Origin of the sequence: Bradyrhizobium sp. HKCCYLRH3099, assembly GCF_051167855.1 — a bacterium.
GTDB lineage: Bacteria > Pseudomonadota > Alphaproteobacteria > Rhizobiales > Xanthobacteraceae > Bradyrhizobium.
The window spans coordinates 168,987-386,203 of sequence record NZ_JBNPTW010000004.1; the positions used below are offsets into that span (position 1 = coordinate 168,987).

Annotated in this window: 246 protein-coding genes and 3 tRNA genes (2 of these 249 cut by a window edge); 151 read left to right on the forward strand and 98 right to left on the reverse strand. The window is 64.7% G+C overall.

Translation table 11 applies throughout. From position 1 onward, the window contains the following. On the forward strand, positions 1-1,117 hold the 3' portion of the coding sequence (locus tag ACQR1Y_RS11465; RefSeq protein WP_434877468.1) for a glycoside hydrolase family 3 N-terminal domain-containing protein. The gene continues 248 nt to the left of window position 1, outside the view; 1,117 of the gene's 1,365 nt are visible here — the last part of the coding sequence; its start codon lies off the left edge, out of view; its stop codon occupies positions 1,115-1,117. Between the two features lie 19 nt (positions 1,118-1,136). Here ACQR1Y_RS11465 and ACQR1Y_RS11470 read toward each other — a convergent pair whose 3' ends face one another. Next, a complete protein-coding gene (locus tag ACQR1Y_RS11470; RefSeq protein WP_434877269.1) occupies positions 1,137-1,424 on the reverse strand; it encodes a hypothetical protein in 288 nt (95 codons plus the stop codon). 551 nt (positions 1,425-1,975) lie between these two features. Between ACQR1Y_RS11470 and ACQR1Y_RS11475 the strand changes: the two genes are divergently transcribed. After that, on the forward strand, positions 1,976-3,205 hold the full coding sequence (locus tag ACQR1Y_RS11475; RefSeq protein WP_434877270.1) for a hypothetical protein: 1,230 nt from the start codon (positions 1,976-1,978) through the stop codon (positions 3,203-3,205). A 6-nt stretch (positions 3,206-3,211) separates the two neighbouring features. Beyond that, entirely contained in the window at positions 3,212-4,435 is a 1,224-nt protein-coding gene (locus tag ACQR1Y_RS11480) for an acyltransferase family protein (RefSeq protein ID WP_434877271.1), read from the forward strand. 157 nt (positions 4,436-4,592) lie between these two features. Here ACQR1Y_RS11480 and ACQR1Y_RS11485 read toward each other — a convergent pair whose 3' ends face one another. After that, positions 4,593-4,982: a hypothetical protein gene (locus ACQR1Y_RS11485; RefSeq protein ID WP_434877272.1), complete on the reverse strand. Its 390-nt coding sequence runs from the start codon at positions 4,980-4,982 to the stop codon at positions 4,593-4,595. Positions 4,983-5,111: 129 nt separating this feature from the next. Between ACQR1Y_RS11485 and ACQR1Y_RS11490 the strand changes: the two genes are divergently transcribed. Further along, entirely contained in the window at positions 5,112-5,672 is a 561-nt protein-coding gene (locus ACQR1Y_RS11490; RefSeq protein WP_434858960.1) for a type 1 glutamine amidotransferase domain-containing protein, read from the forward strand. A 294-nt stretch (positions 5,673-5,966) separates the two neighbouring features. Next, the gene (locus tag ACQR1Y_RS11495) at positions 5,967-8,252 is read left to right on the forward strand and encodes an FdhF/YdeP family oxidoreductase (protein ID WP_434877273.1); all 2,286 of its coding nucleotides are present in this window, start codon (positions 5,967-5,969) and stop codon (positions 8,250-8,252) included. A gap of 15 nt (positions 8,253-8,267) precedes the next feature. Here ACQR1Y_RS11495 and ACQR1Y_RS11500 read toward each other — a convergent pair whose 3' ends face one another. Continuing rightward, positions 8,268-9,761, reverse strand: a complete 1,494-nt coding sequence (locus tag ACQR1Y_RS11500; RefSeq protein ID WP_434877274.1) for an HWE histidine kinase domain-containing protein — start codon at positions 9,759-9,761, stop codon at positions 8,268-8,270. 14 nt (positions 9,762-9,775) lie between these two features. Then, positions 9,776-16,036 (reverse strand): HAMP domain-containing protein, encoded by a 6,261-nt coding sequence (locus ACQR1Y_RS11505; RefSeq protein ID WP_434877275.1) that lies wholly within the window; start codon positions 16,034-16,036, stop codon positions 9,776-9,778. A gap of 104 nt (positions 16,037-16,140) precedes the next feature. On the opposite strand from ACQR1Y_RS11505, the gene ACQR1Y_RS11510 reads away from it, so the two are divergent. Both ACQR1Y_RS11510 and ACQR1Y_RS11515 read left to right on the forward strand, forming a co-directional pair. Next, the gene (locus tag ACQR1Y_RS11510) at positions 16,141-16,596 is read left to right on the forward strand and encodes a hypothetical protein (RefSeq protein WP_434877276.1); all 456 of its coding nucleotides are present in this window, start codon (positions 16,141-16,143) and stop codon (positions 16,594-16,596) included. Positions 16,597-16,640: 44 nt separating this feature from the next. Then, positions 16,641-16,772: a hypothetical protein gene (locus tag ACQR1Y_RS11515; RefSeq protein ID WP_277996588.1), complete on the forward strand. Its 132-nt coding sequence runs from the start codon at positions 16,641-16,643 to the stop codon at positions 16,770-16,772. A gap of 8 nt (positions 16,773-16,780) precedes the next feature. Here the strand turns inward: ACQR1Y_RS11515 and ACQR1Y_RS11520 are convergent, their stop codons facing one another. Beyond that, positions 16,781-17,794, reverse strand: coding sequence for an SDR family oxidoreductase (locus tag ACQR1Y_RS11520; protein ID WP_434877277.1), 1,014 nt, complete (start codon positions 17,792-17,794; stop codon positions 16,781-16,783). Positions 17,795-17,952: 158 nt separating this feature from the next. Between ACQR1Y_RS11520 and ACQR1Y_RS11525 the strand changes: the two genes are divergently transcribed. Together ACQR1Y_RS11525 and ACQR1Y_RS11530 are read left to right on the forward strand one after the other, a co-directional pair. Further along, positions 17,953-18,129, forward strand: a complete 177-nt coding sequence (locus tag ACQR1Y_RS11525; protein WP_434858955.1) for a hypothetical protein — start codon at positions 17,953-17,955, stop codon at positions 18,127-18,129. A gap of 38 nt (positions 18,130-18,167) precedes the next feature. Beyond that, positions 18,168-18,536: a PRC-barrel domain-containing protein gene (locus tag ACQR1Y_RS11530; RefSeq protein WP_434877278.1), complete on the forward strand. Its 369-nt coding sequence runs from the start codon at positions 18,168-18,170 to the stop codon at positions 18,534-18,536. Positions 18,537-18,582: 46 nt separating this feature from the next. Here ACQR1Y_RS11530 and ACQR1Y_RS11535 read toward each other — a convergent pair whose 3' ends face one another. Together ACQR1Y_RS11535 and ACQR1Y_RS11540 are read right to left on the reverse strand one after the other, a co-directional pair. Continuing rightward, complete coding sequence (locus ACQR1Y_RS11535; RefSeq protein WP_434877279.1) at positions 18,583-18,858, reverse strand: hypothetical protein; 276 nt, start codon at positions 18,856-18,858, stop codon at positions 18,583-18,585. Between the two features lie 268 nt (positions 18,859-19,126). Continuing rightward, on the reverse strand, positions 19,127-19,282 hold the full coding sequence (locus tag ACQR1Y_RS11540; RefSeq protein WP_434858952.1) for a hypothetical protein: 156 nt from the start codon (positions 19,280-19,282) through the stop codon (positions 19,127-19,129). A gap of 1,071 nt (positions 19,283-20,353) precedes the next feature. Here ACQR1Y_RS11540 and ACQR1Y_RS11545 point away from each other — a divergent pair. From ACQR1Y_RS11545 to ACQR1Y_RS11555, 3 genes are all read left to right on the forward strand, one after another. Next, positions 20,354-20,668 (forward strand): hypothetical protein, encoded by a 315-nt coding sequence (locus tag ACQR1Y_RS11545; protein WP_434877280.1) that lies wholly within the window; start codon positions 20,354-20,356, stop codon positions 20,666-20,668. Positions 20,669-20,703: 35 nt separating this feature from the next. After that, positions 20,704-21,177 carry a hypothetical protein gene (locus tag ACQR1Y_RS11550; RefSeq protein ID WP_434877281.1) on the forward strand — a complete coding sequence of 158 codons (474 nt, stop codon included), beginning with the start codon at positions 20,704-20,706 and terminating at the stop codon, positions 21,175-21,177. Positions 21,178-21,625: 448 nt separating this feature from the next. Further along, the gene (locus ACQR1Y_RS11555; protein ID WP_434858950.1) at positions 21,626-21,838 is read left to right on the forward strand and encodes a hypothetical protein; all 213 of its coding nucleotides are present in this window, start codon (positions 21,626-21,628) and stop codon (positions 21,836-21,838) included. A 303-nt stretch (positions 21,839-22,141) separates the two neighbouring features. Here ACQR1Y_RS11555 and ACQR1Y_RS11560 read toward each other — a convergent pair whose 3' ends face one another. The 7 genes from ACQR1Y_RS11560 to ACQR1Y_RS11590 all read right to left on the reverse strand — a co-directional run bounded on the left by ACQR1Y_RS11560 (position 22,142) and on the right by ACQR1Y_RS11590 (position 27,977). Continuing rightward, entirely contained in the window at positions 22,142-22,303 is a 162-nt protein-coding gene (locus ACQR1Y_RS11560; RefSeq protein WP_434877282.1) for a hypothetical protein, read from the reverse strand. Between the two features lie 1,052 nt (positions 22,304-23,355). Continuing rightward, complete coding sequence (locus tag ACQR1Y_RS11565) at positions 23,356-24,093, reverse strand: FkbM family methyltransferase (protein ID WP_434877283.1); 738 nt, start codon at positions 24,091-24,093, stop codon at positions 23,356-23,358. Positions 24,094-24,499: 406 nt separating this feature from the next. Then, complete coding sequence (locus tag ACQR1Y_RS11570) at positions 24,500-25,279, reverse strand: hypothetical protein (protein ID WP_434877284.1); 780 nt, start codon at positions 25,277-25,279, stop codon at positions 24,500-24,502. 198 nt (positions 25,280-25,477) lie between these two features. Beyond that, positions 25,478-26,083: a hypothetical protein gene (locus ACQR1Y_RS11575; RefSeq protein ID WP_434877285.1), complete on the reverse strand. Its 606-nt coding sequence runs from the start codon at positions 26,081-26,083 to the stop codon at positions 25,478-25,480. Between the two features lie 338 nt (positions 26,084-26,421). Then, complete coding sequence (locus ACQR1Y_RS11580; protein ID WP_434877286.1) at positions 26,422-26,685, reverse strand: hypothetical protein; 264 nt, start codon at positions 26,683-26,685, stop codon at positions 26,422-26,424. Positions 26,686-26,926: 241 nt separating this feature from the next. Next, positions 26,927-27,280, reverse strand: coding sequence for a hypothetical protein (locus ACQR1Y_RS11585; protein ID WP_434877287.1), 354 nt, complete (start codon positions 27,278-27,280; stop codon positions 26,927-26,929). Between the two features lie 277 nt (positions 27,281-27,557). After that, positions 27,558-27,977: a hypothetical protein gene (locus tag ACQR1Y_RS11590; RefSeq protein ID WP_434877288.1), complete on the reverse strand. Its 420-nt coding sequence runs from the start codon at positions 27,975-27,977 to the stop codon at positions 27,558-27,560. 437 nt (positions 27,978-28,414) lie between these two features. On the opposite strand from ACQR1Y_RS11590, the gene ACQR1Y_RS11595 reads away from it, so the two are divergent. The 6 genes from ACQR1Y_RS11595 (at position 28,415) to ACQR1Y_RS11620 (ending at position 30,928) form a co-directional block, all read left to right on the forward strand. After that, positions 28,415-28,663 carry a helix-turn-helix transcriptional regulator gene (locus ACQR1Y_RS11595; RefSeq protein WP_434877289.1) on the forward strand — a complete coding sequence of 83 codons (249 nt, stop codon included), beginning with the start codon at positions 28,415-28,417 and terminating at the stop codon, positions 28,661-28,663. After that, a complete protein-coding gene (locus ACQR1Y_RS11600) occupies positions 28,663-28,911 on the forward strand; it encodes a hypothetical protein (RefSeq protein ID WP_434877290.1) in 249 nt (82 codons plus the stop codon). The genes ACQR1Y_RS11595 and ACQR1Y_RS11600 overlap by 1 nt, the downstream gene beginning before the upstream one ends. Next, on the forward strand, positions 28,908-29,114 hold the full coding sequence (locus ACQR1Y_RS11605; protein ID WP_434877291.1) for a hypothetical protein: 207 nt from the start codon (positions 28,908-28,910) through the stop codon (positions 29,112-29,114). The genes ACQR1Y_RS11600 and ACQR1Y_RS11605 overlap by 4 nt, the downstream gene beginning before the upstream one ends. Further along, positions 29,111-29,356: a hypothetical protein gene (locus tag ACQR1Y_RS11610; RefSeq protein ID WP_434877292.1), complete on the forward strand. Its 246-nt coding sequence runs from the start codon at positions 29,111-29,113 to the stop codon at positions 29,354-29,356. The genes ACQR1Y_RS11605 and ACQR1Y_RS11610 overlap by 4 nt, the downstream gene beginning before the upstream one ends. 178 nt (positions 29,357-29,534) lie before the next feature. Continuing rightward, positions 29,535-30,458 carry a hypothetical protein gene (locus tag ACQR1Y_RS11615; RefSeq protein WP_434877293.1) on the forward strand — a complete coding sequence of 308 codons (924 nt, stop codon included), beginning with the start codon at positions 29,535-29,537 and terminating at the stop codon, positions 30,456-30,458. A gap of 2 nt (positions 30,459-30,460) precedes the next feature. Continuing rightward, positions 30,461-30,928 (forward strand): hypothetical protein, encoded by a 468-nt coding sequence (locus tag ACQR1Y_RS11620; RefSeq protein ID WP_434877294.1) that lies wholly within the window; start codon positions 30,461-30,463, stop codon positions 30,926-30,928. Between the two features lie 503 nt (positions 30,929-31,431). On the opposite strand, the gene ACQR1Y_RS11625 is transcribed toward ACQR1Y_RS11620, so the two are convergent. Further along, positions 31,432-31,803, reverse strand: coding sequence for a hypothetical protein (locus tag ACQR1Y_RS11625; RefSeq protein ID WP_434877295.1), 372 nt, complete (start codon positions 31,801-31,803; stop codon positions 31,432-31,434). Positions 31,804-31,976: 173 nt separating this feature from the next. On the opposite strand from ACQR1Y_RS11625, the gene ACQR1Y_RS11630 reads away from it, so the two are divergent. From ACQR1Y_RS11630 to ACQR1Y_RS11650, 5 genes are all read left to right on the forward strand, one after another. Next, positions 31,977-32,249: a hypothetical protein gene (locus ACQR1Y_RS11630; RefSeq protein ID WP_434894302.1), complete on the forward strand. Its 273-nt coding sequence runs from the start codon at positions 31,977-31,979 to the stop codon at positions 32,247-32,249. Beyond that, positions 32,239-32,736, forward strand: a complete 498-nt coding sequence (locus ACQR1Y_RS11635; protein ID WP_434877297.1) for a hypothetical protein — start codon at positions 32,239-32,241, stop codon at positions 32,734-32,736. Before ACQR1Y_RS11630 ends, ACQR1Y_RS11635 begins: the two co-directional genes overlap by 11 nt. A 230-nt stretch (positions 32,737-32,966) precedes the next feature. Beyond that, positions 32,967-33,290 (forward strand): hypothetical protein, encoded by a 324-nt coding sequence (locus ACQR1Y_RS11640; RefSeq protein WP_434877298.1) that lies wholly within the window; start codon positions 32,967-32,969, stop codon positions 33,288-33,290. A 54-nt stretch (positions 33,291-33,344) separates the two neighbouring features. Continuing rightward, positions 33,345-33,977, forward strand: a complete 633-nt coding sequence (locus tag ACQR1Y_RS11645; RefSeq protein ID WP_434877299.1) for a hypothetical protein — start codon at positions 33,345-33,347, stop codon at positions 33,975-33,977. A gap of 30 nt (positions 33,978-34,007) precedes the next feature. Next, entirely contained in the window at positions 34,008-34,451 is a 444-nt protein-coding gene (locus ACQR1Y_RS11650) for a hypothetical protein (protein ID WP_434877300.1), read from the forward strand. A 336-nt stretch (positions 34,452-34,787) separates the two neighbouring features. Here the strand turns inward: ACQR1Y_RS11650 and ACQR1Y_RS11655 are convergent, their stop codons facing one another. Continuing rightward, entirely contained in the window at positions 34,788-35,423 is a 636-nt protein-coding gene (locus tag ACQR1Y_RS11655) for a hypothetical protein (RefSeq protein ID WP_434877301.1), read from the reverse strand. A gap of 708 nt (positions 35,424-36,131) precedes the next feature. Here ACQR1Y_RS11655 and ACQR1Y_RS11660 point away from each other — a divergent pair. After that, the gene (locus ACQR1Y_RS11660; RefSeq protein WP_434877302.1) at positions 36,132-36,887 is read left to right on the forward strand and encodes a hypothetical protein; all 756 of its coding nucleotides are present in this window, start codon (positions 36,132-36,134) and stop codon (positions 36,885-36,887) included. A gap of 35 nt (positions 36,888-36,922) precedes the next feature. On the opposite strand, the gene ACQR1Y_RS11665 is transcribed toward ACQR1Y_RS11660, so the two are convergent. The 4 genes from ACQR1Y_RS11665 to ACQR1Y_RS11680 form a co-directional block, all read right to left on the reverse strand. Further along, positions 36,923-37,198, reverse strand: coding sequence for a hypothetical protein (locus tag ACQR1Y_RS11665; RefSeq protein ID WP_434877303.1), 276 nt, complete (start codon positions 37,196-37,198; stop codon positions 36,923-36,925). A gap of 62 nt (positions 37,199-37,260) precedes the next feature. Continuing rightward, entirely contained in the window at positions 37,261-37,431 is a 171-nt protein-coding gene (locus tag ACQR1Y_RS11670) for a hypothetical protein (protein WP_434877304.1), read from the reverse strand. Between the two features lie 15 nt (positions 37,432-37,446). Beyond that, positions 37,447-37,743 (reverse strand): hypothetical protein, encoded by a 297-nt coding sequence (locus tag ACQR1Y_RS11675; RefSeq protein ID WP_434877305.1) that lies wholly within the window; start codon positions 37,741-37,743, stop codon positions 37,447-37,449. Between the two features lie 243 nt (positions 37,744-37,986). After that, complete coding sequence (locus tag ACQR1Y_RS11680) at positions 37,987-38,280, reverse strand: hypothetical protein (protein ID WP_434877306.1); 294 nt, start codon at positions 38,278-38,280, stop codon at positions 37,987-37,989. Between the two features lie 184 nt (positions 38,281-38,464). On the opposite strand from ACQR1Y_RS11680, the gene ACQR1Y_RS11685 reads away from it, so the two are divergent. Together ACQR1Y_RS11685 and ACQR1Y_RS11690 are read left to right on the forward strand one after the other, a co-directional pair. Then, the gene (locus tag ACQR1Y_RS11685; RefSeq protein ID WP_434877307.1) at positions 38,465-39,139 is read left to right on the forward strand and encodes a hypothetical protein; all 675 of its coding nucleotides are present in this window, start codon (positions 38,465-38,467) and stop codon (positions 39,137-39,139) included. Between the two features lie 390 nt (positions 39,140-39,529). Continuing rightward, positions 39,530-40,135 carry a hypothetical protein gene (locus tag ACQR1Y_RS11690; protein WP_434877308.1) on the forward strand — a complete coding sequence of 202 codons (606 nt, stop codon included), beginning with the start codon at positions 39,530-39,532 and terminating at the stop codon, positions 40,133-40,135. 92 nt (positions 40,136-40,227) lie between these two features. Here ACQR1Y_RS11690 and ACQR1Y_RS11695 read toward each other — a convergent pair whose 3' ends face one another. The 8 genes from ACQR1Y_RS11695 to ACQR1Y_RS11730 form a co-directional block, all read right to left on the reverse strand. Beyond that, positions 40,228-40,614 (reverse strand): hypothetical protein, encoded by a 387-nt coding sequence (locus ACQR1Y_RS11695; protein ID WP_434877309.1) that lies wholly within the window; start codon positions 40,612-40,614, stop codon positions 40,228-40,230. A gap of 151 nt (positions 40,615-40,765) precedes the next feature. Beyond that, positions 40,766-40,894, reverse strand: a complete 129-nt coding sequence (locus ACQR1Y_RS11700) for a hypothetical protein (RefSeq protein ID WP_434877310.1) — start codon at positions 40,892-40,894, stop codon at positions 40,766-40,768. Between the two features lie 838 nt (positions 40,895-41,732). Then, complete coding sequence (locus tag ACQR1Y_RS11705; protein WP_434877311.1) at positions 41,733-43,343, reverse strand: RNA-directed DNA polymerase; 1,611 nt, start codon at positions 43,341-43,343, stop codon at positions 41,733-41,735. A gap of 104 nt (positions 43,344-43,447) precedes the next feature. Beyond that, entirely contained in the window at positions 43,448-44,116 is a 669-nt protein-coding gene (locus ACQR1Y_RS11710) for an SOS response-associated peptidase (RefSeq protein WP_434877312.1), read from the reverse strand. Positions 44,117-44,133: 17 nt separating this feature from the next. Continuing rightward, the gene (locus tag ACQR1Y_RS11715; RefSeq protein WP_434877313.1) at positions 44,134-44,433 is read right to left on the reverse strand and encodes a hypothetical protein; all 300 of its coding nucleotides are present in this window, start codon (positions 44,431-44,433) and stop codon (positions 44,134-44,136) included. A gap of 32 nt (positions 44,434-44,465) precedes the next feature. Beyond that, entirely contained in the window at positions 44,466-44,861 is a 396-nt protein-coding gene (locus tag ACQR1Y_RS11720; protein ID WP_434877314.1) for a hypothetical protein, read from the reverse strand. Between the two features lie 167 nt (positions 44,862-45,028). Continuing rightward, the gene (locus tag ACQR1Y_RS11725) at positions 45,029-45,487 is read right to left on the reverse strand and encodes a hypothetical protein (RefSeq protein ID WP_434877315.1); all 459 of its coding nucleotides are present in this window, start codon (positions 45,485-45,487) and stop codon (positions 45,029-45,031) included. 28 nt (positions 45,488-45,515) lie between these two features. Beyond that, entirely contained in the window at positions 45,516-45,929 is a 414-nt protein-coding gene (locus tag ACQR1Y_RS11730) for a hypothetical protein (protein ID WP_434877316.1), read from the reverse strand. Between the two features lie 137 nt (positions 45,930-46,066). Here ACQR1Y_RS11730 and ACQR1Y_RS11735 point away from each other — a divergent pair, with 137 nt between their 5' ends. After that, positions 46,067-46,372, forward strand: coding sequence for a hypothetical protein (locus ACQR1Y_RS11735; RefSeq protein WP_434877317.1), 306 nt, complete (start codon positions 46,067-46,069; stop codon positions 46,370-46,372). 722 nt (positions 46,373-47,094) lie between these two features. On the opposite strand, the gene ACQR1Y_RS11740 is transcribed toward ACQR1Y_RS11735, so the two are convergent. After that, positions 47,095-47,667 carry a hypothetical protein gene (locus ACQR1Y_RS11740; RefSeq protein WP_434877318.1) on the reverse strand — a complete coding sequence of 191 codons (573 nt, stop codon included), beginning with the start codon at positions 47,665-47,667 and terminating at the stop codon, positions 47,095-47,097. Positions 47,668-47,703: 36 nt separating this feature from the next. Next, on the reverse strand, positions 47,704-47,955 hold the full coding sequence (locus ACQR1Y_RS11745; RefSeq protein ID WP_434877473.1) for a hypothetical protein: 252 nt from the start codon (positions 47,953-47,955) through the stop codon (positions 47,704-47,706). Between ACQR1Y_RS11745 and ACQR1Y_RS11750 the strand changes: the two genes are divergently transcribed. After that, positions 47,854-48,069 (forward strand): DNA -binding domain-containing protein, encoded by a 216-nt coding sequence (locus ACQR1Y_RS11750; RefSeq protein WP_434877469.1) that lies wholly within the window; start codon positions 47,854-47,856, stop codon positions 48,067-48,069. The genes ACQR1Y_RS11745 and ACQR1Y_RS11750 overlap by 102 nt on opposite strands. Here the strand turns inward: ACQR1Y_RS11750 and ACQR1Y_RS11755 are convergent. From ACQR1Y_RS11755 to ACQR1Y_RS11770, 4 genes are all read right to left on the reverse strand, one after another. Beyond that, positions 48,039-48,644 carry a thermonuclease family protein gene (locus ACQR1Y_RS11755; protein WP_434877319.1) on the reverse strand — a complete coding sequence of 202 codons (606 nt, stop codon included), beginning with the start codon at positions 48,642-48,644 and terminating at the stop codon, positions 48,039-48,041. The two genes, ACQR1Y_RS11750 and ACQR1Y_RS11755, sit on opposite strands and share 31 nt — an antisense overlap. Positions 48,645-48,889: 245 nt before the next feature. Continuing rightward, positions 48,890-49,723, reverse strand: coding sequence for a hypothetical protein (locus ACQR1Y_RS11760; protein ID WP_434877320.1), 834 nt, complete (start codon positions 49,721-49,723; stop codon positions 48,890-48,892). Between the two features lie 59 nt (positions 49,724-49,782). Beyond that, positions 49,783-51,045 (reverse strand): tyrosine-type recombinase/integrase, encoded by a 1,263-nt coding sequence (locus ACQR1Y_RS11765; protein WP_434877321.1) that lies wholly within the window; start codon positions 51,043-51,045, stop codon positions 49,783-49,785. A 249-nt stretch (positions 51,046-51,294) separates the two neighbouring features. After that, positions 51,295-51,371 (reverse strand) — tRNA-Arg (locus ACQR1Y_RS11770). 461 nt (positions 51,372-51,832) lie between these two features. Between ACQR1Y_RS11770 and ACQR1Y_RS11775 the strand changes: the two genes are divergently transcribed. The 6 genes from ACQR1Y_RS11775 to ACQR1Y_RS11800 all read left to right on the forward strand — a co-directional run bounded on the left by ACQR1Y_RS11775 (position 51,833) and on the right by ACQR1Y_RS11800 (position 63,057). Beyond that, entirely contained in the window at positions 51,833-57,070 is a 5,238-nt protein-coding gene (locus tag ACQR1Y_RS11775; RefSeq protein WP_434877322.1) for an alpha-2-macroglobulin family protein, read from the forward strand. Further along, positions 57,067-59,301 (forward strand): penicillin-binding protein 1C, encoded by a 2,235-nt coding sequence (gene pbpC, locus ACQR1Y_RS11780; protein ID WP_434877323.1) that lies wholly within the window; start codon positions 57,067-57,069, stop codon positions 59,299-59,301. The genes ACQR1Y_RS11775 and pbpC overlap by 4 nt, the downstream gene beginning before the upstream one ends. A 51-nt stretch (positions 59,302-59,352) precedes the next feature. Next, the gene (locus ACQR1Y_RS11785; protein WP_434858889.1) at positions 59,353-61,095 is read left to right on the forward strand and encodes an ArnT family glycosyltransferase; all 1,743 of its coding nucleotides are present in this window, start codon (positions 59,353-59,355) and stop codon (positions 61,093-61,095) included. Beyond that, positions 61,096-61,887: a phosphatase PAP2 family protein gene (locus tag ACQR1Y_RS11790; protein WP_434877324.1), complete on the forward strand. Its 792-nt coding sequence runs from the start codon at positions 61,096-61,098 to the stop codon at positions 61,885-61,887. Positions 61,888-61,981: 94 nt separating this feature from the next. Continuing rightward, complete coding sequence (locus tag ACQR1Y_RS11795; RefSeq protein WP_434858887.1) at positions 61,982-62,719, forward strand: glycosyltransferase family 2 protein; 738 nt, start codon at positions 61,982-61,984, stop codon at positions 62,717-62,719. Continuing rightward, positions 62,719-63,057 carry a lipid-A-disaccharide synthase N-terminal domain-containing protein gene (locus ACQR1Y_RS11800; RefSeq protein WP_035645206.1) on the forward strand — a complete coding sequence of 113 codons (339 nt, stop codon included), beginning with the start codon at positions 62,719-62,721 and terminating at the stop codon, positions 63,055-63,057. Before ACQR1Y_RS11795 ends, ACQR1Y_RS11800 begins: the two co-directional genes overlap by 1 nt. Positions 63,058-63,326: 269 nt before the next feature. Here the strand turns inward: ACQR1Y_RS11800 and ACQR1Y_RS11805 are convergent, their stop codons facing one another. Together ACQR1Y_RS11805 and metC are read right to left on the reverse strand one after the other, a co-directional pair. Further along, positions 63,327-65,024 carry a Na/Pi cotransporter family protein gene (locus ACQR1Y_RS11805; RefSeq protein WP_434877325.1) on the reverse strand — a complete coding sequence of 566 codons (1,698 nt, stop codon included), beginning with the start codon at positions 65,022-65,024 and terminating at the stop codon, positions 63,327-63,329. 123 nt (positions 65,025-65,147) lie between these two features. Beyond that, the gene (gene metC, locus ACQR1Y_RS11810; RefSeq protein ID WP_434877326.1) at positions 65,148-66,341 is read right to left on the reverse strand and encodes a cystathionine beta-lyase; all 1,194 of its coding nucleotides are present in this window, start codon (positions 66,339-66,341) and stop codon (positions 65,148-65,150) included. A gap of 315 nt (positions 66,342-66,656) precedes the next feature. Between metC and ACQR1Y_RS11815 the strand changes: the two genes are divergently transcribed. From ACQR1Y_RS11815 to ACQR1Y_RS11830, 4 genes are read left to right on the forward strand one after another with little or no spacing between them, the layout of a single operon-like run. Next, a complete protein-coding gene (locus tag ACQR1Y_RS11815; protein ID WP_434858884.1) occupies positions 66,657-67,673 on the forward strand; it encodes an amino acid ABC transporter substrate-binding protein in 1,017 nt (338 codons plus the stop codon). A 36-nt stretch (positions 67,674-67,709) separates the two neighbouring features. Then, entirely contained in the window at positions 67,710-68,915 is a 1,206-nt protein-coding gene (locus ACQR1Y_RS11820; protein ID WP_434858883.1) for an amino acid ABC transporter permease, read from the forward strand. 49 nt (positions 68,916-68,964) lie between these two features. Next, positions 68,965-70,485, forward strand: a complete 1,521-nt coding sequence (locus tag ACQR1Y_RS11825) for an amino acid ABC transporter permease (RefSeq protein WP_434877327.1) — start codon at positions 68,965-68,967, stop codon at positions 70,483-70,485. A 25-nt stretch (positions 70,486-70,510) separates the two neighbouring features. Then, on the forward strand, positions 70,511-71,254 hold the full coding sequence (locus ACQR1Y_RS11830) for an amino acid ABC transporter ATP-binding protein (RefSeq protein ID WP_434858881.1): 744 nt from the start codon (positions 70,511-70,513) through the stop codon (positions 71,252-71,254). A gap of 72 nt (positions 71,255-71,326) precedes the next feature. Here the strand turns inward: ACQR1Y_RS11830 and ACQR1Y_RS11835 are convergent, their stop codons facing one another. The 4 genes from ACQR1Y_RS11835 to ACQR1Y_RS11850 form a co-directional block, all read right to left on the reverse strand. Then, on the reverse strand, positions 71,327-72,361 hold the full coding sequence (locus ACQR1Y_RS11835; protein WP_434877328.1) for a cysteine synthase A: 1,035 nt from the start codon (positions 72,359-72,361) through the stop codon (positions 71,327-71,329). A 95-nt stretch (positions 72,362-72,456) separates the two neighbouring features. After that, a complete protein-coding gene (locus ACQR1Y_RS11840) occupies positions 72,457-73,686 on the reverse strand; it encodes a class I SAM-dependent methyltransferase (protein ID WP_434858879.1) in 1,230 nt (409 codons plus the stop codon). 104 nt (positions 73,687-73,790) lie between these two features. After that, positions 73,791-74,636: a DUF1365 domain-containing protein gene (locus ACQR1Y_RS11845; RefSeq protein ID WP_434877329.1), complete on the reverse strand. Its 846-nt coding sequence runs from the start codon at positions 74,634-74,636 to the stop codon at positions 73,791-73,793. Between the two features lie 7 nt (positions 74,637-74,643). Continuing rightward, entirely contained in the window at positions 74,644-75,957 is a 1,314-nt protein-coding gene (locus ACQR1Y_RS11850; RefSeq protein ID WP_434877330.1) for an NAD(P)/FAD-dependent oxidoreductase, read from the reverse strand. Positions 75,958-76,258: 301 nt separating this feature from the next. On the opposite strand from ACQR1Y_RS11850, the gene ACQR1Y_RS11855 reads away from it, so the two are divergent. The 6 genes from ACQR1Y_RS11855 to ACQR1Y_RS11880 are packed head-to-tail and all read left to right on the forward strand — an operon-like array spanning position 76,259 to position 86,444. After that, a complete protein-coding gene (locus ACQR1Y_RS11855) occupies positions 76,259-77,782 on the forward strand; it encodes an efflux transporter outer membrane subunit (protein ID WP_434877331.1) in 1,524 nt (507 codons plus the stop codon). Further along, complete coding sequence (locus ACQR1Y_RS11860) at positions 77,772-79,175, forward strand: efflux RND transporter periplasmic adaptor subunit (RefSeq protein ID WP_434877332.1); 1,404 nt, start codon at positions 77,772-77,774, stop codon at positions 79,173-79,175. The genes ACQR1Y_RS11855 and ACQR1Y_RS11860 overlap by 11 nt, the downstream gene beginning before the upstream one ends. Positions 79,176-79,205: 30 nt before the next feature. Beyond that, on the forward strand, positions 79,206-82,334 hold the full coding sequence (locus ACQR1Y_RS11865) for an efflux RND transporter permease subunit (RefSeq protein ID WP_434877333.1): 3,129 nt from the start codon (positions 79,206-79,208) through the stop codon (positions 82,332-82,334). After that, positions 82,334-85,438 (forward strand): efflux RND transporter permease subunit, encoded by a 3,105-nt coding sequence (locus ACQR1Y_RS11870; RefSeq protein ID WP_434877334.1) that lies wholly within the window; start codon positions 82,334-82,336, stop codon positions 85,436-85,438. The genes ACQR1Y_RS11865 and ACQR1Y_RS11870 overlap by 1 nt, the downstream gene beginning before the upstream one ends. Positions 85,439-85,477: 39 nt before the next feature. Then, positions 85,478-86,221 carry a tRNA-uridine aminocarboxypropyltransferase gene (locus tag ACQR1Y_RS11875; RefSeq protein ID WP_434877335.1) on the forward strand — a complete coding sequence of 248 codons (744 nt, stop codon included), beginning with the start codon at positions 85,478-85,480 and terminating at the stop codon, positions 86,219-86,221. 49 nt (positions 86,222-86,270) lie between these two features. Next, positions 86,271-86,444, forward strand: coding sequence for a hypothetical protein (locus tag ACQR1Y_RS11880; RefSeq protein ID WP_434877336.1), 174 nt, complete (start codon positions 86,271-86,273; stop codon positions 86,442-86,444). Positions 86,445-86,493: 49 nt separating this feature from the next. On the opposite strand, the gene ACQR1Y_RS11885 is transcribed toward ACQR1Y_RS11880, so the two are convergent. From ACQR1Y_RS11885 to ACQR1Y_RS11980, 20 genes are all read right to left on the reverse strand, one after another. Then, positions 86,494-86,567, reverse strand: a tRNA-Cys gene (locus tag ACQR1Y_RS11885). A gap of 123 nt (positions 86,568-86,690) precedes the next feature. Next, positions 86,691-86,879 (reverse strand): hypothetical protein, encoded by a 189-nt coding sequence (locus ACQR1Y_RS11890; protein WP_434877337.1) that lies wholly within the window; start codon positions 86,877-86,879, stop codon positions 86,691-86,693. 4 nt (positions 86,880-86,883) lie between these two features. Continuing rightward, complete coding sequence (locus ACQR1Y_RS11895) at positions 86,884-87,033, reverse strand: hypothetical protein (RefSeq protein ID WP_434877338.1); 150 nt, start codon at positions 87,031-87,033, stop codon at positions 86,884-86,886. A 36-nt stretch (positions 87,034-87,069) separates the two neighbouring features. Then, entirely contained in the window at positions 87,070-88,290 is a 1,221-nt protein-coding gene (locus ACQR1Y_RS11900) for a hypothetical protein (protein WP_434877339.1), read from the reverse strand. Positions 88,291-88,292: 2 nt separating this feature from the next. Further along, positions 88,293-88,535: a hypothetical protein gene (locus tag ACQR1Y_RS11905; RefSeq protein ID WP_434877340.1), complete on the reverse strand. Its 243-nt coding sequence runs from the start codon at positions 88,533-88,535 to the stop codon at positions 88,293-88,295. A 12-nt stretch (positions 88,536-88,547) separates the two neighbouring features. After that, entirely contained in the window at positions 88,548-88,754 is a 207-nt protein-coding gene (locus tag ACQR1Y_RS11910) for a hypothetical protein (RefSeq protein WP_434877341.1), read from the reverse strand. 259 nt (positions 88,755-89,013) lie between these two features. Then, complete coding sequence (locus ACQR1Y_RS11915; RefSeq protein WP_434877342.1) at positions 89,014-89,226, reverse strand: hypothetical protein; 213 nt, start codon at positions 89,224-89,226, stop codon at positions 89,014-89,016. Continuing rightward, on the reverse strand, positions 89,223-90,251 hold the full coding sequence (locus ACQR1Y_RS11920) for a hypothetical protein (RefSeq protein ID WP_434877343.1): 1,029 nt from the start codon (positions 90,249-90,251) through the stop codon (positions 89,223-89,225). The genes ACQR1Y_RS11915 and ACQR1Y_RS11920 overlap by 4 nt, the downstream gene beginning before the upstream one ends. A 15-nt stretch (positions 90,252-90,266) precedes the next feature. Further along, complete coding sequence (locus ACQR1Y_RS11925; RefSeq protein ID WP_434877344.1) at positions 90,267-90,416, reverse strand: hypothetical protein; 150 nt, start codon at positions 90,414-90,416, stop codon at positions 90,267-90,269. Further along, complete coding sequence (locus ACQR1Y_RS11930) at positions 90,413-90,574, reverse strand: hypothetical protein (protein WP_434877345.1); 162 nt, start codon at positions 90,572-90,574, stop codon at positions 90,413-90,415. Before ACQR1Y_RS11930 ends, ACQR1Y_RS11925 begins: the two co-directional genes overlap by 4 nt. Continuing rightward, entirely contained in the window at positions 90,571-90,924 is a 354-nt protein-coding gene (locus ACQR1Y_RS11935; protein ID WP_434877346.1) for a hypothetical protein, read from the reverse strand. Before ACQR1Y_RS11935 ends, ACQR1Y_RS11930 begins: the two co-directional genes overlap by 4 nt. After that, positions 90,914-91,777, reverse strand: a complete 864-nt coding sequence (locus ACQR1Y_RS11940) for a hypothetical protein (RefSeq protein WP_434877347.1) — start codon at positions 91,775-91,777, stop codon at positions 90,914-90,916. Before ACQR1Y_RS11940 ends, ACQR1Y_RS11935 begins: the two co-directional genes overlap by 11 nt. Positions 91,778-92,120: 343 nt before the next feature. Further along, positions 92,121-92,330: a hypothetical protein gene (locus tag ACQR1Y_RS11945; protein WP_434877348.1), complete on the reverse strand. Its 210-nt coding sequence runs from the start codon at positions 92,328-92,330 to the stop codon at positions 92,121-92,123. After that, complete coding sequence (locus ACQR1Y_RS11950; RefSeq protein WP_434877349.1) at positions 92,330-92,533, reverse strand: hypothetical protein; 204 nt, start codon at positions 92,531-92,533, stop codon at positions 92,330-92,332. Before ACQR1Y_RS11950 ends, ACQR1Y_RS11945 begins: the two co-directional genes overlap by 1 nt. A 15-nt stretch (positions 92,534-92,548) precedes the next feature. Continuing rightward, positions 92,549-92,701, reverse strand: a complete 153-nt coding sequence (locus ACQR1Y_RS11955; protein WP_434877350.1) for a hypothetical protein — start codon at positions 92,699-92,701, stop codon at positions 92,549-92,551. Then, positions 92,698-92,844 (reverse strand): hypothetical protein, encoded by a 147-nt coding sequence (locus tag ACQR1Y_RS11960; protein ID WP_434877351.1) that lies wholly within the window; start codon positions 92,842-92,844, stop codon positions 92,698-92,700. Before ACQR1Y_RS11960 ends, ACQR1Y_RS11955 begins: the two co-directional genes overlap by 4 nt. Then, positions 92,841-93,545 carry a hypothetical protein gene (locus ACQR1Y_RS11965; RefSeq protein WP_434877352.1) on the reverse strand — a complete coding sequence of 235 codons (705 nt, stop codon included), beginning with the start codon at positions 93,543-93,545 and terminating at the stop codon, positions 92,841-92,843. The genes ACQR1Y_RS11960 and ACQR1Y_RS11965 overlap by 4 nt, the downstream gene beginning before the upstream one ends. Positions 93,546-93,631: 86 nt before the next feature. Further along, positions 93,632-93,922, reverse strand: coding sequence for a hypothetical protein (locus ACQR1Y_RS11970; RefSeq protein ID WP_434877353.1), 291 nt, complete (start codon positions 93,920-93,922; stop codon positions 93,632-93,634). Positions 93,923-94,009: 87 nt separating this feature from the next. After that, positions 94,010-94,375 carry a hypothetical protein gene (locus tag ACQR1Y_RS11975; protein WP_434877354.1) on the reverse strand — a complete coding sequence of 122 codons (366 nt, stop codon included), beginning with the start codon at positions 94,373-94,375 and terminating at the stop codon, positions 94,010-94,012. A 110-nt stretch (positions 94,376-94,485) separates the two neighbouring features. Further along, positions 94,486-95,100 carry an XRE family transcriptional regulator gene (locus tag ACQR1Y_RS11980; protein WP_434877355.1) on the reverse strand — a complete coding sequence of 205 codons (615 nt, stop codon included), beginning with the start codon at positions 95,098-95,100 and terminating at the stop codon, positions 94,486-94,488. Between the two features lie 70 nt (positions 95,101-95,170). Between ACQR1Y_RS11980 and ACQR1Y_RS11985 the strand changes: the two genes are divergently transcribed. The 41 genes from ACQR1Y_RS11985 (at position 95,171) to ACQR1Y_RS12185 (ending at position 129,118) form a co-directional block, all read left to right on the forward strand. Further along, entirely contained in the window at positions 95,171-95,383 is a 213-nt protein-coding gene (locus ACQR1Y_RS11985) for a helix-turn-helix domain-containing protein (protein WP_434877356.1), read from the forward strand. 190 nt (positions 95,384-95,573) lie between these two features. Continuing rightward, the gene (locus ACQR1Y_RS11990; RefSeq protein ID WP_434877357.1) at positions 95,574-95,777 is read left to right on the forward strand and encodes a hypothetical protein; all 204 of its coding nucleotides are present in this window, start codon (positions 95,574-95,576) and stop codon (positions 95,775-95,777) included. A 17-nt stretch (positions 95,778-95,794) separates the two neighbouring features. Further along, positions 95,795-96,010, forward strand: a complete 216-nt coding sequence (locus ACQR1Y_RS11995) for a hypothetical protein (RefSeq protein WP_434877358.1) — start codon at positions 95,795-95,797, stop codon at positions 96,008-96,010. 22 nt (positions 96,011-96,032) lie between these two features. Further along, positions 96,033-96,527 (forward strand): HNH endonuclease, encoded by a 495-nt coding sequence (locus tag ACQR1Y_RS12000; protein WP_434877359.1) that lies wholly within the window; start codon positions 96,033-96,035, stop codon positions 96,525-96,527. An 89-nt stretch (positions 96,528-96,616) separates the two neighbouring features. Beyond that, positions 96,617-97,576, forward strand: coding sequence for a hypothetical protein (locus ACQR1Y_RS12005; protein WP_434877360.1), 960 nt, complete (start codon positions 96,617-96,619; stop codon positions 97,574-97,576). After that, a complete protein-coding gene (locus tag ACQR1Y_RS12010; protein WP_434877361.1) occupies positions 97,576-98,973 on the forward strand; it encodes an MT-A70 family methyltransferase in 1,398 nt (465 codons plus the stop codon). The genes ACQR1Y_RS12005 and ACQR1Y_RS12010 overlap by 1 nt, the downstream gene beginning before the upstream one ends. Continuing rightward, positions 98,970-99,125, forward strand: a complete 156-nt coding sequence (locus ACQR1Y_RS12015; protein ID WP_434877362.1) for a hypothetical protein — start codon at positions 98,970-98,972, stop codon at positions 99,123-99,125. The genes ACQR1Y_RS12010 and ACQR1Y_RS12015 overlap by 4 nt, the downstream gene beginning before the upstream one ends. After that, entirely contained in the window at positions 99,122-99,322 is a 201-nt protein-coding gene (locus ACQR1Y_RS12020) for a hypothetical protein (RefSeq protein WP_434877363.1), read from the forward strand. Before ACQR1Y_RS12015 ends, ACQR1Y_RS12020 begins: the two co-directional genes overlap by 4 nt. Then, positions 99,319-99,846, forward strand: coding sequence for a hypothetical protein (locus ACQR1Y_RS12025; protein ID WP_434877364.1), 528 nt, complete (start codon positions 99,319-99,321; stop codon positions 99,844-99,846). The genes ACQR1Y_RS12020 and ACQR1Y_RS12025 overlap by 4 nt, the downstream gene beginning before the upstream one ends. Continuing rightward, positions 99,843-100,355 carry a DUF7220 family protein gene (locus ACQR1Y_RS12030; protein ID WP_434877365.1) on the forward strand — a complete coding sequence of 171 codons (513 nt, stop codon included), beginning with the start codon at positions 99,843-99,845 and terminating at the stop codon, positions 100,353-100,355. Before ACQR1Y_RS12025 ends, ACQR1Y_RS12030 begins: the two co-directional genes overlap by 4 nt. Further along, positions 100,352-100,741, forward strand: coding sequence for a hypothetical protein (locus ACQR1Y_RS12035; RefSeq protein ID WP_434877366.1), 390 nt, complete (start codon positions 100,352-100,354; stop codon positions 100,739-100,741). The genes ACQR1Y_RS12030 and ACQR1Y_RS12035 overlap by 4 nt, the downstream gene beginning before the upstream one ends. Then, positions 100,738-101,583: a hypothetical protein gene (locus ACQR1Y_RS12040; protein WP_434877367.1), complete on the forward strand. Its 846-nt coding sequence runs from the start codon at positions 100,738-100,740 to the stop codon at positions 101,581-101,583. The genes ACQR1Y_RS12035 and ACQR1Y_RS12040 overlap by 4 nt, the downstream gene beginning before the upstream one ends. Next, positions 101,580-103,301 carry a DNA cytosine methyltransferase gene (locus ACQR1Y_RS12045; protein WP_434877368.1) on the forward strand — a complete coding sequence of 574 codons (1,722 nt, stop codon included), beginning with the start codon at positions 101,580-101,582 and terminating at the stop codon, positions 103,299-103,301. The genes ACQR1Y_RS12040 and ACQR1Y_RS12045 overlap by 4 nt, the downstream gene beginning before the upstream one ends. Then, positions 103,298-107,407, forward strand: coding sequence for a hypothetical protein (locus ACQR1Y_RS12050; protein WP_434877369.1), 4,110 nt, complete (start codon positions 103,298-103,300; stop codon positions 107,405-107,407). The genes ACQR1Y_RS12045 and ACQR1Y_RS12050 overlap by 4 nt, the downstream gene beginning before the upstream one ends. Then, positions 107,404-107,748, forward strand: coding sequence for a hypothetical protein (locus ACQR1Y_RS12055; RefSeq protein WP_434877370.1), 345 nt, complete (start codon positions 107,404-107,406; stop codon positions 107,746-107,748). Before ACQR1Y_RS12050 ends, ACQR1Y_RS12055 begins: the two co-directional genes overlap by 4 nt. Next, a complete protein-coding gene (locus tag ACQR1Y_RS12060; protein ID WP_434877371.1) occupies positions 107,745-107,978 on the forward strand; it encodes a hypothetical protein in 234 nt (77 codons plus the stop codon). Before ACQR1Y_RS12055 ends, ACQR1Y_RS12060 begins: the two co-directional genes overlap by 4 nt. 263 nt (positions 107,979-108,241) lie before the next feature. Further along, positions 108,242-108,529 carry a GapR family DNA-binding domain-containing protein gene (locus ACQR1Y_RS12065; protein ID WP_434877470.1) on the forward strand — a complete coding sequence of 96 codons (288 nt, stop codon included), beginning with the start codon at positions 108,242-108,244 and terminating at the stop codon, positions 108,527-108,529. After that, a complete protein-coding gene (locus ACQR1Y_RS12070) occupies positions 108,529-108,912 on the forward strand; it encodes a hypothetical protein (RefSeq protein ID WP_434877372.1) in 384 nt (127 codons plus the stop codon). The genes ACQR1Y_RS12065 and ACQR1Y_RS12070 overlap by 1 nt, the downstream gene beginning before the upstream one ends. Positions 108,913-109,047: 135 nt before the next feature. Then, a complete protein-coding gene (locus ACQR1Y_RS12075; protein ID WP_434877373.1) occupies positions 109,048-110,787 on the forward strand; it encodes an SNF2-related protein in 1,740 nt (579 codons plus the stop codon). Then, the gene (locus ACQR1Y_RS12080; protein ID WP_434877374.1) at positions 110,784-111,146 is read left to right on the forward strand and encodes a hypothetical protein; all 363 of its coding nucleotides are present in this window, start codon (positions 110,784-110,786) and stop codon (positions 111,144-111,146) included. The genes ACQR1Y_RS12075 and ACQR1Y_RS12080 overlap by 4 nt, the downstream gene beginning before the upstream one ends. Continuing rightward, positions 111,136-111,366, forward strand: a complete 231-nt coding sequence (locus tag ACQR1Y_RS12085) for a helix-turn-helix domain-containing protein (RefSeq protein ID WP_434877375.1) — start codon at positions 111,136-111,138, stop codon at positions 111,364-111,366. The genes ACQR1Y_RS12080 and ACQR1Y_RS12085 overlap by 11 nt, the downstream gene beginning before the upstream one ends. 69 nt (positions 111,367-111,435) lie before the next feature. Then, complete coding sequence (locus ACQR1Y_RS12090; protein WP_434877376.1) at positions 111,436-112,572, forward strand: helix-turn-helix domain-containing protein; 1,137 nt, start codon at positions 111,436-111,438, stop codon at positions 112,570-112,572. Between the two features lie 16 nt (positions 112,573-112,588). Then, entirely contained in the window at positions 112,589-113,272 is a 684-nt protein-coding gene (gene nusG, locus ACQR1Y_RS12095; protein WP_434877377.1) for a transcription termination/antitermination protein NusG, read from the forward strand. Between the two features lie 79 nt (positions 113,273-113,351). Continuing rightward, entirely contained in the window at positions 113,352-113,681 is a 330-nt protein-coding gene (locus tag ACQR1Y_RS12100) for an HNH endonuclease (RefSeq protein WP_434877378.1), read from the forward strand. Between the two features lie 76 nt (positions 113,682-113,757). Next, complete coding sequence (locus ACQR1Y_RS12105) at positions 113,758-114,252, forward strand: hypothetical protein (protein WP_434877379.1); 495 nt, start codon at positions 113,758-113,760, stop codon at positions 114,250-114,252. Further along, positions 114,252-115,979: a terminase large subunit gene (locus ACQR1Y_RS12110; protein ID WP_434877380.1), complete on the forward strand. Its 1,728-nt coding sequence runs from the start codon at positions 114,252-114,254 to the stop codon at positions 115,977-115,979. The genes ACQR1Y_RS12105 and ACQR1Y_RS12110 overlap by 1 nt, the downstream gene beginning before the upstream one ends. 7 nt (positions 115,980-115,986) lie before the next feature. Continuing rightward, positions 115,987-117,399 (forward strand): phage portal protein, encoded by a 1,413-nt coding sequence (locus ACQR1Y_RS12115; protein ID WP_434877381.1) that lies wholly within the window; start codon positions 115,987-115,989, stop codon positions 117,397-117,399. 13 nt (positions 117,400-117,412) lie between these two features. Then, complete coding sequence (locus ACQR1Y_RS12120) at positions 117,413-117,871, forward strand: Dps family protein (protein WP_434877382.1); 459 nt, start codon at positions 117,413-117,415, stop codon at positions 117,869-117,871. Beyond that, the gene (locus ACQR1Y_RS12125) at positions 117,868-119,229 is read left to right on the forward strand and encodes an HK97 family phage prohead protease (RefSeq protein WP_434877383.1); all 1,362 of its coding nucleotides are present in this window, start codon (positions 117,868-117,870) and stop codon (positions 119,227-119,229) included. Before ACQR1Y_RS12120 ends, ACQR1Y_RS12125 begins: the two co-directional genes overlap by 4 nt. A 159-nt stretch (positions 119,230-119,388) precedes the next feature. Then, positions 119,389-120,795 carry a phage major capsid protein gene (locus ACQR1Y_RS12130; protein ID WP_434877384.1) on the forward strand — a complete coding sequence of 469 codons (1,407 nt, stop codon included), beginning with the start codon at positions 119,389-119,391 and terminating at the stop codon, positions 120,793-120,795. Between the two features lie 64 nt (positions 120,796-120,859). Further along, positions 120,860-121,156, forward strand: a complete 297-nt coding sequence (locus tag ACQR1Y_RS12135) for a hypothetical protein (protein ID WP_434877385.1) — start codon at positions 120,860-120,862, stop codon at positions 121,154-121,156. Positions 121,157-121,249: 93 nt separating this feature from the next. Then, positions 121,250-121,729: a hypothetical protein gene (locus ACQR1Y_RS12140; RefSeq protein WP_434877386.1), complete on the forward strand. Its 480-nt coding sequence runs from the start codon at positions 121,250-121,252 to the stop codon at positions 121,727-121,729. Positions 121,730-121,817: 88 nt separating this feature from the next. After that, complete coding sequence (locus ACQR1Y_RS12145; protein ID WP_434877387.1) at positions 121,818-122,579, forward strand: hypothetical protein; 762 nt, start codon at positions 121,818-121,820, stop codon at positions 122,577-122,579. Positions 122,580-122,684: 105 nt separating this feature from the next. Next, entirely contained in the window at positions 122,685-122,924 is a 240-nt protein-coding gene (locus tag ACQR1Y_RS12150; protein ID WP_434877388.1) for a hypothetical protein, read from the forward strand. A 9-nt stretch (positions 122,925-122,933) separates the two neighbouring features. Then, entirely contained in the window at positions 122,934-123,284 is a 351-nt protein-coding gene (locus tag ACQR1Y_RS12155) for a hypothetical protein (RefSeq protein ID WP_434877389.1), read from the forward strand. A 4-nt stretch (positions 123,285-123,288) separates the two neighbouring features. Further along, positions 123,289-123,681 (forward strand): hypothetical protein, encoded by a 393-nt coding sequence (locus ACQR1Y_RS12160; RefSeq protein WP_434877390.1) that lies wholly within the window; start codon positions 123,289-123,291, stop codon positions 123,679-123,681. Further along, positions 123,681-123,896 (forward strand): hypothetical protein, encoded by a 216-nt coding sequence (locus tag ACQR1Y_RS12165; RefSeq protein WP_434877391.1) that lies wholly within the window; start codon positions 123,681-123,683, stop codon positions 123,894-123,896. The genes ACQR1Y_RS12160 and ACQR1Y_RS12165 overlap by 1 nt, the downstream gene beginning before the upstream one ends. A gap of 12 nt (positions 123,897-123,908) precedes the next feature. Continuing rightward, positions 123,909-124,781, forward strand: coding sequence for a hypothetical protein (locus ACQR1Y_RS12170; protein ID WP_434877392.1), 873 nt, complete (start codon positions 123,909-123,911; stop codon positions 124,779-124,781). An 11-nt stretch (positions 124,782-124,792) separates the two neighbouring features. Further along, positions 124,793-125,938: a hypothetical protein gene (locus ACQR1Y_RS12175; protein ID WP_434877393.1), complete on the forward strand. Its 1,146-nt coding sequence runs from the start codon at positions 124,793-124,795 to the stop codon at positions 125,936-125,938. Between the two features lie 159 nt (positions 125,939-126,097). Further along, positions 126,098-127,987, forward strand: a complete 1,890-nt coding sequence (locus ACQR1Y_RS12180; protein ID WP_434877394.1) for a sialate O-acetylesterase — start codon at positions 126,098-126,100, stop codon at positions 127,985-127,987. Between the two features lie 3 nt (positions 127,988-127,990). After that, positions 127,991-129,118 carry a hypothetical protein gene (locus ACQR1Y_RS12185; protein WP_434877395.1) on the forward strand — a complete coding sequence of 376 codons (1,128 nt, stop codon included), beginning with the start codon at positions 127,991-127,993 and terminating at the stop codon, positions 129,116-129,118. Between the two features lie 18 nt (positions 129,119-129,136). Here the strand turns inward: ACQR1Y_RS12185 and ACQR1Y_RS12190 are convergent, their stop codons facing one another. Further along, on the reverse strand, positions 129,137-130,048 hold the full coding sequence (locus tag ACQR1Y_RS12190; protein ID WP_434877396.1) for an ATP-grasp fold amidoligase family protein: 912 nt from the start codon (positions 130,046-130,048) through the stop codon (positions 129,137-129,139). Between the two features lie 92 nt (positions 130,049-130,140). Here ACQR1Y_RS12190 and ACQR1Y_RS12195 point away from each other — a divergent pair, with 92 nt between their 5' ends. From ACQR1Y_RS12195 to ACQR1Y_RS12235, 9 genes are all read left to right on the forward strand, one after another. Next, positions 130,141-130,785, forward strand: a complete 645-nt coding sequence (locus ACQR1Y_RS12195) for a head-tail connector protein (protein WP_434877397.1) — start codon at positions 130,141-130,143, stop codon at positions 130,783-130,785. 10 nt (positions 130,786-130,795) lie between these two features. Then, complete coding sequence (locus tag ACQR1Y_RS12200) at positions 130,796-131,197, forward strand: hypothetical protein (protein WP_434877398.1); 402 nt, start codon at positions 130,796-130,798, stop codon at positions 131,195-131,197. A gap of 157 nt (positions 131,198-131,354) precedes the next feature. Continuing rightward, positions 131,355-131,765 (forward strand): hypothetical protein, encoded by a 411-nt coding sequence (locus tag ACQR1Y_RS12205; RefSeq protein ID WP_434877399.1) that lies wholly within the window; start codon positions 131,355-131,357, stop codon positions 131,763-131,765. Positions 131,766-131,769: 4 nt separating this feature from the next. Continuing rightward, a complete protein-coding gene (locus ACQR1Y_RS12210; RefSeq protein WP_434877400.1) occupies positions 131,770-132,162 on the forward strand; it encodes a hypothetical protein in 393 nt (130 codons plus the stop codon). Between the two features lie 34 nt (positions 132,163-132,196). Continuing rightward, positions 132,197-132,607, forward strand: coding sequence for a DUF3168 domain-containing protein (locus ACQR1Y_RS12215; protein ID WP_434877401.1), 411 nt, complete (start codon positions 132,197-132,199; stop codon positions 132,605-132,607). Between the two features lie 30 nt (positions 132,608-132,637). Further along, positions 132,638-133,141: a hypothetical protein gene (locus ACQR1Y_RS12220; RefSeq protein ID WP_434877402.1), complete on the forward strand. Its 504-nt coding sequence runs from the start codon at positions 132,638-132,640 to the stop codon at positions 133,139-133,141. 51 nt (positions 133,142-133,192) lie between these two features. Continuing rightward, positions 133,193-133,621: a phage tail tube protein gene (locus ACQR1Y_RS12225; RefSeq protein WP_434877403.1), complete on the forward strand. Its 429-nt coding sequence runs from the start codon at positions 133,193-133,195 to the stop codon at positions 133,619-133,621. 104 nt (positions 133,622-133,725) lie between these two features. Then, on the forward strand, positions 133,726-134,259 hold the full coding sequence (locus ACQR1Y_RS12230; protein WP_434877404.1) for an HK97-gp10 family putative phage morphogenesis protein: 534 nt from the start codon (positions 133,726-133,728) through the stop codon (positions 134,257-134,259). Beyond that, a complete protein-coding gene (locus tag ACQR1Y_RS12235; protein WP_434877405.1) occupies positions 134,256-134,705 on the forward strand; it encodes a gene transfer agent family protein in 450 nt (149 codons plus the stop codon). Before ACQR1Y_RS12230 ends, ACQR1Y_RS12235 begins: the two co-directional genes overlap by 4 nt. Here ACQR1Y_RS12235 and ACQR1Y_RS12240 read toward each other — a convergent pair. Beyond that, positions 134,702-134,959 carry a hypothetical protein gene (locus ACQR1Y_RS12240; protein WP_434877406.1) on the reverse strand — a complete coding sequence of 86 codons (258 nt, stop codon included), beginning with the start codon at positions 134,957-134,959 and terminating at the stop codon, positions 134,702-134,704. The two genes, ACQR1Y_RS12235 and ACQR1Y_RS12240, sit on opposite strands and share 4 nt — an antisense overlap. Here ACQR1Y_RS12240 and ACQR1Y_RS12245 point away from each other — a divergent pair. The 9 genes from ACQR1Y_RS12245 to ACQR1Y_RS12285 all read left to right on the forward strand — a co-directional run bounded on the left by ACQR1Y_RS12245 (position 134,958) and on the right by ACQR1Y_RS12285 (position 144,117). Beyond that, positions 134,958-136,865, forward strand: coding sequence for a hypothetical protein (locus tag ACQR1Y_RS12245; RefSeq protein ID WP_434877407.1), 1,908 nt, complete (start codon positions 134,958-134,960; stop codon positions 136,863-136,865). The genes ACQR1Y_RS12240 and ACQR1Y_RS12245 overlap by 2 nt on opposite strands. A 62-nt stretch (positions 136,866-136,927) precedes the next feature. Beyond that, positions 136,928-137,065 (forward strand): hypothetical protein, encoded by a 138-nt coding sequence (locus ACQR1Y_RS12250; RefSeq protein WP_434877408.1) that lies wholly within the window; start codon positions 136,928-136,930, stop codon positions 137,063-137,065. Beyond that, a complete protein-coding gene (locus ACQR1Y_RS12255) occupies positions 137,062-137,904 on the forward strand; it encodes a hypothetical protein (protein ID WP_434877409.1) in 843 nt (280 codons plus the stop codon). Before ACQR1Y_RS12250 ends, ACQR1Y_RS12255 begins: the two co-directional genes overlap by 4 nt. 385 nt (positions 137,905-138,289) lie before the next feature. Further along, positions 138,290-138,883 carry a hypothetical protein gene (locus ACQR1Y_RS12260; RefSeq protein ID WP_434877410.1) on the forward strand — a complete coding sequence of 198 codons (594 nt, stop codon included), beginning with the start codon at positions 138,290-138,292 and terminating at the stop codon, positions 138,881-138,883. Positions 138,884-139,025: 142 nt separating this feature from the next. Next, positions 139,026-139,538, forward strand: coding sequence for a DUF6950 family protein (locus ACQR1Y_RS12265; protein ID WP_434877411.1), 513 nt, complete (start codon positions 139,026-139,028; stop codon positions 139,536-139,538). Further along, the gene (locus ACQR1Y_RS12270; RefSeq protein ID WP_434877412.1) at positions 139,538-141,379 is read left to right on the forward strand and encodes a hypothetical protein; all 1,842 of its coding nucleotides are present in this window, start codon (positions 139,538-139,540) and stop codon (positions 141,377-141,379) included. The genes ACQR1Y_RS12265 and ACQR1Y_RS12270 overlap by 1 nt, the downstream gene beginning before the upstream one ends. Positions 141,380-141,412: 33 nt before the next feature. Further along, on the forward strand, positions 141,413-142,603 hold the full coding sequence (locus tag ACQR1Y_RS12275) for a hypothetical protein (protein WP_434877413.1): 1,191 nt from the start codon (positions 141,413-141,415) through the stop codon (positions 142,601-142,603). A gap of 103 nt (positions 142,604-142,706) precedes the next feature. Next, the gene (locus ACQR1Y_RS12280; protein ID WP_434877414.1) at positions 142,707-143,276 is read left to right on the forward strand and encodes a hypothetical protein; all 570 of its coding nucleotides are present in this window, start codon (positions 142,707-142,709) and stop codon (positions 143,274-143,276) included. 13 nt (positions 143,277-143,289) lie between these two features. Continuing rightward, positions 143,290-144,117 (forward strand): hypothetical protein, encoded by an 828-nt coding sequence (locus ACQR1Y_RS12285; protein ID WP_434877415.1) that lies wholly within the window; start codon positions 143,290-143,292, stop codon positions 144,115-144,117. Between the two features lie 4 nt (positions 144,118-144,121). On the opposite strand, the gene ACQR1Y_RS12290 is transcribed toward ACQR1Y_RS12285, so the two are convergent. Next, a complete protein-coding gene (locus ACQR1Y_RS12290) occupies positions 144,122-144,319 on the reverse strand; it encodes a hypothetical protein (protein WP_434877416.1) in 198 nt (65 codons plus the stop codon). 125 nt (positions 144,320-144,444) lie between these two features. On the opposite strand from ACQR1Y_RS12290, the gene ACQR1Y_RS12295 reads away from it, so the two are divergent. From ACQR1Y_RS12295 to ACQR1Y_RS12335, 9 genes are all read left to right on the forward strand, one after another. Continuing rightward, the gene (locus tag ACQR1Y_RS12295; protein ID WP_434877417.1) at positions 144,445-145,221 is read left to right on the forward strand and encodes a TIGR02594 family protein; all 777 of its coding nucleotides are present in this window, start codon (positions 144,445-144,447) and stop codon (positions 145,219-145,221) included. A gap of 3 nt (positions 145,222-145,224) precedes the next feature. Continuing rightward, positions 145,225-145,383 (forward strand): hypothetical protein, encoded by a 159-nt coding sequence (locus tag ACQR1Y_RS12300; protein ID WP_434877418.1) that lies wholly within the window; start codon positions 145,225-145,227, stop codon positions 145,381-145,383. Between the two features lie 86 nt (positions 145,384-145,469). Next, positions 145,470-146,147 carry a hypothetical protein gene (locus ACQR1Y_RS12305; RefSeq protein WP_434877419.1) on the forward strand — a complete coding sequence of 226 codons (678 nt, stop codon included), beginning with the start codon at positions 145,470-145,472 and terminating at the stop codon, positions 146,145-146,147. 4 nt (positions 146,148-146,151) lie between these two features. Next, positions 146,152-146,418, forward strand: coding sequence for a hypothetical protein (locus ACQR1Y_RS12310; protein ID WP_434877420.1), 267 nt, complete (start codon positions 146,152-146,154; stop codon positions 146,416-146,418). 40 nt (positions 146,419-146,458) lie between these two features. Then, positions 146,459-146,623 (forward strand): hypothetical protein, encoded by a 165-nt coding sequence (locus ACQR1Y_RS12315; RefSeq protein ID WP_434877421.1) that lies wholly within the window; start codon positions 146,459-146,461, stop codon positions 146,621-146,623. A gap of 75 nt (positions 146,624-146,698) precedes the next feature. After that, the gene (locus ACQR1Y_RS12320; protein WP_434877422.1) at positions 146,699-147,010 is read left to right on the forward strand and encodes a hypothetical protein; all 312 of its coding nucleotides are present in this window, start codon (positions 146,699-146,701) and stop codon (positions 147,008-147,010) included. A 26-nt stretch (positions 147,011-147,036) separates the two neighbouring features. Next, entirely contained in the window at positions 147,037-147,567 is a 531-nt protein-coding gene (locus ACQR1Y_RS12325) for a hypothetical protein (RefSeq protein WP_434877423.1), read from the forward strand. A gap of 5 nt (positions 147,568-147,572) precedes the next feature. Further along, complete coding sequence (locus tag ACQR1Y_RS12330) at positions 147,573-148,007, forward strand: hypothetical protein (protein WP_434877471.1); 435 nt, start codon at positions 147,573-147,575, stop codon at positions 148,005-148,007. 85 nt (positions 148,008-148,092) lie between these two features. Next, positions 148,093-148,365, forward strand: coding sequence for a hypothetical protein (locus ACQR1Y_RS12335; RefSeq protein ID WP_434877424.1), 273 nt, complete (start codon positions 148,093-148,095; stop codon positions 148,363-148,365). Between the two features lie 126 nt (positions 148,366-148,491). Here ACQR1Y_RS12335 and ACQR1Y_RS12340 read toward each other — a convergent pair whose 3' ends face one another. Both ACQR1Y_RS12340 and ACQR1Y_RS12345 read right to left on the reverse strand, forming a co-directional pair. Beyond that, positions 148,492-148,716 (reverse strand): hypothetical protein, encoded by a 225-nt coding sequence (locus tag ACQR1Y_RS12340; RefSeq protein ID WP_434877425.1) that lies wholly within the window; start codon positions 148,714-148,716, stop codon positions 148,492-148,494. A 6-nt stretch (positions 148,717-148,722) separates the two neighbouring features. After that, positions 148,723-149,058: a hypothetical protein gene (locus ACQR1Y_RS12345; RefSeq protein WP_434877426.1), complete on the reverse strand. Its 336-nt coding sequence runs from the start codon at positions 149,056-149,058 to the stop codon at positions 148,723-148,725. Between the two features lie 570 nt (positions 149,059-149,628). On the opposite strand from ACQR1Y_RS12345, the gene ACQR1Y_RS12350 reads away from it, so the two are divergent. Further along, positions 149,629-150,204: a ubiquinol-cytochrome c reductase iron-sulfur subunit gene (locus tag ACQR1Y_RS12350; protein WP_434877427.1), complete on the forward strand. Its 576-nt coding sequence runs from the start codon at positions 149,629-149,631 to the stop codon at positions 150,202-150,204. A gap of 105 nt (positions 150,205-150,309) precedes the next feature. Then, on the forward strand, positions 150,310-152,052 hold the full coding sequence (locus tag ACQR1Y_RS12355; protein ID WP_434877428.1) for a methanol/ethanol family PQQ-dependent dehydrogenase: 1,743 nt from the start codon (positions 150,310-150,312) through the stop codon (positions 152,050-152,052). Between the two features lie 113 nt (positions 152,053-152,165). Here the strand turns inward: ACQR1Y_RS12355 and ACQR1Y_RS12360 are convergent, their stop codons facing one another. The 7 genes from ACQR1Y_RS12360 to ACQR1Y_RS12390 all read right to left on the reverse strand — a co-directional run bounded on the left by ACQR1Y_RS12360 (position 152,166) and on the right by ACQR1Y_RS12390 (position 155,863). Further along, the gene (locus ACQR1Y_RS12360) at positions 152,166-152,345 is read right to left on the reverse strand and encodes a hypothetical protein (protein ID WP_434877429.1); all 180 of its coding nucleotides are present in this window, start codon (positions 152,343-152,345) and stop codon (positions 152,166-152,168) included. A gap of 359 nt (positions 152,346-152,704) precedes the next feature. Next, positions 152,705-153,130, reverse strand: a complete 426-nt coding sequence (locus tag ACQR1Y_RS12365; protein ID WP_434858867.1) for a response regulator — start codon at positions 153,128-153,130, stop codon at positions 152,705-152,707. Then, positions 153,127-153,573, reverse strand: coding sequence for a response regulator (locus ACQR1Y_RS12370; protein ID WP_434858866.1), 447 nt, complete (start codon positions 153,571-153,573; stop codon positions 153,127-153,129). The genes ACQR1Y_RS12365 and ACQR1Y_RS12370 overlap by 4 nt, the downstream gene beginning before the upstream one ends. Positions 153,574-153,792: 219 nt before the next feature. Continuing rightward, on the reverse strand, positions 153,793-154,638 hold the full coding sequence (locus ACQR1Y_RS12375; RefSeq protein WP_434877430.1) for an EamA family transporter: 846 nt from the start codon (positions 154,636-154,638) through the stop codon (positions 153,793-153,795). A gap of 16 nt (positions 154,639-154,654) precedes the next feature. Next, complete coding sequence (locus ACQR1Y_RS12380) at positions 154,655-155,158, reverse strand: NUDIX domain-containing protein (protein ID WP_434877431.1); 504 nt, start codon at positions 155,156-155,158, stop codon at positions 154,655-154,657. A 271-nt stretch (positions 155,159-155,429) separates the two neighbouring features. Next, the gene (locus ACQR1Y_RS12385) at positions 155,430-155,684 is read right to left on the reverse strand and encodes a helix-turn-helix domain-containing protein (protein WP_434863641.1); all 255 of its coding nucleotides are present in this window, start codon (positions 155,682-155,684) and stop codon (positions 155,430-155,432) included. After that, a complete protein-coding gene (locus ACQR1Y_RS12390; protein WP_434863640.1) occupies positions 155,681-155,863 on the reverse strand; it encodes a hypothetical protein in 183 nt (60 codons plus the stop codon). Before ACQR1Y_RS12390 ends, ACQR1Y_RS12385 begins: the two co-directional genes overlap by 4 nt. 261 nt (positions 155,864-156,124) lie before the next feature. Here ACQR1Y_RS12390 and ACQR1Y_RS12395 point away from each other — a divergent pair, with 261 nt between their 5' ends. The 4 genes from ACQR1Y_RS12395 to ACQR1Y_RS12410 all read left to right on the forward strand — a co-directional run bounded on the left by ACQR1Y_RS12395 (position 156,125) and on the right by ACQR1Y_RS12410 (position 158,287). Continuing rightward, positions 156,125-156,880 carry a hypothetical protein gene (locus ACQR1Y_RS12395; protein ID WP_434863639.1) on the forward strand — a complete coding sequence of 252 codons (756 nt, stop codon included), beginning with the start codon at positions 156,125-156,127 and terminating at the stop codon, positions 156,878-156,880. Between the two features lie 49 nt (positions 156,881-156,929). After that, a complete protein-coding gene (locus ACQR1Y_RS12400) occupies positions 156,930-157,121 on the forward strand; it encodes a hypothetical protein (RefSeq protein ID WP_434863638.1) in 192 nt (63 codons plus the stop codon). Positions 157,122-157,312: 191 nt separating this feature from the next. Further along, positions 157,313-157,678 (forward strand): hypothetical protein, encoded by a 366-nt coding sequence (locus ACQR1Y_RS12405; protein WP_434863637.1) that lies wholly within the window; start codon positions 157,313-157,315, stop codon positions 157,676-157,678. A gap of 438 nt (positions 157,679-158,116) precedes the next feature. After that, on the forward strand, positions 158,117-158,287 hold the full coding sequence (locus ACQR1Y_RS12410) for a hypothetical protein (protein ID WP_434863636.1): 171 nt from the start codon (positions 158,117-158,119) through the stop codon (positions 158,285-158,287). Here ACQR1Y_RS12410 and ACQR1Y_RS12415 read toward each other — a convergent pair. Genes ACQR1Y_RS12415 through ACQR1Y_RS12450 form a run of 8 tightly spaced genes read right to left on the reverse strand, consistent with a single transcriptional unit; the run spans position 158,284 to position 163,208 of the window. Continuing rightward, positions 158,284-158,559 (reverse strand): hypothetical protein, encoded by a 276-nt coding sequence (locus ACQR1Y_RS12415; RefSeq protein WP_434863635.1) that lies wholly within the window; start codon positions 158,557-158,559, stop codon positions 158,284-158,286. The genes ACQR1Y_RS12410 and ACQR1Y_RS12415 overlap by 4 nt on opposite strands. Further along, complete coding sequence (locus ACQR1Y_RS12420) at positions 158,556-159,119, reverse strand: hypothetical protein (protein ID WP_434863634.1); 564 nt, start codon at positions 159,117-159,119, stop codon at positions 158,556-158,558. The genes ACQR1Y_RS12415 and ACQR1Y_RS12420 overlap by 4 nt, the downstream gene beginning before the upstream one ends. Then, positions 159,119-160,777 carry a hypothetical protein gene (locus tag ACQR1Y_RS12425; RefSeq protein ID WP_434863633.1) on the reverse strand — a complete coding sequence of 553 codons (1,659 nt, stop codon included), beginning with the start codon at positions 160,775-160,777 and terminating at the stop codon, positions 159,119-159,121. Before ACQR1Y_RS12425 ends, ACQR1Y_RS12420 begins: the two co-directional genes overlap by 1 nt. Beyond that, on the reverse strand, positions 160,777-161,073 hold the full coding sequence (locus ACQR1Y_RS12430; RefSeq protein ID WP_434863632.1) for a hypothetical protein: 297 nt from the start codon (positions 161,071-161,073) through the stop codon (positions 160,777-160,779). The genes ACQR1Y_RS12425 and ACQR1Y_RS12430 overlap by 1 nt, the downstream gene beginning before the upstream one ends. A 1-nt stretch (position 161,074) precedes the next feature. Next, positions 161,075-161,977: a tail fiber protein gene (locus ACQR1Y_RS12435; RefSeq protein WP_434894303.1), complete on the reverse strand. Its 903-nt coding sequence runs from the start codon at positions 161,975-161,977 to the stop codon at positions 161,075-161,077. Between the two features lie 19 nt (positions 161,978-161,996). Continuing rightward, entirely contained in the window at positions 161,997-162,626 is a 630-nt protein-coding gene (locus tag ACQR1Y_RS12440; protein ID WP_434863630.1) for a hypothetical protein, read from the reverse strand. Continuing rightward, on the reverse strand, positions 162,626-163,018 hold the full coding sequence (locus tag ACQR1Y_RS12445; RefSeq protein WP_434863629.1) for a hypothetical protein: 393 nt from the start codon (positions 163,016-163,018) through the stop codon (positions 162,626-162,628). Before ACQR1Y_RS12445 ends, ACQR1Y_RS12440 begins: the two co-directional genes overlap by 1 nt. Then, positions 163,005-163,208 carry a hypothetical protein gene (locus ACQR1Y_RS12450; protein ID WP_434863628.1) on the reverse strand — a complete coding sequence of 68 codons (204 nt, stop codon included), beginning with the start codon at positions 163,206-163,208 and terminating at the stop codon, positions 163,005-163,007. The genes ACQR1Y_RS12445 and ACQR1Y_RS12450 overlap by 14 nt, the downstream gene beginning before the upstream one ends. A 121-nt stretch (positions 163,209-163,329) precedes the next feature. On the opposite strand from ACQR1Y_RS12450, the gene ACQR1Y_RS12455 reads away from it, so the two are divergent. The 9 genes from ACQR1Y_RS12455 (at position 163,330) to ACQR1Y_RS12495 (ending at position 169,786) form a co-directional block, all read left to right on the forward strand. After that, positions 163,330-163,488 (forward strand): hypothetical protein, encoded by a 159-nt coding sequence (locus tag ACQR1Y_RS12455; RefSeq protein ID WP_434863627.1) that lies wholly within the window; start codon positions 163,330-163,332, stop codon positions 163,486-163,488. Beyond that, the gene (locus tag ACQR1Y_RS12460) at positions 163,472-165,808 is read left to right on the forward strand and encodes a hypothetical protein (protein WP_434863626.1); all 2,337 of its coding nucleotides are present in this window, start codon (positions 163,472-163,474) and stop codon (positions 165,806-165,808) included. Before ACQR1Y_RS12455 ends, ACQR1Y_RS12460 begins: the two co-directional genes overlap by 17 nt. Beyond that, positions 165,805-167,319 carry a hypothetical protein gene (locus ACQR1Y_RS12465; RefSeq protein ID WP_434863625.1) on the forward strand — a complete coding sequence of 505 codons (1,515 nt, stop codon included), beginning with the start codon at positions 165,805-165,807 and terminating at the stop codon, positions 167,317-167,319. The genes ACQR1Y_RS12460 and ACQR1Y_RS12465 overlap by 4 nt, the downstream gene beginning before the upstream one ends. Further along, on the forward strand, positions 167,319-167,738 hold the full coding sequence (locus ACQR1Y_RS12470; protein ID WP_434863624.1) for a hypothetical protein: 420 nt from the start codon (positions 167,319-167,321) through the stop codon (positions 167,736-167,738). Before ACQR1Y_RS12465 ends, ACQR1Y_RS12470 begins: the two co-directional genes overlap by 1 nt. Positions 167,739-167,740: 2 nt before the next feature. Beyond that, complete coding sequence (locus tag ACQR1Y_RS12475) at positions 167,741-168,082, forward strand: hypothetical protein (protein ID WP_434863623.1); 342 nt, start codon at positions 167,741-167,743, stop codon at positions 168,080-168,082. Continuing rightward, positions 168,082-168,300 (forward strand): hypothetical protein, encoded by a 219-nt coding sequence (locus tag ACQR1Y_RS12480; RefSeq protein ID WP_434863622.1) that lies wholly within the window; start codon positions 168,082-168,084, stop codon positions 168,298-168,300. The genes ACQR1Y_RS12475 and ACQR1Y_RS12480 overlap by 1 nt, the downstream gene beginning before the upstream one ends. 2 nt (positions 168,301-168,302) lie before the next feature. Beyond that, positions 168,303-169,061 (forward strand): hypothetical protein, encoded by a 759-nt coding sequence (locus tag ACQR1Y_RS12485; protein ID WP_434894304.1) that lies wholly within the window; start codon positions 168,303-168,305, stop codon positions 169,059-169,061. After that, positions 169,058-169,246, forward strand: coding sequence for a hypothetical protein (locus ACQR1Y_RS12490; RefSeq protein ID WP_434863620.1), 189 nt, complete (start codon positions 169,058-169,060; stop codon positions 169,244-169,246). The genes ACQR1Y_RS12485 and ACQR1Y_RS12490 overlap by 4 nt, the downstream gene beginning before the upstream one ends. Before the next feature lie 159 nt (positions 169,247-169,405). Beyond that, entirely contained in the window at positions 169,406-169,786 is a 381-nt protein-coding gene (locus ACQR1Y_RS12495; protein WP_434863619.1) for a hypothetical protein, read from the forward strand. Here the strand turns inward: ACQR1Y_RS12495 and ACQR1Y_RS12500 are convergent. The 5 genes from ACQR1Y_RS12500 to ACQR1Y_RS12520 all read right to left on the reverse strand — a co-directional run bounded on the left by ACQR1Y_RS12500 (position 169,783) and on the right by ACQR1Y_RS12520 (position 172,949). Next, on the reverse strand, positions 169,783-169,932 hold the full coding sequence (locus tag ACQR1Y_RS12500) for a hypothetical protein (RefSeq protein ID WP_434863618.1): 150 nt from the start codon (positions 169,930-169,932) through the stop codon (positions 169,783-169,785). The genes ACQR1Y_RS12495 and ACQR1Y_RS12500 overlap by 4 nt on opposite strands. 15 nt (positions 169,933-169,947) lie before the next feature. Beyond that, positions 169,948-170,133 (reverse strand): hypothetical protein, encoded by a 186-nt coding sequence (locus ACQR1Y_RS12505; RefSeq protein ID WP_434863617.1) that lies wholly within the window; start codon positions 170,131-170,133, stop codon positions 169,948-169,950. A 158-nt stretch (positions 170,134-170,291) separates the two neighbouring features. Next, complete coding sequence (locus tag ACQR1Y_RS12510) at positions 170,292-171,245, reverse strand: hypothetical protein (protein ID WP_434863616.1); 954 nt, start codon at positions 171,243-171,245, stop codon at positions 170,292-170,294. Positions 171,246-171,313: 68 nt separating this feature from the next. Next, positions 171,314-172,642, reverse strand: coding sequence for a tyrosine-type recombinase/integrase (locus tag ACQR1Y_RS12515; protein ID WP_434863615.1), 1,329 nt, complete (start codon positions 172,640-172,642; stop codon positions 171,314-171,316). 232 nt (positions 172,643-172,874) lie between these two features. Beyond that, positions 172,875-172,949, reverse strand: a tRNA-Asn gene (locus tag ACQR1Y_RS12520). A gap of 258 nt (positions 172,950-173,207) precedes the next feature. Here ACQR1Y_RS12520 and ACQR1Y_RS12525 point away from each other — a divergent pair. The 5 genes from ACQR1Y_RS12525 to ACQR1Y_RS12545 all read left to right on the forward strand — a co-directional run bounded on the left by ACQR1Y_RS12525 (position 173,208) and on the right by ACQR1Y_RS12545 (position 180,169). After that, positions 173,208-173,393: a hypothetical protein gene (locus ACQR1Y_RS12525; RefSeq protein WP_434858863.1), complete on the forward strand. Its 186-nt coding sequence runs from the start codon at positions 173,208-173,210 to the stop codon at positions 173,391-173,393. 146 nt (positions 173,394-173,539) lie between these two features. Beyond that, a complete protein-coding gene (locus ACQR1Y_RS12530; protein ID WP_434877432.1) occupies positions 173,540-174,205 on the forward strand; it encodes a protein-L-isoaspartate O-methyltransferase family protein in 666 nt (221 codons plus the stop codon). Between the two features lie 282 nt (positions 174,206-174,487). Next, positions 174,488-175,873 carry a TolC family outer membrane protein gene (locus tag ACQR1Y_RS12535; RefSeq protein WP_434877433.1) on the forward strand — a complete coding sequence of 462 codons (1,386 nt, stop codon included), beginning with the start codon at positions 174,488-174,490 and terminating at the stop codon, positions 175,871-175,873. A 378-nt stretch (positions 175,874-176,251) separates the two neighbouring features. Next, on the forward strand, positions 176,252-176,995 hold the full coding sequence (locus ACQR1Y_RS12540) for a PopZ family protein (RefSeq protein WP_434859243.1): 744 nt from the start codon (positions 176,252-176,254) through the stop codon (positions 176,993-176,995). A 309-nt stretch (positions 176,996-177,304) separates the two neighbouring features. Continuing rightward, positions 177,305-180,169, forward strand: a complete 2,865-nt coding sequence (locus ACQR1Y_RS12545; RefSeq protein WP_434877434.1) for a valine--tRNA ligase — start codon at positions 177,305-177,307, stop codon at positions 180,167-180,169. A gap of 80 nt (positions 180,170-180,249) precedes the next feature. On the opposite strand, the gene ACQR1Y_RS12550 is transcribed toward ACQR1Y_RS12545, so the two are convergent. Then, positions 180,250-180,888, reverse strand: coding sequence for a DNA-3-methyladenine glycosylase (locus ACQR1Y_RS12550; protein ID WP_434877435.1), 639 nt, complete (start codon positions 180,886-180,888; stop codon positions 180,250-180,252). A gap of 135 nt (positions 180,889-181,023) precedes the next feature. Here ACQR1Y_RS12550 and lipA point away from each other — a divergent pair, with 135 nt between their 5' ends. Both lipA and ACQR1Y_RS12560 read left to right on the forward strand, forming a co-directional pair. After that, on the forward strand, positions 181,024-181,983 hold the full coding sequence (gene lipA, locus ACQR1Y_RS12555; protein WP_434877436.1) for a lipoyl synthase: 960 nt from the start codon (positions 181,024-181,026) through the stop codon (positions 181,981-181,983). Positions 181,984-181,993: 10 nt separating this feature from the next. Further along, positions 181,994-182,467: a type II toxin-antitoxin system RatA family toxin gene (locus ACQR1Y_RS12560; RefSeq protein ID WP_434858857.1), complete on the forward strand. Its 474-nt coding sequence runs from the start codon at positions 181,994-181,996 to the stop codon at positions 182,465-182,467. Between the two features lie 372 nt (positions 182,468-182,839). Here the strand turns inward: ACQR1Y_RS12560 and ACQR1Y_RS12565 are convergent, their stop codons facing one another. Then, positions 182,840-184,102 (reverse strand): methyl-accepting chemotaxis protein, encoded by a 1,263-nt coding sequence (locus tag ACQR1Y_RS12565; RefSeq protein ID WP_434877437.1) that lies wholly within the window; start codon positions 184,100-184,102, stop codon positions 182,840-182,842. 854 nt (positions 184,103-184,956) lie between these two features. Here ACQR1Y_RS12565 and ACQR1Y_RS12570 point away from each other — a divergent pair. After that, complete coding sequence (locus tag ACQR1Y_RS12570) at positions 184,957-185,199, forward strand: HD domain-containing protein (RefSeq protein WP_434877438.1); 243 nt, start codon at positions 184,957-184,959, stop codon at positions 185,197-185,199. A gap of 96 nt (positions 185,200-185,295) precedes the next feature. On the opposite strand, the gene ACQR1Y_RS12575 is transcribed toward ACQR1Y_RS12570, so the two are convergent. The 3 genes from ACQR1Y_RS12575 to ACQR1Y_RS12585 all read right to left on the reverse strand — a co-directional run bounded on the left by ACQR1Y_RS12575 (position 185,296) and on the right by ACQR1Y_RS12585 (position 190,129). Beyond that, complete coding sequence (locus tag ACQR1Y_RS12575; protein ID WP_434877439.1) at positions 185,296-187,791, reverse strand: SIR2 family protein; 2,496 nt, start codon at positions 187,789-187,791, stop codon at positions 185,296-185,298. 178 nt (positions 187,792-187,969) lie between these two features. After that, positions 187,970-188,581, reverse strand: a complete 612-nt coding sequence (locus tag ACQR1Y_RS12580) for a CinA family protein (RefSeq protein WP_434877440.1) — start codon at positions 188,579-188,581, stop codon at positions 187,970-187,972. 366 nt (positions 188,582-188,947) lie between these two features. Then, entirely contained in the window at positions 188,948-190,129 is a 1,182-nt protein-coding gene (locus ACQR1Y_RS12585) for a bifunctional 2-C-methyl-D-erythritol 4-phosphate cytidylyltransferase/2-C-methyl-D-erythritol 2,4-cyclodiphosphate synthase (RefSeq protein WP_434877441.1), read from the reverse strand. 419 nt (positions 190,130-190,548) lie between these two features. On the opposite strand from ACQR1Y_RS12585, the gene dusB reads away from it, so the two are divergent. From dusB to hflX, 7 genes are all read left to right on the forward strand, one after another. After that, positions 190,549-191,550 (forward strand): tRNA dihydrouridine synthase DusB, encoded by a 1,002-nt coding sequence (gene dusB / locus ACQR1Y_RS12590; RefSeq protein WP_434877472.1) that lies wholly within the window; start codon positions 190,549-190,551, stop codon positions 191,548-191,550. Beyond that, positions 191,547-192,734, forward strand: a complete 1,188-nt coding sequence (locus ACQR1Y_RS12595) for a two-component system sensor histidine kinase NtrB (RefSeq protein ID WP_434858849.1) — start codon at positions 191,547-191,549, stop codon at positions 192,732-192,734. The genes dusB and ACQR1Y_RS12595 overlap by 4 nt, the downstream gene beginning before the upstream one ends. Positions 192,735-192,743: 9 nt before the next feature. Continuing rightward, positions 192,744-194,186: a nitrogen regulation protein NR(I) gene (gene ntrC, locus ACQR1Y_RS12600; protein WP_434858848.1), complete on the forward strand. Its 1,443-nt coding sequence runs from the start codon at positions 192,744-192,746 to the stop codon at positions 194,184-194,186. Between the two features lie 179 nt (positions 194,187-194,365). Continuing rightward, positions 194,366-196,708, forward strand: coding sequence for an ATP-binding protein (locus tag ACQR1Y_RS12605; RefSeq protein ID WP_434877442.1), 2,343 nt, complete (start codon positions 194,366-194,368; stop codon positions 196,706-196,708). A gap of 17 nt (positions 196,709-196,725) precedes the next feature. Next, positions 196,726-198,096: a sigma-54-dependent transcriptional regulator gene (locus ACQR1Y_RS12610; protein WP_434858846.1), complete on the forward strand. Its 1,371-nt coding sequence runs from the start codon at positions 196,726-196,728 to the stop codon at positions 198,094-198,096. A gap of 270 nt (positions 198,097-198,366) precedes the next feature. Continuing rightward, complete coding sequence (hfq, locus tag ACQR1Y_RS12615; RefSeq protein WP_006613906.1) at positions 198,367-198,615, forward strand: RNA chaperone Hfq; 249 nt, start codon at positions 198,367-198,369, stop codon at positions 198,613-198,615. Between the two features lie 27 nt (positions 198,616-198,642). Then, positions 198,643-200,019 carry a GTPase HflX gene (gene hflX, locus ACQR1Y_RS12620; protein ID WP_434877443.1) on the forward strand — a complete coding sequence of 459 codons (1,377 nt, stop codon included), beginning with the start codon at positions 198,643-198,645 and terminating at the stop codon, positions 200,017-200,019. Positions 200,020-200,026: 7 nt separating this feature from the next. Here hflX and ACQR1Y_RS12625 read toward each other — a convergent pair whose 3' ends face one another. Genes ACQR1Y_RS12625 through ACQR1Y_RS12635 form a run of 3 tightly spaced genes read right to left on the reverse strand, consistent with a single transcriptional unit; the run spans position 200,027 to position 204,859 of the window. Then, on the reverse strand, positions 200,027-201,799 hold the full coding sequence (locus tag ACQR1Y_RS12625) for a thiamine pyrophosphate-requiring protein (protein WP_434877444.1): 1,773 nt from the start codon (positions 201,797-201,799) through the stop codon (positions 200,027-200,029). Further along, entirely contained in the window at positions 201,777-203,462 is a 1,686-nt protein-coding gene (locus tag ACQR1Y_RS12630; RefSeq protein ID WP_434877445.1) for an FAD-dependent oxidoreductase, read from the reverse strand. Before ACQR1Y_RS12630 ends, ACQR1Y_RS12625 begins: the two co-directional genes overlap by 23 nt. A gap of 23 nt (positions 203,463-203,485) precedes the next feature. Continuing rightward, positions 203,486-204,859 carry an MFS transporter gene (locus tag ACQR1Y_RS12635; protein ID WP_434877446.1) on the reverse strand — a complete coding sequence of 458 codons (1,374 nt, stop codon included), beginning with the start codon at positions 204,857-204,859 and terminating at the stop codon, positions 203,486-203,488. A 126-nt stretch (positions 204,860-204,985) separates the two neighbouring features. Between ACQR1Y_RS12635 and ACQR1Y_RS12640 the strand changes: the two genes are divergently transcribed. After that, positions 204,986-205,888 carry a LysR family transcriptional regulator gene (locus tag ACQR1Y_RS12640; RefSeq protein ID WP_434877447.1) on the forward strand — a complete coding sequence of 301 codons (903 nt, stop codon included), beginning with the start codon at positions 204,986-204,988 and terminating at the stop codon, positions 205,886-205,888. 24 nt (positions 205,889-205,912) lie between these two features. Here the strand turns inward: ACQR1Y_RS12640 and mazG are convergent, their stop codons facing one another. Further along, positions 205,913-206,731 (reverse strand): nucleoside triphosphate pyrophosphohydrolase, encoded by an 819-nt coding sequence (gene mazG / locus ACQR1Y_RS12645; protein WP_434877448.1) that lies wholly within the window; start codon positions 206,729-206,731, stop codon positions 205,913-205,915. A 148-nt stretch (positions 206,732-206,879) separates the two neighbouring features. Here mazG and queC point away from each other — a divergent pair, with 148 nt between their 5' ends. After that, complete coding sequence (gene queC, locus ACQR1Y_RS12650; protein WP_434858839.1) at positions 206,880-207,611, forward strand: 7-cyano-7-deazaguanine synthase QueC; 732 nt, start codon at positions 206,880-206,882, stop codon at positions 207,609-207,611. A gap of 48 nt (positions 207,612-207,659) precedes the next feature. Here the strand turns inward: queC and ACQR1Y_RS12655 are convergent, their stop codons facing one another. The 4 genes from ACQR1Y_RS12655 to nthA all read right to left on the reverse strand — a co-directional run bounded on the left by ACQR1Y_RS12655 (position 207,660) and on the right by nthA (position 210,309). Next, positions 207,660-208,448 (reverse strand): hypothetical protein, encoded by a 789-nt coding sequence (locus ACQR1Y_RS12655; protein WP_434877449.1) that lies wholly within the window; start codon positions 208,446-208,448, stop codon positions 207,660-207,662. 180 nt (positions 208,449-208,628) lie between these two features. After that, entirely contained in the window at positions 208,629-209,018 is a 390-nt protein-coding gene (locus ACQR1Y_RS12660; RefSeq protein ID WP_434858837.1) for a nitrile hydratase accessory protein, read from the reverse strand. After that, positions 209,015-209,674, reverse strand: coding sequence for a nitrile hydratase subunit beta (gene nthB, locus ACQR1Y_RS12665; RefSeq protein ID WP_434877450.1), 660 nt, complete (start codon positions 209,672-209,674; stop codon positions 209,015-209,017). Before nthB ends, ACQR1Y_RS12660 begins: the two co-directional genes overlap by 4 nt. Further along, on the reverse strand, positions 209,674-210,309 hold the full coding sequence (nthA, locus tag ACQR1Y_RS12670) for a nitrile hydratase subunit alpha (RefSeq protein WP_434877451.1): 636 nt from the start codon (positions 210,307-210,309) through the stop codon (positions 209,674-209,676). Before nthA ends, nthB begins: the two co-directional genes overlap by 1 nt. Between nthA and ACQR1Y_RS12675 the strand changes: the two genes are divergently transcribed. From ACQR1Y_RS12675 to ACQR1Y_RS12705, 7 genes are all read left to right on the forward strand, one after another. Next, complete coding sequence (locus tag ACQR1Y_RS12675; RefSeq protein WP_434877474.1) at positions 210,280-210,492, forward strand: hypothetical protein; 213 nt, start codon at positions 210,280-210,282, stop codon at positions 210,490-210,492. The two genes, nthA and ACQR1Y_RS12675, sit on opposite strands and share 30 nt — an antisense overlap. A gap of 9 nt (positions 210,493-210,501) precedes the next feature. Further along, the gene (locus ACQR1Y_RS12680) at positions 210,502-211,950 is read left to right on the forward strand and encodes a GH1 family beta-glucosidase (protein WP_434894305.1); all 1,449 of its coding nucleotides are present in this window, start codon (positions 210,502-210,504) and stop codon (positions 211,948-211,950) included. Positions 211,951-212,195: 245 nt separating this feature from the next. Next, the gene (locus ACQR1Y_RS12685) at positions 212,196-214,235 is read left to right on the forward strand and encodes a sensor histidine kinase (protein WP_434877453.1); all 2,040 of its coding nucleotides are present in this window, start codon (positions 212,196-212,198) and stop codon (positions 214,233-214,235) included. Then, on the forward strand, positions 214,232-214,621 hold the full coding sequence (locus ACQR1Y_RS12690) for a response regulator (RefSeq protein ID WP_434877454.1): 390 nt from the start codon (positions 214,232-214,234) through the stop codon (positions 214,619-214,621). Before ACQR1Y_RS12685 ends, ACQR1Y_RS12690 begins: the two co-directional genes overlap by 4 nt. Next, positions 214,618-215,874 carry an adenylate/guanylate cyclase domain-containing protein gene (locus tag ACQR1Y_RS12695; RefSeq protein ID WP_434877455.1) on the forward strand — a complete coding sequence of 419 codons (1,257 nt, stop codon included), beginning with the start codon at positions 214,618-214,620 and terminating at the stop codon, positions 215,872-215,874. Before ACQR1Y_RS12690 ends, ACQR1Y_RS12695 begins: the two co-directional genes overlap by 4 nt. Before the next feature lie 17 nt (positions 215,875-215,891). Next, positions 215,892-216,848 carry an ABC transporter substrate-binding protein gene (locus ACQR1Y_RS12700; RefSeq protein ID WP_434877456.1) on the forward strand — a complete coding sequence of 319 codons (957 nt, stop codon included), beginning with the start codon at positions 215,892-215,894 and terminating at the stop codon, positions 216,846-216,848. Positions 216,849-216,909: 61 nt separating this feature from the next. Beyond that, positions 216,910-217,217 carry the 5' end (the start) of an ABC transporter substrate-binding protein gene (locus ACQR1Y_RS12705; protein ID WP_434877457.1) on the forward strand. The gene runs 673 nt beyond the window's last position, so only the first 308 of its 981 coding nucleotides appear in the window; it begins with the start codon at positions 216,910-216,912; its stop codon lies beyond the right edge, outside the window.

Genomic DNA, 217,217 nt, shown 5'->3' on the forward strand with positions numbered 1-217,217 from the left:
GTTCGCCTGGCGGAAATACGAGACGTTCCGGACCGAGCCCGAGGTGGCGCTGCTGCTCGGACGGCACTTCATCGCCGGCTACAGGTCCGCGGACGATGCCGCTGCGCTGGCGCAGCGCGGCTTGATTGCGGGCGTCTATGTCACCCATCACAATATCCGCGGACGGACGGAAGCTCACCTGCGCACCGAGCTCGCCCGCTTGCAGGCCGAACGTCGCGGTGCAGGTCTCCCGCCGCTCCTCGTCGCCGCAGATCAGGAGGGGGGCAGCGTCGCGCATTTGTCGCCGGTGCTGCCGAACATCCCCGGCCTCTCCACACTCGCCGATCTGCCCGCCAACCGGCGCGCGCGGGCCGCGTTCGAATTGGGACGCTCCCAGGGTGAGGGGCTTGCGGCCGCGGGGGTCAACTTCAACTTGGCGCCGGTCGTCGACCTTCGCCCGCATTGGACCCGCAATCCGCTGGATTTTCACACCCTGATCGGTCGGCGTGCGATTTCGCGGGATCCGGATGTGGTCGGTGACATCGCGCTCGGCTATGTCCAGGGTCTGGAGGCCAGCGGCGTTCGCGCGGCGGTCAAGCATTTTCCGGGCCTCGGTCGGGTCGAGGCCGATACGCACCATTTCTCGGCTCAGCTGGATGCGCCCGTCGATGCCCTGGAACGATCGGACTGGCGACCGTTCCGTCACGTGCTGGAACGCTCGCAGGCGGCGATGATGGTCGGGCATGTGACGGTCGACGCCGTCGATCCCGAGCGGCCCGCGTCGCACTCCCGGAAGGTTCTCGACGGCCTGATCAGGGGGCAGTGGCACTATCAGGGCGTCATCATCACCGATGATCTCGTGATGGGGGCAATCTATGGCCGCGACCTCTGCAAGGCGGTCGTGGAGGCTCTCAATGGCGGCGCCGATCTGCTGCTCGTGGCCTATGACGGCACTCAGTTTCACCGGGCCTTCGCGTGCGCCAGGCAAGCGCTGTCAGATGGACGGATCGATCTCGATGCCCTGCGTCGCAGCGACGAGCGGCTGGCGCGCTGGAGGCCTGACGAGACGTCCCGGCCTTCGAATGTTTCGACAGTATCGGAAACGGCTGGCGGTGCGCATCGAAAGATCGTGGACTGACGGAGTCGCGTGTCCAGGTTCAACGCGGGCCGTTGCCGGTCCAATTGCGCCAGGCGACGTTGGAGAGGCTCCTGAGATCCGTGCCCAGCGGGCGTCGAGTCTGCTTGTCGTGCTGGGCGATGAGCTGCTCGGACTCGCGGATCTTGACCTGAAGTTCCGCAACCTGCCGCTTGGTTCGCTCGATCGCCTTCTCATCGGCGCTTTCGCCGACCGTGAACCGCGCCGTCTCGATCTGCTTCAAGGTCGCCCGGTTCTTCTTGAGCTGGGCGCGATGCCAGGCAACCTTGCTGTCACTGTCCGCAACCATGGGGGACTCCTCGCGAGTGGGTCGAGTCTAGACAACAATGAGCTGATTCGCGATCGCGTCTGGCTGCACCGTCGTTTGTCGATCTGGGCCGTTGTGGTGTCAGAATGCCGATGACCGCCGCGCTGTCACGAGATGAGGCGAGGCGACCGGGTCGCGGAGCTGCCCAAGGCGCCTCCGGGAGGGGGCTGACGACGACGGATGCGCGCATGATTCCCCGCGCGCAAGCCATCAGGGGCGGTGGGCGCCGAAAGCGCGGAGGAAGCGAGCGGCCGGATACCCGATGCGGTCCGCGCATGCGCATCGGGTCTTCCCCAGTTCCGTTTCTCCAATCGCGTCCGTAGCTTACACGGATCGCTCGAACGCGGGCACGGTCAGCGGTCTGGTCGGTCGGACTGCCGTCAACGTATCGTTTGCGGACACAGTTTCTGTGTGCAGAATAAGAGTAAGTCTTCCGGCATTTAGCGGTCGTTCATGGGCTTCCGAGGGCGTTATATGCTCCCTTGAAGCGTCAATTGTGCAGGCGATCCCGGGGCAAGTTGGGTGGGTGATCATTGAAGCAGCAACTGAAAGCCCTCGTGGGGCGCACATTCAATGCATTGGGTTATTCTGTCGTTCGGTCGGAGACGCTTGCCGGATTGCAGCGTCGGTCACAGGACGCCTCGCGCGCCAATACTCAAGCGAACTCGTCCCCAGCTAACGGATCCAACAGCTCGATAATTGACGCCGAGCAGGAGCGCGCGACACGCGGCCGCCGCCAAGCCGCTTTGTGGCGTGTCATCGAGCAGGAGACCCAAGCGGACTACTATTTTGCGATGGACGTCGTCGGCAGCTGTACGCTGCGATGTCCGTCCTGTCCGGTGGGAAACTCACCGAGCCAATTGCCGAAAGGCATCATGTCCATGCAGATGTATCGCGACATCCTGGACAAGATCAAACGCGAGCATCCCGGTGAGCGGGTCTACATCGATCTCTTCAATTGGGGCGAGTCGGCGCTTCACAAGAGTTTGCCGGACATGATCCGGCTCGCCAGAGAGAATGGAATCGGCATCGGCCTTTCGACGAACCTGAACTCCTTTCCCAACATGCGCGAGATCATTCGCGCGAAGCCGGGCTACATCCGCATCTCATTGTCCGGCTACACCAACGCAGTCTATCAGCAGACGCATGCTGGCGGCGACATCAACCTCGTGAAGTCGAACATGTATCTGCTTCGGCATCATATGGACGAAACCGGGATCAGCGTTCCGATCCAGGTCGGATTTCACGTCTACCGCACCAACTTTCCGGATGATTTTGCAGCGGTCAGACGCCTGTGCGACGAGCTTGATTTCTACTTCATGCCGAGCATCGCGACGTTCATGCCCCTCGAGAAGGCCATTCACGCGGGCGATGGCACATTGAACGACGCCGACAAGGCGCTTCTTGCCAAGCTTGTCGTGCCGATGGAGGAGCGGAGCCGGATGCTGGGCGAGATTCGTCCCAAGAATTTCGATTGCGAGTTCCGTGTCCGCCGCACGGCGCTCAACTATGACGGTTCGGTCGCCCTGTGCTGTGCCACGTTCAATAACGAGCAGCTGATTGCGAGGAACTATCTCGAGGTCAGCCGGGACGAGCTGTTCGACCGGAAGCAGAAGCACAGCTTCTGCACTGTTTGCATGGATAAGAACCTCGATATGGTGTTTACCGGCACCGGAAATGATCTGGTCGAGAAGCGCGCCGCAAGCGTGCTCGGAAAGGAATTTGCCGATTTCCTCGACGATCGCTCGACACCCTGGGACTGAGCGCGCATGCATGGCGTGACCCTGGCTGGGGGCAGCGAAAGCGAGCAGGCAGGGCCAGTTCATAGCTCCCACGTTCGGACTGAAAAGAAGAACGAGGAAATCGAAACGCTTCGGGCGGTCGCCATCACGATCGTGGCGTTTCAGCACTCGTTCAACTACCTGACGGTCTGGCAGCCGGCCTGGGCCGCGACGATAGGCAGCTACTTCAATCTCGGTCAGGCCGGCGTCGACCTTTTCTTTGCCATTTCCGGCTACGTGATCGCTCGGAGCTTCTTGCCGGGACTCCTCGCCGCCTCGTCGTTCGAAGCGGCGTGGAGGGAGGTTGTCGCCTTCTGGATCAAGCGCATCTATCGGCTTTGGCCCACCGTCCTGCTCTGGGTCATCGCCGACATCGTGCTCGCCGCGGCTTTCAATCGATCGGGTGCCTTCGGGCCGATCAAGGAAACGATCGTCGGGGGCGTTTCGGCTCTCGCCCAGATCATGAACTTCCATCACGGCTACTGTGCGCAAGGGTTCTGTTTCAGCAATCCTGTCTATCCGCTCGGTCCGCTCTGGAGTTTGTCGCTCGAAGAACAGTTCTATGCCTGCTTTCCGTTGCTGGTCCTGACCTTGTGGTCGTACAAGAAGCTGGACAGGCTCCTTCCTCTTCTGGCGCTCATTGCCTTCATCCAGCTCTTCCTGACCCGCCCGGACGGATCGCTTCTGCTCTATATCAGAACCGACGCGTTGTGCGGCGGAGTCATGGTGTATCTGTTGTCTTCCTGGGAGGGGCTGCGCATGTTTCGCGAACCCCTGGCGGCAGCGAAGTGGACGACGAAGGCCGTCACGATCGGGGTGCTCTTTGCTATTCTGACGATGATCACCGGACGAGCCGTCAGCTTCAATGCCGGAATCTCGGCGATCGCTTCGGTTGCAATCGTCACGATTGCTCACTTTGAGGCCGGCTGGTTCGGTCCTTCACAAAACGAACGTGTCCGGAAGGTCGTGCTCTGGATCGCTGCGCGCTCGTACTCGATCTACGTCATCCACTGCATCGCGATTGCGTTCGTTGTCGAGTTGTGGTGGCGGTTGACGGGAGGCGCGACCCCAACCGGTTCGGCCACGGCGAAGTTCTACCTGTCGTGGATCGTAATCCTGGCGCTTGCGGCCGAGGCAAATTGGCGCCTCGTGGAGGTTCCGTTGAGGGTCCGCGGTCGGGCTCTGGCGAGCAAATGGACCCGCAGCGAATGAGTGATGGGCGTCCACGCTTGCAATCAGCGCAAGCCTGTCACTGCAGGTTTCATGGCACTCTTTCATGGCACGTCGACCGAATGGGGTGCCAGGATAAGATCCCGCCGCACGCGACGAGCTTGACTCGGTGGGATGAAGGCTAGAGCAGCGCAGTCATTCACTGCTCGGCTGGCCGTTTCTTTTGCAGCGCCGACAGCGTCGCCTGTTGGCCTGTGTCGTGCTGCTCCTCGAAATCCGCTTTTGCGGGCTCGGGAAGCACGATGTCCGGAGGCACCGTTGCGAGTTCTTCCGGGCTGGCCTCGCAGGATTTGATCTCGAAATTGTTGTCGAGAAGCTTCTCGCCGTGAGTGCCGAAGGTGATGAGATCGGCTTGCTCCGCGGCTTCCCAGACCTCACGTTCCGTCCGAAACGGACGGGTCAGCTGTTCGTCATTCTCAAACAATGCGTAGGGCACGAGCGCCTCCAGGTTGCGGTCGGCCTTGGCATTGGGCTCACGGCCGGCCGGCGCCCGCCCGATCGGGCGGCCACACCTCACAAACCGCCGCATGCGGGAGCTGGTTCCACGCCGCTCTGCCCGCAATCTGATCGAACAGTTGTGACGATCCGTCCGTCGCCGCCGACGGAACATGGGCGCAAGCGCGCGGTTGGCCGGGTGTCGAATGACCAGGAGAAAGCAATGGACATCAAGGGAAAGAAAATCGCGATCCTCGCGACCAACGGGTTCGAGCAGTCCGAGCTCGAAGTGCCGCGCGATCGGTTGAAGCAGGCCGGGGCGACCGTCGAAATCGTTTCGATCGAGGCCGGCGAGATCAAGGGCTGGGACCAGAAGGATTGGGGCCGTGCCGTCAAGGTCGACAAGACCCTGGATCAGGCGTCGGCGTCCGACTACGACGCGATCGTGCTGCCGGGCGGCCAGATCAATCCGGATCTGCTGCGCCTGGAGCCGAAGGCTTTGAAGTTCATCAAGGACATCTTCGACGCCAAGAAAATCGTCGCCGCGGTGTGTCACGCGCCCTGGCTGCTGATCGAGACCGGCATCGCCAAGGGGCGCAAGATGACGTCCTACAAATCGATCAAGACCGACGTCGCCAATGCCGGCGCCCAGTGGCAGGACGCCGAAGTCGTGGTCGATCAGGGCGTGATCACGTCGCGCAATCCTGGTGATCTGGAGGCGTTCAGCGCCAAGATCATCGAAGAGGTCAACGAAGGCCGCCATCTCAAGCGCAGCGCGGCCTGATCGGTCAGACCGATGGAGGCCGAGCTCAAAGCCCGGCTTCCTCGCGCGGACGGACCCAGCGCCCGAAGGTCGGACGCTGGGCCGCAGTCCACACGGAGTGCCTCCAGCGAGATGGGGGAACGCCGCCGGAAGCCTGGAACAGACTCTCGGCGAGCGGCGTCGTTCCTAATTGATCAGGCGCGGCGTCTCTCCAGACGGAAGCCACCGTTACATCTTGGCAACCTTCGTGGAGGCTCCGGAACTTCGCTGCTCATCCCGTGTTGGCCGGGCGTGAATGGGCCGCGGAGATGTGCCGTGAGTGAAAAAGCAAAAATCCAGGACTACGACTCTCCCGCCGGCGGTTGGGGCTCGGTGCATGCCGTCGCCAGCATCCTGACGCAGGAAGAGGTGACGCTGCTCGGCAGCGAGATCTTGCTCAAGCAGAACAAGCCCGACGGCTTCATGTGCGTCAGCTGCTCCTGGGCCAAGCCGGCGAAGCCGCATCCTTTCGAGTTCTGCGAGAACGGCGCCAAGGCCACCGCCTGGGAAATCACCGGCAAGACGGTCGGCCCGGAGTTCTTCGCCCAGCACACGCTAGCGGAGCTGCGGACCTGGTCCGACCATCAGCTGGAAGAGCAGGGGCGTCTGTCGCATCCGATGTGTTATGATGCCGGGTCCGATCGCTACGTCCCCGTCAGCTGGGACGAGGCGTTCCGGGCCATCGGTGCTGAGCTGAACAAGCTCGATCCGCGCTCCGTGGTCATGTACACATCCGGCCGCGCGTCGCTCGAGACCAGCTACATGTATCAGCTGTTCGGGCGTATGTACGGCACGAACAATTTCCCCGACAGTTCGAACATGTGCCATGAGTCCACCTCGGTGGCGCTGCCCGAGGTGATCGGCGTTCCCGTGGGAACGGTCCTCTTGGAGGACTACGACAAGGCCGACTGCATCTTCTTCTTCGGCCAGAACACGACGACCAACTCGCCGCGCATGCTGCATCCGTTGCAGCGGGCCGCGAAGAGAGGTGTCCCGATCATCACCTTCAACCCGCTGCGCGAGCGCGGGCTGGAGCGCTTCACCGATCCGCAAAATCCGATCGAGATGGTGCTGACCGGCGGCACGCGGATCAGCACCCAGTATCATCAGCTGCGCGTCGGCGGCGATGCAGCTGCGCTGCTCGGCATGTGCAAGGCGGTGATCGAGGCGGATGATGCCGCGATCGCCTCGAAGAGCCCGCGCGTTCTCGATGTCGCCTTCATCGAGCAGCATACGTCCGGCTTCGATGCCTTCGCGACCGCCTGCCGGCAGGCGTCCTGGAGCGACATCGAGCGTGCCTCCGGCCTCCATCGTGCGGCGATCCTGGAGGCGGCCAAGGTCTATGCGGCCTCCCATGCCGTGATCGCCAATTACGGCATGGGAATCACGCAGCATCGCCACGGCGTCGAGACGGCCAAGATGATTGTGAACCTGCTGCTGCTGCGCGGAAACATCGGCAAGCCCGGTGCCGGCATCTCGCCGGTTCGTGGCCACTCCAATGTGCAGGGACAGCGCACCGTCGGCATCTCGGAAAAGACCAAGCTGGTGCCGCTCGACAAGCTGGCGCAGCTCTATGATTTCGAGCCGCCGCGCTGGGATGGTCTCACGACCGTTGACGCCTGCGAGGGCGTCATCAAGGGTGAGGTGAAGGGCTTTGTCGGCCTCGGCGGCAATTTCCTGCGTGCCGTGCCTGAGCGAACGCTGATGGAGCCGGCCTGGTCGAAACTGCGTCTGTCAGTGCAGGTCGCCACTAAACTGAATCGGACGCACGTCGTGCCTGGCGAGGTCACCTATTTGCTGCCATGCCTCGGTCGGATCGAGATCGACCGGCAGGCGAGCGGCGAGCAGGCGGTGTCGATGGAGGATTCCACGACCTGCATCCACGGCTCCCGCGGCCAGCGCCAGCCGGTTGCGGACGGCTTGCTGTCCGAGCCGGCGATCGTCGCAGGCTTGGCCAAGGCGACGCTGAAGACCAATCCGCGCGTCGACTGGGATGCCTGGGTTGGCAACTACGCGATGGTCAGGGATGCCATCGAGCGTACCTATCCCGATCAGTTCAAGGATTTCAACGAGCGCCTGTTTCAGCCCGGCGGCTTTCCGCGGCCGCTCGGCGCGCGCGAGCGCAAATGGAAGACGTCGACGGGCAAGGCCAACTTCACCGTGCCCAAGGCGGCGCTCACTCCGCCGCAGCAGGGCAACGGCGTCTTTCAGCTGATGACCTTGCGCGCCGATGGCCAGTTCAACACCACGATCTACAACGAGGACGACCGCTTCCGCGGCGTGACCGGCGGCCGCATGGTGATCTTCATGAACGCGACCGACATGGCCGATCTCGGCATCAAGCAGGGCGAGTTCGTGCGGCTGTCGACGGAGGCCGATGACGGCGTGCCGCGCTCGCTCGGAGGCCTGCAGGCGGTCGCGTTCGACATCCCGCGTCATAGCGTCGGTGCGTATTATCCGGAGTGCAACGGTCTGATCCCGTTGTGGCACTACGCCGAAGGCAGCAAGGTGCCGGCGGCGAAATCGGTGCCGGTTCGGATCGCGCGCGACACCCAAAGTTGATGGTGATGCGACGGCTCAGCCCGCCGCACGCTGCTTCGCGCCGTCTGGGCTGATGGCCGCATAGGAGCTCGTGATCTCCGGCGGGGTGGCGCCGGGCCGGAGCGGGACCACGAGCCGGCACACCAGTCCCTCGGGACGCCAATCGAAATTGGCCCGTCCGCCCAGTTGGCTCTCGACGCTCGCCATCAGGCTGCGCGTCCCGAACCCGCGGACCGTCGGTACGCGCACCAGCGGGCCGCCGGTTTCGATCCACGTCAGATCGAGGCGGTCATCCTCGATCGTCCACTCGACCGAGAGATGACCGGAGCGGACCGAGAGCGCCCCGTATTTGGCCGAGTTCGTCACGAGCTCATGCAGCGCCAGCGCCAGGGTCTGCGCCATCGCCGGTTCGAGCTGCAGGTTGGCACCGCCGAAGGCTACCTGGCCGCCTGTCGCGTAGGGCGCGAGCTCCTCGGCCACCAGCCTGCTCATCTTGGCCCCCTGCCAGCTCGACAACGACAGGATCGTATGAACGCGGGCGAGCGCGCTGATCCGCCCCTCGACGGCGCTGACATAGGTCTTCACGTTGTCCGCCTTGGTCAGCCGGACGATGGATTGAGCAAGGGTCAGGGCGTTCTTGGCGCGGTGATCGACCTCGCGCGTCAAGAGGTTCTGGCGTTCTTCAGCGCGCTTGCGCTCGGTGATGTCGATTGTCACGCCGCTGACACGGACGACGCGCCCCGCTTTGTCGGTGGTCGCCGCTGCCGTTCCCACGCACCATCGCTCCTCGCCATCCGGCCTGTTGATCCGGAATTCCGCTTCGTAGGAGCTCGTGCCGCGGCTGAACTCCGCCATCACTTGGCGCGCCCGTTCGGCATCCTCCCGGTTCACGAGCGACATGATGTTCACCGTGTTCAGCTCGAAGCTCTGCGGCGAGACACCGAAGATGCGGTATTGGCCTTCGTCCCACATCCAGTCGCCGTTCGCTCCATCCCAATCCCAGGAGCCCATTCGGCCGGCGGCAATGGCCATGCTGCGCCGCTGCTCGCTCTCGACGAGCTTCGCGGTCGATCTCTCGAGCTCGGCAGTGCGTGCGCGCACGCGGTTTTCGAGCTCTCTGTTGAGATGCTCCAGCTCGCGCGTCTTCCGATAGAGCTCGGTGAAGACCTTGATCTTCGCGCGCAAGACCTCGGGCACGACCGGAACAGGCACGTAGTCGACGGCGCCCATCTCGTAGCCGCGCAGACGATCGAAGTCGCTGACCTGGATGGCCGAGATGAAGATGATGGCGATCTTCTGGAACCGTGGATGCTCGCGGATCATCTGCGCCAGCTCGAAGCCGTCGAGCTCCGGCATGCACACGTCGACGAGGATCACCGCGATCTCGTTCTTCAACAGGATCTCGAGTGCCTCGCGGCCCGAGGTGGCGACGACGAGGTGCTCGCCGAGTTCCTTCAGGATGACTTCATAAGCCAGCAGCTTCGCCGGCTGATCGTCGACCAGGAGGATGTTGACCTTCTCATGTTCCATCGTGAATCAGCCGTTCAGCGGTGCAGCCACATGCGGATCGCAAGAAGCAGCTGCTCGGTGTTGACGGGTTTTGCCAGATAGTCGGAGGCGCCAGCCTCGAGGCACTTTTCGCGGTCTCCCTTCATGGCTTTCGCGGTCAACGCGATGATGGGGAGCCGGACGAAGGCAGGGTTCTGCCTGATCACGCCGATCGTCTGGTAACCATCCATCTGCGGCATCATGATGTCCATGAGGACGATCGCGATCTCCGGATTGCTCTGCACGAGTTCGATCGCTTCGCTGCCGGTCGTCGCCGTGAGCACCTTCATGCCGCGTCGTTCCAGCACGCTGGAGAGCGCGAAGATGTTGCGGGCATCGTCATCGACGAGCAGCACGGTCTTGTTGATGAGATCCTCATCGGAACTGTTCAACTTCTCCAGCATGCGCTGCTTCTCGAGCGGCAGTTCCGTGATCACCCGATGCAGGAACAATGAGGTCTCATCGAGCAGCCGTTCCGGCGACTCCACGCCCTTGACGACGATGCTCCGTGCCATGGTGTGAAGTTCCGCATCCTCCTCGGCCGACAACTCACGGCCTGTGAAGACGACCACGGGAACGCTCGACAATTGCTCGTCGGAGCGCAACTGATCGAGCACGTCGAAGCCGCTCATGTCCGGCAGGCGCAGGTCGAGGACGACACAGTCGCAGGGCGCGCTGCGCAGTGTTTCGAGCGCCGAGGCGCCGGTCGCGGCGGCCACGATTTCGATGTCGTCATGGCCGAGCAATTCCCGGATGCTCAGCTGCTCCGCGGCATTGTCCTCCACGATCAGGAGCCGCTTGCGTCGCGGCTTCGCATATTCCTTGATCTGGGACAGGGCGGCGCTGACGCCCTCCGTGGTCGTCGGCTTGCTGACGAAGGAGAACGCCCCGCGGGCGAGCGCGTGCTGGCGATCCTCATCGAGCGTGATGATCTGGACGGGAATGTGCCGCGTCAGCGGATTGTGCTTGAGCTGGCTCAGGACGGTCCAGCCCAGCATGTCCGGCAGGAAGACGTCGAGCGAGATCGCGGCAGGCTGATATTGCTTGGCGAGATCGAGCGCTTCGGCGCCGCGGCTGGCGACCAGCACCTTGAAGCCCTTGTCACGCGCGAGATCGATCAGCACCCGCGCGTAGTGCGGATCGTCCTCGACCACCAGCAGGATCGTGTCGCCGGGTTCGAGATGGAGACGATCATCAGGTGGCGCCTCGATGACCCGCTCCGGAACGGCCGCCTGCTGCAAGGACGGCGTCGAAACGTAGGGAATGGGCGAGGGCGCGCTGGTGCGCGGCGCGGTCGCCGGTCCGGAATATTTGAGCGGCAGATACAGCGTGAAGGTGCTGCCCTTTCCAGGCGCGCTCTTGAGATGGATCTCGCCACCCAGCAGGTTGGCGAGTTCGCGGCTGATCGCGAGTCCAAGACCTGTCCCGCCGTATTTTCGGCTCGTACCGGCGTCTGCCTGCTGGAACGCCTCGAAGATGAGCTTCTGCTTGTCCTGCGGAATCCCGATACCGGTATCTGAGACTTCGAAGGCGATCACCGCCGGCGCGTTGTTGAGCACGGGGTGTTCGCTGCTCCATCCGCCCAGGGCTGCGGAAACCTTCAGGCGCACGCCGCCTTCGGCGGTGAACTTGAATGCGTTCGAGAGCAGGTTCTTCAACACCTGCTGCAGGCGCTTCGAGTCGGTGACGATGCTGCGCGCGAGGTTCGGATCGACATCGATGTTGAACGCCAGCAGGCGGTTGTCCGCCTCGTGCCGGAACGGTCTGCCGACGGTCTCCAGCAGATTGGCGGTGAGGATCTCCTCGGCATCGACCGTCACGGTGCCGGACTCGATCTTGGAGAGATCGAGGATGTCGCTGATCAGGTTGAGCAGGTCGGTGCCGGCGCCGTGAATGGTGCGGGCGAATTCGACCTGCTTCACGGTCAGATTGCCGTCCGGATTCTCGGTGAGCTGCTGGCCGAGGATCAGGATGCTGTTCAGCGGCGTCCGCAGCTCGTGCGACATGTTGGCGAGGAACTCGGACTTGTACTTCGAGGTCAGCGCGAGCTCGGTCGCCTTCTCTTCAAGAGCACGCCGCGCCTGCTCGATCTCCTGGTTCTTGCGTTCGACCTCGACGTTGCGCTCGGCGAGCTGCTGAGCCTTCTGCTCGAGCTGCTCGTTGGTCTGCTGCAGCTCGCGCTGCTGGGCCTGAAGCTCGGCGGCGAGCTGCTGGGACTGCTTCAAGAGGCCTTCGGTCTGCATCGTGGCCTCGATCGAGTTGAGGACGATGCCGATCGAGTCGGTGAGCTGTTCGAGGAATGTCATTTGCGAGGTCGTGAACGGGCTGAGCGACGCCAGTTCGATCACCGCCTTGACCTGGTTTTCGAACAACACCGGCAGGACGACGAGGTTCTTTGGAATGGCCCGGAGCAGGGCGGAACCGACCGGAATCACGTCGGATGGAATTTCGGAGACCAGACGCTGGCGCTTGTCGATGCCGCATTGCCCGATCAATCCTTCGCCGAACTGGACGTGCTGGCGATGCGGAAAGACGCCGTCGTCGGCATAGGAGGCGAGCAGTCGCAGTTGCGGCCCGGGCTCGGTCTCGACCTGGTAGATCACGCCGCGATGCGCATTCACCAACGGCGTCAGCTCCGTCAGCAGCAGCCGTCCGACCGTGGTCAGGTCGCGCTGGCCTTGCAGCATGTTGGTGAACTTGGCGAGGTTGGTCTTCAGCCAGTCCTGCTCGGTATTGAGGTCGGTGGTGAGCCTCAGATTGGTGATCATCGTATTGATGTTGTCTTTGAGCTCGGCGACCTCGCCGCGCGCATCGACCTGAATGGAGCGGGTGAGGTCGCCCTTGGTCACCGCGGTCGCGACCTCGGCAATGGCGCGGACCTGCGACGTCAGGTTGGCCGCTAGCAGGTTGACGTTGCCGGTCAGGTCCTTCCAGGTGCCGGCGGCCCCGGGCACGTTGGCCTGGCCGCCGAGGCGGCCCTCGACGCCGACCTCGCGGGCCACGCTGGTGACCTGATCGGCGAAGGTTGCGAGCGTCTCCGTCATGTTGTTGATGGTTTCGGCAAGCGCGGCGACCTCGCCCTTCGACTTCACGGTCAGATTCTGTTTGAGGTCGCCATTCGCGACGGCGGTGACGACCTTGACGATGCCGCGCACCTGTTCGGTCAGATTGGCTGCCATGAAATTCACGGTGTCGGTGAGGTCCTTCCAGGTGCCGGCGACGCCCGGCACCTGCGCCTGGCCACCGAGCTTGCCTTCGGTGCCGACCTCGCGCGCCACGCGCGTCACTTCGCCGGCGAAGGCGTTGAGCTGATCGACCATGGTGTTGATGGTGTTCTTCAGCTCGAGAATCTCGCCCTTTACGTCGACGGTGATCTTGCGCGAGAGGTCGCCGCGCGCCACGGCGGTCGTGACCTCGGCGATGTTGCGGACTTGCGTCGTGAGGTTCGCCGCGAGCAGGTTGACGTTGTCGGTGAGGTCCTTCCAGGTGCCGCCGACGCCGGGCACGACGGCCTGGCCGCCGAGCCGTCCCTCGGTGCCGACCTCGCGCGCGACGCGCGTGACTTCGGCCGCGAACGAGCGAAGCTGCTCGACCATCGTGTTCAACGTGTCCTTGAGCAGCAGGATCTCGCCGCGCACGTCGACCGTGATCTTCTTCGACAGGTCACCGCCGGCAATCGCGGTCGCGACTTCGGCGATGTTGCGAACCTGCGCCGTCAGGTTCGAGGCCATGAAGTTGACGCTGTCGGTGAGATCCTTCCAGGTGCCGGCGACTTCGGGCACTTCTGCCTGGCCGCCGAGCTTGCCTTCGGTGCCGACCTCGCGCGCGACGCGCGTCACCTCGGAGGCGAAGGCGTTCAACTGATCGACCATCGTGTTGATGGTGTTCTTCAGCTCGAGGATTTCGCCCTTCACGTCGACGGTGATCTTGCGCGAGAGATCGCCGCGCGCCACGGCGGTGGTCACTTCGGCGATGTTGCGGACCTGAGCGGTCAGATTGCCGGCCATCGAGTTGACGCTGTCGGTCAGGTCCTTCCAGGTGCCGGCGACGCCCGGCACGTTCGCCTGACCGCCGAGCCGCCCCTCGGTGCCGACCTCACGCGCGACGCGCGTCACCTCGCCCGCGAAGCGGTTGAGCTGATCGACCATCGTGTTCAACGTTTCCTTCAGACTCAGGATCTCGCCGCGCACGTCGACCGTGATCTTGCGCGACAGGTCGCCGCCGGCGATCGCGGTCGCGACCTCGGCGATGTTGCGGACCTGAGCGGTCAGATTGCCGGCCATCGAGTTGACGCTGTCGGTCAGGTCCTTCCAGGTGCCGGCGACGCCGGGCACCTCGGCCTGGCCGCCGAGCTTGCCGTCGGTGCCGACCTCACGCGCGACGCGCGTCACCTCGCCGGCGAAGGCGTTGAGCTGATCGACCATCGTGTTCAGCGTTTCCTTCAACTGAAGGATTTCGCCTGACACGTTCACCGTAATCTTCTTCGACAGGTCGCCCTTGGCTACGGCGGTCGCCACCTCGGCGATGTTGCGGACCTGGCCGGTCAGGTTCGACGCCATCGAGTTGACGCTGTCGGTCAGATCCTTCCAGGTGCCGGCGACGCCGCGCACCATCGCCTGGCCGCCGAGCTTGCCTTCGGTGCCGACCTCGCGCGCGACGCGGGTCACTTCGCCGGCGAAGGCGTTGAGCTGATCGACCATCGTATTGATGGTATCCTTGAGCTCGAGAATCTCGCCGCGCACGTCGACGGTGATCTTCTTCGACAGATCGCCGTTGGCCACCGCCGTCGTCACCTCGGCGATGTTGCGGACCTGCGCCGTCAGGTTCGACGCCATCGAGTTGACGCTCTCGGTCAGATCCTTCCAGGTGCCGGCGACGCCGAGCACGTTGGCCTGGCCGCCGAGGCGGCCTTCGGTGCCGACCTCGCGGGCCACGCGCGTCACCTCTCCGGCAAAGGCGTTGAGCTGGTCGACCATGGTGTTTAGCGTCTCCTTCAGCTGAAGGATCTCGCCGGAGACGTTGACCGTGATCTTCTTCGACAGGTCGCCGCTGGCAATGGCGGTGGCGACGTCGGCGATGTTGCGCACCTGCGCCGTCAGGTTCGACGCCATGAAGTTGACGTTGTCGGTCAGGTCCTTCCAGGTGCCGGCGACGCCGGGCACCTGAGCCTGGCCGCCGAGCTTGCCCTCGGTGCCGACCTCGCGCGCCACGCGCGTCACTTCCGAGGCGAAGGCGTTGAGCTGATCGACCATCGTGTTGATGGTGTCCTTCAGCTCCAGGATCTCGCCGCGGACGTCGACGGTGATCTTGCGCGAGAGATCGCCGCGCGCTACCGCCGTCGTGACGTTGGCGATGTTGCGGACCTGCGCGGTGAGATTGCCGCACATCGCGTTGACGGAGTCAGTGAGGTCCTTCCAGGTGCCGGCGACGCCCGGAACGATGGCCTGGCCGCCGAGCTTGCCGTCAGTGCCGACCTCGCGCGCGACGCGCGTCACTTCGGAGGCGAAGGAACGCAGCTGATCGACCATCGTGTTGATGGCTTCCTTCAGCTGCAGGATCTCACCCCGAACGTCGACGGTGATCTTCTTGGAGAGGTCTCCGTTCGCCACCGCGATCGTGACCTCGGCGATGTTGCGGACCTGGCCGGTGAGGTTGTTGGCCATCGAGTTGACGCTCTCGGTCAGGTCCTTCCAGACGCCCGTCACTTCGGGAACCTGGGCCTGACCGCCCAGCTTGCCCTCGGTGCCGACCTCGCGCGCGACGCGGGTGACTTCCGAGGTGAAGACGCTGAGCTGCTTGATCATCGTGTTCACGATGGTCGCCGATTGCAGGAACTCGCCGCCCAGCGGGCGGCCGTCGACATCGAGCTTCACGGTCTGCAGCAGATCGCCTTGCGCCACGGCTGCGACGGCGCGAGTTACCTCGCGCGTCGGCCACAGCAGGTCATCGATCAGCGTGTTGATGGAGCTCTCCATGTCGGCCCATGAGCCGCTGGCGATCCCGAACCGCACGCGCTGGCGCGTCTTTCCTTCGCGTCCAACGACCTGACCGACACGTTCGAGCTGCTGCGCCATGCGCTCGTTGGCGGCGATGATCTCGTTGAACGTATCGGCGATCTTGCCGTCGATGCCGAGATAGTCGCCGCTCATGCGGACCGAAAAATCGCCGGAGCGCATGGCCTGTAATGCGCGGAGTAGGTCCTGGCTGGCATCAGCCGGCCCGGCGCCGTTGCCGTGATGGCCCAAACCTTGACGCATTGGCATCGGACCAGCACCAGCTTCAACATCGCTCATCAGTTCCCCCGCAGCATGCCGTTGGACAGCGTGCTCGTCTGAGTCTCGCCCACCCCGGCATAGAAGCCGTGGCCATTCCTCAAATCAAGTTCGACGCCGGTTTCGCGGGCAAATGGAACCTGCCTTCACCGGGACAAGCGGCTCAACTTCATTGCGAGCGAAACGTTCCAATGTCTTTTGCGCAAATGGTTGGAGAGTGGATGTGCACTGGAGTGATGGGCGTAGCTGGTGATGTCGGTGCTGCGGTCGTTAGTTCCGGTGGAACTGGCGGGACATTAAACTCACGTAAGGCGGTTGCAGCGGAGAGCGGTGGTGACCAACTCATTTATATGAAGGAATCAGATCTTTTCCGAGAGAACGCCGATAATTGTCTCCAGCTTGCGGAGCACGCGCAGGGAGAGCCCGCCTATCGCCGGTTCCGGCGCATGGCCCAGGGCTGGAGTGCGCTTGCGCTCCAGCAGGATTGGCTCGACGGCGAAATCGCCCCGATCGAGCGGGGCGCGGTTGGGCGGCGCGATCGATGAATCCCTGAACCCCTTTGCAATGGACCCGAATGGAGGAGCGTCCGATGACCCCCCGTACCGTTCTCATTGCGCTGCTGACCGCCTTTAGCGTCGCCTCGGCGGTCGCCGCATTCACGACGATCCGCCAGGTGCATACGGAAGCCTACTCGCTTCCGCAGCCGGTCACCCGGATCTGAGCGCAGCCTCACGGCTGACCGGCCCCCCCGGACGAGCCGTAGACCTGTCCGTTGGCGTAGCTCGCATCGGCCGCCGCCAGTTGCACGTAGATCGAGCCCAGTTCCGCTGGCTGGCCTGGACGGCCGAGCGGCGTCTGGCCGCCGAACTTCTCGAGCTTCTCCATGCTCGCGCCGCCCGACACCTGCAGTGGCGTCCAGATCGGTCCCGGAGCGACCGCGTTGACGCGGATGCCCTTGGGCCCGAGCTGCTTGGCGAGCGACTTCACGTAATTCATAGTCGCGGCCTTGGTTTGCGCGTAGTCGTAGAGGTCCGGGGAGGGATCGTAGGCCTGTTCCGAAGACGTGCCGATGATGACTGAGCCCGGCTTGAGGTGGGGCAGGGCGGCCTTGATGATCCAGAACGGGGCGTAGATGTTGGTCTTCATGGTGGCGTCGAAATCCTCCGACGAGACGTCCATGATCGATTGGCGGGCCTGCTGGCGGGCGGCGTTGTTGACGATGATGTCGAGGCCGCCGAGGCCCTCGACGGCGCGCTGCACGAGCTGCTCGCAGAATCGTTCGTCGCGGAGGTCGCCGGCAATGGCCACCGCCTTGCGGCCCTCGGCCTTGATCAGAGCGATGACCTCCTGGGCGTCAGGTTCTTCCGTCGGATAATAGTTGATCGCGACATCGGCGCCTTCGCGCGCATAGGCGATCGCCGCTGCGCGCCCCATGCCGGAGTCCCCGCCGGTGATCAGCGCCTTGCGGCCGGCGAGGCGGCCGGAGCCCTTGTAGCTGGTCTCGCCGTGGTCGGGCTTGGGAGTCATCTTGCTGGCAAGGCCGGGCCAGGGCTGGGACTGCTTCTCGAACGGTGGTTTCGGATATTTGTCGGTGGGGTCGACGAGCTGTTCGGTCTCGGTGGAAGTCGCGGCCATCGTTTCACGTCCTTTCGCGGTTGCCGAAGTCAGCGATGCAGCCGCAAGCGTTGCGGTGCCTCCGACCATCTGGCGGCGGGACATCGATGTGGTGCGATCGTCTGCCATGCGGGGTCTCCTGTTGGGCCGTCGTCAACGGCGGACCATCGCCAACGTTTCGTTCGGGCGTGCCCACAGCGGCGTGATCTGCGGCGCCTTGGCTCAGGCGGGAACCAACCGGCGCGGGCGGCGTCGTTCCGGGGAACAGCAATCGAAGGAGACGCGCAATGGCGCAGCATGATCAGGGAATCGTTCGGACCGGACGCGGCGAGGAGCAGCCGGCGGACAAGGAGCGCGCGCAGACCGCGCATCAGACAACATCGCCGGATGCGCCCTCGCACGAGGCGACGCGGCATCCGGATGGCGAGCTGCCGCAGGAACGGCCGGCCGCGGGCCGGCGTTGATTCCCGTTAACTCTACTAATCTCGTACAGGAGGCTCACATGGATCCGATGCTCGATGCCAGCGAATATGGCAATCTGATCGGCAGCGACAAGGTCGAGGGCACCGCCGTCTATGGCGCCGATGACACCAAGATCGGCACGATCGAGCGCGTCATGATCGACAAGCTCAGCGGCCGCGTGTCCTACGTCGTGCTCGGCTTCGGCGGCTTTCTCGGACTGGGCAACGATCACTATCCGCTGCCGTGGCAATCACTGAAATACGATACGCGGCTGGGCGGCTACGTCACCGGCGTCACCGAGGACCAGCTGCGCGGCGCGCCCAAATACGCGGACGAGCGCGAATGGAATTGGGGCGATGTCGCCACCGGCCGCAAGGTCGACGACTATTACGGCGGCCGTCTCGCCTGATGCGTCAGCGGTCCGACATGCGGACCGCTCGCATCCTCACAACAACTCAGGCCGCCGGCGACTGTGCGCCGGCGTCGGCGGTCTGGCTGGCCATCATGCTGCGCCGGCTCGACAGCCAGATCGGAATCTCGCGATAGCTGGTGCCTTTTTCGTCCATCTCGGCGATGGTCCAGCGGCTCGGATGCCGCTCCTTGCCAACGAACACCCAGTCTTCGGCCGCCGGCGGCGGCTCGTTGGGCCGCGTCCTCAGCCACGCCGACCGCGCGCCCTTCGGCAAGCGATCCTGCTTCATCTGATAGAGATCATACACTGGCGAACGCATGACGCTACTCGTCCTCAAGCAACCCTGACTCACGACACCAGCAGCGTGCCGAACTGTCACGGCGGAATTGTGGGAGGAGCGCGGCCGGGCTGTGCAAAACGCGATCAGACCCCTGCTGTGCGGCCTCTGGCACATTTTCGACGAGACGCGTCTCGCTGCGCGGAAGGCGACGCGCGGGGCGGTATCAATGAACCCCGCGAGCCCGGAGGACGCACGCTTGCGTCCGGCAATGAAGAGCCCGCCGGGCGAGGCCGGAGGGCCGATCAAATCAGAAGAAGGCGTAGCTGAGATCGAGACCGTAGGTGGCGTGAAGAATGAAGCCGAATGCGGTGGCGCCGCAGAGCATCAGGATGGTGCGCAGCTTCTCGGTGTCGATACGTGTCTCTTCGAGATGGGTCGGCAGGGTTTTTGTGAGTGTTGTCATTGGTGGACCTCTGTACGCGAAACGAAGACGGAGTGTGAGCTACGAAAGTATGGCGAGTGATTAGATCCCGTTCCGGGGATGGTCATTTTGTGGGGTCCCAGAAGAGTTCTAATTATGAAAGTGGAACCCAGCATCGTGCAAAATTTGGGGCGAAGTTGAGGAAAGTAAATGGTCAGTAAAATAAATCTCAGGTTGATATGAGTTGTGCCCAGTATTGTTGCACGCCCGGGCTGCCGAATGAAGTTGCCAGGTTGCGAACCGCTCGGCCGCACGTTTTTAAGCTTAATTCCCGGGAGAAACGCATGTTCGCGCCAAGCGCTGTGAGCTCGCGGACCCCTGGCAGGCATGGTTCGACGGCAAGGCAACAGTCGGTTGCAGGAGTAGCTCAAGTATAGAGCGGCCGGGTCTTGCCCCCGGCCACATTGTGGCAGGACGTTAACCTTTGTGGCGAACCCGTCAACACGGCGCCCGCTGAGGCTAGCATGATCGGTATCATCTGAACGATGGCCGCGAAGGGCGGTCCGGAATTTCTCGTCGGAGATGTGCTCATCAAACAACAGCCGCATAATCATCGAGGTCGTATCCCGCTGGCGTCGCGCCGCGCGCCCAGGTGAGGCGCGGGCAGGGCAGGTGGCTGCCGGACGACCGGCGGCGTTCTCGCGGCACGGATGCCCGAGTCTTGGCGGTCGTTTGGCCCGTCCCGGTGAGGAGAGGGCGCAGGGAAGGCCGGGCGTCCACTGACACCCGCGGCCCCCGTGCGGAAAAGAGTGCACGGGGCAGGAACCACAGGTGCAGCCGGACAAATCCCAGCCTTCCCTGCGCGATGGTTTGAACGGCTGCTTCGCGTTCTCCCTGGTGCGCCGGGCTTTCTGGCCACCATGGCGACAACACGCGTTAAGCGCATTGCGCGGACATCAGCATCGGGATGTCAGGACCGCGCGACTTGACCGTGCGCCGCAGGATTGTTCGTCCGCATGACCAGCATGCTGCAACCCACGACGCCCACCGCATCCCGCACTCCACGCTCGTGACGATCGCGATGCGCCCCTCTCGCGAGGCGGGACAGGGGTATTGAACACGAATTCGAGAAAAACGAAACAGGAATCTTTTCGCCGCACGATCTGGACAGCCCAAATCACGTTGAGGACGTTTACGAAATCAGTTTTCGCGCGCAGGCGGATGGCGGTGGTCCGCGGCGCGGTGGGACGAGGCCCGCTGGTGTCGTCGCGCCTTGAGTCGCCCGTCGGGCGCACGATCCCGTCCGGCGTGGACCGGGCCCGCGACGGCGCCGCGGCAGGCGTGCGGACGCCGCGTCAAGCTGTGAACTTCCCGCTGTTGCCGGCGTTTCCGACGCACGGCCTTTGCGGGGCCGCGAAGCCGGTCTAGCGTGGCCGCTTTCCACGCCGTTCGGGACGAGACACATGACTTCAATGATCAAGGCTTTCGCGCTGGCCGCGAGCCTCGGCTGCTGCACCGCCGCCGCGCAGGCCGAGCCGGTGCGCTGGACCACCTACCGGATTCCGGAGACCGGTACGTCGGTCGACATTCCCGCTTCGGTCTTCAGCGAGATCGCCGGGCGTCCCGACGGCTATGGCCAGCGCTTCCAGACCGCCGACGGTCGCGCCAATCTCACCGTGCAGTCCGCCGCCAATGACCAGGGCGACTCGCCGGCGCGCTTCCTGGCCAGGAAGAACCCGCCGCCGAACATCCAGTACAAGCGCGTGACCTCGCGCTTCTTCGCGGTGTCGAGCTACAAGGGCGACTATGTCTGGTACAACCGCTGCAATTTCACCGGCGGCTACGTGCACTGCGTCCTGATCAACTATCCCCGCGCCTGGGAGCGCGACTGGGACGGCCTCGTCACCCGCATCAGCCTGTCGCTGAACAGGGGCTGAGGAGGGCAGGGCGGCTCGGCAGCCCCTCCAGGTGAGGGTGAGACCGGAATCGCGGTCGAGCTCTCGCCGTCTCCACCGCCGTCATGCTCCGCGAAAGCGGGGCATCCAGTACGCCGTGGCAGACGAAATTGAACCGAGATGTCACGGCGTACTGGATCGTCCGCTTTCGCGGACGATGACAGCGGGGGCGAACTGGAAACGCTCCCCGGCGGCTGCGCGAGCCGCAGGACGTGGATGGCCGGGCCTCCGCCGCGCCGAAGCGGCTTCGGCCGCCCAGGGTGGAAACGCCAGGCCGTCGCCGGGGAACAGACCAGCCCCAAGATACGATCGCCGATGCGTCGGCCTCGCGAGGGCGGGGCGGTTTGATCCACCTCAATGAGCAGTAGACACCCCGCTGCATAGAGTCCGAGCGGATTCCGCCGTCGCATGCAAACGGGCTCATTTTTCCATGGCTGCCGCGTCCTTCACCGTCAGGGCCGAGAGCGAAAGCGCGATCGCCACGATCCGCTGCCGCAGCGCGCAGGACGCGCTGCTGACCGCCAACGTCTACCTGCGCCTCGGCGCGGCCTGCGTCAGCATCCAGACGCCCGGCGGCCAGAAGGTCAGCCCCGACCGGCTCGATGCGCTGATCAATGACGGCGGGAGCCGGGGCTTGGTCTAACGCACGATGCGATTCAGCCGAAGCGCATCCACGATCCGATGATGACAGCGGCAGACGCCGAGATTTCGGTCTCACCTTTCCGGGGAGGGGGCGATCGCATCTGGATGCGCTGCCGGATCGGCGAGCGATCCCGCCGATGTGTTGCTCCGTCATGCCCGGGCTTGTCCCGGGCATCCACGTCTCTCCCAGTATGTCGGGCGACGTGGATGGCCGGGACAAGCCCGGCCATGACGACGTAGAAAGAAACGCGCGCAAAAAACTGCGACCGTAGACCTTCTTTCTAGCGGAGGAGTCCGTTGCCTGTCAGGACGACGGCGCCTCGGTGCCGTTCTTTCGCGGTGTCCGGCGCAACGATCGATCCTCGATGTAAGGCCCGTAGAGAACGTCCTGGCGGCGCTGGTAAATGGTCGCGAGCGTGACGGCGGCGATGAAACAGATTGCGGTCAAAACACCTAATTCAAACATGTCGGAGCTCCATCGCCCCACGAGGTGGCGGATGGAGAGCAGGCCGTCAAACGGAAGCCGCCGTTAAGCTGAACGGGAAAGCTTAATGCTGCGGGCGACGGACGTTGCCATCATCGCCTCGCCCTCACGCCAACCGGCCACGGCCGATCGATCACTCCACAAGGGTCGGACGATCGGCATCGAGCTCCGGGAACATCGCCCGGCAGCTCAGGCAATAGGATTCGAAAATGAAGGTCAGCAGCGTGGACATCGGTCAGCCCCATCGGTCAATCTGATGCCATGCAGAGTGCCCGAGGTCTGTTTCAGGACGTTGTCGTCGGGCCGCGGAAATGGTTTCACCGGCCGCCATCCCGGACGACGAGCGCCCGAGCAAGGGCCTCAGGCCCCGGTTCGCGGCACGCCGCCATCCTGCGCCGTCACGGCTGCCGGAGGGGCGGACCGCGCGCTTTCCGCAATCCACCCAATTTTCCACAATTGTCAGCCCGGCCTCCGCACGGGCTGCCAGCAGCCTCCGCGTTGCCGACGACGGCTGCCTGAGATCGCGGGCGTTCAGGACGGCGGGGGACGCGGCGATCGCATGCGACCGGACCGCCCCCGTCTCGTTGCATCGGATTGAGTTCAGAACGTCTGCCGCGAATGGCGCTGGCGAGGTCTCTAGCGGGCCATGCAGGCCGACACGTAGGGACCCATGCCTCCCTTGACATTCACCGAGAGACCCATTCGCCTGCCTTCCGCTTTGCATCTTTCGAGTTTGGCGGCTCTCTTGGGGCTCGAATTGACGGCCTGTAGACAATCGAGGCGCTGAGGTCCGACCGGGTAGGTTGCGCAAATCTTGGCCTGCGCAGGCGCTGCAACAATCGATATGAAAAAAACTGCAAGGAGCAATCGACAAGACATCAACGGTGGGACCTCGACCGGACTACATTGAATTGTTGTTCCGCCCTATCGCGGGGGCAAGCCTCGATGATGAGCAAAGTTGCGAATGAATTCGGCGCAAGATCGCGTTCGTTCAGGCCTCACGATAACCAGGACGACCGCTGAGAATGCTGACGTCAAGAGGTTCGCGCCTCCCGGCTCCGGAACACGAAGTTGTTGCAATAGTCCTTCCGTTTCCAGAACCACTCGCCCTCGGCGCGCTGGTGAATGTCGGGATCGAAGGTCGAGAGCGGACGCAGCCGACCCTTGTTCACGAAGGCGCCGCGATAGCCGAGGCTCGCAAGCATCGAAAACGTCTGCTGGACACGGTCCAGCGTGGCAAGCCGCCGGTCGCATTCCACGACGATCACCGGCCGGCAGCGCTGCAAGGTGCGGATGGCGCCGCGCAGCACGTCCAGCTCGGCGCCCTCGACATCGATCTTGATGGCCGCGACGCGCCCGGTGGGCGGGAGATAGTCGTCCAGCGCGACCGTCTGCACCGCGAGCGCCGTCGATGTCTCGGCCGGCCGCAGCAGCGAGGCGCCGGGCTGATGGCCGTCCGGCACGAACAGCGTCTTGCGGCTGGTGCAGGAATAGGCCGCCCGCGGCTCGATCACCACGTTGTCGAGCGCAAACCGGCGGCACAGCCGCGACAGGCCCGCGGCGAGATCCGGCTGCGGCTCGAACGCGATGACCCGTCCGGGCGCCGACCATCGCGCCAGCCAGTACAGAAAGCTGCCCTTGTTGGCGCCGACGTCGCAGACGATGTCGCCGGGGCGGATGTGGCGGCGGAGCTGAGACAGTTCGGTCCGGTGGTCGCGCAAGCGCGAGCGGAGGAGCCGTACCACAAACCGAGCTGCTTCGTTCTTCGCCAAGCCTGCCTCCATGTCCACAAGCGAGGCGAGGGAGGTGCGGCCCAGCTCGGTCGTTCATGGACGCACTCAGGGCTAGTTGAGCTGCACGGCGGCAGCATGGCGCCAAGGAGGCGTCGCGCGGACGCCCTGATGAGCGCGACTAGAAATGTCGTACATAGCGACCGAAGCGGCGTGGTTTTGTGCACTGTCAACGTAATCCGCGTTCAAGCAAAACACGATGCGATGACTTTCACCCACTGTCACTGAAATAATCGTGTCTCACTTGAGGGGGGGGGCAGTCCAGCACTGTCACCGTAATTCTGTCACCGCAATTCGAAGCTGCTTGATCGTGCCGGTAATCAGCTGCGGCAATCTTGATCGCTTCTAAAGGACCAGCATCGGTTGGACAATCAAGTCAAAGCTTAGTCTAGATCTTAGTGAGCAGTGCTGTCGCAAGTCCGGTCAAGAAGCCTCCAAACATTTTTACGATATTATCGGCCGACTTTATGCGTCCCTGATTAGCCTTGGTGTCTTCCAACCTAAAGAGGGCGATTAAGGACATCAGAAAGGCCGCGCCGATCAGAGCCAAAACGAAGGCACCGATCGAAAGCTTGATCATCGTGACGACCGGCAATGGATCATCGTTAGCGTAGGCACTCGGGATCAGCCAATCTAATAAGCCCAACTTCTGAAAGTTAGGCGACGCACTGTTGAACTTGAAATATATCGAGATTGCCGCAATGATCAGGCCTAAGAGGCCTGTAATACCTGTTACCCAAGTCCCAATCCGTTGCCACGGCGAGTACAGTTCCTGCCCTTTAACTGAGTAGACTCTTGCACCCCAAAAGCCGGCCGCGGCACCTACCAGAGCAAAAAGAGCCGACAGGCTGATTCCTAAAACATTCAATACAGCCGCCGGCGCAATCTCGGGGTTGCATTGCACGCTCCAAACGTTGTAGCCGCACTGGCCGCCATCTCGGCTGGAAATCTGCTTAACGGTTCTCGCCCCAAGCCGGGCCGGGCAAACACTCTCAATCGCGATGTTGGGATCACTACAACCAACAAAATAGTCGCCTGCAGGCAGTTTGATGTCGCAGCCCGCAATGTCGCTTCCTCGGCAAACACTGAATGTTTTCTGGGCGTGGCTCTTAGGAATGAAGAACAGGCCAATCAAAACGGCTGCAATCAGGCTGAAAAAAACTCTCATATTCCAGCTCCCCCACAATCTTTGCGAGGATAGTTGCGCCCCGAGCCGCTTGCAATGGATGAGTTGAAACCCTCTCCGCTGGATAGCCATATACAATCCGCCATCTGGCTTAAGCGAATCCTGGGAATTACGATGACAGTGCACAAAACCAAGTCCGGAGCTAGAGCCGGAGTTTAGTGCACTGTCAACGTATCCCCGTTATGGCTTGCTACCCACCAAGATTTGGATGTCTGGACTGGGTGGGATCAACCCGCGGTTGATTTTCGGCGAAAATGGCCGTGGATCAATGGTTGCAGATATACCGAATTCATTTAGCGCTCTGACGAGGCTCTCAACTGCGGCGATCGTCTGTTTTTCGGACTCCTCCGCCGTACTCACAACGACGCCGTTCGCCGGTACGTTTGGATCAACGCTTAATCCCGTAAGTGTCCAGCCCGCATCGGTCAGCACGCGCTTCATTTGAGTGGCGAATGGTTCTATATCAGAAGTCTGCCCCGCAGCCGTCGAAGCTAAGACAAACGCGTTTCTCTTTCCGAATGGGGCCAGTATTGAACGAAGTTCCGCCTGTTGATGGATCGAGAGCCATCTAGGTTGCGCCCAAGTCTCGGCGAATCTCCCGAGAACGGCACCGACGACGCCCACCAGAAGAAGAAACCAAAGAAGGAGCTTCTTTAGGAACTTGTGACGCTCTGCCGCTCCGGACACATTCACTAAATTGCCCGCTAGGCCAACAAGCACCAAGCCGAAGCAGATGGACTTGATTTGAGCAGGATCGCCGAAAATGCTTTTAAAAATATCTGCCATGGCAAGTGCTGACCTTAGCTAGCAGGCGGAGCTATGCGAATGGACTCGCGGCTTTGAGTATCAATCACGAGTTACAGTTACGGTGCACTAAACTCAACGCAGAGGGCGAACATCGCATTTCGATTTAGTGCACCGGAATGCCAAGTTTCGTAACAACGGTGACTGTGCATACAACGCGGCGGACCGCCAGCTTTGGTGTACTGTCACCGAAATCGGGAGGGGGAGCCATCGCAGGGCACCCTCGCAATAGAACAGGTCCTCCGGGAAAACCTGATCCACATCCCCACGTCACACCTGTCTTCAGAGGGACTTGGCTCCGGGACTGCTATCCCCGTCCGTTAAACGGGCTGGAGGTACATGGAGTTACAGGCATCGCTGAGGTCCAACGAGTGCTCCATGCATTGACAGTTTGAGTAGTAGCCGTCGAGCTTGAGCTGCACGGCCCATCGGCCAACGGGCGCTTCGCAGCGGTTCGGTTCTGCCAGCTGGCCGACAGCGACCAGGCCGCCGGTCAGGCAAAGGATCAGCCCTACGGCGGCCTTGAGGCTCGGCAAGGCGACGGTGTGCGGCAAAGCTACTCTATCGGAGGTGATGTCGGTCATATCCGGCTCCTGGGCTTTACCGAATCGCGTTTAGCATAACACGAGGCGGTCTCAGCCGCTCCCCGGGGGTCGATGTCGCAGAAGTGGCACACTATGACGAGCGGGAGGTGGGGGGACTACAGTGCACGAACTCAACGGCGTTCGAACTACCAGTTTAAATTTAGTGCACTGTCACCGTAATGCCGAATCGATCGCCAAGCTGCTGCGGCTCATGGCGCGATTGGCCTCATGGCGGACAATGCTAGGTGACCGATGATCGCGCTGGAGACATACTGATCCACTTGTCGCGTTGATCTTCCGGTATGTCCTTAGCCTTGCGAATGAAGGCTCCCCAATCGCGACCAAGTGGAACGTCTAGCTCGCCGACCATTATGTGATCTTCCGGTTCGAACTCGCCGAGATCAACGTCTTTGTTGGGAAAGACGGCTATTGCGCGGTTTCTTATGTAAACCACGACCGACGCGCTGTTGTCGACAGCGAACGCCGACCACTGTTTGATCCTCGAATAGTATGGATCTTCTCGCCACTTACCCGGAAACGTCGGGTCTAGGTGTATTGCCAGCCTGCTGCCGTCGCCCTCCAAATACACAACCATCTTGCATTTCAGGGGATGCCATTGATCGTCGAATTCCTCGGTGGTGAGCCAAGCGCAAAGGAAGGTCTGACATTCTGAAGGCCGGGCTCTGTATATCGTGCAGCCGCCCTTGCCAGGTTTACAGCGAGGGCACCAAACCCCGACTGGCTTCGACAACTCGTCTATGCGAAGCAACTTACAGCACAACGAGCAAGGTCCGCACGATCGTCCATTAAGTATGGTCGAGGCTCGGCCCGACGCAAATCCGCTCATTTGGCAAACTCCAATAGGACCGCATTCAGAGTGCTTTTGAGGCGATTACCTTGGTGATTCGGTTAGTCGAGTACATGACCACCGACACGATCGCACTGGTGAAGTAGATTATCGCGGCCAGCACCATGTCGACGACGGTGCGGCTGCTAAATAACAGCGTTGCGCAAAGAACCAAAGCGACGATGCTGAGGACCACAGTAAACCAGTCGCGAGATCTGACAGCGTAGACGAGAGGCGCAATTGCGCCCAAGACGCTGCAGATAGCAATTGCCAGGAATGCTATCAGTGAGCCGCCGGCCAAGATTGAAGGGGCCATTTGCTGCCCGATCGCTTCAAAATAGGTTTTCGGAATCTCGCCGCTGAGGAACAGGTACGCGAAGAAAACCGCCGCTCCCGCGAGCACCGCCGCAACTGCAAACTTCGCCGCGAACCTGAGATATTCCATGGTTCCGATGCTATTGCAGGTTGTTGCCCGGCCGATAGAGCAGGATTGTTCGTATCTGTGGAATTCTGGCCCGTATGTTGAGCCTCATGTCGCGGCGAGTAGCCGGGAGTTTTTGGGAGTGGTTGAAATTACAGGGGAGTATTGGCGGCATGCGCGATATGTTGGTGATTAGTAAAAGGGAGCTAAGGCGTTGAAGGCATTGGCGATCCCAGCATTCCCCCCACTATACCCGTAACCAATTGAAGAGACTCGCGATTTTCTGAGCGATTTGCGGCCATTATCCCCACGCGGGTTATGAGGCCCCCAGCGCAATCGGCCGACAGAGTCAATGGGTGCAACCACGTCTCTATGTGGATAAGCGGTGGATAACTGCGACAGCCCCCTTGAGCCACTCTAGGATCACTCCGGTCTCAATCGAGCGCGTCAGGAGTCATCCAATGCTCAAGAAAAAAGGGAAGCAGCGTAGATCCAAGGCAATTCACCCGATGCCGCAGCCTGGGCAGATCGCGCTAAGTCCGCGCGAGGTGTGCGGGTTCACCGGGCTGAGCCTGCGGCTCGTGACCAAGGCGATCCGCGATGGATCGTTGCCGGCGCGGCAGATTGGTCTCCGGCGACGCATCGTTCAGCGGGCGGATGCCGAGGCCTTCGTCCGCAGTCTGCCGGCGGCTAGGCCGGAGGCGCGGTGATGACCAGGACGAGAGACATCAACCTCGCCGACCTCCGCCAGGATCGCCGCCGCGACGGCCCGGTTGATCTCGACCACGTCGAGAGCATGCGGCTCGCGCTCCGGCGCGGCGACACCTTGCCGCCGGTCGATGTTGCCGACCTCGGCGACATGATCAAGCTGCTCGACGGTTACGACCGCGTCAGAGCGCATAGGCTGGAACGTCGCAAGACCATCCTCGCCAACGTGATTGTGGAGGCCACGCCATGACCCGCCGCGATCACCACCGCCTCGCCGATCGCGACCGCATGCGCCAATTCGGCACCGAGGGCGTGCGCGGCGGGATGACCGGGCCGACCTCGGTCTATCTCGACAAACCGCACCAGCGGCCTCCGCAGCGCGACCGCGCCACCATGCGCCAGGAGTGCGATGAGGCGTTCAAGGTCTGGAGCGCGACCAGGAGGTCGACATGAAGGAGGAGAGCATGAGACTGAGCGATGAAGAGGTTTGCATTGCCCGCGACGCATTCATCGAAATTATCGAGAACGACGAGTTGCCGAGCACCAGCGACCTTGTCGAGAACCTGCTTCGCTTGGCCGACATGATCGCACTAAGAAGCGGCCTGCAGGCTGATCGCGTCGCCGACTTGCTCGCCAAGCTGTTCTCGGCCCGCATCGACGATGCGATGGCGGGCGCATTGCCGCCGCTATCATAGGGGCCGAACATGGCCGACCAGGAATGCGCGGCGAGGGCCGCGTTGCCGTCGAGTGATGGAGGGATGTAGTGTGAAGCGGCTCCGGCGGTTGCGCCGGCCGGAGCCGCGATGGGTGCCACGCGCCGTGGAGGCCCAGAGTGCAAGCAAACAACCCGCCCCGCAAAGGAAGGTCGTCGCAGTGAGTAGTACAGCCACCCAGAACACCGCGCAAGCCAGGATCGTTGGCGAAGGCGTGACGCGCTACGATTGGTTGATCGCATTCTCGCGCATGAGCCTGCGCACCCTTGCGCTGAAGAACAGAGACGTCGCCATGGCCGCCGCAATGCGCCTCGTCGAGTATCTTGCTAAGGGCGCAGGCCAATGCAGGGCCAAGCGCACCACGATTGCAGGCGAGCTGGGCATCTCCGAGCGCCATCTCAATCGCGGGCTCCAAATTCTCGAAACGCATGGTTGGATCAGGCGCCAGCGCGGCGGCCCCGATGACCCCGTGATCATCACGCTGGTGATCCCGGCCGAGGGCGCCGATATCCACCGGTTCGGCTCAAAGAAGGCGGACGGCTTACAGGACAACATGTTGTCCCGTAAGGACGCCGCCCTTACAGGACAGAAATCGACGTCTTACAGGACACAAATCGAGGCCTTACAGGACACACAGGATGTCCCGTCTAATGAACAGGTGGAACAGGAAGAACAGAGCGCGCCGCTCAACGGCGCGCGCACTGATCGTGTGGAGACAGAAGGGCCATGTCACAGCAACGGAAAAAGCGCGCCTGACGGCGCTCCCGCTCTGGATGAGATCATCGCGACATTGCCGGCTCCACCTAGCGCGTCGGAACTGTCACTGGCCGCCGACGTCACAGATGAGGATTTCGCGATCCTGGAACAGAACTACCCGGAACACCTGATCGGCGATCTGGAGAGAGCGCGCGCGGCGCTCAGCCGCGCACTCTACCGTGGCTGCGATGTCATCGACATGGCCCACAACATCGAGCACCTTGAAAACCTACCCAGCTTGGCAACATACTGCGACAACTACGCACTACCGAACGCGCCAACCTGCAATGGCGCGGTCTGTTACGCCACGCTGTCGTCGAGCCGCTGACCATGGCCGTCCTTAGAAACGTCAGACATGAGAGATTTGCCCAGCTCGTCTTCGCCAGACCAAAGAACCGCCTGCCGCTGAAGCGATGCTATCAGCTCGCCGGCTATTCCGCCCATGACGGCAACAGCAGCGAGGTTTGTGCATCGCAGCTCCTAAGTTCACCTAAGGTGCAGGCGCGTTTGCTCGAACTTTCCCGTCCTTTGGCGCGAAAAACCGAGGTTACGATGGAACGCTTGATCGCCGAGATCCTCGCCGACCGCGAGCTGGCCCGCCAGCTGAAGCAGCCCTCGGCCGCGATCAAGGCGACCGCGCTCCTAGCCGCGTTGACCGGGCACCTGGCCAAGCGGGAGGAGCACGGCAAGCCGGGTGAGTTCAGCGGCTTGCTGCCGGCTGAGCAGATCCTGGCCGAGATCCGCCTTGAGCTGGGAGATGAAGCTGCCGCCGCGATCGAGCGCGCGATGGCACGCTGAACTATGGCGCCGACATGCTTCCCCCAACCGAACAAAAAGCAGAATGATCTCAAGGCCTGCAGCAGCTCGACCTAGCGCGCGGGTTGTCGTGGGGATAGTCGAGGCCTCGGCGCTGCCTCCTGCCGCAGGAGCAAGCCTTGACCTGGGCGCTGCGGCCGGCGCCCTGGTCGCGGTTGTTTCAGCCCGCCGCCGCCGGTTCCTGGCCGCCGCCGACCCCGAGGTCGCCTCCCTCGACTAGGACGAGGGCCCCAGCCCCGGTAGGGGGCCCTATTGGTGCGGGTCCCTCGGCAAATTCGAGTCCCTCTCTCCCTGCATTTCAAGCCGTTTCCCCAGGAAGCGCTTTCGCAGCCGGGGGCCCCTCGTTGCCCAGATCCGTCAGACGGGACCCGCCCCATCCGGCGCGTTCAATTGGGTTTGGGACTCCGCCAGGAGGTCTCCGGTGTCCCAGTCCACCCGAACGGCTGACGCGCATGGGCGCGCCTGAAAGGGCGATTGGAGGGGCATCAACTCCGGAGGTGAGCGGCTTGTTCGGGCGGTCTGGTCTGCCGAAGTCCGACATAGTCGCGGATGATTTTTGCCTCGGCTTCGGTGGGAAGTCGATCGAGGGTGAGGATGCCTTCGTTGTCGCCGTCTTGGCTGACCCTGCAGAATGCGAGCTGCTTCTTTGCGGCGTTCCACGCGCGGACGCTGTGGCACTGCAGATAGATCGAGAAGGTCCCGCCGCAGGCGCGGATCTCGCCGCGCGATCCCTCGATCACGCAATCGCCGCAGTCATCGACCCGAACGCTGTTCTTGGCGCCGTTCAATGCGCCGAGCAGTGTCTGCAGCTCGGCCTTGTCGCGCTGCCTGAGCGAATGGAGGGTGCTCTGGTCCATCCCCGCGAGGTAGGGGCTGTGCGGGGCGTTTGACCAAGTTCTCTGACAGGGGAATTTTGGGGGCGGTCTCGGACACCGGCACGGGCTGAGGTCGTTTAGGCCTCTTGGAGGCTCTCCCGCCCGGCCGCTCGATGTGTTACATTCTAGAAGGGACAACGATGGAGCGCGGCGCGATGAGCATACTTGCTGAGGAGGAGGTCGTTCGGATTGCGCGCGCCGCAGGCGAGGCGAACAATCTTTCTATTACTGCTGTTTCGACAGCGCCGGCCGTCGACTCCACGGGAACATCCGCGATCGACATCAAGATTGTGCTTACGCCCGGTTCCTCGGCCTCGATCATGGGACTGCCTTCGGCTAACACCACCTCGCAGATTATCCGGCAGATCGCCGATGAAGGCGACGAGCGGTTCCCCATCATCCGGTTCGAGGAACAGGGTGCCGCCTGATCCCAATGAGTTGCTCCTGCAGGCGGACGCCTTGGCCGCTCCGGCCAGTGCGACGCAGGTCGATTTGCGACGCGCCATATCGGCGGCCTACTATGCGGTCTTCCATTTCTGCCTTACATTTGCGGCGGACATGGTCTGCGGATCGGCGGTCCGGTCAAGCGATCGATACAGGCACGTCTATCGCAGCATTGATCACAGCACCCTGCGGAACTTGTGTGACAAGCTGAGGAAGACCTCCCCGAAGGATATAGCGATCGCGCCGAGCATGGGGTTTGGGAACATCTCCGATTTTGCTCGGATCGCTGTGACCCTGCAGGAGCTGCGCCATCGGGCAGAATACGACCCGCAACCGGTCCTTACGGCTCTCGAGGCAAGAACTGCCGTCTCCGAAGCCCGGCAAGCGATCACTTGGTTCACGTCCAGCAATGATGAGCAGCAGAAGACGTTCCTCGTTCTGCTGCTGTCCTTCAAGCAGCGATCGTTGTGAATTACCCGGATAACTACCGTCACGACTCGAGCCAATTCAGTCTGGCATCTCGTACCTAAGCCGTTGCCTCACCTTCCCGGACTTTTGGGCGTTGCCCGCCGCTTCTTGTCGCGCATCGTCGATCGCCTCAATTGACTGGATACGGTCTGCAATCCGGTGGAAGTCCGTGCTCCGCCGCACCAGCAAGAATAAAACCAACGATAAGTGATTAGGAACAGGGATTGAATGGCATGACCATTGACGAAGCACTTAATGACGATCTGGTCCAAGTTGAACTCAGAGATGACCGAAAGGGCATCTACGTCCTGCGTTTTGGCTCACTGCAGACGAAGGTCAAAATCACGCTTCGACGTGGGCGTGGAAAGGAGACTGCATACACGCAATCGCATGCTATCGAGACACCGATCCAGGCTGGGCCGTATTGGACCAGCCTCCCGAGCGGAAACTCACCCGGAGACGCGCTGCATAAAGCGATTTCCGGTTTCACGATGTACTACACAAAAGCTGTCGAGGGGGGCCACTCGCCTTCCGAGGACTGGCTTGCACTCGCCTAGCCGGAGGTTCAATTGCATTATGTGGCTTAGATTGTTGCGTCGGGGGCGCGGCCTATGAACCAGCCGGTAGTTGTCGATCAAGTTGCCTGGGATATCGGAAGGCTCGCGCAGCGTCTCATGGAAGAGTACTATACGCATATGGCTGCGCTCCATGTTGCCGCTGATCCTAGAGCGGCTGCGCTTGCACCTCCTCTTGAGCCCGGTCATGCGGTGTCTGTGTTGCAAGTTCCACGCGACGATGGCACGTACCACACATTTTGGTTCGATCACTTTCTCGGCCAGGTACGGGAGCCGCAGTTAGTAGAGGACTTTAAGCGAGCGTGGCTCGCCAGCGCACTGTTGACAGTTGGCGATGCGCTTGGTGCCGCTCATTACTTCAAACGCGCACCTGAGGCAGAGCCAGAAGCAGAACTGGTTCGGCACTTGCGCAACGGCATCGCTCACGGCAATAAATTTTCAATGCGTGGTGATGTCATTGATCCCACGACCGGCCGCCTGAAATTGCCTGCGCACAATCGGCGTTATGCCGGCGTTCTCGGAATGCGAGAATATGAGATTGACGTTCACTTAAACGGGAGCGTGGTACTTTTTGACTACGGTGGCCCAGCTGCCATCCTTGATATTCTAATGGTCCTCGGCTGGCACCTGACGCGAACTGGGTCCGGCTTTGCTGCAGGTACAGCATAGTGACGGTCTGCGGCAATGTAGAGGAACCGCATGGGTACCGAGGTTAGATATTCGCGATCCACTTCCTTCCATGAGGCGGGTCACGCTGCGGTGGCGTGGTCCCTTGGAGTGCCCGTCGTCGCACTGTGGGTCAACGCCGACGACGCCGGAGGCGGAGCCGAAATCGGCAAAACCGCCCACCTACGGCTGACCGAACAGATTGCAATCTGGTCTGGCGGCGCCGTTGCGCAGAAGGTGTTCGATTGCTCCGGACACGAGCTGGCTGCGTTTCAAGACAACGTAGCCATCATGGAGCTACTCGAGGAACACGGCATCTCGGAGGAGAACGAAGGCCCGGCGCTGCGCGCCCAAGGCTGGGACATTGCGTCGGCGAGGCCAGAGGCCAATCGAACCAAAGTGACGCGCGTGGCCGACCGGCTCATCGAACATGGCCGGATGGAAGCCCCTGACTTCCTGAGCCTGATGAATGGATAGGCGGCGGTATAGAGCGCGCGGCTGGCACCGCGCCTTCGACGATCCAATCCCGCTACCCGATCGTAGCGGGCTCCGGACCCTGGACGATGCCGGTAACTACATCGCCAACCTTCCTAAGCGCGAACATGACGCGCGGGCATGGCTCGCGGCGATCCAGGCGGTGGATGCTGCTCGTCGAACATGGGGACGACACCATGCTGCCGCGCGTCGGGATCATGCGGGCGCTTTGTCCGGAACGTGTTACACTAACCCAGCGAAAGAAGGCCGCAAGTAAGTATCGGATCATTGGACAGGTTATGGTGATTGCCTTTTCATATTCATCAGCTTGCACCGACATCATCCGGCGGGCCTGGTTTTCTCCTTGAGCCTTTTGCGTATCCAGCGCGCGATTTCCTCGGCCCTTCTGTCCGTCACATTGCGTACTATTGTGTCGGCAATGGACTCGGCTGTGTCGCGCTTCAGATCAAACAGCGACCCCTCCGCGTGCTTCATCCGCTCTTCCAGGCGCTGATTGTCATCGAGAGCGTTCGCCAAGCTCTCCTTCAGTTGCGCCACAAGCGATGGGTTCTTCGGCTTATCATCATCCGGGACATTGTGCGCCGCCTCGAACCGCCGCCACACCGTCGTCGGGTGCGACCACTCGCGCAACTGGTTGGACGTCAGTGTCTGCCTCCACGCGACCACCGCCTGCCGGTTTTCCATGATCTTGCCAAGCCGGTAACGAGCCGCCTGATCGATCGTTGTCAGCTTTCCGGCCTCATAGCGCTTCATCCAGCGCGAGAACGCCTCGTTGTATCCGCGCCCCTTGGGAACGTTGGTCCTGGCTTCGCGCGTAGCCCACTGACGCCCGCGCTCGAACGCCTCCCCGATGATGAGCCAATTTTCAAAAGTCTTGTCGATGACGTCGAGCGCTTCAACGGCACGCCGGACGATGTACCGGTCCTGGTCGTCTTCATCACTCTGGTCGGACATCGGGTGCCTTCCAGATTTAACTTGTCCTGGGACAAGTTAAAGTTGAGAGGAGGTGACAAGGAGGCTGCCCAAATCTCGGCCAAAGTTCCAGACTTGATCTTCTGGCAACCCATTGATATCATTGGAAAGAATTGAGCGTTTGGTCAAAAGATCCCGCGCTACTTCTTGCCCAGCCCCTTGCTCTCCTTGATCAGCGGAGCGCCGGCATCGAGCGTCTGCTCGATCGCATTCGGCAGGCAATCGCGGGACCGCTTGCGCGCTCGCAGCCGGACCAGTTGGTCCGCATCTCCTTCGCCTCCATCCGCTCAAGGCGCCTCGACGTCGCCCTATCGACCTTATCCTCGCAGTCGATGATGGTGCGCACTGTCTGCAAGCCGAGGCTGGTCTCCTCGGCGATGGCGCGCAGGGAGGGGCCGCCCATGCGCTCTGCCGGTGCCGTCGCTGTCCTACACCGGGCCGGGAGGCGCCTTCTGGGGCTCCTACAGGCTCGGCAAAATCCAGCCGCGCGCCTAAAAGCATCGGTCAATTTTTGGGGGTGTTGGCGTGCTCCGCTGTATCGCGGATCACACTTTATCAGTATCTATATCGCCCCATTCCTTCAAATGAGTCGCCGAGGCCGCTTCGTTTTGGGAAGGACCCCTTCGGAATATGTCTTCGTCGCTAGACTCGTTGGAGTCATCCCTATCAACCATCGACACGCTTGTCGCCGTGGCCATCGCTACGGTGGTTCTCGGGTTGGTTCTTGAGTATGGGCCAGAGTTTTTCCACGCAGCAAAAGCGCGTTCGTGTGGCCTCCCGAGCGTTGGCGCGATTTTAGTTGTGCTCGGCGTGTCCGGGGAACTTGGCCTGCATGTGGCGTCGTCCCAAGTCGTGACCAAAATAAGAGGTATTCAGCGGGAAATCGATACTGCTCAGCGGACGACGATCGCGGAGATCACCAAGCAATCGGCGGAGGCTAGCGAAAGAGCTGCAAATGCGGAACAGCGTGCAGCCGAAGCGCGAGCGGAAGTAGCGAGGGCAAATGAGAACGCTGCTAATGCACAAAAGCAAACTGCCCAATTGGAACTTGCGCTCGAAAAGGAACGGCAAGCACGCTTGCCGCGATCCATTGGGCGAGATCAGCGTGAGAAACTAATCGCGGCTTTGAAGTCGGCTCCGAAAGGAAAGGTGTTTGTAATAGGGAGTTTTTTCGATGCGGAGAGCACCCAATTCGCGAACGAAATCTCTCAGATACTCAAGGATGCCGGTTTCGAGATTTCGGACATGCTGCCCCGACCTAATCGACCCATCGGCTACAATCAGCCGGGCGCATGGCTTTGGGTCAATGATGTCAAGCAGGCGCCACCTCACGCGCGGCCCATTCAGGACAATTTCAAGGAGGCCGGAGTATATCTGGACGGACAATCTCATCCTGATCTGGTCCAGCCTGATGAGGTTCTAATTGCCGTTAGCTCGCACCCATGAGCCGGACGTGCGCAGATTGTTAAGCGTCTGACGTGTCAGTTCGCAATCACGACGCCGTGCTCGGGCCGGACGGCGGCCTGCGGCACCGGTCGAGGCCTCGGGAGGGGGAGGATCTGCTGGTCGGCCGTCGTCACGGTTTCGCCGAGCGAAACCGCCGCCACCTGGGCCGAGGCGATGATCGTCGAGGTGGTTTCGCTCTCGACCGCTATCACCGGCTGCTGAGGCAGCGCGCCGGCAATATCGACCATGATGGCCTGCGCTTCGCCCGAGTCCTTGCACGAGATCTCGGCCTTTGCGCCGGACGCGATCATCCGTGCAGTTCTACGGTGCCGGCGCTGTCCTGGCGGCTTTCGCCGGCAGCAGCGCGTACAGGTCAGGGACGGTCAGTGCCTCGATCGCGATCGTCGCGAGCTGCAGCCAGCCGTTCTTGCCCAAGCTGCGCATCGCCAACCGCGAGATAGTCCTCGAATAACCGCTTGGTGCCGGCGTTGATGCGCTCGATCGCGGCGCGGCCTGCGTTGACGATGGTGGCCTGCTCACTCATGCGGCGTTCCCGATCTCAGTTCGCGATCAACGTGCCGGGTTCCGGATGCGCGGCACGCTGCGGCAGCGGCACAGGCCGTGGCTTCGGCCGTTCGATCTGGACGGCCACAGGCGGCGCGCCCAGGGTGATGCCTGCGACCTCGCCCAGGACGACCAGTACCGATGTATAGTTGTCCTCGACCACGACGAACGGCATCCGCGCCGCCATCGCGTTGATGATTTCGACCATGGTGTGCTCGGCATCAGTCGTTTCGATGTATGGGGTCGCTTGCACCACGCCGGACTGGCAAATAATGGTGATGATCGAGGGCATGGCGAGCACCAGGCCTGTGGCTCAACGGCGGCGGGTGTCGCATGGCTGGCTACGCCGACATCAAGGCTTGGAGATCCGCGACCATCAATGCTTAGATAGCGGCAATGGCCAGGCGTATAGATCGCTGCCGGGCGCTGCCCGGCCGCCCGCCGTTGCTCACCGCGATGGAACTCGACCTCCTGTCGGCGGTGCTCCGATCTCCGTTCAAGCGGTACAAAGTTCTCCCGTCGGAATACAACTGTTCTACACGTGTTCTTTGATGTCCGCGCTCAGACGGAACACAGGGTGAATTGGCTGCAGATCCAGCGGCTTAGCCGTGCTCTTGCGATGCTTTTCCGGCGAGAAACAGCAAATCGTCAAAGTTGCGCCCCTGTTGATGGGGACAACCTGAGCGACGCCCGCCGCAGGGCCGAATACTGTGCTTGGAAGCCGATCATGAATGATGATCTGGAAGCCAACATCGCGAGAAGGATCGACCGCAAGCGCGATCTGGGCAAGCGCGGCGCGGAGTAATGTTTTCATCATCTGCCAGCTCACCGAGTGGCTCCCTACGCGAGAAGAAGCGGGGTGGCGTCTTCGAGGATTTGAGCCCGATCGGCTGGCACGAGACGTGCCGCATTAGCCAGTGAGCAGCGCCGTTCTCCTCACTCACTCTGGCGTACCTCACCTTGACCCTAGCATCAGCGTGCGCAATACATCTTGTGGCTGTGGGGGAAACACAATGCAAGAAGTTCTGACGGCGTGCGCGCGTGGGATGACGCTCGGCGGCTATGCCAGTAGTTCTACTGTTTCCAAGATCCTGAAGCTACTTGCCTCGATTTTCATCCTTGTCGAACTTGTTACCGGCACCGCTCAAGCCGAGCCATGTCGAGAAAGCGCGATCCTGGAGCCATCGCCTTTCATGGGCAACAATGATGAGATTTTTCGTCTTGAGGATGGCTCCATCTGGAAGGTTCAGTTCGATTACGAATACCTTTACGAGTATCAACCCCGCGTAGTCATTTGTCCCGACCAAGGTAAGCTGATCATCAAAGGGAAGGCGCTGACGGTCGCGCGGATCTCGCCGGACCTTCCGCGCAGCCCTCCTGGGACCTCTCCTCCAAGTCGCCGCTCCGGGCGCGGGACGGCGCAAATTCCTGGTCAGATTGTTGTAGTTGCGGCTCGCTCGGGCTGTCACGACTATTTCGTGGCCGACGGACCGCAGGGCTATTATCTTCTTGAGTGGTATGGTGGATTTTCACCTAGTGAAGGCGACGTGATCCTTGGCGAACTAGGAAGCTACGGCTTCAAGGATGTTTACTATCCGGTTCAGGGATCGAAGGGGCGCCTGTACGTTGACGATTTCCTTCTCTCGCGCTCCAAGGTGGTGGAGAAATACGCGGAGAAGTGCAGTTGATGATCAACGAATGCCGAAAGACATATACCTTCTTCTCATCAACGAGGCGCGCTGGAGAGAGGAGGCGCTGAGAGCTGCGTGACCAAATGGGCTGATCGAACACGACGACGGCGCCGCGAGATACCGCCTACTCATGGGCGCCTCCAACCGGGGAGCAAACCCAGCCAGAACTAACGAGTACCGTACCTGATGTCTCCGTTAGCCCATACGCAATTCGCATATCGTGCCGCGCATTTGGCCCACATCGACAAACCAAATGTCGGCTTCCGCGACATCACGGCAAGGCGGCGCGATCGACCTATGGACTAGCCGTGGCCATCAGCGGGCATGAACCCGCCAGCGACGCCAAGTGAACGCGTCACAAAACGGGAGTTGGGAAGGGATAATGAGATGACCGAGAGAACGCCGAACCTTCAGCAAATAAAGTGGGCCATCGAAAGTCGTACGCGCAATCAAATGAGTATCGTTCAGCTGCTCGAACTGTTCGATAAATACGAAACGAGTTGGAAATCAAAGAAATACTCGCGAGCCGCGCAAGACCTTGCATCTGCAGCCTTCTCGCTGTGGCGTGCTGCATTCCTGGCTGACAAGAGCAGTAAACGCAGCGATGTTTTCACGAAGGGGCACGCTTTCTTGACGCGCGTCGTCGAAGAGAATGCGATCGGCTTTCCGCAGGACAAGCAATGGCGAGACTGGACGTTTAATTACTACAGCCGCAATGCGCAATATTCTTTAGAGCATCTCGCGGAAACTTGGGACGATGTAGCTCCGGAGTTCGTGCACCAAACAAGATCCCCGTCTCAGCGATGGGATTACTGCCAGGATCTGCTGGATAAAGCTATAAAAGGGTTTGGCTCCAAACTAGCAAAAGGCGTGGCTCAAAAACAAGACCACGAGGCTCGCCGGGCGCGGGCTACTGATAAAAAGCGCAAGCGTCGGATTGTCCGAGACCTAACCTTAGCCGAGCGGCGGCGCTCGGAACAACCAATCGGCTGAGTAAGGGCATAGGTAGAGCCCAACTGAGACCTGCTGCCGGTGCTGTTTAGGTCCGCTGTCGATGGCACAGTGGACCTTGCTCAGCGTGCCCTTTAGCTGACGCGATACTTCTTCCCGGCCGTGTGCTTTGGCTCCGGCGGCGGCTGGCGGGCATGCAGCGCCTTCATCATCGCGAGGCGAGCGAGCATCAGCGGGGCCTTGCCCTCGCAGGCTTTCATCAGCGTCTCGGCCGCGAGAGCCCATTCGGGCCGGTGCTGCACCCTTTCCGGCAGCGCGGCGACATAGATGGCGGCCGGCATCGTCCAGGGCCGGACATCGACTCCGCGCCGACCGCATGCCCCGCAGATGCAGATGAAGCGCGGTTCGATGTCGGAGAGCCGGAGGTTGTCCGGCCTTTGGTCGGCCGAGAGGCTGCGGCCACTGGCGCAGCGATAGTCGGAGCAGTAGACGATGACGCCACCAAAGCCTGCGGCGCGCATCTCGGCAAAGGTGTCTTGTGTGGTGCCGATGGTGGCCCTGTCTTCATGCCTTTCCCTGCCAACGTGCTAGCTATTCCGAGCGCGTCTCGCCGCGCATCTCGTGAAACAGCGCCTTGACGTCGTTGAGCCCAGCCTGATCGGCCAGTGGCTCTCAAGGTCGCGCAGCTGGAAGGACAGCGATCATGTCGCGCTTCGCCGGATCGCGCTCGGCGAAGTAGGCGCGCATGTTGTGGGCGATCGCGCGGGCGACATCGGGAGGCAACTCCACCGGCTTGCGCATCAATCGTCCTCGCGCTTCGTCTCGGTGGCCGGGATCGGGTCGGTTTCGAGATCACGGGCCTCGTCGACTGCGAAGCCGGGCGGCAGTGCCGGCGCTGCGTCGAGATCGCCGCTGTTGCAGACCGGGCACGGATCGCCCGGCGCCCCGCAGTCGCACGCATTCGAACCGCTGCCCCACGGTCGGTCATGATGCGCCTCGCAAATCCAAAGAGCGCCGCCGCAACGCAGGCAGATGCTTCGCGGCAGCCCATCGGACGTGCCATCCGTGATCTGTAGGACGGGGGTTCTTCCCGATCTACCTCGATACCGTCTCATCACCACGCAACAGTACTGCACGAGCAACTCAGAGTCCGAGTCATTTTGAGCGAAATGGTTCCGACCATGGCTCTGCGTGGCCGCTCGACTTTGGCAACTGAAATGCATCGACGAACGAACGTCGCACGCATTGATTGATTAACTGTCAGGCTGGCGAGGAGCCGGGCCGCCTAATGTCAGCGTCGGCTCGTGCTGCGGACTTGATATGCCGAAGTTGGAGCTGGTCGAAGTAGTGCGATCGGATCGGCCATGTTGCGGATTGCGGCTGGGAGAGCGATCCGGGCAAGAATGCAAACGTCGTTGCACTATGCTCGTGCAGGGCGAGGGCGGCGCGCCGGATCATCTCGCCAGAGAAGCTGGGCGAGGGCAGCAGCGTCCCGATCATGATCCGGCATGCCGGCATCGCCGAAACTCAGCGCTGGTTACTCCCACTGCGCTCCAGAAGATCGTCCGCTATTGGCGGCCAAATGAGGTTCGGAGCATGCGGTCAAATTGGACGTCTGATGCTTCGCCTTCCGAATGATTTAGAGGTCGGTACAAACGGGCTCGTGCGGCTCCGATAAGAGCTGGCGGAGCTTGCCATGGTTGTGCTTGAGCCACGCTATGTAAGTCGCTGTAAACGGGCTGGAGATGTGATGTGCTGCCTCGGTCACCCAGTGGTTGTATTCATCGAGGGGCAAGCACATCCCGGCCATCAGAGCAGCCGGCTTATCCCATTCGCTTAGCGACCCGAGTTGAGTTTTGAGAGCGCGAAAAAAAGGACGATCATTTGCTAGGCCTCGAAAGAAGAAGTGTGACCGCCGTTCGATGACGCTCCGGTTGAAGTCGTAGGACTGCCAGTCCAGCAAGCTAACGGGCAAACTCCCGTCAACAAATAAGTACAAGAGCCATGACCTGACGTAGGCGAGATCAGAATATGGGGGCATTGTGAGTAGTTCAATCACCCTGGCTTTTATAGTCGCGTCGGTAAAAGCTTCCTGCTTCGATGCTGCGCTGAGTACAAGGCAAAACTCCCGTGGCACGTAGTAGAGTAGGTCCGCATGTTTATCGAGTAGCCGAGTAGCATCGATGTCAGGCAGGAACCGAAGGGCGCGGAGAATAGCCTTAAAGACCGATAGGTCGATGCCTTTTTTGTCGTCGATCTCATCCAAACGCCCTAACAGAAATTCGGCTGAGATAAACGGATTGCTGATGGTGTCTTCATCCTGAGGGTCGTCGTCGTCGCCATAACTTAGCGTCATAAACGCCTTCATGTTCTCCATTTCAGCGGTCGTGAACACGTCTTGTAGTCGTGCTTTCGAGCTGCGCCTGATTTCCTTTAGGCTCGTCATCTTCGTCTTTGTCACGTTGAGGGAGAGCCCCTCTGTGACCATCAGATGTTCGGCCAATCGACACAGGATCGAATGCGCCTCCATTCCGGCAGGTACTGCAATGCGGAAATCATCGACATACCTGGTGAACTGCACTCCCATGTTCTTCAGTAGCATGTCGGTGTCGTTCAGCAGGCATTCTGCCAGCAGGCGCGAGGCGGTGGTCCCAACAGGCAACCCATAAGACTGTCGTGCGCGTGTCGTCTTGATGATCTTCTTCACGAGTTCGGAAGGACCTTTTGGACATCCTGCATCCTGAAGGACATTTTCGATCCGGTGAAAGTATATGCGCTGATAGAAGTCGGAAATGTCTGTAATGATAGCCGGGCGATCCTCTGCAAACGGGTTCTCGGGGCCGCCGAACTCCGAGAGATAAGCAAGCCATTGGTGATAGCTGCGCGCAGGCTCAAAGATCCTGAGCGACTCGCCGTCTGCAAAGCGGTATGCAAAGGCCTCGTTGTCATCCTTTGGCAGTCGCGCCGTTTCGAGATTTGGCGCGCAATCCAGAAGCGCAGCGAGGTATATGACGTTATCTGAGGCAGTTAGTTGGTGGGCGATCCGGAAGCCGAGCCATGACTTGGGCGTCAGCGTCTCAATTACGCCGACCGGGGCGTATTGACCGATGTTCAGCTTTTGGCAGTCCTTGGCGATAGTACCAGGCCGCTCAAGGAAGCACCGCATCTCGGGTAGACGGGGAAACAAATCTGTATCGCCAAACAATCCCAAGTGATTGATGGCGCGTCGAACATTATCTTCGGAAATCATACAGCAGCCTCCGCCCGTGAGATTGTAAAGCCGAAGGTGAGCAACGTAAAGGCGCGTGGTCCGGACCGGAGGCTCATTGGTTCAGACTATTTAATCCAGGAACCTCAAGACCCGAGAGTCGCTCGATCCTCCTTGTCTGGCCCGCGCATCACGATCCTGAGCGCATCGTCCGGCAACGGCCGCTGCAGCGCCTTTGCCTCATCCCATGGCGCGCGCAGCCACACCTCGCGCTCCTCGGCCGTGGTCAAAATGACCGGCATGGCCTTGGGATGGATCCGCGCGACGACCGCGTTGGGCGCTGTGGTCAGGAAGCCATAGACCAGATGCGGACCCGGTATCGGCTTGGACTTGGTCCCGCGATCACCCTTGAACTCGGTCCATATGCCCGCAAAGCAGGTCAGGGGCCGGTCGTCGGACAGCGCGAACCAGACCACGTCCTTTTTCTTCGTCTCCGGGTTCGGCTCCGGCGCGTATTCGGCGAAGCTGTTGAACGGTACGAGACAGCGGTTTTGCGGCTTCAGCCAGCCGCGCCAGTGCGGTGACGCCGTGTTGCGGATGTTGGTGACCGGCAGCCCGCCGGCTCGCGGCGGAGGCGGCATGCCCCAGCGCATCAGCACCATCTCACGATCTTCGCCATTGCCGCGCACGACGGGTGCCGGATAGTCCGGAAAAACGCCGGGCATCGGCGGCAGGTTACCTTCGTATCGGCGCATGATCCGGAACAGCGCGGCGATCGCGGCTTGGTTCGTCGTGATGCTGTACAGATTGCACATCGGGTATCGTTAGATGCTTACGCGGCGAACCAGCCGGTGATGCTTGAAAGGGCGCTTAGTGCGACTGAGGCCGCCGTCCAGAGTGCCGCACGGGCATTCAGTTCACCCGCCTTTTGGAACGCCTCCAATGTCGCGGCATCCCAGCTCATTTGCTTGAGCGCCGGGATGACCGGTTCGACTCGCCAATTTGGGGTAGGCTGTATTTGGCTTGCCTCATACCACCTCCAGGCGGCGATCAAACCGGTGACGAGCGCCAGAGCCGAAAGAGCAATGCTGCCCAATGTCAAATCGACCTCCTCTAATGAGTGCTGATCCATCGAAGATCAGACATCCTGACGAATGGTGTTTGTCAGTACCGCTTCCTCGAAACGATCGCTCGGACCGCCTTTGCGACGTTGTTGTGCCGACGAGGATTGTGCTGCCAGTTGGTCAACAAGAACCCCGCCGCGACCAACCACTCGATCTTCCGTTTCTCACGTGCGAGTGCTTGGCTGCGGTTCATCGGGATTTTGGTGCAGACGAGCGTTATGGATGCGTTACGGCGCAGCAACGCCGCCATAACCCGCACGCTCAGGCTTCGCTTCGCCAGCTTGCCAGCATTGTGCGGGACCATAAGAGAGCGGACATACCGGAGCCGATCGGTTGCACGTCTGTCACGGCCGATCCCGACATAGAAGGGGTAGCCGTCAACCTTGAACTCATAGACAAAGAAATCACACTTGCGTGGATGGGCCGATATTGGCATGGCGAATACCCTCACCACATGATCTACGCTATCACGTCTCCCTTGGCCACCAAGTCGCCGGCGTGTTGCTCGCCGAAATCCTGGTCGCGCGCATCGCGACAAGCGCGGCCTATCCGGGACGGAGGAGCGGAAATGGCAACGAAATTCATCAGCGCCATGGCTGAGCCTCAGAAAATGCGAGTTGCGGGACGACAAGTGAGCTCCCAATGACTGTTGTTGCCGGCGTTCTCGTAAAGCCAGTCAATCTCAGCGTGCCCAGTCACTCGGTCGATTGACCCATAGATAGTGAATGGTTTGCCGACCACCGCCAGTGTCTGCTGGCCGCCGAAATCGACTTGCGTGGCGCTGATGTTCGTAACTGGAGTGACGTAGTTCATGAATGTGACGCTGCGATTGGCCGGGTCCACTATGATACCAAGGTTCGTGATGGGGTCCGGCTTGAAATCCGCTGCGGCCGTCGCTGTTAGCTTACTCGTGCCGTTGCAAGACAGCGTGATCGTTGGGCCCCGTTGCTGCGCGCTCGCAGGTAAGGCCAGCACCAACAAGAGCAGGACTACCAACCTTATGGACTGCCTTCGTCGAAAAAGTCGGATTTGATCATCCCTCTCATTGAACGGCTCCCCCATCACCGCATCTCCGATCCAGTTCGGCTTTCTATCGCTCGCCCGGCCACCATACCGACGCCAGATGCGCCGCCGATATCTTCGTCTCCCGCAGCGCGACCAGCGCGCTCCGCTTGTACGGATAGCCCCGCAGCTTCGAGCAGTCCTTGCAGCGCATGTAGCGCTCTAGCTCATGGATGAGCGTGATCTTCGGTCGACGGATGATGTCGAGCGCGACCGTTTGGTTGGTGTCGCAGCCGAGGCATCGGACCTCAAGATAGCAGAAGCCAGCGTTCAATGCGTCGCCGAGGGTAGGGGAGGGCTGCGCCGGCCCCTGGAAGCCGAGCATTCGCTTATTCCAGGCATCGCAGGCGAGCCAATCGGCCTTCTTCCGCGCACGGGCAGCCCGGTCCGCTGCAATGCGGATGTCGGTGCCGTACAGCCGTTCCCTCGACTTCGTGCTCATTCCCCATAATTCCGCGAAACGCGAGCTGCGGAAAGCCGCTAGGTGTTGCGGTGGAAAACGGCGGGGCCACAATTGCGGCAACCTCGCCTTGATCTCTCGCCCAAGTTGAGGTTCAGTGCCCCTGGGGAGGCGGGGTAATGCGATACTTGCTGTTGATTGTTTTAGCCGGGCCATTGCTTTCCGGCTGTTTCCGGTCATCTGAGGAGATACGTGCCGAGATCGCGGCCAAGGACGATCAGGAATGCAGGAGCTACGGTGCTCAGCCGGGCTCGTCCGCCTATGTTCAATGCCGCGCGATGCGCGCCTCGGCGCACGAGACGGCCGATGCCGTCCAGGCTGCGGCGCCTCTGCCAGCCGCGCCACCGCCGATCCCGGAAGCTTCGTATCCTTCGCGCGGGCCGGTGCACTGCACGAGCACGGGGCGTTTCACGAACTGCATGTGAGAACCTGTCAGCTCGGGGATGCGATGCGCCAGCGATAGGTTTCGCCGTTTGCGCGGACACGTCGGCTGCATAGAGACGTACTGGGCCGAGCGCAGGACGCTGCGGTCGTGACCTCACCCGTCAACGTCGATCCCCGCCTTCTTAAGTCCCTTCCGGACTCCCATGAGGAAAGGCGTCATGCCAGCACGAGTCGCCGGTTGAGCCGGCAGCGCGGGCAATGCCGAGGAACTTCCCTTGACGGCGCGATAGCCAGCTTCGAAGCCTGCTGCATAATCGTTCTGATCAATGTGAACCCAGCCCATAAGATCACCCTCCTTTGTCAGCCTGAGGAGATTGAGGCGCAGGCGATCTTCGAACCGCGCGCCTCTTTCAACAACAACGCGCTAGTATCGCGGCGTGCGGTGGCCCACTGCGCCGGTGTAGGGATTGTAGTTGCCGCTAGTGCCGTAGTTGTCCCGCTGTGTGCTGTTCGGATTGGTCGCGACATATGGAGCGACGTAGGTGCCGTTGCTCCGCGTGTATCCAGACGATGTATGAGTACTCGGGTTTGAGCCGGTCCCGTACCCGTAAGATTGTGCACGAGCTGCATCGGTGAATAGAGCGGCGGCAGCGACCATAAAAGCGAACTTTAACATAGATTGCCTCCCATTAGTTTTATTAATGATGGAATACAACCATCATAGCCGCCGGACAGCAACCTCAGCGCGGTACCGATGAACGCTTTACTGATTTGCCCGCGCCGCCTGACGTCGATAGGCCTCGATCATCTCGGCCGTCACATCGGCGGGATAGCATAGGGGCGAGGCGCCGCCCGGTCGTGAATGCGCGCTCCTCGCACCGCAGGCCCTGCCGTTCCTCATGAGATCGTCGGGGCAGGCGCACGGGTGGCCCGTGGCGTAGTACTGCTCTCGGCTCGCCTTGATCAGGATCGCCGCGATGGCGGCGGCCGTCAGCGCCGTCTCGATCTTGCGGTTCGTGTCCGATGCAGTCGGCTTATCTTGCGGCGTCAGCTTGGCCTGCGTTGGGGCAGGCTGGCGATCACTTTGCGGCTTCGCTGGCGGGGTGAGACTGGTCGGCGTCTGGCTGACCAGGCGATCCGTCTCCGTCCTCGTGGTGGGCGTGCTGGAGGGGGCAGGAGCGACCGGCGCGAACGCGACCGGCTTGCTAAGAACGACTTGCGAAGCAGCCGCCGGGGCATGCGTGGCCGCTCTGTCATCCGGCGTGCCTTGGCGACCAACCGAATACGACACTAGGGCAGTCAGCCCCAATAGAACGATGACAGCCCCCGCTTTCATGAACCCATTCAGCCGGAAGCGGCAAACGTGTCAATCTCACGTGATACGTCCGGCGCGGCTTGCGCGTGCCTTTGTGTCGGCGCCAATGGCCGGCATCATCCGCCCCTTCATCTGCTCGCTGGAGTGCTGATGCAGAAGCCGCCACTTGATCCAGATGTCGCCGACCTGGCGCCTGCCGATGATGTCCTGACCGAATACGACGAGGAGCATCTCGTCACGTATCTCCGCCTGCTCGATGCCGCCAAGGCGGGAGCCGACTGGCGCGAGGTGTCCCGCATCGTGCTGCATCGCAATCCAGACGCGGAGCCGGACCGGACGCGGAGAGCCTATGACAGTCACCTTGAGCGGGCTCGGTGGCTGTCAGAGCAGGGCTATAAGGGGTTCTTGCGGTCGCCGGGCTGATCGGGACTGGCTGGATGCGGCGGCTCCGGCTCGTCGGAGCAGGCTCCAGGTCGGCCGCCATGACGGATACATTGACGGTAGCGCCAGGGCTCAACGAAGCTGCCCGACCACATGCCACGGCCTGCCTTCTCCGCTTCGCGTTGTGCCTCCTCGTATCGGCCCTGCGAGTACTTGGGCCAGTCGAGGGCATGGCCGTTGGCGACAAGCCACTGTCCAAGGTCCGGACCTGGCACTCCGAGCAGGCAGACTGCAACCGTGCGGCCATACTGGTCATGGCCGCGCGGGGAGCAGGTGACTGGGCGGGGTATGGCGTAGAACAGCGCGGCCAGAGACGCGGCTGCCTGGCGTCCGCAGGGATAAAGATCGCTGTCGCCGTTGCGGCAAAGTTGGTCGCTCTCCGGTGCGTCGATGCCCCACAACCTTATGCGCTCGCCGTGGATTTCGATCGTGTCGCCATCAATGACGCTGGCGTGGCCGATCAGATCGGTCGCCTGCGATACACCCGCAGCTCCGAAGGAGAACAGCGCGGCAATGAGCCAGCGATTTATTTTCTTGCAGGGAGATGCGTCGCGCAAATCGGCTTCCGTGAGAGTAGGGGTCTGAAAGGTCACTGACGGAGCGCATTCAGCGAATGTGATTTTGGTGCTCTCAGCGGAGATGGCCCATGATTGCGCCGATCGCGCCGCAAGGGAAGCTGGTAAACTCTCGGCCGGGCTGCCAACGGCGAGCTGGTGCCGCTGATGGCGGAAAGCACGATGTGCCGGTCGTGCACCAGGTCGCGCACGCCGGCATTGTCAGGATCGAGCGATGGTCCTTTGACCTATGACTGCCGGCTCACCATCAGAAGAATGCCGGCGACCTGGGGAAGCAAGGCCACGAGCAACAGGCGGACCATGCTGACGTCACCCTCGGTCGGGGTGACGCGGCCGGCGGAGACCCAGGTGACGAGGTGCGTCACCGCCGCCGCCTGCGGATCGGCGCCGGTCTGGACGGCACCCATGGCCGCCGCTAGCCCGGCGCGGGCCGTCTCGACGGCGGTTTCGCGCTCCCGGCAGAACCGGCCGGCGCCGCCCTTGCATTCGAGATCCCGCGCCTTCATCGCGTCACCCAGGGCCGCCTGCGCCGTCACCACCTGCGGGGTGACGCGGCTCGACCGCGCGAGGGTGACGTCACTGATCGAGGTCGAGGCAAAGCCGACCGATCCCAAGATCGCGAAGGCGAACACCGCCGCCCAGGTCACCCAGGCAGCCACCTTGCTGCCGATTTCCTGGCAGGAGGCCGCGACCGAGGGCAGCGCCAGGGCGGCGCAATCGGCGCAGAGACCCAGCGCCAGGAACAGCCAGCCGCTCAGATCCGAGCTGCCCAGGGACCGCGCATAGACCGCGTTCATGGACAGGCCGACACCGGCAAGGCCGAGGGCGGCGGCGCGGAGGGCAAAAGTCGCAAAGTTTGCAGATTTGGTCGTGACCGTCGTCACCGGCGCGGGCGTCACGGGCTCGACATTCGTCAAATTGACGATTTCGGGCACCGCCGGCAGCTGCGCGGCCTTGGCGGCCCTGAGTCGGGCCTTATAGGCGCGCTGGCGCTCGGCGCCGGTCTTGGGGCTGCGGGGTTGAACGAGGGTAAGGGTGGGTGCAGAGATGTCTATAGCCATTGTGACGGGTCCTATCCGTTGCGTTGGTTAGGCGTGGGCGGGGCGTTGGCGCGCCCCGTTCACGCTGCGGTGGATACGAGCCTCAGGTGTGACTGCGCCGGCTCGCTGGGCGCTTTCTCCGGCTGCACCGGCAGAGTGTTGCAGAACGTCTCCCAGTCCTTCATGGCGGCGCGGCGCTTGTCGAGCATGTCGCCGCGCTTATAGGCCAGCTCGGCCTCGCCGCCCTCGATGTGATGCAGGCAGTATTCGAGGCATTCACGGCTGTGGGTGGTCTCGTTCTGTCCCCAGCTCCGGAAGGAGGTGCGGAAACCGTGCACGGTGACGTCCGGTCGCTTGAGATCCTGCTGCAGCAGTTTGAGCATGGTGTTGTTGCTCATCATCATGCCGGGCCTCATGCCAGGGAAGACATAGTCACCGGGCAGGCTCAGCGCCTTGATCTCCTTCAGGCGTGCGACCACCGTGTCGGTCAGTGGAATGCTGGCTTCAAGGCCGTTCTTCATTGCCTTTCCAGGGATGACCCATTTGCGCTTGGCGAAGTTGATCTGCGACCACTGCATTTGCAGGGCCTCGGTCGTGCGCACGCCGGTCAGGATCAGGGTCTCCAGGCACCATGCGCCCAGGGTCTCCTTCTGACGCAGCTCGGCCATGAAGGAGGGCAGGTCGGCATAATCCATGGCTGGGTGGCTGCCGCGCACCTTGCCTTTCCTCGGCTGTTTCGAGAGCAGGAATTTGAGATTGTCATCCCACTGCGCCGGGTTCATCTCGTTGCGGCTGCGATGACCCTTGACGATGGCGGCGCCGAGGATGTGCTGCAGGTGGCTGCGGCAGTTGCGCATCGCCTGCGGGTTCTTGAGCCAGCGCGGGGCGAGCACGGCGGTGATGTCGTCGACCGTGATCTCGTGGATCTGCTTGGTGTGGATGCTGGCGCAGTAGTCATTCACAGACCGCCACCATTTGGCGATGCCCTTGTCGCTCTTCATGCCCTGGACCTTTGCGGCGACGATCTCGGTCGCAAATTCCTTGAACAGGGGCGACGAGCGGACCGAGGCAGAGGACGTCGCGACACGCTCGGACTTCGGATTGACCTTGTCCAAAACCTTGGCGCGGATCTTGGTCGCCTCGGCTCTGGCGGCAGCGAGGCCGACCTCAGCCAGTGAACCGATGCCGATCTTCTCCTGCTTCTTGTCCCACTGATATTTGACGATCCAGCTGCGGCCACCCATCCCGGTGACGCGCAGATAGAGGCCATTGCCGTCGCAGTGCTCGCCGTCGGGCAGCGTTTTGAGTTCTGCCGGGTTCAGGGCTCGGGAAACTTTCCGCATTTCAAGGCTCTCCCGCGAATATCTCTTTGAGGTTGCATCACCTGTCTTTGACGGTTGTGGTCATAAACGGTGGTGATCCCCCAACTTTTATGCGCGGGTTATCCTTGGGACAATGACTTCGCAAAATCCTCAGAGGGCATCGAGCATTATCGAGCGGCATCGAAACGCAAGAAACCCTTGTTTCATAGGGAGTTCTCGCACTTGTGAAGATGTTTTGGGAGGCTGTAAGAGGTGTTGGGGAGCAATGACTGGCGATCCCAGCAGGACTCGAACCTGCAACCCGCGGAGTAGAAATCCGCTACTCTATCCAGTTGAGCTATGGGACCGTCGTCGCGACATGAACGGCCGTGACGTGAACGGCCTTTGGCCGGTTCACGGGATCGGCGCCGCCGGGCGAGCCCGTCCGGTGCGGAATCCATAGCACGGGTCATATGAAAAATCTTCGGTTTCGCCAAGAGTGAGCGAACCGGGAACGAGCTGGCCGCGACCAAGCGGAGGCGGAGGAGGGCCATTGGGCCCCGTTCGCCCGCCGGCGGCGCCCTGATCGGGGCGTCGCCGCCTTTGCCGGTATGCCATGCGCTGTGAATTGCCGTTGATGAACAGAATTTTGCGGCCCGCGCCCCCGCCGATGACGAATGTCGGCGGCCCGCGGCCATGGCGGCTGCAACCGCTGCCATCAGTCCGTCACCATTTCGCGTCCATTCTCGCCACGAATCGGCCAAACACGGGCACCCTCTCGGGGGTGCCGAAGAGCCGCCCCCATCGCCTTGCCCCAAGGAGCTGTCCCATGATCGGTCTGGTTCGCGCCGCCGTCGTCTGCGCCGTCATGGCGCTTGGCCTCGTCTCCGCCGGCTCCGCCGCGCTGGCCGCCGACAAGGCGTTCAAGCGCGACGACCTCGCGGATGCCGCGATCAAGCTGGAGGCGCAGATCAAGAGCGAGGCGGGGGCGGTGAACAAGCCGCTGGCGGCCCTGCGCACCGATGCCGACGCGGCGCTGCGCCGCAACGACCTGCGCACCGGCCTGCAGCTGCTCGGCCAGATCGCGACCGCGGCGCCGGAGGATTCCGGCAACTGGCTGCGGCTGGCGCGCACGGTGCTGAACCAGATCTGGCCGTCCAATGCGTCGGAGAAGACGTTCCTCCTGGAGCGGGCCTCGACGGCGGCCTACATCGCCTATCAGCGCGCGGGCAATGCCGGCGAGGAGGCCGATGCGCTTGCCGTGCTCGGCAAGGCCATGGCGGAGCGCAAGCTGTGGCGGCCGGCGCTGGATACGCTGCGGATGTCGCTGGAGCTGCGCGAGGTCGCGGATGTCCGGGGGCAGTATGAGCGGATGCGCGACGAGCACGGCTTCAAGCTGCTCGACTACACCGTGGATTCGGACTCGGCGAGCCCGCGCGCCTGCTTCCAGTTCTCCGAGGACCTTGCCAAGCGCACCGACTTCTCGCCCTTCGTGGCGCAGGCCGGCAACGACAAGCCGGCGCTGACGTCCGAGGACAAGCAGCTCTGCGTCGAGGGCCTTAAGCATGGCGAGCGCTACAACATCAATCTGCGCGCCGGGCTGCCGTCGGGCGTCAAGGAGAGCCTGGCGAAATCGGCCGAGTTCAACATCTATGTCCGCGACCGCAAGCCGTTCGTGCGCTTCACCGGCAAGGCCTATGTGCTGCCGCGCACCGGGCAGAAGGGCATTCCGCTGGTCAGCGTCAACACGCCGGCGGTGAACGTCCAGGTGTTCCGGATCGGCGACCGCAATTTGATCAACACCCTCATCGACAGCGACTTCCAGCGGCCGCTGTCGAGCTACCAGCTCAGCGAGCTCGGCGACCAGCGCGGCATGAAGGTGTGGAGCGGTGAGCTCTCGACCGCGATGACGCTGAACCAGGATGTCACCACGGCGTTCCCGGTCGACCAGGCGATCAGCGACATGCAGCCGGGCGTCTATGTGATGACCGCCGCGCCCAAGGGCCCGGCCAGCGGCAACAGCGGCGACGAGGACAGCGGCGGCCAGCTCGCCACGCAATGGTTCATCGTCTCCGACCTCGGCGTCGCCGCGTTCTCCGGCAATGACGGCATCCACGTGTTCGTCAACTCGCTGGCGTCGACCGATCCGGTGGCGCGTGCCGAGGTGCGGCTGGTGGCGCGCAACAACGAAATCCTGGCGACGCGCAAGACCGACGAGGCCGGTCACGTGCTGTTCGAGACGGGACTTGCGAAGGGCGAGGGCGGGCTGTCGCCGGCGATGCTGACGGTGTCGGGGGAGAAGGCGGACTATGCCTTCCTGAGCCTGAAGACAACCGCCTTCGATCTCTCCGATCGCGGCGTGGCCGGGCGCGAGGCGCCGACGGGGCCGGATGCGTTCGTCTATTCCGAGCGCGGCGTCTACCGCTCCAGCGAGACGGTCTACCTGACGGCCTTGCTGCGCGACGGCAAGGGCAATGCGATGACTGGCGTACCGCTGACCCTGGTAGTCGAGCGCCCCGATGGCGTCGAATTCCGCCGCGCCGTGCTGCCCGATCAGGGCGCGGGCGGGCGCTCGTTCGCGGTGGCGCTGAATTCGGCGGTGCCGACCGGGACGTATCGCGTGCGCGCCTTCACCGATCCGAAGGGGGCGGCGGTCGGCGAGACCACCTTCATGGTCGAGGATTACGTCCCCGAGCGGTTGGAATTCGACCTGTCGTCCAAGGACAAGCAGATCAAGGCTGAAACGCCGGTGGAGGTGAAGGTCGACGGCCATTTCCTCTATGGCGCGCCGGCATCCAACCTGCAGCTCGAAGGCGACCTGCTGGTGACGACCGCGTCGGAGCGGCCTGGCTTTCCGGGCTATCAGTTTGGCGTCGCCGACGAGGAGAGCGCCTCCAACGAGCGCACGCCGATCGAGGGCCTGCCCGAGACCGACGACAAGGGCGCAGCAACCTTCCCCGTCAGCCTGCCGAAGCCGCCGTCCTCCAGCCGGCCGCAGGAGGCGCAGATCTATGTGCGCATGGCCGAGACCGGCGGGCGCGCCGTCGAGCGCAAGCTGACCTTGCCGGTGGCGCCGAAGGCGGCGCAGATCGGCATCAAGCCGTCCTTCTCCGGCAAGAGCGTCGGCGAGGGCGACAAGGCCGAGTTCGACGTCGTGTTCGTCTCGCCGGAGGGCAAGACGCTGGCGCGCAATGGCCTGCGCTATGAACTCCTGAAGATCGAGTCGCGCTATCAGTGGTACCGGCAGAATTCCTATTGGGCCTATGAGCCGGTGAAGTCGACCAAGCGCGTCGGCGACGGCGATGTCACGATCGCGGCGAACAAGCCGGCGCGGCTCAGCTTCCAGCCGGAGGCCGGGCGTTACCGGCTCGACGTCAAGTCGGCGGATGCCGATGGTCCGGTGACGTCGCTGCAATTCGACGTCGGCTGGTACACCGAGGGCAGCGCCGATACGCCGGACCTCTTGGAGACCTCGATCGACAAGCCGCAATACCAGTCGGGCGACACGATGGTCGTGACGGTGAATGCGCGCACGGCCGGCAAGCTGACGGTCAACGTGCTCGGCGACCGGCTGCTGACGACGCAGACCATCGAGGTCAAGGAAGGCACCAACCAGGTCAAGCTCGCGGTCGGCAAGGACTGGGGTACGGGCGCCTATGTCGTGACGACGCTCCGCCGTCCGCTCGATGCGGCGGCGCAGCGCATGCCGGGGCGTGCGCTCGGGCTCGCCTGGTTCGGTATCGACAAGTCCGCGCGGACGTTGAACGTTGCCTTGAGCCCGCCGGCGCTGGTGCGGCCGGGCGCGGCGTTGAAAATCCCGGTCAAGGTCGGCGGGCTCAATCCCGGCGAGGACGCCAAGATCGTGATCGCGGCGGTCGATGTCGGCATCCTCAACCTCACCAACTACAAGCCGCCGGCGCCGGACGATTATTATCTCGGCCAGCGCCAGCTCTCGGCGGAGATCCGCGACCTCTATGGGCAGCTGATCGACGGCATGCAGGGCACGCGCGGCCAGATCCGCTCCGGCGGTGACGGCGGCGGCGCCGAGCTGCAGGGCTCACCGCCGACGCAGAAGCCGCTGGCGTTGTATTCGGGCATCGTCACGGTCGGGCCTGATGGCAATGCGGAAGTGAGCTTCGACATTCCGGAGTTTGCCGGCACCGCGCGCGTGATGGCGGTGGCGTGGAGCGCGACCAAGGTCGGCCGCGCTAATGTCGATGTCACGGTGCGCGATCCCGTGGTGCTGACCGCGACCTTGCCGCGCTTTCTGCTGTCGGGCGACCGCGGCACGCTGTCGTTCGATATCGACAATGTTGAGGGCGCGCCCGGCGACTATGTCGTCAGCGTCAAGGCCAGCAGCCCGGTGAAGGTGTCCGGCAATGCCAATGTGACCTTGAAGCTCGCGGCCAAGCAGCGGGGATCATCGACCCTGCCGCTCGATGCGAGCGGCACCGGCACGGCGCAGCTCGATGTCGACATCAAGGGCCCGAACGGGCTGAGCCTGGCGCGGCACTATCAGCTCGACGCCAAGCCGGCGACGCAGGTGCTGGCGCGGCGCTCGATCCGCACCTTGGCCAAGGGCGAGAGCCTGACGCTGACGTCGGACATGTTCTCTGATCTCGTGGCGGGCACCGGCACGGTGTCGCTGTCGGCAGGGCTGTCGACCGCGCTGGATGCGGCGACCATCCTGAAGGCGCTCGACCGCTATCCGCATGGCTGCTCGGAGCAGATCACCAGCCGGGCGATGCCGCTGCTCTATGTCAACGAGCTCGCGGCCGGCGCACATCTGGCGATGGACACCGAGGTCGACCAGCGCATCCGCGACTCCATTGATCGCTTGCTGGCGCGGCAGGGCTCGAACGGCTCGTTCGGCCTGTGGTCGGCCGGCGGCGACGATCCCTGGCTCGACGCCTATGTCACGGACTTCCTGACCCGCGCTCGCGAAAAGGGCTTTGCGGTGCCGGACGTGCTGTTCAAGAGCGCGCTCGACCGCGTCCGGAACTCGGTGGTCAATGCAGAGGAGCCGGAGAAGACCGGCGGCCGCGATCTCGCTTACGGCCTCTACGTGCTGGCCCGCAACGGCGCGGCGCCGATCGGTGACCTCCGCTATCTCGCCGACACCAAGCTCGGCAATCTGGCAACGCCGATTGCCAAGGCGCAGCTCGCCGCGGCTCTCGCGCTGGTCGGCGACCGCGCCCGCGCCGAGCGGGTCTATGGCGCCGCCGCCGACAGCCTCGCGCCGAAGCCGGTGCTGGTGTTCGGCCGCACCGACTACGGCTCGGACCTGCGCGACGCCGCGGCGCTGGTGTCGCTGGCGGGCGAGGGCAACGCACCGCGCGCGACCTTGACGCAGGCGGTGGCCCGCGTCGAAGCGGCGCGTGGGCTCACGCCGTATACCTCGACGCAGGAGAATGCGTGGATGGTGCTGGCGGCGCGCGCGCTCGCCAAGGAGACGCTGGTGCTCGACGTCAACGGCCAGGCGGTGAAGCAGGCGCTGTACCGCAGCTACAAGGCGGCCGAGCTCTCGAGCCAGCCGCTCAAAATCACCAACACCGGTGAGGCGCCGGTGCAGGCGGTGGTCTCGGTGTCCGGCTCGCCGCTGACGCCGGAGCCGGCCGCCTCCAACGGCTTCAAGATCGAGCGCAGCTACTACACGCTCGACGGCAAGCCGGCCGACATCAGAATCGCGAAGCAGAACGATCGCTTTGCGGTGGTGCTGAAGGTCACCGAGGCCAAGCCGGAATATGGGCACATCATGGTCTCCGACTATCTGCCGGCGGGGCTCGAGATCGACAATCCGCGCCTGGTGTCGTCGGGTGACAGCGGTACGCTGGACTGGATCGAGGACGGCCAGGAACCGGTCAATACCGAGTTCCGCGACGACCGCTTCACCGCGGCGCTCGACCGCGCCGCGGATTCGAAGGCGGTGTTCACGGTCGCTTACGTCGTCCGCGCGGTGTCGCCCGGCAAATACGTGCTGCCGCAGGCCTATGTCGAGGACATGTACAATCCCTCGCGCTATGGTCGCACCGGGACAGGCTCCGTGGAGGTCCGCGCGGCGAAATGAGTGAGGGTGGGACCAGCGATCGTGAGTCGGGTGGCACGATGCAGCCACACACTCCGTCATGCCCGGGCTTGACCCGGGCATCCAAGCTGCCTCCGCGCGCGCCGAACGACGTGGATGGCCGGGACAAGCCCGGCCATGACGGGAGGAAAGGGCGGGGCGTCAAACGGCTGCTCGCGGTCGCGGCCGCGATGGTCGTCGCTGTCGCGCTCGCACTCACCGCCTACACCATCTCCCTCGGCCCGCTGCCGCTGCAGGAGGCCAAAGCCCTCTCCACCACCGTGGTCGACCGCCACGGCAAGCTGTTGCGCGCCTACGCGATGGCGGATGGGAGGTGGCGGCTGCCGGTGAGCGCGAAGAAGGACGTCGATCCGACCTATCTGAAGCTGCTGCTGGCCTATGAGGACCAGCGCTTCTACGAGCATCACGGCGTCGACCCCAAAGCGCTGGCGCGGGCCGCGATCCAGCTCGGCTCACATGGCCACATCGTCTCCGGCGGCTCGACGATCACGATGCAGCTCGCGCGGCTGCTCGAGCCACGGCGGCAGCGCTCGCTGCATGCCAAGCTCAGGCAGATCGTGCGCGCGCTCGAGCTCGAGCAAAAGCTCAGCAAGGACGAGATCCTCGATCTCTATCTGACCCTCGCGCCCTATGGCGGCAATCTCGAAGGCATCCGCTCAGCCTCGATCGCCTATTTCGGCAAGGAGCCGAAGCGGCTGTCGCTGGCGGAGGCCGCGCTGCTGGTGGCGCTGCCGCAATCGCCGGAGACGCGCCGGCTCGACCGCCACCCCGAGGCCGCGCGCCGCGGCCGCGACCGCGTGCTCGATCGCATGGTCTCCGAGAACGTGATCTCGGCCGACGAAGCCGCGCAGGCGAAGGCGCAACCGGTGCCGGCGTTCCGCAAGCCGATGCCGATCCTGGCGCCGCACGCGGCCGACCAGGCCACGGCGGTGGTGAAGGATCAACCGATCATCCGCCTGACGCTGGATGCCTCTTTGCAGAAGGTGCTGGAGCCGCTGGCGCGCGACCGCGCCATGGCGCTGGGGCCGAATGTCTCGGTCGGCATCATCGTGGTCGACAATGAGAGCGGCGACGTGCTCGCCCATGTCGGCTCGGCTGATTATTTCGACCAGAAGCGGGCGGGGCAGGTCGACATGACCCGCGCGGTGCGTTCGCCCGGCTCGACGTTGAAGCCGTTCATCTATGGCCTCGCCTTCGAGGACGGTTTTGTGCATCCGGACAGCCTGATCGAGGACCGACCAGTGCGTTTCGGCTCCTATGCGCCGGAGAATTTCGACATGACGTTCCAGGGCACGGTGCCGGTGCGCAAGGCACTGCAGCTGTCCCTGAACGTGCCGGCGATCGTGCTGCTCGATCGCGTCGGCGCCAGCCGGCTGTCGTCGCGGCTGAAGCAGGCCGGTGGCAGCCTCGTGCTGCCGAAGGACGAGGCGCCCGGCCTCGCCATGGGCCTCGGCGGCGTCGGTGTGACGCTGCAGGACCTCGCGCAGCTCTATGCGGGCTTCCCGCGGCTCGGCACCACCCGGCCGCTGCGCGAGATCATGATGGCTGATGAGAAGGACGACGCGCGCGAGCCGATGCGGCTGATGGATCCGGCCGCCGCCTGGCAGGTCGGCAACGTACTGCTCGGCACGCCGCCGCCGGAAAATGCCGCGCGCAACCGCATCGCCTTTAAGACCGGCACCAGCTACGGCTATCGCGACGCCTGGTCGGTCGGCTTCGACGGCCGCGTCACGATCGGCGTCTGGGTGGGCCGCCCCGACGGCGCGCCGGTGCCTGGCCTGATCGGCCGCGTCTCTGCGGCGCCGATCCTGTTCGATGCCTTCGCGCGCTCCGGCAAGCTGCCGGCGGCGCTGCCGAAACCGCCCAAGGGGGCGCTGGTCGCCAGCAATTCCAAGTTGCCGCTGCCGCTGCGCCGGTTCAGGCCGATCGGCGAGCTGGTGCGGACGGGCGCGGAGCAGGCGCCCCACATCCAGTTCCCGCTCAACGGCTCGCGCATCGATGTCGACCGTTCCGCCGGCCCGGAAGCCTCAGTCATGCCGGTCAAGGTCTCCGGCGGCGTGCTGCCGCTGACGATGCTGGTGAACGGCCTGCCGGTCGGCGAAATCGACAGCCGGCGCCAGCGGCTGATCGACCCGCCCGGGCCGGGCTTTGCCCGCCTGACCGTGATCGACGCCACGGGCGCGGCGGACACAGTTGTGGTCAGAATCCAGTGACCGTTCGCTAAGCGGTTGTCGGCATGGTGGTTTCAGCGTATTCGGAACCCCATGGTCGAGACCTATGCCCGCCCCCGTTTTGGAGAGCCGCGCGAGCCGAAGAACCTGGTGAACCCGGGCAATCGGCTGGTGCGGATGATCGATGCCGTCACCGTGAGCCATGCCAGGGCGGTTGCGTTCCTGCTCGTCTGCGGCCTGCTGCTGTTCCTGCCGGGCTTCTTCACCATCCCGCCGATCGATCGCGACGAGGCACGGTTCGCGCAGGCCACCAAGCAGATGGTCGAGAGCGGCGACTATGTCGATATCCGCTTCCAGGACGACGTGCGCTACAAGAAGCCGGTCGGCATCTACTGGTTGCAATCCGCCGCCGTTGAGACCGCCTCTGCAATCGGGTTGCCGCGCGCGCAGTTGCGCATTTGGGTGTACCGCATCCCCTCGCTGATCGGCGCGATCGGCGCGGTTCTCCTGACCTATTGGGCGGCGCTCACCTTCGTCACGCGGCGCGGCGCGGTGTTCGCCGCGCTCCTGATGTGCTGCTCGGTGCTGCTCGGCGTCGAGGCGCGGCTCGCCAAGACCGATGCGATGCTGCTGTTCACCGTGGTGGCCGCGATGGGCGCGCTGGCGCGGGTCTATCTGTCGTGGCAGCGCGGCGAGGATCCGGAGCATCCGCCGTGGGGGCCGCCCGCGATTTTCTGGACCGCCCTGGCTGCCGGCATCCTGATCAAGGGGCCGCTGATCCTGATGTTCGCAGGCCTCACGATCGTCACGCTCGCGATCATGGATCGCGGCGCCGGCTGGCTGTGGCGTCTGCGTCCCCTGTGGGGGCTGATGTGGATGCTGGTGCTGGTGCTGCCGTGGTTCGTGCTGATCTTCCTGCGCGCCGGCGACACCTTCTTCGCCGACTCCGTCGGCGGCGACATGCTGAGCAAGATCGGCGCGCAGGAGTCGCATGGCGCGCCTCCAGGCCTCTATCTGCTGCTGCTGTTCATCACCTTCTGGCCGGGTGCGCCGCTGGCGGCGATGGCCGCGCCGGCCGTATGGCGGGCGCGGCGCGAGCCCGGCGCGCAGTTCCTGCTGGCGTGGCTGCTGCCGTCCTGGATCGTGTTCGAGGCGGTGCTGACCAAGCTGCCGCACTATGTGCTGCCGCTGTATCCGGCGATCGCGATCCTCACCGTGGGCGCGCTGGAGCGGCGCGTGCTGTCGCGCTCCTGGCTGCGCCGGGGCGCGGCGTGGTGGTTCGCCATTCCCGCCATCACCTCGGTGGTCGCGGTGATCGGGGCCATCATCGTCACGCACCAGCCGGTGTTCCTGGCCTGGCCGTTCGTGGCGGCGTCGCTGATCTTCGGCCTGTTCGCCTGGTGGCTCTATGACGACGGCCGCGCCGAGCGCTCGCTGCTGAATGCCAGCGTGGCGGCGCTGTTCCTCGCCTTCGTGGTCTATGGCGCGGTGTTGCCGGCGCTGACGCCGCTGTTCCCGAGCGCCGAGATCGCGCGCGCGCTGCGCAACGTCGTCTGCGTCGGGCCGAAGGCGGCGGCCGCGGGCTTCCACGAGCCGAGCCTCGTCTTCATGACGGGAACGTCGACGCAATTGACCGACGGCTCCGGGGCCGCCGACTTCCTCAGCCAGGGCACCTGCCGTTTCGCGCTGATCGAGCAGCGGACCGAACGCGCGTTCGTGCAGCGCGCCGAGGCAATCGGCCTGCGCTACAACGTGGCCAAGCGGATCGACGGCTACAACATCTCGCAGGGCCGTCCGGTGTCGATCGCGATCTATCGCTCGGAAGGCACCGAATAGATGCTCGCCCCCGACAATTCGCCGTCCTCGTCAGGCTATTTCGCCCAGCTCGCACTGGTCGGGAAATTCCTGCTCGGCCGGCTGGTGCGGCGTCCGCAGACGGCACCCGATGCCGCGGGCCGCCAGCGCCTGTGGCGCGAGCTTCTGCTGCTCGGCGCCATCGGCCTTGGCACGATCCTGGTGCTGATGGTTGCCTTCGACGCCTACGAGATCGGCTTGATGCCGCCGCGCGGCACGCCAAGCCTGTGGCCGGTGCGGATCATCACCGAATTCGGCCAGGATGAATACGTGCTCGGTCTGCTGGCGGCCGGCGTCGTCGTGACCATCCTGATCGCGCCATTATGGCCCGAGGCCACGCGCAGCCGGCTGCTCAACTTCGCGACCCATGTGCAGTATGTCTTCTTCGCACTGCTGACTTCGCTGCTGGCTGCCCAGGCGCTGAAATACATCATCGGACGCGGTCGTCCGTTCGTCGGCGGCAAGGCGAATGCCTTCAATTTCGATCCGTTCAACGGCACGCCGGCCTATTTCAGCATGCCCTCGGCGCATGCGGTGACGGCGTTCGCGCTGGCCTTCGCCGTCGCCGCCATCTGGCCGCGGCTGCGGATCGCGATGTTCGTCTACGCCGTCGTCATCGCGCTCAGCCGGCTCGTTCTGCTTGCCCATCATCCGAGCGACGTGGTGGCCGGGGCGGTGGTTGGACTCGCCGGCGCCATGCTGGTCCGCTACTGGTTCGCCGCACGGCGCCTCGGTTTTCGCCTGGGGAAGGACGGCCGGATCGTACCGCGCTAAAGGGGTTGATAGCCGGCCCCAAGCCCCATAATAAGCCCCCGCCGGAGCGCCCGGGGCAGGAACCGGCCTGATCACGCCCATACGAGTCTCGCTCTTGTCGACCGAAACCCCCGTTGCCGTCTCCATCGTCGTTCCCGTGCGCAACGAGGCCGGCAATATCACGCCCTTGATCACCGAGATCGCGGCCGCGCTCGATGGTCTCTGGGCTTACGAGATCATCTACGTCAACGATGGCTCGACCGACGAGACCGCACAGCGGCTTGCCGAGGAAATGGCGCGCCGGCCCAATCTGCGTGTGCTGCGCCATGAAAAGTCGTCCGGTCAATCCGCGGCCGTGCGCAGCGGCATCCGCGCGGCGCACGGAGCTGTCGTGGCGACGCTCGACGGCGATGGCCAGAACAACCCGGCGTTCCTGCCCGAGCTGATCGCCGCGCTCGAGAAGGGCGGCGCCGGTGTCGGGCTCGTTGCCGGCCAGCGTGTCGGCCGCAAGGACACCGGCTTCAAGAAATTCCAGTCGCGGGTCGCGAACAAGATCCGCAACGCCGTTCTGCATGACGGCACGCGCGACACCGGATGTGGCCTCAAGGCGGTCCGCCGCGACGTGTTCCTGATGATGCCGTATTTCGATGGTCTGCACCGCTTTCTCCCGGCCCTGGTGCGGCGCGAAGGCTACGACATCGCCTATGTCGACGTCATCGATCGTCCGCGCCATTCGGGCGTCTCGAACTACGGCTTCTTCGACCGGCTCTGGATCGGGATCATGGATCTCGCCGGCGTGTGGTGGCTGATCCGCCGCAAGAAGCCGACGCCGGTCGCGATCGAGGTGAAGTGATGCTGATTCAATTCGGGCAGGCGTTCAGCAACTATCTGTACGACATCTTCATCGCCAAGTTCGATTTCTGGCTGGTGTTCGGTCTTGCCGCGCAGCTCGCCTTTGCGGCGCGCTTCCTGGTGCAGTGGATCGCGAGCGAGCGCGCGGGCAAGAGCGTCGTGCCGCTGGCGTTCTGGTTCTTCTCGATCGGCGGCGGGCTGATGACGCTGATCTACGGCCTCGTGAAGCGCGAGCCGGTGATCATCTTCGGCCAGCTGCTGTCGAACGTCATCTACGTCCGTAACGTCATGCTGATCTTCAAGAACCGCCAGAAGGAATCGCAGACGCTGAGCAATTGAGCGGGAGCGGGCGCTCAGCGTCACGACCGTTTGAGGGTTACGGGTAGGTGGACTACGATCGCACACCACACCCACCGTCATTCCGGGGCGAGGCCGCAGGCCTTGAACCCGGAATCTCGAGATTGGCTTGCGTTCATTTCCAACAACATCGGGATTCCGGGTTCAATCGCCGAAGCGCAGCCGCGTTGCGGTTGCACTTCGACGATTGCTCCGGAATGACGATCAATGGGGCGAGACAGGTTGCATCGATGGGCAGAGCGCGGGGGGACTCAGCGCGACAGCGGTTGAACGCCCGATGCAGGCAGGGCAGTGACGGTCCTCACGCTCTCCGCCTCCTCACTCCTGCGCGTCGCCACCTCGCCGGCCGCGTCCAGGACCGGATACGCCACCGAGCAGATATGCGAGTGAATGCGGCGGAGGTCGCGCAGCACGTCGAGATGCAGTGACGTCGTCTCCAGCGTCTCCGACCGGCCCTCACGCAGCCTTTCCAAATGCCGCTCCGTCGCGGCGAGCTCGGCGTTGCGCAGCTCGGCCTTCTGATCCAGCAGCTGATGCGCCTGCTGCGCGTCGCCCGACATGAAGATGCCGAAGGCGATCCGCAGCGATTCCATGATCTGGCGGTGGAAGGACTGCAACTCCTCGGCGCCCTCGACCGAGAACTGGAACCGGCGCTTGATCTTCTTGGTCGCGAGCTCGCTCAGGTTCTTGTCGATGATGTCGCCGATGTGCTCGAGGTTGATCGCAAGCGAGATGATCTCCATCGCCCGCTTGCCCTCGCGCTCGTCGAGACTGCCGCGCGTCAGCTTGGTGATGTAGAGCTTGATGGCTTCGTCGAGGCGGTCGACGACGTTGTCGTTGCGCGACACCTGATCGACCAGGCCGCGATCATTGGTCATCATGGCCGTCATGACGTTGCGCAGCATGGTCTCGACGAGATCGCCCATGCGCAGCGCCTCACGCGCGGCATCGGCCAGCGCCAGCGATGGGGTTTCCAGCGCGGTTTCGTCGAGATAGCGCGGCTTGGCCGGGTCGACCTCGGCCGGGCGATCCGGGAACAGCCTGACGAGCAGTTTCTCCATGACTCCAAGCAGGCCGATGAACACCACGGCCGTGCCGAGGTTGAAGGCCATGTGGAACTGGGCGGTCAGCTTCGAGAGGTCGGGCTGAATCTGCTGCAACTGGACCGCAAGCGGATGCAGGAACGGCGCGATCAGCGCGACGCCGATGATGCGATTGAGGAGATTACCGACCGGCAAGCGATAGCTCGCGGGATTGTCGCGCCGCGCGCCCTCGAACACCGGATTCACCGCGCTGCCGAGATTGGCCCCGAGCACCAATGCCAGCGCCGCCTCGGCGGTGATGAAATGCGCATAGGCCAGCGACATCACCAGGAGCACGCTGGCGACACTGGAATGCACGATCCAGGTGACGGCCGCACCGAAGATGATGCACAGCGTGACATCCGCCGTGATCGCCTGCATGAACACGCGCATCGCCGGCGCCTCCTCGGCGGGCGCGAGCGTATCGATCAGGATGTGCAGCGAGAGCAGCATCAGCCCGAGGCCGATCGAGACGCGGCCGAGATCCTTGATTCGCGACCGTGGTCCGCTGCGGAACGCGACCAGTCCCAGCACGAACAGGATCGGCGCGACGGCCGCCACGTTGAACGACAACACCTGTACGATGAGCGTCGTACCGATATTGGCGCCGAGCATGATCGCCATGGCCGGGATCAGGCCGACCAGGCCCTCCGCCGCAAACGACGTGGTGATGAGCGCGGTCGCGGTGCTGCTCTGGAGCAGGGCAGTGAGGCCCAATCCGGCGAGCAGGGCGCTGAAGCGGTTGCGCAACGCGCGCGACAGCAGCAGCCGCAGATCCGGGCCGAATGCGCGCAGGATACCGCTGTGGACCATGTGAAGGCCCCACAGCAGCAACGCCACACCGCCCATCAGATCGAGCAGAACCATGATGTCCAATCGTATCCGCATCCGCTGCCGCGGAGGCTACGCCCAATCGGCAGCGGATCAACGTCATTTTGTCGGCCGCGCCTGCCTGATCGCAGGGCGTTCCGTTGACTGGTGACGATGCGGTTAAGCCGCGTTGAAGGCCGCGAAGCCGCGATCGAGGTCCGCCTTGAGATCCTCGACGTTCTCCAGCCCGATGTGCAGGCGCAACGTGGGGCCTCCCGGCGCCCAGGACGTGGCGGTGCGGTAGCTCGCACAGTCGAACGGGATCGCGAGACTCTCGAAGCCGCCCCAGGAATACCCCATGCCGAACAGGGTCAGCGTGTCGAGCATCGCATCGACGGCCGCCTGCGGCTTTGGTTGCAGCACGATGCTGAACAGGCCGGAGGCGCCGGTGAAGTCGCGCTTCCAGATCGCATGTCCCGGATGGCTCTCCAGCGCCGGATGCAGCACGTCGATCACCTCCGGGCGGGCGGCGAGCCAGCGCGCCATCTCCAGGCCCGATCGGTGATGCTGCGCGAGCCGCACGCCGAGCGTCCGCACGCCGCGCAGGGCCAGGAACACGTCGTCAGGCCCGGCGCAGACGCCGAGCAGGCGGATGCCTTCGGAGATCAGCGGCCAGGCTTTCGCATTGGCCGAAATCGTTCCGAACATGATGTCGGAATGGCCGCCGATATATTTGGTCGCCGCCTGCATGCTGATGTCGACGCCCTGTTCGAGCGAGCGGTGATAGAGCGGCGTGGCCCAGGTGTTGTCGTCGATGACCAGCGCGCCATGCGCGTGCGCGACCGCTGCAATCGCGGGAATGTCGGGCATTTCGAAGGATTGGGAGCCCGGCGCCTCAACAACCACCGCGCGTGTATTCGGTTTGAGCAGTTGCTCAATTCCTGTGCCGATCAATGGGTCAAAATAGGTCGTCTCGACGCCATAGCGCGCCAGCATGCCGTTGCAGAAATTGCGCGTCGGCCGGTAGATGCTGTCGCAGACCAGCACGTGGTCCCCGGCCTTGAGCACCGAGAGCAGGGTGGTCGAGATGGCACCGAGACCCGACGGCGCAATGCCCACGCCGGCGCATTGCGAGCCTTCCAGCGCCATCAGCACCTGCTGCAGCGCCTTTGTGGTCGGCGTGCCGTGGCGGCCATACTGAAACTCGCCGCGATGCGCGTGCAGGTCCTCGGCCGTTGGATACAGAACGGTCGACCCATGAACGACCGGGGGATTCACGAATCCGTGCTGCGCCTTCGTATCCCGTCCCGCCGTGACCAGCCGTGTTTCGACGTTTTGTCGCACCGCCGCAGCGGGGTCGTTCGATGATGCCATCAGTGTGTCTTTTCTCTCTAAAGCCTGCCAGCATAGGGCAAATCGGGCAGCATTGCGTCGTTAATAACAGAATGCAGAACAGGGCCGTCAACCCCTTGACCCGGACAGCCAGTCGTTCTGTGATGCCGGCGCAATTCGATCGCTGCACGTTGAGGGGCTTGCCGCGATTTCCGCTTCATCTGGCATGCACGGCTTAGCTGTGCATGGCATCAGCCATATTGTTGGTATGGCGTTTGCAGAAGCGGATTCAGGTCGGGTCCCGCCACGCGCTGAGATTTCAACGCTCCCGAAGGACGACCGCGAAAGGCTGTATTTATGAAACGCGTCACTGTTGCTCTTACTCTTGCTCTCGCCCCGATGCTGGCGAGCGTCGGCGCCCAGGCCGATACGCTCAAGACCGTCAAGGATCGCGGCATGGTCGCCTGCGGCGTCAGCCAGGGCCTGCCTGGTTTCTCGAACCCGGACGACAAGGGCAATTGGACCGGGCTCGACGTCGACGTCTGCCGCGCCATTGCAGCTGCCATCTTCAACGACCCGACCAAGGTGAAGTTCGTGCCGCTGTCCGCCAAGGACCGTTTCACGGCCCTGCAGTCGGGCGAGGTGGACGTGCTGTCGCGCAACACGACCTGGACCCTGTCGCGTGACACCTCGCTGGGCGCCAATTTCGCCGGCGTCACCTATTATGACGGCCAGGGCTTCATGGTGAAGAAGGCCCTGAAGGTCAATTCCGCGCTCGAGCTCAACAGCGCCTCGGTCTGCGTGCAGACCGGCACCACCACCGAGCAGAACCTTGCCGACTACTTCAAGGCCAACAAGATGAAGTACGAGGTGATCGCGTTCGCCGGCGCCGACGAGACGGTGAAGGCCTATGAATCCGGCCGCTGCGACGTGTTCACGACCGACGTCTCCGGCCTCTATGCCGAGCGCCTGAAGCTCTCCAATCCGGCCGACCACGTCGTGCTGCCCGAGGTGATCTCCAAGGAGCCGCTCGGTCCGATGGTGCGCCACGGCGACGACCAGTGGTTCGACATCGTGAAGTGGACGCTGTTCGGGCTGATCACCGCCGAGGAGATGGGCGTCACCCAGGCCAACGCCGACGAGATGGCGAAGTCTGACAAGCCCGAGTTCAAGCGCGCCTTCGGCACCGATGGCAATCTCGGTGAGCAGCTCGGTCTCACAAAGGACTGGTTCTCGCGCATCGTCAAGGCCGTCGGCAATTACGGCGAGATGTATGACCGCAACGTCGGCGCCGGCTCCAAGCTGCAGATCGCGCGTGGTCTGAACCAGCTCTGGAACAAGGGCGGCCTGCAGTACGCACCGCCGATCCGCTGATCGCTGTACGATATCGGGGCATCGGGGCTGCGGCGAATGAGTATCGAAGCGAGGCTACCGCCTCCGCAATATGGGCTTCGGTTGAAGCGCATGCTCGGGGGCAAGGCAGGATGGAACGGCATCATCCTGCAGATCCTGTTCGTCGCAGTCCTGGCGTGGGTTGGCTACGAGATCGTCGCCAACGCTCGCAGCAACCTCGCCGCCCAACGCATCACGTCGGGCTTCGGGTTCCTCAACAACACGGCCGGGTTCGACGTGAACCAGGCCCTGATCAGCTACACCGGCTCGGACAGTTACAGCCGGGTGCTGATGGTGGGCGTCCTCAATACGCTGCTGGTGTCCGTCATCGGCATCGTGCTGTCGACGATCCTCGGGTTCCTTGTGGCGCTCGGCCGGTTGTCGCCGAATGCGCTGCTGTCGCGGGTCTCAGGCGCCTATGTCGAGCTGATCCGCAATCTGCCGCTGCTGTTCCAGATCCTGTTCTGGTACCTCGCGGTGCTGGCAGCGCTGCCGGGGCCACGCCAGAGCATCTCGCTGTTCTCGACCTTCTTTCTCAACAATCGCGGCTTCATCGTTCCGCGCCCGGTCGAGGAACCCGGCCTGATGCCGTTCCTGATCGCGCTCGGGGTCGCGATCCTCGCCTCTGTCGGTCTGCGGCTTTATGCGCGGCGTGAGCTGTTCCTGCGCGGCCATGCGATGCGGATCTGGCCCTATGTGCTGGGCATGCTGATCGGCCTGCCGCTGATTGCGGTCGTCGTCTTCGGCGTGCCCGTGGCCTTCGAGGTCCCCGTCCTGAAGGGCTTCAACTTCGCCGGCGGCTCGCGCATCATTCCCGAGCTCGTCGCCCTGACCCTGGCGCTCACGATGTATACGGCCTCGTTCATCGCCGAGGTCGTCCGCGCCGGCATCCTGTCGGTGCACAAGGGGCAGATGGAGGCGGGGCTCTCGCTCGGATTGAGCCGCGGTACCGTGCTGCGCCTGATCGTGGTGCCACAGGCGCTCCGCGTGATCCTGCCGCCGCTGACCAACCAGTATCTCAACCTCACCAAGAATTCCTCGCTCGCGGTCGCCATCGGCTATCCCGATCTCGTCTCGGTCTTCGCCGGCACCACGATGAGCCAGACCGGACAGGCCATCGAGATCATCGGCATCACCATGGGCGTCTATCTGGCGCTGTCGCTGATCACGAGCGCGGGGATGAGCTTCTACAGCTGGCGGCTGGGCAAGAGACTGGGTGCATGACGCAGGCTTGGTGCATGAAGACAATTTCGCGCATGAAGAGATTGGGCGCATGACCGACATCACCGCTTCGACCTTCATTCGTCAGGACATGGCCGGGGAACGCCCGGCGCCGGTGAAGACCACGGGCTTCGTCGGCTTCGTCCGCACGCGGCTCCTGAACTCGCCGACCAACATCCTGCTCACGCTGGTGAGCGCGCTGCTGATCTGGTTCACCGTGATCCCGGCCTTGAAGTTCATGCTGGTGGACGCGGTCTGGGTCGGCAAGGACCGCGATGCCTGCCTCGCGGAGAACGCCGGTCGCGTGGTCGGCGCCTGCTGGCCGTACGTCACGGCGAAGTTCGGCCAGTTCATGTACGGCTTCTACCCGGACGCCGAGCGCTGGCGGGTCAATCTGACCTATGGGCTCGCGGTGCTGCTGCTGGTGCCGCTGCTGATTCCGCGTCTGCCGGCCAAGGGGCTGAACGCCGGCCTGTTCTTCTTCGCGCTTCCGGTCGTGGCGTTCTTCCTGCTCTATGGCGGCGGCCTGTCGGGCTTCGGCGTGAGCTGGACGACCAGCACGCTGCAACTGTTCGTGGAGAGCATCGATACCGCGGGCAACGCGCTGGTCCGTGCGGGCGACAGCGTGCCGGTGGTCGGCATGCTGCTGTGGCTGCTCGGCAAGCTCGTCGTTCTGATCGGAACGCTGGCGACATGGGTGATCTGGCCGCTGGTCTGGGTCCGCCATGAGCTGCAGCAATCGCACCAGCCGGTGTGGAACGACCTCGTGATCACCGGCATCGTGGTCACCGCGCTGGTGTTCGTGGTCGGCGGCGGCAGCAGGGCGATGCGCAGCGTGATCGCGACCGCCGCGACCTTCGTCGGCATCGCCATCGTCATCGGCGTCATGGGCCTCGATCGCGGCGGCCTGTCGATCGTCGACACGCGGCTGTGGGGCGGCATGCTGGTGACGCTGGTGGTGTCGGTGATCGGCATCGTCGCCTCGATGCCGATCGGCATCGCGCTGGCGCTTGGGCGCCGCTCGACCATTCCGCTGATCCGCATCTTCTCGATCGCCTTCATCGAGCTCGTGCGCGGCGTGCCGCTGATCACGGTGCTGTTCTTCGCGACCTACATGCTGCCGCTGTTCCTGCCCGGCAATGTCCGCGTCGATGGCCTGGTGCGCGCGCTGATCGGTGTCGCGCTGTTCTCCGGCGCCTACATGGCCGAGGTGATCCGTGGCGGCCTGCAGGCCATTCCGCGCGGCCAGGCCGAAGCGGCGAGCGCGCTCGGCCTGTCCTGGTGGAAGACCACGAGCTTCATCGTGCTGCCGCAGGCGCTGCGCCACGTCATCCCCGGCATCGTCAACAGCTTCATCTCGCTGTTCAAGGACACCTCGCTGGTCTCGATCGTGGCGCTGTTCGACCTGCTCGGCAGCCTCAAGGCCTCGTTCGCCGATCCGGTCTGGGCGACGCCGACCACGGCCTTCACCGGCTTCGCCTTCACCGGGCTGATCTACTTCGCCTTCTGCTTCGGCATGTCACGCTACTCCATGCTGGTCGAGCGCCGTCTCAACGCGCACCGGCGCAATTGAACAAGACATCGCGAGTCACCGAACCATGTCTGCAAACTCCATCGTCAGCATTGCCGCGCTCAACAAATGGTACGGCGAGTTCCACGTCCTGCGCGACGTCAACCTGTCGGTCGCCAAGGGCGAGCGCATCGTCATCTGCGGGCCCTCAGGCTCCGGAAAATCGACGCTGATCCGCTGCATCAATGCGCTCGAGGAGTTCCAGGAGGGCGAGATCAATGTCGACGGCATCGATCTCGGTCCGAACCTCAAGCGCGTCGATGAGGTGCGCCGCGAGGTCGGCATGGTGTTCCAGAGCTTCAACCTGTTCCCGCATCTGACCGTGTTGGAGAACTGCACCCTGGCGCCGATCTGGGTGCGCAACATCCCGCAGAAGGAAGCGGAGGAAACCGCGATGAAGTTCCTGGAGCGGGTCAAGATCCCGCACCAGGCGCACAAATATCCGGGGCAGATGTCCGGCGGTCAGCAGCAGCGCGTGGCCATCGCCCGCGCGCTGACGATGAACCCGAAGGTCATGCTGTTCGACGAGCCGACATCGGCGCTCGATCCGGAGATGGTCAAGGAGGTGCTCGACACCATGGTCGACCTCGCCAAGGAGGGCATGACCATGCTCGTCGTCACCCACGAGATGGGCTTCGCCCGCGAGGTCGCCAACCGCGTCGTGTTCATGGACGCCGGCCAGATCATCGAGTCGAACACGCCCGAGGAATTCTTCGCCCATCCGCAGCACGCGCGCAGCAAGCTGTTCCTGAGCCAGATCCTGCGGCATTGATGAGGAGCGAATGGGGAGTAGCGAATAGGGTTGTCAGCCTCGACGTGAGCCGCAATCCTTCGCTACTCGATCTCACACGAACGGCGGCTTGATGCCGCTGCGCCGCTCCAGCCATGCCGGCACCGGCAGGTTTTTCGAACGCATGAACTCCGGATTGTACAGCTTCGACTGATAGCGTGTCCCGGAGTCGCACAGGATGGTCACGATGGTGTGGCCGGGGCCGAGCTTCCGGGCGAGCTGCACCGCGCCGGCAACATTGACGCCGGTCGAGCCGCCCAGACACAGGCCCTCGTGCTGCACGAGATCGTAGATCGTATTGACGGCGTCTTCGTCCGAGACCAGGAAGGCGTCGTCGACCTTGGCGGTCTCGATGACCGGCGTGACGCGGCCGATGCCGATGCCCTCGGTAATGGAGTCGCCGGGCGTCGACTTCACCTCGCCGTTCTTGAACCAGTTGTACATCGCAAAGCCGTGCGGATCGGCGCAGGCGGTCACGATGTTCTTGTTCCTGTCCTTCAGATAACGGCTGGTTCCGGCGATGGTGCCGCCGGTGCCGACGGCGCAGATGAACGCATCGACCTTGCCTCCGGTCTGCTCCCAGATCTCCGGGCCGGTCGACTCGTAATGCGCCTTGGCATTGTCGAGATTGTTCCACTGGTCGGCGAACAGCACGCCGTTCGGCTCGGTCTTGCGCAGCTCGTCGGCCAGGCGGCGGCCGACATGCTGGTAGTTGTTGGGATTGCTGAACGGCAGCGCGGGCACCTCGACGAGGTCGGCGCCGCACAGCCGCAGCATGTCCTTCTTTTCCTGGCTCTGCGTCTCCGGGATCACGATCAGGGTGCGATAGCCGCGCGCGCTCGCGACGACGGCGAGACCGATCCCGGTGTTGCCGGCGGTGGCTTCCACCACGAGCCCGCCGGGCTTGAGATCGCCGCGCTTCTCGGCCTCCAGGATCATCCATTTGCCGGCGCGGTCCTTCACCGACTGGCCGGGATTCATGAACTCGGCCTTGCCGAGAATGGTGCAGCCCGTCGCCTCCGAGGCGCGCTTGAGCTTGATCAGGGGCGTGTTGCCGACCGCGGCAACGACGTCGTTTCTTATGGTCATTTGCAGATACCTTGGGCAGCTTCCTCAATCACATCTAGGAAGACACTAGCCCAGTCTCCAGTGCGGCGTAAGCCGAAGGCCTCGACGACCGTCTTCTAACGCGCCTTGGCGAACACGACCTGCCGGACATCGATGTTCCCCGACAGGAAACCTGCTTCGCAGTAGGACAGATAGTATTCCCACAGCCGGCGGAAGCGCTCGTCGAAGCCTGAGGGCGTGAGGTCCGGCCAGGCGTTGCGGAAATTGCTTCGCCAGATCGCGAGCGTCTTGGCATAATCTTGCCCGAAGATGCGCTCGCGGATGACGGGCATGCCAAACCGTTCGCCGAACGACTTCAGGATCTGCGGCGTCGGCAGCATGCCGCCGGGGAAGACGTAGCGCTGGATGAAGTCGACTTCGCGGCGGTAGTGCTGGAACAGGCTGTCCTGGATGGTAATCGCCTGGACACCGGCGAGGCCGCCTGGCAGCAGCCGGTCTCGCAACTGCGAAAAATATTTCGGCCAGAACTGCTCGCCGACCGCCTCGATCATCTCGATCGAGGCGATGCGGTCATAGCGGTCGCGCTCGTCGCGGTAGTCCTGCAGCCGGATCTCGACCTTCTCGGCAAGCCCGGCCTCATGGATGCGGCGCTGCGCGAAATCGCGCTGCTGCTCGCTGATGGTCAGCCCGACGACCTTAGTGCCGAACGTCTTGGCGGCATATTCGGCAAAACCGCCCCAGCCGCAGCCGATCTCCAGCAGCGTCTGCCCGGGCTTCAGGTCGATCGCCTCGGCGAGCCGCTTGTACTTGTTGGTCTGCGCGGCCGTAAGGTCGGTGGTGTGCTCCTCGAACAGCGCCGAGGAGTAGGTCATGCTCGGGTCGAGCCAGGCCGAATAGAACGAATTGCCGATGTCGTAATGCGCGTAGATGTTGCGCTTGGCCTGACGCCGGGTGTTGCGGTTGAACCAGTGCCGGACCAGTTGCGCGAACCTGATCAGCGGCTTGTCCTCCAGCATCGACTGCAGCAGATGCTGGTTGACGCAGAACAGATAGAGAAACTGGGTCAGGTCCGGCGTGTCCCAATCGCCGTTGAGATAGGCCTCGGCGATGCCGATATCGCCGCCGTTGATGATGCCAGCCGCAAAGCCGTAATTGGCCAGGATCATCGCCGCCGCCGGTCCCGGCTCGACGCCGCCGAGCCGGACGACGCGGCCGTCGGGCAGGGTGACGTCGAGCGTTCCCTTGCGCAGCCGCGAGCCGAAGCCCAGCGCGAGACGCGGCAGGCGGGGCAGGTCGGCAAGCACCTTGTTGATGTTGTCGGGGGTGACGGGGATGACGTCCGGCATGGCAGGTCCATTCACGCAAACGGCTCCGCCTCCGCCTCCCCGGTGCAGCGGCCGCAGCGGCGCTGGCTGGGAGGTGAAAGCAGGGCGCAGCTCACCGTTTCCGGTCAGCGCCGAGATATATAAGCTTGGCTGTCGTTTCTCGCCAAGCCGCTATCCGCGACCGCGAGAGGAGGGATTTCACCGCGCGGGACGAGCCGTACGCCCTTGGCCCAGAGCCGCAGTGCTTCCCAGTGGATCGCCGCGAAGATCTTGAGTGTCACCAGCGGCAGCGAGGCGAAGGCTGTCAGCAGCGAGCGAGAGTTCAGCTCTCGGCGGCGGCCGAAGAAGGTGGCGGCGAGCAGGGGGCCGTCGCTATCGGTCTCGAGAATGCGCAACCTGACGATGTCGCCGGGCGGCGTCACCCGGAAATGGTAGCGCATCGCCATGTCGATGAAGGGCGAGACGTAGAACGTCTTGTCCTGCTCTTGGCGTAGCCCGGCCGCCGTGAACTCGCCCGCGCCGACCGGCAGCACATAGGGCTTGATCTCGCCGAATGTGTTGCGGACCTCGTAGATCATCAGCGCCAGCGTGCCGTCGCCGCGATAGCAGAAATACACCGAGAGCGGGTTGAAGACGTAGCCGAGCAGCCGCGGATAACACAGCAGCAGGACGCGGCCGCCGGTCAGATCAACGCCTTTCGCCGTTGCGCAGGTTTGCGCATAGGCGAGTAGCGACGAGCCGTCACGCGGGCCGTGGTCGCGCTCGTGGAAGCTGTAGAGCGCGCGGCGATTGACGCCGAACAGGGGGGATTGCCGGTCCGCCTCCTCGAGCCGGCCGAGGTCGATCATCAGGCTCATCACCCGATACTGGAAGCGGTGCGTGGTCGGCCGCATGCGGGCGTGCATGACCTCGCCGACGTAGAGCGCCGCTGCCGGCGTCAGATCGCGTTGTCCGGATTGGTCCGTGTCCATGCCGTGTCTATTCCGCAGCCTCGGCAAGCCCCGCGGGAAGCCCGCGCCAGGGTACGCCGGCGCCGAGCGCCTCCGCCACCGCGAGGCCCGAGCGTAGCCCGTCCTCGTGGAAACCATAGCCCGTCCAGGCCCCGCAGAACCAGGTATGGCGGTGGCCCTGGATGGCCGGAAGACGCTTCTGCGCCGCAAAGGCGGCGGCGGTGTATTGCGGATGCTCGCAGACGTAGCGGCCGAAGGTCAACTCTGGAGCCGGTGCGAACGGCGGGTTGAGGCTGACGAACAGCGGTTTGTCGTGGTCGATGCCCTGCAGATTATTCATCCAATAGGTCACGGCGACGTCGTTCATCGGCACGCCTTCGCGCTGCCAGCGCAGGAAATTCCATGACGCCCAGGCGCGGCGGCGCTTCGGCATCAGCCTGGGGTCGCGATGAAGATAGATCGTGTTGGGCGAGTATTTGATCGCCCCGAGCACGCTGCGTTCCTGCTCGTCGGCATCCGACAGCATCGACAGCGCCTGGTCGCTGTGGGCGGCGATGACGACGTGATCGTAGGCGTCGTGGTGCCCGGTGCTGTCATGGACCACGACGCCATGCGCGGTACGCTCGATGCCGGTCACGGCGCTGCCGAGCCTGACATGGCTGCGGAAGCCCGCCATCAGCTTCTCGACATAGCGCCGGCTGCCGCCCTTGACCGTGCGCCAGACCGGACGGTCGTACTGCAACAAGCGATGGTTGCTGAAGAAGGCCACGAAGTTTTCGGCCGGAAACTCCAGCATCTCGGACGCAGGCGCCGACCAGATCGCGGCTCCCATCGGAGCCAGATAGTCGGTCAGGAGCCGCGGCGCGAAATGGTTGCGGCGGAAATAGTCGCCGAGCGTGAGGCCTTCGAGGCGGCCGGCCTTGAAGTCGGCAGTGCTCTGCTCGTTGAAGGTGAGAATGTCCCTGAGCATCCAAAGATAGGAGGTCGACAGCAGGTTGCTCGGCTGTGCGAACAGCCCCTTGGCCGTATCGAACCAGGTGTTGCCGCCGCCCTTCCACTCGAAGCGGCCGGCATCCGCCGTCACGGCGAAGCTCATGCTGCTCTCGACGGTCTCCACGCCCAGATGATCGAATAGCGCGGTCAGTTCGGGATAGTTCAGCTCGTTATAGACGATGAAGCCGATGTCGACCGAAACCGGGATGCCATCGTAGTCGATCGTCACCGTGTGGCTGTGGCCTCCCGGGCGAAGATCGCGCTCATACACGGTGATCGGGTAACGCTTCGCCAAGGCCCAGGCCGCGGCATTCCCCGCGATACCCGTTCCGACCACCGCAACTCGCATAGACTATTCCCCCCTCAAGTTCACGTGCGAGTTACGGAGCCGCCGTCAAAGGGTTTCAGAACGCGTTGCCCCCGTCACACCACGCCCCCTAAATCGCACGCGGCAGATGAAATCTTGGTAAGGCTGATGGGGCGCGCACGCGACCATTTTGTGCAAAAACCCGCTGAATTACGGGAGATTCCGCGATTCGCGGAAAACCTTCGGGGCCGCTGCGGGACGGGGATACGGGGCGGGCAGGGCTGTGCGGCGCCGCGGCCCGGGGCTAGAATGATTCCCAAGACTACAGGGAAGCATCAAGCCAGTGTCCATCGTGCCGATCGCCGTCGACGAGCCTTGCCGCGCGTCCGTTGATACGCGGACTGTCGTCGGAAAGCAGCTGCGCCATGCGCAGCCGGGCCTGCGGCATTTCGCCCGCTGGATCGCCGCCATCGGATTCGCCGCGAGCTCGGCGGGCTGCCTGCTTACCCAGGATATCCCGGATCCCGCCCTCGATCTGCCGAAACGCTACAAATCGGCCTCCGGAGCCGACCTGGCAGCACCGCCGACCCTGGACTGGTGGCGCGGCTTCGGCTCGCGCGAGCTGACCCAGCTGATGGAGGAGGCGCAGAGCGTCAACCTCGACATCGCTGCCGCCGTGGCGAGATTCAGGCAGGCCGACGCGCTGGCCCGTCAGGCCGGGGCGGCGCTGCTGCCGAGCCTGTCCACGACCGGGCAGGAAACCTATTCGCGGACATCAGGCTCGAGCTCCAGCGGCCTCACCAATGGCGGCCGCGAGGTCGTCAATTACCAGGCGTCGCTGTCGGCGAGCTATCAGCTCGACTTCTTCGGCCAGAACCGCGACGCCTTGCAGGCCGCCGAGGAGACGGCGGTGGCCAACCGCTTCGATCGCGACGTCACCCAGTTGACGACGCTGGCCACGGTCGCCAACGCCTATTTCCAGGTGCTCGCCGCGCAGGATCGCATCCGTACCGCCGAGCGCAACATCGCCAGCGCCACGCGCGTGCTCGACGCCATCCGCGAGCGGCAGAAGGCCGGCACCGGCAACGACCTCGACGTCGCTCAGCAGGAGAGCGTGCTCGCCAACCAGAAGGCGGCGGTGCCGCCGCTGCGCCAGACACTCGATCAGAACGTCAACGCGCTCGCCGTGCTGGTGGCACGATCGCCCGAGGGCATTCGCATTTCGGGCGGGTCGCTGGACCAGATCCGAACGCCGCGCGTGACACCGGGGCTACCCTCGGAGCTCCTGACGCAGCGGCCGGATATCCGGAGGCAGGAAGCCCAGCTCGCCTCGGCGACGGCAAATGTCGGCAGCGCGCGGGCGCAGTTCTTCCCCAGCATTCAGCTCACCAGCAATGGCGGCTACCAGAGCGCGGCGCTCGTCTCGCTGTTTCAGCCGCACGCGGCGTTCTTCAGCCTTGCGGGCAGCCTGACCCAACCGATCTTCGATGGCGGCCGCATCCTCGGCAATTTCGAGAATGCGAAGGCGCGCCAGGACGAGCTGCTGCAGACCTATCGCAAGACCGTCATCCAGGCGTTCACGGACGTCAACAACGCGCTGTTCTCGATCAAGCAGACCACGCTTCGGCTGCAACTGCAGCGGCAGGTCGTTGCCGCATCGCGCCGGGCGTTCGAACTGTCCGAGCAGCAGCTGCGCGCAGGAACTGCCGACATCGTGACAGTCTTGAACACCCAATTGACGCTGTTCCAGGCCGAGGACGCGCTATGGCAGGCGCAGCTCGCGCGGCTGCAGGCGTTCGTGAGCCTGTACCAGGCGCTCGGCGGCGGCTGGGAGCCGCGCATGGAGAAGTCGGCCGATGCTCTTTAAACCGGACGAGAAGGGCACAGGGGCCGTCAAACGCGTGCGCTCGGGCGTGGGCCGGCGGCTGGTCTCGATCACGATCACGCTGCTGATCCTGGGCGGTCTCGGCTATATCGGCTGGTCGGCGATGCAGCAGAAGCAACAGGGCAATAATCGCTTCGCGAGGCCCGACCTTCCGGTGCCGGTGCTGGCCGCGACGCCGGTCGTCAAGGATGTCCCCGTCTATCTCGATGGCGTCGGCTCGGTCCGCGCGCTCAACACCGTCACCGTGCGCTCGCAGGTCGACGGCAAGCTGATCGCGGTCAACTTCGTCGAGGGCCAGGACGTCAAGCAAGGCGACGTGCTCGCCGAGATCGATCCCGCGATCTACCAGGCGCAATACGACCAGGCGGTTGCCAAGAAGGCGCAGGACGAGGCGCAGCTCGCCAACCAGAAGCTCGATCTCGCGCGCTATGAGCAACTGGCGGCCAGCAGCGCCGGCTCCAAGCAGCAGGCCGACACCCAGCGCGCGGTGGTGGCGCAGCAGCAGGCGCTGATCAAGGCCGACCAGGCCGCGATCGACAATGCCGCGGCAACCCTGAGCTACACCAAGATCGTGGCGCCGATCGCGGGGCGGGCCGGCCTGCGCCAGGTCGACCAGGGCAACATCATCCACTCGTCGGATACGACCGGCCTCGTGGTCATCACCCAATTGCAGCCGATCGCGGTGCAGTTCAGCCTGCCGCAGCAGCAGATCATGCGCGTCAATGCCGCCGCAGCCAAGGGTCCGCTTGCCGTCGACGTGTTCGGCAATGACGGCGTGACGGTGATCGACACCGGTACGTTGCGCGGCATCGACAACCAGGTCGACCAGACCACCGGCACGCTCAAGCTGAAAGCGGAATTCCCCAACGCCAAGTTCCAGCTCTGGCCCGGCCAGTTCGTCAACGTGCGTCTGAAGGTTGAGACGCTGACGCAGGCGCTGACGGTGCCGACCTCGGCCGTTCAGCGCGGGCCCGCGGGCACCTTTAGCTACGTGATCGGCGAGGGTGACATCGCCTCGGCGCATCCGGTGACGGTGGTGCAGCAGAACGAGAGCGAAGCCGTCATCGCCAGCGGCCTGACCCCCGGGGACCGCGTGATCACGACCGGCTTCGCCAATCTCGCCGATGGTGCCAAGGTCGTGGTCGGCCGTGCCGACCAGGCGCCGCAGGTCGATCTCGCGCCGCGCAAGCGCGGCCGTAATCCGCAAGGCAAGGACCAGCAGAAGGATCAGGCAAAGGAGGGCGGCGGTCCGCCCGAGGGCGCGCCGAAAGACGGCGAGCGCCGGCGCCGGCCGCCTGCCGACGGCCACAGCGACGCGGGAGGGCCGCCGCAGGGAGCAGGCGAGCAGGGGCGTGGTGCGAGGCCGCAACCATGACGCGTCCGACAGAGTGACGGGGTCGTCGCGATGAGCGTCTCCGAACCCTTCATCCGCCGGCCGATCGCGACGTCGCTGCTCGGCGTCGCGCTCCTGATCGGCGGTCTGCTCGGCTATCTCGCATTGCCGGTGTCGGCGTTGCCGCAGGTCGACTTCCCGACGGTGCAGGTCACAACGCAGTTGCCGGGCGCCAGCCCCGACGTGATCGCATCGCTGATCACGGCGCCGCTGGAACGGCAGCTCGGTCAGATTCCGTCGCTGTCGGTGATGAACTCCACGAGCTCGTTCGGCGTCAGCCAGATCTCGCTGCAGTTCGATCTCGGACGCGACATCGACGGCGCCACGCAGGACGTGCAGGCCGCCATCAACGCCGCCGCCGGCGTGCTGCCGAAGACGCTGCCCTATCCGCCGACCTACGCCAAGGTCAATCCGGCCGACGCGCCTGTCATGACGCTGGCGCTGACGTCGGACACGGTGTCCCTGCGCGCGATGAGCGACATGGCCGACACCATCCTGGCGCAGCGGCTGAGCCAGGTGTCCGGTGTGGGCCGGGTCTCGGTGCTCGGCGGATTGAAGCCGGCGGTGCGCGTGCAGGCCGATCTGGCGAGGCTCGCCGCCTACGGCATCTCGATGGAAGATCTGCGCGCGGCCATCGCCGGCGCCAACGTCTCGGGGCCGAAGGGCTCGCTGGACGGCGCGCAGCAGGCCTATCTGATCACCGCCAACGACCAGATCGGCGCCGCCGACGCCTACAAGCCGATCATCATCGCCTATCGCAACGGCTCGCCGGTCACGATCGGCGACGTCGCGACCATCGTCGATGGGCTGGAGAACGATCGCACCGGCGGCTGGTACCAGGGCGTGCCGGCCGTGATCCTCGATATCCAGCGCCAGCCCGGCGCCAATGTCATCGAGGTCGTCCGGCAGATCCGGGCCGAGATTCCCAAGCTGCAGCGGACGATCCCTGCCGGCGTCAAGCTCGCCATCGTCAGCGACCGCACGGTGACGATCCGCGCTTCGGTGCATGACGTGCAATTCACCCTGGTGCTGAGTGTCGTGCTCGTGACGCTGGTGGTGCTGCTGTTCCTGCGCTCGATGCGCGCCACGATCATTGCCGGCGTTGCGCTGCCGTTGTCGCTGATCACGAGCTTCGGCATCATGTATTTCGCCGGCTTCAGCCTCGACAACCTGTCGCTGATGGCGCTGACGATCGGCACCGGCTTCGTCGTCGACGATGCGATCGTGATGATCGAGAACATCGTGCGCCACATGGAGAATGGCGAGAGCGCGATGAGCGCCTCGCTAACAGGCGCGCGCGAGATCGGGTTCACGGTGATCTCGCTGACGGTGTCGCTGATCGCGGTGTTCATCCCGCTTTTGTTCATGTCCGGGCTCGTCGGCCGCATGTTCCGCGAATTCGCGCTGACGCTGACGATTGCCGTGGTGACATCGGCGGTGGTGTCGCTGACCCTGACGCCGATGATGTGCTCGCGGCTGCTCAAGCACGCCAACGAGGAATGGGTGCTGCCGGGGCTGAACGCCATCAGCCGCTTCATCGACCGCACCATCGTCGTCTATCACCGCAGCCTGCTGTGGGTGCTGGACCGCCAGACCGAAACGCTGGTGGTGACCTTCGCAACGCTCGCGGCGACCCTGGCGCTCTACATCGTCGCGCCGAAGGGCTTCCTGCCGATGCAGGACACCGGCTCGATCACCGCCGTGACTGAGGCGGGGCCGGACGTGTCGTTCGCGGAGATGAGCCGGCGGCAATCCGAGATCTCTGCCGCGATCCAGGCCGATCCCGACGTCGTCGGCGTCGTCTCGGTGATCGGCGCCGGCTCGGTCAACCCGACCACCAATGTCGGCCGTCTGGTCCTGACCTTGAAGCCGCTCGGCGAACGCAAGGACGGCGTGGCCGAGGTGATCGAAAGGCTGAAGCAGAAGATCTCCGGCGTGCCCGGCATGACCGTGTACTTCCAGCCGGTCCAGGACGTACAGATCTCGACGCAGGCGAGCCGCTCGCAATATCAGTACACGCTGACCGGCGCCGATGCCGCCGAGGTCTCGAAATGGGCGCGGCAGCTCGTTGCCGAGATGCGGCGCGATCCGCTGTTCCGTGACGTCTCCTCGGAAGCGCAGGAGGGCGGCCTGCGGGCCGAGCTGACGATCGACCGCCAGCGCGCCGGCCAGCTCGGCGTCAGCCTGCAGGCCGTGACCGACACGCTCAACGATGCCTTCGCGCAGCGCCAGATCTCCACCATCTACGGCCAGGCCAATCAGTACCGCGTGGTGCTGGAGGCGCTGCCGATGTATCAGCGCGATCCCTCGATCCTGTCCAAGCTCTATCTGCCGGGAGCAGGGGGACAGGTGCCCCTGTCGGCGGTGGCGACTCTCAAGCGCACCACGACGCCGCTCGCGATCTCGCACCAGGCGCAATTCCCGGCGGTGTCGCTCAGCTTCAACCTCGCGCCCGGCGCGGCGCTGAGCGAGGCGGTGGACGCGCTGCACGCCACTGAGAACCGCATCGGCATGCCCGGCAGCATCATCGGCGTGTACTCGGGCGATGCCGCCGAGTTTGCCAAGTCGCTCGCCGGGCAACCGTGGCTGCTGCTCGCCGCCGTGATCACCATCTACATCGTGCTCGGCGTGCTTTATGAGAGCTACATCCACCCGATTACGATCCTCTCGACGCTGCCTTCCGCCGGCGTCGGCGCCATCCTGGCGCTGATGCTGTTCGGCCAAGATCTGTCGGTCATCGGCCTGATCGGCATCATTCTCTTGATGGGCATCGTCAAGAAGAACGCGATCATGATGATCGACTTTGCGCTGGAGGCCGAGCGGCACGAGAACCGCACGCCGACCGACGCGATCGTGCAGGCCTGCCTGCTGCGCTTCCGCCCGATCATGATGACGACGCTGGCCGCGCTGTTCGGCGCGCTGCCGCTGGCGATCGAGAGCGGCACCGGCTCGGAACTGCGCTTCCCGCTCGGCATCTCCATCATCGGCGGCCTGCTGCTGAGCCAACTGCTGACGCTGTACACGACGCCGGTGATCTATCTCGCGCTCGACCGCATCAACCGCCGCTTCGAGCGCGCGCTGCCGCCTGCGCCGGACCTGCCGTCGCCACCGATCGCGGGCGCCACCGAAGGCATCCAGTGATGGCCTCGATTTCCGAGCCGTTCATCCGCCGGCCGGTCGGCACCACGCTGCTCTCGATCGGCCTGTTCCTGATCGGGATCGTCGCCTACATCTTCCTGCCCGTCGCGCCGGTGCCGAATGTGGATTTCCCCTCGATCTTCGTCAGCGCCTCGCGGCCCGGCGCCGATCCCTCGGTCATGGCGGCGACGGTCGCAGCGCCGCTGGAGCGGCGGCTCGGCGAGATCGCGGGGGTCGACCAGATCACTTCGACGAGCTCGCTCGGCACCACCAACATCCAGATCCAGTTCTCGATCGGCCGCGACATCGACAAGGCGGCGCGGGACGTGCAGGCCGCGATCAACGCCTCGCTGTCGGATCTCCCCAGCGATCTTCCGGCGCTGCCTCGCTTCCGCAAGGCGAACACGGCGGCCGCGCCCGTGTTCGTGCTGGCGCTGACCTCGAAGACGATGACGCCGAGCGCGATGTACGACGTCGCCGACACCGTGCTGGCGCAGCGGCTGTTCCAGGTGCCGGGTGTCGGCAACGTCACCGTCAGCGGCGCCGATCAGCCGGCGGTTCGGATCGCGCTCAATCCGGTGTCGCTCGCGAACGCAGGCATTGCGACCGACGACGTCCGGACCGCCATCGTCAACGCCAATCCGATCGGCCCGGTCGGCATCTTCGAGGGCGGGCGGCAGAGCGAGACCATCGCGGTCAACCGGCAGATGCGGACCGCGGCCGAATTCCGCGACATTCTGATCAAGAGCAGCAATGGCAGCTTCGTGCGCCTGTCCGACGTAGCCGATGTCGAAGACTCCGTGCGCAACGTGCGCTCGATCGCCTGGTTCAACAAGCAGCCGGCGGTGCTGATCCAGATCGCCAAGCAGGGCGATGCCAACGTCATCGAGACCGTCGACCGCGTCAAGGCGCTGATCCCCGAGCTCAAGCAGTGGATACCGGCCGGCATCGAGATCTCGACGCTCATCGACCGCACCGGCACCATCCGCGCCTCGGTCGAGGACATGCAATGGACCCTGCTGGCGACCGCCGTGCTGGTGATGGTCGTCGTGTTCGTGTTCCTGCGCCGTCTCGTCCCGACGGTTGCGGCCGGCGTCTCGGTGCCGCTGGCGCTGGCCGGCACCTGTGCCGCGATGTGGCTCGCCGGCTTCTCGATCGACAATCTCTCGCTGATGGCGCTCGCGATCTCGGTCGGCTTCGTCGTCGACGACGCTATCGTGATGATCGAGAACATGTACCGCAATCTCGAGCATGGCCTGTCGCCGATGCGGGCCGCGCTCGACGGCGCCCGCCAGATCGGCTTCACGGTGCTGTCGATCAGCCTGTCGCTGATCGCGGCCTTCGTGCCGCTGATCTTCATGGACGGCGTGGTCGGCCGCCTGCTGCGCGAATTCTCTCTGACGCTGACCTTTGCCATCGTGGTGTCGACCCTGGTGTCGCTGACGGTGACGCCGATGATCTGCGCGCACTACATCAAGGAGACCTTGTCCGACCGCGCCACCTGGTTCGACCGGATCATCGAGGGCACGCTGTCCGGCATGGTGCGCTTCTACGCCTGGACCTTGCGCGGCGTGCTGCTCTACCCGTTGCTGACCCTGATCGTCTTCTTCGCCACGATCGCGCTGACGGTGACGCTCTACATCAAGGTCCCCAAGGGCTATTTCCCGACCGACGATTCCGGCTTCATCATCGGCGCGACGCGCGCCTCGGCGGACATCTCGTTCCAGTCGATGCTCGGCCTGCAGCAGCGGCTCGCCGATATCGTGATGGCCGATCCGGCCGTGGCTGGGCTCGGCTCGACTATCGGCGGCGGCGGCGGGCCGGGCGGCGCCACCTCGAACCGCGGCACGATGTTCATCAACCTCAAGCCGCCCGCGGAGCGCGATGGCGTCTCCACCGAGCTCGTGATCAACCGACTCCGCCGCAGCCTTGCCATGGTGCCCGGCATTCGGCTGTTCATGTTCGCCGCACAGGACGTGCGCACCGGCGGCCGGCAGAGCGATTCCGACTATCAGTACACGCTGAGCAGCCCCGACCTCGATCTCCTGCAGAAATGGGCGCCGATCGTCGCCAAGCGGCTGGAGACGGTGGAGGGCATCACCGACATCTCCAGCGACCGCGATCCCGGGGGGCTGCAACTCGCGCTCAAGATCGACCGGCAGAAGGCGTCGAGCCTCGGCGTCCGCGTCCAGGACATCGACAACGCACTCAACAACGCGTTCGCGCAGCGCCAGATCTCGATCATCTACAGCCAGCGCAACCAGTACATGGTGGTGCTGGAGATCGATCCGAAATTCCAGACCGATCCGTCGAATCTCGATCGCATCTATGTCGCGGGGGCAGGGGACGCGCAGGTCCCGTTGTCGGCGCTGGTCAAGGCCGAGCGCGGCCTGTCGCCGCTCGCGGTCTTCCACTCGCAATCATTCCCGTCGACCACCGTGTCGTTCAACCTGCTGCCGGATGTGCCCCTGGAGGCCGCGACCGCCAATGTCCAGCGCGCGGTCGACGAGCTGCACATGCCCGAGGGCATCCGCGGCGGCTTCGACGGCAATGCCGGCGACTTCAACAAGGGCAGCGGCCGCCAGCCGCTGCTGATCCTGTTCGCGCTGGCCGCGATGTATATCGTGCTCGGCGTGCTCTATGAGAGCCTGGCGCATCCGCTGACCATCATCTCGACCTTGCCGTCCGCGGGGCTCGGCGCGCTCTTGGCGTTGCAGGTCACCAATACGCCGCTGACCGTGATCGCCTTCGTCGGCATCATCCTCCTGATCGGCATCGTCAAGAAGAACGGCATCATGCTGGTCGACTTCGCGCTCGAGGCCGAGCGCCAGCATGGTATGTCCTCGGCGGATGCGATCTTCGAGGCCTGCCGGGTGCGCTTCCGCCCGATCCTGATGACCACCTTGGCGGCGCTGTTCGCCGGCCTGCCGCTGGTGGTCGCGACCGGTCCCGGCACCGAGCTGCGCCGGCCGCTCGGCATCACCATCATCGGCGGACTCCTGGTGTCACAGATCCTGACGCTCTACACGACGCCGGTCATCTACCTGCTGATCGACCGCCTGCGCCGCCGCTCCGCGCCGGAGCCGTTGGCCGCTCCCGCCGAATGAGCCGTTGTGGTGGTCGCCATGGGCGCGTATAGGCGCGCCATGTCCGACCAGCCCCACGACCTTCCGCCGCTCGCCGCCGAGCCGCCGCCCGATTGCCCGCATTGCCAGAAGCCGCTGCCGCTGTGCATCTGCGACAGCGTCACGCCGCTGGAGAGCCGGCTCGGGCTCCTGATCCTGCAGCATCCGCAGGAGCAGGACCGCGCGCTCGGCACGGCTCGGCTCGCCGCGCAGCACTTCGAGAATGCGGTGGTGAAGGTCGGACTGTCCTGGCCGAGCCTCGCCAAGGCGCTGGGCCGGCCCGTCGACGATCCCTCACGCTGGGCGATTCTCTATCTCGGCTCGGCCAAGGCGGCCGAGCTCGATCCCGAGAGCGAGGTCGTCGCGCTGACCCGCAAGGGCGAGGTCGCCGAGAACCAGCGCGGCATCCTCAAATCCATTGAGGGCGTCATCCTGCTCGACGGCACCTGGAGCCAGGCCAAGGCGCTGTGGTGGCGCAATCCCTGGATGCTGAAGTGCCAGCGCGTGATCCTCGGCCCGCGCCGTCCCTCGCGCTATGGGCACCTGCGGCGCGAGCCGCGCAGCGACGGGCTATCGACGATCGAGGCGGCTGGCCTGCTGATGGCGGCCCTGGAACGGCGCCCTGAGATCGCGGTGACCCTCGAAGCGAGCTTCGAGCGCATGCTGAAGCGGTATCAAGAGGTGGAAAAGGCCCATCCGGAGCTGACGCCGCGGCCCAAGCCCCGTGGCAAGCCGGATTGGCGCCGCCGTAAACGCCGGCTTTAGGAACCGGGGGTACGCTTCTTGCATTGCAGCATGGAAAAGGATGAGAGCCATGCAGGAAGCGGAAAAGACCAATGTGGTGCAGTTCCGGGATTACGCGCCGCGCTTGGCCGGGCGGTCGAGCGCTGATCGAGCCAATGTGTCGGCAGGCGGGCGCGGAGAGGTGGTGGCTTGGCCGCGAACCCAGGCCGCCTATCCCGGCGGCATCGACGACCTGCCCGTGTAACGCCGTCGCCCCGGCGTCACGGATGGTCTAACCGCTTGATTTGATTGAGTGGAGGCCACGACCAGAATTGAACTGGTGTAAACGGTTTTGCAGACCGCTGCGTAACCACTCCGCCACATGGCCCCAACGCGGAGGATCGATACAGCAGATCAATGGGTTAGGCAACCGGCTTGTTTCGTTCTGCAGGGCATTTCTGAAACTCGCCGGCCGCGTGAGTTCTGAAACTGGTGTTCGCGGTCTGTGCTGTCAGGTGCGCAGTCTTGTCACGTTCTGCTGGCCAACGTCATGACCAGCGCAGGCTTGGTGCATCTCGACACAATGGCCTGTCGCGCCGGCGAAGTTGATCGGGCCATCAAGATTGACGATGCCCCGAATCGGGCTCTCGCCCCGATATTCTCCGTAGGAGAACGTGACCTTGAGCTCTGTGACGGTCATGGGCCTATCCTTCGCGCCGTGAACCGGGGAAAACGACCAGGATCACCAGGACCGCGATGATGAACGCGGGAAGCGCCCAAAGCGCAAATTCGGCGCGTTCGATTGCGACATCGTAGAGCCGTACCGTTTCACTCCAATCATTGGTCGTGCTCATCTCGGTTTCCTCTCCGTTGACGCGCAGGCACGGCCATTACCCCGCCGCCCCGATCTTGTGCGCGTAGCGCTTGCGCGTGGCAGCCAAAGCGCGCTCTTCCGTCCGCTTCGCATAGCCCTCATAGGCCTTGCTCTTGTGGGCCGACAAAGCGCGGCCCTGGCCGTCGGTGAGGCCGGCTTCCTCGAGCTCGGTCATGCCGCCGTGGCGGCAGGCGTCGAGGGTGAAGGTGGCGGGGAGGCCGAGGCGGTCGCGCAAGGACCGCACCAGGCGGGCCATGCTCATGCTGTCCCATTTGCGCGGGCCCAGGGGTTGCGGGCGGTCGCGCATGACGATCCCGAGGCCGAGCTGCGGGACCTTGGCCAGCACGGCCTCGGCCTCCTCGTAGAACAGGGTGCGGCCCTCGGGCGTGGTCTCCTCGAGCGGGTGCAGCACCATCTCGCCGGTCTTGTGGTGCTCGATCCGGATCATGCCGGGGGCGCGCGGGCCGCGGTAGTCGTTCCAGGTGACGTAGCCCGCCAGCACGTTCTCCGGCCGCTGCAGCCATTCAAAGCAGATCACGGCGGCCGCGGCGGCGTCGGGGTGGCCGGCCTCGACCGCGCCCCAGGCGAAGGCATAGACCTCCTCGCGGGTCGCGGCGGCCTTGGTGGCCTTGCGCCGCCGCGTCATCGCGACGCCTTCCCAGGGGTTCCAGACGGGCGCGCGGAAGTGGCCGGGGTGCAGCCGGTGGACGACGATCCAGGCGTGGCGCGCGATCGCGACGACCTTCTCGGCGGTGCGCGGGCGCTCGATTTTGCCCTTGCGGGCCGGGGTGTCGCGCACGGTGGCGTAGAGCTTGTCGGCGGCCTCGGGCGTGATGCTCGCGACCATGCGGTCGCCGATGCGGGTGCCGCTCTTGCCCTTGATGTTGCAGAGCAGGTGGATGGTGCGCTCATGGTCCGGCGCGGTGCGCGCCGAGACGCTCTCGCGCCAGTCGTTGGAGGCGCGGTAGGTCTCGAACAGCCAGTCCACGGTGCCGGCGGCGGCGCGCGTGACGGCCGCGGGCGGCGCGCCGCGGCGGGCCTGGTCCCATTCATCGAACAGGCCGTTGAGCGTTGCGGCCTGCCGCAGCATCGCGTCATAGTCGGCGCCGAGCGCGGTGTCGTGGGTCGCATGCAGGGTGCAGCCGAGCTTGCGGTAGTAGCTCGGCAGGGTCCAGTAGAACCGGATGCCGCCGGCGACAGGCTTCTGCGTCACGAAGCGGGGCAGCGCGCGGGCCATGGTCACAGATCCAGGGCGACGTCCGCCCCGATGTCGTGGTCGGGTGCGGGTTGGATCGCCCGGTCCAGATCCGCCTTCGCCCATATCTGCCGGCGCCCCTGTTTGACGACCGGCGCGGGATAGGTGCCGCGCCGGACCTGGCCGAGGAAAGCATCAACCGACACCTCGCCGCAATAGGCGGCGGCGGTCGCGGCGGGCATCCGGGGTGGCCACAGGCCGGCGGGGAGGGTGGCGGGGCGGGTCATGGGGTGGGGTGCTCAACAGTGCCAAGGAAGCAGGGGCGCTGAAATAGCGGCCTCTCGCTTTGCTTTGTTTTCAATCGCGTCAACGGCGTCATTGATGCCTTGCAGGTATGCCGATGCTAGGATGATCGGCAGCGGGCTTTCGCTGTACTGCATCACGCGAAACAGGAACTCAGTACGACGTTTCGCGAGGTCGACGAACGGAGCCGGTATGTCGACCATCTCCGATCTTGTGACTGGTCTAGGTGCCATTGTCGCCCCACTTGATCGCACCGCGCGCGCCGCCACCGCGCACGATGTCGCCACAGGGGATGCACACGGGTCCGTCTCCAGGACCACCCATTCCATCGATACAACCGCCGCATAGGCCGCATGTGATGAGAGCAGCAGTCCGCATCACAAATTGTCCAGGCTTCACGTCGGGGATCGTGACGCGCTTCAGCTCGTAATATTCAACAGGCATCTCTCTGTCCTTCTTCGGTCACGACCCGCAGCTCGCCTTGATCTCGATCTGCCGCAACAGATCGTCGAGCGTTGCGGCCAGCGTCTTCTGCTCCAGGCCTGCGCGGCCGCCGATCTTGTCGGCGAGCGCGTGGCTCACCAGCGACAGCTTCTTGAGTGCCACGAGCTCGATGCCGGTAATCGAGACGGCGATCGTGATTGTATCCGTCAAGCCAATCAAGGGTGCGGTCATGCGGCGCGGCTTTCGTTGCGAGGCTGATCGAAACGGACGTGGCGGCCGTCGGGGCCGACCATCTCCAGCTCGTGCGGGACGCGGCGGCATTCGGCTTCGGCTTCCTCGCGCGTGTATTTGCCGGCGTTGATGCGGTCGGAGGTGTAGCCGCTGTATTGCGCGCGATAGAACAGCTGATGATCGCGCGCCCAGATCATGTAGGTCGGCGCGGCGCCGAACAGGATGGTCTTGAGCCTCTCGGCGCGGGAAAAATCCATGCGCTCGACGGCGCGCGCCAGCTCCTGCTCCAGCCGCGTGCGCCGCCGCCGCGCATTGAGCTTGATCCGGAGATTCCGCGGCGGCTGGGCTGAGAGCTCGAAGCAGGCGACATTGCGCAGCTCGCCGCCCGCGATCACCCACCACATGTTGTTGAGATGGTAGAACGCCGTGCCGCGCAGGATCCGGCCGGCGAGGTCGGTGAGCCAGACGGTCTGGCCCTGATCGAGCAGGGCGCCGTCCTTGGTGCGGCGGTTGTCGTCGGTGTGCCATTGCGGGCGGCCGAGCGTCTTGTCGGTGTGGCGGCAGGAGGCGTAGGTCTCGGCGATGCGCTGCATCGGCGGCAGGCCGCGGGTGCTGCGGCGCTTCACCGTCACCGGCGCCAGCGTGTCAAGCCAGGCGGCGATGCGCCTGAACTCCAGCTCGACGCGGAGCCGGTCGAGATAGGCCATGCGGCCGAGCTTGTCGGAATCGTAGCGTCGGCCGTTGGGATTGATCTGCGGCGCGGTGTCGGACCAGAACTCGACCTTGACCGCGCAGCCCGTGATCTCGATGTCGCAATGCAGGGTGCCGCGCGTGCCGAGCCGGTGGTCCTTGCTGATGCAGCGATGGTGCTTCAGGACCTGCGGATCGGCCCGGATGCGCCAGCCGCGGCGCGACATGGCGCGCAGCAGCGGGGCATAGATCTCGCTGCGCAACGAGGCATCGTGGGCGTCCTGCCAGATGCCGAAATGAGTGTCGTAGATATTGATCGCGAGCGGCGGGCGCATGGGTATCTCCGGGTGTCAGGCGAAGCGGTCGGCGAGCATGCCGTAGAGGCCGAGCAGGGCGATGAAGGCGATCACGGCCACCACGAACCAGAAGCAGCCGCGCGGGACGGCTTCGCTCTTGGTGTGGCCGTTGACCGGGCCGATGGGGTCGTCGTCGTCGATCATCGGCTGGTCTCCTCGATCGCCATCTGGTGCTCGGCCTTGTCGTCGATGGCTTCGCCGACGGCGGCGATGAGCGCGGCGGCCGCCGCGAGGCCGTAGACGGCGAGCGCCGCCAGTGCGGCGAGGCGCATCGGCTTGCTGAGGGAGCGGAGCCCGGTCATCCGCGCGGCTCCTCGAGGTTGGCGGGCGCGGCGCCGACTCTGTCCGGCTGCGGCCAGGCGCCGAGGAACTGCTGCATCAGCGCCTCGCTGGAAAAGCCGAACCAGGTCCAGCCATTGACGGTCGCGTGTCCACGCTGCCAGTCGCCGGATCGACCATGGATTGGCGAGGCCTGCTCGCCGAACGCATCGTAACACCAGTGCAGGATGTTGTTTTCGCGCACCTCGCCGCAACGGCCGGTGTAGACCTCGACCATCCATGGCACAGGCGTCCAGACCTCGCGCATCAGCGCGTCGCGCTCGGCGTCGCCGCTGTTGAACGCCATGGTGCGGCGGAACAGATCAGTTGCCATGATGGCTCTCGCGGCTGAGTTCGTCGAGGTCGATGGGCGGCTGGCCGAGCGCGTCGGTGACCATGCGCTTGAGGATCGTGCGGTCGAGATCGGTCACGGCGCGGGCGAGGTTGATCTTGGCCCAGCCGAAGCCGAACTCGATGGTCGGCCGCGGCCCGGCGGCGGCTGCGCCATTTGGCGGAGGCGCGGCGGGCGACGGGGTGGCGGTTTCAGGTTGAGAACTCCGAGCAAGCCCAATGTATGATGCAAGCGCGGAGCGAGCCACTAGCGCGGCTTCTTGGCAGTTGGTGCAGTATGTGTTTTTGGAGATGCTTTTCAGCTTGTCACTGAGAACGGCAATCCTAGCCTCAATGTCGGCTTCTGCCGGAGACTGCGTAGCGCGGGCGCTGATGTAGTTTGCCACCGCCTTGAGTTGACCGGAGCGGACGCTATCGACCATCATGTCGGCTTGATCGCGCAGCCATTCGACAGCCTGGTCGCGCCAAGCCGGCGATGGCTCTGCATGAGCACCATAGTTCGGGTCATGCATTTGCTGCCAAAGATCAAGAACCTTTTCCCAGCCGTGCATCTGGCGGATATCGTTCATCAAGCTTGTCGGTATTAGTTCGTATCCCTCGACCAGCAACGACGGGCGTTCCTCCAAACCAACGGAGGAATCGCAGAAGCCGCCATCAATTGCGATCGGAACGTTCTTGTCCTCGACCTCACAGTAGAGGCCATCTTGCAGCAGGCGCTGCAGATGACGGCTATCTGGCGCTTCTTGGGCATGAACTGCGGCGGCGCCAATTGGCGCAGGCTCCCCGGCGCCGACGTCGCGGGACGCATCACCCGTAATCTTGCTCTCATCGCTCATGGTCGGCTCGTGTCGGTTCGAGAGGAAGCGCGCGGCGGTTGCGGATCCGGGTCGTGGCCGATGCAGGCGCGCTTGATGCCGCATTGGCTGCAGACCGCGTAGACCGGCGGGCCGCTCGGTGGCGTGGCGCTGCGCGGTGCGCAGTCGTCGCAGAGAGGCGGCGTCATCGTCGCGGTGTGCGGGTCGCTCGCCGGCATGTCCGGCCGCCTCCTGAAGGGGTGGCCCCCAACGCTTGCGGTGAGCGCCGAGGGCCGGTCGTTCAATTTGGAAGGGTGTTTTGAGATGAAGGATTGCATGCGAGACGGGATATCGCGGCCGACAGCGCGGCATCGGTCCTCCCGTCTCATGGGGCCATGGCGTCTCCTGTGGTCGTGGGTGGCTTGACCGCGACCACGCGGTCGCCGCAGATCTCGGCGCGGCGGTTGTCGACCAGGCGGGCCACGACCGCATCGGAGATGCGTTTCGTGCCGAAGCGCCAGCCGCCGCGCGGGCACCGCTCGAAGGGGCTGAGGTCGAGCAGGCGGAGGTGATTGAAGCGTGTGCCGCGGGCCATTAGCGTTTCCCGCGGGCAAGCTTCGTCTGCAGACGTGCAACCTGCCGGCGGAGATCGGCGATCTCCGTCCCAGCCCAATATGTCCCCTTCTGCTTGATCTCGGCGCGCGCAGCGTCATCCTCTGCAATCTCGCGCCGGATCGATTCATCAAGGGCTTTGACGAACAACGTCGCAAGCGCGTCCACTGCTGTCTGATGGCTCATGTCCGGCTCCCGTGATTAGTCGAAGCGGCAATTGGTGGTGTGGGCGGCGATCGATCCGCGCGCGCATTCCGGCGGGCGGGGCTCGATGCCGAAGCTGAGGGCGGCGGCGCCGACGAACAGCACGGCGCTGGCGGCGGCGATGGCGAGGCAGATGCGCTGGGCTCTCATGATGGCTCCGTGCTCGATGCGATGGCGGCGACATGGCGGGCCATCGCGATGTCCGTGTCCTTGCCGGCGCGGCAGGCCGCGCCAATGAGAAAGCCGAGGCAGGCGCCGAGGCTGGCGCTCGCCAGACAAAGCAGCAGCGTCATCCGTGCCGCTCCTTCGGTGCCGCGGCGTAGAGCTCACGGGCGCGTGCCATGGCGCGGTCGACCAGGCGGATGATGTCGCCCTGGCCGTGGCCGCGGCCGGACAAGGTGCGGATCGCGGCGCTTTCGCTGCCGAACGCGCCGTAGCGCACGAGGTCCTGCGCCATGACAGCGATTTTGGCGGCGGTGAAGGGATCGGGGTGTGGGCCGGCGCTCACTCCACTCCCCCGGTCGTCATGCCCGGGCTTGACCCGGGCATCCATCCGCTGCGCGTCAAGCGGGATGGATCGCCGGGTCAAGCCCGGCGATGACGACTGAGGATGAGGCTCGGCCATCGCTTCACTGACGGCATCGAGCGTGCGGTCGAGGCTGGCGTCATTGGACGTACAGGGATGGCGGTGGCCGGAGAGCAGGCCGCAGGCCGGGCAAGGGATGTGCGCGATCGCGCCGCCGAGACCGAGCTTGCGGCGCGCCTCGGCGATGGCGTCGTCGGCGAGCAGCTCGACGTCGAGCCCGGCATAGTCGCGGGCGTAAAGCATGCGGCGGACGGTGTCACGGTGATCGAGCGCGCTCGGCTCGCCATGGTCGTCGAGGCCGGCGGCCCAGGCGACGAGGTCGCGAACCATGTTCGCCTTGACCGCATCGCGCCGCGCCCCGGCGGACACCGGCGGGCCATCCACGATGTAGCAGCGGGGAGCAATCATCGGAATTCCCTCAAAAAAAGCGGCGGCCGGGCGTTGGATCGGTGGGGGATCGGACCCGGCCGCCAGTCAGGGAGGAACGGGAGCGATTACAGCGACGGGCCGGCGAGGCGCTGCGCCAGCGCGCGGGCGTCGGGCGCGTGCAGCTTGATCTGCGCCGCCGTGAACCCCTTCTGCAGCAGGTCGGCTTCAGTGATCCCCGTGCCGCAGGCGGCGGCCTCGCGCATGTCCTCGGCCATGCGCGTGATCAGCCGGTCGCTGAGCAGCGTGGCGCGCGGCGGTGTCAGGGCGCTGGCGATATAGGCGGGGATGGCAGGACGATCAGGCTGCCGCCGCGCGCGGCCGGGCAGGCGGTTACAGAGACGGTAGGAACGGCGCATCGGGCTTCCCCATCGGTTGTCGATGGGGGTGGATTATGCATTTCGCATAATTACTGTCAATGCAAAATGTATAATTCTATTTTCGGCCTATCTTGGCTTGGGCCGGGCGGGCCGCGGCGGGGTCGGCGGCGTGCAGTCGTAGTCCCACTCGAAACCGATGCGCGTGATCGGCCGGGCCATCGTCAAGCGGCAGCCTGGGCCGCGGGTCGCGTCGAGGTGGGTCATGGCCGCTTGGGCGTAGGGGGAGGCTTCGGGATTGGATGCGACGATGCCTGCACTCAGCCCGCGCACGAAGCCGGCGGCGGCCGTGCCGGCGAGCTCTGTCGTCTGCACCATGATCTTCGGCTTGGAGCGATGCAGCCAGACGGAAAACGTCTGTTCGCGCTCGCCGACCATGATGGGAACGCTGGCGCTCGGCGGGTCATCGCCCCATTCGTCGGTGACGCGTTGCATCTCAACGAAGTCGGCGGGGCCGCCGGATGCAAGAAGGGCCTGTTTGGTGGGCGCGCAGCCGGTCAGCGAGGCGCCGAGGGTGAGCGAGATGCAGGCAACAGCAAGGGACCTCATTTCGGCACCATATGCTTGACCCGGGCGGCCCATTCGAGCCGGACGTCCAAGATCGGAGGTTCCGTCTGTGAAAGCAAGTGGAATAAGCCCTTTCCGGCCTTGCTGCGCTGGACCTTCTTGATCAGCACGCGGCCATCCTCGAGGCCGACGACGCAGAGCTTGTTCATCACGGAATCGCCGGGCGGGCGGCGAACGTCGTCATAGAACACCAGCCAACGGTCGAAGAACGAGCCCAGGCTGTCGCCCCGGATCTCGACCGATACCGTCTGGTCGCTCGATCCGTCCGGCGCCGGCACGTAATCGAGCGGCTCTTCCTGTGCGTAGAAATGAGTTTGAGCGCCGGCTGACACGTAGCCGACCAGTGGCACCTGGCGCTCTTCGGCCGGCGGCGTCTTGCGCTGCTGAGGGCCGCGGCCGGTCAGGAGCCATTCCAGGGAGACGTCGAATTTGCGGGCGTAGCGCTCGGCTGCTGCCTGGCGCAGTCCGCGCGACCCGTTCTCGTGGCCGAGATAGGTCGGGCCGGCCACGCCGAGCGCCTCGGCGGCGGCGGAGGCCGTGGGATACCCCGCCGCCTTTCGAGCAGCGGTCAGGCGTTCATGGATTTCCGTCATGAATGCAAAATGCATAGGAAACCTATGCGTGAGGCATTGACGGTCATTATGCGAAACGCATAGTTGCCTCATGGACGCATCACTGATTCGACAAGCGCGCGAGCAGGTCGGGGAGAGCCAAGCGGCTTTCGCCCAGCGCTTCGGCGTCGACCAGAGCACCGTGCATCGCTGGGAGACCGACGGGCCACCGGCGCGGGGCGCTGCACGCCGGATGCTGGAGCGCGAGCTGCAGGCCATTGCGGATGAGAAGGCGTCGTCGGGTGATGAGGGTGCATTGCCATGACCCGCAAGGTATCGGCCGACCATCGCCGCCGTCGATCCGCCGTCGTCAGCGGCGCAACTGATTATTTCCGCCTGTGGATAACGCCGCGCACTGATGTCGCGACGGCGCAGCAGGCGCGCTGTGCACGGCTGTGGAGAAGTGCATCCGGGGCTGCATTTCAAGGGGTTTTCGTGACGGCCGGAGGGCGGGCGTGAGTGCGCCGACCGTGACGATCGAGGTCTATGCGGACGTCGATCCGCGGCGGCGCCGGGCGTTCGTGCGCGAGACCGCCGACGGCCTGGCGCAGTTGCACGCCTTCCACCGCATCGCCTTCGCGATGCTGTTCGCCGACACCACTGCGCGGCCGGGCTTTCGCGAAGTCATCGACAATCTGCACTGGGACGAGATGCGCTGAGGCGCGAGGGGGCGGGGATGATCCACGACGGTGACGGACCCATGGTGCTGCTGCTCGGCGCCTATCTGCTGCTCGCGGTGATCGCGACCCTGGTGCTGCTCTGGGACAACGCGCATGCGATGGCGCCGGGCGAGGAGCCGCCGTGGCCGCTCGGCGACGTCCCCGAGGTGCCGTGGGATGTCCGCGCTGCGCGCGACAACGCCCGGTTCGAACGGATGAACGGGGTTCTCTGAGCCATGGCGGGGGCAGGGGGCAATGACCGCGCCGCTTCGGGCGCTCGCCGAGCCGTCGCCGGTCGCGGCCAAGGTGACGTCGCTTGCAGACATCGATCTGTCTGCGACGCCATGGCGGCGGATCTGGCTGTCGGAGCGGCGCGAGCTGTGGACACTGGTCGATGCCTGCGATCACGCCTGGCTGTCGGAGCACAATTGGAACGTCTGGCACGGCGGCGCGCGCGGGCAGTGGAAGCACTACGCCAAGCGCAATGTGGGGCCGGACCGCGCCACGGTGCGGATGCATCGCGAGATCATGATGCTGGCCGAGCCGCGCCCGCGGCGCTTCATGGCCGTCCATCACGTCGACCACATCAACGGCAACAGCCTGGACAATCGCCGCGCGAATTTGCGCTGGGCGACGCCAGCCGAGAACGCCGCCAACCGCCGCGGGCGCGCGTTCATTCCGCCGCTCGACGTCATCCTGCGCCAGCTGCTCGCGTCGCTGCCGGGCGAGGGCGCGGAGATTCCGTTCTGACTGAGAAGTGGGTCGAGGGCGAGCCGCGCGAATGCGACGGCTCATGCTGGGACCGTTTGCCGCCGCTGGTGAAGGCTGAGGGCTGACTGATGAGCACGCACGATGGAGTTTCGGCTGTTGCAGATGCGTCGGCTTGGAAGCCTGACCTCTGCATTTACCACGGCAGCTGCGATGACGGGTTTGGCGCGGCCTGGGCGATCTGGCGCCGTTGGGGCAACGAGATCGCCTATGTCCCTGGCGTTTATGGCAAGCCGTTGCCCGATGTCGAAGGCAAGAACGTGTTGTTTGTCGACTTCTCGGCCAAGCGGGCGGAGATCGACGCGATGGCTCACGTCGCCAAGTCGATCGTGATCATCGATCATCATAAGACCGCAGAGGAAGATCTTGCGCCTTTCAAGTTCATGCCCGGCGACGAGATGGACTACGCGGTGCGCGCAGAAGACATCCCCGGCCTGCTCGGCCTCAACGCGATGTCGGCCTGGCCGCCGGTCATCGCATGGTTCGATGTCTCTCGGTCGGGTGCTGTGATGGCGTGGGACTTCGCGCATCGCATCCCGCGCAACGATGCTCCGCCCGCCATGCTGGCGCTGATCCAGGACCGTGATCTCTGGCGCTTTTCCTTCGGCGACCGGACCAGGCAGTTTTCGGCGGCGCTTCGCACCTACCCGATGACTTTCGATGTCTGGGACAGGATTGCGGCTGATCCCGACGCGCTCGTGACGCAAGGCAGCGCGATCCTGCGTTCCCACAATGCCAACATCCAGAAATTCATCAAGGATACCTACTGGGATTATGTCGGCGGCTACTTGGTGCCCGTCGTCAACGTGCCGTACCACTACGCAAGCGACACTGCACATGCCCTCCTTGCGGCTTTCCCGGAGGCGCTGTTCACGGCGTGTTGGTTCCGTCGCGGCGATGGAAGGGTTCAGTGGTCGCTGCGATCCGAAGACGGTCGCATGGATGTCTCCGAGATTGCCAAGAGGCAAGGGGGCGGCGGACATCGCAATGCCGCAGGCTTTCAGGTCGCACCCGGCCGGGAGATCGCCTGATGTTCCTCGCGCCCGGCCATGCGCCGCTCAAATTCCATCCGATGGCGAACCTGTTTCCGATGTTGTCGGAGGCAGAGCTGGCGGCCCTTGCCGACGACATCAAGGCCAACGGCCAGGTCGAGACGGTGAAGCTCTATCAGGGCATGATCCTCGACGGCCGCAACCGCTACATGGCCTGCGGCCGCGCCAACCTCGGCGTCCGCGTCGAGCTGTTCACCGGCGACAACCGCGCCGCGCTCAACTACGTCTGCTCGAAGAACCTCAACCGGCGCCATCTCGCCGAGTACGACCGGCTGCGCATCGCGGCCAACATGCAGAAGCTGAAGCTCGGCGCCAACCAGCACAGTGCCGGCGGTCACGGATCCTCGCCTGCGCCAATTGGCCAAGGCGCGCTGCTGCCGGAGCTGGCGCCGGCTGCGCCCACTGATGCGCCGCTGTCGCAGACCGAGCGCGCCGAGCTGTTGAAGGTCTCTAAGCGCAGCCTGCAGCGCGCCGACATCGTCTATTCCGAGACGACGGCCGAGGAGGTGAAAGAGGCGTTCGAGGCCGGCATCATCGCCGTCTCGGTCGCCGCCGACATCGCGGCCAAGCCGATGCCGGAGCAGAAGGCGATCCTCGCCTCGCTGCCGCGCGACGACGAGGGCCGGCTGACGGCGGAGGCCAAGGCCGAGATCAAGAAGGCGCACAAGGAAGTGCGCGCCGAGGAGCAGGCCAGGAAGCGCGAGAAGCGCGCGGCGCGCGAGCGCGAGCTCGGGCAGCGCATCGCGACCTTGCCGGTGATCAAGGCCGGGCTGATCCTCTCGGACTTCGAGTGGCACTTCCAGGTGTATTCGGAGGCGACCGGCATGGACCGCCACGCCGCCAACCACTACCTCACCGCCGCCGAATGCGACACGCCGGAGGCGATCGTCGAGCGCCAGCGCGAGCGGATGCAGGTGGCCGCCGACAATTGCGTGCACTTCATGTGGGTGCCCGCCTGCATGGTTCATATCGGCCTGCGCGTGATGGAGCTGCAGGGTTTTGCCTATGTCACGCAGTTCGTCTGGGTGAAGCCCGGCATGGGCACCGGCTACTGGGTGCGCGACGCGCATGAGCTGCTGCTGATCGGCGTGCGCGGCAAGGTGCCGGCGCCGTCGCCGGGCACGCAATTCCGCAGCGTCATCGAAGGCCCGCGCGGCGAGCACTCCGAAAAGCCCGATGCGCAATACGAGATCTGCGAAGCCTATTTCCCGACCCTCCCCAAGATCGAACTCAACGCCCGCCGCGCCCGCCCGGGCTGGATGTCCTGGGGCAACGAGGCACCGGCCGCGGAGACGGTGAGCTCCCCTGCCCCTTGCGGGGAGGGGTCGGGGGTGGGGGTCGACACGGGCAGTGCCGATGAGGAGCAAGCCGCATGACCGAGCCGAACAAGGCGGGCGATCTGCGCATCATCGAAGAGCTCGAGATCATCCGCAGGCGCAATCGCAACGGCGACAACCCGAACCTCTGCCGCCCGCGCATGATCTTCGATTTCGAGACGAGCAAGGTGTGCCTGGAGCAAGCCGCATGAGCACGCACCGCTTCGGCGACTACGCCGTGCACGCCTGCCTTGCCGAATGCTGCGCGCCGAACCAGGCGCGCGCCGTCGAGGCCGAGCTGCTCCGCCGCCGCACCTTGCGCGAGGTCTACGACGCCACGCCGCCGCGCGACGGCCTGTGCGACTTCGATGCGCAGGGCATGGACATCATCGAGGGGAGGCGGATTTGACATCACCGGCCGACGAGCGATGGCTGCCGATCGAGACGCTTGAGGGCTGCATGGACACCCGCATCGTGCTGTGGAATCCGTGCGACGGCGTGCACACGCTGCCGTTCACTGCGCTCTCGGCAGACATCGATCGGATCAAGCGCGAAGGTGTCTTCACGCATTGGCGGCGACTCTCAGGTCCCAACGAGGATCTGGAGGCAAGGCAATCCCCTCAGCTCAATCCGTGGCAGCCGACGCGCCGGCCGATCGACCTGAAGCATCTCGGCAAGCTGGCGGAGGAGCTTAACGAATGCGGCAGCGCCGTCGCGCGCTGCATCATCCAGGGCATCGACGAGCGCGAGCCGGAGACGGGCAAGCTCAATCGCGATTGGCTCGAGGAGGAGATCGCCGACGTCACCGCGAACATCGCGCTGGCGACCGAGCATTTCAACCTCGACGACGAACGCATCTTCCGTCGTGTGAAGCGCAAGATGGACGGCCTGCGCACCTGGCACGCGATGCGCGCCGAGGGAGACGCATCATGAAGCAATCCCGCCTGATGTCCGCGATCGAAACGATCGCCTCGACCGCCACCGGCTTTGCGCTGTCGCTGCTGCTGCAATGGTTGGTGCTGCCGCTGCTGCTCGGCCATCCCGTGCCGTTCACGGTCAACCTCGCCTTTGCCGCCGTCATGACGGTCGCCTCGCTGGCGCGCCAATATTTGCTCCGGCGCATTTTCGAGGCGCTGCATATCCGCCGGCCGCTGTCGCCGTTCGTGCAGGCCGGCCTCGCCGAGCGCTTCCGCCAGATCGAGCAGGAAGGTTTTTCGACCGAGCATGACGACCGCTATCCGCCGGGCGAGCTCGGCCGCGCGGGCGCGATGTATGCGGCCTATGCCGGGACCAGCTCGACGACGCCGCCGCACGACTGGCCCTGGCCGCCCGAGTGGTGGAAGCCGCACGGCCGCCGCCGCGACCTGGTCCGCGCCTTCGCGCTGATCACAGCCGAGGGCGAGAAGTTCGATCGGGATCGCAAGCGCGGGAGGGGACTATGAGCTTCGTCGATTTGAGCCAGGTCGAGCAGATGCTCGGCCAGAGCCGGCAGGTGCTGCAGCCGCTGACGGCCGAGCCCGGCGCAAAGGGCGCGCAGGCGCGGATGGCGCTGGCGCTCGATCCCGCTTTCGTTCGCCAGCTTGCGGCCGAGGTCAACCGCCACACGGAGGGCGACGACATCGCCAATGCGCTGGCCGCGAGCTGCGCCAACATGATCGTGTCGCTGGTCTCCTCCGCCGGCGGCATCGAGGACGATCCGGACGCGCAGCACGTCCAGGCCATGCGCGTCATCGCCCGCATCGGCCGCATGATCGAGCGCCATTTCGACGACGGCGCGCCGGCGATCTTTGACGGCATGGTGACCTTGGCGGCGGGAGGGCGGGCGTGAGCTTCGAGGAGATCACCAAGCGCGACAGCGCCCCGCAGGATTCCGGCGTGCGCGTTTCATTCCGCAAGCGCCGCAGCGACGGCAAGCTGGTCTGCGTCGTCGGCCTGCGCGCCGGCTTCCTGAAGTCGAGCGGCTTCGGCGACGCGGCGGCGTATCGCCTCGGCGTCGGCCGAGATGAGGATGCCGGCACCATCGCGCTGTGGCCGGATGTATCGGGCCCGTTCATCGCGCGCAAGGCGCATGGCGCCCGGTGTCTCGATCTCGGTCATATCGCGACCCTGAGCATGGCCGTGCCATGCAAGGCTAGGGCTTGCCCCGTCGAGCTGCGCGACGGACGTGCCGTGATCACGCTGCCAGGCGCTGATGATGGCGTTGACGCTTCCGGCGACGTAGATGACGCAGACACTGCAGAGGCGGCACCCTCGCTGGCACCGGTCGCGGCGGACAGAGCACCCCCACCCCCGACCCCTCCCCGCAAGGGGGAGGGGAGCGCAGCGGCGTCTGTGGCCGACAAGCCGCGTCCTATCGTTCGCTCGCCCGCTGACATCGTCGAATTTCCCGATCTGACCGTCGACCTCGCTGACGGCCACGAGCGCATCATCCGCAACGGCGACAGCGTCGATGTCTCGCCGCGCGGCGCTCGCCTGGTGGTGGCGCTGGCCAAGGCGATGCCGAACTGCGTCGGTGATGATTTCCTGCTGAGCAAGCTCTGGGACAAGAAGCCGGCCGCCGGCAGCGCATCGCTCGACATGGTGATTGCCGATCTCAAGGGGCTGCAGAAGCTCGGCCTGGACATCCGGACACAGCGCGGCATCGGCCGTCAGTTGGTGGTGCGCGCATGAGCCGCAAATATCTCGTCGCCGATCTGTTCTGCGGTGCCGGCGGCTCGTCGACCGGTGCGGCGCGTGCGTTCGCGGCACTCGGCCTCGACATGGAGCTGGTGTGTCTCAATCACTGGCCGGTCGCGATCGATACGCATACCAAGAACCATCCGCAGGCCAGGCACTATTGCCAGGACATCGCGACGGTGCAGCCGCATCTCGTGGTGCCGGAAGGCTATCTGGATCTGCTGCTGGCCTCGCCGTCGTGCACGCATCACAGCGTCGCGCGCGGCGGGCGGCCGACCTCGGACCAGCAGCGCTCGGACCCCTGGCACTTGATCCCCTGGTTCACGCAGCTGCACGTCAGGCGCGCGCTTATCGAGAACGTCTGGGAGTTCACGAACTGGGGCCCGGTCGATCACGCGACCGGCAAGCCGATCAAGGATCGCAAGGGCGAGACCTTTCGCGCCTGGGTCGAGACCATCCGTGGCGTCGGCGCGACCTCGATCGAGTGGCACAAGCTCAACGCGGCCGACTACGGCAAGGACGCCACGACGCGCCAGCGCTTCATCATGAAGATCCGCTTCGACAGGATGCAGATCGGCTGGGCGCCGAAGACGCATGCGAAGCGGGATTCGAGCGAGGTCTCGGCCGGCGACAAGCTGCCGTGGAAGCCGGCGCGCGACATCATCGACTGGCGCATCAAGGGCCGCTCGATCTTCACCCGCAAGAAGCCGCTCGCGCCGAAGACGCTGCTGCGCATTCATGCAGGGATCGTCAAGTTCGGCTGGCCGGAGCCGTTCATCGTCGTGCTGCGCAACCACATGGCGGCGCAGGGCATCGACGCGCCGCTGCCGGCGGTGACCGCGGGCGGGACGCATCTGGGGCTGGCCGAGCCGGTGATCCTCAATCGTCACGGCGACAATGGCAGCGTGCGCGCGCACGATATCGGCGATCCCATGCCGACCAGCGATTGCCGCGGCGCCGGCTACCTGGTCGAGCCGTTCGTCATGGCCATCGGCTCGACCGGCGCGCCGCGGGCGGCCAACGATCCGCTGCCGATGATCACGACCGGCGGCGCCGGCTCCGACGACCAGGGATGCGCGCGGCCGATGCTGGTCGAGCCGTTCATGCTGTCGCGTCACGGCGATGGCGCGCCGCGCGCGGTCAGCGAGCCGACGCCGACGCAGGTCGCAAAACACAGCCATTGCCTGATCTCGCCCTATTACGGCTCGGGCTCCGGAGAGACATGCAAGAGCGCCGATGATCCGCTCGACACGGTGACCGCCAAGGCGCGCTTCGGCGTCGTGGTGCCGATCACCCACAGCGACGGCGCCAACCGCGCGCGCGACGTGGCCACCGATCCGCTGCCGACGATCACGACGGCGCATCGCGGTGAGCTGGCGTTCATCGCGGCGAGCTTCGGCGAGCGGCCGGGGCAGGCGCCACGCGTGCACGACATCGCCGATCCCGCGCCGACGATCTGCGCGCAGGGTCGCGTCGACCTCGTCGAGGGCACGCCGCAGTACGACATCCTGTTTCGGATGCTTGAGCCGCACGAGCTCGCGGCCGCGATGGGCTTCTCGACCGCCGACCAGGCCTATGAGTTCGCCGGCACCAAGACCGACCAGATCAAGCAGATCGGCAACGCCGTGCCTGTTGGCATGGCAGAAGCTGAGATCAAGGCGTTCATGGCCGATGAGGTCGATGTGCCGGAGCTGATGGAGGCTGCGGAATGAGCGCCGACACGCAGATCGATCTCGATGCGGAGATGGATGGCCGGGTCAAGCCCGGCCATGACGAGGCGGGGGAGGTTGCCGGTTGTGCCAATCCGGATGACGTCTTGGGGCGGGGAGATCCGGCCAGCGAAATCACCGACCCCGTCATCCGTGCGCTGTGTGCCGCGCATCGCGCGCGCAAGGTCTATCCGGCCGGGCACACCTTCGCGATGACCAATCCCGTCATCAATGGCCTCATGGTCACGATGGGGACGTGCAGCTGCGGCGACGTGTTTTCGTTTCCCTTCGCTGGCGGCTATCAGCGCATGGATGCGGCGGTCGAGGCGCATTGGCAGCGCTTCGATCATCTGCCCGGCAAGACTGACGGCCGGGGACAACCGATCGAGAGCAACGCGGAGGCGCCTGCGCCAAATGGCGGAGCCGTCGACGGCGCCGATGGTGGGCACGCCGTGCAAGAGCACGGCTTTGCCCACCCTGCGGACGAGGCGGACAGTATCCGGCGTAGCCTGTTGGCGGAGCCGGACGACGTCACCTTGGACTGGCCGTCCTACGATCAGTTCCTGGAGGACAAGATCGTCACCGCGCCGCTGCGCGGCATCGAGGTGGCGCGCGCGGAGATGCACGATTACCTCAAGCCGCATTGCAAGGACCTGGTCGTGTGGGGCCTGCGGCTCGGCTGCGCGGCGATCTTTGCGAGCTTTGGTCTGCACAAGACGGCGATGCAGCTGGAATGGTGCCGGCAGCTCACGCGCCACACCGGTCAGCCGTCGCTGATCGTGGTGCCGCTCGGCGTGCGCCACGGCTTCATCAAGGAGGCGCTCAATCTCGGCATGGACATCCGGTTCGTCCGCACCACGGCCGATGTCGATGACCTCTATTGCGAGGGTATCAGGCACTTCCTGACGAACTACGAGAGCATCCGCGAGGGCAAGCTCGATCCCAACATCTTCGAGGCGGTCAGCCTGGATGAGGCGAGTTGCTTGCGGAGCTACGGCTCCAAGACGTTCCAGGAATTCCTGCCGCTGTTCGCGAAAGTGCCGTTCAAGCTGGTGGCGACCGCGACGCCGTCCCCGAACCGCTACAAGGAGCTGATCCACTATGCCGGCTTCCTCGGCGTGATGGATACCGGGCTCGCGCTGACGCGCTGGTTCCAGCGTAACAGCGAGAAGGCGGGCGACCTCACGCTGTATCCGCATAAGGAATCAGAATTTTGGATGTGGGTGCACTCCTGGGCGGCGTTCCTGCAGAAGCCCTCAGAGCTCGGCTACTCCGACGAGGGCTATGAGCTGCCGCCGCTCGACCTGCGCTGGCACGAGGTGCCGGCGGATCATTCGCGCGCCGAGCCGGAGCGCGACGGGCAGGGCGTGCTGCTGCGCGACGTCGCGCGGTCGCTGAGCGAGGCCGCCAAGGCGCGGCGCGACAGTCTCGGCGCGCGGATCGCCAGGATGATGCAGATCATCGCTGAGGATCCGGAGGCGCATTTCCTGATCTGGCATGACCTCGAGGCCGAGCGCGAGGCGATCGAGCAGGCCCTGCCCGGGGTCGTCACCATCACCGGCTCGGGCATGTCCATCGACGAGCGCGAGATCCGGCTGGCGGATTTCGAGGAGGGGCGGACGAAGTATTTCGGGACGAAGCCGACGTTGAGCGGCTCCGGCTCCAACTTCCAGTATCACTGCCACCGCATGATCTTCGTGGCGCTGCCGGGCTTCGGCTTCAAGTTCAACGATTTCATCCAGGCGCTGCACCGGCTCTACCGCTTCGGCCAGCAGCGCCAGGTGATCGTCGACATCGTCTATGCCGAGGACGAGCGCGCCGGGCGCGCCGTGCTGGAGGAGAAATGGGCGCTGGATCTGGCGATGCGGGCACGGATGAGCGAGATCATCCGGGCGCACGGTCTCAACACCTTGCCGCTGCGCGACGCGCTGGCGCGCTCGATCGGCGTCGAGCGCGTCGAGATCCGGGGCAACGGCTGGGTCGCGGTCAACAATGACGCGGTCGTCGAATGCGCCAACTGGCCGGAGAACAGCGTCGACCAGATCATCACCTCGGTGCCGTTCGGCAACCAGTACGAATATTCCGCGAGCTATCGCGACTTCGGCCACACCGACGACTCCGCGCATTTCTGGGCGCAGATGGATCACCTCACGCCCAGCCTGCTGCGGATGCTGAAGCCCGGCCGGCTCGCCTGCATCCATGTCAAGGACCGCGTGCTGTTCGGCAGCGTCACTGGCGCCGGCGTGCCGACCGTCTCGCCGTTCCATGCCGAGGCGATCATGCACTACCGCGCCCACGGCTTCGACTATTGCGGGATGATCACTGTGATCACCGACGTCGTGCGCGAGAACAACCAGACCTATCGCCTGGGCTGGAGCGAGAACGCCAAGGACTCCACCAAGATGGGCGTCGGCATGCCGGAATATGTGCTGCTGCTGCGCAAGCCGCAGACCGACCGCTCGCGCTCCTATGCCGACGTGCCCGTGACCAAGCTCAACAAGGTGTGGGAGCAGGGCGTCTGCAATGACGAGACCGGCTATTCGCGGGCGCGCTGGCAGATCGACGCGCACGCCTTCTGGCGCTCCAGCGGCAACCGGCACCTGACGCCGGAGGAGTTTGCCGGCTGCGAGGCCGCCGATCACGCGCGTCTGTTCGCCAAGATCTCGGCCGAGCGGGTCTACGACTACGAGGCGCATGTGCGGATCGGCGAGACCCTGGAGCGGCAGGGGACGCTGCCGGCGACGTTCATGTCGATCGCACCGGGCAGCCACCATCCCGACGTCTGGCACGACGTCAACCGGATGCGCACGCTCAACATGATGCAGCAGAGGAAGGGGGCGGAGATGCACCTGTGTCTGGCGCGGGATTCGCGGGTCCTGACGCGCGAACGTGGCTATGTTTCGATCCAGGACGTCACGATCGGCGAGCATTGCCTGACCCACAAGGGGCGGTGGCGCCCGGTCCTGGCCGTCGCCAACACAGGCGTGCAGCCGGTCGTCACCGTGCGTGCACAGGGCGTTGCGGGATTGACGCTCACGCCCGATCACAAGCTCTGGGTGCGCAAATCGGATTGGGTTCGGCAGCGCGACGGCGCCGAGCGGGTGCAGCCAGACTGGATTGAGGCCCAGGCGTGCCTGGGGGGTTATGTCAATCAGAAGCTTCCCGATGCGGAGCAGCCTGAAAATCCTGATCTGCTGCATTGGTGGATCGTCGGTCGGTGGCTTGCTGACGGGCATTGGGAAGACCGCGGCGCGGCGATCATCTCGTGCGGCGCGCATGAGCTGAGCAGTCTCGTGGAGGCGCTCGCTGGACGTGCGGGCGGCCGGTATTGGACCGGAACGTCATGGCAGGTCCGCGTGCTCGATCCCGATGGGAGCCTCAAAGTGACCTTGAGGCAATGTGGCTCAGGCGCGGCGGGAAAGCATCTGCCGCCGGATGCATTCACGCTCCCCGCAGCTCAAGCAGGTGAGCTGGTCGAGGGCTATCTGTCGGGCGACGGTCATCGTCTTGATGGCCGCAAGCGTTGGCTTGTGACCGCCGTCAGTCGTGATCTGCTGCTTGGCCTGTCGCTGCTGGCGCAGCGTGCCTATGGCGCCATCGCGTCCGTCTATGAAGGGCGGCCGGAGCGGAATGCCGAAATTCAGGGTCGCGCCGTTCATTGCCGGCAGGAGTGGGTGCTCTGTTTCGATTTGCCGGAGGTGCGCCGCAAGACGCCGTTCGTTCTCGACGACGGCGCATGGAAGCGCGTGCGGAGCATCGAGGATGCCGGCGAGGCCGAGACGTGGTGCCTGCGGGTCGAAGAGGACGAGAGCTTCACGGCCGAGGGCTGCATCGTCAAGAACTGTCCGCTGCAGTTCGACATCGTCGACCGGCTGATCGAGCGCTACTCGAACCCGGGCGAGCTGGTGTTCGATCCGTTCGGCGGGCTGATGACCGTGCCCTATCGCGCGCTGCTCAAGCGCCGCCGCGGCGCCGCCACCGAGCTGTCGGCGGCCTACTACATGGACGGCGTGCACTACCTGCGCATGGCCGAGGAAGAGATGGCGACGCCGGACCTGTTCGCCCTGATGGGCGGCGCGGCGGTCGCGATGCCGGGAGAGGTGGGATGACGCGACAGCCGGATACGCTTCCAGAACGCATCGAGCTCAGCTTCGTCGGCGTTGATGCCTGGCAGTCGGTCGACGACGTGGCGCGGCGGCTGCAGGCCGGGCGCAGCAGCGTGGACAAGGCGCTGCGGCGCATGTGGGAGGCTGGGTTGCTATTCAGGCGACGCGACTGCGCCAGCCACGGGCTGGTCGTGCGCTACGCCGCGGCGCGGGACTATGACGACGTCAAGGATCTCGTGGTTGGCGCGCGGCGGGACAGCGCGATCGAGCAGCTGATCGCCGTGACGCGGCGCTTGCTGGCGGAGATCGAGGCCAACCGCGCGTTCGACGGAGCCCGGCCGTGAGCCGCCGCCGACCGAAGCACGTGTTGATCGACCAGCTCGCCGTCAACCTGCGCAAGCCGTCCGCGCGGCCGCTGGTCGAGCCGGCGGAGGCGGTCGCGATCGCGCTGTCGATGGGCCAGCCGGGCCCGGCGCGGCTGATCAGCCCGGACGGGCCGCTGGTGCGACTGATCCTGCTGTCGATCCGGCTCGCCGGCTACTCGATCGAACCGACGGCGAAGGAGCGGTCATGAGCGAGCGCGTCGTCATTGAAATGCCCGGCCATCCGCCGCTCGAAACGACGCTGGACGGCATCAAGCGTGCCACTGCCGTAGCGGAGCTTGAGGGAACGCTGGCGCGAGCCAAGCGCCGATCGCGGCGGCAGCTCGACGCGTCGATGGCTGATGCGACCGACTTGGCGCGCGCGGCTGCGGACGCCGGGATCATGAGCCGCGAAGGTGCCGAGAACATTGCAGAGATCTCTCGCGCCGTGCGCGCGAAATACGGGAGCGGGGCTATGGCGAGCAACACTGGAATCGACGGCGAGACCGATGCGCCTTCGACGCGATTTGCGGTCGATCAGTTGAAATCGATCATCGAGCGTATTGAGCGGCTGGAGGAGGAGAAGAAGGAGAAGGCCGACGACATCAAGGATGTCTATGCCGAAGCCAAGAGCAACGGCTTGGAGACCAAGGCGCTGCGCCGCATCGTCCGCCTGCGCCGGCTGGATGGCCCGCAGAAGGCCGCGCACGAGGAGGTCGAGAGCATCCTCGAGACCTACATGCAGGCGCTGGGGATGCTGTGATGGACTTGGGGCCGCGGCTGATCGAGATCGTCAATCTGATCGAGGTGCATCGCCTGCCGTTGCAGGACGAGAAGGCGACGCAGGCGGAGCTTGCGCGCGTGCTCGATGGTGCTGACGAGCTGCATCAGCGCGAGGTGCGGCTCTCGGCCGCCGACATCGTCGATTTCATGCTGCCCTTGGTCGCGGATCAATATGCCGGCGGCATCGCGATCGAGCTGAAGATCAAGGGCCAGCGCCGCGCGATCTACCGGCAGTTGGAACGCTATTGCGCGCATGAGGATGTCGCGGCGCTGATCCTGGCCACCAACGTGCCGATGGGCCTGCCGGACCAGATCAACGGCAAGCCTGTGATGCTGGCGAGGCTGGGGAGGGCGTGGCTGTGAGCGACATTCTCCATTCGTCATGCCCGGGCTTTCCGCGCGACGCGCAAGCGTCGTCGCGAGACCGGGCATCCATCCACCTTCGCAAGGCGATGGATCGCCGGGTCAAGCCCGGCGATGACGAGGGGAGTGTGTGAGATGACGCAATCCCTCACCTCCGATACCGACGACTTCCTCGCCGCCGTCGAACGGCTCGCCTGGCGGGACGATCAGGCGCCGCAGACTTATGGCGCGTTGACCTATCACGCGGCGACGCGCTGCTGGGTCATCACCGAACTGTCGCCGCAGGTGGCGATCCGCGCCAAGCGCATCTTTCCGCGCATCTCGACCACGCAGGTCGGCTCGTTCACCTTCGGCGACAATGACGAGACGAGGCTCGACCTCGAATGGTTCATCGAGCGCTATCCGCTCGCGGTGTCGGCTGATGACCGCGCCCGCCTCGCCGAGGGGCGGCAGCGTTTCAAGCGTCTCAGGCTCGACGTCGCCGATCTGATGCGGCGGGATTGGCAGCCCTCGACATCGGCGCCGCGGCTGCGCGACGGCTGGACGTTGCGGCCCAACCAGGCGCGCGCGGCCGAGATGGCGCGGCGCACCGGGCGGCTCCTGATCGCCGACGATGTCGGGCTCGGCAAGACGCTCGGCGCGCTGGCCGCGATCATGGATCCGCAGTTCCTTCCCGCGGCCGTGATCTGCGAAGCACACGTCTCCAACCAATGGGTGCGCGACTTCATCGCCAAATTCACGACGCTGACCGCGCACGAGATCCTGCGCACCACGCCCTATGATCTGCCGGAGCGCGACGTCTACGTGTTCCGCTATTCCAATTGCGGCGGCTGGGTCGATATCGCCGCGACCGGGCGCTTCCGCTCGGTGATCTTCGACGAGTGCCAGAACCTGCGCCACGGTATCGGCACCGACAAGGGTCGGGCGTCGGCCGTGTTCGCGCGCCATGCCGGCGGCTTGCGCATCGGGCTCTCGGCGACGCCGATTTTCGGCTATGGCGGCGAGATCTTCAACATCCTGGATATCATCGATCCCGGCTGCCTCGGCACGCGCGAGGAGTTCGTGCGCGAATGGTGCTCGACGGCGGAGGACAAGAAGCTCGTCGTCGACAATCCCGCCGCGCTCGGCGAGCATCTGCGCGATCTCAACATCATGCTGCGCGAGGTCGGCGCCGGGCCGCCGCCGAACCGCATCGTGCACGATCTGCCCTATGACGACGAGGCGGCCGCCGCGGACGAGGCGTTCGGGCGGATGCTGGCGCAGCGGGTGATGACCGGCAGCTTCACCGAGCGCGGCCAGGCCGCGCGCGAGCTCGACATGTGGGCGCGGCGCGTCACCGGGGTTGCGAAGGCGCGCTACGTCGCGGCCTACGTCAAGATCCTGCTTGAGGCGAAGACTCCGGTCATCCTCGGCGGCTGGCATCGCGACTGCTATGATATCTGGCTCAAGGAGTTGGCGGCCTACAAGCCCGTGCTCTACACGGGCTCGGAGAGCGCGACGCAGAAGGACGCCGCGCGGCGCGCCTTCGTCGACGGCGAGACCGACTGCATCATCATGTCCTTGCGCTCCGGCGCCGGCCTCGACGGGCTGCAGCACCGCTGCTCGACCGTGGTGCATGGCGAGCTCGATTGGTCGCGCGAGGTGCACAAGCAGCTCGCCGGGCGGCTGCGCCCGCATGCGCGCACCGATCCGATCACCGAGATCTATCTGGTCGCCAACGGCGGCTCGGATCCGCTGATCGCGGCCGTGCAGGGCCTGAAGGCCAGCCAGGCGCACAGCATCATCAATCCCGGCGCCGAGCTGCAGCAGGTGCATTCCGACGACAGCCGCATCCAGGCGCTGGCGAAACTCTATCTCGACAAGGGGGCAGCATGACGACGCTCAACAAGGGTGTGTGGACGCGGCAGGACATGGGGATCGCCGCATCGCTGTGGCAGGACCGCGTGGTCGATCGGCACGGCGAGGATGCGCCTGGTCATGTCAAGGCCGCCGTCTACAAGGCGATTGCCGTCAGGCTCAACCGCGCCGAGACCGCCGTGCGCCAGCGCATGGCGTCGCTCGGTCCGAGCTTCGGCCTCAACACGCGCATGCTGAAGGAAGCGCCGAACGCCGCCGAGATCGAGCGCAGCGCGCGCGAGCGGGCGGCGCGGCAGATGTCGCTGACGGCGTCCGTGTTCGGCGATCCGCCGCCCGGCTACTCCGCGCTCGACCGGCGCGGGCGGGATGCGCGCTGATGCGGGCAGGGGCGACGGCGATGAGGCGTTCTTCCGGCAATACGCGCTGGCGCTACGCCTGTGGTGCCGCCGCTTCAACACGGCCGACATCGCGAAGGCCCTCGGCGTCGCCGAGCCGGTCGTGTGCCGCTGGATCTGGCACTGGCGCGAGCTGAGCCGCAGCGAGACCTCTCCCGACGCTGCCAGCCTGCCAGCGCCACACAACACAGTCGATGCGTGAACAGCGTCTTTGGGCCCGTTGTGCCCGCAATGTCCGATATCCACAGGTGAGAACGTGAGCCACCCTCGATTGTCCATCATTCCCGCGGGCGCGATCTTCGATCGCTCGCTGGAGCCGCGCGACCTGCACATGCTGGCGCTGCTCGGCTCGCACACCGACAAGGCGGGGTGGTGCCGGCGCAGCCAGGTGCGCATGGCGAAGCAGCTGAATTGCGGGCGCGCCTCGATCCAGCGCTCGCTGGAGCGCCTTTGCGAGGCCGGCTGGGTCGAGAAGAAGCGGCCGCCATGGATGAGCGAGGCCGGCCAGCCCTCGGCGAGCTACATGTATCGCGTGGTGCTCGACCGCGACGACGATGTGTCAGCCGCGGATGACAGTGACGACGAGGCTGCCGAGAGCCATGCAGAAACTGCAAGTGAGGAGGGGGGGTGCCCACCGGTGGGCACCCCTGCCCAGCCAGACGGGCACCCGGGTGCCCAGCCATGCGTGGGCACGGGTGCCCACACATGCGTGGGCACCAAGAACGATCCCTTAGAACGACCCCTGATTGAACGTGAGAGAGAGGCGCGCGCGCGGGATCGCAATGCAAGGTTCCTCACAGCGTTCGAGGCGAGGTGGCCGACCGCGGCGGCGGATGATCGCCAGCGCACGGCCTACGCGGCCGAGGCGCTGAGCGAGGCGGAGCAGGAGGCGGCGCTTGCGGGCATCGGTCCGTTCATGGCGTACCTCGAACGGCTGAAGCGCAAGGGCGTTCCGGCCGGCTGGCGCTACCTCGAGGAAAAACGCTGGACCCTGCTGGAGACGGCCGATGCGAAAGCGGCGCTGGCGCCGGAGCGCTACGAGCGCGACAGCGTCGAGGCGAAGGCGATCGAGGCGTTGCACGAGCTCGCCAACTGCACCGAGCTGTTTCGCAAGGCCTACTGCAAGGACGGCGCGGTGTTCTACCGCAAGCACCCCGTCACGCCGCAGCTCGCCGCACTCGCCGCGCTGCCGCCGGCGGAGGCGTGGGTGATCCTCGACCGATCAGGCGCGGGCGCCTGGGAAGGCCTGCTGCGCAACTACTTCCCCGACGGCGTCATCCGCCGCCGCTTCCGCGAGGGCATGCGCGCGCCCTGGCCGTTCCCGCCGTCGGCGACGGGCAAGATCTACACCGCATCCGGCCCGCCGCAGGCCGCGATGAGTGAGCAGGACGCGGCGGATTTCACGTGAGGCAGGAGCAGGGAAGATGCTGGCGATGAGCAAGGGCAATCTGGGCGACGTGCGTGTGGAGATCGGCAAGGGGCTTATCGTCGGCTATGTCGATCCTGTCGATCCGCGGATGGCCGATATGGCGCCGGGGCTCGCGGCGACGTGGCACCTGATCGAGACCTATCCCAACGAGGAGCGCACGGTCGCGGCGCATCTCGTTGCGCGCCGGTTCGGGATTTATGTCCCGGAGATGGAGCAGACGATCGTCCGGCGCGGGCGCAAGGTCGAGGTCACCAGGCTGATGTTCACCAGCCTGATCTTCGTATTCGTGTGGGGCATCGAGCGGCACTGGAAGCGCATCATGAGCGTGCCCGGCGTCGCCCGCATCCGCACCATCACTGCGGCAAACGACCAGATCATTCCGCTCACCGTACCCGATCACGTCATCGACAGGATCAGGGTCTGTGAGAACCACGAGCGGCCGATCAGCGAGGACGCGCTGCAGCGGGCGATCTACGGCGATGGCAAGAAGGGCCGGAACCACAGGGGCCGGCGTCCCAGGCTGCGGCATGAGAAACTCGTGTGGCGCACCTGGGACGCGTTCCAGGACGGGATCAACAGTGTTGACTCCGAGACACGGAATCAGACACTCATGGCCGCGCTGAGCCTCCCGTCGCAGCAGCCGCTTGTCAGTAGCGTGGTCTCCGGGGTGGCGGACTGAAGCGAAAAGCGCGCTTCATCAATCTCGTATTGTGCCCTGAAAGCCCCGGCATCGCCCGGGGCTTTTGCATGTCGAGGGCATGGGCCGTATCCGCAAGCTCACTCCCCTGGTGCCGAGGTCGGATGGCCGCACCGTGCAGCCGCCGCCGAAGCGGGCGGATCCGGCGCTGCTGACGCCACAGCACAAGGCATGGGCCGAGCGCGTGTGTAGCCGGGCGGGCTGGCGCTGCGAGAAGATCGAGAACGGCCAGCGCTGCGAACGCTCCCGCGCCACTGGCCATCGCATGGTCGCCGACCACATCATCGAGCGCGCCGACGGCGGCGCCCTCTACGACGATGCCAACGGCCAATGCCTCTGCGTCTCCCACAACACATCGAAGGGCCTGGCCGCCCGCGCCGCCCGCCGCTGACGGGGTAGGGGGTTAAAATCCCTAAACCCCACCTCGATCCGACCGCACGTTTCCTCATTCAGGGATTTTTTTCTTCGTGGCTGAAGTTTTTGACCTGTTTGGCGATCCGGTGCCGGCGAACTGGGGCGAGCGAGGGCGGCCCGAGCATATCGCTACGCAGAAAAACCGGAATCTCGTCAGCATGTTAGTTGCGCTCGGGTGGAGCAACGCGCGGGTCGCGGCGGCGCTGTTCATCACGGTGCCGACGCTGCGGAAGCATTATTTTTCCGAGCTGCGTTTCCGGGATGTCGCGCGCGACCGGCTGGTCGCCGGCCTCATGATGAAGACCTGGGAGCAGGTGCAGGAAGGCAACGTCGGCGCCATCAAGCAATTCGTGGCGATGCTCGATCGCAACGACCTGATGCTGTACGGCCATGCCGCCCAGCCGTCGACCGGCAAGCCGGCCAAGCAGGCCAAGCCGCCGAAGCTCGGCAAGAAGGAAGCGGCGATCGCTGCCGCGCAGAACCCCGATCGCGGATCGGCGCTCGGTGACCTCATCGCGCAGCGCCAAGGTAGCGGCCGTCCGAACTGATGTGGGACCTCAGCTGCGTCGACTGGGCGGACCGCCTGCGCGACGGCCGCTCGCTGGTCCCGGACCTGCCGCTGATCGACAGCGAGGCCGAGATGGGCCTCGCGATCTTCGACGAGCTGCAGCTGCCGGACGTGCCCGGCACGCCGCGGCTCGGCGAGGCGGCCGGTCCGTGGTTTCGCGACATCGTGCGCGCCGCGTTCGGATCCTGGGACCCGGCCGCGCAGGTCCGCTACATCAGAGACATCCTGGCGCTCGCGCCGAAGGGATCGTCGAAGACCTCCTACGGTGCCGGCCTCGCGCTGACCCTGATGCTGATGAACAAGCGCCCGCGTGCCGAGGGCGTCTTCATCGGCCCGACGCAGTCCATCTCCGACCGCGCCTATGAGCAGGCGGTCGGCATGATCAATCTGTCGCCCGTGCTGAAAAGCCGGTTCGCCGCCAAGGAGCATCTCAAGACCATCGTCGACCTGTCGAACGACGCCGAGATGCGGGTCAAGACCTTCGACCTCAACATCCTGACCGGCGGCATCCTGATCTTCGCCCTGCTCGACGAGCTCCATCTGCTCGGTCGCAACGTCCACACCACCAAGGTGCTGCGCCAGGTTCGCGGCGGTCTCGACAAGACGCCCGAAGGCCTGTTCCTGATGACGACGACGCAGTCCGACGATGCGCCCGCCGGCGCGTTCAAGGACGAGCTGATGATGGCCCGCAAGATCCGCGACGGCCATTATCGCGGCAAGACGATCCGCGCGCTGCTGCCGGTGCTGCACGAGTTTCCGGACGACGTCGCGAAGAACCCGGCCAAGTGGCAGGACCCTGCGAACTGGCACATGGTGATGCCGAACCTCGGCCGCTCGGTGCACCTGTCGACGCTGATCCCGGACTGGGAGACCGAGAAGGCCAAGGGCGAGAAGGCGATCCGGATCTGGGCCTCGCAACATCTCAACATCGAGATCGGCATCGGGTTGAAGACCGATGCCTGGGCCGGCGCCGAGTTCTGGGCCGGTTCGGAAGACGAGGCGATCACCTTCGAGTATCTCCTCGAGGTCTGCGACGTGATCGTCGCCGGCCTCGACGGCGGCGGCCTCGACGACCTCTACGGCGGCGCGTTTCTCGGCCGCCACAAGGTGACGAAGGAATGGCTCGCCTGGTCGCGCGCCTGGGCGCACGGCAGCGTGCTGGAGCGGCGTCAGTCGATCGCCTCGCGGCTGCTCGACTTCAAGGCCGCCGGCGAGCTGACGATCTGCGAGCATGCCGGCGAGGACGTCGCCGACATCGTCGAGCTGATCAGGATCGTCAGGGATCGCGGCCTGCTCGGCGGCGTTTCGGTCGATCCGGCAGGCCTCGGCGAGATGGTCGAGGCGCTGGCGCTGATCGACATCACGGTCGAGAACGGTCTGCTGGTCGGCGCGCCCCAGGGCTTCGGCATGATGACGTCGATCAAGACCGCCGAGCGACGCCTCGAGAACGGCTGCGTGCCGGAAGCGCAGCGCAAGAGCGACCTGTCGATGCGCCACGCGCGCTCGGCGCTGATGGATTGGTGCGTGGGCAACGTCAAGATCGAGCCGACCGCGACCGCGATCCGCGCCACCAAGCAGAATGCCGGCGACGCCAAGATCGACCCCTGGGCGGCGCTGATGAACGCGGTGGCGCTGATGGTGCGCAATCCCGAGCCGCAAGGCTCCGTCTACGACAAGCGCGATCTGATCGTGATCGACCTGAGTTGAGGGGCGCATGAGCAAGCGATCACGTCGACGCCAGAAGCATCTTGCGCCCGCGCGGAACGCCGACACGACGTCGGACGCGCTGTTGTGGGGCAACAATCTGTGGTCGACGCCGTCGGTCACGGGGATCGACATCAACCAGGCCACGGCGCTGAACGCGTCGGCGGTCATGGCCTGCGTCACCATGCTGGCGGAGGATGTCGCGAAGCTGCCGTGGACCGTGATGCGCCATTCCGGCGCGATGGGCCGGACCGAGGCCAAGGACCATTGGCTGTACGAAAAGCTGATGGAGCCGAACGATTGGCAGAACGGCTTCGAGTTCAAGGAGCAGCTGCAGGTCGGCCTCATCCTGCGCGGCAACGCCTATGCGGTGAAGATCCGCGACGGCCGCGGCCGTATCATCAAGTTCGTTCCGGTCAATCCGGACTGGGTAGCGCTGTGGGAGGCGCCGGACGGCAACCTGTATTATCGCGTCACGCCGTCAGGCCTGCACATGATGGCCGAGCTGCGCGATCAGCCGTTCCTGATCCCGTTCGCCGGCATGCTCCATATCCGCGGCTTCTCGGTCAACGGCCTGCTCGGCGCCTCCCGCATCATGCTGGCGCGCGAGGCGATCGCGCTCGGCCTGGCGCAGGAGCAGCAGGCGGCGCGCTGGATGGGGCAGGCGGCCAAGCCGTCCGGCATGTTCACGACCGACCAGAAGCTGGCGGACACGACCGCGACGCGCCTCAAGGACCAACTGAAGGGCGCGTTCACCGGTCTGGCTAATTCCGGCAAGATCATCCTCGGCGAGCAGGGCCTGAAATTCGAGAAGTTCGGCATGACCTCGGGCGATCTCGAGTTCATCGCCTCGCGCAAGTTCCAGATCGAGGAGATCGCGCGCATCTTCCGGATTCCGATGCACATGCTGGCGGCGCTGGAGCGATCGACCAACAACAACATCGCCCAGCAGGCACAGGAATACATCAACTTCACGCTGACCGGGTACACCGACCGTTGGCGCGCCAAATTCTCCTCGGACTTCGGCCTGTGGCGCGACGATCTGTCGATCGAGTTCGACTATCGCGAGCTCACGACCGCCGACATGACCACGCGCGTCAACAATTGGCGCACGATGATCATGTCGATGATGGCCAAGCCCGACGAGGCGCGCCTCGATCTCGGTCTTGTGCCGGAAGGCGGCGATGCAGCCAAGCTGCATTATCCGCAGAACATGGACACGCAGGGCAGCCAGTCGACGGGCTCGGGCGAAGGCGGCCGGCCCAAGGCGGACGAGCCGACGCCGGCGCGCATCGCGGCGCGATCGCAGCCGATGGCGTTGCCGAAGCCTGCGCGGCGGGTCGCGCCGGCCGATTATGACATGGTCGCCGCGGCCGCGCTTGCCAAGCAGATCCGCGACACCGCCTGCTGGCGCAGCCTCTAGGGAACGAGATCCGATGGATGATCTGGTGAAGGCCCTGCAGGCCGCGCTCGGCAACGTCTGGGCCTATTACTTCAAGGCGCACACGTTCCATTGGAATGTCAGTGGGCCGCTGTTCGATCAGTTTCACCGGATGTTCGGCGAGATCTATGCCGAGGCGTTCGACGAGGTGGACACACTGGCCGAGCGCCTGCTGACGCTCGACGTCGCGGCGCCAGCCTCGCTCGATGCGATCGTCCAGCCGGCGGCAATCGGCTTTACCGAGACGCCCGATGCCGGCGGCATGCTGGTGCAGCTCGCCGCCGACAACGCGACTGTCATCGCCGCGCTCAAGGCGGCCAACGACGCCGCGACGGCAGCCGGTGCGCAGGGCATCGCCAACACCTTGCAGGGCATGCTCGACGCGCACGAAAAGTGGGGTTGGAAGCTGCGCAAGACGATCAACAAGACGATCAGCGCGGGGGCGGCATCATGACCGAGCGCAGCGCGCCCACCGGCTTCCGCGCCGCCGCCACGCCGGATCTCGCCAACTCCTCCGGCCGCATCATCCGCTACATCTTCTCGACCCCGGATGTCGCCCGCGACGGCCACACCATCCGGGCCTGGGACCTCGCGAACTACCTCACTAACCCCGTGTTCCTGTGGGCCCATGATTCCGGCGATCTGCCGATCGGCCGCGTGATCGAGATCGAGGACCGCCAGGGCCTGCTGACCGGCGCGGTGGAATATGCCGACGCCGACCTGCATCCGTTCGCCGACACCGTGTTCCGCCTGGTCAAGGCCAACTACCTCAACGCCACCAGCGTCAGCTGGAATCCGCTGAAGTGGAAGTTCTCGACCGACAAGGCGCGGCCCGGCGGCATCGATTTCGACCTGGTCGATCTGCTCGAGATCAGCCAGGTGCCGGTGCCGGCGCTGCCCGGCGCGCTCGCAACCGCGCGCGCCCAGGGCATCGACACCGGGCCGATCTTTCAATGGGCCGAGAAGGTGCTCGACGGCGGCGGCATGCTGATCGTGCCGCGCGACGAGCTCGAAGAACTCCGGAGGGCAGCGAAGATGCCGACACGAACCAATGATCGTCCGACCGCCGACGTCATGCCGATTCCGACGCCGGTCGAGCGCGACGGCATCGCGACCGTGATCAGCCAGATCGAGGGCGTGCTGGCCGCGCACCGGCGGATGACGCCCGCAGGCCAGCGCGCCGCGCGCGTGTCAGGTTTCCGCCGCGATCTCTACGATCTCGGCCAGGCGGCCTATCTGCTGGCCTCGGCCGTCAATCTCGAATCCTGCCTCGAATGGGAAGCGGAGTACGAAGGTGACAACTCGCCGCTGCCGGCCGAGCTCGCCGCACTCAACAAGCTGTTCGGCGAATGGCTGAAGAAGCTGGTGGTCGAAGAGGTCGACGAAGCCGTCGGCATGGCCGAGGAGGGCGCCCGCAACGCGGCGCCGCGCGCGGATCTCGCGCGGCTTGGCCAAGGCCTGCAGCTTTTGCGTCAGCTTGATGACGGCGCGCTCGGCGGCATCGTCGCCGCAATGCGCGACCATGTCGGCGGCAAGGTCGTGACGTTCCGCACGGCCGATGCCGCCGAGCAGCCGCTCGCGCGCGCCGGCAAGGCGCTGTCCAGCGCCAACGAGGAGGCGCTGCGCAGCTGCCACGAGCACATGGTGCGCGGTTGCGAGATGCTGCGCGAGTTCATCGACGGCGCGACGGCATCCGCCGACGACGATGCCGATGACACCGCGCGCGCCGCCGCCCAGACCGAGCAGGCCGCGCGCGAGCGCCGTGCCCGCGCGATCAAGCTCAAGCACTCGCTGGCGGTCTCCGCCGCCTGATCCGAATTCCCGGTTCGCCGGGATGACGCCCTTTCGACATGCGCCTTGGGCAAGCGCACAGGCGGGACCCGGCAACGGGTTCCGTCACGTCGGTCGCATCGCGAGATGTCGCCTATCCCAGCCGCGTCGTGAGACGCCGCATTTAGATGGAGCCCACCTATGGATGAACTGCAGCAGCTGCGCGAGCAGCTCGGCCGGGCGGTCGATGAGCTCGGCAGCCCGGCCGTCATTGCCGATGCCGCGGCCTATGAGAAGATGGAGCGCAGCATTTCCGATCTGCAGGGGCAGATCGAGCGCCTCGAGCGTGCGCGCGCGCGTTCGGCCGCGCTGGCCCGTCCGGTCGGCGGCCAGGATCCCCAGCGCGCGGCCGCGCCGATCATCGTGCCGGAATCGCTGTCGCTCGACAGCATCGCGCCGGTCGAGACCCGCCGCGCCTGGCAGGGGGACGACTACACCCGCGCGGTGCGCCGCGCGATCGACTTCACGCCGGATCCGGAGCGCCATTTCCGCAGCTTCGGCGAGCAGCTGCTCGCGGTCGCCTCGGCTTCGCTCAGTGCCCGCAGCGGCGTCGCCCGCCAGGATCCGCGGCTGCAGCGCGCCGAAGTCTCGTTCGACCGCGCGCCGACCGGCATGGGCGAGCTCGATCCGTCCGCCGGCGGCTTCATGGTGCAAACGGACTTCTCCACGGCGATCTTCGCCCGCGCCTACGACATGGGCCAGCTGCTCAGCCGCGTCCGCAAGCTGTCGATCTCCTCGGCGTCGAACGGCATCAAGATTCCCGGCATCGACGAGACCAGCCGCGCGACCGGCAGCCGCTGGGGCGGCGTGCAGTCCTACTGGCTGGGTGAGGGCGGCACCGCCGCCGCCAGCAAGCCGAAGTTCCGGCTGATCGAGCTCGACCTCAAGAAGCTGATGGCCAACTGGTACGTCTCCGACGAGATGCTGGCCGATGCGTCGGTGGTCAATTCGATCGCCAGCGAGGCGTTCTCGGAGGAAATCACTTTCATGACCGAGAACGCGATCGTGCGTGGCTCCGGCTCCGGCCAGCCGCAGGGCTATCTGAACTCGGCGGCCAAGATCACGATCGCCAAGGAGATCGGCCAGGCCTCGACCACGATCCTGTACGAGAACATTCTCAAGATGTGGTCGCGGATGTGGGGCCGCTCGCGGCAGAACGCCGTCTGGTTCATCAACCAGGACGTCGAGCCGCAGCTCTACGCCCTGTCGCAGGTCATCGGCACCGCCGGCGTCCCGGTCTATCTGCCGCCGAACGGCATCTCCGGCCAGCCCTATGGCGTCCTGTTCGGCCGTCCGGTGATCCCGGTGGAATATGCCTCGACGCTCGGCACCGAGGGCGACATCTCGCTCGTCGATCTCAGCCAGTACGTACTGGCTGACAAGGGCGGCGTGCAGGCGGCGAGCTCGATGCACGTGGCATTCCTCACCGACGAGATGGTGTTCCGCATCACCTATCGCGTCGACGGTGAATCGATCTGGCACAGCCCGCTGACGCCGTTCCAGGGCACCAACACGCTGTCGCCCTTCGTCACCCTCGCCAACCGCTGACACGCGACCTGATCGCGCGCCCCTCCGCCTCTGGCGGAGGGGTGACCTCTTTCGGAGACATCCCATGGCCAAGAGCCAGACCGCGCCTGCCGCAGCCCCCGAACAGCCGTCGCTCGATGTCGCGCCCACGGACACCCTCGAGGGCGCGCTCGCTGCGTTGGAGACCGGCAAGCTGCAGGAGTTTGCCGATCTGCAGGCCGCCGTCGACCTTCGCAAGGAGGCCCTCGACAAGGCAGCCGCGGCCCTGCGCGAGGCGCAGTCCGCCTATCAGGTCGCGCTGCAGGCCAAGCTCTCGGCGTCGTTCGCCGCCGATCGCGAGCGGGTCGCCATCCTGGCGCGCTTCGACGACAAGGCCGCTTGAGCCGCTTTCGTTTCCGCATGCGCCAATTGGCGCAGGCGGCATGCCCCCGCGGGCTGCTGGTGTAGCCCGCATCACCAGAAGGACGCCGTCACCATGGCCCGTCAATTCTCGCTGCCCCAGAACCTGAAGATCGTTCCGCTGCTCGCCCCGACCACCACCAATGGCGGCGTCGACAGCCGCCGCGTCAACACCGCCGGCTTTCACAAGGTGTGGCTGGTCGCGGAGATGAAGCAGGCGGCCGGCCACGCCACGGCGGTCACCCTGCGCCAGGCCACCGCCGTCACCGGCGGTTCGAACGCCGCGGGCCCAGCGGCGACGCAGAACTGGCTGAACGAGGACGCGGCGGCCGGCGACACCCTGACCAAGGGCAGCAACGGCAACTCGGTCACGGTCACCAACAACATCAAGTCCAAGCAGGTCGTGTTCGAGGTGCTGCCGGAGGATCTGGCCGCCGGCTCGCCCTACGTCTACCTCAACTTCGGTGACTCCTCGCAGGCGACCAACTTCGTGTCGGTCACGGCCTATGGCCACCCGCGTTATCAGCAGGCGACGCCGCCGACCGCGGTGACCTGATCGCCGTGATCTTCGGGGCCGTCGGCACGGCGGCCCCGCTCATGTTTTCCGTCATCGCTTGGCCGCAACGGCCGTCAGGAGACAATCGATGTCCGATCGCGCGCGCGTCATTTCCAGGATCTCGCCGTTCAGCGGCATTCATGAGTTCGTCGACAAGGCCAGCCACGAACGCGTGCAGGTGCTGTCGCCGCTGACGTTCTATGACGACTTCGTCGGCGCCGGTGCACTGGTGATCTCCGCCGCGGGCTCCGCGTCGAACGGCGTGCCCTGGGTCAAGAAGATCGTCGGCGCCGCGCCGCCGACCGTTGCCGGCGTTGCGAACGCCATCGGCGGCCAGGTGGCCTGCACGCTGACGTCGACCAGCGAGAAGCAGGATGCGGCGCTGTATTGGGGCGACAACAAGGCTCTCGACGTCACCAAGGGCCTGATCTTCGAAAGCCGTTTCCAGCTCTCGGTGTTGCCGAGCGCGGCCGGTGTTCAGGCCGTGGTCGGCCTGGCCTCGAACTGGATCGACGGTCCGGACAACAACACCTGCTATCTGCAGATTGGCGCGACGGCATCCGGTGCGCTGCTGGTGCGCTCGTTCGACGGCGTGACGCAGATCTCGGCTGCTGCGGGCGTAACCCTGGGCGCAACCGACTGGGCCTTGCTGCGCATCGACGCGAGCGACGTGACTGACGTCAAGATGTTCATCAACGGCGCCCAGGTCACGACCAAGGGCCAGATCAACTTCGCCGCGACCGGAACGCTGGCCGTGCTGCAGCCCTATGCCGCCATGTACAAGCCGAGCGGCACCGGCGTCGGCACCCTGACGGTCGACAAGATGGAAGCCTGGGGCTTCCGCGCCTGATGCGCGGCCAGGACCACAGGCATGACCGCAAGCAGGGCGGCAGGCATGACCGGATGGTGCGGCCGCAGCGCCGCGCCATTCCCCATTTGACCCGCGGAGGCGACCATGACCGACGAGACGACCAGCAACGCGGCGACGGATGCTGCGAGCGCCGATGCGACGACCGCGGGGGCGACGGAGGCGGCACCGGAGGTGCCGGCTGAGGTGGTGCCGGAGCCCGCCGCGAGCAGCGTGCCGCCCGCGGTCGGCGATGTGCTCGATGGCGCCGTGATCTACGAAGTGCGCCGCGTCGCCGGCGTCATCAGCGTCGCCTTCGCTCCCGGCGGCGCCTTCATCACGCTTTGAGGGGTTGTCATGTCGCTGCCGCTCGGCCTCGAATACAAATCGGCGACCATCCTCAATGGCGCGTCGGTGACCTCCGATATCGCGCTCGGCGCCAAGGCGCTGATCGGCCTGGAGATGCCGGGCAGCTGGACGGCGGCGAACCTGACGTTCAGGGTGTCGACCGATGGCGGCCAGAACTACAGCAATCTCTATGACGCCTCGGGCAATGAGTACACGGTGACGGTGGCCGCTGGCCGCTATGTCTATCTCGACCCGGGGGTCTTCATCGGCATCAACATGCTGCAGATCCGTTCCGGCACCTCCGGCTCCGCCGTGAATCAGGGTGCCGACCGCATCATCAAGCTGGCAATTCGGCCCTGATCCCATGCCCACGCTGCTCCCGATCGGAAAGCCGCTGACCGCGGTGCGCGAGCGCGCGCTGTTTGCCGGCAGTCCGCTGCTCAACCTGTCGGCGGCCAGCTTCGCGGCGAACGCATCGATCGGAACGGCGGTCGGGGCCCTCTCGGTCTCCCGCGGCATTGGCAGCTACACCTATTCGCTGACCTCCAACCCGGGCTCTCTGTTCGCGATCTCGGGCAGCACGCTGCAGGTCAATAATGCCAGCATCGCCGCCGGCAGCTATCCGGTGACGATCCAGGCCAACAACGGCGCGGGGTCGATCGTGACGCGGTCGTTCCTGCTGGTGGCGACGGCGAGCGGCGTGTTTCTCGCGGTCGACATGAGCGACTTCCGCAACACCTACATCCTGGGGCTCTGATGCCGACACCCTTGCCCGTGGTCGTCGTTCCCTCCGGAGGCTTTCCCGTCACCGAGACGGCCGGCGCGCATCCGGCTGCGCTCGTCAGCGGCGCCTTCGCCATGGCCGTGACCCTGGTGGCGAGCGGCGGCATGCCGCTGTCCGGCCTCACGCCGTCGTCCTACGCGCTCAAGATGGACATGAGCGATTTCCGCAACACCATGATCCTATTCTGAGGAGATCCGACGATGGCGTTCAACAACACGGCAGTTGCGGCGAAAGACGGCAACGGCACAGCAATCACCGGAGGTATTCGCCAGCACGACACGTCCGGCGCCGGCACCGGTCCGAACATGGGTCTGCACGGCATCGCCGACGGCGCGGGCGGCGAAATCCTCGGTCGCATGAACGACGCCAAGAACGCGGCGAGCGACACGACGTCCGTGTCGTTCATGTCGGTATTCAAGCAGATCAGCTTCTCAATCCAGGCACTCGCGACGGCGTTCGGCGCGGCATTGACGCGCGGCGCGGGTGCAACGGACGCGAACACGCAGCGCTTCACGCTCGCCTCCGATAGCGCTGGCGTCATCCCGACGGGCTCTCAGGCGTCCCCGTCCAGTCAATATCTTTCGACCGTGGCGGCAGGTGATATTGCGGGCGGCGCCACCGATTCCGGTAACCCGCTCAAGATCGGCGGTCTTGCCAAGACAGTCCTCCCCGCGGCGGCAGCCGATGGCCAGCGCGTCTCCGGCCTGTTCGACAAGCAGGGCAAACAGGTCGTCGTCGGCTCGTTGCGCGAGCTCAAGGGCCAGCAGAAGACGACGATCACGACCACCACGGAAACGGCCATCACTGCAGCCGGTGGTGCCAACGTGTTCGTCGATCTGTACGGGCTGATCGTCACCAACACATCGGCCGCCGCTGTGACCGTCACGTTCCGAGACGTGGTCGGTGGCACCGCGCGCTTTTCCATCACCGTGCCGGCCAACGATACGCGCGGTTTCATGTTGCCTGCGGCGGATGCCGTGACGCAGTCGACGGCGAACTCTCAGTGGTCCGCGACGCTGGGGGCCTCCGCGACGTCGATCGACATCGCGACCTTCACCATCAAGAACAACTGAGCGTCCAGTCCATGAGCAACGACGATGATCGCAAGACTGTTACAATTCATCGCCCCACTGGCCCTCGGGTTCTACCGTCTTGGGAGGAGCCGAAATCTCGCGGCTCTCTTGCGGTCCTTGGCGCCGCCGCTGGTCGCGCTGTTGGGTCGGCGTTTCGCAAGCTCCCGCGCGTTGACGTTCGCAAGGCTGCTGCGATCGCTGGCACGCTGAGCCTCGCCGGCATCTTTCACGCCGTGGCGGCCGGCGCCGTGTCGCACGTGTTCTCGGCGATGATGATGGGGCTTGTGGCGTTCAGTGCGCCGACCGGCGGTGGGGGTGGGGGCTCCTACACGGGTCCTGGTGACACGTTCAGCACAAGCGCGGTTGGCTACTATTCGTGCGCGCAAGCGTGGAATGGCGCTTATGCTTCAAGCGCGGGGAGCCTCTGTGATCTTGTCGATTCGGCCGCGCCGACGACAGTCATCTGTACGCTGAAATCAACAACAAGCGGCAGTGCCGATCTTGCGGGTACATACTGCACGGGAGGTCTCACTCCATCCGCCAAATGCGCCGCGGCAACGGGAGGCGTGTGCAACATCTCTAAAGTCTACAACCAGGTCAGCCCTGGGACGTACGATCTTGTGCAAGCGACCGCCGCAAACCAGCCGCCTCTGACGTTCAGTTCGACTCCAACCGGGACTCTTCCGGCGATCAACTGTGGCAACGGGTCGACCGTATCGTACGTCGCGTCTGCGGCGAATATGCCAGTTTCGCAGCCATTCACCTTGGCAATGGTGATAAATCGCACGACAGGCAGCACAGCAGGTGGCGCCTTGGGGCCTTCAAGCGCGGGCTTGTTTGGTAGCACCGCTAGCGCAAATACCATCGGTTCGACTTGGGGGGCGACTCTTACAGCCACGATGAGCGATGCCGCTTGGCACTTCACCAGCAACCTGGTGAACGGTGCGAGTTCTGCAATCAATGTTGACGGCACCGAAACGACCGGGAATGTGGGTGCAAACTCGATCAATGGTTTCCCGTTCCGGATTTGCAGAGCCAATGCAACGCAGCAGGCCGGCTTAATTGCAGAGGGCATTGTGTGGGGTGCGGCGACCACTTCGACTGATCGCAACAATCTGAGCATAAACGCCCATAGTTCTGGCCGTTATAATTTCTGAGGCGTTCTGGTGCCTGTTTTCCTTCTCGGAATTCCAAATGTACCGTCTGCGGTCTCCCTCGTCGACCTTGCGAACAACAGGGTTGTGCAGCGAGACGCGGGCGCTACCAGCGGAACCATTGCGCTGTCGGGCGGGTATACCGGATCCGCCCCTCTAGGAATGCAAGCACAAGTCCTGCTGGCGAGCGATAGCAGCATCGTCAAGGATTGGACCGATCTAGCGTCGTTCTCGGCTTCGGGCGGTACTTGGTCGGGCAATCTCGGGAGTGTGCCGCAGGGTGGTGGCTACAAGGTCAACGTTCGCTGCAAGAATGCGCTGGCTGTGCAAGCGGCGGGCGCGAACACGTTCTTCGTCGGCATGGTGTTTCTGCTCTACGGTCAGAGCAACATGGGCGGGTTCACCAGTCAGTCGAACGGGTCGCCGCCGGCAGCGAACGCAGCAACACGCTACTTCGACATTTCGAACGACACCTGGACGACCGTGCCGGCTGCGAACGGCATCCGCGAGCTGCTGAACGGGGTTAACGCCGCGACTGGAGTCCCCTGCGCTGCGCTCAATTGCGCCGTGTCGGCCACCGCCAGCGGTAACCTATCGGCCAACTATGCATCGTTTGTCGCAGGGCACCTGACGGCCGCCGGAAATGCCGTCGAGATGATGCTCGTGCACCAGGGCGAAGGTGACGCGAATTCCGGTCTCAACGGGCTGAAAGCGTCGTGGAAAGCCAACTGGAATAACATCCACGGCTACGTCACGGCGCAGATCGGTCGGACGAAAGCGCAATGCCCGATGGTCATCGGGTCGCTCGCGCGAAGCATCGTCTCCGGCAACACCACCGACGCAACATGGCAGGCGATCAAGGAAGCCGCCACGGAGATCGAGGTCGAGACCGCCAACGTCTATTACTCGCACAGCAGCGTGGACGTTGCGATCGGCGCCGACAATTTGCACTACAATGGCGACGGCCAGGCGACGGCGGGTAAGCGCTTTGCGCGGACAGTGAACACGCTTCTTGGCGCGACGACGGGCCGCCCGCGCTTCTTCATCACAGGCGCCTCCGTCGTTGATGCCACGAAGACAAGTGTCACGATCGCCCACGACATGGGCACCGATTTGACGGTGGGAACGTCTGGTTGGGAGGTCTCCGGCGACAACGGGGTGTTGTGGGGCGCAGCGACGGCATCGAAGACCAATGCGACGACGATCCAGGTTGCGACGGCCGGCAACACGGACGTGACCGGGCAGCGGCTCCTCCGCTATCAGTGGGGTCTTGCCCCGGACGTCTCGAGCATCACGACGGACAACAGTGCGCTTGCCGTGCCGCTCAATTTCTCCAAGGGGCCGATCGTCCCGGCGGCGACAAGCCCGCTTCCGGTACCCACGCTGTTCTCCGGGGGCGAGCTGAACGCTCTGACCGGCAGCAACCAGGTGCAGACGGCGAACGGGCTCTATATCGGCCTCCCGACGCCGCGCCGGATGCTGATTTTCGCGACTTATGGCGTCTGCAGCAATTCGGCGGTCATGACGATCACGCCGAACGTCGGGTCGGCCGTGACGGCCGCGAAGGCGGCGATCTCGGCGACTGGCGGCCCGAGCTATGGTGTGTGTATCTGGTACGCCGTGCTCGGCGCCGATGCGGACAACGCGACGGAGGTGTCTTTCAGCATCGACTATCAGGCCAACCCGAGCGGCGGAACGTTCTATTCGCTTTACACGGTTCGATCCGGCTATCTGAGCTCGACGGCGCCCGTAGGATCTGGTCGCTTTGAGCAGAACGGGGGCGGCTCGATTTCGACGATGCAGACCAATGTGGCGACGTCGGCCGGCGGCTTCATCGTGGCTTCGGCGTTTCAGTGGAGCTACGCGGCGCCGAACTTCACATGGACCGGCGGAACAGAATCCTTGATCAAGCGCACCGATGCCGGCGCAGGCGGCACGGGCGGATCGCAGGCCGACGCCTCGAACGTCGGGACGAGCGCCTCCTCGCTGGTCAAGGTCAACATGGCGAACGCAACGACAGGTGCGTTTCTCGCCGCAGCATCGTGGCGGTAAGCGATGGGCGTGTTCCTTCTCGGCAAGCCGCAGGCAACCGACATCAATGTCCGGCGGACGCTCGTTGTCTACAACACGGCCTCGACGGATGGCTTGGCGGTCGCCAACTACTACGTCGCCAATCGCCCCGGGATGGCCACTGTAGACGTGCTCGGCGTGACGGCCGACACGACAGAGGTCACGACGTCAGCGAACATGCAATCGCAGATTCGAACGCCGATCCGGAATTGGCTTGCGGCCAACCCGAGCCCGGCGAAGCGATACATCGTCATGTGCCGGGGGCTGCCTTCGCGAGTGCATGATGCCGGCAATACGTCCAGTGTGGACTACATGTTGGCGCGCAGTGACCCCAACATGGCGAACGCGGTCGGCACTGAGTACGCGCAGCTCGGCAGCTTCTACTTCACGCTTCGGGCAACTCCATTCGATCCCGCGAGCTTCCCCGGAACGTCATTCCTCGTGACCCGGATGGACATGGGCGGAAGTCTCGCAGCCACAAAAGCGTACATCGACAAAATCAAGGCGATGTATAACGCGATGCCGGTTCCGGCGGTGCTTGTCTCTGCTAAGGCGGCGTCTCTCGGAGGTTCGAATTATTGGCTCGACGACTGCCGTGACCCGGCATACTCGGCGGCCTTCAATGCGTCTTACCCCTACCAGCAATTCTACTCTCTTTACGGGTTCACCTCGCCGCCAAAGATGAACTATCAGTTCGGCCTGACGTCCGATCCCCAGGCGCCGTTCAGCCCGTGCGCCGATGTCACGGCGTACATGGGGTGGGGAACGCACGCCAGCTTGCCGAGCAACTATGCCTACAACGGGACCTCGCTGGTGTTCACCGGCAAATCAAGCTGGTACATCGTCACGACGGTTGAAAGCTTCTCCGGAATCATATCGTCCGGTCAGGGCAACTTTGAGACTTGGTTCAAAGATACGGCGGTGGGTGGAGCGGCCTATTCGAGGACCCCGATCGGCATGGGCTGCACCACGGATGAACCGACAACCGGTGGGATTATGCGTTCAAACGCTTATGCCAATTGGGAGGAGGGACTTCCGCTTGCGGATTGCTTGTGGTCCGGCCGGGCAACACCGTATTTCATGGCGGTCGGAGATCCGCTGGTTGTGCAATGATGTTGTGAGCGCCGCAGGTCATGCGGCGCTCTCCGTCATCGCGGGCTCCCGCGAGGTGCTGTGCTTGATTTCATCGAGCAAGCGTTTGCTGAAATCGGGGTCGGAGAAGGGCTCCATTCCCGCTCCTGGAGTGAACGTAAATTCGCCGAGATAGACGTGCCCGTCCTTCTCATAGAGGTCGATCCGAACAAAATCGAACGGTCGCGACAGAGCCTCTGCGGCCTTGCAGAGGTCCGGAAGGGCCTCTGGCCGAACCCATTTGGTCGTCGGCTTGAAGGCTCCCAATCTCAGGTTCATAGGCTGAAAGTGAGGCGGTGCCACGAGAATCCGCTCATGTTCGGTAAACCGATTGGCATCGATCTGCACGAAGAGAATGCGCCCATAGCTGCAGAAGAACTTGAAGTCGCGCAGGTCGACGCCGTCGTCTGAGATGTTGTCTTCAACGATGACCTTGTGCTTCAGAGGGAAATACTGGGTCTCGCGGAAGCTGTAGAAGTAATTGTAGCGGGCAGTCCGATAGAGCCGGAAAATGTCGGGCTTTGCGTCCAGGAATTCGGTTGCTGCTGATCCGTGTGTGGGCTTTGCCACGAGATGTTGCCCAAGGAACGGCTCTATCGCCGCAGAAAAGTCCTCGAAGGTGAGTTGGCGGGGAACAGGGATGATCGCTCTGGTCTCGGGCACACGAATGGTTGGATGCAATTGGATGGCTTCGGATTTTGCGTGCTCCTTGTCCACGCAGCGAAGGTGTCTATCAGTCCAATGTCCTCGGATCATCCGATCGACAATGAAGTCATGATAGTCCGCGCCGGGGTGAGACAGCGGTTTAGGCGACCGGCCGAAAATGCGTTTGAAATGGCGCGCGACGAAGATGGCGTTGAGGGCCGGCATGTTTGGCGCCAACCGGCTGGCGTAGTGTTCGATGGACGTCATCTCGCTGGCCCCGAGTGGTTCCCGTTGCGGTTGCGAAGGGGAAGCTACCCCGAGTTGATCTGTCTGCCTAGGGTTGCGACTGTGGAATCCCCATGCCCCTGAAGATCATCACCACGGTCGTCACGCCGGCCGAGAGCTATGACCTGACCACGCTCGAGGTGGTCAAGCAGGAGCTGGACGTCACCGATGGGGCCAGGGACGAGCTGTTGAAGCGCTATATCGGCAGCGCCTCCGGCGCGGCGGCGCAGTATTGCAATCGCAAGTTCCAGCAGGAGACGATCAGGGATGAGGTCTGGCCGGAGCAGGATCCTCACCCCTGGGTGCTGAATGGCAGCTTCGATGTGCTGCAGCTGTCGCGCTGGCCGGTGGTCTCGGTGAGCTCGGTGACCGAGAACGGCACGGCCTTGGTCGAGGGCACCGACTTCCGGGTCGATGCCGCCGCAGGCCGGTTGCTGCGGTTGGATGCCGCCGGCAACGCCGCGCGCTGGAATGCCTGGCCCAAGGTCGTCGAATACGTCACGGGGTTTGCCGAGATCCCGGGCGAGGTCGAGGATGCCGTGATCCGGCTGGTCTCGAGCCGCTGGGCCGCCAAGGGCAGGGACCGCCTGCTGCGCCAGGAGGACATTCCGGGCGTCATCTCGCGCACCTGGTGGGTCGCGACGTCAGGGGAATCCGGCAACATGCCGCCCGATGTGACGGATCTGTTGGACAATTACCGGGTCTCTGTGATCGCCTAGGGGCTAAGCCATGAACAACGCCGGCGTCTACACGCTGTTTGCAGGATCCATCGGCGCCGCGCTGTCCGGCGCGCTTGTGACGCCGATCACCGATCTCGACGGCATGAGCGCCGTCACGCTCGAGGCGGCGTTCAAATATGGGGCGGGCGGGGCGAGCTGCATCGCCATCGTCGTCACGTCCTATGACGGTGGCACCACCTGGCGCCACGTGGCGCGGTTCGATTTCGGCACGGCCAACGCGACCAAGCTCTGTAACCTGCAGGCCAACACTGCCAAGGCGATCGCGGCCTATGCCGACCTCAATGCCGAGGGGGTGACGGATGGGCTTCTGGGCGACCGTCTGGCGGTCATCCTCACCTCGACCGGCACCTATTCGGACACCACGCTCGCGATCCGCGCCGCCGTGCGCTGATCTCTGTGTTTCGGCCGCAGGACCATGCCGGACCGCGTCCGGCGAAGCCCCGCAGGGGCGAAGCCGGATCGACGACCTGACCTTCTTCGTGCTGGCGGCGCATCTCAAGCTTCGGCTCGAGCGGCTGCGCCGCCGCCCTGACCTCTGGAGAGACGACATGACGTTCAAGGGGCTTTCCAACCGGCTCAGCCTGCTCAAGCACGACCTCAACGCCCAGGCGGCGCCGCTGGTGCGCGACATCGAGCAGATCGGCGTCGAGGCGCCGGAGCTGATGATGCTGGCGCGCGCCGAGGTGAACGGCCTCAAGCGCGAGATGCAGGACCTCAAGGACTTCGTGCAGGAGGCGCGGGGCAGCAATGGCGGCCCTTCCTTGCCGGGCTCGTCCACGCCGTCAGGAGGCTCCTCGGCGCCGGCCGCAGCCGCGCCTGAGCCGCCGCGCGCCGCCGATGTCTTGCCGCCGCCCGACATCGCCGCGGCGCCCGCGGCGGATGGCCAGCCGGCCGCCGACCCCGCGCCTGGCCCGCTTGCCAGCCTCGACGTCAACGGCGTCATCCAGGGCATCGGCTGAACCGATGTCCGACCTGATCGCATCGCTCGATCGCGCGCTGCAGGCGGCCGACAGCGAGGACGTCGTCCTGCGCCGGCGGGCCGGGGAGGGCGACAGCGAGATCTTCGTCTCCGTGACCTGCCGGGCGCGGATCGATCGCGGCGACACGTCCGACCATCCCGCCGGCAAGCGGCTGTCGCTCTACAAGATCATCATGTCGCCGACCCAGATCAACCAGGCGCAATGGCCCGGCGGCACGCTGCCGGTGCCGCCGCCGCTCGACCTCGATCCGCGCATCCCGCGCGAGAACGATACGGACGATCTGGTGTTTCGCGGCATGACCCGCGTGATCACCCGCTGCGATCCGAAATTCGTGCGCGGCGAGCTGGTGCGCATCGAGCTGCAATGCGTCGCCTGACGCGCGTGATCCTGATGGCGCAAGCGAGGGGACGATGCTGACCGATCCGAGCGTTGCGCTGGCGTCCGCCATCAAGCGGTGCCTGCTCGAGGATGCCGACGTCAAGGCCCTGGTCGCCGATCGCGTCTACGACCTGATCCCGAACGGCCCGACGTTTCCTTACGTCTCGCTCGGCGAGATCCAGGTGATGCCGGAGCTCGCCGAGGGCGCCGACGCCGCCACGTCCTACGTGACGCTGCACAGCTGGGACCGTTTCAAGAGCGGCACCGCGACCCGGGCGCTGTCGCGCGCCGTCGTTGCGGCGCTGCACGATCGCGACCTCACCATCGAGGACGGCGCGGTGCTCTCGCTGCTGCTGCAGACCTCGCGGGTGCTGCCCGATCCGGACGGCACCACCCGGCACGGCGTGCATGTGTTCGCCGTCCTCACCGACGCCAACGCGTAACTCATCCTCTCAAGGAAAGGACCTGCTGCCATGTCGACCACGCAGACTGCCGTCGTCAAAGCCTCGATCGCCGTCGTCGCCAAGAAAGGGCTCGACGGCCGCGACGTCGTCGACCGCATCCCGGATCTCGCCGACATCACGCTGAGCTACGGCGCCGGCTACGGCAAGGCGGACATCGCCTTCTCCGACGACCGCGCGCTGTCGGCGTCCGGCTCGGAGAACCTCGACATGTCCGGCGTGCTGGTCGATGCGTTCGGCGCGACCATCACGGCCGCCAAGGTCAAGGCGATCCTGATCGACAATCTGGAGAGCTCGCAGGGCACGCTGACCGTCGGCGCCGCGGCGTCCAACACCTTCAACGGCCCGTTCAGCGGCGCCACCCATTCGATCGACCTCAAGCCCGGCGACCGCGCCGTGTTCGTCTCGCGCACGGGCTGGACCGTGACGGCTGCGACCGGCGACATCCTCAAGGTCGCCAACTCCGCGGCCGGCTCGGCGAACTACCGCATCACCCTCGTCCTGGCGTCTGCATAACGCCGGCGCCTCGCCTCGATCCTGTCCCGATCTCACGTCCGGAGCGCCGCCATGGCCAAAGCGCAAACCCTTCCGTTTTCCAAATTCCTGGTGTCGCTCGGCGATGGCAACACGCCGGAGACCTTCACCGCGCCGTGCGGGCTGAACTCGCGCAGCTACAATCGCACGGCGGCGATGAACGAGACCAACGTGCCGGATTGCGACGACCCGGACGCGCCGTCCTGGCTCGATCGCGACATCGTCTCGATGTCCGCCTCGATCTCCGGCGCCGGCGTCGTCGCCGATGAGGACTTCGACACCTGGGAAGCGTGGTTCATGTCGGGGCTGACGAAGAACGTTCAGATCAAGCTCGGCACACGGGTCTCGGTGGGCCCCTACAAGTGCTCGAAGCTCAACATCACCGGCTCGCGCGGCCAGCGGGTGACCTTCGACGTCACCATCGACAGCGACGGCGAGGTCCCGCCGCTGGCGACGCCGTAAGAACACAACCAGTCGTCATGCCCGGGCTTGACCCGGGCATCCATCGCGCTTCGCAAGATGGATCGCCGGGTCAAGCCCGGCGATGACGAGCTTGGGGAGATGATATGGCCATGGCCTCCAACAACGCCTCTCTCCGCAACTTCAAGGCGGCGAATGCCGACCTGGTCAAGAACGTGCGCAAGAACTTCCACGAGCTGGCGTTGGCGCAGGGCGCGGAGCTGGTCGGCGATATCCAGCGCGCGATCGAGCACAACGTCTCCGGCACGCTGCAGGCCAGCGTGCGCTATGAGGACCGCACCAGCAGCGATGGCAGCCGGGTGACCGTGCTGGTGATGGCCGGCGGTCCGACCACCATGAAAGACGGCTTCGACTACGCGCTGGCCGAGGAGTTCGGCACCACCAAGCAGCAGCCGAAGCCGTTCTTCTATCATACGGCGCGGTTCTACCGGATGGGCGGACTGCCGCAGTACCGTGAGACGCTCGAACAGACGATCAAGGAAAACGAGATCGTCCGCCGCACCATGCAGAACAACAACTACACGATGAACCCCGGCCGTCACAACGAGGTCGTCATCTCCGTCGGTCATCGCGGCGCGGCCAAGGTGCAGACGACCTACAAGGGCAGGCAGGTCACATGAGCGCGGACGGCGGCATTAGTCTGTTCTGGGGTGATGACGAGCATCGCTTCCGGCTCGGGATCGGTCAGTTTCGCGAGCTGCAGGAATGCGTGAACCTGCGCCGGATCAAGCTCGGCGCGCCCATCGTCGGGCCGATGAGCCTGCTCAATGCTCTGCGGACCTCCGACGCCTGGCCGGACGATGTCCGCGACATCATCCGGCTCGGCCTGGTCGGCGGCGGCGCGGAGCCGAAAGAGGCGCATCGGCTGCTCCGGACCTATTTCGACGACGTCGACCGCTATCCGCCGCTGACGCACATGCGGCCCGCGTTCCTGATCCTCACGGCCGGCTTCACCGGGCCGATCGAGGGCAGCAGCGACGACGACGCAAAAAAAAAGCCGATGACGGCGCCGACCCCGACGCCCCCATCGACTTCGGACGGCTCTACGGCACCGGCGCCGCCCTAGGCTTCTCGCCCGACCAGGTCGACCGCTGCTCGTTCTGGCAGCTCGGCGTCTGCGTCGACGGCTACAACAAGGCCAATGGCGGCGAGGACAAGATCGAGCCGATGAGCGACGCCGAGTTCGATGCGTTGCTGGAAGGTGCGTGACTTCCCTTGGTCGTCATCGCCGGGCTTGACCCGGCGATCCATCGCTCTTCGCCAGGTGATGGATGCCCGGGTCAAGCCCGGGCATGACGACTTGTAGCACAGGACCACCATGACCGATCTCGTTGTCCAGCTCGGCGCGCGGCTTGACCAGTTCGCGAGCGACATGAACAAGGCCGGCGATATCGCCGACGGCGCGATCAGCCGGATCGAGGGCGCGTTCGCCGGCCTCAATCCCGGCATGGGCGGGCTTGCCGCTTTCGGCAGCGTGCTGGCTGGCGGCGTCGGCGCGGCGGCCGCGCTGTTCGCCGGTCTCAAGCAGGTCAACGCCGAGCTCGCGGAGATCGGCAAGAACGCCGAGTATGTCGGCGTCACGACCGAACGATTTCAACAAATCAAGTTCGGCGCCACGCAAGGCGGCGTGTCGTCGGCGGAGGCGGTCAAGGATCTGAAGAACGTTGCAGACCTGCTGGCGGACGCGCAACGCAACGAGAACAGCTTGACGAAGGTCCTGGATGCGAACGGGATCAAATATCGCGACCGCAACGGCCAGATCATGAACATGAACGGCCTGCTCAAGGCGGCTGCCGATCTGCTCGGCCGATTCGAATCCATCCCCGACAAGACCAAGGCGGCGCAGATGCTCGGCCTGTCCGCCGGCTGGGTCGATGCGCTCAAGGGCGGCCCCGCCGTGTTCGAGGCGATCGCCGCGAGCGCCAACGCGGCCGGTCTCGTCATCGACGAGCGGACCATCGAGAAGGCGCAGCGCTTCGACACGGCCTGGAAGAAATCGTCCGATCAGCTGTCCCTGCAGTTCAAGGCCGCGACCGCCGACGTCGCGTCCTATCTCGACGATCTGATCGGCCGCGCCAATACGTTCTTCACCGAGCTGGAGCGTGGGCGCAGTGGCGGCAAGGCCGACAAGCCCGATCTCGGCAGCACGTTCGATCGCTACGCGGATGCCGCGAGCATCGCGATACGTCAGGAGATGGGCCTGGCGCAAGATCTGGAAACAGTCCAGCGCGTGCTGGATCGCGTCAATGCCTCGGCCAATCCAGATGCGGGGCTGGTCGCCTTCCTGAAAGAGGTGCGCGCCGAAGCCGAGCTCGTGGCCAATCGGTTGCGCGGCATCGAGATGCTGAAGAACCAGATGAACGGGCTGCCGTCGGCCGAAGGCGTTCCGCTGCCGCGGGAGCGGCCGGGCGATGCCCCCAAGTCCAATCCGCTGGCCGGCACCGGCAGGCTGCCGCCGCGCAAGACCGAGAGCGACACGCGCGACACGCTCGATCGCGAAATGGACCGGATCGAGAAGCAGATCGCGCTGAACAAGGCGGACGCGGAATCGGTTCGCGAGAATACGGGCGCGCGGGTGCAGTTGCGCACCGAGGCGAGCCTCTACGCCGCCGCCGAGCGGGCCGGCATCAAGAACACAGAGGATTACGCCGAGAAGATCCACGAGATGTCGGAGCGCGCCGGCGAGGCGGCCGAGAAGCTTGCCAAGGCCGAGGAGCAGGTCCGGCAGCTCAACGCCGCCTCGGCGACCATCGGCAACGCGCTGTCGACGGCGTTTGCCGACGCCGTGGTCGAGGGCAAGAACCTGAATGACGTGATGAGCAGCCTGCTCAAGACCTTGGAGAAGGCCGCGATCAACTCGGCGTTCGCCTCGGTATTCAACGCGCCGTCCTCGGGCGGGCTGTCGCCGTTCGCCTCGCTGCTGTCCAGCATCATCCCGGGCTTTGCCGACGGCACCAACTCGGCGCCGGGCGGGCTGGCGATGGTCGGCGAGCGCGGGCCGGAGCTGGTCAATCTGCCGCGTGGCGCGCAGGTGGTGCCGTCGGATGTCACCAAGCAGCTCGGCGGCAGCACGATCGCGATCACCAGCCATGTCGACGCGCGCGGCTCCAACATCTCGGAAGGCCAGCTGCGCGCCATCCTCGACGTCCGCGACCGCAACCTGGCCCGCCAGTTCGCCGCGTCGTCGCCGGGGCGGAATCTGCGGTTTCAGCAGTTGGGGACGTGAAGATGATTCCGTTTTTGCCTCGTGGATTTGTGAGAAAGCCAGCGCCGGTTTGCGAGGGCGCAGTGTCGATCACCGTCTACGTCGATGCGAGCAACCTGCGCATTCCCGACGACGTGCGCCGCGTCATTTCGGAATACACCAAGAGGATGGATGCCCGGGTCAAGCCCGGGCATGACGAGTTGGGGCGGGTGCTGCGATGATCCCGCGCTTCCCCGGCCGGGTGCTGCGCGATACCGCGCTGACCTGGCAGATCGGCGGCCGGAGCATTTCGGCCGGGCAGACCGGGTCCGGGGTCGAACCGACGGCGGAGACGTCGGGCGGCGGCCTGTGGCGGGCGGAGCTTGCGAGCGTGCGCATCCGCACGCCGGACGAGGTGCGCTGCTGGCGGGTGCTGGAAGGGCTGCTCGACAGCGGCGCGGCGCAGGTGATCGTGACGATGTGCGACAAGCGCTACTTCCCGGTGCCGGAGGTCAATGGCGCGCCGCTCTTGAGCTACGGCGACCTGCCGGTGACGGATGACGGCACAAATACTGCGCTGTTCGATGACGATACCGGGATCGCGCAGCCGGTCGTCGTCGCCTATGTCGCCGAGGATGCGGCCTTGCGCGCGACCGAGATCGCGATCTCCTTCGTGCAATCCGGCGAGCTGATGGGCGGCGAGCATTTCTCGATCGACCATCCGAACCTCGGCCCGCGGATCTATCGCATCGTCAAGGTCGTCGAGGAGGAGGGTGCGAGCCGCGTCACCATCCGGCCGCCGCTGCGCGAGGCCGTCCAGGCGCTGACCGATGTCGAGTTCGACGCGCCCGCTTGCGTCATGAAGGTGGCCTCGGCCGAGAGCATGCGGCTGACGCTCGACCAGCGCAGGCGCGGATCGCCGACGGCGTCGTTCATCGAGAGCTTCGATGCGCTGGCGGAGACGTTCGAACGCGTGGCCACGCTGCCGGGCGCCGCGGCGTCGGGCATCGCCGGGCCGTGGACGTCGGGGCGGTTCAACTTCGCCAATCCGGACAATTCGCAGTATTTGCCGGGGTTGTGAGTTGGCGGTGTTTTTGCAAGGGGCTTCATCAATGGGCGTAGTCATCGCATCGTTGCTGCTGACGGCGTGCTGGCCATTCATCGCGCATCGACCCTCCCTCGGTCTACGTCATCGTTGGCCTTCAACTTCTGCTGCTGGCGTTTGTGCTGTCTCCCAGAGCAGGTCGCGACGACGAGAAGGATGGTGTCAAATTATTCGTCTCCGGCGTCATCCGCGGGTTCGGGTTCCCAGCCTGCGTGTTGTGTTTCGGCTGGCTGTGGAAGTGGTTGCAGTGGGGCCTGTAGGACCGCTCGTCATGCCCGGGCTTGACCCGGGCATCCATCTTCTTCGCGAGATGGATCGCCGGGTCAAGCCCGGCGATGACGACTGAGATTGAGGTTGGCACATGCAGGTTTCTGCTGAGCTCGAGGTGGAGCTGCGCAAGGCGCAGCAGCGGACGGGGGTGTTTTTTCGGCTCGGGGTCAATCCGGTGCAGCGGTTGTGGACCGGGGTCGGGCGTGTGGCGGTGGAGGATGCGATCGACGGGCAGGCGGTCTATCGCGGCTTCGGCGAGCTGACCAATCTGCCGGCGTTGACCCAGCTCGTGAACGGGATCGCCGACCGGCTCGATTTCACGCTGTCGGGCAGTAGCGTCTCGGCGAAGGTGCTGGCGACGGCGGCCGGCGAGGGCGACGAGGTCAAGGGTGCGCAGGTCGATGTCGGGCTCGGCTTCTTCGATGAGCGCTGGCAGTTCGTCGGGCTGATCTGGCTGTATCGCGGCGAGGCGGACCTGCTGACCACCTCGCTCGACGCCGCGCCCGGCGGCAACGTCACGCGCGCGATCAAGCTGTCGGTCGGCTCGGCGATGACCGGCCGCAGGCGCACGCGGCAATCGGTGTATTCGGATTTCGACCAGCAGAGCCGCTCTCCCGGCGACCGCTTCTGCGAGCGCATCCGGCGCTACTCGGAAGGCGTGGCCAAGGAATGGCCGCGGTACTGAAATTTCCTTCGTCATGCCCGGGCTTGACCCGGGCATCCATCTTCCTTCGCGAGGAGGCCGGCGAGTCTCATGGGCTTCGTCGCCCGTGGCACCCCCACCCCCGACCCCTCCCCGCAAGGGGGAGGGGAGATCTGAGGCGCAAGTGAACGTTCTCTCCACCTTCATCGCCAGCCAGACCGGGCGGCCGTTCTCGTTGCAGGCGGCGCATTGTCTTGACTTTGTCGCGGACTGGCTGCTGCTGCATGGGATGGATGCCAGGACCGCCTGGCGCGGCCAGCCATCGCGCGGCGCGACGCTGGCGCTGATGGCTGACCCGGATGCGCTGCTCTTATCCACGGCCGCCGCAGCGCGTTGCCTGGGCCTGACTGAGACCGACGCGCCCGCGCCCGGCGATATCGGCCTGGTCCGCGCGCAGTTCGTGTCGCATCGCCGGCCGACGCTGGTCGGCGCGATCAGGGGCGATGGCCTCTGGTACGTCAAGACCGCGCGCGGCGTGCAGGCGGATGCCTACGCCAGCGCGCGCGCCTGGTCGCTGCCGGCGCAGGCGACGCTCAACGTGTCCGGCGAAGCGCGGAGCGCGAAGACGGACGCGTGCGGCGAAGCCCGAAGGGCGAAGACGGACTGCGTCAGGCATAGCCCGAAGGGCGACGCCTGATGGCTGAAACCATCGGCACCCTGATCGTGACGGCGATCGCCGAGGCGACCGCGGCGGAGGCGTTCGTCGCGGCGGCGGAGGCGACCTATCTCGGCGTCTCCGGGCTGACGATCATCGGCACCGTCGCGATCCTCGGCGCGACCATCGGCCTGCAATATCTGCTGGGGCAGCCGTCGGGCGCCGACTTGCCGAAGGCCTCCAGCGGCGCGCAGCCGCTGCGCCAACCGCTGCCGCCGCACGTTTACGCCTATGGCCGCTGCCGGCTGGCCGGCTGCTACGTGCTGTTCGAGGCGCGCGGCGGCTTTTCGTATGACGTCCAGGCGCTGCACAAGGGGCGCATCTGCCAGTACATCAAGTTCTACCTGCACGACGACGAAGCCATCGTGCAGCCGGACGGCTCGGTCACCGGCGCGGTCGGCTCCGGCGACCTGCGCTATGCCTCCGGCGCCGAGCCTGCGCTCGGTGGCAGCCCGTCGATCGTGATCGAGTATCGCCTGGGCCTGCCGCGCGAGACGGCTTACGACCGGCCGCGCCTGGCGATGCCGGATCTGTGGACGACGGACCATCGTGGCGACGGCATCGCCAGCGTCGCGATGACCTGCGGCACGGTGAAGGTCGAGCATGTCTCGGCGATGTATCCGCAGGGCCTGCCGAAACTGTCGGCGGTCGGCGACTGGCTGCCGGTCTGGGACCCGCGCCAGGCGGGGCAGGACCGGCGCAATCTGGACACGCTGGGGCCGGTCTACAATCCCGTGCTGCAGGCGATCGACTTCCTGCTCGACACCGAGCATGGCCTCGGCTTCGACTATGACGAGGTCATCGCGCCGGTGCTCGACCAACTGATGATCGAGGCCTCGATCTGCGACGAGCTGGTGGCCAAGGCCGACGGCAGCAGCGAGCGGCGCTACCAGTCGTCGGGCTTCTGGACGTCGCAGACCGATCCGGCCTCGGTGCTCGATGCGATCATGTCGACCTGCGACGGCTGGTATTCGTTCAACGGCTCGGGGACCTTGAGCCTCAAGGTCGGCAAGTACAGGCCGCCGACGGTGACCTTGACGCAGGACCATATCATCGGCTTCGCCGTCACGAGCGGCATCGAGGATGAGAATGCCTGCAACTGCCTGAACTGGTCGTTCACCGATCCCGCCAACAAGTACCGCGATGCGCCGGGCGATGCCTGGCTCGATGAGGCGGATATTCTCGAGCGTGGTGAGCTGCGGTCGCAGACGGTGTCGCTGACCTGGGTGCAGAGCCATTCGCAGGGCCGCCGGCTGGTGAAGCGCAAGATGGCGCAGACCAATCCGCGCCGGCGCGGCACCTTGACGACGACGTTCTACGGCATCGTCGCGCTCGGCGAGCGCTGGGTCCGGGTGCAGGACGATCGCCATGTCGACCTCGCGGATGCGATCATCCAGCTCGGCAAGGCGGTGATCGATCTTTCCGCGCAGCGCATCACCTTCGAGTGGATCGCGGTCAACACCAACGACGTCGATGCCTGGGACGCGGCGCAGGAGGAGGGCATGCAGCCCTCGACCGGCGAGGATTCGATCGGGGACACCTTGCCGGTGCCGGCCAATCCGGCCGGCGTCAAGTCCGGCACCTCGGCGCTGCTGAGCTTCGACGATCCCGCGCGGCCCGATCTCACCTATGTCGTGCAGTACCGGATCGGGCTCGGCGCGTGGACGCAGGTCTCCGTTGGCGCCGGCACGGCCGCCGCGGGCCGCGTCACCGTGACGGTGACCGGGCTCTCGGTCGGCCAGACCTACCAGTTCCAGATCGCCTCGCAGCGCACGATCGGCGCGCTGTCGGCGTGGTCGGGCAGCGTCACCGTCGCGATCTAGCGCGCGCCTCTCTTCACAGCATCAGGACTGACCATGGGCAGCTTCACCAAGCTCGGCGCCGAGATCTGGCGCTATTTCGTCACCGATGGCGTGCCGGCGTCGGGCCCGTGGAAGGTCCGCAAGGACCAGATGCAGGTCTGGATGGCGGAGGTGGAGGCGCAGACCGGCAATTTCTTCGACAACGCGGTGGCGATGGCCGGCAGCGGTCTCATCGACAACACCATGCACAAGGCGATGATCGTGCTGCCGGCGGACGGCACCTCGATCGTGGCGACGCTCTCGGCCGCGGCCAGCCTGCGCTCAGGCTTCGCGGTCGGCTTCCACAACCCAAAGGCCTCGACCCGCTTCCATCGCATCGTGGTTGGCAGCGACACCATCCGGCTGCCGCCGGGGCAATCGACCAATGTGTTTCGCGTCGGCACCGGGCCGCTGCTGATCTCCGACATGCCGCGCCGGCACCGCGCGCAGGGTCTGACCGTCTATCAGGATACGGCCGGCGACGACGCCAGCGACGGCCTGGTGATCTCCGAGCCGAAGAAGACGATCAAGTCGGCGGCCGGGATGATCTGGACCGACATCGACCTGCAGAACGCCGAGAGCCGGGTGCAGGTCTCCGGGACGACGACGGAAGCGGTGTCGCTGTCAGGGCAGGCGACCGGCTACAACTACATCAAGATCCGCGCCGCGAGCCTCGGCGCCAGCACCTGGAATGCCGGGCCGGAAGGTTATTGCCTGCTGGTCGGCGACAATGCTGAGGCGATCCTCGAGAACATCAAGGTGCAGCGGGGCACGCTGACCAAGGCGATCCTGCTCGCCACCCATCAGCCCGGCGTGCTCGACATCTTCAATTGCGAGGTCGGCGACGCCGGCGCGACCGGCGTGCATTTCTCGGCCGATCACGGCGGCTCCAGCATGAACTTCGACGCCTACACGGTGTCGGGCGCGGCGGCCGTGCATCTGTCCATGGGCGGCGCCTGCTCGGGCACACAGACCGGCGGCGTGACCATCACCATCACCAACACGCCTATCATCACCACCTGGTTCTCGCTGCAGGGCTCGGGAGCCAATTTCGCGATGGGCGGCAGCGTCACCTACAGCGGCTCGGTCGCCGCCGGCTGCACCAAGTACCTGGTGTCGCTCAACGCCAGCCTCAGCCTCGGCGGCAACACGGTGCCCGGCTCGATCGCCGGCTCGGCGACGGCCGGCGGGCAGGTCGTGGCGTAGGTCACAACCCAAGCCTCTCTCGTCATGCCCGGGCTTTCCGCGCGACGCGCAAGCGTCGTCGCGATCCCGGGCATCCATCGCACAACGAAACAGGACCACGTCCATGCGCTATGTCCGGATCAAGCCGGCGGCCGACTCCGAGCGCTCGGCCTGCGGGCGGCTCATCTTCATCGAATGCGGCGCTCCTTGCGAGAACGGCCATCCGCCGCGCTTTGTGCTGCACGAGGGCGAGGAGCAGTGGCTGCCGGCCTGGGCGGCCGCCGAGCTCGCCGAGCGCGGCCATGAGATCCTCGAGTTCTCGGAAGTGCGCAACGGCGCGCATGTGCCGCTGAAGGACGTCTCGGCCGACGACATCGATCCGGTCGCCGAGATCGACAAAGCGCCGGTGCACGAGGTCGACCGCTTCCTCCGCCATCACGGCCGCCACGATCACCTCGCCGCCGCGCAGCCGCAGGCCGCTGTGCGCTCCAACCTCAAGGGCGTCACGGCGCGGCTCGGGCCGGCGCTGCCCATCTCCGCCCGCGAGCTGCGCAGCCGCGCCAAGGACGCCTGCCGGCAGCACCAGGCGCGGCGGGCGCAGGCCCGGGCGGCCCGGCAGGCGCAACAGCCCGGCGCCGCGCCCGCGGCAGCGCCGCCGGCCGCGCCCTCCGACAATCCGCGACGCAAGAGCTAGAGGAGAGAGGTTGATGATGGTATTGAAACGACGATGGATGCGCGTCTGCGGGTTAGCCGGTGCCGTCATGCTGGCAGGCTGGACTGTGGCGCTGGCCGACTACGTCATCAAGGACGGGTTGGGAATCCCGGGCATCGTCAAGGCCTTCGTCTGCGAGACGTCGAAGATCTGCAGCGCGCATGTGATCATCAAGTCCGATGGCACCGAGGTGTCGCCGGCGACGTCGGGCAAGCAGGACACGGCGAACCTTGCGCTTGGCGCGCCCGGCGATGCCGCCTGCGCCACGGATACGTCGACCTGCGGCCTGAACGCGCTGCTGCAGCGGGCCAACCAGCGGCTGACGACGCTGATCAACGGCTCGTTCCGGACGACCTACCGGATCGCCGGCACCTTCACGCCGGCGGCGTCGGCGACCGATGCCGTCACCGTTACCGGATCCGGCACCAAGACCCTGCGCATCGTCAGAGTGACGGTCGCCGCGACGATCGGCTCAGCCGCGCAGGGCTCGTTCGCGCTGATCAAGCGCTCCAGCGCCGATAGCGGCGGCACCTCGACGACGCCGTCGCCGGTGTCGCTGGATTCCACCAATGCGTCCGCGACCGGGGTGGTCCGCGTCTATACCGCCAACCCGGCCGCGCTCGGCACGGCGGTCGGCACCATCGCGCAGCGCTTCGCGCTGTTTTCGACCACCACGACCCAGCCGGATCGCGTGACCTTCGAGTTCGGCGACAACTACAAGCAGGCCGTGGTGCTGCGCGGGACCGCCGAGCAGATCGGGATCAATTTTGGTGGGGCGTCGCCGACCTCGGCGTCCTACGAGATCGAGTGGACCGAGGAATAGGCGGTCAGCTGACCGAGGGGCTGTCGGGCCGCGCCGGCAGCAGCGACTGATCGCGCGGACAATTGCCGAGGATGATCGCCGTCTCGCGTCCGTGGCGTGCCGTCATCTCCGCGCAGCTCAACGGCTCGAAGCGCTTCAAGAGCAGAATGCCGGTGACCAGTCCGGCGCCTGTGATCACCGCGGCCCATCGCACCCAACGCATGCGTCATCCCTCCGGGACATCGGAGGCGACGCGCATCCAGGTCGTAAGCATCGCCTGCCACTGCCTTTGGTAGAATCGATAGCGGCGGGTCTGTCAACGTCCACCTCTCAGGAGATCCCCAGATCATGAGCATCGCAGCCCTCGTGGCCGCGGGCAGCCGCTTGCGCCTGGGCGCCAGCGGCGACGCGGTCAAGCAGAGCCAGCTGGCGCTGAAGGCGCTCGGCTATCCCCTGACGGGCACCGGCTGGTTCGGCCCGGCGACCGATACGGCGGTGGAGACCTTTCAGGCGCGCGCCGGCCTCGACGTCAGTGGCGAGATCACGCCCGCGACCGCGGCCGCGATCGATGCGGCGCTGGCCGCGCCGGCGTCGCGCATCACGCCGGAGATGGGGCGGCCGCTGTGGCTCGAGGCGGGGCTCAAGCTGATCAACGTAAGGGAAGCGCCTGGCGCGGCCGACAATCCGCAGATCCTGCAATGGGCGCGCGAGGAGGGCGGCGAGATCGCCCGCGACTTCAGTCACGATTCCATTCCGTGGTGCGCGCTGTTCGCCAACCACATCCTGAGCAGGGTGGGCCTCAAGGGCACCGGCACGCTGTGGGCGCTGGACTTTGCCGGGCGCTGGCCGAGCGTGCGGCTCGGCGGTCCTGCCGTCGGAGCGTTCGCGCCGATGCAGCGCAGCGGCGGCGGCCACATCATCTGCATCGTCGGCCGTGACCAGCATGGCAACGTGATGGGGCTCGGCGGCAATCAGTCCGACCAGGTGTCGATCGTGCCGTTTCCGCTGCGGAGACTCAACCAGGGCTTCTGGTGGCCGAAGGACGTGCCGCTGCCGCAAGTGATCGGCTTCGACGGCCTGCCGCTGGTCCGCAGCGACGGCCGCCTCTCCCAGCGCGAGGCGTGACGCATGAGCCGCGCTCTCGTCATTGCCGGCGTGCTGCTGATCGCCCTGTGCCTGGTCTGGCTCGGCGGCGTGCCCGTGCTCGGCATCTTCGCCGGCGCCGCGCTGATCATCCTCGGCGGCACCGTCGACGACCATCGCGCGCGGCCGCGCCGTCCGTTCTGATTGTCCGCCGCGCGACGGTCTCGCGCAGATCCCCTGACATCAAGAGGTGTCCCGTGAACGGCCTGTTTCCATCGTTTTGGCTTCGCATGCCCGTGTGGCTCTCGACTGCGCTTCTCTTCGCGGTGGTGTTCGCCGTGACCCTGGCCGTGCTGCTGCTCGGCGATAGGCCCGGCCAGCGGCTCGCGGCCGCGTCGATCGTGCTCGGTGTCCTCATCTGCGCCATTGCCTTCGCGCGGCTGCATCTCGCGGCCCGTGCCGGCCTGCAGCTGGCCTGGCGCGCGCCTGGCGCCATGCTTGCCGCGATCGTGCTGATCTCGGTTGCCGTGCTTGGTTCGGCGGCCTTCGCCGCCGATGGCGTGGTGACCATTCCCTATGGCTATTGGGTTTCCGAGTGGATGCCGGTAATCGCGACCGGGCTCGGCGCGCTCGTGACCTGGGGACTGCGCCATCTGCCGGCCAACCTGATCGCCATCTTCGGCAACGCCCGCGTCGAGCTCTTGATCAACAACGCCATCGGCTACGGCCTCAACGCCGTCGAGGGCGCGACCAAGGGCAAGACGCTGGAGCTGCAGGTCGGCAACAAGGTGCTGCGCGAGGCGCTGCAATACGCGGTCGAGAATGCACCGGGCTGGCTGCTGGCCTGGGCGGGCGGTCCCGAGGGGCTGGCGAAGAAGATCTTTGGCCGGCTCGACCTGCCGCCGGAGTCGGATGGCAGCGTCATCAAGCTGGTGGCGACCGCCGTCAAGGCCGGCGACAAGGCATAAAGCGATGTTCACGGGTACGGCGGGCGCGGCACTGCTGACGGTGCTCGCGCCCATTCTCAGGATCGTCCTCGAAGCGATCGGCCATTCGTTCGACGACTGGCTGGCGCGGCAGCAGGCCGCGCAGGTCAACCGCGAGCTCGGCGCCCGCGAGGTCACCTCCATCCTCAACAAGGAGAACGCCGATGCCGAGCGCAAGGCGAGCGAGCTTGCGGTCAATCGTCCTGATGTCGGCGCTGTCGTTGCCGCCATGGAGCGTGGCGACGCCTTCTGATGCGATGGGGTCGTTCCCCCGTGACGCGCCGGAGTTGGTGGTGCAGACGCGCTGCCCGGCGTCGCGCAGCTACACCGAGGCGGAGATCCGCAAGGCCGGCGCCGAGCTGCGCAAGCTGCTCGACGCCGATCCCAAGGCGGTCACGCCCGGCATGATCGCCGACTACAAGCTGCTGCGCGACCAGTGCCGCGCGACGGCGAAGTGATGAGGTCAGCGTGCACGTGCGTCATCGGAGGCAGCTGCGCCCGGTGATGGGCGGGCCAACAGGTGGGACTGACAGGTGAGCCAGCCGGACAAATCTGCCGACAAGAACTTCAGCGAAAAGTTCGTTGATAGTTTGCTGCTCAAGGCGTGGTCGCGCGCCAGCATGATCGTTGCAACAACGATTCTGCTGCCGATCGGGTTTTCGCTCGGCAACAGGATGATCTCGTCGATGGACCAGGTCGCCGACAAGATCGACCAGCTGCGCGTGGTGCAGATCGAACAGTCCGCCAAGATCGAAGCCCTGAAGACCCAGATCATCGTGCAGCAGCAGAGCCTCGCCGACCACGAGGCGCGCGTGCGCCAGCTCGAGCGCATCGGGCGTCCCTGAAGCTCATTCCCTCCGGAGACATCGTCATGTTCGAAGCCTTCGCGGTGATGCTTGCCGCCGTCGCGCTTGCCGTCATCATGGGTGGCCTGTTCGGCTGGGGCCCGCCGCGCGCCGGCCATGCCGCCGCCGGGCAGGCTATCCTGCGGATCCTGATGGTGGTCATCGGCCTGCTGGCGATGATCGCCGCCGGCGCGCTTCATACGATCGCCCGGCCGGCGCATGCCCGCGACCTCGGCCAATGGGAAGCGTCCGATCCGGCGCTGCGGCAATGGTACGAAAGCCTGATGCAGCCGGACGTCCCGACGGCGAGCTGCTGCGGCGAGGCCGATGCCTATTTCGCCGACGAGATCCATGTCCGCGACGGCAAGACCTACGTCGTCATCACCGACGATCGCCCCGACGAGCCGCGCGGCCGGCCGCATATCCCGCCGGGGACCGAGATCGAGGTGCCGCCGAACAAGCTGAAATGGGACAAGGGCAACCCGACCGGCCACGGCGTGATCTTCCTGAGCCGCAACCGCTATGTGTTCTGTTACGTGCAGCCGGGCGGGGCGTGATCAGCATGACCAGGCTTCCAGTTCGCAGCAAGCCCCGCCGGGTCAAGCATTGCTATGTCGGGCCGCCGGCGATCTTCCGGCTCGGCCTGGCCGTGCGGCAGATCAACGAAGCGTGGCCGCATCTCGACAGTTTCGGTTGCTATCTGGTCGGCTCTTGCCTGGAGCGCCCCGACTTTCGCGATGTCGATGTACGGATGATCATGCCGGACGAGGCGTTCCGTCGCGAGTTTCCCGATGTCGGCGCGATTGACCATGCGTCCTGGGAGCATGACCCGAAATGGCTGCTGTTGACGGTCGCGATCGGCGAGTGGCTGGGCAAGGAAACGGGACTGCCAATCGATTTCCAGTTTCAGCCGCAGAGTTGGGCGAACGAGCGGCACTCTGGGCCGCGGCAGGCGCTGGGCTTGCATTATGTGCCGCGCCGGCGCGCAACGGACTAACAAGCGTGAACTCTCTCCGCTCGTCATGGCCGGGCTTGACCCGGCCATCCATCTTCTTCCTTCAAAACATAAAAGGCCTGCAATCATGTCCTACGAAAACCACGATTTCAAAGGGTTGACGAAAGAGCAGTTGGTCGAGGCGGCCTTCGACGTGATCGGCGGGAATGATCTGAAAGCGCTCTCAATCGACGCGCTCGTCAACAAGATCACCGTCGTGCAGCATGCCTTCGATCTGTGCCTCAACGAGATCGAGCGGCGGGGGGAGCTGGAGACGCGTGATGGAATGATCGTAATCCCTTATGTCTGCGAATACGCAGTTCCGACGGCTCTGACCAGAGAGGGCATGAGCGAAGGATAGAGGCCCCCAGGCCTCTCAAACCTCCTTGTCAAACTCCAGCCCGGCCGCGATGACCCCGCGCGCCGGGCTTTTTCTTGTCGAGCTCGTCGATCATCGTGTCCATCAGCCTGCGCACGTCGGTCAGCTTCAACTTGCCGTCCGACGGGCGCAGATGCTCACGCAGCGCGCGGCACCGGCGCGCTCGGCCGGGTCGATCACGGGCCTCTCGGCCGCGAGCAGCGCGCGCTGGCAGATCGGGCAGGGGTCGCCGGGTGCGCCGCAGCGGCAGCCGCGCGGGCTGTCGATCCAGGGCAGGGCGGGATGGGCCTCGCAGACGAAGCCGGTGTCGTCGCAACGCAGACAGAACTTCATGGGGACTCAGAGTCCCCTCAGCCGATTCAGTTCCGTGCGGGCGAGATGCTGCGCCGCGGCCCTGGCCTGGTCCTGCGTCATGGTCGTGCTCATCGACATCGCCCGGCGGCCGTCGTGATCGTCCCAGTGGAAAAATACCGAGGACCGGCCGTCGGCGAACCGCACCTCGAAACTGCCGATGTCGGGGATGGTCTCGATGCGATGCGGGATGATGCGGATCGGGTCGCCCTTCATGGCGAGCTGCAAAATCCGAGTTTCAGAACTGGAATCCGCCGAATTCCGCGGCTTTTGGCCGGCCAATCCGCACTCAGTTTCAGAACCGGCGCTGATCTTGCGGCGCAACCTGTCTGCTTTGCAGACCGCTGCGTAACCACTCCGCCACATGGCCTCATGGCTGAATTCTCTAGGCAATCCCAGGTGTTGATGCAAGCGCTAAACCTTCCGCCTGTGGAAGGTCTCCTGTCAACGTGACAGCGCTCGGGCGGCTGGATTCGTGCCGCGACCGGATATCCATCCGCGTCGGGTTGTGATCTGGCTGCGCAGCTGGCCGTTGTGATGTTCACATGGCCCATGCACTTCTCAGCCCGAACATCCGTGCCGCCGAGTGCCGAGCCTCGCTCCGTCATCACGCCGCTGGCGCAACGGCTGACACCCTCATCGAGCGACCACGAGAGCTTCGACGACGGCCCTAGAGAACACAGGCGATAAGTGGCCTTGTGCAGCCCGACTGCTGCATCCGCAATGACGCGCAGCAGCGACGATTGTTGGAAAGATCGCGGCGAAATCGCGCAGCGCGCCTTGATTTGGTCAGGTTGTGTTGTTCTAATTATTCTATGTCAGGGTGCGCTGCGGGAGACGGGCTGAAGAGCAGCACTTCCTGAACTCACACCACATCTCACGCAAAGAGCAACGATGGACGATCACCCGACGCGCCGTTCGGTGGTTCTCGGCACGCTTGCCGCTTGCGCATCCGTCGCGCGTGCCGCGGCCGATGACGACGATCCTCGCAAGGAGAAGCGGCCGCAAAAAGGCGACGTGCTCGTGTTCTCGGAAGGAACCCGCGAAGGTCAGACGATCACGCCTGATGATTTGAAATCCGGAGGTCCACCGGTTCACGCCTGGCCCAAGGATGCGGCGAATGCGGTCGTTCGCGATGGGTCTCGTCTGAATGAGATCTTGGTCATCAGGCTCGATCCGGGCGAGCTCGACGACGACACGCGCTCGCGTGCGGCCGAGGGGATCGTGGCCTATTCGGCGATCTGCTCGCACGCCGGATGTCCGGTGACGGCCTGGATCAAGGCCTCTGAGGGCGCCGACGACGTCTTCAAATGCATGTGCCACAACTCCGAATACGACCCGCGGCGAGGCGCGCAGGTCGTGTTCGGCCCCGCGCCACGGCGATTGGCTGCGCTGCCGCTCGTCATCAAGGATGGCATGCTGGTCGTTGCCGCCCCCTTCATCGGAAAGGTAGGTGGCCAGCAGGGCTGATGAGATCTCGTGTGCCTATCGGAACTCGCATCGTCACGACCGCATCCTCGTGAACATCATCACGACGGGCAAAGAAGCGAACAACGAAGCAGGGGAGGTTTGTCCATGTCCATCACGTCCACGACGATCAAGCAATGGCTCCTATCGAGCGCCGTCGCATTCACCTGTCTCGCGGCGCCTGCCGCAGTTGCCGGTCCCATCGAGTCCTACAGTCCGGTCACGCCCGCGCGGCTCGAGAATCCCGAGCCCGGCAACTGGATGCTCTACCGCCGCACCTATGACGGCCAGGGCTACAGCCCGCTCGATCAGATCAACACCACTAACGTCAAGGGCATGGTGCCGGTCTGGACTTTCGCCACCGGCGTGATCGAGGGCCACGAGGCGCCGCCGCTGGTCAACAATGGCGTGATGTTCATCACCACGCCAATGGGGCAGGTGATCGCGCTCAACGCCAAGACCGGTGATCAGTACTGGCGCTACAAGCGCGAGCTCCCCGATGATCTGTTCCAATTGCATCCGACCAATCGCGGCGTCGGGCTGTGGCAGGACAAGCTCTATCTCGCAACGACCGACGATCATCTCGTTGCGCTCGACGCCAAGACCGGCAAGGTGCTGTGGGACAAGAAGGTCCAGGACTACAAGAAAGGGCAGTATCTCACGCTGATGCCGCTCATCGTCGACGGCAAGGTGATGGTCGGCGGCTCCGGCGGCGAGTTCGGCGTGCGCGGCTATGTCGCCGCTTATGATGCCGAAGACGGCAAGGAACTGTGGCGCACCTTCACGATCCCCGGCGAGGGCGAACCGGGACACGACACCTGGAGCGGCGACGACTGGAAGAACGGCGGCGGCTCGGCCTGGATGACCGGCACCTACGACAAGGATACCAAGACGGTCTATTGGGGCGTCGGCAATGCCGCGCCGTGGCCCGGCAATCTGCATCCCGGCGACAATCTCTACACCAGCTCGGTGATTGCGCTGGATCCGGCGACAGGCAAGATCAAGACGCACTTCCAGTATCACCAGAACGACTCATGGGACTGGGACGAGGTCGACGCGCCGATGCTGGTCGACCTGCAGCGTGACGGCCGCAGCTTCAAGAGCCTGATCCATCCCGGCCGCGATGCAATCTTCTGGGTGCTCGAGCGCACGCCGGAGCGCATCAACTACGTCAACGGCTGGACCTTCGTGCACACCGATGTGTGGAAAGGCATCGAGCCGGAAACCGGACGGCCGATCGTCGATCCCGCGCACAAACCGACGCTCGGCAAGCGGGTCGACTTCTGTCCGTCGCTGTGGGGAGGCAAGGACTGGCCATCAGCTGCCTACAGCCAGAAGACGCGGTTCGTCTATGTGCCGGCGAACGAGAACTTCTGTGGCGGCTTCACCGGCGAAAAGCTGCCGCTCGTTCCAGGGCAGCTCTGGCTCGGCACCAAGGCCGAGGACATCGGGCTGACGGTGCGGCCCGGCGCCGACCATTTCGGCGAGCTTCAGGCGTGGGATCCGGCGAGTGGCAAGAAGGTCTGGTCGCACAACTTCCCGAAGTCGCAATTGTTCGGCTCGGTCACCGCGACCGCGGGTGATCTCGTTCTGGTCGGCGGCACCAACGACCGGATGTTCCGCGCCTTCCATGCCAAGACCGGCGAGCTGCTGTGGGAGCAGAAGACGAACTCGGGAATCATGGGCATGCCGGTCGCCTATGAGGTCGACGGCACGCAGTACATTGCGGTGCAATCGGGCTGGGGCGTCGACGCACAGCGCATCCAGGATGCGCTGGCCAAGGGCAATACCGGTCTGGAGGACAACGTGCCGCAAGGCGGCGTAGTCTGGGTCTTCGCCCTCAAGAAATAGGCGACTCAAGCGGCATGGCGGGGAGCGGATGTCGCCGCCATGTCACCGGGGCTGAGATGTGTAGACGTCACCGCGTGATCGCTGCACGTCCGGTCACCACGCGCGGACGCGAATCAGCAGGCCGCGCTCCAGCCGTCCGGAAACGGGATCAGCGGCCAGGCGCCATGATTGTCGTTGGCGGCCTTGGGGGGATACGGAAACGAAAACAAGCGGGTCATGGAATCTGTCTCGGGCTCAGGCGCAATAGCCGTTCTCACTACATCCATCAACAACTCGTATTCGGCTTCGCTCATCGCACCCTCGCGTCAATTGCGAGCCACGATCGCAAAACTCCATTTTGTCCGGTTTGAGCGGATCGCTCAAATTTGAATGATCACGGACGAACGACCCAATTGGTTACCAGTCTCTTTCGTTCCTGAGACGGTACCTCGATCCGCGACGCTCCGGTGTGAACGACGTCACATCTCCCGGAACTTTGTTGTCCCAAGCTTGCCTCGTTGCATCGGCTGGGCCGGTGTCTGGATATGAGGAGGGTGACACATGAGCGCACGCTACGGACGGCGAATTGCCGCATGCGACAGGGCCGCGCCACGTTCGACGCTCAACCTGCTTCTGAACCTGCTGCTCGCGTCTTGCGTGCGGCGTCGCCGCGTCAAGCGACCTGCTGTCGCGGGTTCGCTGCCTCAGCGGCCGGTCCCGTCTCGTAACCGAGAATGTCCCGCATCAATTGCGACAGGTCTTTCGGCTTGAACGGCTTCGGCAGACGGTGAAGGCCGCTCGCTATGGCGGAGAGCCCGAAGACATCGGACGCTCCACATCCGGATTCCAGCACCATGCCCGACATCATCACGATGGGCATGTTCGGTCTGGCGGCGCGAGCCGCCCGGATCACATCGCCGCCGTCCATATCGGCGAGGTTGAGATCGATCAGGGCAGCCGCGAAATCGTCGCGTGTGACCGCGTCGATCGCCTGCCGGCCATCGGTCATCGCGGTCACGGCGTATCCCTCGCGAACGAGAAGATGTTGGAGGACGCAGACGACGCCGACTTCGTCGTCGACGACCAGGATGTTCGTCATGAAGCCCTCCTGACCGATGTGTCTGCCGAGAGTGGTTGCGGAGCGTCGGCCAACAATTTCTGACGCACCTCGATCGCGCGATCGATGGATTCGAGCAGGTCGAGAATGTCAAACGGCTTCTGCAGCGCAGCCGTCGCTCCGAGCCTGATGGCCATGCCGAGGAAATCGGGAGCGCCTTGTTTCCTGTCGGTGAATGCGTAGCCTGAGATCGCGATGAACGGCACGGTCGGATCGATCTTGATCAGCTCGCGGATCGTTGCAATCCCGTCCATTCCGGGCATGAACATGTCGATCACCACTGCATCGAACGAAACACTGCCTATCAATCGAATTCCGGTCGGTCCGTCCGGCGCGAGAAAAACGCAGAATTTCTTCTTCTTCAGCAATGTCTCTAGCGCCGCACGCGTTGCGTAATCATCATCAATAATTAGTACGGTAGGCATGGGCCACCTCAGTATCAGCTGGACTGAAGGACTCGCACGCTACGAGAACAAATATCTCGGACTCAAAAATGACAAAGTAATTAACACTGAATTAGTTGCCTCCGATTTGCAACCAGGAGTTTTACGGATCGCTGTAGCAAGAATCCCGATGTTTTGTGCATCACGATGTGAACATGGAACCGTCGTTTACACAGCGAACAGTTGGGGCAACGAACAGTGTCACGTCGGCTTGAGCAGCGCGATGATCACGAGCCCGGCCGCGACGAGCGCGACGCAGCAGAGGCGTCGCGGCGTTGCCCGTTCTTTCAAGACGAGCACCGCAATCAATGTTGCGAACACCACGCTGCACTCGCGGAACGCCACGACGCTCGCAATTGGATTGCGGCTCAGTGCCCATAGGAACACGGCAAACGAGGTGAGCCCGAGAAGTCCGGCGATCACCACCGGCATGAAGGCATCACGCATCGCGACGACGATGGTCCGACCTTGGAACATCGCAGCGACAATGAAGAAAGCCACGCTGTCGAGCACGATCAGCCAGACCGTAAACGACGCCCAACCTGCGGCCTGTCTCGTGCCCCAGGCATCGATCACCGAATAAGCCGCCACCAGCGCGGCGGCACAGGTCGCTGCCGCGAACGAGCGACGATCGATCGGGCCGTGGCGCCGGTCGAGCGCCAGGCCGAAGATGCCAATGACGATCACGGCAATTCCGGCCAATTGACCAGCCGACGGTATTTGCTGAAGCCCGAGAGAGGCGAACAGCGTGGCAAACAACGGAACGGTACCGCGCGCAATTGGATAGGCGCGTCCCAGATCGCCAGAGCGGTAGGCTGTCGCGAGGCTCGCCTTGTAGCCGGCGTGAAGGGCGAGCGAAGCTGCGAGGATCGGCCAGGTCGCCGCCGCCGGAAACGGGACGAAAAACAGGAGGGGCAGCGTGACCACGCTGCTCACCAGTCCCATGCCTGCCAGAATGGCGAGGCCGCTGCCGGTCTTGACGATGGCATGCCAGCCGGCGTGGAGCAGGCCAGCCAGCAGCATCAGCAGCGCAGCGACGGGATCCAACGGCTCTGTCCCGGACCTAGCTTTCGGGCCGCCAGGTCGGAGCGGCGAAATAGGGGACGGGCGAGCGATCGAGCGCCTGCCGCGAGATGATGCGACTCGATGGTGAGATCGGAAGCTGCGTCCACTCGTTGCGATCGGCGAATCGCAGACTTGCGATTTCCTCACCATCAGGCGCGAGCGCGCCGCCGACGATCACGGCCTCGAAGGCCACAACTGTGTAGTAGGTGAGATCGCCGTTCGGATAGCGAATCAGGAATTCAGGGCCGCCGAATACGCCGAGCAGGCGTTGCGGCCGGACCAGCAGACCCGTCTCTTCGAAGCATTCGCGAATCGCCGCATCGGCCGGGTGCTCGTTCGGATCGATCGCTCCGCCTGGCAAGGTCCATAGGCCGGTTTCGGCGTCGTGGCCCAGCAGAATGCGGCCGTCGTCATCGAACACCGAGATCGAAACCGCTGTCGTGGCCAGAAGATCGTGGCCGATCTTGCTCCGGACGGCCTTGAGATGATCGGAAATGGGCATTTGGGCCGTCTTTTGCGGGAAAGGACCCTCGCTTGCCTGACCGCCGATGCGGCGTCAAGGCGGCCCGGGCTGGCCCAGCCGGACGACTCGCACGTCATCGCAGTTCGCCGCGTTCAGAAAACCAGCCGATTGAACAAGAAGATGGAGGGAGGAGGGGGGAAGTAGAGCCATTCGGCACCGCCAGAATGGCTCCCCGGGCTGGATCATCACAAATTGTTGCAGGCCTATTTTTATAGGGTTTGCGACGTCCAGCCCGAAGGATTGAGAGCGTTTAGGCCCCCTTCGGGGCCACCGATTCGGCCGGTTTGCGCTTCCGCTTGGTGACGGGGCTCGGCAGAGGCGTCCACGGCTTCAAGCCGGTGTCAGTGACGAGGCTGTCGAGATCGATCAGCGTCCGCGTCCCGCGTCGATAGGCTTTGACCTGACCGGCCCGCATCATGCGGTAGAGGGTTGGCGCGCTCATCGCGCCTTCCTTGCAGGCTTGCCGAACCGTGCCGAGGCGCATCTTCGGCGACGTGTTGCTCATGACTCCGCTCCATCTTTCGGCAGGCCGAAGAACCGGCACAGGTCGTCGGAGAACTTCCTGCCGACTGACGTATCTCCGGTTACTGCCATCAATCGCGCCAGCCCGCGAAGGTGGTTGATCAACCGCTCGTACTCAGCGAACCAAGCCCTTACGGCGGCAGCCGGATCGGGATCGTTCATTCTCCTGTCTCATGTTTGAGGCGTCCAACATCGGACGTGTAGTTTGTAGTTGATCGAAGCGGATCAGGACAGGCCACGGCATAAAGATTGGTGTCGATAGCGCTATAGGCTACCGCCGAAACAGCAAGAACAGCTTACGGTTCAAGGGGTTGGCGATGACTCGCCTTGATTGAGGCGCGACATGGGCGCATAAAAAGGCCTCGGAGACGGCGATCTCCGAGGCCTGAAGAAAACGACGCACCCGACCAAGAGCGTATCGCTATGAAGACAAGTACAGTCGCATCCGCGTTCAATCAAGAGAAGATTGCGACCTATAAACCCCGTCCGCATTGGACGGCTGAAGATGCGAAGGCCCGCAAGCGCAAGAGCAGGAAGGGCGTTTCCCCGGGCCTGCGCATTACCGAGCTAAATCTCGAATACCGCGATCGATATGGCCGAGACGTGCTTCCTGACAACGAGGAAGGCCGTCGCGACGTCTGGATCATGCTCAATCATCTGGCGTGTAGTCGTGCGCCACGCCCGCGTATTGCCAATTGGCTGCGCTGGCGCGCGCCGTGGTTCGACGACGACGACATGATCGACAGCATCATCAGGAAGCCGCGCTTTTGGCACGCCGACCCGCTCGGCAAGCTGATCGGTATGACTTTCGCCAGGCGCACGGCTCTTGCGCTGACGACCATTGGCTGTCCCGACATGCCGAAGAAGAAGCGGGCCGAGTTGCGTGCAGCCAAGGAAGTTGCCCGTCGTCGCGAGAGCCGGCGCGATGCTGGCGCAATGCCTCGTGAGGAGTTTGAGCGCACGTCGATCGAGCGTCAGAAGCCATGGATCGCGATGGGCTGCAGCCGCTCGACATGGTTCGCCAAGCACCGCAAGACGGCTGCAAAAACCCAATCTGTTGCCAATGTAGTCCCACTTTGGACAGGTGTGACGGGCAGCAACTCTTATATCTCTGCTGACAGTCAGACCTGTCCAAATCCACCGATCTCTCACGCCCTCGTGCACTGCCGCAGCGTGTGATGGGAGGCGGCAACGCCGCTGGACGTCACACGCGTCTGAGGAGACGATGATGCCAAAGCCAATGATCACCCTGCCGACGTCGCAGAAGCACGCCCTGCTGCTCGACATGGCCATCCGCCGCTCGCCAACGCAATCACGCACCGACATGCTCTTGCGCTTCGGCGATCAGCTCGCACAATATGGCAACCTGACAAGTGGACAGCTCGGCCTGTGCCACGCAACCCTGACATCGAGCCGCTGATGCACCAGCAGCCGCCTAATCCAATCCTAGAGCCTATCCAGACGAAGCCGAGGCTGAGCGTCCGACAAGAGAGGTTCGCTCAATTGGTCTGCCGAGGCGTTCCGCCGTATCGTGCCTATGTCGAGGCCGGATACGCCTTCAACGACGGCTCGCCATATCGGCTGCAAGGTAATGCACGAGTGATGCAGCGCATGAGTGAGATCAAGCAGCAGATGGCCAGGGAAAACCGCGTCACCGTCGCGAGCATCACGGCCGAGTTGGACCGGGCCGCCGCGCTGGCCGAGCGGATCGAGCAGCCCGCCGCGATGACGACGGCCATCGCCACCAAGGCCAAGCTGCACGGCCTGCTGGTCGAGCGGCGCGAGACGGGCGCGCCGGGCGACTTTGCGGCGGCTCAGAGCGAGGCCGAGGTCGTTGCGGCCGTCCGAGAGCAGCTTGGTGATGAAGCGGCCGAGGCGCTGCTCGTGCTCATCAAACCGCGCTCAGGTGGCCGATCAGGGGGCACAATCGAGTTGCCAGAGCCGACGATCATTGATAACATTGAACAATCTGATTGAGTTGTGATCCTGGTCTAGGAGCAGCGAGTCGTCAAGCCCTGGTCGCCGCCGCCGCTGTTGCCGCCGCGCCACAGGCCGACCCCGCAACCCCGGCCCGCCCCCCGAGGGCGGGGAGGGGACCCACCCCCGGGGCACCCCCGCCTATAAATCGCACCGCCTCGGAAAATCTGTTCCCCCACGCCCGCCACCATACGCGCGCAGAGGGACCCGTTTTTGGGTGGTCGGTCCTGTCCACCTGCCTGCTTACCCGCCTTGCCAAGCCAGCTTACCCATGCAAAGCTTGCTATGCCTTCGACGTAAGGCGGGCCGACAAGGGTGCTACCAACACCCTGCCGGCCCTAACCACGGCAACCGGTTTGGAGCGGTCCCATGGCTCGGCGCACACTCGCCGCGAACGCGGATTCACGCAAGCGTCTCTCTTTTCGGCAGCAGGAAGCCTTGGCGGCAATCCGTGACGGGTTCATGGAGGCGACGCTGCGTCACGAGTACTCGTTCTCGCATGGCGCGAGGGAACTGACGCAGGCGGTCATGGAGTTGCACGAGAAGGGGCTGGTTGCGTTCGACCATGACGAGGGCGGTCATGTCGTTCTCAAGACGATCAGCGGCTAGAGCTGGACGTCGAGCGTATAGAACGCGGTCGTCACGAGATCGCCTTCGCAGACGATGGTTTGGCCGTTTGTGTTCGTGACTCGTCGCGGCGCGGCCCGCGTCGTCTGGCCTCGGAACTGGACCGCGAAGCCGCCTTGGCCCCAAAGGCGATGCAGGCCAATCGAAACATCGGCGGGGACTTCGATCGTCATGACGTCGTCATTGCGCGCTACAACGCGGCCGTGGGCCAGTTCGGCGATGCGGCGGACTTGCTCGGCTCGTTCCTCGGTCATCGGACGATGATGCTCACTTTGGCGGTGACGGCCCCCGCCGATTGAACGCCGACCTCGGCCCCGGTGAAGGCCTTCTCGATGGTCCCGACCTCGCCGCTGGCGACCCTGTTCCAGGCCCTTGCGCCGCCCGTGAAGACGTCCTTGGTTTCCTTGGCGTCCAATCGTCCGGTCACGGTCGGTGTCGGCAGCAGCCGCGAGGGCGTGGCCAGGAACATCTGCCGCGCGGCATCGAGGCCCTGACGCTTGCGGACCGGCTCGCTCAGAGGCATGAACCAGTTGATACGGCTGACCGGGATCGGCGTCGTATCCGTCACCATGAACGGCACCTGAGCGGCGATCTTAGGCCGCGCCCTTGGCGGCTCGCTCAGAGGGGCCATCCATCCGAAGCTGACGAGGGGCAGGGGGGCGAAGAAAAACGCGCCCTGAGCCGCCGCTCGCGGTCCTGGACGCGTTCTCGCGGGCTCGGAGAGGGGGACGAACCAGGACATGCTGACCGGCGTGGCATCGCTGATCTGGCCGAGAACCTGTTTGCCGACTGGTGATGCGCCGGGGATCGACATCAGTTGAGCTGCGCGCCGGTGTTGGTGGTGCCAGCCGCGTTGCCGGGGATGGCGGTGGTCGGCGAGGAGCTGTCCGTCCGGATGACGGCGTTGTCGCGGGCGAAGTACCGCGTCCCGGTCACGAGGCTGGACCCGGACCAGACCGTATTGCTGAGTTGGACGTTCGTGAGCGCCAATGCGCTGACGGTCTGCTGGGCGTAGTTGACGGCACTCGCGAACGTGACCGTCTGGCTGTTCAAGATGACCGTCCCTTGGCTGTCGGCCGAAACCAGATAGTTGCCGCCGCCTGCGACCGTGATCGCGCCGTCTGAGACGATTGACCCGCTATTGTTGGCCTGGAGCTGGCCGTTGCTGACATAGCCGAGCCGGATGTTGCCTTCCAGGCGGATGCGCCCGCCATCGGCGGCCTCGAACCCGGTGTTGGCGACCGGCGAGGCCGAGGACGAGTTCTGGCCGACCTGCAAGTTGCGGATTTCGAGATCGACACCGCCGCCATAGGCCCCGATCGAGGCACCCGACACGTCAGCGATGACGATGTTGTCCGGCGAAACCGCCGTCGTGCCCTGGATCAGGATGGTGTTTCGTCCCTCCTGTCCAACAGGCGTAAAGGCGATATGCGCCAGCGAATACGGCGTGGCCGAGATACCCGTCGCGGACGCATTGGCGGCGAGCTGGACCGTCACCAAAGCAGTCGGAAACGCGCTGATGCCCGTCAGATCGAACATATCCTTGATGTTGTGCCGAATGCCCTGATCCATCGACTGGACCGCGCCGCCCGAACCGGTCGCAAGCCCGTCATTGCTGTTGAGGCCGTTGATGGCGTCGATATAGACCACCGTGTTGTTCGGGGCCTTCCAGCGCTGATAGGCCGGATTGAGCTGCCAGACGTTGTTCTGGTTGAAGATCGTCACGTTCTGGTTCGGCCAGAGCATGATCTCAGGCGCGATCTGCCAATCGGTGAACGTGCCGCTGCCGCCCGTGGCGTCGACCGTCATGTTGAGCGTGGTGCCGGAATAGTTGGACTGGCCGCTCATGAAATTGCTGCTCGCCGCAAGGCTATAGGCGCGGAAACGGAAGGGGCCGGCGAAATTGAGGTTGGAGGCGACCGTAAACGCCTTCGCACCCGTTCCGATCGTCAAGCTGCTGGTGCTGTTGGTGTAGTACGCCAGCAGAACCTTGGCGCGGCTTGAATCCTCGTTCACCAGGTTTGCGGTGAAGTTGGCGTCATAGCCGCTCGGATTGGGCGCGGTGATGCCATAGAAGCCGCCAGAGAAGGCGAGCGTCTTGCCAGCATCGGTATTGGCCAGCGCATAGGACGAGGTCTGTGCCGAGCGGGTGTTCGTCCAGGTCCCGACGTTACCGGTCAGCGTCACGAGGCCTACCTGCGGCGTCGTCGAGAAGTTGATCTTCGCGGTGGTGCCAGCGTTGTTGTAGAGCACCGAGGACCGCGTCAGCGTCGTGTTGCTCGACGTGTACGTCCCGGTGCCGACTTCCCATTGGCTTAGATCGGCGCTCTCGGCGCGGTAATTGTAGACCGCCCCGGAGACTGCACCCGCCGTCGCAGGCGTCTGGTAGCCGGTCACAGCGGATGAAACCGCCCAATCGGCCGTGCCACCGGCAGTCGGAACGAATTTGGCGAGATCGACAAGGCGCGTCATCAGCAGGTCCCCCTGGCACCGTTGTCGTGGATCGTGACGGTGGCGTTCGTCGGCCGCAGCAATCGCTGAGCGGCCCGTTCGATCAGATCAAGCTCGGCAGTCGATCCGTCGCCAGCATGACGCCGGTTGCGAACCGATTGAAGGATGGAATGTGCGAGGTCTTTGCGCTTGACGACGCCCGCGACCTCAAGCATCGCGCCGATGGCCTCGGCGATCGTTTCCATGGCGCTCTCGCACGCGCTCAGACGTCCCGTGAGAGCGTCGATCTCGGCTTGCAGTTCTTCGATTTCGGTCATGTCAGCCTGCCCGGATGAGGGTTAATCCGGCGATCAGGACAGGCGGCATATTGGTATGCGCGCTGCCCGAGCCGGTGTTCTGGATCGAGATGCCAGTGCCGTTGTTGGCGATGCTCCAGGTCGCGGGCGGGCCGAAGGCACCGCCGCCGCCGATCGTGCCCGAGCCGCCGCCCGCGCCTTCGATCACGCTCTTGCTGTTGCCCGTGCCGGAGAGGTTCGACGTGATGTTGTGGCCGTGGCCTGGATCGTTGACGCCATGGTTATGCGACGGCAACTGGCTGGTCCCGAGGGTCACACTATCGAAACCGCCGCCCGTGAAGATCGTGCTGCCGTTGACGCCGCCGCTTCCGCTTGTCACGCGGCCCGTGCCCTGGTCGAGCGCGTATCGCGCGCGCCCTCGTGCATCCGGCAAAGTCGTTGAGCCGAGGACAGCCGCCAGCGCGGGATATGTGGCCGCCGAGAACGTCGATCCGTCGCAATTGAGATACGGCGGCACCGAGCAGCCGGAGACCCAATTCGGCACCGATGAACCGGCATAATCCCAATAAGAGCCAACGCGGCCAAGGTTTTTGAACTTGATGCTGGCTCCGTCATTGAAGACGTCGACGGTCTCGCCGGGCGGGACGCAAATGGCTTGCGCGCCTGCCGTCGTCTGCAGCGTGATCGTATACGCGCTCGACCCGGTCGCTTGGTTCTGAATCTCGTAGGATTTCTTGAACGAGGTCGGGAACGTGACCGTGATGCTTGAGATCAGCGTCGATGCGAAGGTGATCGTCTTGCACTGGTACTGCGCCGACACAAGATTGACGGAGCCTGCCGCCACATTGATCGTGGTGATACCGCCCGCGATCAGATCGAGCAGCGTCATGTTGTTGTTGACGGGCGTATCCCATACGCCGACCAAGTCGCCGCGTCCCGGCTCCTCAAGCTGGATGTTGGGCGAGAATGTCGAAACCATTGGCTTGCCTCGTTTTGGCGGGCTTGGGTTGCGGAATGAGTTCCTGAAGATCGGCCTCGGTCCTGATCGCGGCCTCAAGGGCGACGCGGGCAAGCCGGAAAGTGTCGTTGCACCAGTTCTCGCGCATCGCTGTTGCAGCGCGGCGAATGTGGTCCTGCGTGAATGAGATCGCGGCCCCCTTGCCTTTCCATGTCGGGCGATGGTGGCCAGCGTTGTTGTAGGAGCGCATCGAATTGACTGCGCGGTTCTGCCAAGCGTTGCAGATGCCATGCGGCGTGACGAACTTGCGGCGCTTCGCCTCCGGGAGAGTATCCCGCCATGCGGCGATCTCGGCCTCGTGATCGGCCATGTAGATCGCCCAATGCCGTTCCGTGGCTGTCGTCCCGGTCAAGCCGTTCTCATTGAGCCAATCGCGCAAGTGGAGGGCATAGACGCTGCCCTTGGGCGCGTTGACTCTGGCCCTGACCATCGCTTCCCGGCGTCCGATGCGAACGGCGCGGCCGATGCTGCACCAGTCCGCGAAGGATGTCGCCTCGTTCTCGTGAACGCGGGAGAGAGCTGCGCGCCCTGCGGCGATGATCTCGTCCTCGGTCATCAGCCGATACCCGACTGCATGCTGATGAAGGTGACCTTCGCACCTGCGCTCGACTGCGTGTTCAACGTCGCCTGCCATGCGGCGATCGGATTGCCGATCGGCAGGGTGACCGAGCTGCCCAACTCAAAGGCCGCGTTGCTGCTGCCCGTGAAGATCGTGAACCCGGTCGGTGCCGAACTGTTCGGGTTCGGATAGGTCGCGGTCGGGTCCTCAAAGGTCACCGCGATCGAATAGGACGAGCCTCCGGTCGAGATCACGGCGAACGAGAGTTCCTGCGGCGTGGCCTGCCAATTTGTCAGTTTCCATGGCGTCGTGCCGGTCGAGGAAAGTGTCACATAGATTGGCTGCATGTTGGCACTCTCTCCCGAACTAACAACGTCATTGCGCTTCATTGACGATGCTCATAAGATTATCTGATCGTCGATCCTTGGCAAGAAAGTTTTGCTTATGGCCAATCTCGAACAGTACGCCGCCGAAATCGTCGCCGCCGAGCAGGCCGTCGCCGACGCGACAAAAGCCTATCGCAAGGGTGGTTCTGTCTCTGCGGTGAACCGCGCGAATGACAGGCTGGCTGACGCTCACGCGGCATTCCGCGACTGCTCCGGTGGCCGTATCCCGACGAAGTAAGCACATCGGGCATGATGTCGTTATGGCTAGGCCTCTCAAGTACACAAAGCTGCTGCAGATTTGGACGACGCCGGAAATGGCCGACGAGTTCGTGGCCGACGCCGAGGCGTTGGGCATGTCCTATTCCGAGTTTGGCCGCGCAATCCTGACTCTATGGGGTCAGTACAAACGTTCCTTGCAGCCGCAGGCCAACGGCCATGCGCACCCGGAGGCAGCCAATGTGCGGCGGCAATAAAGGGCAATCGCAGACGTCGCAGGCGTCGACCTATCAGCCCAACCCGGTCGCGATGGGCTACATCACCGATGCTCTTGGCCGCGCGCAGCAGACCGCGAACCTCGGCTTCAACGTGCCGCAGGCCCCGGTGGCCGGTTTCAGCGGGCTGCAGAACCAGGGCTTCAATGCAGTCCAGGGCGCGCAGGGGATCGCCAATCCGTACTACCAGCAGGCCAGCAACCTCTATCAGCAGGCCGCGACGCCGGACGTCAGCCAGTTCTTCAACCCGTATGCGGGCGCGGTCACCGATCAACTCAAGAACATCTTCGGCCAGCAACAGGCACAGACGACCGGCCAACTGACCCAGGCCGCAGGTGGTGTCGGTGCCGATCGCATTGCGGTCGGGCAGGCAAACCTCGCCAATCAGCAGGGGCTCGCTGCCGGGCAGACGCTCGCTGGTATCTATGGCCAGAGCCTTCAGGCCGCGCAGCAGCAGCAGCAGCTCCTCCAGGGGCTCGGCACGAACACGGCGCAGCTCGGCACCACGGCACAGAACACTGCGCTGCAGGGCGCGAACAGCCTGCTCGGCGCTGGCAATATCCAGCAGCAGCAGTCGCAGGCGGAATTGAACGCGCCCTATCAGTACCAACTCGCGCAGTCTCAGTTCCCGTATCAGCAGGCTCAGTGGTACGGCAATCTGGTCGGCGCGCTCGCCCCGGGCCTTGGCGGCACCACGACGGGGCAGGGCACCGCGACGCCCGCGCAGCCGTCCGTCTGGTCGCAAGTGCTCGGCGCTGGCGTGGCTGGCGCAGGCGCGCTCGGCCAATCGGGCGCGTTCGGTAGCAATGGCTGGCTGACCGGCAACAACAGCTATGGCGGCCTGTCGGCGGGCAACGCCTTCAACAACTCCAACATGAACAGCGCCTATTACGGCCCGCTCAATTCGCGTGGCGGCGTGGTCAAGGCCAGTGGCGGCGCGGTCGACGATGAGCCGATCGACATCACCCATGACAAGCTTGTCCCGGACAGCCAGGTCACGCCCATCAAGCCGGTCGTGCCGCAATTGCAGCAGCAGTCGGGCGGTGGTGGTGGCGGCGGTGGCGGCCTCGGCGACATCATCGGGGCGGCGGCCAAGATCATCCCGTTCTTCTTGTCGACGGGCGGCGCGGTCAATCCGTTCGCGCGCGGCGGCGAGGTCTCGGATGAAGAACGCCAGCTCGGCATGGATTATCTGCGACAGGCGTTCACTGATCCGACGCGGCAGCAGGGCATGAGCCAACTGCGCGACGCGATGCAGAACAAATACGGCGTCAATCCGAACGACCCGATCCATGAGCCGGACGAGGCGTCCGTGCAGGCGTGGCGGAATGGGACGCCATTGCCGTCGCCGGTCGACGACACCACGGCTTCAGCATCGGCGGCCCCCGTTCTAGCGAGCGGGGCGTCGATGCCGAGCGGGACGGCAGCAGCAGGCGCTGGTGATGCGGCGGCTCAACCTGCTGCTGCCGCGCCTGCATCTCGCGAGCCGGGCTTCATCGATAGTCCATGGGCGGCCCTCACGGCCGCTGGTCTCGGCATCCTCGGCGGCACGTCTCCCTTTGCCGGTGTGAATATCGGGCAGGGCGGCATGAAGGGCCTGCAGATGCTGCAGCAGCAGCGGGAGAACGCGCAGAAGGACGAGACGACGGCGCAGGCCGCCAAGCGGCTCGAATTGGAGGCGCAGCACTACAACGACCAGTACACCCGCATGACGCCATATCAGCAGCAGTCGCTCGACCTGCAGCGGCAGAAGGCCGAGGCTGCCGCGACCAAGGAAAAGCCGCTGCCGTCCTCGCTGCAGAAGGACCTCGGCGAGAAGGCGACGACCAGCAACCAGCTGCGCGCGCTCGAAACCGGCTTCAAGCCGGACTATGCGGGCAGCGGCTCGGCGACAGTCGGCGATATCAAGAATTGGGCAGCGCGGCAGTTCAATGTCGGCAATACCGATGCAGCGGACTGGTGGCAGCAATATCAGGCGTTTCAGAACAAGGTCAGGCATGAGCTGTTCGGCTCGGCGCTGACCGCGACCGAGGCCGCGCAGTGGGAACGGCAGTCGATCAATCCCGGCATGGCACCCGATCGGATCAAGTCCAATCTGGCGCGGCAGCGTGAGATCGTCGATAACGCGCTGCGTCGTCGCGCTGACTCGCTCAAGAAGCAGGGCTATTCCGCCGAAGGCATCGACGCCGAGATCGGGCCGATGGAGAAGGCGCAGAGCTTTACCGGCCGGACCGCAACGAACCCGAAGACGGGCGCGAAGGTGCGCGAGACGACCGATGGTCAGTGGGTGCCGGTGCAATGAGCGCGCTTCCGGAAGGCTTCGTCATCGATCAGCCGGATAAACCTTCCGGAATTCCGGAAGGTTTCGTCCTGGATCAGCCGCAGGCCGAGAAGCCGCTCGCGTGGTCCGACGTCCCGGGTCAGGCGCTCGCCAATGCGCCGGGCAGCGCGGTCCAGTTCGCGAAGGACATGGTCCAGCCGATCATTCACCCAATCCAGACGGTCGAGAACATCGGCAAGGTCGGCGCTGGTCTTGCCAATCAGCTTGGCGTCGGCATCGGCGGCCCGGACCCGGAAGCCGATCAGGCATGGGAAGGCTTCAAGGGCTTTTTCAAGGATCGATACGGCTCGGTCGAGGGCTTTAAGAAGGCGCTGGCGACTGATCCGGTTGGCGTGCTCGGCGACGCGTCGATCCTTCTTACGGGCGGCGAGAGCGCATTGGCGCGCGCTCCGGGCATCGCTGGCAAGGTCGGCAGGGCCGCTGGCGAGGTTGCTGCTGCGCCTGGTCGCGTGGCTGGCGCTGCGGCGCGCGGCGTCGGCAACATCGCTGCAGAGGGCCTTGGCCTGACGACAGGCGCGGGTGCCGAGCCGATCAAGGCGGCGCTGCGGACCGGCATCGAAGGCGGCGGCGCAGGCGAGGCATTCCGCGCAGGCATGCGCAATGAGCGTCCGTTGGCCGAGGTGGTCGACGACGCGCGCGGCGCGATTGATCAGATGAGGATGGAGCGCGGGCAGGCCTATCGCGAGAAGATGGCCGATCTCGGCGCTGACAAGACGATCCTGTCGTTCAATGAGCTGGACACGGCGCTCAAGGAGCTGGACGACGTCGCCACCTACAAAGGCCAGTCGCTGTCGCCATCGACCGAGAAGGTGCGCAACGACATCAAGCAGACGGTCGAGGGCTGGAAGAACCTCCGCGCCAGCGAGTTCTGGACGCCGGAAGGTTTCGACGCGTTGAAGAAGAAGATCGGCGACATCCGGGACGGCACCGAGCCGCACACGCCGGAGCGCCGGGTGGCCGACATGGCCTACAATTCGGTGAAGAAGACGATCGTCGATCAGGCCCCCGAGTACGGCAAGATCATGAACGCGTATTCGACGATCACGGACACTATCAAGCAGATCGAGAAGACGCTCTCGCTCAATCCCAATGCGACGATCGACACGGCGCTGCGGAAACTTCTGGCGGTGACGCGGGACAACGTCAGCACCAATTTCGGCTACCGCAAGGAACTGGCGTCGATCCTCGCTGCCAACGGCGCGCCCAACCTGATCGAGCGGCTGACCGGCCACGCGCTCGGTCATTGGACGCCGCGCGGCATCGCGCGCATCGGCGCAGGCCTGACGACAACCGGCATCGGCGCTGTCGCCCCTGGTGCGCTCGCCGCTCTGCCTGCAATGTCGCCCCGGCTCGTTGGCGAGGCCGCCCATGCGATCGGACGCGGCACTCGGTATCTGCAACGTCCTGCGAAACTGGCTTCCCCCACGGCCCTGCGTGCGCTTGGGCTGGCATCTCGAAACGGAGAACAATGATGACCGACCTTCGGAAGGTCTTTGATCGTGCGGTCGCGGGCTATGACGCGGCCTATCACTCGCAGGTGGCGGCTTACAAGGAAGCCGAAGCCAATGGCGATGAAGACGGTATGGCCTCGGCGAGCATGTCGCTTATGAACATCCAGCGCGACAAGGCCAATTACGTCGCGCAGGCGCAGAACCATATCGCGCAGGAGAACCGCAACCGGCCGAAGACGCAGAAGGAGCTGGACGCCGAGCTGGACTATGCTGTCGCGGCGCTGACGCCTGACGAGATCGAGGTCGCCAAGATGTCGCTTGTCCGGGGCACCACCGAGGACAAGCTGCGGTCCTACGCGATGCAGAAGCAGAAATATCATCAGATGCTGGCCAACGGGTCCTATTCCCGGCAGGCCGACAACAGCATCAAGAGGGGCTGACCATGGCTCTGACGTTCAAACAGCCGCCTGAGGAGCGCGTCATCATTGAGCGCAAGGGCAATGGCGACAAGCGCGTCTGCAAGGCGATCCAGGACGCCGACAACGCCAAGCGCTGGAACATCACGCTGGAGCATCCGAGCGGGTCGACCTTCCACGGCTCGTTCCACGGTGACGGCAATACGGTGCATGTCGCGATGGTGCAGATGATGATGGACCGCGAGCAGATTTACCGTGAGGAGGCCGCGCGCGGGCATCGTCCGACGATCGCGGCGCGTGACGTCAACGTCCCGGTCAATGACGTCGCCGAGACGACTATTCGATCGGTTAATGGCAGGAGGTACTGATGAGCCGACAGGAACGATTGAGGGAATACAAGCGGCAGGCCGGACCGAGCGGCGAGAGCCGCAATCAGTCGACGCTCGACTACTGGAGCAATCGCGCCAGCGAGAACTCGCTGCACCCGGGCAAGAAGAAGCCCGCGCCGACGCATGGCCTTGGCCGCGAGGAGATCAACCACGAGGGCGGGACCTTCCTGCCGGGCGTCACCCGCAACGAGACTTGATCATGGTCTTCACACGCAAGCCCCGGCCGAAGAAGCCGCTGACCTATTCGACCGGTGGCGCGGTCCCGATGCCGGACCCGCCGCCCGCGCCTGAAGCTGAGACGGATGATGCTCTCGCTCAGTCGCTCCGTGCGCAGCAGCATGCCGAGGAGCTGGCGCGGGTGAAGCCGCCGTCGATCGAGGATCAGATTGACGCCATCCCGGGCATTTCCGATGCGAACCGGCAATGGCTCAAGAAGTACCCGCGCCTGATCGATCCGGGTGTCGCCCCGCTTGCACAGCGCGCTTATCAGATTGGTCTTGCCGAAGGTTTCGAAGCCGACAGTGACGAGATGCGTGAGCACATCACGCGGGAAGTCTCTGCCGATCTGGAGCGACTGGAGAAGGCCAGGACGGGCGCTCTGCGCTTCGATCCGCAACCGGAGCCGGAACCGGAGCCCGCCTATCAGCCACCGCCGCCGCCTACTGTCGCGGCGTCCCGGCCGGTCCCGCCACCGGCTTCGCCATCCCCTGCGCGCCGGAGCGTCCCGGTGTCCGCACCGGTCTCGCGCGAGGTGCCGACGTCGTCCGGCAGGCGAGAGAGTCCCAACCAGATGACGCTGACCGCCGAGGAACGCGCGATTGCTCACAACAGCTTCGGTGCCACCGCTGGCGGCGTCCAGATGAGCAACGCCGAAAAGGAGCGGCTCTACGCCATGAACAAATTGAAGTATCAGCGCATGCTCGCTTCCGGCGAGTATTCCAGGCAGGGCGACCGATGACCTATTCCGATCATCCCGAGATCGACTATGGCGTCACCCTGATGATGGCGTGGTTCGGCGCGCACCCGTTCGAAATGGCCGCCGTCAACGTCGCGCCGCCACTCACGCGTGACGAGATCGTCGCGGCCGTCCATGAGCACTATGGCGATGTCGCCGCCGCCACGCTTCGTATTGCGGTGCATTGATGGGCATCCCAACCGCCAAAGACTACGAGCTGAAGGCGATCGATGAGCTGATGGCGAACGTGACGACACGGCTTGTCACGCTTCGTCACACACCCGGGAAAAAAGATGTCACGGGGCTCCGTGACGTTCTCCAGGAACTCGTCACGAAGGTCATGAGCTATGCCCACAGTTGCGAGCAGCAATAAGTACTTCCCCGGCCAGGGGATCACGCCGCAGAAGACCAACCTGGAGCGCTTCCGGGACTTCAACGCATGGGTCCAGAAGCGCGGCGGATGGGTCGTCAGCATCCCGGGCGATCAGCCTGCCGTCGTCGAATGCCTCCAGGGCTCGTTGCTCCTCAACGATCTGGACACGGCAGGCTATGACGTGACGCCGGTCGGGACCGCTGAGCGCATCCTGCCAGCGGCGATCGAGCAGCGGTTCACGACGTTCCCGGATGGGACGATGCAGGCGATCACGGCCGACTCGTCGCTCAACGCGACGATGACCGTGACCCATGCCGGCATCAAGCAGACGTTCCGTTACGAGGTCCGGTATTAAGGCCGTGCCTGCTGCTGGACATTGTAAGGCACGACCAACGGGGTCGGACGGCTGATGTAGAGCATGACGGCCATGAGCGCCGTCACCGTCGTCACGCCGCACAGAAAGCCGAAGCAGAACGCGGTCATCATCAACTGACGGATCATGGCCGATGCCCTGCCCTAACGCGGGCATCCGGCAATGAGCATGGCGTCGCCGATCTTGGGACCGGGATCGGTCGAGCATTCCGGTGGCCATGTGAACACCGCATAGAGCGCGACGGCCAGACCAGTGGCCAGGGCAATAATTCGGATAGTCTCCCGGGCGACCCGGAATTGCGGCTTGGAAACGAGATCAATCAATGTCACGGACGCACCTCCACCGTTGGAGATTTGCGATCCGTGCGTGACTGCACCTGATCTGGAAATGGGGTTGCGCCGGTCCTTGCCGGAACGACCAGGGGTCGGCCCCTGGTCTCGCAATGCCCGTTATGATTGCGTGTCAGCGGAACTGACGCAACACACTTTTACCGCGAAGGGGCCGCCGTCCGCGCCAACATGAGGAGGACGCCGCCGATCTGCGGCAGCAGGGCGAGCAGGACCAGCCGGAGCATGGCGAAATCGTGCGGCGTCGGCTTGAGGGTGCCACCGCTGATCCAGGCGAGCAGGGACACAGCGGCGTCAGTCTGCGGGTCGGCTAGAACGTCTAATTTTCCGGTATGTTTCGCCAGCTCATCGCGCGCCGCAGCAACCGCCGCTTCCCGTTCCCGGCAGAACTTCCCGACGCCGCCTTTGCATTCGCGATCTCGCGCCGCCATGGCATCGGCGAGCGCGGATTGAGCCTGCGCAACGGCAGGCGTCACGCGTGACGATCGTGACGCCGTCACGTCCGCGATGTTGACCGAGGCGAAGCCAATGCCCGCCGTCACGGCGAAGATGAAGGTGGCCAACCAGACGAGCCACCCGGCAAGCGCCCGAGCCCGCTGGCGCGCGTCCCATAGCGAGGCGGCCACAGACGGCAGGGCAAGCGCGGCGCAATCAGCGCCTATGCCTATGGCCAGGAACAGCCACCCGGCCGTCTCGGTCGAGCCGAGGGATCGGGCGTACCATGCGTTGACGACGATCCCAGTCCCGGCCAGGGCGGTCGCGGAGGCGATTAGGGCGAGGCGGGAAAAACAAAGGGAGGGTGCCCACCTTTTGCTCGGCGTCACGTCACGGACGACACGGTCCGTCACCGTCGCTTCGAGGGCAGGTGCGACATTTGACGCAGTCGATTCGGACTTTTCCGATTCGCATGGCAAAAACGCGAGTGATGTCAGTGGCACATGGGTCGCGTGCTCGGACTTTTCCGAGGTGGGTGCGACATTTGACGCAGCTGCCCGCTTCCTCGCCCGATATGCCTTGGCGCGCTCGGCGGGTGTCTTGGGACGCTTCTTGGGTTGCGGAAGGGTGATGACGGACGCAATGGTATCGGTAGCCATGTCGACTGCTCCTAACAGTTGGGATGGTTAGACGCGGTGTCCGTGTTGGCGCACGGCATCGCGTCGCTTTACGCGACGACTCGGAGATCGGGTTTCGGCTTGGGGGGATTGCGGAGCTGGTCGACCTTGTCGGCCCAATACTGCATCAGGCGCACCCGATCCGGCCAATAGGTGCCACGGGCATAGAGCGCACGGACCGAATCATCGACGTGATCGAGCTGCATCTCAATGAGCGCCGGATCGAACACAACCGCGCCGGTCTCGGTTCGCTCCTCATTGAGGATGGTCGAGGCCGAGCTGCGGAAGCCATGCGGGTCCTGACGGCCGCCATAGCCGAGAACCTTGAGCGCAGCGGCGAGCGTGCCGTCGCTCATATGGCGGCCTTTCTGGCGGCCAGGGAACAGGAACGGCTGATCGCCTGTAAATTCCATCAATGTCCGGAGCAATTCGACGGCCTGCCGGGATAATGGAACCTCATGCGGCTTGTCGACCCGGAAATTGGCCTTGCGGCGCTGCGTCCTCTGCTTCGATTGGCCGAACGGCACCGACCATTTGGCATTATCGAGGTCGAATTGGTCCCATCGGGCCTTGATGACGTCGCCGGGACGGACGAAGGTCAGCGCCAGCAGCCGGAGCGCTGCCCCGACAAGGTTGTCATTGCGGCCTTCATAGGCGTCGATCGCTCGCAATAGCTCGCCGAACTTGGCCGGATCGGTGACGGCCTTGCGGCGTTCATGAGCCTCTGACGGGCTGATCCATCCTTCCTCGGAGACGTCGCGAATCGCGGCAAACGGGCTTGCCTGGATGTAGCCGCGCGCCACCGCGAACCCCATGATCTTGACCGCATGGCCTTGGAGCCGGACACGGGTCTCGTATTTGGCCTTGGCCTCGGCCTCTTTGAGGACTTCGGCGAGATCGGAGACGCGGACATTGCCGATCTCGACATCGCCGAAGGCCTTGGTCAGGTACCGGACCATGCGCTCGGCGCGGTCGGCGGTCTTGTCGGCCCGGCCCATGGCGTTGCGCATGGCGAGCCATTCATCGGCGATCTGGCGGAACGTCGGAGCAGGGGGCCTCGCGGCTTCGACCTCGGCCTGCCGCTCCTGCTCTTTGGCCACCTTTTTGGCCACCCCCGGGTCTTTGCCGAGGCTGACGAGCTTATGGGCCTCACGGTGCTTCTCCCGGGCCTGTTCGGCCGTCAGGCACGGATAATCGGTTCCATAGACGCCAATGGCGAGCTTCTTCTCGGTTCCATCGATCCTGTACTTGAAGCGCCAGTATTTGGAACCGTTCGGCATGACCTCCAGGTAGAGGCCGCCGCCATCGGCCAGCTTGTACGGCTTGTCCTTGGGCTTGGCGCGGTCGATATCGCGCTGACTAAGCTTCGCAAATGCCATGATTTTCCTCTCGAAACCCCCTTGCTGGAGGTCCGAGAGAATTATGCCCCCTGGGGATATGCCCCCTCAAGGGGGTTTGGCCCCCTGTCGTGGCCCCCTGCGGCAGGCCCCCGCGACTTGGCCTGACACGTCCTGATCCGGCCTGAAAACGCAAAAAATGAGCAAAGTCAGTGCTTTGCGTTACGTTCTTTATGGGATTTGAAGGGGGATTTATGGCGTAAAATGGAGCCAATGGCTCCCCGGGCTGGATTCGAACCAGCGACCATTCGATTAACAGTCGAATGCTCTACCGCTGAGCTACCGAGGAACAAGCGAAGCAAAGCTCCGCGAACGGCGCTGCGTATAACAAAGCCTTTTGGCCTTGCATAGGACGAAATCGCATCTTTGCGACGATTGCGCGTCGGATGACAAAGCTGCGGCAAAACAGAGAGTTATCTTGGTTCTGACCGATCGGTGGGCACGATCCGCCCACAGATGGATGACAGGAATTTCACTTGGAGGCGAGTAAACCGCCACCGATAGTTGGACGGAACCACCCTGTGCCCGCAGTCATGGAGTGTCGCGTATGCCCAACACCATCATCCAGTTCACCCAAGCGGTCTCAGCACCTTCGCTGATTCCCGACCAGGTCGAGCGTCTCAGCGACGACGAGTGCCTGACGCGGCTGGCGGCGGCGGTCACCGGCGGTGATTCCCATCAGCTGGACGAGATCGTGCAACTGATCGGGCGTCTGGCGGTGGTGATCGAATAGTCGGTCACCGGGCCGCCAGCGATCGCGTGCGCATTCGGCAGCCAGGGGGCCCCCTGTGAACCCCTGTGTTGCCTTTTCGGGAGCCTTGTACCAAAAGATCGCGCAGACCGCTTCGCGGTTCATTCCTTTTGCTTGCAGGTCTGCTCATGTCTTCATTCGCGACGGCGCGCCAGAAAATGGTCGATGGTCAGGTTCGGACCAACGACGTGACCGATCACCGCGTGCTCGATGCGTTGCTGACCGTGCCGCGAGAAGCCTACGTTCCGGCCGATCGTCAGGCGCTGGCCTATCTGGATCAGGACCTCGACGTGTCCGAGCCGGGGGCTGCCAAACGCTTTCTCATCAAGCCGATGTTGATTGGGAAGCTGCTGCAGGCGGCCGAGATCAAGCCGACCGACAGCGTGCTCGTCGTCGGCTGTGCGACCGGCTATCTGGCGGCTCTGGCCGCGAAGCTTGCTGGGAGCGTCACGGCGACGGAGGTTGATCCGGCACTCGAAGGTCGGGCCAAGCAGCTGCTGGCCGGCGTCGACGGTTGCCCGGTCACGATTCGCGTCGCGCCTGCCGGGCAGGGCGACCCGGCCGATGCCAGATTCGACGTGATTCTGCTGAATGGGGCCACCGAGGTGGCGGTGGACGGTCTTTGCCGGCAGCTCAAGGAAGGCGGCCGGCTGCTCGGTGTGTTCGCCAAGACGATGCCAGCGCGCGCCATGATCTTTACGCGATCGCATGGTGACATCGGTAGTAGGGTGCTGTTCGACGCCGCGGCCCCGGTCATTCCCGGTCTCGAACGGCTGCCCGAATTCGTGTTCTAAGCATCGGACGAATCTGTCGAGAGCTGCTGGACTTCGCTGCACGCGGCTGGCGGAGTGCGGACGCTCCGAGTCGTTCCGGCGGCCTCGGTCTGGCAAAATTCTGTTTTAAATCAGAAGTGTGGCCCGGATGCTGCACGTTGACAGTTTTCAGCATCAGTTCCAGGCTTGGGTGGTTCCGTTGCGCTTGCATGGGGAATAAGGTGCGAGGTGCGCGGGAGTCTCATTAACAGGTTACGGCCCGGCTCTGGCGTTCGAGCCGGTAACAAAATGAATGGAACAGGGATGTTTGGGGTGAAGGTCGTCACCGCAGCGGCGGCTGCGGTTCTCGTGATGGCTTGTGTAGGCCCGACGCCTGCGCTGGCCGACACGATCGAGGCTGCGCTGGTGCGCGCCTATCAGAACAACCCGCAACTGAACGCGTCGCGGGCCCAGGTTCGTGCGGTCGACGAAAGCGTGCCGCAAGCGCTGTCTGGGTATCGGCCGAAGGTCAACCTGACTGCGACGGCGGGTATTCAGTACACGGACTTGCAGGCGGCGCCGGGGACGACGGCCGTTAACGGCGTACAGAGGCCCCGCAGCGTCGGTCTGACCGTCAACCAGAACCTCTATAACGGCAATCAGACGGGAAACGGCGTCCGCAAGGCCGAGGCGAGCGTGTCGGCGCAACGCGAGGCTCTGCGCGTTCTGGAACAGCAGGTGCTGCTGCAGGCGGCGACGATCTACATGGACTATCTGCGCGATGCGGCGATCGTCGAGGTCCAGCGCAGCAACACGCGGGTGCTGGAGCAGACGCTCAAGCAGACCCGCGATCGGTTCAATGTCGGCGAAGTCACCCGCACCGACGTCGCCCAATCCGAGGCTCAGCTCGCCGCCGGCCGCACGCAGCAGCTCACGGCAGAGGCCCAACTCACCGCGACCCGTTCGAACTTCCGCCGAATCATTGGAAACGATCCCCAGAACTTGGCGCCGGGCGCTCCTGTCGATCGTTACTTGCCGCCGTCCCTGCAGCAGTCGGTCGAAACGGCCCTAACGGAAAACCCGAGCGTGACCTCGGCGATGTATGGCATCGACGTCCAGTATCTTGACACGAAGATCAAGGAAGGTGCGCTGCTGCCGACCGTCAACGTCCAGGCTCAGGCCCAGCAGGGTTATGAGGCGAGCCTGCAATCCTATAAAGGGTTCAGCGCGTCGGCTATCGCGTCGCTGAACGTCCCGATCTACAACGGCGGGGCGGAATATTCGCTGATCCGGCAGTCCAAGGAGACGTTGGCGCAGCAGCGTCTGGTCCTGGAGCAGACGCGTGATCAGGCTCGCTCCGACGTGGTATCTGCCTGGGGCAAGCTGCTCGCGGGCAAGGCTCAGGTTCAGTCGGCGCAGGCCCAGGTGGCGGCCTCCGAGATCGCCTTGAACGGCGTGCGCGAGGAGGCCAAGGCGGGTCAGCGGACGACGCTGGATGTCCTCAACGCTCAGCAGGCACTGGTCAATGCGCGAAACTCGCTGGTGAACGCACAGCACGATCGCGTGGTCGCATCCTACTCGGTACTTCAGACCGTCGGGCGACTGTCCCCGCAGGTGCTGAACCTGCCAACGTCGACTTATGACCCCTCCGTCCACTACCAGCAGGTCCGCGACAACTGGGCGGGTGTCCGGACGCCGGATGGTCGTTAGTTCATTCTTAACGTCGAGACGCATCCCCCGGTCCTTGGCCGGGGGATTTTTTTATGGCACATGTTCAGGTTGTGATGAATGGGCGACGCTTCACCGGCGAGCTCCGTGCTCCACCGGTTCGCGGCGGGCGTTGCTTGCATTCATTTGTTGCCATGACATAGCCTCAAAATGGCCGCCGAACGATTCGGACTACGTCGGATGTTCTTCCAAGAATAGACGTCGACATGGACAGTATCGTTCTGTTGTTTTGCATCGATCTGGCCTCGTCTGGAGACAAGTCGGCATGTCCGTTGAGAAGTTCACGCCACTTGGATCCGGCGCCCGAGACTTTTGCGCTGCGCCGGTTCGTGCGGCAGCGTCGCTGATTTGGAGTCGGAAATGACGCAGCCTGCGAAGGTCCAAGAACCCTCCATGGAGGAGATTCTGGCGTCGATCCGGCGTATCATTGCCGATGACGAGGGCAAGCCGGCGGCGGCCGAGAAGGCTGCCGCGCCGGAGCCGGTCAAGGCCGAGAAGCCGGCGGCTGCTGCCGCGCCGAAGCCGGTCATGAACGACATTCCGCCGTCGAAGATCGCGCCGGCGAAGCCGGCGCCTGCGCCGCCACCAGCTGCAGCTGCCAGCAACAGCCAGGACGACATTGACGCATTGCTGGCGGGTTTGGATGAAACGACTCCGGCCGTAGAAGCTCGGGCGCCAGAGCCGGAGCCCGAGCCGGAACCAGAAGTACTCGAGTTGACGGACGACATGGCCGTGGCCCCACCGACACCTGCTCCAGCACCCGCCCCAGCCCCCGCCGCGGCTTCATTCAAGAAGGTGGAGCCGCAGGACGACATCGAATTCATCGAGGCCGGACGGGTGAACAAGAAGGCTGCAAGCTTCGACTCCGCCTTTGAGCCGGTGGCGCCGAAGCAGCCGATCCTGGCGCCGCAGACGGTGAATGCCGTGGAATCTGCGTTCAATGCGCTGGCCAACACCGTGCTGAGCAACAATGCCCGGACGCTGGAGGATCTCGTCAAGGAGATGCTGCGGCCGATGCTCAAATCCTGGCTGGATGACAATCTGCCGGCGCTGGTCGAGCGGATCGTCAAGGCGGAGATCGAGCGCGTGTCGCGCGGCCGCTGACATCTTGCGGACGTCGGTGTCCCGGTTCGAGGGCCGCCGTGAGTTGCCGCCGGGACCCGCTGCCCTCAATGTTTGCCGACGCTGTTGACTTGGCGAGCGGCGGCGGCTTTCTAGCCATGACAAGCTGATGCTGCCCGACGGATCGGGGAAACGCTCTCTTGGGAGCGCGATCCGCGGCCGGACATCAGTCCGAAAAGAGCCCAAGCACCAACAGCTTGCGCGAGCTTTTTCAGGTCGCGACCGCAGACCGGAACAAGTTCCGCCACCTTCCGAATTGGACAGCCGGCCGCGCGCCAGCTGGGAAACGTCATGATCGATAAGAATTACCAGCCCGCCGACCTCGAAGGCCGCATGTCCCTGGTCTGGGAGGATGCGCGCGCGTTCTCCGCCGGCCGCCCCGACCGCCGCGACGCCGATCCCTTCACCATCGTCATCCCGCCGCCGAACGTCACCGGCTCGCTGCACATGGGGCACGCCCTCAACAACACGCTGCAGGACATACTGTGCCGGTTCGAGCGCATGCGCGGCCGCGACGTGCTGTGGCAGCCTGGCACCGACCATGCCGGCATCGCCACCCAGATGGTGGTCGAGCGCCAGCTGATGGAGCGCCAGCAGCCGGGCCGCCGCGAGATGGGTCGCGAGAAGTTTCTCGAGCGCGTCTGGCAGTGGAAGGATGAGAGCGGCGGCACCATCATCAACCAGCTCAAGCGCCTCGGCGCGTCCTGCGACTGGGGCCGCGAGCGCTTCACCATGGACGAGGGCCTGTCCAAGGCCGTCGTGAAGGTGTTCGTCGAGCTGCACCGCGCCGGCCTGATCTACAAGGACAAGCGGCTGGTCAACTGGGACCCCAAGCTTTTGACGGCGATCTCGGACCTCGAGGTCCAGCAGATCGAGGTCAAGGGCAACCTCTGGTACCTGCGCTATCCGATCGAGGGCAAGACCTTCAGCCCGGAGGATCCCACCAGCTTCATCGTGGTCGCCACCACGCGTCCCGAGACGATGCTGGGCGACAGCGCGGTCGCCGTGCATCCCGATGACGAGCGCTACCAGCATCTCGTCGGCAAGCGCGTCATCCTGCCGCTGGTCGGGCGCGAGATTCCGATCGTCGCCGATACCTATTCCGATCCGGAGAAGGGCACCGGCGCGGTCAAGATCACGCCGGCGCACGACTTCAACGACTTCGAGGTCGGCCGCCGCCATGGCTTGCCGCAGATCAGCATCCTCGACCGCGAGGGCTGTATCGCGCTGGTCGACAATGAGGACTATCTGCGCGGCCTGCCGGAGGGCTCCGAGGAGTTTGCGAAGGAGTTCCACGGCATCGAGCGCTTCGCCGCGCGCAGGAAGATCCTGGAGCGGCTGGAAGCCTTCGGCTTTCTCGAGCGCATTGAGCCGAACACGCACATGGTGCCGCATGGCGACCGCTCCGGCGTCGTCATCGAGCCGTATCTGACCGACCAGTGGTACGTCGACGCCAAGACTCTGGCGCAGCCGGCGATCGCGGCCGTGCGCTCGGGCGCGACGACGTTCGTGCCGCGCAACTGGGAGAAGACCTATTTCGAGTGGATGGAGAACATCCAGCCCTGGTGCATCTCGCGCCAGCTGTGGTGGGGCCATCAGATCCCGGCCTGGTACGGTCCCGACGGCAAGGCCTTCGTCGCCGAGACCGAGGAGGAGGCGGTGTCCCACGCGCTCGGCTACTACGTCGAGCAGGAGGTCATCACCGCGGAGCAGGGCCGCGAGATGGCGCTCGACCGCAACAAGCGCGAGGGCTTCATCACGCGTGACGAGGACGTGCTCGACACCTGGTTCTCCTCGGCGCTGTGGCCGTTCTCGACGCTCGGCTGGCCCGACGATACGCCGGAGGTGAAGCGCTACTACCCGACCAACGTGCTGGTCACCGGCTTCGACATCATCTTCTTCTGGGTCGCCCGGATGATGATGATGGGCATCCACTTCATGAAGGAGGTGCCGTTCTCGACGGTCTACATCCACGCGCTCGTTCGCGACGAGAAGGGCGCCAAGATGTCGAAGTCGAAGGGCAACGTCATCGATCCCCTCGCGCTGATCGACGAGCACGGCGCCGATGCGCTGCGCTTCACCTTGGCCGCGATGGCTGCCCAGGGCCGCGACATCAAGCTGTCCACGCAGCGCGTCGAGGGCTACCGCAAGTTCGCCAACAAGCTCTGGAACGCCAGCCGCTTCGCCGAGATGAATGGCTGCACGGTGCCCGAGGGCTTTGATCCGGCCTCCGCCAAGGAGACGCTGAACCGCTGGATCGCCCATGAGGCGGCCGCCGCCACGCGCGAGGTCACCGAGGCGCTGGAGGCCTATCGGTTCAACGATGCGGCCAACGCGATCTACCGCTTCGTCTGGGACGTCTATTGCGACTGGTATGTCGAGCTCTCCAAGCCGACCTTGCTCGGCGAAGAGGGGCCGGCCAAGGACGAGACCAAGGCGATGGTCGCCTGGGCGCGCGACGAGATCCTCAAGCTGCTGCATCCCTTCATGCCCTTCATCACCGAGGCGCTGTGGGAGTCGACGGCCAAGCGCGACAGCCTGCTGACGCTCTCGCCCTGGCCGCACCGCGTCGACACGCCGACCGTGGCCGAGATCGCCGCGCTGTCCGCTGCCAGCTTCGGCGATCCGCTGGTGCCGCCGGTGCTGGTGTCGTTCGATGCCGCCAGCTTCAAGGACGAGGCGGCGGAAGCTGAGATCGGCTGGGTGGTCGATCTCGTCACCGCGATCCGCTCGGTTCGCGCCGAGATGAACATCCCGCCGGCGACCCTGATGCCGCTCGCCCTCGTCGGTGCCTCCGCCGAGACGAAGGATCGCGCGCCGCGCTGGAGCGAGGTGATCAAGCGCCTCGCCAGGCTGTCGGACATCTCCTTCGCGGACACCGCGCCCGAAGGCTCCGCCCAGCTCGTCGTCCGCGGCGAGGTCGCCGCGCTTCCGCTCAAGGGCGTCGTCGATCTCGCCGCCGAGCGTACCCGCCTTGGCAAAGAAATCGCCAAGGCTGAGGCGGACATCGAGCGCGTCGACAAGAAGCTCGGCAACGAGAAGTTCGTCGCCAACGCGCCCGAGGAACTCGTTGAGGAGGAGAAGGAGAAGCGCGAGGCGGCGCTCGCCCGCAAGGCCAAGTTCCAAGAGGCGCTGTCGCGGCTGCAGGGCGTCTGACACGAAGCGCCCTCCGCGTCATTGCGAGCGCAGCGAAGCAATCCAGGGTCCCACGCGCAGCCCCTGGATCGCTTCGTCGCTTACGCTCCTCGCGATGACGGCGGAAACGGCTTGCTGACAAACCGCGAGCCCTTCAGGCCGAAGCGCCAGGGCTTCTCGACAGCCTTGGTGATGCCGATGCGGACGCCGGTGACGACCTCGACATCATCCGGGCGCGCGAACAGCTCGATCGGGGGAGCATCGAGGGGCAGGGCGTTGTGCGCGATCGTCACGCCCATCGCTTCCGTGAGCTTGCCCGGCCCCGAGCCCAGCATCCGCACGTCCTCCAGCCCGCGCCGCCGCTGCATCTCGTCGACCCCGAGCGTCGGCTCGATCGCCCGGATCAGCACCGCGCTGGCCGAGCCCTCGGGCTCGCAGACGAAGTTCACGCACCAATGGATGCCGTAGGAGCGGTAGACATAGGCGAAGCCCGGCGGGCCGAACATCACCTGGTTGCGCGGCGTCGGGCCGCGGAACGAATGCGCCGCCGGGTCGGTGTGGTGATAGGCCTCGACCTCGACGATCACGCCGCCGACGCCGTCGACTAGGAACGTCGCCCCGATCAGATCAGGCGCCACTTCAAGCACGTCGCGGGCGAAGAACGCCCGCGTCAGCCGCTTGCCTGGCGCTGCGCGCGGGGGCCGGGAAACTCCGGTGGTTTTTGCCGGTTTTTGCGCCATTCTTGAAGAATTCCGCCGGGATCAGCGCGGTTCCGCGCTGCCCATATCTGCCATGCCCTGGTATCCTCGGCCAGCCGGTTGCGGCGCAGCCCGGCACGGAATAGCTAGGGCGCAACAGAGCTTTGCCAGGTCCCCATGGTCACCATCGTCGACATCAACGCGAACACGCCGCTGCGCCCCCGTCACCCGGAGAAGGTGAACCGGCCGGACTCGGTCTCGCCGGCCAAGCCCGCCTGGATCCGAGTCAAGGCGCCGACCACCCGCGGCTACGCCGACACCCGCAACATCGTTCGCGAGAACGGACTCGTCACCGTCTGCGAGGAGGCCGGCTGCCCGAACATCGGCGAGTGCTGGGACAAGAAGCACGCCACCTTCATGATCATGGGCGACACCTGCACCCGGGCCTGCGCCTTCTGCAACGTCAAGACCGGCATGCCCGCCGCGCTCGACGCCGGCGAGCCCGAGCACGTCGCCGAGGCCACCTTCAAGCTCGGCCTGACCCATGTCGTGGTCACATCGGTCGACCGCGACGATCTCACCGACGGCGGCGCTGCCCATATCGCTGCGACCATTCGCGCCATCCGCGCGAAGTGCCCGACCACCACGATCGAGGTGCTGACACCCGACTTCCTGCGCAAGAACGGCGCGCTGGAGCAGGTCGTCGCCGCCAAGCCGGATGTCTTCAACCACAATCTCGAGACCGTGCCGTCGCGCTATCTCTCGGTGCGCCCGGGCGCACGCTACTTCCACTCGATCCGGCTGTTGCAGCGGGTCAAGGAGATCGATCCGACCATCTTCACCAAGTCCGGCATCATGGTCGGCCTCGGCGAGCAGCGCCACGAGGTGCTGCAGGTGATGGACGATCTGCGCTCGGCCGAGGTCGATTTCCTGACCATCGGGCAGTATCTGCAGCCGACCAAGAAGCACCACGCCGTGATGAACTACGTCACGCCGGAGGAGTTCTCCAACTACGAGACCGTCGCCTACACCAAGGGCTTCCTGATGGTGTCGGCCAGCCCGCTGACGCGCTCCTCCCACCACGCCGGCGAGGATTTTGCCAAGCTGAAGGCCGCGCGCGACGCGCTCGCGCGCTGATCGAGACGAGATGCCGAGATTTTCCAACAAGCGCCGTGTCGCGCACACGGCCGACCAGATGTTCGACCTCGTCGCCGATGTCGAGCGCTATCCCGAATTCGTGCCGCTGTGCGAGAAGCTGGTGGTGCGCCAGCGCAACGCGAAGCCTGACGGCACCGAGGTCGTCGTCGCCGACATGACGGTGTCGTTCAAGCTGGTGAAGGAGACCTTCACCAGCCGCGTCACGCTGGATCGCGCCAAGCGCAACATCCTGGTCGAATATGTCAGCGGGCCGTTCTCCAGCCTGGAAAACCGCTGGAGCTTCGAGCCGCGCGAGCAGGGCGCTTGCGAGGTGACGTTCTTCATCGCCTACGAGTTCAAGAGCCGCATGCTGGCGATGCTGATGGGTTCGATGTTCGACACGATCTTCGCGCGGATGTCGGCGGCGTTCGAGAAGCGGGCGGACGCGATCTACGGGCGCAAGCCGGCGGTGTCGCCGACGTAAGGTCTTGCTGCTATCGATGATCGGCCTCAGTCGGCACCACACTCTCCGCCGTCATCCCCGCGAAAGCGGGGATCCATAACCACAGGATGGTTTGTGGCGGCAGGCAGGCAACTCCGACCTCGTCTCACCACATCTGCTGCGGCGTATGGATCCCGGGTCGGCGCCTCCGCGGCGCTTTGCGCCGCTGAGGCTTGCCCGGGATGACAGCGGAGGGTGGGGGCTGGTAGCTTGCCAACTCACAGCAAGCTGCGGCCGCGAAGCCGTCGCCAGCGCAACTTGGCTTCAAAATTCTATCCACGGTTCAAACAACTGCTCCGCGACATCGTCGCGGAGCCGGTCTGATCGCGGACCCTGTCAGCCTGCGATCTTGCCCTACGCCGCCTGCACGGCGGTCAAAAAGTCCTTCACCTTGCCGCGCAACTCGTCGGCATGCTTGGAGAGCTGCCCCGCAGCGCCCAGCATCTGCCGCGCGGCGCCGCCGGCGGATTCCACCGTCTGGCTGACCGAGCCGATATTGGTGGCGACCTCGCGGGTGCCGCTGGCGGCCTGGCTCACCGAGCGGGCGATCTCCTGCGTGGCGTGACCCTGCTGATCGACCGCGGTTGCGATCGTCTTGGCGATCTCGCTGATCTGGCCGATGGTGCCGCCGATACCCTGAATCGCGGCGACGGTGTCGCTGGTGGCGCGCTGCATCGCGCTGATGTGCGCCGAGATCTCGTCGGTCGCCTTGGCGGTCTGGCTCGACAGGCTCTTCACCTCGGAGGCGACCACCGCGAAGCCGCGGCCGGCATCGCCCGCGCGCGCCGCCTCGATGGTGGCGTTCAGCGCCAGCAGGTTGGTCTGGCTCGCGATCGCGTTGATCATGTCGGTGACGGCGCCGATCTTCGCCGCGGCATCCGCCAGGCTGTTGACGAGGTCGTTGGTGCGCGACGAGGCTTCGACCGCCTCGGCGGCGATGGTCGAGGAGGTCGCGACCTGGCGGTTGATCTCGCTGACCGAGGTCGACAGCTCCTCGGTCGCGCCGGCCACCGACTGCACGTTGGACGAGGCCGAGCTCGACGCCGAGGCGACCAGCGCCACGCGCTGGGCGGCCTGATCGGCGGTCGCGGTCAGCGACCCCGCCGTCGCTTCCACCTCGCGCGAGGCGCCGGAGATGGCATTGGCGATTCCGCCGACGGTGGTCTCGAAATCCTTGGCGAGCTTCTCCAGCGCGCGCTTCTTCTCCTCGCGCGCGGCGACGAGGTCGGAGAGATCGCGGCGGAAGCTGAAGACGTAGGTCTTGCCCTCGATCTGAGCCGGCACCAGCGTGATCTGGACCAGGGCAGGGCTGCCGTCGGCGCGCCTGGTGGTCCATTCGAAGCTGGCGTGGCCTTCGCGCTTGGCCTTGGCGTCCATCTCGCGCACGACGTCGGCGGATTTCTTGCCGCTAGGCTGGACCTCCGGAGCCATGGCGGCCGGCGAGCGCGACAGCAGGTCCTGCTTGCTGCGGAAGCCGCCGAAGCGGACCGCGCTCTCGTTGCAGGCGATGATCTTGCCCTCGGACATCACCAGTATGGCGTCGCGATGGCGTTCGAACAGCTCGGCCATCAGGAGGTTGTGCACGCGATCAGCCGACTTGCCGGAGAAGAAAGCCATGGGGGTCCCGAATCCACTGTCAGAGAAGAATGCACCAGAGCTAGCAGGGCAAAATTAACCAAAACCTTCGGATGCGGACGGCCATCCGTAATCTTTCGATCCGCCTGCGAGCTGCGGCGGATGCGACGCAGCAGGGCGTCACTCGCAGCGCAGGCGCGCCCGAGTTCTTGGAGATCGATGGCCCTCCGAGATCACGAGGGCGCAGGGAATGCCGGGCGCTGGCCGCAACCCATGGCCCGCCTGCAACAAAAAAAGCAGGCGGCAGTCACCACAGGTTCAGCCGAACTCCGGCATTCCCTGCGCGATGGTCTTCACGCTTATACGCAGTCTCCCCGGGGACCGGCTGTCTTGCCCCCGTGACCGTCGGATTATCACCGCCGGCGTGACACCAGCATCGGGGTGTCAGGACGCTGCGACTTCACGTCCGCTCGGAGCCGTTCGTCGGCACGTCCTTGGACGCACTGCGGCTCACCGGCGGCCATCGCCTCCCCACCTCGCGTGTCGTGACGTTCGCGATACGCCCCTCGTGTCGAGGCGGGATGAGGGAAGGGAAACATGGAATTCGGAAATACGAAAGGCGAATATTTTCGCGCGAAGGACTGGACAGTGAGTCGAGCGTTGAACGCGCAGGAGAATTTCGTCGCGCGGCGCACGGCTCCTCCGTCGTTTTCAGCCAGGCGAAGCGCGGCAATGTAGCTGATACAGGCGGGCGGCCCAGCTGATTTGCCCGACGGGCAGGCTCGTCGGGCGCGCGACGTCGCTGGCTGCGGACTGAATGCGAGTCTGCAATGTTGATCCTCGACGGCTTGATAGGGGTACGAGGGCCCCAACCATTCGGAGAAGAAAGCAAACCGATGTCACTCTCGCCTCTCTACGACGACGCCTTGGTCTATGCAGCTGACCTGCATCGCAGCCAAGTCCGCAAGGGGAGCAATGTACCTTACATTGCGCATCTGCTGAGCGTCTCCAGCCGTGTGCTGTCGGCCGGCGGCAGCGAGGTGCAGGCCATCGCCGGCCTGCTGCATGACGCCGCCGAGGACCAGGGCGGCCATGCCAAGCTGGATGAGATCCAACGGCGGCAGCCCAAAATTAGGTGAAGTAGAAACTAAGGTCTAAGCGTCAAAGTCCAGGTCTGTGTATTAGTTCCGTTTTCTGGGAGGCTCGCCTCGTAGCCGCGACGATGACTTGTCGTGCTACTCACCCAAAGTTGCAAAACGAAACACTTTCTCCTTCATGGTTCTAATGGCAGGCGAGTCGATTTTTTTGTCTAATTGCTGGAGTCGTTCGAAGTATTCCGACGCGAGCGAGCGAGCTTTGGAAAGCTCATTATGACGAATTAGAACTGACAGGTGTCCATTAGCTAGTGTTACAGCCGGGTAGACATCCAGATCTATTCGTTGCTGCGCATCTTGAAGTTTAAGAGATTTAACGGCCTGATCGACTAGCTCCTTAGTCACAGAATCGAACCGCGGCTTCGCGCGGGCTACTCTTAGCTGTACGTCGGCCAGGGCATGAACTGCGAATATGTTGTCCGGGTAAGCTTGCACTGATCTTCGGAGCATGTCCAAAGCGTCGTCCAGGCGATCTGCTTCGGCAAGATACAATCCGTATTGTAACCAGAAGTGTCCGTCGAGCTGAAAAGACACCTCGAAAGCTGAATAGATAAGCCTACCTTGTTCAAAGTCGCGATGTCGACTTGCGTGCTGATAGATAAAGTCGTGATTCAAAATAAAGCGAAAAAGGTATCCATCTAATCTGCTTACACTGCGAACAATCGGTATTTCGTATTTTAAGTAGGTCCTGAGAATTGCTTGTATTGCTACTAAAAAATCGCTAAACGAAACAACGTTTTCGACGATATGTCTGACGTAAAGTTCATGTCTGGCGTAAAACCGTCGATCCTGTGCAATAGCAACAATGCCTTCAAGTGCATTTAGGGCATCTTCAAAAGTTCTGCTGACCGCTAGTACATTGTAGGCATCCCTCGTAGCTTCTCTACTTATCCCCACTCTTGCGATCGTTCCGAGACCGATAATTAATAATAAGACTTTCGTGTCGTTATCAGGGAGTTTCTCGAATTCGTTCGTGATCATATCCGTGAAATGATCGGACTCTGTTGCTTCCCTCAACGCAATTAGTAACTGGCTATCGGACTTCTTAAGTTTCTCTCGTTGTTGCTTAAGGGTCAGTCTGCGAAATTTTGGCGCTGGAACGTACTCAACAAGCCGCTCGATGAGTGGATCAAAGTCGCGTGGCGTGAAGCGCTGAAAAAAGAACGGCTTTATGTCGCGAAAGTATCGAACTAGCCGGTCGGACCACTCGCTTGACCTCGCGGTCGAAACTACGAAGATGTGCTCGCGCGAGGCGCTTTCTAGGTCTTCACGAAGAATATCTGCGAAAACAAACATATCCTCGATGTATACGATTGCTTTCTTTGTGGAAATTCTTCTGAGTAGACTGAAGGCTCTTTTCGGAGATCGGGCGTCTCCGCTAAGCTCGTAGAGGTCAACGTTGGTTGATTTCTCTAAGTACTTCAAAAGGGCGATCATGGTAGCGGTAGTCTTCCCGCTGCCGGACTGACCGGAGACTAAGAATAATTTGTCGCCTCTATCGATGGCTGCTGCAAGTTCTCGTTCCAGGGCGGCGATTCCCTCAAGATGGACGGGAATATCTGATGCGGCAATAAGCCAGCTGGGGGGGAAACCTCTTAGAAACTGCCGGGCTAAGTGAGCCTTGTCACTACTATCGAGAGCGTTTGCCCTCGCCCGTAGATCGACCGGATCTATTGGGCGTAGTGATTGAGCTATCGCTAAGTCGTCGCGAGTCAGGGCATCGAGAATTCGATCATCAAAGCGGCTGGCGAACTTTACGACATCCTTTGCTGTCCAGCCGCCATTCAGTTGCGTTTTCAGCCACCGAACGAAATCTCCTAGTGTCGCTTGAATGTGGACGATTCCCCGCGCTTTGAAAGCTCCTCTCTGGATTGGAGAGAGCTCATCTGGTGTGATAAGGAATGCCTTTCCTCCAGCGATTGATGCGGAATCCTTTTTCACTCGCTCAAGCTCAGCGGCTAGGATGGGTTCCTTAAGGGTAGATCCGACAAATACGGGGCAGAAGGCAAAATAGTCTTGCGCTGCTCTTTGGTACCAAAAGTGCTTCTCTGACTTCAGTGCCGTCCAGTATTCAGCCTCGCTAAGAATGAAACCGTGCTCTGGCTTCGCGATTTCTCCGTGCAGATAGACGACGTGGAGTTGATTGTGCCCCTCAAGGTCGGCCGCCTTGTCATTCATGCCGTTATAGAATCGAAGGGATTGAGCCTTGCGAGCACGCAGGTTCAAGATCGCATCATCAATGTTCCAAGTGTATAGTCGCCTCCAGGCAAATGCAAAAAGGTCTTCCAAGTCGGACGATGGTTCGATCCCTTGATATTCCTTGGTCAAGATTAGATTTATTTGTTGGGCGCTCAGAATGCCGCCCTTGACGGCGGTTAGAACAACCGAGAGATCTTCATTGTTGTAGGGCAGGCCAGCGCGGTTTGCGATCGTCTCCGCAAGCGCTCGAGACTGCTTGACTTTTTGACCCTGAGTATTTTTGCAATCTGCGGATGCTCCCGCGCCGAGGACGAGAACTACTTCTCCAGCTTTGAGGGATTGGAGTAGATAGTTTGCATCCTCCTCCAAAACGTTCATCGTTGTTTTCTCCCTCGACAATTATCTTCGGTCCAAATTAGGCAACCGTGGAGCGATATAGTCTGATTGTCAATTCCTCGTTGTGAGGGGCTTGAGCGAGGTGCAGCTGCGAACGCGTATCCGACGCGTCCCTCAATCAATGAAGGCGCTCACAGGAGGGTAGAAATCTGCCCGACGTTCAGCCGTGCGGCCGCCGCGGCCGCTTCACCGGATGCAGCCTTGGCGCCCGCGCCACTCGCGGGCGTAGCCGCGTCGCCGCAGCGCGCTTCGGCTTGGCCGGCACCTGCGGCCTCGCCAGCTCCATTAGCATGCGCAGCGCCTCGACCACCGACCGTGTCCGCACCGCGCTGCGGCCGATGGCACCAAAACGGTGCTCGCGGTGGGTGATGCGGCCGTCGCGGGCGGCGACGGCGAAGTGGACGAGGCCGACCGGCTTGCCCGGAGTGGCGCCGCCGGGGCCGGCGATGCCGGTGATGGCGACCGCGAGGTCGACGTCGGCGCGTTCGAGTGCGCCGACGGCCATCTGGATCGCGGTCTCCTTGGAGACGGCGCCGAAGGTCTGCAGCGTCGAGGCCTCGACACCGAGCATGGCGCGCTTGGCCTCGTTGGAGTAGGTGACGAAGCCGCGGTCGATGACGTCCGAGGACCCGGGGATCTCGGTCAGCGCGCCGGCGACAAGGCCGCCGGTGCAGGACTCGGCGGTCGCGATCATCAGCTTGCGCGACCGGCAGAGGTCGAGCAGCGAGCGGGCCAGCGCACTGGTGGAGCCGATTTGACGTTCGCTCGCCATGTCCCCGGTCGTCCTCGAAGCGATGCCTGCCCCAACAACACCGCGCCGAGGAGAGAGTGCCCCGATAGATTCGAGACGCTTCCATGGGCTCGGTTTCATCTCTCCCTGCCAGGGCGAAGCAATGCTTCGCGAGGGCTGGGAGAAGTTGGATCGCATCGCCGGATGCGATCCAAGTGAGGGGAGCCATCCGCACGCACTTCCCGTGCGGCTGCCCCTCACCCCAACCCTCTCCCCGTAAGAACGGGGCGAGGGTGCGCACCGCGGTCGCGGTGATAGCTCGACTCAAACTGGATTGGATCAATCTCTGAGGTCAATGCCGGTAGCGGAGGTCTCCACCACCTGGTCGGATCAATCCAATCCTGGTCGCTACACGCCCCACGGCAGCCGGATCGTCGCGCTCGCTGTCGCCGCGATGCCTTCCTCGCGGCCGGTGAAGCCGAGGCGCTCGCTGGTGGTGGCTTTCACGGCGATGCGCGCGATGTCGACGCCGGAGATTTCGGCGATGCGGGCGCGCATCTGGTCGCGTAAGGGACCGATCTTGGGGCGCTCGCAGATCATCGTGACCTCGAGATTGGCGACGCGGCCGCCGCGGGCGGTGACGCGCTCGATGGCGTATTTCAGGAACTGGTCGGAGGAGGCGCCCTTCCACTTCATGTCCGAGGGCGGGAAGTGCGAGCCGATGTCGCCGTCGGCCAAGGCGCCCAAAATCGCGTCAACCAGAGCGTGCAGGCCGACGTCGCCGTCGGAATGGGCCAGGAAGCCCTTGCTATGCGGCACGCGCAGGCCGCACAGCCAGACATGGTCGCCTTCGCCGAAGGCGTGCACGTCGTAGCCGGTGCCGGTTCGGATATCGCCGAGCGATGCGGCAAGGCGCGCTTCCTCGCGCACGAAATCTTCCGGGGTGGTCAGCTTCATGTTGGCAACATCGCCCTCGAACGTCGCGACGGTCAATCCCGCCCATTCGGCAATCGCCGCGTCATCTGTGAACTCGGTGAGGCCGTCGCGTGCCGCGCGGCGATGCGCCTCGAGGATGGTCTCGAACTTGAACGTCTGCGGCGTCTGCGCGATGCGCAGTTTCGCGCGCTCCGGCGTCGCGGTGATGTCGCCGGCGGCACCGACTTCCTTGATCGTATCCGTCACGGGCACGACGGGGATCGCCGCGCCGGTCTTGTTGGCGGCGACAATCGCACGCGAGATCACCGCCGGCGTCACGAACGGGCGCGCGGCGTCGTGGATCAGCACGATCTCCGGCTTGTGCGGCACCAGCGCCTCGAGACCTGCGAGCACCGACGCCTGACGCGTGGCGCCGCCATGCGCGGGCGGCTCGTGGCGCAGGCCCGACACCGCCGCGTTGAACACCTCGATGTCATCGGGATTCACCACCGGCTGCACCACCGCGACCTCGGGATGATCCGCGAAGGCGGCGAGCGCGCGATGAATGACGGTGCGGCCGCCAATGCTGCGATATTGCTTCGGACCGCCGGCGCCGGCGCGCAGGCCACGGCCGGCCGCGACGAGAATGGCTGCAGTCCGCTGAGAAGTCGTCATGGGAACAGGGTATCGATGCTGATGAGATGAGGGAGCGGTGAATGGTCGCGGCTTCTTACATCCGCAGAGGATGTTAAGCGAGCAGGATCACACATTGCATGAGGCGCGGCGGCGACTCCGGTTCAGGTGAAGGCTGCAACATCACCTCGCCGGGCAAACTTGGTCCGGGCTTGGCCCGGTCTTTCGCGCATCTGCACGAAGCCATGCAAAAACCCGGCAGCTCACGGGTTTACCATGACTGCCGAACAAGCATATTTTGCTGCACTGCACTTGAAATGTGGATGGTCTTGGCTAAAGTGTAGGCATGGCGCTTGACTGCCCAAGAATTGTGCTTGAGAGTGCAGGGCAGACGCAATGATGCGTCGCATGAGCTTTAAGAGTCGTTCGTGACCGGTCCGGCCAATACACCTGCCAAACAGTTGAAGATAGGCGACGTTTTGCTCGCCAACCGGGCTGTCCTCGCGCCGATGTCGGGCATCACTGACGCGCCGTTCCGCCGAGTCGCGGCCGAGCTCGGCGCAGGCCTGGTGGTCTCCGAGATGACCGCGAGCGACGATCTGGTGCGCGGACGGTGGATATCGCGGCTGCGCTGCGAGGCCAGCGGAATCGGCCCGCATGTGGTCCAGCTCGCCGGCTGCGAGGCGCACTGGATGGCCGAGGGCGCGAAGGTCGCCGCGGATGGCGGCGCCGACATCATCGACATCAACATGGGCTGCCCGGCGCGCCACGTCACCGGCGGCCAGTCCGGCTCGGCCTTGATGCGCGATCTCGATCATGCGCTGACCCTGATCGAGGCGACCGTCGAGTCCGTCGACGTGCCCGTGACCTTGAAGATGCGGCTCGGCTGGGACGAGCGCAGCCTGAATGCGCCGGATCTGGCGCGCCGCGCCGAGGCTGCCGGCGTAGCGCTGATCACCGTGCATGGGCGGACGCGGCAGCAGTTCTACAAGGGCGAGGCCGACTGGAGCGCGGTGCGCGCGGTGAAGGAGGCGGTCGACCTGCCGGTGATCGTCAACGGCGACATCACGAGCTATGAGGACGCCCGCGAGGCGCTGGACGCCTCCGGCGCCGATGCGGTCATGATCGGTCGCGGCGCGCAGGGGCAGCCCTGGCTGCCCGGCCAGATCGGCCGCAGGCTCGACGGCGGGGCCGAGGAGGGCGCGCCGGAGCTCGCCCGGCAGCTCGATCTGCTCACGGCGCTCTATGACGAGATCTGCCGCCACTATGGCGAGCGGGTCGGCCTGCGCCACGCCCGCAAGCATCTCAGCTGGGGGCTCGACGTCGCCGCCGAGCATGCCCAGGCGCCGGCCGAAAAACTGAAGGCGTGGCGCGAGCGTATCCTGACATCGGAGCAGCCGTCCCAGGTGCACCGGGCGCTGCGCGAGGCCTTTGACGATTTTGCCTGGAGTGCAGCCGCATGAGCTCAGCCGCAGAACAGCGCAAGCGCCTTCCGTCGGATGGCGATGCCATCCTCAACGCCCTGCCGAATCCGGTGCTGGTCATCGGCCCGGACGGCATGATCATGGACGCCAACATGGCGGCGGAATCGTTCTTCGATTCCTCGACGCAGTTTCTGCAGCGGCAGTCGCTCAAGAAGCTGGTGCCATTCGGCTCGCCGCTGCTGGCGCTGATCGACCAGGTGCGCACCACCAACGCGCCGGTCAACGAGTACAAGGTCGACCTGGGCACGCCGCGCACCGGCGCCGACCGGCTCGTCGATCTTCATGTGGCCCCCTTGCCGGAGCGGGCAGGGCACATCGTGGTGATGCTGCAGGAGCGCACCATCGCCGACAAGATGGACCGCCAGCTCACCCATCGCAGCGCCGCGCGCTCGGTGATCGCGTTGGCGGCGATGCTGGCGCATGAGATCAAGAACCCGCTGTCGGGCATCCGCGGCGCCGCGCAGCTCTTGGAGCAGCAGGCCTCCTCCGAGGACCGCATGCTGACGCGGCTGATCTGCGACGAGGCCGACCGTATCGTCACCCTGGTCGACCGCATGGAGGTGTTCGGCGACGACCGGCCGGTGGCGCGCGGGCCCGTCAACATCCACTCCGTGCTCGATCACGTGAAGCGGCTGGCGCAGTCGGGCTTCGCGCGCAACATCCGCTTCATCGAGGACTACGATCCGTCGCTGCCCCCGGTGCTGGCCAACCAGGACCAGCTGATCCAGGTGTTCCTGAACCTGGTCAAGAATGCCGCGGAAGCGGTCGTCGACCTCGGCTCGGATGCCGAGATCCAGCTCACCACCGCCTTCCGTCCGGGCGTGCGGCTGTCGGTGCCCGGCAAGAAGTCGCGGGTGTCGCTGCCGCTGGAGTTCTGCGTCAAGGACAACGGTCCCGGCGTGCCCGAGGACCTGATGCCCAATCTGTTCGATCCGTTCGTGACCACCAAGCCGACCGGAAGCGGCCTCGGTCTTGCATTGGTCGCGAAGATCATCGGCGACCACGGCGGAATCATCGAGTGCGAATCGCAGCCGCGCAAGACGACCTTCCGGGTGCTGATGCCGATGTACAGCGCAACCAAACAACAAGACCACGGCCCAAAAAACAGCATTGGCGACGACGTTTCGGGGACGTCGTTGCATGCCTCTCAGGGATCAAATTGAGGACCACCCATGCCTGCAGGTAGCATTCTCGTTGCCGACGACGATACGGCCATCCGCACGGTCCTGAACCAGGCGCTGTCACGCGCCGGCTACGAGGTGCGGCTGACCGGCAATGCCGCCACGCTGTGGCGCTGGGTGAGCCAGGGCGAGGGCGATCTCGTCATCACCGACGTGGTGATGCCCGACGAGAACGCGTTCGACCTCTTGCCGCGGATCAAGAAGATGCGGCCGAACCTCCCCGTGATCGTCATGAGCGCGCAGAACACGTTCATGACCGCGATCCGGGCCTCGGAGCGCGGCGCCTATGAGTATCTGCCGAAGCCGTTCGACCTGAAGGAGCTGATCGCGATCGTCGGCCGCGCCCTTGCAGAGCCGAAGGAGCGGGCGGCGAGCCAGCCCGACGACAACGAGTTCGAATCGATCCCGCTGGTCGGCCGCTCGCCGGCGATGCAGGAGATCTACCGCGTGCTGGCGCGTCTGATGCAGACCGACCTCACGGTGATGATCTCCGGCGAGAGCGGCACCGGCAAGGAGCTGGTGGCGCGCGCGCTGCACGACTACGGCAAGCGCCGCAATGGCCCGTTCGTCGCCGTCAACATGGCGGCGATCCCGCGCGACCTGATCGAATCGGAACTGTTCGGCCATGAGCGCGGCGCCTTCACCGGCGCCAACACCCGCGCCTCCGGCCGCTTCGAGCAGGCCGAGGGCGGCACCTTGTTCCTCGACGAGATCGGCGACATGCCGATGGAGGCGCAGACACGATTGCTGCGCGTGCTGCAGCAGGGCGAATACACCACCGTCGGCGGCCGTACCCCGATCAAGACCGACGTCCGCATCGTCGCGGCCTCGAACAAGGACCTGCGCATCCTGATCCAGCAGGGGCTGTTCCGCGAGGACCTGTTCTTCCGCCTCAACGTCGTGCCGCTGCGGCTGCCGCCGTTGCGCGAGCGCATCGAGGACCTGCCCGACCTGGTCCGCCACTTCTTCGCGCTGGCCGAGAAGGACGGGCTGCCGCCGAAGAAGCTCGACGCTGCCGCGCTGGAACGGCTCAAGCAGCACCGCTGGCCGGGCAATGTCCGCGAGCTCGAAAACCTCGCCCGCCGCCTCGCGGCGCTGTACCCGCAGGACGTCATCACGGCGTCCGTGATCGACGGCGAGCTGGCGCCGCCGGCTGTGACCACCGGTTCGAACGCGCCGACCTCGATCGACAATCTCGGCGGCGCCGTGGAAGCCTATCTGTCGTCGCACTTCCAGGGTTTCCCGAACGGCGTGCCGCCGCCGGGCCTGTATCACCGCATCCTCAAGGAAATCGAGATCCCGCTGCTGACGGCCGCGCTGGCGGCCACCCGCGGCAACCAGATCCGCGCCGCCGACCTGCTCGGCCTCAACCGCAACACGCTGCGCAAGAAGATTCGCGACCTCGACATCCAGGTCTACCGCAGCGGCGGCTGATGACGGTGATTTGATACTCCCAAGGCGGGCCCAAACCCGCCCCAGCTGAGAATTATTGTAGACAAACCCGCGACGGACTTCCGCGCCGTGGATTTGTCGCAATTTGGCAACAGCGTGGTAGGAATGCATCAGTCCGATTCCCCGGACGTGCCGCGTTCATCATCACCACCCTTGCCGGAATGACCAGCGCAGAAACCTCGGCCACCCCCTTCGATTCCGCGTCCGCCGATGGCCGACGCTGGACCTGGCGCACCTGGCTGGCGCCGGTGGCGGTGGCGCTCGCGCTGCTGTCGGCCTTCCTGACCTTCATCGTGCTGGTCGGGCTGACCCCGGTCGAGCCGACCACGGACGTGGTCAAGACCTTCTATTTGATCGATGCCGGAACGATCCTGATCCTGGTGGGGATCATCATCCGCGAGGTCTGGCAGGTCGTGCAGGCCCGCAGGCGCGGCCGGGCAGCGGCGCGGCTGCATGTGCAGATCGTCAGCCTGTTCTCGGTGATCGCGGTGCTGCCGGCGGTGCTGGTAGCGGTCGCCGCCAACGTCACCATCGACCGCGGTCTCGACCGGCTGTTCTCCGGACCCGCCAAGGTCGCGATCCAGAACTCGCTGACCATCGCGCGCGCCTACATGCAGGAGCACGCCCAGTTCATCCGCGGCGACATCATCGGCATGGCCACCGACATCGCGCGGGCGCGGCCGCTGTTCGACCAGGACCGCGCCAGCTTCCGCGAGCTGCTGACCGCCAGCGCCGCCTCGCGCAACCTGCCGGGCGCGATGATCATCGACAAGAACACCAACCCGATCGTGTGGGCGGAGACCGGCGGCGTGCAGCTCGCCTATTCGCCGCCAGCGCCGGAGTTCCTCAACAATGTCGGCGAGCAGGAGCCGGAGATCGCGGTCCTGCCGGAGTCGAACTACGTCGCCGCCGTGATCCGGCTGCGCGCCTTCAACGACACGTTCCTCTACGTCGCCCGTCCGCTCGATCCGCAGGTCGTCGACCAGCTCAAGCAGACCGAGCTGTCGGTCGCCGAATATGCCCAGGTCGAGGCCCGCCGCTTCGGCATCCAGATCGCCTTCGCCCTGATGTTCGCTGTGATCGCGCTGACCATCCTGATGGCCTCGGTGCTGATCGGGCTGAACTTCGCCAACTGGCTGGTGGCGCCGATCCGGCAATTGATGAATGCCGCCCACACCGTCTCGACCGGCGATCTCAACGTTCAGGTGCCGGTGCATCGCTCCGAGGGCGATCTCGCCCAGCTCGGCCAGACCTTCAACAAGATGACGCAGGAGCTGCGCACGCAGCGCGACGAGCTGGTCAGCGCCAGCGACCTGATCGACAGCCGCCGCCGCTTCATCGAGGCCGTGCTGTCCTCGGCCTCGGCGGGCATCATCGGCGTGGATGCGTCCGGCAGCGTCGGCATCCTCAACCGCTCCGCCGAGAAGCTGATCGGCCATGCCGAGCAGGAGGTGCTCGATCATCCGCTGTCCGACGTGCTGCCCGAGCTCGACGACATGATGAAGACGGCGCGCGAGGGCAAGCAGCGGCTGGTGCAGGGACAGATCACGATTCAGCGCGACGGTCACGAGCGCAATCTGTCGGTGCGCGTCACCGCCGAGCAGACCAATCAGGCGCGCGACAGCTACATCATCACGCTCGATGACATCACCGAACTGGTGTCGGCGCAGCGCACCTCGGCCTGGGGCGACGTCGCGCGCCGCATCGCACACGAGATCAAGAATCCGCTGACGCCAATTCAGCTTTCCGCAGAACGGATTCGCCGCAAATTCGGCAAGGTCATCACCGAGGACAAGGCCGTATTTGAGCAATGTACCGAGACGATCGTGCGGCAGGTCGACGACATCAGGCGAATGGTCGACGAGTTCTCGCGGTTCGCGCGGATGCCGAAACCCGTGATGGAAGGCGAGGACGTGGCCGACACCGTGCGCCAGGCCGTGTTCCTGATGAAGGTCGCGCATCCCGAGATCGACATCGAGACCGAGATCAAGCAGGACCCGCTACGCGCGCAGTTCGACCGCCGGCTGATCTCGCAGGCGCTGACCAACATCATCAAGAACGCGACCGAGGCGATCGAGGTGGTGCCCGAGGCGGAACTCGGCAAGGGCCGCATCGACGTCGTCGCCTCGCGCGAGGGCGAGGACGTGCTGATCGACGTGATCGACAATGGCATCGGCCTGCCGAAGGTGGCGCGGCAGCGACTGCTCGAGCCCTACGTCACGACGCGCGCCAAGGGCACAGGGCTCGGGCTCGCGATCGTCGGCCGCGTGCTGGAAGACCACGGCGGCAAGCTCGAGCTGAAGGACGCGTCCGACTTCCGTTCCGGCCAGCGCGGCGCCTGGATGCGACTGCGCTTCGCCGTCTCCGGCCAAGCCGCGAAGACGGATGCCAAGGAGCAGGCGGGGGCCACAAACAATGCGCAGAAGACCGGCAGCGGCGAAACCGCAGACCCGGTCCAAACGACCAATGATGAACCAAAGATCCAAGCCGCAACCGGCAGCTGACGAGACAGGCGTGACCCATGGCGAGTGATATTCTGATTGTCGACGATGAAGCCGATATCCGGGAGCTGGTTGCCGGCATCCTGGATGACGAGGGCTTCACGACGCGAACCGCGCGCGACAGCGATTCGGCGCTCGCGGAGATCACGAGCCGGCGTCCGAACCTGGTGTTCCTGGACATCTGGCTGCAGGGCTCCAAGCTCGACGGCCTGCAGCTGCTGGAGCAGATCAAGAAGGACCATCCCGATCTGCCGGTCGTGATGATCTCCGGCCACGGCAACATCGAGACCGCGGTCGCCGCGATCAAGCGCGGCGCCTATGACTTCATCGAGAAGCCGTTCAAGTCGGACCGGCTGATTCTCGTCGCGACGCGCGCGCTGGAGAACTCGCGCCTGAAGCGCGAGGTGCGCGAGCTGAAGCAATTGGCGCCGACCGCGAGCACGATGACCGGCCGCTCGCCGTCGATGAATCAGTTGCGCCAGACTATCGAGCGCGCCGCCAAGGCCAACAGCCGCATCCTGATCGTCGGTCCGCCGGGCTCGGGCAAGGAGCTCGCCGCGCGCACGCTGCACGCGCAGTCGCCGCGCGCGGAGGGGCCGTTCGTCGTCATCAACGCCGCCGCGATCACGCCGGAGCGGATGGAGGAGGAGCTGTTCGGCATCGAGCAGTCCAACGGCGAGCAGTCGCGCAAGACCGGTGCGCTCGAGGAGGCGCATGGCGGCACGCTGTTCGTCGACGAGATCGCCGACATGCCGCGCGAGACGCAGAACAAGATCCTTCGCGTGCTGGTCGACCAGACCTTCCAGCGCGCCGGCGGCACCACCAAGGTGCATGTCGACGTCCGCATCATTTCCTCGACCGCGCGCAATCTGGAGGAGGAGATCGCGGCGGGCCGCTTCCGCGAGGATCTCTATCATCGCCTCTCGGTGGTGCCGATTCGCGTGCCGCCGCTGTCCGAGCGGCGTGAGGACATTCCCGAGCTGATCGACTATTTCATGGACCAGATCTCCGTCACGACCGGCCTGCCGAAGCGGCAGATCGGTCAGGACGCGATGGCCGTGCTGCAGTCGCATGTGTGGCCGGGCAACGTCCGCCAGCTCCGCAACAATGTCGAGCGCGTGATGATTCTCGCAGCCGGCGGGCCGGAGGTGATCATCACCGCGGATATGCTGCCGCCTGACGTCGGCTCGATGGTGCCGGCGATGCCGACCAGCAACAATGGCGAGCACATCATGGGCCTGCCGCTGCGCGAGGCCCGTGAGGTGTTCGAGCGCGATTATCTGATCGCCCAGATCAGCCGTTTCTCCGGCAACATCTCGCGCACCGCCGAGTTCGTCGGGATGGAACGGTCCGCCCTGCATCGCAAGCTGAAGGCGCTGGGGGTGGGCTAGCGCCTCTCAACCCGGCCAACTTTGCCGACTGGACGAATTTACACTGGAAAATCCGTCCAGTTCCGGAATTTTACGGGCGAATCCGGGTCTTTTGGAACCCGCTTCCTTGCAAGCGGCTTGCCTAATATGCTCGCCTGTCTTCTAATCCGGCATCCCGTGGTCCCTCGAGGGGGATCTCAATGGACCATGGGACCATCGATGAATCCGGGGCCTGCGATCGGGTCATCGAAGGTTCAATAAGAAAAAGCACAAGACTGCGAGATAACAACAATGGCGGCCGACCGCGCACAAAACCTACAAGACACCTTTCTCAACCATGTCCGCAAAACCAAGACGCCGCTCACGATCTTCCTGGTCAATGGCGTGAAACTGCAGGGGATTGTCACCTGGTTCGACAATTTCTGCCTGCTGCTCCGGCGCGATGGTCACTCGCAGCTCGTCTACAAGCATGCGATCTCGACGATCATGCCGGGCGCCCCGATTCAGCTGTTCGAAGGCGGCGAGGACGCGTCTGCGTGAGAGTGACCTGACGTGAGAGTGACCTGATTGGAACCCAGGGATCGCCAAGGGTTCATCGGCCTTTCGAGGCCGGATGACGTCAAGACAACGGGGCTGGTCATCGTGGTCGGCCCCTATTTGCGGGCGCGCCGCGGCGATGACGCGCAGTCCGCGCACGCCGACATGCGAGATTTCGAGGCGCGGATCGACGAGGCCGCCGGTCTCGCGCGCGCCATCGATCTCGTGGTCGCCGAATCGATTCTCGCGCCGATCGGGCAAATCCGTCCCGCGACCTATCTCGGCAAGGGCAAGGTCGACGAGATCGCCGGCGTGATCGCCGGGCAGGGCGCCGAGCTGGTCGTGATGGACTGCGCGCTGTCGCCGATCCAGCAGCGCAATCTGGAGAAGGCCTGGAACACCAAGGTGCTCGACCGCACCGGTCTCATTCTCGAAATCTTCGGCCGCCGCGCCAAGACCAAGGAAGGCGCGCTGCAGGTCGAACTCGCGCATCTCAACTATCAACGCAGCCGCCTGGTGCGGTCCTGGACCCATCTCGAGCGCCAGCGCGGCGGCTTCGGCTTCATGGGCGGCCCCGGCGAGACCCAGATCGAGGCCGACCGCCGACTGATCGGCGATCGCATCACCCGGCTCGAGAACGAGCTGAAGAAGGTGCAGGCGACGCGGCGGCTGCATCGCGCCGGACGCCAGCGTGTGCCGTATCGCGTGGTTGCGCTGGTGGGCTACACCAATGCCGGCAAGTCGACGCTGTTCAATCGGCTGACCCGCGCCGACGTGCAGGCCGCCGACATGCTGTTCGCCACGCTCGACCCGACCCTGCGCGCGATCACTTTGCCGCATGGCGGCAAGGCGATGCTGTCGGACACCGTCGGCTTCATCTCGAACCTGCCGACACAGCTCGTCGCTGCGTTCCGCGCGACGCTCGAGGAAGTGCTGGAAGCCGACGTCATCCTCCACGTCCGCGACATGTCGCATGAGGATGCCGAGGCGCAGCAGCACGACGTCGAGCTGGTGCTGAGCCAGCTCGGCATCGACCCCCAGGCGACCGACGGCCTCATCGAGGTCTGGAACAAGATCGACCGTCTGGATGAGGCCGCGCGCGAGAACCTCGCCAACATCGCCGCGCGCCGGCCGCCGGAGCGGCCGTGCCTCATGGTCTCCGCCGCAACGGGCGAGGGCGTCGACGTGCTGCTGCAGGCGATCGAGGATCGCCTCGCGGCCGCGCGCACCACGCTCGATCTCACGATCGATGCGGCCGACGGTGCCGGCATCAGCTGGCTGCACCGCAATGCCGAGGTGCTCGCCAAGGAACTGCACGAGGGGCACTACGATATGACGGTGCGTGTCGACGCCACCAAGCGCGACATCGTCGTCGAGCGTTATCACGGCGTGCCCCGGGTCGCGTGAGCGGCGGCTAAAGCGGCGTGACTGCAACATGCAGAACTGCGGCGCGGCCGCCATCGACGGCCGCAAGGCAGCGTGCGATGGCTGCATCGAGGGCGTCGGGATCGTCGGTCCGCTCGCCATGAGCTCCGAACGCGCAGGCGATGTCGGCGAGACGCCGCTGTTCGTCCTGGCGCCCCGTCGAAAGTCGCGACAGGAACGAGTCGCTCTGCTGCGCGGCGCCGTCGGGATAGATACGCTGGACCGAGGCCTTCACGGCCTGCCATCCCGTGTTATCGAGAATCACGGTGAAGATCGGCAGCTGATACTGCTGCGAGACGGCATAGACCGAGTCCGGCGCCGCGAAGTGATAGGCGCCGTCGCCGATCACCTGCACGACGCGCGTCTCGGGATTGGCGAGCTTGAGCCCCAGCGCCATGCCGCCGCTGAAGCCGAGCCCGCCGCCGGCCAGACCCACATAGGTCATCGGCCTGGTGCGGCGGAGCTGCTGCTGCAGGACCGGAGCGTTGCGGACCGCCTCGTTGAGCACGATGTCGTCTTCCGACAGCAGCGCCTGCAGCCGGGCAAACAGATAGGCCGGGTTGATGGCGCCGCGTGAGCCCTTCTGGGCAGCCGCAGAGCTCCGCCTGGCCTCTGTGGCCTCGCGGGCCGGCCTCCAGCTTGCGATCCGATCACGGACCTTCTTCAGATAGGTCTCGTTGCTGCGGGCGACGACGATCTCCAGCACCTGGCGCAGAATGACGGCCGAGTCGCCCTGAACGCGAAGGTCGGTCGCGAACCCCCACATCGGAATGTCGGCCTTGAGCGCATCGACGTCGATCTGGATCCATCGCAGCCGGTCCGCTGCTTTGAGAGTCTGCGGAATGAACGGGACGTCGATGTCGATCAGGAGACCGAGGTCGGCGTTGGCGACGAGCGCGCCGGGATCGGAGCCGGCGAAGCAGGGCGAGTCCTGGCAGATGTTCATGGTGACGGGATTGAACTCGGCAACGCGAATTCCGCACACCAGCGCCAGCCGCTCGAGCATGGCAACGGCCTCGGCATTGCGTCCGAGATAGGCGGTCAGCACGATCGGGTTGTCCGCTTGCATCAGCGCGTCCGCAATCGCCCACGCGAGCTCCGGCTCGATCCCTCCCGCCTTGACGCTGCCATAGCGCGCAGGCGGGTAGGTGGGCATGGCGTCGTCGTCCCACAGCTCGGCGAGAACCTCGCGCGGCAGCATCATGTAGACCGGACCAGGCGGATCGCTGTGCATCACGGCGGCCGCGCGCGCCAGCGCTTCCTTCACGACCACCCCCGAGGGCAGCGTGTAGTCCCATTTGACGTAGGGCCTGACAATGCTGGCCTGATCGAAACTGTCCTGGACGAAGTGGACATACGTATCGCGGCCTCCCGGCAACTCGCCATGGACGGCGAAAGGCGCGCGCCCGGCGACCAGGAGGACCGGCAGCCGGTAGCGAAAGGCATTCTGGATGCCCATGCAGGCGTTGGCGGTGCCGGCATCGACGTGGACGAAAACGGCCTGGCCGCGGCCTGTCATGGCCGCATAGCCCATCGCCATATGCACCGCGACCACCTCGTGGGGGCATAGGATCACCTCGGGGTGGCATCGCCCCTCGGCGTCCCAGCGTGCGATCTCCTCGATCAGCGACACATGGTCCGTGCCGAGATTGGCGAAGATGTAGTCGATGCCGAGCTCGACCAGCGCCTCGAGGAAATAATGCGCCGTGCTATGGCGGGCAGCGGCGCGGGGGCGCGGATCAGGCGACGACGGCAGCGTCACGGTGCATGGCCTCAGGCTGGATTGCGTTGCCACGCAGGCGGTCGAACAGCCGTCCGGGATCGCGCGGTGTGGCCATGCCGCGCCAGGCGATGTGCGAATCCGGCCGGAGCAGCAGCAGGTGTTCCGCGAACTGATAGCCGGCCTTAGTGCGGTCGACGTCCACGAGCACCAAGGGGACGCCCTGACGGGCTGCGGCCTCCACGATCGCCGTGGCATCGACTGCCGGATCGAACCGGACCAGCGTATAGGCCGGGCCGAGGGCATCCAGCAGCGACCGTCCATCCGCGAGCCAGACATGGGGCGCGCGTGCGCCCGGCACGGTGGAGGCGGTGAAGTGGCCCATGCCGTAGGGCGGCGGCGTCTCGCCATCATAGGCGATGGCCGGCGACCGATCGTAGTAGTAGCCGAAGTTCAGGCCGGCGCAGCAATATTGCTGCACGTTGAGGTCATAGGCGGCCTGGCCGACCTTGCTGCGCGCGGCATCGCCGGCGGGGCCATCCATTTCCACTTCGGGAGGGACCGAGCGCCGCTGGCTCATCACGGCAAGCGCGTGGTTCATGGCGAAATGCGACACCTGCTCGGTGATCGGCTGGCGCTCGGCTTCATAGGCGTCGAGCAGGGCAGGGGCGGCCCAGCCCTGGATGACGCCGGCCAGCATCCAGCACAGATCGACGGCGTCGGCGATCCCTGCGTTCATGCCGTAGCCCGCATAGGGAATCCACAGATGCGCGGCATCGCCGCAGATGAAGGCGCGGCGATCGCGGAAGCGGTCGGCGACCAGGCGACGGCCGATCCAATCCTCCTTGCTGATGATCTCGTACTGGAAGCGATCGTCGACGCCGAGGATGGTGCGCAGCGCCCAATCGCGATCGACGCTGTCGAACTCGATCTCCTCGGCCGCGAGATGGTTGTGGATCAGCCAGGTGTCACGGCCGTCGATCGCCACGGTGGTGCCGCAGCGCCTGGGGTTGAGCGACATCGTCATCCAGGCCGGCTTCTGGGTGATGAGATCCTTCAGCGCGGGCGCATGGATGTAGGTCGACTGCACCCGCTGCACGACGTCGGTCCCACCAAGGCGGGAGCCGATCAGCCGGCGCACGGTGGAGCGGCCGCCGTCGCAGCCGATCAGGTAGTCGGCTGAAATCGTGATGTCCTGCTCGGAGTCGAGATCACGGGCGTGGGCGACGACGCCGTTGTCGTCCTGTTCGAACCGATCGAGCTGAACGCGGTTGAGGATCTTGATGCGAGGCTGCGCCTCGGCGCAGGCGAACAGGACGGGCTCGAGATAGATCTGGTTGATGCGGTGCGGCGGCTCCGGCGTCGGCCAATCGGTGTCCGGCCCTCCCGTCGCGGTGTAGCGGTCCTGACGGGACGGGATCGGGATGCGCGTCAGCTCGCGTCCGACCACGGCCGTGCGGTAGGCACAATCATTGGGAAAATCAGCGGGCAGGCCGCCGTCGCGCACCTGCCGGACGATGCCGAGGCGGCGAAACACCTCCATGGAGCGCGCCGAGACGTGGTTGCATTTGACGTTCGGCGGCTCGCCGGCGCGCCGGATCTCGGCGACCACGACGTCGATGCCGCGGGAGGCAAGATCCATGGCCGCGGTCAGTCCGACCGGGCCCGCGCCCACGATGAGCACCTGGGTCTGAATCATCTTCATGTCATGCTTTCTTTGCGTGCGATCTAGGCGCGCTCCGGCGCCGAGAGCGCCTCGCGCTGGGGTTCGTCGGAGGTCGGGAGGCTGCCGCGCATGCTGAGGAGCGCCAGTCCCAGGATCACGAGCGCCGAGAACAGTTGCGGCACCGCGCTGGCCTGGAACAGCGAGGCGACGTCCCATTTGGCCGCCAGCATCAGGCCGCCGATGGTGACGCCGAGGATCGAGCCGAACCGGCCGATGCCCAGCGCCCAGCCGATGCCGGTGCCGCGGATATAGGTCGGATAGATCCGCGCCGCGTAGGCGTTGCAGCCGATCTGTCCGCCGATCACGGCGACGCCGGCAATGAAGACCGCAGGCACCAGGATCGGCAGCGCGGCGCCAGCGACGCCGATGGTGACGATCGACAGGAAGCCGGCGACGTAGGTCACGAACAGCACGCGGTCGAAGCCGAACCGCTCGATCAGCAGCCCGAGGCCGATGGTGCCGAGCATGCCGCCGAGCTGGAACGCCACGCCGACGGCGATCGCCGCCTGGACGTCGAGCCCGACGCCATGCGTGAGCGTCGGCAGCCAGCTGTTGAGGAAGTAGATGTCCATCATGTTCATGAAGAACATGACCCACAGCAGAAGGGTCGGCAGCAGGCGCCGGTTGGTGAAGAGCTGCGGCAGCAGGAAGCCCTTGCCGCTCTCCTCCACGATCGTGAAGCGCGCATCGGCCGGAAGCTGTGCGGATCGATCGATGCGCGCCAGCAGCGCGCGGACCCGGTTGCTCTTGCTGGGATCGAGCGCGAGCAGTGACAGCGATTCCGGAAGCCAGACGATCAGGACCGGGCAAAGCAGCAGCGGCAGGACGCCGCCGATGAGGAAGATGACCTGCCAGCCATAGGCGGTGATGAGCTTGGCCGCGACGGCGCCGCCGATCGCCGAGCCCAGCGACACCGTCATGAACATCAGCATGATCAGTAGGGTGCGGCGGCGCTGCGGCGCGTATTCGCCGGTCAGCGCGATCGTGTTGGGCAGCACGCCGCCGAGGCCGATGCCGGTGACGAAGCGAATGAGCACGAGGTCGGATACGCTTCCAGCCTGGGTCGTCGCCAGTGATCCCAGCGCAAACACGAGGACGCCGGCCACAACCAGCCATTTGCGTCCGAGATAGTCGGCGAGCGCGCCGAACACCAGCGAGCCGATCATCACGCCGAACAGCGAGGCGCCGAACACGGGGCCCAAGGCTCCCGGCGCGAGGTGCAGGTCTTTGCTGAGGGCGGGCGCAACGAAGCCGAGCGCCTGGGCGTCGAAGCCGTCGAGCCCGACGACGAGCGCGCACAGGCAGATCACCCGGATCTGGAATCCCGACAACGGTCGTTCGTCGACGTAGCGTGTGAGATTGATCGCTTGCGACAATTGTCCCTCCCCAGTGAGCTTGTTGTTACCTCGCGCCCTCGGTGGCGCCGGCTGTTTGCAAATATGTTGCATGATCAAACTCTTTCGATTAGCCACAAAATTCTCATTCATTCATGAGGAAAGCTAATGGGACCGACACTGCGCCAGTTGGAGGCCCTGGTCCTGGTGTATCGGCTCGGCAGCATCACCAAGGCGGCGGCCGAGCTGCGGGTCACGCAATCGGCCATCAGCCTGCTGATCCGGCAGATCGAGGATCACTTTCAACTCAGGCTGTTCGACCGGACGACGCGCGCCCTGCACCCGACCGCGGCTTGCCGCGAGGCGATCACGGCCGCGGAGCGCATCATCGCCGGCGCGCAGGGGCTGTCACAGCGCATGCGCGACCTCGCCGAGATCAAGTCCGGCCGCATCTCCATCGCGGTCTCGGCCGGGGTGGCGTCGGCGCTGCTGCCGCGGGTGTTCGCCGCGTTTCGATCGCGGCATCCCGACGTCAGCATCGATCTGCGCGATGTCGCGCCGGATGAGCTGATCGCCGTCGTGATGGCCGGGGATGCGGAGTTCGGCCTCGGCAGCGTGGAGGATGAGGGCATTGCGGAGGTGCGGATCGAGCCGCTGATGCAGAGTCCGCTTTCGGCGATCGGGATCAAGGACGGCCGCTTCGAAAAGAGCCGCCGTCTGACCTGGGACGGCATCATGAGCTCCGACCTGATCACGATGCGCCGGGGCACGCGGATTCGCCGTCAGATCGACGAGGCGCTGGCGCAGAGCGGGCGGGCCCTCAAGCCGGTGCTGGAAGTCTCGCTGATCACCACCGCGCTCTCGCTCACCGCCGAGGGGGCCGGGGTCAGCATTCTGCCCGGACACATGCTGCCGCAGGGGCAGTTTCCGACGCTTGCCGCCGTGCCGCTGTCACAGCCGACGATCCATCGCCACGTGTCCCTGCTGAGCCGGGCCGATTTCGGCCTGTCACCGGCGGCCCAGCGCTTCATCGATGTCACCAAGCGCGTGCTGTCGGCCAAGGGCGCTTGATCAGGCACCTTCGGCGATCGCGCGCTATGTCTCCAGCCGTTTCGCCTCGTTCCACAGCTCGTCCATCTCGTCGAGCGAGGCTTCTTCGAGCGTCCGTCCCTTCTGCGCGAGCGTGCGCTCGATATAAGCGAAGCGGCGCTCGAACTTGGCATTGGTGCCGCGCAGCGCGGTCTCGGGATCGACATCGGCGTGGCGGGCGAGGTTGACGAGCGCGAACAGCAGGTCGCCGGTCTCGGCGGAGAGCTCGGTCGCGTCCTTCTTGTCGAGGGCGGCCTCGATCTCGTCGGCCTCCTCGCGGATCTTCTGCAGCACCGCGCGCGGGTCGTTCCAGTCGAAGCCGACGGTCGCCGCTTTGCGCTGCAGTTCCATCGCGCGCACCAGCGCCGGCTGTCCGGCCTTGACTCCCGAGAGCAGCGACGACTTGCCGGCCTGCTCCTCGGGCGGCCGGCGTGCGGCGCGCTCGGCCTTCTCCTCGGCCTTGATGCGATCCCAGGTGCCCTTGGTCGGCTTGGTGACGTTGCCGTCCTTGTCCGGGAAGACATGCGGATGGCGGCGGATCATCTTCTTCGTGATGCCCTCGACGACATCGCCGAACGCGAACGCGCCTTGCTCCTCGGCGATCCGCGCGTGATAGACCACCTGCAACAGGAGATCGCCGAGCTCCTCGCGCAGATCATCGAGATCCGCACGCGTGATCGCGTCCGCCACCTCATAGGCTTCCTCGATCGTGTAGGGGGCGATGGTCTCGAAGGTCTGCTCGACATCCCACGGACAGCCGGTGACCGGTGTGCGCAAGGCCGCCATGATCTCGATCAGGCGTGAGATGTCGCGGGAAGGAAGCATGGGCAAATCCTGACAGCATCGTTCGATCCGCCCTGTATGCCCCAAGCGGCGCACCGGTCCCAGCAAAAACCGGCTGATGGCGCGGGCCGCGGCAGCGGGTTGGCCCGGTGTTGCGATGATGCTAAGCGGGAGGCCATGAGTGACCAGCATGAGTGACCAGAACGCGACGCGTGGGCAGGACATGACGGCCCTGGTGCTGTTCTCCGGCGGGCAGGATTCCACCACCTGCCTGGCCTGGGCGCTCGACCGCTTCGCGCGCGTCGAGACGATCGGGTTTGCCTACGGCCAGCGCCACGCCATCGAGCTGGCCTGCCGTGATCGGCTGGTCGAAGGGATCGCGCGGCTGCGGCCCGACTGGGCCGCCAAGCTCGGCGACAGCCACACGCTGGACATCCCGACGCTGGCCTCGATCTCCGAAACCGCGCTGACGCGCGACGTCGCGATCGAGATGGGCGAAGACGGCCTGCCGAACACCTTCGTGCCCGGCCGCAACCTGGTGTTCCTGACCTTCGCGGCGGCGCTCGCCTATCGGCGCGGCATCCGGCACATCGTCGGCGGCATGTGCGAGACGGACTATTCGGGCTATCCGGACTGTCGGGACGAGACCATCAGGTCGCTGCAGACGGCGCTGAGCCTCGGCATGGCGCGCGCCTTCGAACTCCACACGCCGCTGATGTGGCTGTCGAAAGCCGCGACCTGGCAATTGGCGCACGACCTCGGTGGCAACGGCCTCGTCGATCTGATCCGCGACCAGTCGCACACCTGCTATCTCGGCGATCGCGGCGAGCGCCACGAATGGGGACATGGCTGCGGCCAGTGCCCCGCCTGCGAGCTGCGCGCCAAGGGCTGGCGCGAGTTCATCGCGGGTGTCGCGTCCTGACACGAAAGCGGGGCCCGAAGGCCCCGCGAATGGGTATTGCAAGTAAGCTCAGGCGGCTTCGTGATCCGACGGCTCACGCTTGCTGACGACGACGAGATCGGCGTCGGCGACGTCGTGATCATCCTCGCCTTCATGGGCCGCAGCGGCGGCCGCCTGCGCGGCGAGACGCGCGGTGATGTCGTCCTTGGCGTCCTTGCCGCTCTTCTCCCAGGCGGGGGCGTTCAGCACGACGATGTCATCCTCATGTACGGCATCTGCGTCATGGCTGGCCGGCACGATCGAAGGCGAGGCCACCGGCGCATCGACGACACGGAGCGTCGGCGCCTCGGCTTCAGCGGTCTCGGTGGCGGCCGCTTCCTCTTCGGCCTCTTCCTGGGCGACCACGTCCGGTTCGGCCTCGGCTGGCGCAGCTTCCTCGGCAGGTGCTTCCGTCTCCGCCATCTCCGCGGCGGCGACGGCCTCGGCGGCCGGCTCGGGACTAGCTGCTTCCGGACTTGCCGCTACCGCGGGCTCCTCAGCCGGCGCCTCGTCATGTGACGCCAGGCCCAGGTGCTGCGAGACCTCCCTGATCAGCCGGTCGAGCGCGACCAGCACGCGATACTCCGGGATCGAGGTCATGTGCTGCTCGAAGCGATTGCGCGCATATTGCAGCGAGTCGATCACGTCGGTGGCGATCGAGCCGGCCTCGGTGCCATGCAGGACTCCGGCGGCCTTCTCGGTCGAGCTCTGGATCAACAACAACGCTTCGTATTGCGGAATGGACTTGAGCTTCTCGTGATAGTCCTGACGCACGCCGGCGAGCGTGTCGACGATGGTGGCGAACTCTGGCGCGGGCATTTTTCGACGTCCCCCTCAACTTCATCCAAGAAGATGCGCGGGACGCTACGGACACACTGATGAACGTTCAATTTCGAACGAATACGGCTCTCTGCGGCATGAATACCCGCCCGTTAAGACGAGACCGTCAAAGGCCGGGCATTCTGCTCACCGATCATTAAGCATCAGGCGTGCGATGACTCACGCGGCGAAATCCTCGGGTCTGAGCTCGATCGGCTTGCCGTGCGGGGTGCGATCGGCGGCGTGGTCCCAGGCGTCGCGATAGCGCGTCAGCGTCTCGGGAGAGGCCAGTCCCTTCTCCGCGACCAGCCGCTCGAGCGTCGCCAGCCAGTGCCGGTAGTAGGTGTCGCCGCAATCGGCATCCCCGGCGCTCTGCGCACGCGCAATCTCCTCGGCCAGCGCGGCTGCCCATTCGACCCAGGTGAAGAGGCCTCGCGCATGCAGCGTCACCGCCATGGCAAAGGCGTGGGCCTCCCACGGCTCGCGAAACACCGGCCCGTCACGGTCGATCGGAAGGTCGGGCAGGGCGCGCACAGCGGCGAGCGCCGCCTCGCGATCGGGCGTCGTCATGCGCGCTCCAGATAGGGCTCGAAGGCGTCGACGGTCACCTCCAGCAGCGGATCCGGCGCATCGGCCCAGAGCTCGGCGCCGTTGAACGACACCGTGTAGAGCCATTGCGGGTCTTCGCCCCTGCCATGCGCGTTGCTGTCCGGAAACACGTGCATGCCCCTGACCGCATCGATGCGGCCGATGTGGCCGCGGACGTAGCGCGGCAGCCGCGTATGCGTCTCCGGATGGATATCCTTGGCGCGGACGCGATCGCCGACGGTAAAGAGCGCGGGCTTGGTTGCCTGGCGCTCCGTCGGTCCCCCGCGCAGCAGGGTCGGGCCGACGGCGTCGGCGGTGAGAATCCTGGCGACGGGCTGCGCCGGATGCAGCGCGCGGCCGGCGGCGATCTCGTCGGCGTCGACGAGATGCCGCTCCTGCATCAGCCGCTCGATGCCCGCGAGCCAGATCTGATAGTAGCTCTTGCCGAGGTAATCATCCGGCGCGCGGTTCTCGCGCGCGAAGCGCGACATGTCGATGTTCCAGCCGCCGGGCGTCGCCATCGCGAGCGTCAGCGCGAACGCGCGGCGCTCCCATTCGGCGTGAAACACCGGTTCGTCCGGCTCCGGGCGCACCGGACCGAATCCTGCGACGCCGCCCATGTCATGCGCGCCATCCATCAGCGTCCAGCCTCGTGCGGTTGCTTCGGCAGGCCGGTGCCGATCATGCTGTCACGGGTGACGAGATCGGCGAGGTGCTCTTCACTCCAATTGTCGGTGCCGGCCGGACGCATCGGCAGCACGAAATAGCGCACCTCGGCGGTCGAATCCCAGACGCGGATCTTGGTCGAAGGCGGCAGCTCGAAGCCGAAATCCTTCAGCACCCCGCGCGGATCCCTGACCGCCTTGGCGCGATAGGGCGCGGACTTGTACCAGACCGGCGGCAGGCCGAGCACCGGCCAGGGATAGCAGGAGCACAAGGTGCACACGACCATGTTGTGCAGCTCGGGCGTGTTCTCGACGGCCACGATGTGCTCGCCCTGCCGACCGGCATAGCCGAGCTCGCCGATCGCCGGCGTGGCATCGGCCAGCAGGCGCGCGCGATACGCCGGATCGCTCCAGGCGCGTGCGACGACCTGCGCGCCGTTGCGAGGCCCGACCTTGCTTTCATAGGTTTCGATCAGCACGTCGAGCGCGGCCGGATCGACATACCCCTTCTCGGTCAGGATGCTCTCGAGGGCGCGGACGCGCAGCTCGGTCTCGGACAAATCCGAGTGATCATGCGAATGGTCGTGATGGTGATGGTGATCGCTCATGGCGCGAAAATACGGGGATCGGCGGGCAGTGTCGAGCCAGCGGTCGTTGGAAATCCGACGGTCGCGCGCGGCGCGCTGCGCTGCAACTTCTTTTCGGCGGGTTCCGCAGGTTCAAATCCGCCGCAGGATGTGGTTCCTAGGGCTTTCGTCCGCCCGTCGGCGGCTCAAGCGCCGGAGAATTGAGGTTCATCAATGCCGAATGACGTCTCTCGCCGTGATCTTGCAAAGCTGGCCGGACTGGCTGCCCTGGGGGCGGCCGGCGGCCCGGCGCAGGCGGAGGAGGGCGCCGTGAAGGAGGACATGGGACGCCGGTTTCCGGCGGATTTCGTCTGGGGCACGGCGACCTCATCGTACCAGATCGAGGGCGGCGCCAATGCAGACGGCCGCGGCGCGTCGATCTGGGACGTGTTCACGCATCGGCCGGGCAACATCGAGGACGGCAGCACCGGTGACGTCGCCTGCGACCATTACAACCGCTACAAGGAGGACGTGCGGCTCATCAAGGAGCTCGGCTGCCGCGCCTATCGCTTCTCCATCGCATGGCCGCGGCTGTTTCCCGATGGCGGGACGAAGCCCAACCCCAAGGGCCTCGACTTCTATCAGCGCCTCGTCGACGAACTGCTGGCGAACGGCATCACGCCCTACGCGACGCTGTATCACTGGGACCTGCCGCAGGCGCTGCAGGACAGCGTCGGCGGCTGGCGCTCGGCGGAGACGGCGAAGGCCTTTGCGCACTACGCCGGCTACGTGGCGCAGCATCTCAGCGACCGCGTCAAGACCATCTTCACGATCAACGAATGCGGGCGCTTCATTCCCTTCGGCTACGGTCTCGGCATCGACGCGCCCGGGCTGAAGCTGCCGCCGCAGGAGGTCAACCAGGCGCGGCATCACGTGGCGCTGGCGCATGGTCTCGCCGTGCAGGCGATCCGCGCCGGCACGCAGGTCGGCATGGCCGAAAACATCACAGCGTGTTTGCCGGCGATCGATACCGCGGAGAACATCCGCGCCGCGGAGATCGCGACGCGCGAGATGAACGCCGGCTTTCTCAACGTGATCCTCGAGGGCCGCTACACCGATGGCTTCCTGGCCTGGTCGGGCAAGGACGCGCCGACATTCACCGCCGACGAGCTGAAGATCATCTCATCGCCGGTCGATTTCGTCGGCCTCAACATCTACGCGCCTCAGGCCTATGTCGTCGCCTCCGAGCGCGCGCCGGGCTTCGACGTGCTGCCGATGCCGGCGTCGTTCCCGCATATGAGCTCGCCCTGGCTGCTGGTCGGCCCGGAGACCGCCTATTGGGTGCCGAAGCTCGCGGCGAAGATCTGGAATTTGAAGACCATCTACATCACCGAGAACGGCACCTCGTCGGACGACAGGATGACGGCGGACGGCAAGGTCCACGATCTCGACAGGGTCATGTATCTGCGCAACTACCTGGCCCAGTTGCAGCGTGCGACGTCGGAGGGGGTCCCCGTGAAGGGCTATTTCCTCTGGAGCCTGCTGGACAATTTCGAGTGGGTGTTCGGCTACAAGCAGCGCTTCGGCGTCTATTACGTCGATTTCGACACGCAGTTGCGAACGCCCAAGCTGAGCGCGTCCTATTATCGCCATGTCATCACGCGCAATGCCGTGAGCGCCTGAGCGACAGGCAGTTTCGGCATCAAAATACCAGTGTCGCTGCCAGCCGCGCTCCTGGGCCGGCAGCATTCTCGCTGCTGCAGACCAAAATATTGCGCGGATCCCGGGTGAACGCTGCGGCGGAGCATGCTAGGATTCCAGCGCAGATGTGATGGAAAGAAAGCAGTGCCGCGATCGGTCATGAGCAACCAACTATCAATGGTTGCCGGCAGTCATTGGGCTCGTCTTGTAGTGACAATGACCGAGCAATGACGATCTCGCTGGAGTCGGATCCGTCGCGGCGCCGGGAGCTCGGCGCACTCGCCGAGCCAGCGGCGAAGCCCGAGACGGGCTGGACGATACGCAGCCGGTTGTTCATCAAATACGTCGCGCTATTTGTCGGCGTCGTGGCCGTGGCGTTGCTCTCCAACGGCCTCTTCGAGGTGATCCTCTATTACCGGGAGCACAAGGCGGCGCTGATCCGCATTCAGCACGAGCAGGCCGAAGCGGCCGCTGCCAAGATCGGCCAGTTCATCAAGGAGATCGAGAGCCAGCTCGGCTGGACTGTCCAGCTGCCTTGGTCGACCAGCTCGACCGAGCAGCGGCGGTTCGATGCCCTGCGGCTGCTGCGACAGGTGCCTGCTATCACCGAGATCGTTCAGGTCGATTCGACGGGACGCGAGCGGCTGCGCATTTCACGGCTCGCGATGGACGTCCTCGAAAGCGGGCAGGACTTCTCGAAGGACCCGAAGTTCACCGAGGCCGTCGCCAACAAGGTTTACTACGGCCCGGTCTATTTCCGTCGCGAGTCCGAGCCCTATATGACGCTCGCGCTCGCTGGTACCCGCAAGGATTCCGGGGTCACGATTGCCGAAGTCAATCTCAAGCTGATCTGGGACGTGGTCTCGCAGATCAGGGTCGGCGAGCACGGCCAGGCCTATGTGGTCAGCTTGCAGGGACGGCTCATCGCGCACCCTGATATCAGCCTCGTTCTGCGCAACACGGACATGTCGGGGCTGCCGCAGGTGCGCGCGGCCTTGAGTGGCGGCACGGTTGGCGACGAGTTGCAGGACGAGCCGAACATCCAGGGACAGCGGGTGCTCACGGCGTCCGCGCCGATCGCGCCGCTGCGCTGGACCATGTTCGTCGAGCTGCCGGTCGAGGAGGCCTACGCATCGCTCTATGCAGCGCTCAAGCGCCTTGCGCTGGTGCTGCTGACCGCCTCCGTGTTCGCGGTGCTGGCCGGAATATTCCTGGCGCGGCGCATGGTCGGGCCGATCAGGGTTCTCGGCGCGGGCGCGGCCAGGATCGGCAGCGGCGACTTCTCGCAGCAAATCTCGATCAGGACCGGTGACGAGCTCGAGGGGCTCGCGCACCAGTTCAACGACATGGGCGCAAAGCTGCAGGACTCCTATGCCGATCTCGAGCGCAAGGTCGAGCAGCGCACCAACGAATTGTCGCGCTCGCTCGATGAGCTCCGCGCCGCCCAGGACCGGCTGGTGCAAAGCGAGAAGCTCGCCTCGCTCGGTCAGCTCACGGCCGGCATCGCGCACGAGATCAAGAATCCGCTGAACTTCATCAACAACTTCTCGTCGCTCTCGGCTGAGCTCATCGACGAGCTGAACGACATCCTGCAATCGGCTCAGCTCGATCAAAAGACACGGGACGAGGTTGTCGAGCTCACCGAGATGCTCAAGGGCAATCTGGCGAAGGTGGTGCAGCATGGCGGCCGCGCCGATTCGATCGTGAAGAACATGCTGCTGCATTCGCGGCAGGGTGCCGGCGAGCATCGGCCCGCCGAGATCAATGCGATCCTCGACGAGAGTCTCAGTCTCGCCTACCACGGCGCGCGCGCGGAAAATCCGGCCTTCAACATCGATATCAAGCGCGACTTCGACCCGGCTGCAGGAATCGTCGGCTGCTATCCGCAGGAGATCACCCGCGTCTTCCTCAATCTGATCTCCAATGGCTTTTATGCCGCCGTCAAACGCAAGCAGTCCGAAGACGAGGCCTTCGCGCCGATGCTCACGGCGATGACGATCAATCAGGGGCCGACGGTCCAGATTCGCATTCGCGACAACGGCACGGGTATCCCCCGGGACGATCTCGACAAGATTTTCAATCCATTTTTCACGACCAAGCCGGCCGGCGAAGGCACCGGGCTCGGTCTGTCGATGAGCCACGACATCATCGTCAAGCAGCATGGCGGGCAGATCGACGTCGATATGCGACCGGGCGAGTTCACGGAATTCATCATCACATTGTCCCGCACTCTCCCGGCGCACGAGACCATTGGAGCCAAGACGTGAGCGTTTACATTCTCGTCGTCGATGACGAGCCGGACGTCGAGCCGCTGTTCCGGCAGCAGTTCAGGCGCGACCTCCGGTCAGGACGTTTTCAGATGGAGTTTGCAGCCTCTGCGGCCGCAGCGCTGCAAAGGGCCGACGAGTTGCGCGATGCCAGCCTGGTGCTGATCCTCTCCGACATCAACATGCCCGGCATGAGCGGGCTCGACATGCTGCCCGTGGTCCGCGCGCGTCGGCCCGACGTGCCGGTCATCATGATCACGGCCTATGGCGACGTCGAGACAAGGAAGAGGGCGCTCGAACACGGGGCCGAGGGGCTGCTGACCAAGCCGATCGACTTCGCCGTGCTCCGGCGCGAGATCGACGCGCGATTGGGACAGGCCGCATGAGCACGACGGTTCTGTTCGTCGATGACGAGCCGGATCTCGAGGCTCTGGTCCGGCAGAAATTTCGCAGGCAGATCCGCGAAGGCACGGTCACCTTCATGTTCGCCCGCGACGGCATCGAAGCGCTGCAGACCGTGGAGCTGCATCCCCAGATCGATCTGATCGTCTCCGACATCAACATGCCGCGCATGGACGGACTGTCGCTGCTGCAGAAGCTGCAGGAGGCGGAAGACAAGAAGTCGACCATCATCGTGTCCGCCTATGGCGACATGAGCAACATCCGCACCGCGATGAACCGCGGCGCCTTCGACTTCCTGACCAAGCCGATCGATTTCGCTGATCTGGAAACGACGATCGCGAAGACCTTCAGGCACGTGGAGACCTTGCGTGACGCCCGTCGCCGGCAGGCCGAGGCCGAGCGCGCGCACGCATCGCTGTCGCGCTACTTCTCGCCGGAGATCGCCAAGCGGCTGGCCGCCGCCCACGAGGCCGGCGCGGACGGAATGGGCGTGCAGTGGCGGGACGTCGCCACGATCTTCACCGACATCACCGGCTTCACCAGCCTCGTCGAGACGGCTTCGCCGGAGATGCTGGGCGAGCTTCTTAACGCGTATGTCGGAGGGATGACCGAGGTGATCTTCGCGCATGACGGCACGGTCGCGAAGGTCATCGGCGATGCCATCCAGGTGCTGTTCAATGCGCCCGGCGAGCAGCCGGACTACGCGGCCCGCGCCATCGCTTGCGCGCTCGATCTCGACACCTGGGCGGAGCAGTTCCGCGAGCGCTGGAGCGCGAAGGGGATCGCGTTCGGGACCACGCGCATCGGCGTCCACGCAGGCCCGGCGCTGGTCGGGAATTTCGGCGGCCAGCGCTTCTTCGACTACACCGCCTATGGCGACACCATCAACACGGCCGCCCGGCTGGAGAGCGTGAACAAACATTTTGGAACGCGCATCTGCGTCAGCGCGGCGGCGGCGGATGCGACGTCAGCGTTCCAGGGGCGGCCGGTGGGCGATCTCGTGCTGCGCGGCCGCAGAGAGCCGCTCCGCGCCTATGAGCCGCTGCGGCCCGAGGTTTTCTCCGCCCCCTTGACCGAACGCTATCGCGAGGCCTTCGCCAAGCTGGAAGCCGGGGACGCGACGGCGATGGCGGCCTTTGCGGCTTTGGTCGGCACCAACGCCGATGATCCGCTCGCGGGCTTTCATCTCAAGCGGCTGCTGAACGGCGGCAAGGGCGTTCGCATGGAGCTGGGCTAGGGCGCAGCATGAGCAACGTGTCCAGACGACATTTCCTCGTCATTCTCGCCGCAGCTCTCTTGCCTATCCGCATCCGTGCCGAGCAGCGGCCGCCACGCGTCGGCGTGCTGATGCTCGGCGAACCGAGCCCTGTCCTGTTCCTGGAGCAGCTTCGCGAAGGTCTGCGTGAGCTCGGCTATATCGAGGGGCAAAGTATCCATCTGGAGCTGCGCGATGCCGGCGGCTCGCTCGAGAGATTGAAGGTCGACGCGCGCGAGCTCGTCGATCTGAGGGTCGATGTGATCGTCGGCTTCCAGACGCCAGCGGTGCTTGCCGCGAAGGAAGCAACGACAGCGCTGCCGATCATCATGTGCCCCGCCGCCGATCCGGTTGCGACCGGACTGGTCGCGAGCCTCGCTCGTCCCGGCGGAAACCTGACCGGCGTCACGACGGCAACGGCGGAGCTCGCGGCCAAGGCGCTCAGCCTGATGAAGGAAGCGCTGCCGACCATCCAGCGGGTGGGGGTGATCGGCAACGAGCTCGATCCATTCCACGCTCCCTTTGCCGAATCCGTGATCGCCGCGGCGCGCGCGCTCGCGCTGGAGCCGAAGCTGGTCCTGGCACGCGGCGGACAGGACCTGCAGCGAGCCTTCGGCGATGTCGTCGCGAGCGGTGCCGAGGCTGTGATGGTCCAGCCGAGCCTTCCCCGTGAGAGATCGACGCAGGCGGCCATCGAGGCGCGACTGCCGCTGGTGGTCGCGAATGCGGAGTTCGGCAGGGTCGGCGCGCTGATCGCCTATGGGGTGGACATCGGCGCCGTCTACCGGCAGTCGGCCGGCTTCGTCGACAAGATCATCAAGGGCCGGCGGCCGGCCGATCTCCCCGTCGAGTTCGCGACCAAGTTCTTGCTTGTGGTCAATCTCCAAACCGCGCGGTTGCTCGGCGTCTCGCTGCCGCCCAGCCTGATCGCGCGGGCCGATGAGATCGTCGAATGACCCCACGACCGTTCAACCAAATGCCAGGACCAATCCCAGCCCGGATGCACGGAGAGCCATGATGCGACGTCGAGACCTGATCGCCGGACTGGGCAGCACGGCGCTGGCGTGGCCGTTGCCCGCGCTGTCGCAGGCGGCGCCAGCGCGCATCGGACTGCTCTTCGCGGGCGCCGCAGGCTCGCTGGTCTCCAGCAGCTTCATCGATCAGATCCAGGCCAGCTTGCGGAGCGCGGGCCTCAACGAGGGCCGCGACTATCAGTTCGAGAAGCGCTTCGCCGGCGGCGACTATGCGCGCTTTCCGGCCCTGGCCGCCGAATTGGCGCAGGCTGGGGTGAAGCTGGTGCTTCCAAACACGATTGCCGCCGTCAG

Excerpts from the sequence above, each read along its gene's own strand:
- ACQR1Y_RS12030 (WP_434877365.1), top strand. The coding sequence starts at position 99,843 with ATGAAGCAATCCCGCCTGATGTCCGCGATCGAAACGATCGCCTCGACC.
- ACQR1Y_RS12005 (WP_434877360.1), top strand. The coding sequence starts at position 96,617 with ATGAGCACGCACGATGGAGTTTCGGCTGTTGCAGATGCGTCGGCTTGG.
- ACQR1Y_RS11650 (WP_434877300.1), top strand. The coding sequence starts at position 34,008 with ATGGGTACCGAGGTTAGATATTCGCGATCCACTTCCTTCCATGAGGCG.
- ACQR1Y_RS11710 (WP_434877312.1), bottom strand. The coding sequence starts at position 44,116 with ATGTGCAATCTGTACAGCATCACGACGAACCAAGCCGCGATCGCCGCG.
- ACQR1Y_RS11655 (WP_434877301.1), bottom strand. The coding sequence starts at position 35,423 with ATGTCCGACCAGAGTGATGAAGACGACCAGGACCGGTACATCGTCCGG.
- ACQR1Y_RS11805 (WP_434877325.1), bottom strand. The coding sequence starts at position 65,024 with ATGGTTCTGCTCGATCTGATGGGCGGTGTGGCGTTGCTGCTGTGGGGC.
- ACQR1Y_RS11955 (WP_434877350.1), bottom strand. The coding sequence starts at position 92,701 with ATGAGAGCCCAGCGCATCTGCCTCGCCATCGCCGCCGCCAGCGCCGTG.
- ACQR1Y_RS11800 (WP_035645206.1), top strand. The coding sequence starts at position 62,719 with ATGCTGATTCAATTCGGGCAGGCGTTCAGCAACTATCTGTACGACATC.
- ntrC (WP_434858848.1), top strand. The coding sequence starts at position 192,744 with ATGCCTGCAGGTAGCATTCTCGTTGCCGACGACGATACGGCCATCCGC.
- ACQR1Y_RS11550 (WP_434877281.1), top strand. The coding sequence starts at position 20,704 with ATGACTTCAATGATCAAGGCTTTCGCGCTGGCCGCGAGCCTCGGCTGC.
- pbpC (WP_434877323.1), top strand. The coding sequence starts at position 57,067 with ATGAGTGAGGGTGGGACCAGCGATCGTGAGTCGGGTGGCACGATGCAG.
- ACQR1Y_RS12660 (WP_434858837.1), bottom strand. The coding sequence starts at position 209,018 with ATGACGACGCCCGATCGCGAGGCGGCGCTCGCCGCTGTGCGCGCCCTG.
- ACQR1Y_RS11930 (WP_434877345.1), bottom strand. The coding sequence starts at position 90,574 with ATGACCGGGCTCCGCTCCCTCAGCAAGCCGATGCGCCTCGCCGCACTG.
- mazG (WP_434877448.1), bottom strand. The coding sequence starts at position 206,731 with ATGCTTCCTTCCCGCGACATCTCACGCCTGATCGAGATCATGGCGGCC.
- ACQR1Y_RS11535 (WP_434877279.1), bottom strand. The coding sequence starts at position 18,858 with ATGCGTTCGCCAGTGTATGATCTCTATCAGATGAAGCAGGATCGCTTG.
- ACQR1Y_RS12070 (WP_434877372.1), top strand. The coding sequence starts at position 108,529 with ATGGACTTGGGGCCGCGGCTGATCGAGATCGTCAATCTGATCGAGGTG.
- ACQR1Y_RS12385 (WP_434863641.1), bottom strand. The coding sequence starts at position 155,684 with ATGAGCAACACGTCGCCGAAGATGCGCCTCGGCACGGTTCGGCAAGCC.
- ACQR1Y_RS12535 (WP_434877433.1), top strand. The coding sequence starts at position 174,488 with ATGTTTGGGGTGAAGGTCGTCACCGCAGCGGCGGCTGCGGTTCTCGTG.
- ACQR1Y_RS11625 (WP_434877295.1), bottom strand. The coding sequence starts at position 31,803 with ATGGACCAGAGCACCCTCCATTCGCTCAGGCAGCGCGACAAGGCCGAG.
- ACQR1Y_RS11905 (WP_434877340.1), bottom strand. The coding sequence starts at position 88,535 with ATGACCCGCCCCGCCACCCTCCCCGCCGGCCTGTGGCCACCCCGGATG.
- ACQR1Y_RS11525 (WP_434858955.1), top strand. The coding sequence starts at position 17,953 with ATGGCGCAGCATGATCAGGGAATCGTTCGGACCGGACGCGGCGAGGAG.
- ACQR1Y_RS11745 (WP_434877473.1), bottom strand. The coding sequence starts at position 47,955 with ATGCAGCACGATGCGGGACACCTCGCGCCAGTCGGCTCCCGCCTTGGC.
- ACQR1Y_RS11470 (WP_434877269.1), bottom strand. The coding sequence starts at position 1,424 with ATGGTTGCGGACAGTGACAGCAAGGTTGCCTGGCATCGCGCCCAGCTC.
- ACQR1Y_RS12465 (WP_434863625.1), top strand. The coding sequence starts at position 165,805 with ATGAGCGCGCTTCCGGAAGGCTTCGTCATCGATCAGCCGGATAAACCT.
- ACQR1Y_RS11925 (WP_434877344.1), bottom strand. The coding sequence starts at position 90,416 with ATGATCGACGACGACGACCCCATCGGCCCGGTCAACGGCCACACCAAG.
- nusG (WP_434877377.1), top strand. The coding sequence starts at position 112,589 with ATGCTGGCGATGAGCAAGGGCAATCTGGGCGACGTGCGTGTGGAGATC.
- ACQR1Y_RS11875 (WP_434877335.1), top strand. The coding sequence starts at position 85,478 with ATGTCCGACCAGCCCCACGACCTTCCGCCGCTCGCCGCCGAGCCGCCG.
- ACQR1Y_RS11835 (WP_434877328.1), bottom strand. The coding sequence starts at position 72,361 with ATGACCATAAGAAACGACGTCGTTGCCGCGGTCGGCAACACGCCCCTG.
- ACQR1Y_RS12655 (WP_434877449.1), bottom strand. The coding sequence starts at position 208,448 with ATGCCCGCGCCAGAGTTCGCCACCATCGTCGACACGCTCGCCGGCGTG.
- ACQR1Y_RS12630 (WP_434877445.1), bottom strand. The coding sequence starts at position 203,462 with ATGAAGATGATTCAGACCCAGGTGCTCATCGTGGGCGCGGGCCCGGTC.
- ACQR1Y_RS12165 (WP_434877391.1), top strand. The coding sequence starts at position 123,681 with ATGCCGACACCCTTGCCCGTGGTCGTCGTTCCCTCCGGAGGCTTTCCC.
- ACQR1Y_RS11785 (WP_434858889.1), top strand. The coding sequence starts at position 59,353 with ATGGTCGAGACCTATGCCCGCCCCCGTTTTGGAGAGCCGCGCGAGCCG.
- ACQR1Y_RS12270 (WP_434877412.1), top strand. The coding sequence starts at position 139,538 with ATGGCTGAAACCATCGGCACCCTGATCGTGACGGCGATCGCCGAGGCG.
- ACQR1Y_RS12370 (WP_434858866.1), bottom strand. The coding sequence starts at position 153,573 with ATGCCTACCGTACTAATTATTGATGATGATTACGCAACGCGTGCGGCG.
- ACQR1Y_RS12610 (WP_434858846.1), top strand. The coding sequence starts at position 196,726 with ATGGCGAGTGATATTCTGATTGTCGACGATGAAGCCGATATCCGGGAG.
- ACQR1Y_RS12685 (WP_434877453.1), top strand. The coding sequence starts at position 212,196 with ATGACGATCTCGCTGGAGTCGGATCCGTCGCGGCGCCGGGAGCTCGGC.
- ACQR1Y_RS11900 (WP_434877339.1), bottom strand. The coding sequence starts at position 88,290 with ATGGCCCGCGCGCTGCCCCGCTTCGTGACGCAGAAGCCTGTCGCCGGC.
- ACQR1Y_RS11950 (WP_434877349.1), bottom strand. The coding sequence starts at position 92,533 with ATGAGCCATCAGACAGCAGTGGACGCGCTTGCGACGTTGTTCGTCAAA.
- ACQR1Y_RS12100 (WP_434877378.1), top strand. The coding sequence starts at position 113,352 with ATGGGCCGTATCCGCAAGCTCACTCCCCTGGTGCCGAGGTCGGATGGC.
- ACQR1Y_RS12510 (WP_434863616.1), bottom strand. The coding sequence starts at position 171,245 with ATGGCTACCGATACCATTGCGTCCGTCATCACCCTTCCGCAACCCAAG.
- ACQR1Y_RS11960 (WP_434877351.1), bottom strand. The coding sequence starts at position 92,844 with ATGACGCTGCTGCTTTGTCTGGCGAGCGCCAGCCTCGGCGCCTGCCTC.
- ACQR1Y_RS11570 (WP_434877284.1), bottom strand. The coding sequence starts at position 25,279 with ATGAGAGTTTTTTTCAGCCTGATTGCAGCCGTTTTGATTGGCCTGTTC.
- ACQR1Y_RS12525 (WP_434858863.1), top strand. The coding sequence starts at position 173,208 with ATGCCCAACACCATCATCCAGTTCACCCAAGCGGTCTCAGCACCTTCG.
- ACQR1Y_RS11605 (WP_434877291.1), top strand. The coding sequence starts at position 28,908 with ATGACCCGCCGCGATCACCACCGCCTCGCCGATCGCGACCGCATGCGC.
- ACQR1Y_RS12415 (WP_434863635.1), bottom strand. The coding sequence starts at position 158,559 with ATGACCGAGGAACGAGCCGAGCAAGTCCGCCGCATCGCCGAACTGGCC.
- ACQR1Y_RS12120 (WP_434877382.1), top strand. The coding sequence starts at position 117,413 with ATGGATGATCTGGTGAAGGCCCTGCAGGCCGCGCTCGGCAACGTCTGG.
- ACQR1Y_RS12355 (WP_434877428.1), top strand. The coding sequence starts at position 150,310 with ATGTCCATCACGTCCACGACGATCAAGCAATGGCTCCTATCGAGCGCC.
- ACQR1Y_RS12180 (WP_434877394.1), top strand. The coding sequence starts at position 126,098 with ATGCAAGCACAAGTCCTGCTGGCGAGCGATAGCAGCATCGTCAAGGAT.
- ACQR1Y_RS11830 (WP_434858881.1), top strand. The coding sequence starts at position 70,511 with ATGTCTGCAAACTCCATCGTCAGCATTGCCGCGCTCAACAAATGGTAC.
- ACQR1Y_RS12285 (WP_434877415.1), top strand. The coding sequence starts at position 143,290 with ATGATGGTATTGAAACGACGATGGATGCGCGTCTGCGGGTTAGCCGGT.
- ACQR1Y_RS12475 (WP_434863623.1), top strand. The coding sequence starts at position 167,741 with ATGGCTCTGACGTTCAAACAGCCGCCTGAGGAGCGCGTCATCATTGAG.
- ACQR1Y_RS12010 (WP_434877361.1), top strand. The coding sequence starts at position 97,576 with ATGTTCCTCGCGCCCGGCCATGCGCCGCTCAAATTCCATCCGATGGCG.
- ACQR1Y_RS11880 (WP_434877336.1), top strand. The coding sequence starts at position 86,271 with ATGCAGGAAGCGGAAAAGACCAATGTGGTGCAGTTCCGGGATTACGCG.
- ACQR1Y_RS12460 (WP_434863626.1), top strand. The coding sequence starts at position 163,472 with ATGTGCGGCGGCAATAAAGGGCAATCGCAGACGTCGCAGGCGTCGACC.
- ACQR1Y_RS12300 (WP_434877418.1), top strand. The coding sequence starts at position 145,225 with ATGAGCCGCGCTCTCGTCATTGCCGGCGTGCTGCTGATCGCCCTGTGC.
- ACQR1Y_RS12190 (WP_434877396.1), bottom strand. The coding sequence starts at position 130,048 with ATGACGTCCATCGAACACTACGCCAGCCGGTTGGCGCCAAACATGCCG.
- ACQR1Y_RS12225 (WP_434877403.1), top strand. The coding sequence starts at position 133,193 with ATGGCCAAAGCGCAAACCCTTCCGTTTTCCAAATTCCTGGTGTCGCTC.
- ACQR1Y_RS11620 (WP_434877294.1), top strand. The coding sequence starts at position 30,461 with ATGGCCGTCCTTAGAAACGTCAGACATGAGAGATTTGCCCAGCTCGTC.
- ACQR1Y_RS12045 (WP_434877368.1), top strand. The coding sequence starts at position 101,580 with ATGAGCCGCAAATATCTCGTCGCCGATCTGTTCTGCGGTGCCGGCGGC.
- ACQR1Y_RS12575 (WP_434877439.1), bottom strand. The coding sequence starts at position 187,791 with ATGAACGTTTTGGAGGAGGATGCAAACTATCTACTCCAATCCCTCAAA.
- ACQR1Y_RS11840 (WP_434858879.1), bottom strand. The coding sequence starts at position 73,686 with ATGCCGGACGTCATCCCCGTCACCCCCGACAACATCAACAAGGTGCTT.
- ACQR1Y_RS11505 (WP_434877275.1), bottom strand. The coding sequence starts at position 16,036 with ATGCGTCAAGGTTTGGGCCATCACGGCAACGGCGCCGGGCCGGCTGAT.
- ACQR1Y_RS12210 (WP_434877400.1), top strand. The coding sequence starts at position 131,770 with ATGTCCGACCTGATCGCATCGCTCGATCGCGCGCTGCAGGCGGCCGAC.
- ACQR1Y_RS11970 (WP_434877353.1), bottom strand. The coding sequence starts at position 93,922 with ATGCGCCGTTCCTACCGTCTCTGTAACCGCCTGCCCGGCCGCGCGCGG.
- ACQR1Y_RS11985 (WP_434877356.1), top strand. The coding sequence starts at position 95,171 with ATGGACGCATCACTGATTCGACAAGCGCGCGAGCAGGTCGGGGAGAGC.
- ACQR1Y_RS11815 (WP_434858884.1), top strand. The coding sequence starts at position 66,657 with ATGAAACGCGTCACTGTTGCTCTTACTCTTGCTCTCGCCCCGATGCTG.
- ACQR1Y_RS12380 (WP_434877431.1), bottom strand. The coding sequence starts at position 155,158 with ATGCCCATTTCCGATCATCTCAAGGCCGTCCGGAGCAAGATCGGCCAC.
- ACQR1Y_RS11790 (WP_434877324.1), top strand. The coding sequence starts at position 61,096 with ATGCTCGCCCCCGACAATTCGCCGTCCTCGTCAGGCTATTTCGCCCAG.
- ACQR1Y_RS11735 (WP_434877317.1), top strand. The coding sequence starts at position 46,067 with ATGCGATACTTGCTGTTGATTGTTTTAGCCGGGCCATTGCTTTCCGGC.
- queC (WP_434858839.1), top strand. The coding sequence starts at position 206,880 with ATGAGTGACCAGAACGCGACGCGTGGGCAGGACATGACGGCCCTGGTG.
- ACQR1Y_RS12050 (WP_434877369.1), top strand. The coding sequence starts at position 103,298 with ATGAGCGCCGACACGCAGATCGATCTCGATGCGGAGATGGATGGCCGG.
- ACQR1Y_RS12295 (WP_434877417.1), top strand. The coding sequence starts at position 144,445 with ATGAGCATCGCAGCCCTCGTGGCCGCGGGCAGCCGCTTGCGCCTGGGC.
- ACQR1Y_RS12565 (WP_434877437.1), bottom strand. The coding sequence starts at position 184,102 with ATGGCTTTCTTCTCCGGCAAGTCGGCTGATCGCGTGCACAACCTCCTG.
- ACQR1Y_RS12515 (WP_434863615.1), bottom strand. The coding sequence starts at position 172,642 with ATGGCATTTGCGAAGCTTAGTCAGCGCGATATCGACCGCGCCAAGCCC.
- ACQR1Y_RS11705 (WP_434877311.1), bottom strand. The coding sequence starts at position 43,343 with ATGATTTCCGAAGATAATGTTCGACGCGCCATCAATCACTTGGGATTG.
- ACQR1Y_RS12335 (WP_434877424.1), top strand. The coding sequence starts at position 148,093 with ATGTCCTACGAAAACCACGATTTCAAAGGGTTGACGAAAGAGCAGTTG.
- ACQR1Y_RS11870 (WP_434877334.1), top strand. The coding sequence starts at position 82,334 with ATGGCCTCGATTTCCGAGCCGTTCATCCGCCGGCCGGTCGGCACCACG.
- ACQR1Y_RS12580 (WP_434877440.1), bottom strand. The coding sequence starts at position 188,581 with ATGGCGAGCGAACGTCAAATCGGCTCCACCAGTGCGCTGGCCCGCTCG.
- ACQR1Y_RS12280 (WP_434877414.1), top strand. The coding sequence starts at position 142,707 with ATGCGCTATGTCCGGATCAAGCCGGCGGCCGACTCCGAGCGCTCGGCC.
- ACQR1Y_RS11865 (WP_434877333.1), top strand. The coding sequence starts at position 79,206 with ATGAGCGTCTCCGAACCCTTCATCCGCCGGCCGATCGCGACGTCGCTG.
- ACQR1Y_RS12200 (WP_434877398.1), top strand. The coding sequence starts at position 130,796 with ATGAACAACGCCGGCGTCTACACGCTGTTTGCAGGATCCATCGGCGCC.
- ACQR1Y_RS12445 (WP_434863629.1), bottom strand. The coding sequence starts at position 163,018 with ATGAAGCGCAATGACGTTGTTAGTTCGGGAGAGAGTGCCAACATGCAG.
- ACQR1Y_RS12360 (WP_434877429.1), bottom strand. The coding sequence starts at position 152,345 with ATGAGCGAAGCCGAATACGAGTTGTTGATGGATGTAGTGAGAACGGCT.
- ACQR1Y_RS12140 (WP_434877386.1), top strand. The coding sequence starts at position 121,250 with ATGGCCCGTCAATTCTCGCTGCCCCAGAACCTGAAGATCGTTCCGCTG.
- ACQR1Y_RS12230 (WP_434877404.1), top strand. The coding sequence starts at position 133,726 with ATGGCCATGGCCTCCAACAACGCCTCTCTCCGCAACTTCAAGGCGGCG.
- ACQR1Y_RS12585 (WP_434877441.1), bottom strand. The coding sequence starts at position 190,129 with ATGACGACTTCTCAGCGGACTGCAGCCATTCTCGTCGCGGCCGGCCGT.
- ACQR1Y_RS11610 (WP_434877292.1), top strand. The coding sequence starts at position 29,111 with ATGAAGGAGGAGAGCATGAGACTGAGCGATGAAGAGGTTTGCATTGCC.
- nthA (WP_434877451.1), bottom strand. The coding sequence starts at position 210,309 with ATGAGCGATCACCATCACCATCACGACCATTCGCATGATCACTCGGAT.
- ACQR1Y_RS12170 (WP_434877392.1), top strand. The coding sequence starts at position 123,909 with ATGGCGTTCAACAACACGGCAGTTGCGGCGAAAGACGGCAACGGCACA.
- ACQR1Y_RS11910 (WP_434877341.1), bottom strand. The coding sequence starts at position 88,754 with ATGGTCGACATACCGGCTCCGTTCGTCGACCTCGCGAAACGTCGTACT.
- ACQR1Y_RS12290 (WP_434877416.1), bottom strand. The coding sequence starts at position 144,319 with ATGCGTTGGGTGCGATGGGCCGCGGTGATCACAGGCGCCGGACTGGTC.
- ACQR1Y_RS11700 (WP_434877310.1), bottom strand. The coding sequence starts at position 40,894 with ATGCGCAAGCCGGTGGAGTTGCCTCCCGATGTCGCCCGCGCGATCGCC.
- ACQR1Y_RS11590 (WP_434877288.1), bottom strand. The coding sequence starts at position 27,977 with ATGGAATATCTCAGGTTCGCGGCGAAGTTTGCAGTTGCGGCGGTGCTC.
- ACQR1Y_RS12405 (WP_434863637.1), top strand. The coding sequence starts at position 157,313 with ATGAGTGAGATCAAGCAGCAGATGGCCAGGGAAAACCGCGTCACCGTC.
- ACQR1Y_RS12255 (WP_434877409.1), top strand. The coding sequence starts at position 137,062 with ATGATCCCGCGCTTCCCCGGCCGGGTGCTGCGCGATACCGCGCTGACC.
- ACQR1Y_RS12080 (WP_434877374.1), top strand. The coding sequence starts at position 110,784 with ATGACGACGCTCAACAAGGGTGTGTGGACGCGGCAGGACATGGGGATC.
- ACQR1Y_RS12595 (WP_434858849.1), top strand. The coding sequence starts at position 191,547 with ATGAGCTCAGCCGCAGAACAGCGCAAGCGCCTTCCGTCGGATGGCGAT.
- ACQR1Y_RS12550 (WP_434877435.1), bottom strand. The coding sequence starts at position 180,888 with ATGGCGCAAAAACCGGCAAAAACCACCGGAGTTTCCCGGCCCCCGCGC.
- ACQR1Y_RS11515 (WP_277996588.1), top strand. The coding sequence starts at position 16,641 with ATGACCCCCCGTACCGTTCTCATTGCGCTGCTGACCGCCTTTAGCGTC.
- ACQR1Y_RS12260 (WP_434877410.1), top strand. The coding sequence starts at position 138,290 with ATGCAGGTTTCTGCTGAGCTCGAGGTGGAGCTGCGCAAGGCGCAGCAG.
- ACQR1Y_RS11725 (WP_434877315.1), bottom strand. The coding sequence starts at position 45,487 with ATGGGGGAGCCGTTCAATGAGAGGGATGATCAAATCCGACTTTTTCGA.
- ACQR1Y_RS11530 (WP_434877278.1), top strand. The coding sequence starts at position 18,168 with ATGGATCCGATGCTCGATGCCAGCGAATATGGCAATCTGATCGGCAGC.
- ACQR1Y_RS12530 (WP_434877432.1), top strand. The coding sequence starts at position 173,540 with ATGTCTTCATTCGCGACGGCGCGCCAGAAAATGGTCGATGGTCAGGTT.
- ACQR1Y_RS11595 (WP_434877289.1), top strand. The coding sequence starts at position 28,415 with ATGCTCAAGAAAAAAGGGAAGCAGCGTAGATCCAAGGCAATTCACCCG.
- ACQR1Y_RS12065 (WP_434877470.1), top strand. The coding sequence starts at position 108,242 with ATGGCGAGCAACACTGGAATCGACGGCGAGACCGATGCGCCTTCGACG.
- ACQR1Y_RS11945 (WP_434877348.1), bottom strand. The coding sequence starts at position 92,330 with ATGGCCCGCGGCACACGCTTCAATCACCTCCGCCTGCTCGACCTCAGC.
- ACQR1Y_RS12540 (WP_434859243.1), top strand. The coding sequence starts at position 176,252 with ATGACGCAGCCTGCGAAGGTCCAAGAACCCTCCATGGAGGAGATTCTG.
- hfq (WP_006613906.1), top strand. The coding sequence starts at position 198,367 with ATGGCGGCCGACCGCGCACAAAACCTACAAGACACCTTTCTCAACCAT.
- ACQR1Y_RS11575 (WP_434877285.1), bottom strand. The coding sequence starts at position 26,083 with ATGGCAGATATTTTTAAAAGCATTTTCGGCGATCCTGCTCAAATCAAG.
- lipA (WP_434877436.1), top strand. The coding sequence starts at position 181,024 with ATGGTCACCATCGTCGACATCAACGCGAACACGCCGCTGCGCCCCCGT.
- ACQR1Y_RS12185 (WP_434877395.1), top strand. The coding sequence starts at position 127,991 with ATGGGCGTGTTCCTTCTCGGCAAGCCGCAGGCAACCGACATCAATGTC.
- ACQR1Y_RS11845 (WP_434877329.1), bottom strand. The coding sequence starts at position 74,636 with ATGGACACGGACCAATCCGGACAACGCGATCTGACGCCGGCAGCGGCG.
- ACQR1Y_RS11480 (WP_434877271.1), top strand. The coding sequence starts at position 3,212 with ATGCATGGCGTGACCCTGGCTGGGGGCAGCGAAAGCGAGCAGGCAGGG.
- ACQR1Y_RS11500 (WP_434877274.1), bottom strand. The coding sequence starts at position 9,761 with ATGGAACATGAGAAGGTCAACATCCTCCTGGTCGACGATCAGCCGGCG.
- ACQR1Y_RS12330 (WP_434877471.1), top strand. The coding sequence starts at position 147,573 with ATGACCAGGCTTCCAGTTCGCAGCAAGCCCCGCCGGGTCAAGCATTGC.
- ACQR1Y_RS11585 (WP_434877287.1), bottom strand. The coding sequence starts at position 27,280 with ATGGTTGTGTATTTGGAGGGCGACGGCAGCAGGCTGGCAATACACCTA.
- ACQR1Y_RS11940 (WP_434877347.1), bottom strand. The coding sequence starts at position 91,777 with ATGAGCGATGAGAGCAAGATTACGGGTGATGCGTCCCGCGACGTCGGC.
- ACQR1Y_RS12365 (WP_434858867.1), bottom strand. The coding sequence starts at position 153,130 with ATGACGAACATCCTGGTCGTCGACGACGAAGTCGGCGTCGTCTGCGTC.
- ACQR1Y_RS11720 (WP_434877314.1), bottom strand. The coding sequence starts at position 44,861 with ATGCCAATATCGGCCCATCCACGCAAGTGTGATTTCTTTGTCTATGAG.
- ACQR1Y_RS12150 (WP_434877388.1), top strand. The coding sequence starts at position 122,685 with ATGACCGACGAGACGACCAGCAACGCGGCGACGGATGCTGCGAGCGCC.
- ACQR1Y_RS12075 (WP_434877373.1), top strand. The coding sequence starts at position 109,048 with ATGACGCAATCCCTCACCTCCGATACCGACGACTTCCTCGCCGCCGTC.
- ACQR1Y_RS11600 (WP_434877290.1), top strand. The coding sequence starts at position 28,663 with ATGACCAGGACGAGAGACATCAACCTCGCCGACCTCCGCCAGGATCGC.
- ACQR1Y_RS12115 (WP_434877381.1), top strand. The coding sequence starts at position 115,987 with ATGAGCAAGCGATCACGTCGACGCCAGAAGCATCTTGCGCCCGCGCGG.
- ACQR1Y_RS11685 (WP_434877307.1), top strand. The coding sequence starts at position 38,465 with ATGCAAGAAGTTCTGACGGCGTGCGCGCGTGGGATGACGCTCGGCGGC.
- ACQR1Y_RS12440 (WP_434863630.1), bottom strand. The coding sequence starts at position 162,626 with ATGACCGAGGACGAGATCATCGCCGCAGGGCGCGCAGCTCTCTCCCGC.
- ACQR1Y_RS11640 (WP_434877298.1), top strand. The coding sequence starts at position 32,967 with ATGACCATTGACGAAGCACTTAATGACGATCTGGTCCAAGTTGAACTC.
- ACQR1Y_RS11920 (WP_434877343.1), bottom strand. The coding sequence starts at position 90,251 with ATGCGCCCGCCGCTCGCGATCAATATCTACGACACTCATTTCGGCATC.
- ACQR1Y_RS12125 (WP_434877383.1), top strand. The coding sequence starts at position 117,868 with ATGACCGAGCGCAGCGCGCCCACCGGCTTCCGCGCCGCCGCCACGCCG.
- ACQR1Y_RS12675 (WP_434877474.1), top strand. The coding sequence starts at position 210,280 with ATGGTCGTGATGGTGATGGTGATCGCTCATGGCGCGAAAATACGGGGA.
- ACQR1Y_RS12420 (WP_434863634.1), bottom strand. The coding sequence starts at position 159,119 with ATGTCGATCCCCGGCGCATCACCAGTCGGCAAACAGGTTCTCGGCCAG.
- ACQR1Y_RS12680 (WP_434894305.1), top strand. The coding sequence starts at position 210,502 with ATGCCGAATGACGTCTCTCGCCGTGATCTTGCAAAGCTGGCCGGACTG.
- ACQR1Y_RS11715 (WP_434877313.1), bottom strand. The coding sequence starts at position 44,433 with ATGGATCAGCACTCATTAGAGGAGGTCGATTTGACATTGGGCAGCATT.
- ACQR1Y_RS12240 (WP_434877406.1), bottom strand. The coding sequence starts at position 134,959 with ATGGTGGTCCTGTGCTACAAGTCGTCATGCCCGGGCTTGACCCGGGCA.
- ACQR1Y_RS11665 (WP_434877303.1), bottom strand. The coding sequence starts at position 37,198 with ATGATCGCGTCCGGCGCAAAGGCCGAGATCTCGTGCAAGGACTCGGGC.
- ACQR1Y_RS11730 (WP_434877316.1), bottom strand. The coding sequence starts at position 45,929 with ATGAGCACGAAGTCGAGGGAACGGCTGTACGGCACCGACATCCGCATT.
- ACQR1Y_RS11915 (WP_434877342.1), bottom strand. The coding sequence starts at position 89,226 with ATGACCGCACCCTTGATTGGCTTGACGGATACAATCACGATCGCCGTC.
- ACQR1Y_RS12160 (WP_434877390.1), top strand. The coding sequence starts at position 123,289 with ATGCCCACGCTGCTCCCGATCGGAAAGCCGCTGACCGCGGTGCGCGAG.
- ACQR1Y_RS11890 (WP_434877337.1), bottom strand. The coding sequence starts at position 86,879 with ATGACCGTCACAGAGCTCAAGGTCACGTTCTCCTACGGAGAATATCGG.
- ACQR1Y_RS12155 (WP_434877389.1), top strand. The coding sequence starts at position 122,934 with ATGTCGCTGCCGCTCGGCCTCGAATACAAATCGGCGACCATCCTCAAT.
- ACQR1Y_RS12275 (WP_434877413.1), top strand. The coding sequence starts at position 141,413 with ATGGGCAGCTTCACCAAGCTCGGCGCCGAGATCTGGCGCTATTTCGTC.
- ACQR1Y_RS12035 (WP_434877366.1), top strand. The coding sequence starts at position 100,352 with ATGAGCTTCGTCGATTTGAGCCAGGTCGAGCAGATGCTCGGCCAGAGC.
- ACQR1Y_RS11975 (WP_434877354.1), bottom strand. The coding sequence starts at position 94,375 with ATGCAACGCGTCACCGACGAATGGGGCGATGACCCGCCGAGCGCCAGC.
- ACQR1Y_RS12235 (WP_434877405.1), top strand. The coding sequence starts at position 134,256 with ATGAGCGCGGACGGCGGCATTAGTCTGTTCTGGGGTGATGACGAGCAT.
- ACQR1Y_RS12560 (WP_434858857.1), top strand. The coding sequence starts at position 181,994 with ATGCCGAGATTTTCCAACAAGCGCCGTGTCGCGCACACGGCCGACCAG.
- ACQR1Y_RS11690 (WP_434877308.1), top strand. The coding sequence starts at position 39,530 with ATGACCGAGAGAACGCCGAACCTTCAGCAAATAAAGTGGGCCATCGAA.
- ACQR1Y_RS12130 (WP_434877384.1), top strand. The coding sequence starts at position 119,389 with ATGGATGAACTGCAGCAGCTGCGCGAGCAGCTCGGCCGGGCGGTCGAT.
- ACQR1Y_RS12430 (WP_434863632.1), bottom strand. The coding sequence starts at position 161,073 with ATGACCGAAATCGAAGAACTGCAAGCCGAGATCGACGCTCTCACGGGA.
- ACQR1Y_RS11670 (WP_434877304.1), bottom strand. The coding sequence starts at position 37,431 with ATGAGTGAGCAGGCCACCATCGTCAACGCAGGCCGCGCCGCGATCGAG.
- ACQR1Y_RS12570 (WP_434877438.1), top strand. The coding sequence starts at position 184,957 with ATGTCACTCTCGCCTCTCTACGACGACGCCTTGGTCTATGCAGCTGAC.
- ACQR1Y_RS11490 (WP_434858960.1), top strand. The coding sequence starts at position 5,112 with ATGGACATCAAGGGAAAGAAAATCGCGATCCTCGCGACCAACGGGTTC.
- ACQR1Y_RS11695 (WP_434877309.1), bottom strand. The coding sequence starts at position 40,614 with ATGCGCGCCGCAGGCTTTGGTGGCGTCATCGTCTACTGCTCCGACTAT.
- ACQR1Y_RS12000 (WP_434877359.1), top strand. The coding sequence starts at position 96,033 with ATGACCGCGCCGCTTCGGGCGCTCGCCGAGCCGTCGCCGGTCGCGGCC.
- ACQR1Y_RS12545 (WP_434877434.1), top strand. The coding sequence starts at position 177,305 with ATGATCGATAAGAATTACCAGCCCGCCGACCTCGAAGGCCGCATGTCC.
- ACQR1Y_RS11485 (WP_434877272.1), bottom strand. The coding sequence starts at position 4,982 with ATGCGGCGGTTTGTGAGGTGTGGCCGCCCGATCGGGCGGGCGCCGGCC.
- ACQR1Y_RS11630 (WP_434894302.1), top strand. The coding sequence starts at position 31,977 with ATGAGCATACTTGCTGAGGAGGAGGTCGTTCGGATTGCGCGCGCCGCA.
- ACQR1Y_RS11740 (WP_434877318.1), bottom strand. The coding sequence starts at position 47,667 with ATGAAAGCGGGGGCTGTCATCGTTCTATTGGGGCTGACTGCCCTAGTG.
- ACQR1Y_RS12500 (WP_434863618.1), bottom strand. The coding sequence starts at position 169,932 with ATGATCCGTCAGTTGATGATGACCGCGTTCTGCTTCGGCTTTCTGTGC.
- ACQR1Y_RS11850 (WP_434877330.1), bottom strand. The coding sequence starts at position 75,957 with ATGCGAGTTGCGGTGGTCGGAACGGGTATCGCGGGGAATGCCGCGGCC.
- ACQR1Y_RS12455 (WP_434863627.1), top strand. The coding sequence starts at position 163,330 with ATGGCCGACGAGTTCGTGGCCGACGCCGAGGCGTTGGGCATGTCCTAT.
- ACQR1Y_RS11580 (WP_434877286.1), bottom strand. The coding sequence starts at position 26,685 with ATGACCGACATCACCTCCGATAGAGTAGCTTTGCCGCACACCGTCGCC.
- ACQR1Y_RS12395 (WP_434863639.1), top strand. The coding sequence starts at position 156,125 with ATGAAGACAAGTACAGTCGCATCCGCGTTCAATCAAGAGAAGATTGCG.
- ACQR1Y_RS12390 (WP_434863640.1), bottom strand. The coding sequence starts at position 155,863 with ATGAACGATCCCGATCCGGCTGCCGCCGTAAGGGCTTGGTTCGCTGAG.
- ACQR1Y_RS12215 (WP_434877401.1), top strand. The coding sequence starts at position 132,197 with ATGCTGACCGATCCGAGCGTTGCGCTGGCGTCCGCCATCAAGCGGTGC.
- ACQR1Y_RS12305 (WP_434877419.1), top strand. The coding sequence starts at position 145,470 with ATGCCCGTGTGGCTCTCGACTGCGCTTCTCTTCGCGGTGGTGTTCGCC.
- ACQR1Y_RS12495 (WP_434863619.1), top strand. The coding sequence starts at position 169,406 with ATGCCCACAGTTGCGAGCAGCAATAAGTACTTCCCCGGCCAGGGGATC.
- ACQR1Y_RS12085 (WP_434877375.1), top strand. The coding sequence starts at position 111,136 with ATGCGCGCTGATGCGGGCAGGGGCGACGGCGATGAGGCGTTCTTCCGG.
- ACQR1Y_RS12245 (WP_434877407.1), top strand. The coding sequence starts at position 134,958 with ATGACCGATCTCGTTGTCCAGCTCGGCGCGCGGCTTGACCAGTTCGCG.
- ACQR1Y_RS12145 (WP_434877387.1), top strand. The coding sequence starts at position 121,818 with ATGTCCGATCGCGCGCGCGTCATTTCCAGGATCTCGCCGTTCAGCGGC.
- ACQR1Y_RS12350 (WP_434877427.1), top strand. The coding sequence starts at position 149,629 with ATGGACGATCACCCGACGCGCCGTTCGGTGGTTCTCGGCACGCTTGCC.
- ACQR1Y_RS11860 (WP_434877332.1), top strand. The coding sequence starts at position 77,772 with ATGCTCTTTAAACCGGACGAGAAGGGCACAGGGGCCGTCAAACGCGTG.
- ACQR1Y_RS12470 (WP_434863624.1), top strand. The coding sequence starts at position 167,319 with ATGACCGACCTTCGGAAGGTCTTTGATCGTGCGGTCGCGGGCTATGAC.
- ACQR1Y_RS11775 (WP_434877322.1), top strand. The coding sequence starts at position 51,833 with ATGATCGGTCTGGTTCGCGCCGCCGTCGTCTGCGCCGTCATGGCGCTT.
- ACQR1Y_RS11645 (WP_434877299.1), top strand. The coding sequence starts at position 33,345 with ATGAACCAGCCGGTAGTTGTCGATCAAGTTGCCTGGGATATCGGAAGG.
- ACQR1Y_RS12020 (WP_434877363.1), top strand. The coding sequence starts at position 99,122 with ATGAGCACGCACCGCTTCGGCGACTACGCCGTGCACGCCTGCCTTGCC.
- ACQR1Y_RS12695 (WP_434877455.1), top strand. The coding sequence starts at position 214,618 with ATGAGCACGACGGTTCTGTTCGTCGATGACGAGCCGGATCTCGAGGCT.
- ACQR1Y_RS12425 (WP_434863633.1), bottom strand. The coding sequence starts at position 160,777 with ATGACGCGCCTTGTCGATCTCGCCAAATTCGTTCCGACTGCCGGTGGC.
- ACQR1Y_RS11675 (WP_434877305.1), bottom strand. The coding sequence starts at position 37,743 with ATGCCCTCGATCATCACCATTATTTGCCAGTCCGGCGTGGTGCAAGCG.
- ACQR1Y_RS12605 (WP_434877442.1), top strand. The coding sequence starts at position 194,366 with ATGACCAGCGCAGAAACCTCGGCCACCCCCTTCGATTCCGCGTCCGCC.
- ACQR1Y_RS12310 (WP_434877420.1), top strand. The coding sequence starts at position 146,152 with ATGTTCACGGGTACGGCGGGCGCGGCACTGCTGACGGTGCTCGCGCCC.
- ACQR1Y_RS12400 (WP_434863638.1), top strand. The coding sequence starts at position 156,930 with ATGCCAAAGCCAATGATCACCCTGCCGACGTCGCAGAAGCACGCCCTG.
- ACQR1Y_RS12055 (WP_434877370.1), top strand. The coding sequence starts at position 107,404 with ATGACGCGACAGCCGGATACGCTTCCAGAACGCATCGAGCTCAGCTTC.
- ACQR1Y_RS11980 (WP_434877355.1), bottom strand. The coding sequence starts at position 95,100 with ATGACGGAAATCCATGAACGCCTGACCGCTGCTCGAAAGGCGGCGGGG.
- ACQR1Y_RS12490 (WP_434863620.1), top strand. The coding sequence starts at position 169,058 with ATGACCTATTCCGATCATCCCGAGATCGACTATGGCGTCACCCTGATG.
- ACQR1Y_RS11765 (WP_434877321.1), bottom strand. The coding sequence starts at position 51,045 with ATGCGGAAAGTTTCCCGAGCCCTGAACCCGGCAGAACTCAAAACGCTG.
- ACQR1Y_RS12325 (WP_434877423.1), top strand. The coding sequence starts at position 147,037 with ATGTTCGAAGCCTTCGCGGTGATGCTTGCCGCCGTCGCGCTTGCCGTC.
- ACQR1Y_RS11820 (WP_434858883.1), top strand. The coding sequence starts at position 67,710 with ATGAGTATCGAAGCGAGGCTACCGCCTCCGCAATATGGGCTTCGGTTG.
- ACQR1Y_RS11540 (WP_434858952.1), bottom strand. The coding sequence starts at position 19,282 with ATGACAACACTCACAAAAACCCTGCCGACCCATCTCGAAGAGACACGT.
- ACQR1Y_RS12220 (WP_434877402.1), top strand. The coding sequence starts at position 132,638 with ATGTCGACCACGCAGACTGCCGTCGTCAAAGCCTCGATCGCCGTCGTC.
- ACQR1Y_RS11825 (WP_434877327.1), top strand. The coding sequence starts at position 68,965 with ATGACCGACATCACCGCTTCGACCTTCATTCGTCAGGACATGGCCGGG.
- ACQR1Y_RS11520 (WP_434877277.1), bottom strand. The coding sequence starts at position 17,794 with ATGGCAGACGATCGCACCACATCGATGTCCCGCCGCCAGATGGTCGGA.
- ACQR1Y_RS12205 (WP_434877399.1), top strand. The coding sequence starts at position 131,355 with ATGACGTTCAAGGGGCTTTCCAACCGGCTCAGCCTGCTCAAGCACGAC.
- ACQR1Y_RS11995 (WP_434877358.1), top strand. The coding sequence starts at position 95,795 with ATGATCCACGACGGTGACGGACCCATGGTGCTGCTGCTCGGCGCCTAT.
- ACQR1Y_RS12135 (WP_434877385.1), top strand. The coding sequence starts at position 120,860 with ATGGCCAAGAGCCAGACCGCGCCTGCCGCAGCCCCCGAACAGCCGTCG.
- ACQR1Y_RS11895 (WP_434877338.1), bottom strand. The coding sequence starts at position 87,033 with ATGAGCACGACCAATGATTGGAGTGAAACGGTACGGCTCTACGATGTC.
- nthB (WP_434877450.1), bottom strand. The coding sequence starts at position 209,674 with ATGGATGGCGCGCATGACATGGGCGGCGTCGCAGGATTCGGTCCGGTG.
- ACQR1Y_RS12175 (WP_434877393.1), top strand. The coding sequence starts at position 124,793 with ATGAGCAACGACGATGATCGCAAGACTGTTACAATTCATCGCCCCACT.
- ACQR1Y_RS12195 (WP_434877397.1), top strand. The coding sequence starts at position 130,141 with ATGCCCCTGAAGATCATCACCACGGTCGTCACGCCGGCCGAGAGCTAT.
- ACQR1Y_RS12110 (WP_434877380.1), top strand. The coding sequence starts at position 114,252 with ATGTGGGACCTCAGCTGCGTCGACTGGGCGGACCGCCTGCGCGACGGC.
- ACQR1Y_RS11560 (WP_434877282.1), bottom strand. The coding sequence starts at position 22,303 with ATGTTTGAATTAGGTGTTTTGACCGCAATCTGTTTCATCGCCGCCGTC.
- ACQR1Y_RS11935 (WP_434877346.1), bottom strand. The coding sequence starts at position 90,924 with ATGGCAACTGATCTGTTCCGCCGCACCATGGCGTTCAACAGCGGCGAC.
- ACQR1Y_RS12340 (WP_434877425.1), bottom strand. The coding sequence starts at position 148,716 with ATGAAGTTCTGTCTGCGTTGCGACGACACCGGCTTCGTCTGCGAGGCC.
- metC (WP_434877326.1), bottom strand. The coding sequence starts at position 66,341 with ATGGCATCATCGAACGACCCCGCTGCGGCGGTGCGACAAAACGTCGAA.
- ACQR1Y_RS12015 (WP_434877362.1), top strand. The coding sequence starts at position 98,970 with ATGACCGAGCCGAACAAGGCGGGCGATCTGCGCATCATCGAAGAGCTC.
- ACQR1Y_RS12485 (WP_434894304.1), top strand. The coding sequence starts at position 168,303 with ATGGTCTTCACACGCAAGCCCCGGCCGAAGAAGCCGCTGACCTATTCG.
- ACQR1Y_RS11555 (WP_434858950.1), top strand. The coding sequence starts at position 21,626 with ATGGCTGCCGCGTCCTTCACCGTCAGGGCCGAGAGCGAAAGCGCGATC.
- ACQR1Y_RS12480 (WP_434863622.1), top strand. The coding sequence starts at position 168,082 with ATGAGCCGACAGGAACGATTGAGGGAATACAAGCGGCAGGCCGGACCG.
- ACQR1Y_RS11760 (WP_434877320.1), bottom strand. The coding sequence starts at position 49,723 with ATGGCTATAGACATCTCTGCACCCACCCTTACCCTCGTTCAACCCCGC.
- ACQR1Y_RS12640 (WP_434877447.1), top strand. The coding sequence starts at position 204,986 with ATGGGACCGACACTGCGCCAGTTGGAGGCCCTGGTCCTGGTGTATCGG.
- ACQR1Y_RS11965 (WP_434877352.1), bottom strand. The coding sequence starts at position 93,545 with ATGATTGCTCCCCGCTGCTACATCGTGGATGGCCCGCCGGTGTCCGCC.